190 protein-coding genes, 1 tRNA gene, 1 other RNA gene, 4 pseudogenes and 1 riboswitch (2 of these 197 cut by a window edge) are annotated in these 230,686 nt (G+C 41.1%); of the genes and pseudogenes, 65 read left to right on the top strand and 131 right to left on the bottom strand.

Annotated features, from left to right (window positions below; all coding sequences use genetic code 11):
• The 6 genes from F887_RS12270 to chrA all read left to right on the top strand — a co-directional run.
• Window positions 1-587: the 3' end of an ABC transporter substrate-binding protein gene (locus tag F887_RS12270; protein ID WP_005292683.1), read on the top strand. 823 nt of this gene lie to the left of the window's left edge; only the last 587 of its 1,410 coding nucleotides appear in the window; its start codon lies beyond the left edge, outside the window; its stop codon occupies window positions 585-587.
• Between the two features lie 154 nt (window positions 588-741).
• A complete protein-coding gene (locus F887_RS12275) occupies window positions 742-1,584 on the top strand; it encodes an ABC transporter permease (RefSeq protein WP_005292681.1) in 843 nt (280 codons plus the stop codon).
• 1 nt (window position 1,585) lies between these two features.
• The gene (locus tag F887_RS12280; RefSeq protein ID WP_005292677.1) at window positions 1,586-2,407 is read left to right on the top strand and encodes an ABC transporter ATP-binding protein; all 822 of its coding nucleotides are present in this window, start codon (window positions 1,586-1,588) and stop codon (window positions 2,405-2,407) included.
• A 12-nt stretch (window positions 2,408-2,419) separates the two neighbouring features.
• Window positions 2,420-3,412: a HEAT repeat domain-containing protein gene (locus F887_RS12285; RefSeq protein WP_005292674.1), complete on the top strand. Its 993-nt coding sequence runs from the start codon at window positions 2,420-2,422 to the stop codon at window positions 3,410-3,412.
• Entirely contained in the window at window positions 3,402-3,686 is a 285-nt protein-coding gene (locus F887_RS12290; protein ID WP_005292671.1) for a gamma-butyrobetaine hydroxylase-like domain-containing protein, read from the top strand. Before F887_RS12285 ends, F887_RS12290 begins: the two co-directional genes overlap by 11 nt.
• A 140-nt stretch (window positions 3,687-3,826) precedes the next feature.
• Window positions 3,827-5,170 carry a chromate efflux transporter gene (chrA, locus tag F887_RS12295; RefSeq protein WP_005292668.1) on the top strand — a complete coding sequence of 448 codons (1,344 nt, stop codon included), beginning with the start codon at window positions 3,827-3,829 and terminating at the stop codon, window positions 5,168-5,170.
• Window positions 5,171-5,185: 15 nt separating this feature from the next.
• On the opposite strand, the gene F887_RS12300 is transcribed toward chrA, so the two are convergent.
• From F887_RS12300 to F887_RS12380, 17 genes are all read right to left on the bottom strand, one after another.
• Complete coding sequence (locus F887_RS12300; RefSeq protein WP_005292667.1) at window positions 5,186-5,803, bottom strand: ATP-binding cassette domain-containing protein; 618 nt, start codon at window positions 5,801-5,803, stop codon at window positions 5,186-5,188.
• Window positions 5,800-6,492, bottom strand: coding sequence for a molybdate ABC transporter permease subunit (gene modB / locus F887_RS12305; RefSeq protein WP_005292665.1), 693 nt, complete (start codon window positions 6,490-6,492; stop codon window positions 5,800-5,802). Before modB ends, F887_RS12300 begins: the two co-directional genes overlap by 4 nt.
• 7 nt (window positions 6,493-6,499) lie before the next feature.
• Complete coding sequence (gene modA / locus F887_RS12310) at window positions 6,500-7,270, bottom strand: molybdate ABC transporter substrate-binding protein (RefSeq protein ID WP_005292663.1); 771 nt, start codon at window positions 7,268-7,270, stop codon at window positions 6,500-6,502.
• Between the two features lie 464 nt (window positions 7,271-7,734).
• Window positions 7,735-8,541 (bottom strand): hypothetical protein, encoded by an 807-nt coding sequence (locus F887_RS12315; protein WP_005292660.1) that lies wholly within the window; start codon window positions 8,539-8,541, stop codon window positions 7,735-7,737.
• A 68-nt stretch (window positions 8,542-8,609) separates the two neighbouring features.
• Entirely contained in the window at window positions 8,610-10,865 is a 2,256-nt protein-coding gene (locus tag F887_RS12320; protein ID WP_005292658.1) for a TonB-dependent hemoglobin/transferrin/lactoferrin family receptor, read from the bottom strand.
• A gap of 376 nt (window positions 10,866-11,241) precedes the next feature.
• Window positions 11,242-11,505, bottom strand: a complete 264-nt coding sequence (locus F887_RS12325) for a PAAR domain-containing protein (protein WP_005190378.1) — start codon at window positions 11,503-11,505, stop codon at window positions 11,242-11,244.
• A gap of 33 nt (window positions 11,506-11,538) precedes the next feature.
• Window positions 11,539-12,312, bottom strand: coding sequence for an OmpA family protein (locus F887_RS12330; RefSeq protein WP_005292656.1), 774 nt, complete (start codon window positions 12,310-12,312; stop codon window positions 11,539-11,541).
• Entirely contained in the window at window positions 12,309-13,268 is a 960-nt protein-coding gene (gene tagF, locus F887_RS12335) for a type VI secretion system-associated protein TagF (RefSeq protein WP_005292654.1), read from the bottom strand. Before tagF ends, F887_RS12330 begins: the two co-directional genes overlap by 4 nt.
• A 37-nt stretch (window positions 13,269-13,305) precedes the next feature.
• A complete protein-coding gene (tssM, locus tag F887_RS12340; protein ID WP_005292652.1) occupies window positions 13,306-17,115 on the bottom strand; it encodes a type VI secretion system membrane subunit TssM in 3,810 nt (1,269 codons plus the stop codon).
• A 28-nt stretch (window positions 17,116-17,143) separates the two neighbouring features.
• Window positions 17,144-18,568 (bottom strand): hypothetical protein, encoded by a 1,425-nt coding sequence (locus F887_RS12345; protein WP_005292650.1) that lies wholly within the window; start codon window positions 18,566-18,568, stop codon window positions 17,144-17,146.
• Entirely contained in the window at window positions 18,568-19,563 is a 996-nt protein-coding gene (tssG, locus tag F887_RS12350; RefSeq protein WP_005292646.1) for a type VI secretion system baseplate subunit TssG, read from the bottom strand. The genes F887_RS12345 and tssG overlap by 1 nt, the downstream gene beginning before the upstream one ends.
• On the bottom strand, window positions 19,527-21,335 hold the full coding sequence (gene tssF / locus F887_RS12355) for a type VI secretion system baseplate subunit TssF (RefSeq protein ID WP_005292644.1): 1,809 nt from the start codon (window positions 21,333-21,335) through the stop codon (window positions 19,527-19,529). The genes tssG and tssF overlap by 37 nt, the downstream gene beginning before the upstream one ends.
• A 12-nt stretch (window positions 21,336-21,347) precedes the next feature.
• Window positions 21,348-21,824: a type VI secretion system baseplate subunit TssE gene (gene tssE / locus F887_RS12360; RefSeq protein ID WP_032862794.1), complete on the bottom strand. Its 477-nt coding sequence runs from the start codon at window positions 21,822-21,824 to the stop codon at window positions 21,348-21,350.
• 78 nt (window positions 21,825-21,902) lie between these two features.
• Window positions 21,903-22,406, bottom strand: coding sequence for an Hcp family type VI secretion system effector (locus tag F887_RS12365; RefSeq protein ID WP_005151564.1), 504 nt, complete (start codon window positions 22,404-22,406; stop codon window positions 21,903-21,905).
• A gap of 51 nt (window positions 22,407-22,457) precedes the next feature.
• Entirely contained in the window at window positions 22,458-23,939 is a 1,482-nt protein-coding gene (gene tssC / locus F887_RS12370; protein ID WP_005292639.1) for a type VI secretion system contractile sheath large subunit, read from the bottom strand.
• The gene (gene tssB / locus F887_RS12375; protein ID WP_004805522.1) at window positions 23,932-24,435 is read right to left on the bottom strand and encodes a type VI secretion system contractile sheath small subunit; all 504 of its coding nucleotides are present in this window, start codon (window positions 24,433-24,435) and stop codon (window positions 23,932-23,934) included. Before tssB ends, tssC begins: the two co-directional genes overlap by 8 nt.
• Before the next feature lie 19 nt (window positions 24,436-24,454).
• Complete coding sequence (locus F887_RS12380) at window positions 24,455-25,162, bottom strand: hypothetical protein (RefSeq protein ID WP_005292637.1); 708 nt, start codon at window positions 25,160-25,162, stop codon at window positions 24,455-24,457.
• A gap of 373 nt (window positions 25,163-25,535) precedes the next feature.
• Between F887_RS12380 and tssH the strand changes: the two genes are divergently transcribed.
• Genes tssH through F887_RS12410 form a run of 6 tightly spaced genes read left to right on the top strand, consistent with a single transcriptional unit; the run spans window position 25,536 to window position 33,130 of the window.
• Window positions 25,536-28,202, top strand: coding sequence for a type VI secretion system ATPase TssH (gene tssH / locus F887_RS12385; protein WP_005292635.1), 2,667 nt, complete (start codon window positions 25,536-25,538; stop codon window positions 28,200-28,202).
• Window positions 28,203-28,228: 26 nt separating this feature from the next.
• On the top strand, window positions 28,229-29,326 hold the full coding sequence (gene tssA / locus F887_RS12390) for a type VI secretion system protein TssA (RefSeq protein ID WP_005292633.1): 1,098 nt from the start codon (window positions 28,229-28,231) through the stop codon (window positions 29,324-29,326).
• Window positions 29,327-29,342: 16 nt separating this feature from the next.
• Window positions 29,343-30,707 carry a type VI secretion system baseplate subunit TssK gene (gene tssK, locus F887_RS12395; RefSeq protein ID WP_005292630.1) on the top strand — a complete coding sequence of 455 codons (1,365 nt, stop codon included), beginning with the start codon at window positions 29,343-29,345 and terminating at the stop codon, window positions 30,705-30,707.
• Window positions 30,708-30,717: 10 nt separating this feature from the next.
• Complete coding sequence (icmH, locus tag F887_RS12400; RefSeq protein ID WP_005292629.1) at window positions 30,718-31,524, top strand: type IVB secretion system protein IcmH/DotU; 807 nt, start codon at window positions 30,718-30,720, stop codon at window positions 31,522-31,524.
• A 10-nt stretch (window positions 31,525-31,534) separates the two neighbouring features.
• Window positions 31,535-32,158 (top strand): hypothetical protein, encoded by a 624-nt coding sequence (locus tag F887_RS12405; RefSeq protein WP_005292627.1) that lies wholly within the window; start codon window positions 31,535-31,537, stop codon window positions 32,156-32,158.
• 3 nt (window positions 32,159-32,161) lie between these two features.
• On the top strand, window positions 32,162-33,130 hold the full coding sequence (locus F887_RS12410; protein WP_171067387.1) for a M15 family metallopeptidase: 969 nt from the start codon (window positions 32,162-32,164) through the stop codon (window positions 33,128-33,130).
• A gap of 119 nt (window positions 33,131-33,249) precedes the next feature.
• On the opposite strand, the gene F887_RS12415 is transcribed toward F887_RS12410, so the two are convergent.
• From F887_RS12415 to F887_RS12475, 13 genes are all read right to left on the bottom strand, one after another.
• A complete protein-coding gene (locus F887_RS12415; RefSeq protein ID WP_005292623.1) occupies window positions 33,250-33,822 on the bottom strand; it encodes an undecaprenyl-diphosphatase in 573 nt (190 codons plus the stop codon).
• A gap of 190 nt (window positions 33,823-34,012) precedes the next feature.
• Entirely contained in the window at window positions 34,013-38,011 is a 3,999-nt protein-coding gene (gene posA / locus F887_RS12420) for a delta-poly-L-ornithine synthetase PosA (RefSeq protein ID WP_005292621.1), read from the bottom strand.
• A 167-nt stretch (window positions 38,012-38,178) separates the two neighbouring features.
• On the bottom strand, window positions 38,179-38,880 hold the full coding sequence (locus tag F887_RS12425) for a PqiC family protein (protein ID WP_005292619.1): 702 nt from the start codon (window positions 38,878-38,880) through the stop codon (window positions 38,179-38,181).
• Window positions 38,877-40,529, bottom strand: coding sequence for a PqiB family protein (locus F887_RS12430; protein ID WP_005292617.1), 1,653 nt, complete (start codon window positions 40,527-40,529; stop codon window positions 38,877-38,879). The genes F887_RS12425 and F887_RS12430 overlap by 4 nt, the downstream gene beginning before the upstream one ends.
• 45 nt (window positions 40,530-40,574) lie before the next feature.
• Window positions 40,575-41,348, bottom strand: a complete 774-nt coding sequence (locus tag F887_RS12435; protein ID WP_005292615.1) for a paraquat-inducible protein A — start codon at window positions 41,346-41,348, stop codon at window positions 40,575-40,577.
• Complete coding sequence (locus tag F887_RS12440) at window positions 41,345-41,995, bottom strand: paraquat-inducible protein A (RefSeq protein WP_005292614.1); 651 nt, start codon at window positions 41,993-41,995, stop codon at window positions 41,345-41,347. The genes F887_RS12435 and F887_RS12440 overlap by 4 nt, the downstream gene beginning before the upstream one ends.
• 325 nt (window positions 41,996-42,320) lie before the next feature.
• On the bottom strand, window positions 42,321-43,811 hold the full coding sequence (locus F887_RS12445; RefSeq protein WP_005292612.1) for an amino acid permease: 1,491 nt from the start codon (window positions 43,809-43,811) through the stop codon (window positions 42,321-42,323).
• Window positions 43,812-43,983: 172 nt separating this feature from the next.
• Complete coding sequence (gene astE / locus F887_RS12450) at window positions 43,984-44,958, bottom strand: succinylglutamate desuccinylase (protein WP_005292607.1); 975 nt, start codon at window positions 44,956-44,958, stop codon at window positions 43,984-43,986.
• Window positions 44,959-44,991: 33 nt separating this feature from the next.
• Complete coding sequence (astB, locus tag F887_RS12455) at window positions 44,992-46,332, bottom strand: N-succinylarginine dihydrolase (protein WP_005292605.1); 1,341 nt, start codon at window positions 46,330-46,332, stop codon at window positions 44,992-44,994.
• 32 nt (window positions 46,333-46,364) lie between these two features.
• Window positions 46,365-47,834 (bottom strand): succinylglutamate-semialdehyde dehydrogenase, encoded by a 1,470-nt coding sequence (gene astD / locus F887_RS12460; protein ID WP_005292603.1) that lies wholly within the window; start codon window positions 47,832-47,834, stop codon window positions 46,365-46,367.
• Window positions 47,834-48,877 (bottom strand): arginine N-succinyltransferase, encoded by a 1,044-nt coding sequence (gene astA, locus F887_RS12465; RefSeq protein ID WP_005292601.1) that lies wholly within the window; start codon window positions 48,875-48,877, stop codon window positions 47,834-47,836. The genes astD and astA overlap by 1 nt, the downstream gene beginning before the upstream one ends.
• Before the next feature lie 21 nt (window positions 48,878-48,898).
• Entirely contained in the window at window positions 48,899-50,104 is a 1,206-nt protein-coding gene (locus F887_RS12470) for an aspartate aminotransferase family protein (protein WP_005292600.1), read from the bottom strand.
• An 81-nt stretch (window positions 50,105-50,185) separates the two neighbouring features.
• Entirely contained in the window at window positions 50,186-51,460 is a 1,275-nt protein-coding gene (locus tag F887_RS12475; protein WP_171067386.1) for a Glu/Leu/Phe/Val family dehydrogenase, read from the bottom strand.
• Window positions 51,461-51,683: 223 nt separating this feature from the next.
• Between F887_RS12475 and F887_RS12480 the strand changes: the two genes are divergently transcribed.
• Window positions 51,684-52,106 carry an Lrp/AsnC family transcriptional regulator gene (locus F887_RS12480; protein ID WP_005292597.1) on the top strand — a complete coding sequence of 141 codons (423 nt, stop codon included), beginning with the start codon at window positions 51,684-51,686 and terminating at the stop codon, window positions 52,104-52,106.
• 37 nt (window positions 52,107-52,143) lie between these two features.
• Here the strand turns inward: F887_RS12480 and F887_RS12485 are convergent, their stop codons facing one another.
• The 3 genes from F887_RS12485 to F887_RS12495 all read right to left on the bottom strand — a co-directional run bounded on the left by F887_RS12485 (window position 52,144) and on the right by F887_RS12495 (window position 56,106).
• Window positions 52,144-53,844, bottom strand: a complete 1,701-nt coding sequence (locus F887_RS12485) for an NAD-dependent malic enzyme (protein ID WP_005292596.1) — start codon at window positions 53,842-53,844, stop codon at window positions 52,144-52,146.
• A 341-nt stretch (window positions 53,845-54,185) separates the two neighbouring features.
• The gene (locus F887_RS12490; RefSeq protein ID WP_005292594.1) at window positions 54,186-55,028 is read right to left on the bottom strand and encodes an SDR family NAD(P)-dependent oxidoreductase; all 843 of its coding nucleotides are present in this window, start codon (window positions 55,026-55,028) and stop codon (window positions 54,186-54,188) included.
• 1 nt (window position 55,029) lies between these two features.
• Window positions 55,030-56,106, bottom strand: a complete 1,077-nt coding sequence (locus F887_RS12495; RefSeq protein WP_005292593.1) for an amidohydrolase family protein — start codon at window positions 56,104-56,106, stop codon at window positions 55,030-55,032.
• A gap of 448 nt (window positions 56,107-56,554) precedes the next feature.
• Between F887_RS12495 and F887_RS12500 the strand changes: the two genes are divergently transcribed.
• Entirely contained in the window at window positions 56,555-58,726 is a 2,172-nt protein-coding gene (locus tag F887_RS12500) for a TonB-dependent siderophore receptor (protein WP_005292591.1), read from the top strand.
• Between the two features lie 120 nt (window positions 58,727-58,846).
• On the opposite strand, the gene F887_RS12505 is transcribed toward F887_RS12500, so the two are convergent.
• Complete coding sequence (locus F887_RS12505) at window positions 58,847-59,734, bottom strand: helix-turn-helix transcriptional regulator (protein ID WP_005292590.1); 888 nt, start codon at window positions 59,732-59,734, stop codon at window positions 58,847-58,849.
• A 203-nt stretch (window positions 59,735-59,937) separates the two neighbouring features.
• On the opposite strand from F887_RS12505, the gene F887_RS12510 reads away from it, so the two are divergent.
• The gene (locus tag F887_RS12510) at window positions 59,938-60,633 is read left to right on the top strand and encodes an alpha/beta hydrolase (protein WP_005292589.1); all 696 of its coding nucleotides are present in this window, start codon (window positions 59,938-59,940) and stop codon (window positions 60,631-60,633) included.
• Between the two features lie 102 nt (window positions 60,634-60,735).
• Here the strand turns inward: F887_RS12510 and F887_RS18615 are convergent, their stop codons facing one another.
• The 6 genes from F887_RS18615 to F887_RS12535 form a co-directional block, all read right to left on the bottom strand.
• Window positions 60,736-60,846, bottom strand: coding sequence for a hypothetical protein (locus tag F887_RS18615; RefSeq protein WP_005151495.1), 111 nt, complete (start codon window positions 60,844-60,846; stop codon window positions 60,736-60,738).
• 218 nt (window positions 60,847-61,064) lie between these two features.
• Entirely contained in the window at window positions 61,065-63,530 is a 2,466-nt protein-coding gene (locus tag F887_RS12515) for an acyl-CoA dehydrogenase (RefSeq protein ID WP_005292587.1), read from the bottom strand.
• A gap of 395 nt (window positions 63,531-63,925) precedes the next feature.
• Window positions 63,926-65,329: an efflux transporter outer membrane subunit gene (locus F887_RS12520; RefSeq protein ID WP_005292585.1), complete on the bottom strand. Its 1,404-nt coding sequence runs from the start codon at window positions 65,327-65,329 to the stop codon at window positions 63,926-63,928.
• A gap of 9 nt (window positions 65,330-65,338) precedes the next feature.
• On the bottom strand, window positions 65,339-68,446 hold the full coding sequence (locus F887_RS12525) for an efflux RND transporter permease subunit (RefSeq protein WP_005292584.1): 3,108 nt from the start codon (window positions 68,444-68,446) through the stop codon (window positions 65,339-65,341).
• Window positions 68,443-71,532: a multidrug efflux RND transporter permease subunit gene (locus F887_RS12530; protein WP_005292582.1), complete on the bottom strand. Its 3,090-nt coding sequence runs from the start codon at window positions 71,530-71,532 to the stop codon at window positions 68,443-68,445. Before F887_RS12530 ends, F887_RS12525 begins: the two co-directional genes overlap by 4 nt.
• A gap of 4 nt (window positions 71,533-71,536) precedes the next feature.
• The gene (locus tag F887_RS12535) at window positions 71,537-72,748 is read right to left on the bottom strand and encodes an efflux RND transporter periplasmic adaptor subunit (RefSeq protein ID WP_005292580.1); all 1,212 of its coding nucleotides are present in this window, start codon (window positions 72,746-72,748) and stop codon (window positions 71,537-71,539) included.
• Window positions 72,749-72,982: 234 nt separating this feature from the next.
• On the opposite strand from F887_RS12535, the gene F887_RS12540 reads away from it, so the two are divergent.
• The 3 genes from F887_RS12540 to F887_RS12550 all read left to right on the top strand — a co-directional run bounded on the left by F887_RS12540 (window position 72,983) and on the right by F887_RS12550 (window position 77,093).
• Window positions 72,983-73,498 carry a sigma-70 family RNA polymerase sigma factor gene (locus F887_RS12540; protein WP_005292578.1) on the top strand — a complete coding sequence of 172 codons (516 nt, stop codon included), beginning with the start codon at window positions 72,983-72,985 and terminating at the stop codon, window positions 73,496-73,498.
• 23 nt (window positions 73,499-73,521) lie between these two features.
• Window positions 73,522-74,478, top strand: a complete 957-nt coding sequence (locus tag F887_RS12545) for a FecR family protein (protein ID WP_005292576.1) — start codon at window positions 73,522-73,524, stop codon at window positions 74,476-74,478.
• Between the two features lie 65 nt (window positions 74,479-74,543).
• On the top strand, window positions 74,544-77,093 hold the full coding sequence (locus F887_RS12550; RefSeq protein ID WP_005292574.1) for a TonB-dependent siderophore receptor: 2,550 nt from the start codon (window positions 74,544-74,546) through the stop codon (window positions 77,091-77,093).
• A gap of 85 nt (window positions 77,094-77,178) precedes the next feature.
• Here the strand turns inward: F887_RS12550 and F887_RS12555 are convergent, their stop codons facing one another.
• The 8 genes from F887_RS12555 to catM form a co-directional block, all read right to left on the bottom strand.
• Window positions 77,179-77,514, bottom strand: a complete 336-nt coding sequence (locus F887_RS12555) for a DUF3325 domain-containing protein (RefSeq protein ID WP_005292572.1) — start codon at window positions 77,512-77,514, stop codon at window positions 77,179-77,181.
• Complete coding sequence (locus F887_RS12560) at window positions 77,514-79,208, bottom strand: PepSY-associated TM helix domain-containing protein (protein WP_005292570.1); 1,695 nt, start codon at window positions 79,206-79,208, stop codon at window positions 77,514-77,516. The genes F887_RS12555 and F887_RS12560 overlap by 1 nt, the downstream gene beginning before the upstream one ends.
• A 4-nt stretch (window positions 79,209-79,212) precedes the next feature.
• Window positions 79,213-79,560, bottom strand: a complete 348-nt coding sequence (locus F887_RS0117925) for a DUF3649 domain-containing protein (protein WP_032862793.1) — start codon at window positions 79,558-79,560, stop codon at window positions 79,213-79,215.
• A 59-nt stretch (window positions 79,561-79,619) separates the two neighbouring features.
• Complete coding sequence (locus F887_RS12565) at window positions 79,620-82,454, bottom strand: TonB-dependent receptor domain-containing protein (RefSeq protein WP_005292566.1); 2,835 nt, start codon at window positions 82,452-82,454, stop codon at window positions 79,620-79,622.
• Window positions 82,455-82,687: 233 nt separating this feature from the next.
• Window positions 82,688-83,464, bottom strand: coding sequence for an SDR family oxidoreductase (locus F887_RS12570; RefSeq protein ID WP_005292563.1), 777 nt, complete (start codon window positions 83,462-83,464; stop codon window positions 82,688-82,690).
• 2 nt (window positions 83,465-83,466) lie between these two features.
• Window positions 83,467-83,853 (bottom strand): heme-binding protein, encoded by a 387-nt coding sequence (locus F887_RS12575; RefSeq protein ID WP_005292560.1) that lies wholly within the window; start codon window positions 83,851-83,853, stop codon window positions 83,467-83,469.
• A gap of 356 nt (window positions 83,854-84,209) precedes the next feature.
• Window positions 84,210-85,475 carry an OprD family outer membrane porin gene (locus F887_RS12580; RefSeq protein ID WP_005292559.1) on the bottom strand — a complete coding sequence of 422 codons (1,266 nt, stop codon included), beginning with the start codon at window positions 85,473-85,475 and terminating at the stop codon, window positions 84,210-84,212.
• A gap of 332 nt (window positions 85,476-85,807) precedes the next feature.
• A complete protein-coding gene (gene catM / locus F887_RS12585) occupies window positions 85,808-86,725 on the bottom strand; it encodes a cis,cis-muconate-binding transcription regulator CatM (RefSeq protein WP_005292557.1) in 918 nt (305 codons plus the stop codon).
• Window positions 86,726-86,829: 104 nt separating this feature from the next.
• Between catM and F887_RS12590 the strand changes: the two genes are divergently transcribed.
• The 9 genes from F887_RS12590 (at window position 86,830) to F887_RS12630 (ending at window position 97,504) form a co-directional block, all read left to right on the top strand.
• Complete coding sequence (locus F887_RS12590; protein ID WP_005292555.1) at window positions 86,830-87,939, top strand: muconate/chloromuconate family cycloisomerase; 1,110 nt, start codon at window positions 86,830-86,832, stop codon at window positions 87,937-87,939.
• A gap of 14 nt (window positions 87,940-87,953) precedes the next feature.
• Window positions 87,954-88,244 (top strand): muconolactone Delta-isomerase, encoded by a 291-nt coding sequence (gene catC, locus F887_RS12595; RefSeq protein WP_005292554.1) that lies wholly within the window; start codon window positions 87,954-87,956, stop codon window positions 88,242-88,244.
• Between the two features lie 131 nt (window positions 88,245-88,375).
• Window positions 88,376-89,296 carry a catechol 1,2-dioxygenase gene (gene catA / locus F887_RS12600; RefSeq protein ID WP_005292553.1) on the top strand — a complete coding sequence of 307 codons (921 nt, stop codon included), beginning with the start codon at window positions 88,376-88,378 and terminating at the stop codon, window positions 89,294-89,296.
• Window positions 89,297-89,409: 113 nt separating this feature from the next.
• Window positions 89,410-90,093, top strand: a complete 684-nt coding sequence (locus tag F887_RS12605) for a 3-oxoacid CoA-transferase subunit A (protein WP_005292551.1) — start codon at window positions 89,410-89,412, stop codon at window positions 90,091-90,093.
• Between the two features lie 2 nt (window positions 90,094-90,095).
• On the top strand, window positions 90,096-90,746 hold the full coding sequence (locus F887_RS12610) for a 3-oxoacid CoA-transferase subunit B (protein WP_005292550.1): 651 nt from the start codon (window positions 90,096-90,098) through the stop codon (window positions 90,744-90,746).
• 415 nt (window positions 90,747-91,161) lie between these two features.
• Window positions 91,162-92,376: a 3-oxoadipyl-CoA thiolase gene (pcaF, locus tag F887_RS12615; protein ID WP_005292548.1), complete on the top strand. Its 1,215-nt coding sequence runs from the start codon at window positions 91,162-91,164 to the stop codon at window positions 92,374-92,376.
• A gap of 10 nt (window positions 92,377-92,386) precedes the next feature.
• Window positions 92,387-93,169, top strand: coding sequence for a 3-oxoadipate enol-lactonase (gene pcaD / locus F887_RS12620; RefSeq protein ID WP_005292546.1), 783 nt, complete (start codon window positions 92,387-92,389; stop codon window positions 93,167-93,169).
• A gap of 182 nt (window positions 93,170-93,351) precedes the next feature.
• A complete protein-coding gene (locus tag F887_RS12625) occupies window positions 93,352-94,761 on the top strand; it encodes an MFS transporter (RefSeq protein ID WP_005292544.1) in 1,410 nt (469 codons plus the stop codon).
• A gap of 274 nt (window positions 94,762-95,035) precedes the next feature.
• Window positions 95,036-97,504: a penicillin acylase family protein gene (locus tag F887_RS12630; protein WP_005292541.1), complete on the top strand. Its 2,469-nt coding sequence runs from the start codon at window positions 95,036-95,038 to the stop codon at window positions 97,502-97,504.
• Between the two features lie 82 nt (window positions 97,505-97,586).
• Here the strand turns inward: F887_RS12630 and F887_RS12635 are convergent, their stop codons facing one another.
• The 13 genes from F887_RS12635 to F887_RS12695 form a co-directional block, all read right to left on the bottom strand.
• A complete protein-coding gene (locus F887_RS12635) occupies window positions 97,587-98,522 on the bottom strand; it encodes a SphA family protein (protein ID WP_005292536.1) in 936 nt (311 codons plus the stop codon).
• 87 nt (window positions 98,523-98,609) lie between these two features.
• On the bottom strand, window positions 98,610-100,097 hold the full coding sequence (locus F887_RS12640; protein WP_005292535.1) for an aldehyde dehydrogenase family protein: 1,488 nt from the start codon (window positions 100,095-100,097) through the stop codon (window positions 98,610-98,612).
• A gap of 39 nt (window positions 100,098-100,136) precedes the next feature.
• The gene (locus F887_RS12645) at window positions 100,137-101,741 is read right to left on the bottom strand and encodes a GMC family oxidoreductase (RefSeq protein WP_005292533.1); all 1,605 of its coding nucleotides are present in this window, start codon (window positions 101,739-101,741) and stop codon (window positions 100,137-100,139) included.
• A 127-nt stretch (window positions 101,742-101,868) separates the two neighbouring features.
• On the bottom strand, window positions 101,869-102,777 hold the full coding sequence (gene feaR, locus F887_RS12650) for a transcriptional regulator FeaR (RefSeq protein ID WP_005292530.1): 909 nt from the start codon (window positions 102,775-102,777) through the stop codon (window positions 101,869-101,871).
• A gap of 184 nt (window positions 102,778-102,961) precedes the next feature.
• On the bottom strand, window positions 102,962-103,921 hold the full coding sequence (locus tag F887_RS12655; RefSeq protein WP_171067440.1) for a p-hydroxyphenylacetate 3-hydroxylase reductase component: 960 nt from the start codon (window positions 103,919-103,921) through the stop codon (window positions 102,962-102,964).
• Window positions 103,922-103,987: 66 nt separating this feature from the next.
• Complete coding sequence (locus F887_RS12660; protein ID WP_005292526.1) at window positions 103,988-104,941, bottom strand: PDR/VanB family oxidoreductase; 954 nt, start codon at window positions 104,939-104,941, stop codon at window positions 103,988-103,990.
• Window positions 104,942-104,974: 33 nt separating this feature from the next.
• Window positions 104,975-105,712 carry an SDR family NAD(P)-dependent oxidoreductase gene (locus tag F887_RS12665; protein WP_005292523.1) on the bottom strand — a complete coding sequence of 246 codons (738 nt, stop codon included), beginning with the start codon at window positions 105,710-105,712 and terminating at the stop codon, window positions 104,975-104,977.
• A gap of 10 nt (window positions 105,713-105,722) precedes the next feature.
• Window positions 105,723-106,208, bottom strand: coding sequence for an aromatic-ring-hydroxylating dioxygenase subunit beta (locus F887_RS12670; protein ID WP_005292520.1), 486 nt, complete (start codon window positions 106,206-106,208; stop codon window positions 105,723-105,725).
• An 11-nt stretch (window positions 106,209-106,219) separates the two neighbouring features.
• Window positions 106,220-107,497, bottom strand: a complete 1,278-nt coding sequence (locus F887_RS12675; protein WP_005292519.1) for an aromatic ring-hydroxylating oxygenase subunit alpha — start codon at window positions 107,495-107,497, stop codon at window positions 106,220-106,222.
• Window positions 107,498-107,528: 31 nt separating this feature from the next.
• Window positions 107,529-108,056 (bottom strand): nuclear transport factor 2 family protein, encoded by a 528-nt coding sequence (locus tag F887_RS12680; RefSeq protein WP_005292517.1) that lies wholly within the window; start codon window positions 108,054-108,056, stop codon window positions 107,529-107,531.
• Between the two features lie 9 nt (window positions 108,057-108,065).
• On the bottom strand, window positions 108,066-108,425 hold the full coding sequence (locus tag F887_RS12685) for a hypothetical protein (RefSeq protein ID WP_005292513.1): 360 nt from the start codon (window positions 108,423-108,425) through the stop codon (window positions 108,066-108,068).
• 25 nt (window positions 108,426-108,450) lie between these two features.
• Complete coding sequence (locus F887_RS12690) at window positions 108,451-109,617, bottom strand: acyl-CoA dehydrogenase family protein (RefSeq protein ID WP_005292511.1); 1,167 nt, start codon at window positions 109,615-109,617, stop codon at window positions 108,451-108,453.
• Window positions 109,618-109,635: 18 nt separating this feature from the next.
• On the bottom strand, window positions 109,636-110,748 hold the full coding sequence (locus F887_RS12695) for an amidase (protein ID WP_005292508.1): 1,113 nt from the start codon (window positions 110,746-110,748) through the stop codon (window positions 109,636-109,638).
• Between the two features lie 147 nt (window positions 110,749-110,895).
• Here F887_RS12695 and F887_RS12700 point away from each other — a divergent pair, with 147 nt between their 5' ends.
• A complete protein-coding gene (locus F887_RS12700; RefSeq protein WP_005292507.1) occupies window positions 110,896-111,363 on the top strand; it encodes a MarR family winged helix-turn-helix transcriptional regulator in 468 nt (155 codons plus the stop codon).
• A 59-nt stretch (window positions 111,364-111,422) separates the two neighbouring features.
• Here the strand turns inward: F887_RS12700 and F887_RS12705 are convergent, their stop codons facing one another.
• The 4 genes from F887_RS12705 to F887_RS12720 form a co-directional block, all read right to left on the bottom strand.
• Window positions 111,423-112,412 carry a 3-hydroxybutyryl-CoA dehydrogenase gene (locus tag F887_RS12705; RefSeq protein WP_005292505.1) on the bottom strand — a complete coding sequence of 330 codons (990 nt, stop codon included), beginning with the start codon at window positions 112,410-112,412 and terminating at the stop codon, window positions 111,423-111,425.
• Between the two features lies 1 nt (window position 112,413).
• Entirely contained in the window at window positions 112,414-113,520 is a 1,107-nt protein-coding gene (locus F887_RS12710; RefSeq protein WP_005292503.1) for an NAD/NADP-dependent octopine/nopaline dehydrogenase family protein, read from the bottom strand.
• Between the two features lie 83 nt (window positions 113,521-113,603).
• Entirely contained in the window at window positions 113,604-114,614 is a 1,011-nt protein-coding gene (locus tag F887_RS12715) for an AraC family transcriptional regulator (protein ID WP_005292501.1), read from the bottom strand.
• Window positions 114,615-114,706: 92 nt separating this feature from the next.
• Window positions 114,707-116,050, bottom strand: a complete 1,344-nt coding sequence (locus F887_RS12720; protein WP_005292499.1) for a spinster family MFS transporter — start codon at window positions 116,048-116,050, stop codon at window positions 114,707-114,709.
• 389 nt (window positions 116,051-116,439) lie between these two features.
• On the opposite strand from F887_RS12720, the gene F887_RS12725 reads away from it, so the two are divergent.
• Window positions 116,440-116,832 (top strand): hypothetical protein, encoded by a 393-nt coding sequence (locus F887_RS12725; protein WP_005292495.1) that lies wholly within the window; start codon window positions 116,440-116,442, stop codon window positions 116,830-116,832.
• A 373-nt stretch (window positions 116,833-117,205) separates the two neighbouring features.
• Window positions 117,206-117,565, top strand: a complete 360-nt coding sequence (locus F887_RS12730) for a hypothetical protein (protein ID WP_005150841.1) — start codon at window positions 117,206-117,208, stop codon at window positions 117,563-117,565.
• A 402-nt stretch (window positions 117,566-117,967) separates the two neighbouring features.
• On the opposite strand, the gene F887_RS12735 is transcribed toward F887_RS12730, so the two are convergent.
• Window positions 117,968-119,314, bottom strand: a complete 1,347-nt coding sequence (locus F887_RS12735) for a PQQ-dependent sugar dehydrogenase (RefSeq protein WP_005292492.1) — start codon at window positions 119,312-119,314, stop codon at window positions 117,968-117,970.
• 111 nt (window positions 119,315-119,425) lie between these two features.
• On the opposite strand from F887_RS12735, the gene F887_RS12740 reads away from it, so the two are divergent.
• Window positions 119,426-120,007, top strand: coding sequence for a GNAT family N-acetyltransferase (locus F887_RS12740; protein ID WP_005292490.1), 582 nt, complete (start codon window positions 119,426-119,428; stop codon window positions 120,005-120,007).
• Window positions 120,008-120,059: 52 nt separating this feature from the next.
• Here F887_RS12740 and F887_RS12745 read toward each other — a convergent pair whose 3' ends face one another.
• Window positions 120,060-121,091 carry a LysR family transcriptional regulator gene (locus F887_RS12745; RefSeq protein WP_005150845.1) on the bottom strand — a complete coding sequence of 344 codons (1,032 nt, stop codon included), beginning with the start codon at window positions 121,089-121,091 and terminating at the stop codon, window positions 120,060-120,062.
• A 196-nt stretch (window positions 121,092-121,287) separates the two neighbouring features.
• On the opposite strand from F887_RS12745, the gene F887_RS12750 reads away from it, so the two are divergent.
• From F887_RS12750 to F887_RS12760, 3 genes are read left to right on the top strand one after another with little or no spacing between them, the layout of a single operon-like run.
• A complete protein-coding gene (locus F887_RS12750) occupies window positions 121,288-122,511 on the top strand; it encodes an efflux RND transporter periplasmic adaptor subunit (RefSeq protein WP_005292488.1) in 1,224 nt (407 codons plus the stop codon).
• Window positions 122,512-122,516: 5 nt separating this feature from the next.
• Complete coding sequence (adeG, locus tag F887_RS12755) at window positions 122,517-125,696, top strand: multidrug efflux RND transporter permease subunit AdeG (RefSeq protein ID WP_005292486.1); 3,180 nt, start codon at window positions 122,517-122,519, stop codon at window positions 125,694-125,696.
• A 10-nt stretch (window positions 125,697-125,706) separates the two neighbouring features.
• Window positions 125,707-127,179 carry an efflux transporter outer membrane subunit gene (locus F887_RS12760; RefSeq protein WP_005292483.1) on the top strand — a complete coding sequence of 491 codons (1,473 nt, stop codon included), beginning with the start codon at window positions 125,707-125,709 and terminating at the stop codon, window positions 127,177-127,179.
• 109 nt (window positions 127,180-127,288) lie between these two features.
• Here F887_RS12760 and F887_RS12765 read toward each other — a convergent pair whose 3' ends face one another.
• From F887_RS12765 to soxR, 7 genes are all read right to left on the bottom strand, one after another.
• Window positions 127,289-128,176 (bottom strand): PoNe immunity protein domain-containing protein, encoded by an 888-nt coding sequence (locus F887_RS12765; protein WP_005292481.1) that lies wholly within the window; start codon window positions 128,174-128,176, stop codon window positions 127,289-127,291.
• Window positions 128,177-128,256: 80 nt separating this feature from the next.
• A complete protein-coding gene (locus F887_RS12770; RefSeq protein ID WP_005292479.1) occupies window positions 128,257-129,243 on the bottom strand; it encodes a PoNe immunity protein domain-containing protein in 987 nt (328 codons plus the stop codon).
• Between the two features lie 39 nt (window positions 129,244-129,282).
• Window positions 129,283-130,257 (bottom strand): PoNe immunity protein domain-containing protein, encoded by a 975-nt coding sequence (locus F887_RS12775; RefSeq protein ID WP_005292477.1) that lies wholly within the window; start codon window positions 130,255-130,257, stop codon window positions 129,283-129,285.
• Window positions 130,258-130,268: 11 nt separating this feature from the next.
• Window positions 130,269-131,990, bottom strand: a complete 1,722-nt coding sequence (locus F887_RS18140) for a hypothetical protein (RefSeq protein WP_005292474.1) — start codon at window positions 131,988-131,990, stop codon at window positions 130,269-130,271.
• A complete protein-coding gene (locus tag F887_RS12780) occupies window positions 131,987-134,851 on the bottom strand; it encodes a DUF2345 domain-containing protein (RefSeq protein ID WP_005292472.1) in 2,865 nt (954 codons plus the stop codon). Before F887_RS12780 ends, F887_RS18140 begins: the two co-directional genes overlap by 4 nt.
• A 364-nt stretch (window positions 134,852-135,215) precedes the next feature.
• The gene (locus F887_RS12785) at window positions 135,216-137,471 is read right to left on the bottom strand and encodes a TonB-dependent siderophore receptor (protein ID WP_005292470.1); all 2,256 of its coding nucleotides are present in this window, start codon (window positions 137,469-137,471) and stop codon (window positions 135,216-135,218) included.
• Between the two features lie 274 nt (window positions 137,472-137,745).
• Window positions 137,746-138,237, bottom strand: a complete 492-nt coding sequence (soxR, locus tag F887_RS12790; protein WP_005292469.1) for a redox-sensitive transcriptional activator SoxR — start codon at window positions 138,235-138,237, stop codon at window positions 137,746-137,748.
• Between the two features lie 320 nt (window positions 138,238-138,557).
• Here soxR and F887_RS12795 point away from each other — a divergent pair, with 320 nt between their 5' ends.
• Genes F887_RS12795 through adeC form a run of 4 tightly spaced genes read left to right on the top strand, consistent with a single transcriptional unit; the run spans window position 138,558 to window position 144,625 of the window.
• Complete coding sequence (locus F887_RS12795; RefSeq protein ID WP_005292466.1) at window positions 138,558-138,986, top strand: DoxX family protein; 429 nt, start codon at window positions 138,558-138,560, stop codon at window positions 138,984-138,986.
• On the top strand, window positions 138,983-140,086 hold the full coding sequence (locus tag F887_RS12800; protein ID WP_005292464.1) for an efflux RND transporter periplasmic adaptor subunit: 1,104 nt from the start codon (window positions 138,983-138,985) through the stop codon (window positions 140,084-140,086). The genes F887_RS12795 and F887_RS12800 overlap by 4 nt, the downstream gene beginning before the upstream one ends.
• Window positions 140,087-140,099: 13 nt before the next feature.
• Window positions 140,100-143,183 carry a MexW/MexI family multidrug efflux RND transporter permease subunit gene (locus F887_RS12805; RefSeq protein WP_005292463.1) on the top strand — a complete coding sequence of 1,028 codons (3,084 nt, stop codon included), beginning with the start codon at window positions 140,100-140,102 and terminating at the stop codon, window positions 143,181-143,183.
• Window positions 143,180-144,625, top strand: coding sequence for an AdeC/AdeK/OprM family multidrug efflux complex outer membrane factor (gene adeC / locus F887_RS12810; protein ID WP_005292461.1), 1,446 nt, complete (start codon window positions 143,180-143,182; stop codon window positions 144,623-144,625). Before F887_RS12805 ends, adeC begins: the two co-directional genes overlap by 4 nt.
• A gap of 249 nt (window positions 144,626-144,874) precedes the next feature.
• On the opposite strand, the gene F887_RS12815 is transcribed toward adeC, so the two are convergent.
• Genes F887_RS12815 through F887_RS12825 form a run of 3 tightly spaced genes read right to left on the bottom strand, consistent with a single transcriptional unit; the run spans window position 144,875 to window position 148,176 of the window.
• Window positions 144,875-145,801, bottom strand: coding sequence for an alpha/beta hydrolase (locus F887_RS12815; RefSeq protein ID WP_005292459.1), 927 nt, complete (start codon window positions 145,799-145,801; stop codon window positions 144,875-144,877).
• A 35-nt stretch (window positions 145,802-145,836) separates the two neighbouring features.
• Window positions 145,837-147,324, bottom strand: coding sequence for a flavin-containing monooxygenase (locus tag F887_RS12820; protein ID WP_005292457.1), 1,488 nt, complete (start codon window positions 147,322-147,324; stop codon window positions 145,837-145,839).
• A 12-nt stretch (window positions 147,325-147,336) separates the two neighbouring features.
• Entirely contained in the window at window positions 147,337-148,176 is an 840-nt protein-coding gene (locus tag F887_RS12825) for an SDR family oxidoreductase (RefSeq protein ID WP_005292455.1), read from the bottom strand.
• 127 nt (window positions 148,177-148,303) lie between these two features.
• Here F887_RS12825 and F887_RS12830 point away from each other — a divergent pair, with 127 nt between their 5' ends.
• Window positions 148,304-148,930 (top strand): TetR/AcrR family transcriptional regulator, encoded by a 627-nt coding sequence (locus F887_RS12830; protein WP_005292452.1) that lies wholly within the window; start codon window positions 148,304-148,306, stop codon window positions 148,928-148,930.
• Window positions 148,931-148,950: 20 nt separating this feature from the next.
• Here the strand turns inward: F887_RS12830 and F887_RS12835 are convergent, their stop codons facing one another.
• From F887_RS12835 to F887_RS12855, 5 genes are all read right to left on the bottom strand, one after another.
• On the bottom strand, window positions 148,951-149,826 hold the full coding sequence (locus F887_RS12835; protein WP_005292449.1) for a metal-dependent hydrolase: 876 nt from the start codon (window positions 149,824-149,826) through the stop codon (window positions 148,951-148,953).
• A gap of 32 nt (window positions 149,827-149,858) precedes the next feature.
• A complete protein-coding gene (locus tag F887_RS12840; RefSeq protein ID WP_005292447.1) occupies window positions 149,859-151,088 on the bottom strand; it encodes an NADH:flavin oxidoreductase/NADH oxidase family protein in 1,230 nt (409 codons plus the stop codon).
• 70 nt (window positions 151,089-151,158) lie between these two features.
• Window positions 151,159-152,019: a metal-dependent hydrolase gene (locus F887_RS12845; RefSeq protein WP_005292445.1), complete on the bottom strand. Its 861-nt coding sequence runs from the start codon at window positions 152,017-152,019 to the stop codon at window positions 151,159-151,161.
• Window positions 152,020-152,033: 14 nt separating this feature from the next.
• On the bottom strand, window positions 152,034-152,780 hold the full coding sequence (locus F887_RS12850; protein WP_005292443.1) for an acetoacetate decarboxylase family protein: 747 nt from the start codon (window positions 152,778-152,780) through the stop codon (window positions 152,034-152,036).
• Complete coding sequence (locus F887_RS12855; RefSeq protein WP_005292441.1) at window positions 152,777-153,580, bottom strand: SDR family NAD(P)-dependent oxidoreductase; 804 nt, start codon at window positions 153,578-153,580, stop codon at window positions 152,777-152,779. The genes F887_RS12850 and F887_RS12855 overlap by 4 nt, the downstream gene beginning before the upstream one ends.
• 110 nt (window positions 153,581-153,690) lie before the next feature.
• Here F887_RS12855 and F887_RS12860 point away from each other — a divergent pair, with 110 nt between their 5' ends.
• Window positions 153,691-154,740 carry a helix-turn-helix domain-containing protein gene (locus tag F887_RS12860; RefSeq protein ID WP_005292439.1) on the top strand — a complete coding sequence of 350 codons (1,050 nt, stop codon included), beginning with the start codon at window positions 153,691-153,693 and terminating at the stop codon, window positions 154,738-154,740.
• Between the two features lie 61 nt (window positions 154,741-154,801).
• On the opposite strand, the gene F887_RS12865 is transcribed toward F887_RS12860, so the two are convergent.
• Both F887_RS12865 and F887_RS12870 read right to left on the bottom strand, forming a co-directional pair.
• Entirely contained in the window at window positions 154,802-155,683 is an 882-nt protein-coding gene (locus tag F887_RS12865; protein ID WP_005292437.1) for a dihydrodipicolinate synthase family protein, read from the bottom strand.
• A gap of 5 nt (window positions 155,684-155,688) precedes the next feature.
• Window positions 155,689-156,468 carry an aldolase gene (locus tag F887_RS12870; protein ID WP_005292436.1) on the bottom strand — a complete coding sequence of 260 codons (780 nt, stop codon included), beginning with the start codon at window positions 156,466-156,468 and terminating at the stop codon, window positions 155,689-155,691.
• A gap of 38 nt (window positions 156,469-156,506) precedes the next feature.
• Between F887_RS12870 and F887_RS12875 the strand changes: the two genes are divergently transcribed.
• Window positions 156,507-158,012, top strand: a complete 1,506-nt coding sequence (locus F887_RS12875; RefSeq protein WP_005292434.1) for a MocR-like pyridoxine biosynthesis transcription factor PdxR — start codon at window positions 156,507-156,509, stop codon at window positions 158,010-158,012.
• A gap of 20 nt (window positions 158,013-158,032) precedes the next feature.
• Here F887_RS12875 and F887_RS12880 read toward each other — a convergent pair whose 3' ends face one another.
• The 4 genes from F887_RS12880 to F887_RS12895 form a co-directional block, all read right to left on the bottom strand.
• A complete protein-coding gene (locus tag F887_RS12880) occupies window positions 158,033-158,722 on the bottom strand; it encodes a Rossmann-fold NAD(P)-binding domain-containing protein (protein WP_005292432.1) in 690 nt (229 codons plus the stop codon).
• 1 nt (window position 158,723) lies between these two features.
• Window positions 158,724-159,491 (bottom strand): SDR family NAD(P)-dependent oxidoreductase, encoded by a 768-nt coding sequence (locus F887_RS12885; RefSeq protein ID WP_005292430.1) that lies wholly within the window; start codon window positions 159,489-159,491, stop codon window positions 158,724-158,726.
• A complete protein-coding gene (locus F887_RS12890; RefSeq protein ID WP_005292427.1) occupies window positions 159,488-160,168 on the bottom strand; it encodes a glutathione S-transferase family protein in 681 nt (226 codons plus the stop codon). The genes F887_RS12885 and F887_RS12890 overlap by 4 nt, the downstream gene beginning before the upstream one ends.
• Before the next feature lie 128 nt (window positions 160,169-160,296).
• Window positions 160,297-161,163: a metal-dependent hydrolase gene (locus F887_RS12895; RefSeq protein WP_005292424.1), complete on the bottom strand. Its 867-nt coding sequence runs from the start codon at window positions 161,161-161,163 to the stop codon at window positions 160,297-160,299.
• Window positions 161,164-161,325: 162 nt separating this feature from the next.
• Between F887_RS12895 and F887_RS12900 the strand changes: the two genes are divergently transcribed.
• A complete protein-coding gene (locus F887_RS12900) occupies window positions 161,326-161,787 on the top strand; it encodes a winged helix-turn-helix transcriptional regulator (RefSeq protein WP_032862788.1) in 462 nt (153 codons plus the stop codon).
• Between the two features lie 117 nt (window positions 161,788-161,904).
• Here F887_RS12900 and F887_RS12905 read toward each other — a convergent pair whose 3' ends face one another.
• From F887_RS12905 to F887_RS12915, 3 genes are all read right to left on the bottom strand, one after another.
• Complete coding sequence (locus tag F887_RS12905; protein ID WP_005292419.1) at window positions 161,905-164,349, bottom strand: TonB-dependent siderophore receptor; 2,445 nt, start codon at window positions 164,347-164,349, stop codon at window positions 161,905-161,907.
• An 89-nt stretch (window positions 164,350-164,438) separates the two neighbouring features.
• Window positions 164,439-165,389 carry a FecR family protein gene (locus F887_RS12910; RefSeq protein ID WP_005292417.1) on the bottom strand — a complete coding sequence of 317 codons (951 nt, stop codon included), beginning with the start codon at window positions 165,387-165,389 and terminating at the stop codon, window positions 164,439-164,441.
• 4 nt (window positions 165,390-165,393) lie between these two features.
• Complete coding sequence (locus F887_RS12915; protein ID WP_005292414.1) at window positions 165,394-165,909, bottom strand: sigma-70 family RNA polymerase sigma factor; 516 nt, start codon at window positions 165,907-165,909, stop codon at window positions 165,394-165,396.
• A 605-nt stretch (window positions 165,910-166,514) separates the two neighbouring features.
• On the opposite strand from F887_RS12915, the gene F887_RS12920 reads away from it, so the two are divergent.
• Together F887_RS12920 and F887_RS12925 are read left to right on the top strand one after the other, a co-directional pair.
• Entirely contained in the window at window positions 166,515-167,060 is a 546-nt protein-coding gene (locus F887_RS12920; RefSeq protein ID WP_005292412.1) for an RrF2 family transcriptional regulator, read from the top strand.
• Between the two features lie 142 nt (window positions 167,061-167,202).
• Window positions 167,203-168,411, top strand: coding sequence for an NAD(P)/FAD-dependent oxidoreductase (locus F887_RS12925; RefSeq protein ID WP_005292410.1), 1,209 nt, complete (start codon window positions 167,203-167,205; stop codon window positions 168,409-168,411).
• Between the two features lie 500 nt (window positions 168,412-168,911).
• Here the strand turns inward: F887_RS12925 and F887_RS12930 are convergent, their stop codons facing one another.
• The 9 genes from F887_RS12930 to F887_RS12970 form a co-directional block, all read right to left on the bottom strand.
• Complete coding sequence (locus tag F887_RS12930; protein ID WP_005292408.1) at window positions 168,912-169,250, bottom strand: hypothetical protein; 339 nt, start codon at window positions 169,248-169,250, stop codon at window positions 168,912-168,914.
• Window positions 169,251-170,047: 797 nt separating this feature from the next.
• A complete protein-coding gene (locus tag F887_RS12935; RefSeq protein WP_005292406.1) occupies window positions 170,048-170,233 on the bottom strand; it encodes a hypothetical protein in 186 nt (61 codons plus the stop codon).
• Between the two features lie 95 nt (window positions 170,234-170,328).
• Window positions 170,329-171,033, bottom strand: coding sequence for an arsenical resistance protein ArsH (gene arsH / locus F887_RS12940; RefSeq protein WP_005292404.1), 705 nt, complete (start codon window positions 171,031-171,033; stop codon window positions 170,329-170,331).
• A 5-nt stretch (window positions 171,034-171,038) separates the two neighbouring features.
• Window positions 171,039-172,082 carry an ACR3 family arsenite efflux transporter gene (gene arsB, locus F887_RS12945; protein WP_005292402.1) on the bottom strand — a complete coding sequence of 348 codons (1,044 nt, stop codon included), beginning with the start codon at window positions 172,080-172,082 and terminating at the stop codon, window positions 171,039-171,041.
• A 7-nt stretch (window positions 172,083-172,089) separates the two neighbouring features.
• Entirely contained in the window at window positions 172,090-172,563 is a 474-nt protein-coding gene (locus tag F887_RS12950; protein WP_005292399.1) for an arsenate reductase ArsC, read from the bottom strand.
• A gap of 6 nt (window positions 172,564-172,569) precedes the next feature.
• Complete coding sequence (locus tag F887_RS12955) at window positions 172,570-172,890, bottom strand: metalloregulator ArsR/SmtB family transcription factor (protein ID WP_005292397.1); 321 nt, start codon at window positions 172,888-172,890, stop codon at window positions 172,570-172,572.
• A gap of 59 nt (window positions 172,891-172,949) precedes the next feature.
• Window positions 172,950-173,384: an arsenate reductase (glutaredoxin) gene (arsC, locus tag F887_RS12960; protein ID WP_005292395.1), complete on the bottom strand. Its 435-nt coding sequence runs from the start codon at window positions 173,382-173,384 to the stop codon at window positions 172,950-172,952.
• Window positions 173,385-173,471: 87 nt separating this feature from the next.
• The gene (locus F887_RS12965) at window positions 173,472-173,834 is read right to left on the bottom strand and encodes a DUF2513 domain-containing protein (protein WP_005292393.1); all 363 of its coding nucleotides are present in this window, start codon (window positions 173,832-173,834) and stop codon (window positions 173,472-173,474) included.
• Window positions 173,835-173,968: 134 nt separating this feature from the next.
• Window positions 173,969-174,160: a hypothetical protein gene (locus F887_RS12970; RefSeq protein ID WP_005292391.1), complete on the bottom strand. Its 192-nt coding sequence runs from the start codon at window positions 174,158-174,160 to the stop codon at window positions 173,969-173,971.
• Between the two features lie 341 nt (window positions 174,161-174,501).
• Here F887_RS12970 and F887_RS18765 point away from each other — a divergent pair.
• The 5 genes and pseudogenes from F887_RS18765 to F887_RS12990 form a co-directional block, all read left to right on the top strand.
• Window positions 174,502-174,674: pseudogene (locus F887_RS18765) on the top strand ((4Fe-4S)-binding protein); the annotation flags it as partial.
• Window positions 174,675-174,844: 170 nt separating this feature from the next.
• Window positions 174,845-175,780 (top strand): ABC transporter permease, encoded by a 936-nt coding sequence (locus F887_RS12975; protein WP_032862785.1) that lies wholly within the window; start codon window positions 174,845-174,847, stop codon window positions 175,778-175,780.
• Between the two features lie 2 nt (window positions 175,781-175,782).
• Window positions 175,783-176,661, top strand: a complete 879-nt coding sequence (locus F887_RS12980; protein WP_005292387.1) for an ABC transporter ATP-binding protein — start codon at window positions 175,783-175,785, stop codon at window positions 176,659-176,661.
• Between the two features lie 53 nt (window positions 176,662-176,714).
• Window positions 176,715-177,731, top strand: coding sequence for an isopenicillin N synthase family dioxygenase (locus F887_RS12985; protein ID WP_005292385.1), 1,017 nt, complete (start codon window positions 176,715-176,717; stop codon window positions 177,729-177,731).
• Entirely contained in the window at window positions 177,728-178,603 is an 876-nt protein-coding gene (locus tag F887_RS12990) for a hypothetical protein (protein WP_005292382.1), read from the top strand. The genes F887_RS12985 and F887_RS12990 overlap by 4 nt, the downstream gene beginning before the upstream one ends.
• Before the next feature lie 133 nt (window positions 178,604-178,736).
• On the opposite strand, the gene F887_RS12995 is transcribed toward F887_RS12990, so the two are convergent.
• The 5 genes from F887_RS12995 to F887_RS13015 form a co-directional block, all read right to left on the bottom strand.
• Complete coding sequence (locus F887_RS12995; RefSeq protein ID WP_005292380.1) at window positions 178,737-179,768, bottom strand: ABC transporter substrate-binding protein; 1,032 nt, start codon at window positions 179,766-179,768, stop codon at window positions 178,737-178,739.
• A gap of 83 nt (window positions 179,769-179,851) precedes the next feature.
• On the bottom strand, window positions 179,852-180,289 hold the full coding sequence (locus F887_RS13000) for a CopG family ribbon-helix-helix protein (RefSeq protein ID WP_004654007.1): 438 nt from the start codon (window positions 180,287-180,289) through the stop codon (window positions 179,852-179,854).
• Window positions 180,290-180,591: 302 nt separating this feature from the next.
• Window positions 180,592-184,197: an urea carboxylase gene (uca, locus tag F887_RS13005; RefSeq protein WP_005292375.1), complete on the bottom strand. Its 3,606-nt coding sequence runs from the start codon at window positions 184,195-184,197 to the stop codon at window positions 180,592-180,594.
• Between the two features lie 9 nt (window positions 184,198-184,206).
• The gene (locus F887_RS13010; RefSeq protein WP_005292373.1) at window positions 184,207-184,851 is read right to left on the bottom strand and encodes an urea amidolyase associated protein UAAP2; all 645 of its coding nucleotides are present in this window, start codon (window positions 184,849-184,851) and stop codon (window positions 184,207-184,209) included.
• Window positions 184,852-184,867: 16 nt separating this feature from the next.
• Window positions 184,868-185,605 (bottom strand): urea amidolyase associated protein UAAP1, encoded by a 738-nt coding sequence (locus F887_RS13015; protein ID WP_005292371.1) that lies wholly within the window; start codon window positions 185,603-185,605, stop codon window positions 184,868-184,870.
• A gap of 47 nt (window positions 185,606-185,652) precedes the next feature.
• A riboswitch (guanidine-I (ykkC/yxkD leader) is annotated at window positions 185,653-185,754 on the bottom strand.
• A gap of 524 nt (window positions 185,755-186,278) precedes the next feature.
• Here F887_RS13015 and F887_RS18930 point away from each other — a divergent pair.
• Both F887_RS18930 and F887_RS0117915 read left to right on the top strand, forming a co-directional pair.
• Window positions 186,279-186,422 (top strand): annotated as a pseudogene (locus F887_RS18930) (DNA polymerase V subunit UmuC); the annotation flags it as partial.
• Between the two features lie 137 nt (window positions 186,423-186,559).
• Window positions 186,560-187,489 (top strand): annotated as a pseudogene (locus tag F887_RS0117915) (lauroyl acyltransferase).
• An 89-nt stretch (window positions 187,490-187,578) separates the two neighbouring features.
• On the opposite strand, the gene F887_RS13020 reads toward F887_RS0117915, so the two are convergent.
• The 3 genes from F887_RS13020 to F887_RS13030 all read right to left on the bottom strand — a co-directional run bounded on the left by F887_RS13020 (window position 187,579) and on the right by F887_RS13030 (window position 188,386).
• Entirely contained in the window at window positions 187,579-187,788 is a 210-nt protein-coding gene (locus F887_RS13020) for a cold-shock protein (protein WP_005292365.1), read from the bottom strand.
• 106 nt (window positions 187,789-187,894) lie between these two features.
• Window positions 187,895-188,161, bottom strand: a complete 267-nt coding sequence (locus F887_RS13025; RefSeq protein WP_005292363.1) for a hypothetical protein — start codon at window positions 188,159-188,161, stop codon at window positions 187,895-187,897.
• A 148-nt stretch (window positions 188,162-188,309) separates the two neighbouring features.
• Window positions 188,310-188,386: transfer RNA gene (locus tag F887_RS13030), tRNA-Met, on the bottom strand.
• A 165-nt stretch (window positions 188,387-188,551) separates the two neighbouring features.
• Here F887_RS13030 and F887_RS18925 point away from each other — a divergent pair.
• A complete protein-coding gene (locus F887_RS18925; RefSeq protein ID WP_005292361.1) occupies window positions 188,552-188,731 on the top strand; it encodes a hypothetical protein in 180 nt (59 codons plus the stop codon).
• A 950-nt stretch (window positions 188,732-189,681) separates the two neighbouring features.
• On the opposite strand, the gene F887_RS13040 is transcribed toward F887_RS18925, so the two are convergent.
• Window positions 189,682-189,891 (bottom strand): hypothetical protein, encoded by a 210-nt coding sequence (locus F887_RS13040; RefSeq protein WP_005292359.1) that lies wholly within the window; start codon window positions 189,889-189,891, stop codon window positions 189,682-189,684.
• 351 nt (window positions 189,892-190,242) lie between these two features.
• Between F887_RS13040 and F887_RS18610 the strand changes: the two genes are divergently transcribed.
• Window positions 190,243-190,419, top strand: a complete 177-nt coding sequence (locus F887_RS18610) for a hypothetical protein (RefSeq protein ID WP_005292357.1) — start codon at window positions 190,243-190,245, stop codon at window positions 190,417-190,419.
• 956 nt (window positions 190,420-191,375) lie between these two features.
• Here the strand turns inward: F887_RS18610 and F887_RS0117910 are convergent.
• Window positions 191,376-191,723 carry a hypothetical protein gene (locus tag F887_RS0117910; protein ID WP_416201959.1) on the bottom strand — a complete coding sequence of 116 codons (348 nt, stop codon included), beginning with the start codon at window positions 191,721-191,723 and terminating at the stop codon, window positions 191,376-191,378.
• A gap of 885 nt (window positions 191,724-192,608) precedes the next feature.
• Here F887_RS0117910 and F887_RS13045 point away from each other — a divergent pair.
• From F887_RS13045 to yddG, 3 genes are all read left to right on the top strand, one after another.
• Window positions 192,609-192,800, top strand: a complete 192-nt coding sequence (locus F887_RS13045; RefSeq protein WP_005256459.1) for a type II toxin-antitoxin system Phd/YefM family antitoxin — start codon at window positions 192,609-192,611, stop codon at window positions 192,798-192,800.
• On the top strand, window positions 192,800-193,726 hold the full coding sequence (locus tag F887_RS13050) for a DMT family transporter (protein WP_005292352.1): 927 nt from the start codon (window positions 192,800-192,802) through the stop codon (window positions 193,724-193,726). The genes F887_RS13045 and F887_RS13050 overlap by 1 nt, the downstream gene beginning before the upstream one ends.
• Before the next feature lie 116 nt (window positions 193,727-193,842).
• Entirely contained in the window at window positions 193,843-194,745 is a 903-nt protein-coding gene (gene yddG, locus F887_RS13055) for an aromatic amino acid DMT transporter YddG (RefSeq protein WP_005292350.1), read from the top strand.
• A gap of 41 nt (window positions 194,746-194,786) precedes the next feature.
• Here the strand turns inward: yddG and F887_RS13060 are convergent, their stop codons facing one another.
• The 8 genes and pseudogenes from F887_RS13060 to F887_RS13090 all read right to left on the bottom strand — a co-directional run bounded on the left by F887_RS13060 (window position 194,787) and on the right by F887_RS13090 (window position 202,543).
• Entirely contained in the window at window positions 194,787-195,392 is a 606-nt protein-coding gene (locus F887_RS13060; RefSeq protein ID WP_005292348.1) for a MarC family protein, read from the bottom strand.
• A gap of 76 nt (window positions 195,393-195,468) precedes the next feature.
• Complete coding sequence (locus tag F887_RS13065) at window positions 195,469-196,641, bottom strand: TonB-dependent receptor (protein WP_005292345.1); 1,173 nt, start codon at window positions 196,639-196,641, stop codon at window positions 195,469-195,471.
• A gap of 197 nt (window positions 196,642-196,838) precedes the next feature.
• Window positions 196,839-197,192, bottom strand: coding sequence for a cupin domain-containing protein (locus F887_RS13070; RefSeq protein WP_005256454.1), 354 nt, complete (start codon window positions 197,190-197,192; stop codon window positions 196,839-196,841).
• 11 nt (window positions 197,193-197,203) lie between these two features.
• Complete coding sequence (locus F887_RS13075; RefSeq protein ID WP_005292341.1) at window positions 197,204-198,520, bottom strand: NAD(P)/FAD-dependent oxidoreductase; 1,317 nt, start codon at window positions 198,518-198,520, stop codon at window positions 197,204-197,206.
• 17 nt (window positions 198,521-198,537) lie between these two features.
• Complete coding sequence (locus F887_RS13080) at window positions 198,538-199,743, bottom strand: NAD(P)/FAD-dependent oxidoreductase (RefSeq protein ID WP_228129834.1); 1,206 nt, start codon at window positions 199,741-199,743, stop codon at window positions 198,538-198,540.
• Window positions 199,732-199,893 (bottom strand): annotated as a pseudogene (locus F887_RS18760) (rubredoxin); the annotation flags it as partial. The gene F887_RS13080 and the pseudogene F887_RS18760, both read right to left, overlap by 12 nt.
• 27 nt (window positions 199,894-199,920) lie before the next feature.
• Window positions 199,921-201,351 carry an aldehyde dehydrogenase family protein gene (locus F887_RS13085; RefSeq protein WP_005292337.1) on the bottom strand — a complete coding sequence of 477 codons (1,431 nt, stop codon included), beginning with the start codon at window positions 201,349-201,351 and terminating at the stop codon, window positions 199,921-199,923.
• A gap of 1 nt (window position 201,352) precedes the next feature.
• On the bottom strand, window positions 201,353-202,543 hold the full coding sequence (locus F887_RS13090) for an aromatic ring-hydroxylating oxygenase subunit alpha (RefSeq protein ID WP_005292335.1): 1,191 nt from the start codon (window positions 202,541-202,543) through the stop codon (window positions 201,353-201,355).
• Between the two features lie 316 nt (window positions 202,544-202,859).
• On the opposite strand from F887_RS13090, the gene F887_RS13095 reads away from it, so the two are divergent.
• The 3 genes from F887_RS13095 (at window position 202,860) to F887_RS13105 (ending at window position 207,896) form a co-directional block, all read left to right on the top strand.
• Window positions 202,860-204,557, top strand: a complete 1,698-nt coding sequence (locus tag F887_RS13095; RefSeq protein WP_005292333.1) for a BCCT family transporter — start codon at window positions 202,860-202,862, stop codon at window positions 204,555-204,557.
• A gap of 216 nt (window positions 204,558-204,773) precedes the next feature.
• Entirely contained in the window at window positions 204,774-206,450 is a 1,677-nt protein-coding gene (locus F887_RS13100; protein WP_005292331.1) for a BCCT family transporter, read from the top strand.
• Window positions 206,451-206,597: 147 nt separating this feature from the next.
• Window positions 206,598-207,896, top strand: a complete 1,299-nt coding sequence (locus tag F887_RS13105; protein WP_005292330.1) for a M24 family metallopeptidase — start codon at window positions 206,598-206,600, stop codon at window positions 207,894-207,896.
• 66 nt (window positions 207,897-207,962) lie between these two features.
• Here F887_RS13105 and F887_RS13110 read toward each other — a convergent pair whose 3' ends face one another.
• The 5 genes from F887_RS13110 to F887_RS13125 all read right to left on the bottom strand — a co-directional run bounded on the left by F887_RS13110 (window position 207,963) and on the right by F887_RS13125 (window position 214,911).
• On the bottom strand, window positions 207,963-208,886 hold the full coding sequence (locus F887_RS13110; protein ID WP_005292328.1) for a LysR substrate-binding domain-containing protein: 924 nt from the start codon (window positions 208,884-208,886) through the stop codon (window positions 207,963-207,965).
• A gap of 526 nt (window positions 208,887-209,412) precedes the next feature.
• Window positions 209,413-209,771: a transfer-messenger RNA gene (gene ssrA / locus F887_RS18255) on the bottom strand.
• Window positions 209,772-209,927: 156 nt separating this feature from the next.
• Window positions 209,928-211,922 (bottom strand): gamma-glutamyltransferase, encoded by a 1,995-nt coding sequence (gene ggt / locus F887_RS13115; protein WP_005292326.1) that lies wholly within the window; start codon window positions 211,920-211,922, stop codon window positions 209,928-209,930.
• A gap of 307 nt (window positions 211,923-212,229) precedes the next feature.
• Window positions 212,230-213,756, bottom strand: coding sequence for a DHA2 family efflux MFS transporter permease subunit (locus tag F887_RS13120; RefSeq protein ID WP_005292323.1), 1,527 nt, complete (start codon window positions 213,754-213,756; stop codon window positions 212,230-212,232).
• A 6-nt stretch (window positions 213,757-213,762) separates the two neighbouring features.
• Window positions 213,763-214,911 (bottom strand): HlyD family efflux transporter periplasmic adaptor subunit, encoded by a 1,149-nt coding sequence (locus F887_RS13125; RefSeq protein ID WP_005292320.1) that lies wholly within the window; start codon window positions 214,909-214,911, stop codon window positions 213,763-213,765.
• 483 nt (window positions 214,912-215,394) lie between these two features.
• Here F887_RS13125 and F887_RS13130 point away from each other — a divergent pair, with 483 nt between their 5' ends.
• Window positions 215,395-216,381: an AraC family transcriptional regulator gene (locus F887_RS13130; RefSeq protein ID WP_005292318.1), complete on the top strand. Its 987-nt coding sequence runs from the start codon at window positions 215,395-215,397 to the stop codon at window positions 216,379-216,381.
• 60 nt (window positions 216,382-216,441) lie between these two features.
• On the opposite strand, the gene F887_RS13135 is transcribed toward F887_RS13130, so the two are convergent.
• From F887_RS13135 to F887_RS13155, 5 genes are all read right to left on the bottom strand, one after another.
• Window positions 216,442-217,776, bottom strand: a complete 1,335-nt coding sequence (locus F887_RS13135; RefSeq protein WP_005292316.1) for an MFS transporter — start codon at window positions 217,774-217,776, stop codon at window positions 216,442-216,444.
• Window positions 217,777-217,974: 198 nt separating this feature from the next.
• On the bottom strand, window positions 217,975-219,024 hold the full coding sequence (antC, locus tag F887_RS13140; RefSeq protein ID WP_171067436.1) for an anthranilate 1,2-dioxygenase electron transfer component AntC: 1,050 nt from the start codon (window positions 219,022-219,024) through the stop codon (window positions 217,975-217,977).
• Between the two features lie 6 nt (window positions 219,025-219,030).
• On the bottom strand, window positions 219,031-219,522 hold the full coding sequence (gene antB, locus F887_RS13145; RefSeq protein WP_005292313.1) for an anthranilate 1,2-dioxygenase small subunit: 492 nt from the start codon (window positions 219,520-219,522) through the stop codon (window positions 219,031-219,033).
• Window positions 219,523-219,525: 3 nt separating this feature from the next.
• On the bottom strand, window positions 219,526-220,941 hold the full coding sequence (antA, locus tag F887_RS13150) for an anthranilate 1,2-dioxygenase large subunit (protein ID WP_005292310.1): 1,416 nt from the start codon (window positions 220,939-220,941) through the stop codon (window positions 219,526-219,528).
• Between the two features lie 253 nt (window positions 220,942-221,194).
• Complete coding sequence (locus F887_RS13155) at window positions 221,195-221,692, bottom strand: thioesterase family protein (protein WP_004770998.1); 498 nt, start codon at window positions 221,690-221,692, stop codon at window positions 221,195-221,197.
• 169 nt (window positions 221,693-221,861) lie between these two features.
• Here F887_RS13155 and hemB point away from each other — a divergent pair, with 169 nt between their 5' ends.
• Window positions 221,862-222,875 (top strand): porphobilinogen synthase, encoded by a 1,014-nt coding sequence (gene hemB, locus F887_RS13160; protein WP_004770996.1) that lies wholly within the window; start codon window positions 221,862-221,864, stop codon window positions 222,873-222,875.
• A 282-nt stretch (window positions 222,876-223,157) separates the two neighbouring features.
• Window positions 223,158-224,276, top strand: a complete 1,119-nt coding sequence (gene thiO, locus F887_RS13165) for a glycine oxidase ThiO (protein WP_005292309.1) — start codon at window positions 223,158-223,160, stop codon at window positions 224,274-224,276.
• Here thiO and F887_RS13170 read toward each other — a convergent pair.
• Both F887_RS13170 and F887_RS13175 read right to left on the bottom strand, forming a co-directional pair.
• Window positions 224,273-224,716: an ABZJ_00895 family protein gene (locus tag F887_RS13170; RefSeq protein ID WP_005292308.1), complete on the bottom strand. Its 444-nt coding sequence runs from the start codon at window positions 224,714-224,716 to the stop codon at window positions 224,273-224,275. The genes thiO and F887_RS13170 overlap by 4 nt on opposite strands.
• A gap of 285 nt (window positions 224,717-225,001) precedes the next feature.
• Window positions 225,002-225,454 (bottom strand): GNAT family N-acetyltransferase, encoded by a 453-nt coding sequence (locus F887_RS13175; RefSeq protein ID WP_005292306.1) that lies wholly within the window; start codon window positions 225,452-225,454, stop codon window positions 225,002-225,004.
• 160 nt (window positions 225,455-225,614) lie between these two features.
• Between F887_RS13175 and F887_RS13180 the strand changes: the two genes are divergently transcribed.
• A complete protein-coding gene (locus F887_RS13180) occupies window positions 225,615-225,992 on the top strand; it encodes a VOC family protein (RefSeq protein ID WP_005292304.1) in 378 nt (125 codons plus the stop codon).
• Window positions 225,993-226,025: 33 nt separating this feature from the next.
• Here F887_RS13180 and F887_RS13185 read toward each other — a convergent pair whose 3' ends face one another.
• The gene (locus F887_RS13185; RefSeq protein ID WP_005292301.1) at window positions 226,026-226,808 is read right to left on the bottom strand and encodes a crotonase/enoyl-CoA hydratase family protein; all 783 of its coding nucleotides are present in this window, start codon (window positions 226,806-226,808) and stop codon (window positions 226,026-226,028) included.
• A 164-nt stretch (window positions 226,809-226,972) separates the two neighbouring features.
• Here F887_RS13185 and F887_RS13190 point away from each other — a divergent pair, with 164 nt between their 5' ends.
• Together F887_RS13190 and F887_RS13195 are read left to right on the top strand one after the other, a co-directional pair.
• On the top strand, window positions 226,973-228,223 hold the full coding sequence (locus tag F887_RS13190) for an exonuclease SbcCD subunit D (RefSeq protein WP_032862780.1): 1,251 nt from the start codon (window positions 226,973-226,975) through the stop codon (window positions 228,221-228,223).
• A gap of 9 nt (window positions 228,224-228,232) precedes the next feature.
• On the top strand, window positions 228,233-230,686 hold the 5' portion of the coding sequence (locus tag F887_RS13195; protein ID WP_005292297.1) for an AAA family ATPase. 1,143 nt of this gene lie beyond the right edge of the window; only the first 2,454 of its 3,597 coding nucleotides appear in the window; the start codon lies at window positions 228,233-228,235; its stop codon lies beyond the right edge, outside the window.

Raw genomic sequence — 230,686 nt, 5'->3', positions numbered from 1 at the left:
AAACAGGGATTCCTGCCGAAGTCGTGTATTTGTTCCATGGACCACTTGGCGTACAAACCCGTGACCTGACGTGGAAACCTGAATATAAACAAGCTACTCAAACTGCGGTCGATACTTTGAAATATCTGGGACGAGATGATGTTGATATCAATGTAAATCAATTCATTGACGATCAATACATCAAAAAAGCGTTTCAAAGTGCAGGACTGAATTATACACAACAACTGAAAAACTATGCTCAGTCTCCTCTTATTGCCAAAGATGCCCTGACTCAAAAACCAATTCAGAGTTTTGATCGGGTTACACAGATTTGGGTGAAAGGTGAAGCCAAGGTGCGTAGTTATGCCACACCTGAAACTGCCTTCGCAGATTTAAATAAATTAAAGAAAAATGGTAAAAATATCCGCGTGGTGTACAACCAAGACCGTAATTTAAAAATCAAATTACTCGCGAATCTAGCTTGGTATGCCACCGATAAAAACAGTCAGATCAGTGCATTCTTACTGCGTGGAGATGCCAACAATTGGGCCAAAGCAAATGGTGGCAAAGTCTATGATTTTAATAATGCACAAAAGCTGGTGAAGTAATCTGAACATCCCCCCTAAATCCGCCTTTTCAAAGGGTGAGAAGCGGAGCTTCGCAAGGCCACGAATTTAAAGACTTCATTATTTCGCGGCGTTCCCTCTTCTTTAGGAGAGGGTTAGGGAGAGGTTAATTTTAAGAAATTCAGGAGAAAACAAAGTGAATAGTTTAGCGGACACCCAAGTCATCTCCCCCAAGGCAATCCGCCCTGTGTTTATATTTTCAAAAAGTCGTGTGATTTCGTATTTATTAAGTGTGATATCACTGCTACTCAGTCTTATGTTTTGGCAATTGGCCTCGCAGTACCATTTAAATTTAGGACTGATCAACTTCGCCAATGTACCTTCGCCACGAGATGTTATTCAATCGTTGCTCGCTTTTGCTGAACTTGATACCGCACTCGCCCATGTCAAAGCCAGTATTACTCGCGTTCTGATTGGTTTTTTACTCGCATCAGTGATCGGCGTGGTTTTAGGATTATTGATTGGTTATTCCAAAATGCTGGCGGCCCTGTTTATGCCCCCCCTAGAAATCTTGCGCCCGATTCCTGCGGTGGCATGGATTCCCTTAGCCATTTTGATGTTCCCCTCCTCAGAAGCATCGATGATTTTCATTACTTTTTTAGGCGCGCTATTTCCAATCTTGCTCAATACCATTCATGGTGTTGAGGCTGTTGACCAACGCCTGATTGCATCTGCAAAAAGTCTAGGTGCAGGCCAGTTTGCTATTTTACGCGAAGTGATTATTCCAGGTTCTTTACCGAGTATTACCACTGGTTTAGCCATTGGCATGGGGACTTGCTGGTTCTGTCTGGTAACGGCTGAAATGATCTCTGGTCAGTTAGGCATTGGCTATTTCACTTGGGAATCCTTCACCTTGCAAAACTATGCCGACATTATTGTAGGCATGTTATTGATCGGGGCACTAGGCATGTTCAGCAGTGCTTTTCTGCGCTATCTCGGTAAAAAACTTACCCCTTGGTATCAGTTAAGGAAGGCATAATATGAGTCAGTACGGTCATATCCATTTACACAATATCAATCTGCACCTTGGGCAAGACAAACAACGTTTTCAGGCCTTAGATCATGTCTCTTTTGATATTCAAGCAGGTGAATTTGTCTGTTTGCTCGGACCTTCTGGTTGTGGCAAATCAACACTGCTTGGCGCACTGGCAGGCCATTTGCCAATTAGCTCAGGCACCATGTTGCTGGATCAAAAAGCCATTCAGAAACCCTCATCTGACCGTGGTTTAGTGTTTCAGCAGCACACCCTATTTCCATGGAAAAGTGTGCTAGAGAATGTTTGCTTTGGCTTAAAAATGAAAGGCTTCTCTAAAGCACAACGCTTAGTTCAAGCCCAGCAAATGATTGAACTGGTCGGCTTAAAAGGTTTTGAACATAAATATCCCGCTGAATTGTCAGGTGGAATGCAACAACGGGTTGAAATTGCACGCGTGCTGATCAATCAACCTCGTGTATTGCTGATGGATGAGCCTTTTGGTGCACTGGATGCCCAAACCCGTTTAAAGATGCAGGAACTGCTGCTTGAAATCTGGCAAAGTATTCAAACTTCAGTGCTATTCATTACCCACGATATTGATGAAGCTTTATTTCTGGCAGATCGGGTCTTGATCATGAGCCATCGCCCAGGACGTATTATTGAAGAAATCAAACTGGATTTCCCTCGCCCAAGACATGTTGATCTGGTCACTTCGACTGAATTTACCCAAATTAAAAAACATTGCATTCAAGTATTAAAACACGCCACCCAAGCTGAACTGAGTCGATTGAATCCACTCGGTTTAAATCAGAAAGTCGCTGTTTAGGAATAATAAAATATGAGTCTAAATTACCCAATCCTTGCGGAGATTGATGAGGATTATGCTGATTATCTCCGTCAACTGAATCAGGACGACGAAAATATCCGCTTTGTCGCAATTATGAATATTGCCGATGAGGAACAAACAGAATTATTGCCTTGGTTGCAGCATGCTGTTTTACATGATCCCGCAAGCAAAGTACGCGAGCGAGCTGCCACCCGTTTAGAAGGTTGGGAGGATGCAACTTCTTTACATACATTGGCTCAAGCTTTAGATGATCAACATGAAAATGTGCGTATCGCTGCAGCACAAAGTCTTAGTGAGATTAAACATACTGAATCTGCTGATCATCTGGCAAGCTACTTGCAGCATCACGATGACTTTGTGATTGCCTCCATCTTAAGAGCACTTAAAGAGTTGCGCGCTGAACCATTATTTGGTGCCATCCATAAGCATGTTCAACATGCCAATCCCCTCGTACGTAAAGAAGCTGTGAGCACCCTAAGTTGGTTGCAGAAACAGGAAGGCTTGACAACACTGGCACAGATCGCACAGCATGATGTTGATACAGAAATTCGTCGTATCGCGACAGGTGCTTTAGCGGCTAGCCAAGCTTTAACACCCGAAATTTTATCTGCCTTACACAGTTCTCTCACAGCCGAGGCATGGCAACTTCGTGTCGAAGCCGCCTTGACCATCGGTAAATTAAAAGCCATTGAACTAGAACTACCTCTTTTGCAGCAACTGGATGATGCTTATTGGCAAGTTCGAATTGCGGTTACTCGCAGTTTAGGTTTAATCAAATCCAAAGCGGCAATTGTAAAACTACAAGAAAATTTCCAGCATGACATCAGCAACTTACGCAAAGAAGTTGCCATTGCCTTAGGTGAAATTGGTGGGGAATCAGCTCAAAATATTTTATTACAGCATGCGGAAGACCCTGATCCAGAAGTCCGTAAATCGATTCGTATTGGACTGGCGCTGATTCAGGAGAAACTTTATGCCGCTTGAACCCAATCAGCTCAAAGTTGATACCGAGCAACAACGCCTGTTTCTGATGTGGGATGACGGTACGCAAAAGGACTTTAGCCATGCTCAGCTCAGAGCTAGCTGTCCTTGCGGTTTTTGTCGAGCTAAACGTCTACGACAACAAGATGTTCATTATCCAGATCATGTTGCAATCTCAGCCATCTATTCCCAAGGTTACGGGATTCAAATTTGTTTTGATGATGGACATGATAAAGGGATTTTCCCTTGGGCTTTTTTAAAAGAATTAAATGGTTAAAAAACTTTCAAAATGATGAAATCGAACTATACATCGCATGTTTTCATCATTTTGAATTATTAAGCCACTAAATTAGCTAAGCTCAATTGTAATCATCCCCTATGATACAACGATAAAAATAAAACGCTTTGGAAACCACCATGCCACAATCTGATATAACGCCCCCAATTCAATCAGTTCCTTTCTGGCAAGCTTTTCTGTTCTGGCTGAAATTAGGCTTTATTAGCTTTGGTGGCCCTGCCGGTCAAATTGCAGTGATGCATCAGGAACTAGTGGAACAAAAACGCTGGATTTCTGAGAAAAGATTCTTACATGCACTGAATTACTGCATGCTACTTCCAGGTCCCGAAGCACAACAACTCGCGACTTATATTGGCTGGCTCATGCATCGAACCAAGGGTGGTTTAATTGCAGGGATTCTATTTGTGCTGCCCTCTTTATTTATTTTAATTGCGCTGTCATGGATTTACGTGAAATTTGGAGATGTCTCCATCATTGCAGGACTGTTTTATGGGATCAAACCAGCGGTCACAGCCATTGTATTCCATGCAACCTATCGTATAGGTAGCCGAACGCTCAAAAATTCATTTCTTTGGTTAATTGCAGCAGCAGCCTTTATTGCTATCTTTGTTTTTAATGTTCCTTTCCCTTTGATCGTATTTGCTGCCGCGCTTACGGGATATTTACTGAGCAAGAAAAAACCAGATTTATTTACCCATCAAGCTGCGCATCAAAATAACCAAAAAAATTATGGCACGGCATTGATTGATGATGATACGCCTACGCCTGCCCATGCAATTTTTCGTTGGACAAACCTGATTAAAATCGTGGTCATTGCAGCCTTGCTCTGGTTGATTCCAATCACGCTTTTAACCCTAAGCCTCGGTTGGCAACATAGCTATACGCAAATGGCATGGTTCTTTACCAAAGCTGCCTTACTGACCTTTGGTGGTGCTTATGCAGTTTTGCCTTATGTCTACCAAGGTGCAGTCAATCATTATGCTTGGCTCCGCCCTACCCAAATGATTGATGGCTTGGCACTCGGTGAAAGTACCCCAGGTCCATTAATTATGGTAGTTGCTTTCGTGGGCTTTTTGGGAGCTTATAACCATGCATTATTGGGCGCTGATCAGCTATTTTTAGCAGGGGCAATTGGTGCGGTGATTGTCACTTGGTTTACCTTTTTATTTTCCTTTGTATTTATTTTAGCGGGTGCACCAATGATTGAGTCCACACATAATGAACTGAAATTTACTGCACCACTCACTGCAATTACTGCGGCAGTGGTCGGTGTTATTTTAAATCTGGCTTTGTTCTTTAGTTATCATGTGTTGTGGCCAAAGGGTTTTGATCATGCTTTTAATTACGAAGCAGCCTTGATTACAATAGGTGCGCTGATTGCCTTATTTAAATTTCAGCTCAACGTATTGTATGTGATTTTTGCTTCAGCCTTTTGTGGCCTCATCTTATATATCGGTGCTTAAACTGCTGTTATTCATTTATAAATACCAGATTTCATCCGTGAGTTGTTCTATCTCTGAATGATCATGACTCACATACAGCATTGGAATCTTGATCTCCTGCTTAATACGTTGGAAAAAAGGAATAATCTCTGCTTTATGTGCCGTGTCCAACGCAGAAAGTGGTTCATCTAAAAGCAGCAATTGTGGTGAGTACAACAAGGCACGTCCCAAAGCCACCCGTTGTTTTTCTCCTCCAGACAACTTAATCGGCATACGTTCAGTCAAATGTCCCAATTTGAGCAGCTCAATGATATAGTCCGGTTCAAATTGACGTTGCTGTGGTGCAATATGCTTAAAACCAAACAGTAAATTCTGTTTAACATTTTTATGTGGGAACAGCTGTGCATCCTGAAAGACCAAGCCTACTCGACGCTGTTGTATACTGAGATGAATATTCTCTGCCTGATTAAACCAAGTCTGATTTTGGATTTTAATCCAGCCGGCTTGTGGTCGAATTAAACCTGCTATGCTATGTAAAATCGTGGTTTTGCCTGAGCCAGACGCACCAAATAAACCAATCACAGGCTGATCAGATTGAAAGCGTTGATCCAGACAAAATTGCCCTTGTTGCAACTGTATATGACAATCAATCATGCTGAATACCCACGCTTGTTTTTTTGATAACGATTGAACCACTGCGCAAACCATAGTGCAAAGAAAGCCACAGACAAGGATAGGATAATCAATCGCCATACCGCTGCTTCGGTATCAGGTTGCTGCATCAAGCTATACATTGCCAAAGGTAGGGTTCGTGTTTCACTGGCAATATTACCCACGAAAGTAATGGTTGCCCCGAACTCCCCTAAACTTCGGCAAAAACATAAAATCCCACCCACCAAAATCCCACTACTAGCGAGTGGTAGAGTCACTTGCATAAACGCCCCAAAGGAGGAAGCGCCCAAAGTCTTTGCAGCCATTTCCAAACGTTGATCGACCAACTCAATGGCCAGTCGAATCGATTGCACTAACAAAGGGAATCCCATCACAGCAGAGGCCAATACAGCTCCTTTCCAATTAAAGGCAAACTCTAAACCAAGCGGCGCAAGATACTGACCCAATAACCCACGATTACCAAACAGTTGGAGTAATAAATACCCTGGAACAACAGGCGGCAAGACCAACGGTAAAAATACCAAAGTCTCAAAGAGTGATTTTCCCCAAAACTCTTTTCGAGCCAAAACCCAAGCGACCAACGTCGCTGGGATTAAGCTAAATGCCAAACAGGTTGCTGCCACTTTGCATGACAGCTTGAGAACTTCGATTTCTTCAGGACTTAGGATCATCGTTCAGTTACTTCAACACAGTAAAACCATATTTTTTAAACACGGTTTTTGCCTGCCCACTTTGTAGAAATTTATAAAACTTGATTGAATCGGCATTTTTCTTGGTGAGGCCAACAGGGGAAATAATCGGTGGATGCGTATTTTCAGGGAAAATACCCGCTACGACCACATCTTTATTGATTGCAGCATCTGTCGCATAAACAATCCCAACCTGACATTCACCACGAGCGACAAAGTTTAATGCGGCGCGGACATCTTCAGTTTCAACCAGTTTTGATTCAACTTTGTCCCACCAACCCAGTGAGGTTAAAGCCTGTTTTGCATATTTTCCGACTGGCACACTCTTAGTATCCCCAGTACACAGCTTGCCTTGAATCGCCTTGGCTGGATCAAAGTTTTTATCCATTTTTAATTGAATTGGACGATCCTTAGGTGTAATTACCACTAAACGATTGCCTAATAAATTAATGCGATCGGTTGGCGTAACCAACTGTTTACTTTGTAGATAATCCATCCATTGCACATCTGCCGACATAAACACGTCAGCGGGTGCACCCGCTTCTATTTGTTTGGCTAAGGTAGAAGAACCTGCATACGAGGTTTTGACCTCAGTTTTATTTTTCTGTTCATAGAGTGTATCGAGTTCATTCACTGCATTGGTTAAGCTGGCAGCGGCATAAACCGTAATGGCATCCCCCGCAAATGCATACGTATGAATACATAAACTGGCTGCTAAAACTGTGCAGCATTGATAGGCTTTTTTCATCATTATTGACATTATTCTGTCCTCAAATTTCGATATGTTTTTAAAAATATATCGCTTAATAAAGATACACTAAAAATAACAATACGCCAGTCTATTCATCTTTAATAAATCATCTGTTTACATGGATTCAATGAGCATCTTTTGATCTTTGATGACTAACATTTAGTGCAAAAATCATTTTCACACCAATTCGGTGCACTACTTCATACGTTTTTAGAATGAGTGTTACTCCACATCATCTAGATCAAATATGCTCTTCATCAATCGTTATTTATCGAAAAATATAGCGTTTGACCTTATCAGGTTTCCCAAAATAAAAAAGCGCCTACTCAAACACCAACTGAATGATGCTGAATAGACGCCTTTGTCTATTACTCAGCGATAGCTAGTAAAGCGATCTTATTTTTGTTTTAGCAAAAGATGTGCCACCTCAAAAGACTGTTTTCTTTGCTGGCATTCAAAATTCAAATCAAGATTTATTGACTAATGGCTTGATCAATCTTCTTTACAAACTTTTGAATATCGCTGCTTTGGATCGTAGATTTACCTTCGCTGATTGCTTGGAATTGCTGTGCAGCCATTTCCTGCATCTTAATTTTGCCAGATGCAATATTACGATCAAAGCGCCCCATAAACTCATCAACATATTCTTTTTCAGTCACAATATGGTCGCCATTGGCATCGGTTTCAAAGAATTTTTTATCTCGCGCAGTCAAATAATCACCGAGTGTCACATATGCCTTTCCTTGACCATATTGTGTGATGAACTCATTGATATTACTTGGCATTGGCATCGAGATTGGAAGTTTGACACGGAAGCCATCATGAGTTGCCGTACTATTTTCAGATAGTTTTGCATCTTCCCCGTTAATTAAACCATCCTGATTTTTATCGAATTCATTAAATGTTTTTAAGCCTGTTTCCTGAAACTCTTTTAAAGTGAGCTTCTGATCTTTATTATTGTCCAAAATGCCATAGCGTACATGTGCCTGCTTCTCAGACATGTCACGGCGTTGTTTTAATAATGGCTCTAAGCGTGTTTGTTCATATTGTACAAACTGCTGTTGATTGACTTTTTTATTGTTTTTGAATAATGCCGCATAGTCTTGAGTATACTGCTTTAATAAAGCCGAACTGCTCTGCTCTTTATTATTTGGATGATAAAGCACATACAATGCATAAGCTTGTTGATACGCACTTGACTGATCAACCGTTTCCGCAGCAGAGGTCACAGAAGTCGCCATTGCAGTTAAACCTGCAATCATTAAAGCCAATTTTTTCATGTTCATTTCCTTAAATGTAAACATTTGCTAGATCGAAAACTTTTTTCTATCTTGCTACTAAAATAAAATTAATATTTAAATTCGATACTTGCGACAACATTACGACCTGGCTCAGCCGCACGATCAATTAGACTAGCCTGATTGGTACCGTTAATTGTTCCTACAGCTGCATAGTCCCAATAGGTTTTGTCAAAGATGTTATTAAAAGCAACATTGAGTTTGGCAAACTTAGTGACATTCCAATAAGCGGATAAATCAAATACGGCATAACCTGCCACGTGTTGGTATTGCGTATTTTCTTGAAAAGAACTTACATCTCGTGTTGCGACTCTGTCACCTACAGCAGTTGCGGTCATACCTAAACCAAATACTTTATTAGGATCATCATAGGCAAAGGTTAAGCTGCCTTTTTCTGGTTGAACTGAATTGACGCCACTCTTCGCACCATTGTTATTTTTTGCTGTTCCTTTGGTTTTTCCTGCAACCAATGCAAGGCTAAAACCATCTGATTTTGGAATGAACTGGCCTAAATCGATGCGAGTAGATAATTCTCCCCCCCAGATTTGTGCATCGGCTAAGTTTTCAGCTCGGTAATAACCATTTGGATATTGCGGTGTTATGCCGTAATTGTAGTAATCGATAAAATCTTTATATTGTGTATAAAACCCTGTGATATCAAACTTGATTCCATCAATCGAGGTATTTCTCAACCCAATCTCGAATGCATCACTGCTTTCTTTTTTCAGGTTGGAATTACCAATCACAATATAACTTGGATTGCCTGGCGTAGTTTGATAAATCCCGCCCATTTCCGTTGGTGAAGGAATACGATTCCCTTTTGAATATTTTAAATAGCTGTAGTTGGTCGGACTAAACTGATAGCTTGCTGAAAAACTTGGAGAGACATAATTAAAGTCTTTGGCCTGCACATCATTATAAGTGGTAATGTCTGGTCTAAATTCTTGACGTTCTAAACGTACCGATGGGGTTAAAGTTAGGTTTCGCCCAAAAACATCTAAACGAATATCATCAGACACAAATGCTGAATAGCGTTTCAATTCAGAGTCTAATAAATAAGCACCTTGGTAGATCGTCGTAAGTGGTGCCCCATTACGCAGATCGACTTTGGTACTGGAGAATTCTTTCTGGTCTGTAGTCAGACCATATTTGAGGGTATGATTTTTGATTGCTTTGCTTGCATCAATTTTGATGCCAACATTTTTCTCTTTATAGGTGGTTGAAAAATCACGTGCAACAGTCGCACTGTTCATAAATGAAGTATCGGTATCGCTATTGGATTCTTGATACCAGATTTTGCTATTCAACTTATCAAAAAGTAAGAAATCGTTTGGCTTATAGATGTGTTGGATACTGAATTGTGTACGGTCAATGTCCTGGTGCTGCTTCGCATCACTTTTATAATTGCTAAATAAATTGGCTGCAATATCCTTGGTATCAGACTTTTTCTTATAATAATCCGCAATGAAATTCAATTGATGCTGATCTGATAACGCCCACAAGATACGGGTTAAAACCGCATCAGAAGTCCAATCTGCGGGAAAAGCAGTAGTTTTAGAATTCGGTTTTATCTCTTGACCATCACGATGCGCATAAGCAACCAATGCTTTTAGATCATCATTTCCAATTGCGCCTGTAACAGATCCTAACCAAGCCTGATCAGCAGAGCTATAACCCGTTTTCAGTGTACCTGCAACTGTCTTCCCATCGACTAAGTAATCTTCTGGTGATTTGTTTTTAAAAGAAACTCGACCACCAATACCATCGGTTGAAACATCTGTTGTACCTGAGACAATATCAACTGTACTGAACATTTCAGGTTCAATATAATCTCGGCCTGCTCCACGCTTGCCCATACCTTTCGGTGGAATATAAGTACTGACTGTTGCATCAGCAAGATCTACCCCATCAACATCTAAACCAATTCGGTTTGCATCAATACCACGAATGTTATAGCTACTTGTGCCCGTTCCATCAAAAAACGTTCCGCTACCTGCAACCGAAAATGGCGCGTTGACCAGTGGTAAATATTTCACAATACTGGCCATATCGGTTACGCCAGTTTTATCCATATTTTCGCGATTAATGCTGGTACGAGAGACGGGTGACTCATTTTCATGTTCGGCATATACCGTAATTGTTGATAATGAGGTATATACTTTTCCCTGTTTACTCTCTTCTGCAAAGCTCCCCGAACTCACCCCTGCACCCATAAGTGCAACCAAACATACAGACAAATAACGTGGTTTTAAAACAGTCATATCGGACTTGATTGGGCTATATAGCTCAACAGGATTACGATTCATACGGGAGCCTTTTAAATGATATTGATAATCATTAAAACTGTATGTTTTTACTTATTCACTCACCCCAAATTGTGATTGAAAGTAAGAATTACAAATATACACAGATTTAATAAATGCGAATCATAATCAATTGCATTTTTATTTACAACAAATTTATCCCAAATGCGTACCCAAAAGATGTAAAAGTAGGCAGAGAATTATGCTAGAACAATGATGAGACCGAATTGAACTCATTGATTCATATTAAGCTTGAGTTATTTGATAAAAATTGCTCTAACTAACAAGATCTATCACTATATTGATAAAATTTATTATTTTTCAAAGATAAAAAAAGGTGATCAAACTCAATCACCTTTTGTCACTGCAAAATAAACCATTAGCCTCGCACAGCTAAATTCTGCTTCGGTAACAGCTTACAACCACAAGACAATGCATCATTGACTCTGGCAGCAGCTTTCCCCATCACCTGCATATTCGGATCACCGGCAATAATGGTGGCAACCGTTTTATGCTTAGGACACGTTGCCTTATCACCGACACAGGCAATCGGGATGCCTTCAATCAAAAAACTACTATTTCCAGTAATCACCTGCCCACCGCCAGTTGTAGGACAACCAATCACAATATAAGGTGTTGCCATAATCCTATCTCTCCGCAAAAAGTGCCTAAATCATTAAAGCACTTCAAACTCAATTCGACGATTTTTACGACGTCCATCTGCTGTTGTATTATCTGCAACAGGCTGGCTTGAACCTTTGCCTTCGGTACTTAAGCGATCAGCCGCAATACTTTTACTGACTAAGTAATTTTGTACCGCTGCAGCACGTTGCTGACTTAATACCGTATTCTTATTGGCATCACCAGAGCTATCGGTATGGCCAATAATTTTGACTTTCTTGCCACCAACCTTATTTAAAGCCACAGCCATTTCATCCAGTATCTGTTGTCCTGCCGCAGTCAGAATGGCACTACCTGATTCAAACTCAATGATTCGGTTCTTTAATGCATCATCAATGATCTTTTGCTCAGCCTGATTTACCGACAGCTGTGCGTTAAAGCGATAAGGCTGCTGCACCAAAGATTGAAAACTGGTTGTAGTCGGTTGAATTTGACTTGGATCAGTCATTTTTCCAGTTAAATCAACCTGAGTCCCTCTCACCTTTAACTGACCTTGTGAAATCTTTTTCAGATCTGGGGTAATGACACGAGTCACAGAATCACTCCAGCCATTCGGAGCTGAAACTGGACGAACCTGAATTTTATCGACCACTTGATCTGCACCATAGACAGACTGCATCTTAGCCAAGATTGCCTGCTTACTCGCATCATTTGGAACAACACCTTCCACCACGATTGGTGCTGCGCTAGCAAGATGACTTTGACCTAAAACACATAAGCCAAACAGTAAACTTGCCCAGATAGATTTCGGATTATTTCTCATATTCATTCATCTAAAAAAGTTTGTCTGAACAGCTTTAAACCCTGATTAAGGCTCAACTGACGCTGACAAAGTGATTGTTCTAATGTGGCAAGACCTGCATTTTGCTCAAGATAAGCATCAATCCATTGTGCTTGGATCAATGACACCCAATGCTCACTCTGCATGTTTTGAGTAAAAATATCGCTGAGTGCCATGATATCGGCACCTTGAAAACCGATGAATAAAATTGGCTCATCGCGATGTAAAATACCTATCAGAATCTCAGTATTGTTAATCCCTAAGAATCGCCCGATCATACCAACCCAGAAAGCCGCTATTTCATAACAATACATATGATTATTGATGGGTAGAATCAACACTTTATTTAAACGGCTGGTGCCATTTTTTAAGATGGGTTGTAATAACAATCCAAGCCCAATCATGCTCTGTGCCAATTCATAGACATTGATTTTCATCAATTGTGCAAAAGAATGCATGGTATGATTTTCATAGAAACCATTACATTCTGTTGCCGTGAATATCTGTACTAAATTAGGTAGGTTATTGAGTTTTTCCAGCATGATATTGGTATCACGAATACTACGAAGCACCCGATTTCTCTGGAACAGATCAACCAATACCGATTTATAATAAAACGGCGCCAACAATAGGTTTTGATACGGCTGTTCCACTTCGAGCAATTGACTTAAGACCATCGGAAATGCTCGGCCTGAGCTGTCTTGGCTGGCAATTAGATTTGCAGCCAAAAACATCGACTCAGCTGGATTGGCAATAAAGAAATCCAATGCAGGTAAAGACTCATAACGTTGCTTAAAGTCAGGCGCGCGCATGGCATGTTCCAGTGCCTCAGTAATCCACTGATCAAGCACCTGAATCAACGCATATTGTCCTTTGGATTTTAGAAAGTCTCCTCGCGCGGGTGACTTCCCATAGTATAAAGGTGTCGTTTTTACTTGTTGCATCCAAGCACCTCCTGCTGTTCCGTGATTATCCCTAACATTACGGTGCTACCCCTGCCTGTGCAGGCGCAGCTGGTTGTGCTTGTGGTGCAGCACCCGCTGGCGTTGCTTGTGCAGAAACCACGCGTACCGCCTTTTCTGTAACAACTTTATCCACCAACTGTAAGCCCGCATAACCACGGCTCGAGCCAATACTGCCTGAGCTATTGCCACTAATTAGTCGGAAATTCACTTTTAAGGTTAACGATGGCTCAGTTTTACTGGTCCAAGTCATTTCAAAGCTACCATTTTGCTCTTTACGCTGTGCCGCATCGATCAAACGGTTAATACCATATTCACCAGGTTCTTCGAAAATGGTATGGGTTTTACCTTCCAAATCAACTGCAGTAATACGTGCACCTGGAATAGCCCCTTGGTTCGGCCAAACGAAGTTCACCCATTGTTGAATACCATTTTCAAACACCATACGTTGACCATCAATATCAATGGTGTACGACAGGTATTGTGGATTCGGTAATGGATAGAACTGGAAGTTCGATTGATTCGATACGGGCGCTGCCGCAGGCTGATCTAAACTTCCTGTCGCCATACCATTGATTGGCGCAACATATTGCTGGAATGCCATCACAAACTGAGGGTTCAAGCTAATACCTAAGTCTTTCCATGTTTTCGAAGTCAGGACATAACCACGACGAATCACAAATGGATCCAAGGCTTCTTTCACAAAGCGTGCAATGCTACCTGTTTCACCAAAGATCTGACCAATTTCATTACTGGTCGCCTGCAAAGTCACGCTCGAATTAAATGGATATTTCTGACTTAAATTGGTTTTGAATGGTTGATAAGCTTGAATGCCCCACAATTTATTCAATTCATCTTGAGTCGGTAAAATTAAGCTTGAAAATGATTGTGTCAGTGGCGTCATCAACAATTTTTGTAGCAACTGCTGATCGGTATCTTTCAATCCGACCATCATCTTCTCATCGACATATTTCTGAGTAAGATTGAATACAGACGTTTGATCATTGATGGTTTGTTTGACCAAGGCCATTGCACTTGGACCAATCTCGCCCGCTGTTTTCAGATCATTAAACTTACTACGCACTTGCGCAAGGTTGTTCATGTACTCATCAAATAATGATTTATCTTGTAAATCATCACGCTTACGTACCAACTGATAGAACATTTGATATTCTTGTGAAATTGCACCTTGTGCTTTATTCACCGCCTGAGCAGCAGCTTTGTCATCTGAATTATTCAAGACTTTACGTTTGAACCATGCCACAAAGCCTTTTTCTGGCACAGCCAGTTCAGCTTGCACAATTGGGTTATCCCAGTTGGTCTCAATCGCAATGCGTTGTAATAACGTACGAATCGGTGAATTTTGTGGCTCACCTAAAATATCAATCGTCTTGACTTGCTGAGTGAATTGATCATTTTTGGCATAATAAATACCGTTCAGGAATTTTTTCCATTCCATCACGTATTCTTGTTTATACAATGCCACCAGTTGCTTACGAATTTGCTCTGGGCTACCCGAGAAAGTTAAATCATCAGATTGACGACTGTTTAATACCCAGTCTTTACTGTCTGTTGGTTTATTCGCAGCTTCATCAATTGCTTTTTCAACATACTCATCCCATGCTTTTTGGGTAAACACACCCGGTAAAGCATAACTCCCTAACACAATGGCACGGTTTTGTTCACCTACGATCTGTCCTACCGTTACCGCTGGGAAACGTACAGCAGCACGCATTTTGATTTCGTTATAAACACGATCACGCGCAGGCATACCACGAATCACGGACAATAAAACTTGGCGAGTCTGATCAACTACTTGAGCATCGGTTTCCAATACAGGGAAACCCTCTTGATTCGCCAAAGTCATAGCATAAGACAGGATCTTTTCCGCATCCTGAATCATTTCACCACGAGGCATTTGTCCACGATTGGCATCCAACCAAGAACGCCAGAAACGTGAAACCTGATCACTTAAATGACTGGTATCCATATATTCAGGATTACTCATCATTAAATAGGCTTTTAATGCGTTATAGGCATCTTGCGGATTGCTGTCTGAAGGTTCTAAATATTGTTGTGTCTTCGCGACTTGCTTGATTTCGACATTGACATGATTGGCTTTCAAGGTCGCTTCATTATTTTTCACACGTTGCAAATATTGCGCAATATTCTGTTGTGTCGGGGTCAAGACGATTTGCTTAATCCCTTTGAGATACTCAGCTTTTAAGCTTTCGCGTAATTGATTACCTTGATAAAGACCAAAGCTGAATTTAAGCGGACGATTGTCATCAAACTCATCCAGCTGTTGTAAACGTTCTTGTAAAATCAACAATGCTTCAAGTTGGGTCGATAATTGTTGGCCCGAAGTTTTCTCCAAGTGCACCACTTTATCTAAGTCAGCCTGAACATCTGCAATTAGTTGCTGATTGTTACGATATGACCAGACCCAGACACCCAATACCAAAGAAACACCCACCAACGCAGCAATAAAAGCAATATAACGCTGACGCTTTTTCGCAGGGTTGATGTGTTGTTTGACCAGATCCTTATCTCGCAAAATCACATTAGAGAATAGACCTTGCAAGAAATAACCATGATTCGGTGCAACCGATTGCGCAGTCCCATCTTGTCCATTGCCTTGAATTTGCTGAAGTTGGAATTCTTGGGCAATATTTTCCGTCATTGGGCTTTCAATTACGCCCTCCTGCAATGCGCTGGTAAAATAAAAACCACGGAAAACGGGTTGGAACTGATATGGATTGTCTTCAAACAATGTACCAATAAAGCTTTTTAAGGCTGGTTTTAATGTTTTAAATTCCAATGGGAATGTCATTACACTCGGAGAAATATTCTGCGAATGGCGACGACTCAAATGCGTGGTACTCACACTCTTTAAGCCGTCATAAAGCAAGCTGTAATGTTTATCGAATAACTCTACTGCATTTTGAGAAGAGTTTTGCTCATAAGGCAGTGTTGCACCCCATGCCTGATTATATTCTTGTGATTCATAACAATCGAAGAACTCGGTAAAACCTGCGATCAAATCCATTTTCGAAAAGACCAAATACACAGGTACAACCACTTCAAGCTTTTCAGTTAGATCTTGAATACGGGCACGCAGATTTTTCGCTAATTTCAATGAGTTTTCAGGACTTTGGCTAATTAACTCAGCAATACTGACAATCAGAATCAAACCATTGACTGGGGCTTTAGAGCGGTTTTTCTTCAAAATATTTAAAAAGCCTAACCACTCGGTATGATCTTCTGAATAAACTGAATAACGACCTGCGGTATCAAGTAAAATCCCTTCAGTAGAAAAAAACCAGTCACAGTTACGTGTACCGCTTAAACCTGCTGAAACCATCTTTTGATGAGTTTCTTCAAATGGAAATTTCAAACCAGAATTATAAATTGCAGAACTTTTGCCAGCTGCGGGATTACCAATCACCATATACCACGGCAATTCGTATAAGGCTGCATTGCCTTTTTTATCCCCCAATTTAGATTTACGAATCAGTTGAATCGATTCTTTCATCTGCTGCTGGATTAACTGTAACTCAGCCTTATCTTTGTGTTGACCATATTCAGCTTGGCTATCTTGCTCAATTGCATTGGCAAGTTCCTCACCTTGTTCCGCATGGCGTTTTCTTTGAATGAGCCAATAAATGCCGTAGACAATTAAGCCCAGTGCATATGTTGCTGCCAATGCCCAAAAAATATGGCGTGGAATGGACGAATATGAAGAAATCAGTGCCACGAATAAAGACAAAGCAATAATTGCTTTAGGATTCGTGATGTACTGCCAAAGATAACCTAAAATGATATACATTGAGTTCTCGAATTCTTAATAAAGTTAATCAATTAGCAATTGCTACGCTGTCCTGATCTGGTTCGACCTCAGGAAACGCTTGAATAAATGCTTGTAAATTTTGTCCATAAACAAAGGCAACTTGTTGCTCAGGAAGATGTGCCCCCAACATCAATCCAAAAAGTTTTGCCACGTTTTGGGTGTGTCCAAAAATAGGTTTGCAATATAAATAATGGTGCGGTTCTACTGGACTTTGGGTAAAGAACTGCTCTAATTTTTTCACCACCTTAATATCTGAACCATCTTCAACGACCAATACAAAAGGTTCTTCCGCTTGATATTGTGGTAGATCATTAATCTCTAACTGTTGGAATATCTGCTTTAAATTATTTTGATTGACGACAAGATTAAATGTCTTTTCTGGCTGCAACTGCGCCAATTGGACCGCAGGATGTGCCAAACAACTACTGCTAATAAATTCAGCAGGAATATACGCACTGGCTCCCCAAGATTTTTCATCAATAATGTCTTGGTCAATTTCTGAATCACTGGCAAGAATGAGTGAAATTTCATGCGGTTGATTCTGAATCCGCTCAAATAATTCAATCAAATGCTGTTCTGTCGATGCAGCACTGAGATAATGATATTCAATATGAAATTTTTGCGGGATGATGCCTAAATCATAAAAAATGTTTTGGATCGTTTCATTACTACTCGCATCATTCCAGGTATGCACCACATCCTCAGATAACAGAATATGTAGGTTCAGCTTGTCTAATCGATAGACTTGTTCAACCTGAATCGCTTCACCCTCATCCTCTCCCCAAAAACTTGGATCAATCCATGCGGGATGCATCCGATATTCATGCAGGTTTTGACTTTCATAAAACAAACTAGACTGCTTTAAGTGATCTGAGATCGACACTAAAAGTTCGGTATGCTGTTCCAGTTGATGTTGAATCAATGCCATGATGCGCTGCTGTCGAACGGGTAAAAACTGCAACTCCTCCTCATCCTCACTTTGAAGCTGTGGATCTAAGTCTTCAATTCGATAAGAAAGAATGGGAACACCATGAAAGTTCACCAGATTGCGATCTAACTGTGGACTGCTAAACTGTTTAATGCCGTCAATAATTGAATCATTTTCACCTAAAGCACTGTAAGCACTCGCCGCATATAAGTTTAACTTTAACCATTTACTGTCTTGAGCAATAGGTTGAGCTTCAGTCGATTCACCTTCCTGATTTTGTGCAGCCAGCTCGGCTTGTTGCTTTTTCTCTTGACGATGTTTGTACGCTTTATAAATCAACCAAGGTGAAAGCAAAATAAACGTAATCGCAACAGGTAAGATCAGGAAATAATTAATCAGATCAGCAGATTCAGGCTGATACTGAATATCTCGCCAATAATAGATAACAATCAACCCAACCAAAATAAAACAGCTGATCAGCGTTGCCAAAATTTTCTTTATCATTATGCCGCTCCTAAAAGTGCATAACGAGTCTCGCTGTTATGTTGTAATTGTGCCGATGGCATTAAAAATGCCCCCTGTCCCAAACCGATTTCATGTCCTGAATCCAAGCGAATTGGCGCAACTTCGGTCTTATCTAAAATTAAACGCACATCAATAAATAACGTTGGGCTGCACCACGTTTGGATTAAATGTTTTAACTTTTTATTTAAGGGCTGATCAGGTAAAAATGCTAAATACTGTTCACGACACAAAGGTCCAATTTGAATCTCGATTTTTCCATCAATTTGCTGAACCGTATCACCACAAAAGGTATTCACCCCAAGCAAACTCGGATTATTCCCACCCAAACTGGTCTTTTGTTCATCACCCAGCTTAAACTTTTCTTTTACAAATTCTTGTATTTGCACTTGCTCATTGAACACACAAGACAAAACCGTTTTTAGAGCATGTGCAGTGTTGTTCTGACCCTGCATCAAACCAGAAAATTCTGCAAAATATTCATCTAAATCATGTTGTTCATGCTGAGCACGAACATAACCATTTAACGCATGCAAAATATCTAGATAATGATTATCTTGTTCGATTTCATATCGAACTGCCAGATTATAAGTCAAGCTGGCATCGACATATTTGGCTGTAAGCTTATGGTTAAATAGGCCTAGAAACTCTTTAATCTCAAGTCGTTGCTGACGCGTACTTTGTTTTAATTTATTGGTATAGGTATAAGGAAGTGCACCTTGTGTACCGGTTAAGCCGACCACTAAATTGGTCAAATGAATCCGCTGATCTTGATAACTCAGCTCTTCAATCTCTGTCGCGGGGAAACTTAAACTAAAAGATGTGCCAAATTTAAAATCGTCAGACCAATCCTGTTGCTGTGCTGCTTCTGCATGATGGCGCAACAACCGCGTCGATTGAACAAACTCAAACGATCCTGATTTTTTAAAGACTTGATCGACTACAGAAGAGTCTTGCCACCAACGTTCTGCACGCATTGGTATATCTCCTGTTGGTTAAGACTATCTTTGACGACCACATCAACAAAACTGTTAATTTGAACTTTCAGATTAAAAATATGACTCAATAATTGACTAAAAATATATAAACTATGACCTCTAAATACACTCTTATTCACGGCCAATTCTGCTTTTACACCACGAATAAACATGGGAAAAGGCTTCGCATTCATCAGCTTGTTGGTGGTTGAGAAACTCAACTGCTTCAAAGCATCAATCAATAAAATATTTTCTTTAGAGTGCGGTAAATTATATAAAGCCAACAGTTCCTTTACATGGCTCAATGCATCCCCTTTCATCAGTGCCAAGGTATTGAGCGAAAGATGAGAAATAATGCGCCACTGCTCGTTGCTGTTTTTATCAAAATGATAAGGAGAAGTCGGACGCTTTAGAATCAAAGCACGTCTTGCCAGACTACTATCATTTAAATTAAGAATATTATTGCTTTGGCTTAATGCCTCATGTGGCAAATCACCATTTGAACAAAGTAATCTGGTACTTATAAAATCAGACTTAATTTCATACGGCTTCAAATGCTTAGAAACAATTGAATAACCCATTTGCATAGTTTTGGTTTGTGTCGGCAAATAATTTAAAGAATAGAAAAACTGAACCTTATCATTGTGATAATGACTCATCGCAAAAAAAGGCAAAACAGCAAGATGAGTTTGTTCCTGATTGGTTTTTTCACGTACCATGTTCATTTCAATAATTGAATAAACTTGATACAACTCAGGATGATGTGCATCCGTAACCAATGGATATTGCAGTTGCGTATGTGAATTTTTTTGTGGTTCGGCCTGCTTTTCAAACAGATTGATTGCAGGCGTGGTAAATAATTTAAAGTTGGCAATATTCAGCTCTGAATAATTACGCACAATGGCTTGGTCATTCAAATTTAGTTTGAGGTGAATCAAGACTTCAAAACTATTCTGCTGTTGCAGCAGACCTTTTAAAACACTTAAGTCAAAGTTCAAATAGTTGAATTTTTCAGGAAAACAAAAGTATTCCATCAACAAGCGATAAGCATGATGAGTATGCTGATCAATCGGTAAGAGACTTTCCTGCTCACTAAACCCCATCACGGCAAATGGATTGGCAATTTCAACCACACGTTGTCCGACCCGAATCGAAAAGCCCGTTTCTTTACGAAAAATACTGTCCAAAACCTGCAAAGGAAAATTTGAAATCGCATCCAAATAGATCGGCAGTTTTTCATCCAAAAGCCATTGTTGAGCATCATTAAAAATTTCAAATTTCAGACTCAAAGTCGCATTCTGATTCAAATGCATATGTGTACTTGGCGACGTCTGAAATTCAAGATTGGTTAATGTAATTGGTAATAAGCGTACTTCATTACTGGTATTAAACTCACACTGAACTCCTTTAAAGCTACGAGATTTCAAGGCAGTTTTCTGCGGAATGATATGTGCAGCGGTAAGTTGTTTGAGCTTATTGATATCTTCAAAACTGACGACAGTACAGGCTGGGAAATGACGTAGATATTGAGGAAACATGACCTCAAATAGAGAGTGAGTAAACAGGTCATAACTGTCTGCTAACTTTTTATCGATACGTGCAGCAATCAGTGAAAAGGCCTGAATCAACCGTTCAATATGCGGGTCATCAATTTGTTCTTGATTTAAAGAGAGGCGTTGCGCAATCTTTGGATATTTCTGCGCAAACTCTCGAGATTGTTGACCGAATTCTTGTAGTTGTTTTTCATAATACGGTAAAAGTTGCTCTATCACAGTTCGCTCACACTAAGTTCTGGCAGAAATAACATATTGTTGTGTTGTTGGTTTGAGTAAAGCGTCAAAAAAAACAGGTTCATAGAGTGGGTGAATATTTAAGTAAGCCTGAATACTTAAACACAGCGATCCCATATTATGGCCGTCCAAGAGCATCTCAACTTTGATCTGCCGCAATCTTGGTTCATGCGCTGCAATAGACTGTTCGATCGACTGACAAATCTTGTCCCGATCGAGTGGGTTGGCGGTAGACAAGCCAACAAAATCAATGATTCCAAACTGCAAAATCGATTTTTTTGCCAGTGGGAATTCATCCATATCTCGGTCAAACTGTGCAATTCGACTATTCAGCAAGTCTTCCAAATCATGAGCAACGGACTCTCGTAATTGCTGAATCGACATCCCTCTTAAATAATCTTCTTGCTCTGGTACTAAACGATCAAATAATGTTGATCTGAATCCGTATGGATATAAATGATCTAAATTCATTTTTATAAGAACAAAAACTTGGAAAAAATAGAGGCTAATAGGCAACTATTAACCTCTATTAGAAAATCACAATACCAATTACGCAGCGTATGAAGCTGTGTTATTAGAAAGTGACCATTTCTTAGTAACAGCACCTTTCGCAGTACCGTTAATGTCTTGTTGGTTATAAGTCCACTCAACAGCAGCGTATTTCAAACCAAATGTTTCTGTTGGTACACCTTCTTCATTTACAGTTGGTGTAACGCTAGATACAAGCACGTGTTTTAATTTGATTTGTAAGTACTTGATACGCTTGTCACCATTTGCACGGTAATAATCGATTTGTACTTCGTCAAATGTATAACCCGCAGAACAAGCTTCCCAAAGTTTTGGACTCGTTGCATCCAAATCTTTAACGAAAATCATGTCTGAGTGTTCAACACGTTCAGCAGTGTGGCCACCAACGCTACTTGAAGTCGCAGATTTTGGTTGACGAATGTTATGAGCCCAAGAGTTAACTTCAAGCCAACCTTTGTGTTCAGAATCGCGAGATTCTCCGTCTACCTTGTACTTACCACGAAACTCAACATATATATCTTTCATTTAAAATTTACCTCTATTTTATTTAAAGTTATTATCTAGCTGATCTCATTATTAATTTGAGGACTGAGGTAGTTCAGTCACGAGTCGTAAAGAAACAGACAACTCGTCCAGCTGGAAATGCGGTCTTAAGAAAACCACAGACTTGTAGTGACCCGGTTGAGCTGGATCTTCTACAACTTTTACAGATGCCTCACGAAGCGGATATTGTGCTTTTGCTTCTTGAGATGCACCATCATCTAGCAAGACATATTGAGAAAGCCATTCATTTAAAAATGCTTCAACATTGCCTGCAGATGCAAAACTACCCACTTTGTCACGCATCATTGCTTTCAAATAATGAGCAATGCGCGATACCGCCATGATGTATTGGATTTGACTTGAAAGTGCTGAGTTCGCATTCGCCGTATCACTGTCATATTTCTTCGGTTTTTGTGCAGATTGAGCACCAAAGAAAGCAGCGTAATCGGTATTTTTACAGTGAACTAATGGGATAAAACCAAGATCACTGAGTTCTTTTTCACGACGGTCTGTAATTGCAATTTCAGTTGGACACTTAAATACAACTTCACCATCCGAAGTTTTAAATGTATGTACTGGCAAGCCTTCAACTAAACCACCACCCTCAACACCACGAATCGCAGCACACCAACCATGCATATCAAATGCGTTGGTTAAACGGGTACCAAATGCATATGCCGCATTCATCCACAAATAATCATCGTGGTTTTCACCCGAGACATCTTCGATGAAGTTGAAACCTTCAGTCGCAGTCCCTTCTTTCGGGTGATACGGTAAACGACCTAAAACGTGTGGCATGGTCAATGCAACATAGCGAGAGTCTTCGCTGTCACGGAAAGAGCGCCATTGTACGTATTCTGCTGTTTCAAAGATTTTTGAAACATCACGTGGACGGTCAATATCCGTAAACGATTCAAGACCTAAAATGCTTGGGCTTGCTGCTGAAACAAATGGCGCATGTGCTGCTGCAGCAACATGAGAGATCTGCTCCAATAAATACATATCTGATGGTGTACGATCAAACTCGAAATCACCAATCAAAGCTGCATATGGTGCACCACCGAATGAACCGTATTCTTCTTCATAAATCTTTTTAAACAAGGTGCTTTGATCAAAATCAGTTGCGCCTTGGAAGTCTTTCACCAACTCTTTTTTAGTCGTATTTAACATACGAATTTTGATCATTGAGTTAGATGGTGTTTCTTGGCAGAAATAGTAAAGTCCACGCCAAGTTGATTCGATTTTTTGAAATTGTTCGTGATGTATAATTTCGCTCAATTGATTTGAAATGAGCGCATCAATTTCAGCAATACGCTTATCAATCGACAAAGTCATGTTTTCAGAAACTGTAATCGTTCCGGCCATAACTTCTTTTGCTAGCTCACCAATCAAACTTTTTGCACGAACATGCTCATCGTCATTACGTGCAATGCGACTTTGCTCAACAATTGAATCCAGCAAATTTGCTGATTCAGCTTCTACACTTGCTGCTGCGGCTGCTTGTAAATTACTCATTTTCAGCCTCCGCACTCAATTGACGAACTTGATCGGTATTTTTTAATACTTCATCCAGCAAATCTTCTAAACGTTCGCTGTTTGAAATTTTATTACGCAAATCAGTCAAACGTTCACGCGCTGCAACCAGTTTACGTAATGGATCAACTTGCTGAACCACTTGTTCAGGACGGAAATCTTCCATTGAGTTAAACGTTAAATCAACAGACATGCGTCCGCCTTCTTCCGTCAAGGTATTTTCAACTTGGAAAGCTGCACGCGGTGCCAAAGATTCCATCACTTCATCAATATTATCTAAATCGACATTGATGAACTTTTTGTCTTTTAATTTGGTTTTTTCCAACTCAGATGCAGCTGAGAAATCACCCATTACACCAACAACAAAAGGGAGTTCTTTTGACTCTTTACCATCACCAACTTCGACATCGTATGTCAGTTGTACACGAGGCGGACGTATGCGTTGCAGTTTTTTCTGTACGCTTTCTCTCTTTGCCATAACTTTTCACCCTTGATTATTATTTCAACGAATCGAATGGATTCGAACCTGTCTTTTGAACAGTATTTGGTTGTTTAGTAACTGTCGGTGCTACCGCCGTCTGACGTTTAGCGGGTGCAGTTGTCTGATTTACAGTACTACGTGTCGGTTGTGTTGTACGTACTTTTCTGTTTGTTGTACGTCGCGTTGTGTTATTGGTTGAAGTATTTCGAACTTCTTTCTTCACTGACTCGTCAGTGATTGCCTTACTGGTTGAGGTGTCTGGGGCAGGTACAGCAGCACGGATACTGTCACTCAGCTGTTTTGCTGGTGGATACGTGAGTTCATTACTCAAATAACGCATTTCACTTGAACGCATGTGCTGTAATGCTTCATTGGCCACTTCAACACTGGCTAAAAAAGTAACATCCGTTAAAGTTGCGCCACGTACGTTTTGCTCTTGTAATTGCGTTGCCAGTTTTAAAGCATTCATCGGTTGCTTTAATTCATACATACGCATTGCGGCTTGGGCCAATAAATCATTTAGACGTGAAGCATTATCTTTATCACAAGCTTGTTGATAAAGATCCAATAAAGCATGATCCGTTTGGTTTGCAGCCAACGGATATTGTTTTATGCATTTACTTTTTAATTTAATTGGTTTTATTTCTTTATCATCAGCATAAACTGAATTACCTATTAAACTCGCTGTTATACAAAGAATTGAAATTACAATACCTTTTTTCAAAATATGCCTCGTATTATTTAACTTATAATTGAAGAGCTGACAATTATTGTTAAAAAACCCTCTTACTCGTCAATTTTTGTACATTTACATCATTTCCGCGAATTTAACAAAAAAAACACATACAAAGTCAATACTAGTTACGTTTATTAACATTATTAAATTTTCATGACAGACATTCTTGTAAAAAAAAACTTTAATCCCGTGCAATTTTTGTTTAAAAGTGACATTTTTTGTTGTAGAATAATCTGTATACTCGTGTAGAGTTATATTAAGTTTTTGATTTTATTCAAAAAATATTTCTAGCAAAAACAACCATATCAAGTTAGAACTTCGCGAATAGGACTTGGTATTTAAAAATTATTGTGAGTAATAAATGAGTAACTTAAAGGTTTTAATCACAAAACTATCACCTCCTACTCGTACTGCATTAGAAAAATCTGCAAATTTCTGTATTAACCAATTGAATTATGAGATTGAAATTGAACATCTATTCGTTGAATTATTAAATCAAAATACAGTCAATGATTTACATATTTTATTAAAAAAAAATAATATCTCTCCAGATGCGTTAATTACTGATTTAAAAGAAACAATCGCTTCTTTACCTAAGGGAAATACCCGTACTCCGATCTTTGCAAAATCAATTGTTCGATTATTCGAACAGGCATGGTTGCTTGCCTCAGCGGAACAAACGCCTTTAATTCGCAGTAGTCATTTATTGATTGCTTTGTTAACTGCTCCCGATTTACAACAAATTGCATTTAGAGCATCAAGTTTATTTGAGCTTTTCCCAATCGATACCATGAAACATAAGTTTCTCGATATTTGTGGGAAAAGCAGTGAACAACCAGAGGCAGAAAATACAACTGCTTCAGCAGTAGAACCCACCGAGATTCAATCAACGATTACTGCCGCAAAAACACCTGCCCTCGACCAATACACCATTAACCTGACTGAGAAAGCCAAGAATGGTGGTATTGATCCAGTGATTGGTCGCGAGTTTGAAATTCGTCTGATGCTGGATATTTTGATGCGTCGTCGTCAGAACAATCCAATTTTGACGGGCGAGCCTGGCGTGGGTAAAACTGCAGTGGTTGAAGGCCTTGCATTAAAAATTGCTCAAGGCCTAGTCCCTGAAGCACTCAAAAATGTGCAGTTGCACGTATTGGATATGGGCCTGTTACAAGCAGGTGCAAGCGTTAAAGGTGAATTTGAAAACCGTTTAAAACAAGTCATTCAAGAAGTTCAAGCATCGGCTCATCCTATTATCCTGTTTATTGATGAAGCACACACCTTGATTGGCGCGGGTGGTCAAGCTGGACAAAATGATGCCGCTAACTTACTCAAACCCGCATTGGCACGTGGTGAATTAAGAACCATTGCCGCGACTACTTGGGCCGAATATAAACAATACTTTGAAAAAGATGCAGCACTCAGCCGTCGCTTTCAGGTGGTTAAGATTGAAGAACCGACAGAAGAAGTGGCAATTGATATGTTGCGTGCCATGATTCCTGTGATGCAAAGTCATTTCAATTTGCATATTGATGACCAAGCAATTATTACTGCCGTTCAAGCCTCGCATCGTTACATTAGCGGTCGTCAACTTCCAGATAAGGCCGTGAGTGTATTGGATACCGCTTCAGCCCGTGTTGCACTGACTCAAAATGCGCAACCTGTTATTTTAGATCAGCTGAAAGCACAACAGCATAATCTGAAATTAGAACATCAGATCCTCACGCATGAGCATCAACAGTTCCCTGTTCACCACCAACGCCTAGATGATCTTAATCAACAGCTCTCAAGCCTAGAAACAGAAATTCAGGAAACTGAAACTAAATGGCAACAAGAGCTTGGCTTAGTTAAACAGATTCAGCAGTTGAATACGCAAACTGAAACGGATAATAAAGCACAGATTGCCTCGCTAAGAGCAGAGTTGGCACAATTACAGGGTCAAATGCCTTTGGTGTTTGAACGTGTTAATGCGCAAATCGTCAATGAAATTATTTCAGACTGGACTGGTATTCCTGTTGGAAATATGGTCAATGATGAAATCAAACAAATTCTAACGCTTGAAGATAAACTGGGTGAACGCGTCATGGGGCAAGATTATGCACTTGCCCAATTGGTTCAAGGCATTAAAACCTCCAAAGCCAAGTTAGAAGATCCGAATAAGCCTCAAGGCGTATTCATTCTGATTGGTCCAAGTGGTGTGGGTAAAACAGAAACTGCCCTTGCCTTAGCCAATGAACTTTACGGCGGCGAACAACATCTCATTACCATCAATATGTCTGAATATCAGGAAGCACATACCGTTTCTTCATTAAAAGGTGCTCCTCCAGGCTATGTTGGGTATGGTCAAGGTGGTGTTCTGACAGAGGCCGTTCGTCGCAATCCTTATAGTGTCGTGCTGTTAGATGAAATCGAAAAAGCGCATAGCGATGTGCAAGAATTGTTCTATCAAGTGTTTGATAAAGGCATGCTCGAAGATGGTGAAGGTCGTGTGATTGACTTCAAAAACACCACCATCTTATTGACCTCAAATACAGGTTCAAGTGCAATTATGCAGGCGTGTTTAAATCAACCTGTAGAAGATTGGCCACATGCAGAAGATTTAATCGAACATCTAAAACCAAGTTTATATAAACAATTTAAACCTGCATTTATTGGTCGTATGCGTATCGTGCCTTATTTCCCACTGCATGATGAACTTCTGGTTCGTATCATCAAGCATAAGCTTGGGAAAATCGTGGCTCGTATTGAAAAGCAATACGCAACCAAGGTTCAATATTCAGATGATTTAATCGAATTGTTATTAAGCCGTTGTACTGAAGTGGATAGTGGTGCGCGGAATGTAGACAACATTCTCAACTCTACCGTCTTGCCTGCTTTGGCAACTGAAATTTTAGTTGCGTTAGCTGAGCATAAATTACCGAAGCTGATTGTGATTGATACCAAAGATGATGAAATCACCTATCAATTAGATCCGGTAGAAAAAGCAACTAAAAAACGTTCAACTAAAAAAGCCAAAGCTGAAGTTTAAATTTTTAAGATTGAGCCAAATTTGTGATGCATATGGATATTTTATCTTTATTAACGCCGATCAATGAGCAGTCACCTTGCGGTGAAGATTACTCATTCTCAAATGAGTTTCATGCTATTAAAAAAGCAAAAACCCAAGATGATGTACTGCTTGATCAAGGCGATTGGGTCACCGAACCTAAACAGGCTGACTGGGATTTTGTCGCAGCCACATCGATTGATCTACTTCAATCAAAAAGTAAAGATATCCGCTTGCTCACTTGGCTGTCAGAAGCTTGGGCAAATCTTTATGGATTTGAAGGTGTTGCCAAAAGTCTTGAGTTAAGTCATCGCATATTAGAACAATATTGGCTTACGCTACACCCCGAGGTCGAAGATGATGATCTGGACCAACGTATTGGTTTATTACAAGGTCTGATCAATCAACTGCCGCTGCTCATCAAAAAAGTCTCATTGATGAACCAAGCTCCTTTTTATCACTTACTTGACTATGACAACTTCCTCTATCATGAGAACGTTCGCCGTAAACAGAGTGATGATTATGAAGGATCAAACAGCCCAACAGAATTAGAGCAGTTTGAACAGGCTTTAGCGAATACCGATAAATCTTTTCAACGTCAAAATTATCAAAACTTTAATGAAATCTTGCAACAATGGGCGACACTCAAGCAGGTTTTAGATGGCCTACTCGGCTTGGATTCACCAAGTTTTGCCGCGATCGATTCAGGTTTAGACACCATTCATATCACGCTGAAAAAGATTTATAAGACCGATTTGTTTGAGCAAACAACTCAAGCAGTCATTACAGAAGTCGAAACATCGACAACGCCGATGGTACAACCCGTGACGACACAATCTTCTGCACCTCAAAACCAGCTGTCTTTTCAGCCACAAGTTCAATCACATGTTGAAAATCGCGAACAGGCAATGCGTGTACTGCAAGAAATTGCCACTTATTTTCAGAAAAATGAACCACATAGTCCTGTCAGCTATATGCTGCAAAAAACCATTAAATGGAGTCAAATGCCGCTACATGAATGGTTGACTCAGGTCATTAAGGAAGAACATCCTTTACAAATGCTACAGGACACTCTTGGTGTTCAGCCAAAGAATGAATATGAATAATTGTTGGTAAATAAATATGTTTAAAGCAGAAAAGATTCTTTGGGGTGAAGGCTTATTTTTACGTCCTCAGCATTTCCAGATTCAAGATACCTACCATGAACAACGCTTAAATCACACCATTCGAGCGATGATCCCTCATGCTTACGGCGTACAGAAATTAAAATTTGATGAAGTTCAGCTTTCTACCCATATTTTGGCTTTGCAAGAAGTTGAAATTATTTGGCAAGATGGTGAAATTTATCATGCGCCTGCGCAAGACCTGTTACCTGAGCCATTATTGTTAGATGATTTAAATCTACAAGGTGAAATGACAGTTTATTTGGCCCTGCCAATATTGCAGGCCAATAAGAAAAATATTGCCGATGAAACACGTTCAGTGTCTAGCCGTTATCATAATTATTTGACAGAAACGCATGATCTGTTTACCGATGCCAGTCCTGCTGAGCTGAATCTGTTACGTCGTCGTGCCGAATTCAAATTATTAGAACAGCATATTCAACCCAGTCAAAACCTAGATGGCTTTTTATATATCCCAGTCGGTAAAATTAAACGTCAAAGCTCAGGCCATTTTGAACTAGACAATAAATTTATTCCGCCCATCTTACATATTGCAGCTTCGGAATCTTTAATTAATAACTTAAAGCGTACGCTTAACGTGATTAAGGCAAAAATTAAAACCATTCAAAGCAATAATCGTGAAAATGAACAGAAATTAATTGAGTTCCGTTCGGGTGATATCGTTTCCTTCTGGCTGATTAATGCTTTAAATACGGCTTATGCGGGCTTGAACCACCTGCTGCAGTATCCATTGATTCACCCAGAACGTTTATTCTCAGAATTGTTACGTTTAACAGGATCATTACTGACCTTCTCTACGGCGTATGATGTTGATCATTTACCTCACTATAAACATCACCAATTACAAGACAGTTTTCAGCAGCTTGATCTGATTCTAAGAGATTTATTAGATACCATTATTTCAAGTCGCTATTTCAGTATTGCCTTGAAAGAAATTCGACCTTCTTATTGGGTGGGTAGTCTCGAGTCCGATAAGATTACTCGCGATACGCGTCTTTACGTGGCTGTTTCAAGCAGCATGATGCAAACTCACGAACTGATCCAGATCGTTCCATTACGTTTTAAAGTGGGTAGTACCATTGATGTGGAACAACGTGTAATTGCAGCACTTCCAGCTGTTCCGCTTCATCATTTAATGCAAGTGCCGACAGCTATTCCAGTGCGTTCAGGTGTGAGCTATTTTGAGATTGAACCACATCACGAACTTTATCAACGTATGCTTGAGTCAGAATCCATCTGTATCTATGTGCCTGCTGGCTTCCAAGATATTAGTATTGAACTGATTGCTGTAATGAATAGCTAAGAGAACAACAATGACTCAACCTACAGGCATCCCTTCTTTATTTGATGATGGAAAAATCGGTTCAGGTCTCCCTAGCGCTGATCAACCACAGAATAAAGCTCAAGTGACCAATTTGATTGACCTATTACATGATGGGTTTTATCTGGTTTTCTTAATTCGTAATCGTTACATTCCTGCCAATCCGAATGACTTTCGTGAAAAGATTCTGGATTTATTAAATCGTTTTGAGCAACAGGCCAAACGATTGCAATTTTCTGCTGAAGATATTCATGATTCAAAATATGCATTCTGTGCACTGATTGATGAAACCATTGCGACTCAGCAAGATCCTGCTTATTTTAATTTGCAAAATACTTGGTTGATCAGTCCGCTACAATTGAGTTTATTCGGATCTCAACTCGCGGGTTATCGCTTTTTTGAAATACTGGAACAACTACGCAGTCGTGGCAAAGAGCGTTTGGCTTCGCTTGAAGTGTTCCATTACTGTTTATTGCTTGGTTTTCAAGGCAAATATCGACTGGAATCGGTTGAGAGCTTAAACCATCTGGTCGCTCGTGTTGGGGATGAGATAGATTATCTCAAAGGCAAAAAAGCAGCATTTTCTCCATTTGCAGCCATCCCAGACCAGATTAAACATATCATTCACCATGAGTTGCCTTTTTTCTGGATTCTTATCTTCTTGCTCATGTTTGCAGCGCTCACTTTTGCCGGTTTAAAGTTCATGCTGTCAAAACAAAATCAGGCTGCTTTAAACCCTTATCAAAATGTGATTTCTGCACCAGCAGAAGAAGCACATATCACCATTCATTTGCCTTAGTTGATGACGTATGAATCAGGAAAGAACAACTTCTTTACGCATATTACAGACAAATAAGAAAAAAACGTTATCACCTGTAATTTATATAATTATTGGATTTATTTCAGGGGTAATTTTCGCCTCACTGATTTTCTTTGTTTTTGTTCATAGCTCATCAAGCACTGCCGATACAGCGACGCCACAGCAAGAGCAAACAGATGAAGAAACAGAAACCTATACTGTGCTGCCGAATGCAAAAGCAACAACTCAAAACACGGATGAAGTTGCAACTGTTCAACACGAAACAACAGAGCCGGTAGAAGAAAATAACATTGCTCAGCCTGGCAGTAATGATTTAAACAAATTCTTCCAACGAACACCACCAACAGTTGCACCTGCTCCAACTGGACAACATGCTTCCCCTTTTGCCAATGAGCCAAATGCCAAGCCACCACAAAAGGTCGTTCCTGCAAAATTACCAGCAGGGAAAAATGAAGCAGTGCCTGCGGGAACAAATAAAACCACCGTAAAACCTGCCCCTCAACCAAGCAAAGCGGCTCCAGCACAAACACCTGAAGCTGAAGTTGAAGCGCCAGAAGCAACGGTACAAATTAAAGTGACCCAAAAGCCTTTTGCTGTAAATGACCTCAAATAAAAAATGATTTGGTTTATCTTCTTCTGCTTCGTTGCAGTTGCAATTGGATTGACGTTGCTGATGTCTTATGAGCTTCGTCATAAGTCCAAGCAATTATTGCAATCACTGCTCCCTAGCGGCAAAAAGAAAATCGCCAACGCCATGCAGTTCGCTGAGAACATGCATCAGGCAGCTTCGCCAGAAAAATTACAGTCCCATTGGCACTTGCAGCAATGGTGGATTTTAATTGCTGGATTCTTTTTATTTGCCAGTATTATGGTTTTTGCGTTTACACGCCCGATCAATTCCACACGAATTGAAGCTGAATATTTAAAAGAGACCGATCCACAGATTTATAGCTTACTAAATGGTGAAATGCTCAGCCCACCACCAGAAGTTGACGCGACACTGATTCAAGATGCAATTGTAGAAGCAACACGTTTAGAGCAAGCTTATCAGGCTCAACACCCTACCGATCCAAGCATTGATGCTTCTCAAATTGAGATTCCAATAACCCATTCACATGGCAGCTTAGATTCATCTTTGGTCGATCGTAAATGGGACAAAATTAATCCGCGCTATAAACAACGTCTGCTCATGGTGTTCAAAATCATGAAAGAACAACATGGTTATGAACTGGTTCTACTTGAAGGCTATCGCAGCCCAAATCGCCAGAATATGTTGGCAGGTAATCCAAATACAACCCGTGCCAAAGGCTACCAAAGCTATCACCAGTTTGGTTTAGCCGCGGATGTTGCCTTTAAGCGTAATGGCAAAGTGGTCATTACTGAGCGCGATCCTTGGGCAATGCGAGGTTATGAATTGTATGGTCAAGTTGCCGAGTCTGTTGGATTAACTTGGGGTGGTCGCTGGAAATCAATCAAAGACTATGGTCATACCGAATATCGCATGCCTGGCCTAAGAAAAACCAAAGAAATGGCTGAACAATTAACTGCAGAAGGACAACTCACAGCAAGAGCAGATGAATCTTAGATTTCCTGTACATCACTAAAGATATCAAACCGATGCATTCAAATTATAGGCATCGGTTTGATCGCATTGTTAAAGAGCTAAATATAACGATCACTCAAATCTAAAATTAAAAATATGGATTAAATAATTTCCTCTTCAACCACTGAAATCAAAATCGGCTTTTTCGCGCTTAAAATAAATATTTTGAAAATCTCTTTCATGCCCAATACAAGAATAAAAGCAATCATAAATGAACCGATCACATCAAACGGGAAATGAACCCCAATATAAATCCTTGACCAGCCAACAATGAAGCCGAGTAGCAGTGCTGCACTCCCAATCTTTCGATAACCCGACAGGAGATATGAAAATGCAATCGTTGCAACGGTTAGCGTATGTTGACTTGGAAAAGAGGACGACGAGCCATGCCCCGTTAAGATATGTCCAATGCCAAGATCAAAAGGTCTTGGATGATAATAGACGGCATGAATCAATTGGGTGACTAATAAAGAAACCAGCACTGTCATTAAAGTTTTGACAAATTGCCCTCTATATTTTTTATTCTTAAAAAATAGAGAACAGATGAGGAAAACAAATAAAACTGCAATTAAATTATGCGATGCAAATAAAGCAATTTTATCCAAAATAGGATTCTGAGTTGCAGCCGAATTAATCCAATGAAATAGAAGGATTTCTATCGTTTCAATTGACATTGTCAATCGTTCCATGATGACTTTATATAAAAAAATATTATAAAAATATTCTTAAATTAAAATTAAATTTTATAATTATCGATAGATTATAAATCGGTGTTGTACTTTCTTCAAAGCGCTGAATCATAAGAGAGGGTAACAAGAAAACTATCCTGCTATCCCTCCGCTTTGATACGCTTCTCATCAAAGTTTATGAATGTTTCCAAGGCACTGCTGGTGAACCAATCCATGCTGATTTTGCGGGAATATTCTCCCCTTTCATCACCAATGTGAGTGGACCCAATACCGCATGATCACTGACATTGGCACTATATAAAATAATACTGCGCGAATTTACCACCACATCATTGCCAACATTTACCAGACCAATTTTCATGATACGGTCTTCAAATAAATGTGTTTGCGGCCCTGAAAAGCTATTAAACTCAGCACGATCTCCAATCTTCACACAGTCAAATTCTGTGATGTCTGCGGTATCCAGATAGACATCTTTACCAATCCCTACGCCTAAAAGACGCAAGAAGAAAGGTAACATTGGCGTGCCTCTTAAATAGTTTAAGAAGTTCGGAATCGCAACAGATTCATATAAGCTGGTAATCCCTTCGCTGAGCCAGACAAACATGGTCCACATCGGTGCTGAACGCGGTTGATAACGTCCAATCAAAGCCCATTTCAAAATAGTGACAATGATAAAGCAACCGATACCATATAACAGCCCTGCCAAAGTTAAGGCCAATAAGCCCATAGCCACACTATAGTGATTAATCACCTCGATCACTTCCAACACAATCATATAACCCACCCCAATCGCCAAAGCCGTGGGCAATACAATGCGTAGACCTTCAATCACAGCACGCATCAAACGGCGCTTTACACTTGGTTTAAAGGTTAAATGATCTGGATAATGTGCAGCGGCCTCACGTGCAGGAAGCAGTAAAGCAGGTGAACCGAACCATGTCTGTCCAGAATACATTTCTTCATTGCTTGGGGTTTTAGACTGAACACCAATCAACACATTGTCAGGTAGCACGGTACCATCTGCGATATAGGCACTATTTCCGACAAAACTACGGTTGCCAATTTGGGTCGACTTTAAGGTCATCCAACCGCCTTTAATCTCTTCATCACCTAACATCACCGCATCGGCAATAAAACTTTCCTCACCCAGAGTCAGCATTTCAGGTATTACGCCTGTTGCCGTAGAAATCTCCGTATTCTTCCCCACTTTCGCACCTAACATGCGGAACCAAGTGGGTGCATAAATAGTCGCAAACAAGCCATGTAAAGTTTGCAAACTGGTTTCTAAAATCTGAGCCGCAAACCATTTACGATAATACACGCCACCATGTACCGCATAACGTCCAGTCTCTAAACGAGGCTGTACCACCTTGCGTAAAGCTGAGGAAATTAAAGACGTCATTACCATCATCATTGCACTGGCTGGGATGGCCAGAAAGAAATAATACAGTGCCGTTTGAATATGATTATTCGGATCGATATTAAAGACATTGACATCTAACCAATCGACCAAAATAAAACTTGGGAAAATAGGAATAAAGAAGATACAGGCAATGATTAACGCACTGACGGTATAATATCCATACTCTGAAAATTTGCGCAGTAAAGACAATTTTGGACGTGTTGCTAATGCTGCTAACGCATCAACATGACCAATTTTTTTAGCAGGCGTACCATCCCAGATTTCACCTGTTGGTACCGTTGTCCCATATTCAATTGAGGTTAATGCATTAACATGTGCTTGTGGCTCTAACACCGTATTTTCTTCCAATACGGCATAAGAGCCCACATAACTGTCTTGTTTGAGTTGGATTGATCCCAAAACCAAATGCCCGTGTTCCACTTTGGCATTCTCTAGATTGACGTTAGAACCAATACTGACACCCTCTTCAATGCTGAGCAGTGATGGCATACGGATATGTACAGAACTAATCGTGACATCATGTCCAATTTTCGCCCCAAGTGCCTTGAGATATAAATTCAGCAAGGTCGAGCCAGAAAGTAGATAAACAGGTGAAATACTGGTAATCCGATCAGCTAACCACCAACGGAAATAAGTCATCCCCCAGAGCGGATAACGACCTGCCTCAACACCCAACATCAATAACCGTTTCACCGTAATTGAAACTGCGAAACTGGCAATAATAACGCTGATATAGACCAACAATGACAGCACGATTGCATAGGGAATACTGTCTCGTGCCCCACCCGTAAAATAATGATAGGTAAAGAATGGTGCCAACCATTGCAAAATATTTACTGAGATCAATACAGGAATCGTTATGGCCTGTGCGAGACCACATAGCCATTTATAGGTTTGATTACGTGGATTATCTTGCCCAAGCTGGCGATCAAATGCCGAAGGTTCAGGTTGCTCAAACATCAATGCAGCGATCGCCCCAACCTTTCTTGCTTGATATAAACTTTGAATAGTCAGATGACTATATGCAGCATGTTCACGTAAGTTTGAAATCAATACCGCAGCTAAAAGTGAATGGCCACCTAGATCATCAAAAAAATCTGAGTCCAATTTAATTGGGATATTCGGAAATAGACGATTTAAAATCTCGAATAAAACTTCTTCAGCTTGATTCTGTGGTTGATCTGATTCACTCCGATCAACCACGCTGACTAAAGGTCTCGCTTTCAATGCCTTACGGTCAATTTTTCCTGACAATAAACGAGGTACTTCTTCGATAATTTCAAAGCGATTGGGCACCATATACGGTGGCAGGCGCTGACCGAGATGATGGCGAAGTTGTTTGATTTCGATCGCTTGCTTGGCATCAATTTCAGGGGCAATAAAAGCGATCAGTTGATCAATGCCATCCTCTGCTCTCAAAATCACCGCTGCGGTTCCAATCCCTTCAAGATCGCATAAAGCAGCTTCGATTTCGCCTAACTCCACACGGAAGCCACGGATTTTGACTTGGTCGTCAGCACGTCCTAGACAATGTACCTGACCAAATTCATCAATCTTGGCCAAATCGCCTGTACGATACAGGCTGATTTCATCCTCATTATTCGCCCAAGGGTTTTGAATAAATTTATCTGCGGTTAAATCAGCTCGTCCTAAATAACCTTCTGCGACACTTGGCCCAAAAATACAGAGTTCGCCTGTTTCACCTTGTGCCAATAATTCTCTTTCAGCATTGATCACCAACATGCCATAGTTGGGTAATGGCTTACCAATCGTGACGGGCTTGCCACGTTGCAATAACTCTAAGCTTGCGGATACCGTGGTTTCTGTTGGTCCATAGGTATTAAACATCTGGTGATGTGCCAATGCCCAACGCTCAACTAAAGAATCCGGACACATCTCACCACCGAGATTGATGATCCGTAAATTCGGGACGTCCTCAGGAAATAAGGCGAGTAATGTCGGTACGGCATGTAATACCGTAATCTGTTGTTGCTGCAAGGTTTTGCATAAACGTTCTGGATCACTGACCAGTGTTTTTGGCGCAATCCATAAACTTGCTCCAACCAAATACGATAGCCAAATCTCTTCAAAAGACATATCAAATGCCACAGAGAACCCTTGATAGACCTTGTCTTGCGCTTGAATACCTAAAATACTATTTTCACTGCGCAGGAAATGACAAATATTCTTCTGGGTAATCACAATGCCTTTCGGTTTACCCGTAGAGCCAGAAGTATAAATAATATAGGCAGGTTGCTCAGGCGAAGTTTGTGCTAAAACTACAGGCTCATTTAGGAGGCGTTGTAACTCAGTATTGGTCCATTTGCTTTGTGGAACATCATACAAATGTTCATACCATTCATCACTGGTAATCATACCGACCGCTTCGGCATCTTCAAGGCAAACCTCAATACGATCAGCTGGGGTATCCATATCAAACGGCAACCAAGCTGCGCCACTCAGGCAAATCGCCAACTGAGATTTTAATAACTCAATGCCGCGTGGCAACCATAAGCCAACGATATCCCCTGCTTTTACACCCTTCAGGGTCAAGTGTTGCGCCATAACCAAAGCTTGTTGATACAACTCGCCATAGCTCAGCTCTTGCTCAGCTTCAATTAAGGCGATTTTTTCTGGAAATGTTTGTGCCGTTTGAATAAAAATATCGGCAAGGACTTCATGCTGTAAAAATTCTGGGTGGTGCTTACCACGAATAATATTTTTTGCGCTCATCACACATTGGTTCATTTTTATACTCTCTTTAATGTTCTGATCCAGCTAATACGAAATGAGGTATTTGTATTAGCTGGTAAAGTAAAGAGAGCAACTTAAAACAATATTAAAGCTTTATGCTCAGATAAAGAATAAAACTGGAATTGAACAAATGTGATCAATATGACCATATTTCAGCAAGATTAAGAACAAATCACCCCATTTAGGTTAATCGGAGTTTTTGAATCCGATGCCACTATCGACAGTGCAATGGCATCGACCACTCGATTTAACGAACCACTTGCCGCACTGACAATATTCTGTAATTGCTCCGTATTTCCTGAAATCGGCTGGCTAAAACTCATACGACATGCCAGCTGCTGGTTTTGCACAGGATTCTGATCCAAAGCAACGGTGGGATCATTGCGCTTAATGATCCAAGCAACCGATACTTCGACATTTTTCTTTGCGGCATCACTCGCATTGACAATATCAAAATGTGAAAAGTCAGTCGCAACACGATAAGACACTTTACCGCCGACCATGCCACTGCTATATCGATCAACAGCACCAAGCTTTTGCTGTAAACCAGCAGACAGGTTATCTCTTAATTCAGCCCCGAGCGTAGACGTCCAACGCTCATTTTCCATGATTTTGGATTTACCCGCTGCATCCTGTATGACGATCGGTGCTCGATTAATACGGTCAGGTAATCCAACAGGCAATACTTCGATGACCCTCACCTTTGAACTAGCTAAGGGAGAAACTTTAGTTGCCAAGGTATAATAATTCGGCGTGGGTGAACCAGAACAGGCTGTGAGCAACAAAGCAGCCGATAAGATGCTCACACTGCTTATAAGCTGTCGTGCATCGAGTGAAGATTTAGCGATCATTGTTGTTATCATTTATTTGCCTCTGCTTTTTTACCCCGAATCAACGATTCAGGATGTTGTTCAATATAATCCGCCATTAATTGTAATGATGCCGCAGCTCGAGTCATTTGCTGCAATGCTTTACGCACATCCTGCTGCATTGGTGCATCACTCGATAAAATGGATTCACTAGATTGCATAGTTTTACGGACATCATTGAGCGTTGCTTGTAGTCCTGGTGCAACTTTGCCATCCAGCTGTTTCACCAACTTATCTGTCGACTCAATCGTGGTATTCATATTATTCAATGTTTTACGAACATCTTGGCCAATTTCTTCGAGTGGGAACTTGCTGACTTTATCGGCAATTTGTGAAACTTGTGCCTGTAAGCCGCTCAACTCTGTTGCCGTGGTTGGTACTTCAACGCGTCCATCTGGTCTCGTGATTAAAGAAGCTGCTTTGGCTTTTGGAAACTTATCAAAGGCAATGTAATTCTGACCTGTTAATAAATTGCCAGTCCGCATCTGCGCACGCCAGCCCTTCTCGATAAAGTATTTAAAAATTTCGCCATCGGGATCAAGCTCTTTACCATGTGCCAAACGAGAAGGATAAATCACGGCATCCACGCGCATTCTTAAATGCGTATAAGACTGATCAAATTCAACGTTAATTGCTTTAACATTTCCAATTTCGATCCCCATAAAATCAATCGGTGCACCTGCCGTTAAACCACGTAAAGAATGATCAAAGTACATAATAATTGGTCGTGGTTTGCCATCTGGTTCTTTCATGGCCTCTTTTCGAGAGTCCGACAAAGTAAAATAACTGTGGTTCGGTGCAATACTACCAGCCGAATTTTCTGGGTAGCCAAATGCAATACCCCCCGCCACAATACTGGCAAGCGATTGTGTATCTAGATTAAATCCAGATGCATTTAGAGTTACATCTACGCCACTGGCCTGCCAAAAACGTGCATCTGTGGTCACGAATTTATCGTAAGGAGATTGAATAAAGGTTTGTAGTTCTACACTTTTTCCATCAGAGGCTAATTTATATGCGGTAATCTGCCCGACATTAATTCTGCGATAGTAAATGGGCACACCAATATCCAGTGATCCCAAATCCTGTGCTTTTAAGAAAAAGACCTTACCTGGTATATCAGAAGACACGACGGGCGGTATTTCAAGCCCAGTAAAATTCTCCTGCTTCTGCTCAGCCTTCCCCCCATCAACTTCAATATAAGCACCCGATAATAAAGTATCTATCCCAGAAATACCGCCCGTTCCGACTCTGGGTCTTACCACCCAAAAGCGTGAATCTTTTGCTGCAAAATTACTGGCATCTTTGCGTAATTCAATTTTGGCAATGACATGAGAGCGGTCATCCGAAAGATCAATCTGACGAACCAAACCAATATCGACCTGTTTATAACGTACTGTCGTTTTCCCGGCCACCAAGCCTTCCGCTGTTCGGAAAGACACTTCAATGGTTGGGCCTGTATCCAGCACGGCTTTTGCAGCAAGCGAAATTGCGATTAAAAGCGCAATAAATGGAACCAGCCAAATGAGCGCAGGTCGCCAACGACCCTTCTTTTTTTCAGGTTCATCGAAGACTGGTTCATTCTGAGTTAACACGGTGGTGCTTTCTTCAGAATCTTGGCTATTCGGGGTATTTTCTGACATAGTGATCTTTCTTTTATAGGTCAAAAATAAGGTTCATCTTCAATCTTAACTTTTTAATTGATGAATCGCCGTTCCTTTCAAATGATTTGATTGTTGCGCATTTGCTTGATGCGCCTTGAAATAATTGTCCCAAATAATTCTTGGATCAAAACTCAGTGAAGCAAACATGGTCAACACCACCACAGCGCCAAAAGCCACTGCACCTGGTCCAGCCAATATGGTTGCAAGCGACTGAATCTGTATCAGTGCTGTCAATAATGCCACGACGAAGACATCGATCATGGACCAACGGCCAATAAATTCAACAATCCGATACATCAGCGCACAGTGTTCAGGTGAAAAATGCCATCTGGAGGATGATTGCATATACACTGAAATTAATAAGAACATCAGGATCAATAGTTTTAAAATCGGGATAAAAATACTGGCCATGAAAATGACCACAGACACCAAGTAGTCACTATTTTGCCAAAAATAGATCACACCACTGATGATGGTATCTTGCTGACGCCCCAATAGAGAATCTGTTACGGTCATTGGTAGCACATTCGCTGGAATATATAAAATAGCAGCAGCAATCACCAAGGCAAAAGTACGGTTTAAGCTTTGTGGTTTTCGCGAATGCAAAGTACTTTTACATCGAGAACATTGCGCATGATTTTGTTGATCTACGTGACTCGTTACAGAATTAAGCAATCCACAACAATGACATTGGATCAGCCCAACCTGTTTTGCTCTGACATAATTTTTAATCTGTAAATCAACATCGGAAAGATGCTCTACAATTGAACTGATCTCGGTGTCATGCTTTTGCTTCATCCCAAACTCCGATCAACTTCATCCCAGATATCTTTAATCTTTACCGAAGCAATATAGACCAAAAGCACGCTTAATAATGTAAACGCCCACAGTGCAACCCCTGGAATGACGGTAACCATTCCCACAAGTTTGACCAAAGTCACCAGTACACCAATTAGAAAAACCTCAACCATTCCCCATGTCCGAAACAGAAAAAGTGCTCTTAATGCCAAGGTCAAAAATTGCGGTCTGATCTTCAATACACTAATAAAAAAAAGCACATAGCTCAGCAATAACAACTCAACCAAAGGAACAATAAATGTTGTAATCAGAATCAATACCCCAACCAATGCACGATCAATATGAAACATGGTCCAAGCAGCACCAATTAAAGTGGTCTGTGAAGTATTGCCCTGTAGCTCAACAATGACAATGGGGAAACTATTGGCAATCACAAAGACAATCAATGCGGTAACGACCAAGGCGAGCAAAGACGAAAAAGAACGACTTCTACGATACAGCTCTGCGCCACAACAGGTGCAATACGCCCGTTCGCCTGATGCAAGCTCAACCCTGCGATATATTGCATCGCATTCTTCGCAACCCGCCAATTCAGTTAATATGACTTGCTGACCAATCGCTAAGGATGGATTATTTTTATTCGCCATAAAGTCAAACTCATCACCTAGATTCTTTGTTGTTTAAAAAATCGACTCAACCCATTTATACCTTGTATTTCTACAATCACAACCAAGGACTGTATTTCTTACACAATATGTAAACAAATCATCATCTAAAAGCATTATCGATGATAAAAATTCATGGCTTATACATGCGCAATCAGGACTATTTTAGCTCCAGTATAAGTTGAAAAGATCAATCTATCACCCTCGATACGGCGGCCCTATCATCATGCATAAAAAAAACGGATAGGTTGTAGCGCATGTCTACAACCTATCCGTCTATGTTATTAGGTTTGAATAAGAAAGTTATTTAAACGGCTTTGTTTTTATAAAAAATATTGTAGCTCGCATAGCAGGCAATAATAAACAGAACGCAACAGACGAAACCTACTTGCATTGATGGATCAGTCACCATACTGATACAGGTGATCACACAGAATACACCACCTAAAATCGGTGTCAGTGGGAATAGTGGTGCAGCAAATTTCAGGTCTTTGACTGTTTTACCCGATTTGATCCATTGTCTGCGGAAGTTAAATTGGGATACACAAATTGAAATCCATACCACCACCATAGTAAATGCGGCAACACCGAGTAGGTTTTTGAAAATCGTTTCAGGTGCAAAATGTTCCGATAATAATCCTGGAATTGCACCAAACATCGTCACAATAATCGCAATAATCGGTGTGCCTGAACGGGTCAATTTTGAAAATACTTTTGGTAACTGCTTCTTCTCAGACAATGACCACATCATGCGAGAAGCTGCAAATAAACCTGAGTTTGCAGCAGACAAAAGCGCGGTAATAATCACAAAACGAATAATGTCTTCTGCGTATGGAATACCAATATAATTAAATACCGTAACGAATGGACTGTTACTGACACTATTGGCATTTAGACCTGCCATTTCATAAGGCAGTAATGCACAGATCACCACGATGGTACCAACAAAGAAAATCAATAAGCGCCAGATTGCCGCATTGATTGCTTTTGGCACTGTCTTGGCTGGCTCTTCTGCTTCACCTGCCGCGACACCAATCAACTCTGTGCCAGAGAATGCAAAGTTCACGATCAACATGGTCGCGAAAATTGGGAAAATACCGTTTGGAAACCAACCATGTTCAGTCAACTTGCTAAACAATGGCGCCGACTCATGCCCATGATAGGAAATAAGGCCAAAAATAGCCGCTAAACCTAATCCAATAAAGCAGATAATGGTCAAGACTTTGACCAAAGACAACCAGAATTCGGATTCAGCAAAGAGCCGTGTAGAACTGACATTTAAGCTAAAAACTAGACCTGCAAATACTAAAGTCCACGTCCACATGGAAATAGAAGGAAACCATTCCTGCATCAGTAAAGCCGCAGCAGTAAATTCGGTGCCTAACGTTGCCGTCCACGTAAGCCAATACAACCAGGTAATCATATAACCTGTTCCGGGACCAATATAGGTTCTGGCATATTCACCAAAAGAACCTGAAACGGGCATCTGTACCGCGAGTTCACCGAGACACAACATCACCATGTATGCAATCACACCACCCAGTAGGTAAGAGAGAATCGCACCGACTGGACCAGCCTGAGAAATGACATCGCCAGAGCCTAAAAATAGCCCTGTACCAATTGCACCACCCAAAGAAATCATCACCAAATGACGCTTGGTCATGGCTCGTTTCAATGGTTTACCCACTTCAATCTCTGCACTAGAAGTTCCCGATAAACTGGCAACATCCTGCTGTGGCACATATTGCCCACTCAGGGCTTCGCCTGATGGAAATGTCTTTTCGTTATTGTTACTCATACACGGTCACTCCAACTATATTCTTATGACAACCTGTCCTTGCTGTTTCACTTTCATAAAAACGAATATCTAGACGATATTCTTTGACACGTTTTGTTCTATTGAACATCCATATTCAAACTCCATGTATTTCCATCCAATAACGACATCTCACCACTTCATTGGCGGTATCTTAATTCATTTCTTTTAATATCAATCCAGCTCTAAGTCCTGTTTTCACATTCGGATTTGGGAATAAAATCCAGACTTGCTGATCATGCGCGACATAATTTCCAGCTTGCTGAGTCGCGATCACCTCGCCCTGCTGGAAAGTAGAAAAATTCGGTGCATTGGCGCTGAGATTCAGTTGAAAATCTTCACTTTGCTTTAAAATTGAATCCACCACCTTAAACTGGCGAATGTCTGCTTTCTGTCTGATGGGCAAAGCCTGATCTGAAAGTACGGCGCGCAACATCTGGTCAGTAGTGGCAAACTCAGCTAAGTCATTTTCACCAAAAGGCTTAGCCTTACCTAATTCCAAAGTACTGCTGGCTGCCCGAAAACGTTCAGTGGTGAAATGAGTAAAAGTTTTCCCAACCGCATTGTGATACACCAAGGCATCCAAATCGGCAGCATTTAAACTTTGGATCAGAAAGTCATCGTAAGGCGCTGTCTGATAAGGGAATAAAGCAAACACAGGCAGGAGCGATGCACGAATAGCGGTATGTAAATCATAGTGATAACGCTGTGCTTCTGCTGAACTATCTGCAAAAAACTGTGCTGTCACTTGCTCTAAATGTGCTGCCCGTTCAGTTTCTTGGTCTTGAATTAAATCTTGATAGGCACCACAGAACATACGGTTCATATCATTTTCAAGATAACGAACACCATGACGAATGGCTTCGGGATTACCGAACACAAAAAGTACCCGTACTGCCAGATTTAACCTTTCCGCAAATACATCAGTGATAATATTTGCCAACAATTCGATCGGTGCAGTTTCATTGCCATGAATACCTGCAGAAAGCACCATGGTTTTTCTATAACTTGTCTTAGGCATACATTGTAATAGCCCTTCACCAAGCCATTGCCATGTAAATCCAGCAGTTTTCCCTTGCATTTGCACAGGAACTCGTTGTTCTAAAGTCAACGTTAATAGATCAACCATGTACTTTCATCCTTAAAAGCCGTTGTTTACTGTTTATCTTTGGAAGTGATAAACCGAACCTAAAGCCAAAATTTTGGTGAGTTCATCCAACGCGGTACGGCTTTCGATCAATAAACTTGGATCGGCCAAATCGTCCTGCGTTAACTCGTCACGATAATGCTGGTCCACCCACTGATTCAGGGTTTTGAACAGTGCATCGTTCATAAACAAGTTTGGATTCACAGCAGCAAGTTCGGCGTCATTCACCGCGACACGTAAGCGCAGACATGCTGGACCACCGCCATTGCGCATACTTTCACGCAAATCAAATACCTTAATGTCATCAATTGGCGTGCCCATTTGAATCATGTCGCTTAAATAGCTCCATACCGCTTTGTTTTGGCGAGATTCTTCTGGTACTACAATACTCATGCCACCATCAGCACGCGTTAAAATTTGACTATTAAATAAGTAAGTCGATACCGCATCATCCACACTGACTCGACTTTCAGGCACTTCAATCGACACAAATTCCTGCCCAATCCCCGCCATTTTTTGACGGATTTCATGCAATGCATCAGCTTGATTTAAAAAAGCCTGCTGATGATGAAACAATACTTGCTGATTACTCACCGCGATGACATCGTTATGGAATACGCCCTGATCAATCACATCTGGGTTTTGCTGAATGAACACCGTGCGTTTCGCATCTAAACGGTGTAAACGCGCAATCGCTTCACTCGCCTCACGGGTTTGCCGTGCAGGGAATTTCTGTGGTGCGACGGCTCCACCGAGCTGTTGCTGACCATAAACAAAGACCTGTACACCAGCTTGATCATAAGCACCACCGAGTCGGTTATGATTAGCAGCCCCTTCATCACCAAATAAAGCTGCTTCGGGCAATGCTTCGTGGTGCGCGAAATATACATCATTCTTGAACATCGCTTGAAGGATACGTGTGGTCGTATGATGCTCAATTGATCGATGGAACTTATTATTCAGGTTTGCCGCAGTAAAATGCATGCGACCGTCTGTGCTATCTGCCGATGGCGACACCGTACACGAGTTTGCAGTCCACATAGATGACGCTGAACTGAGCGATGACAACAGTGCTGGTGCAGTACGCATGGCTTGGGTAATGACATCAATATCACTGCCGGTAAAACCCAAACGGCGCAACGTTGGCACATGCGGGCGTTCTTGTGGTGCAAAGACACATTGTTTGAGTCCCAAATCCGCAAGGGCCTTCATTTTCTTCAAGCCTTGTTTTGCCGCCAACTTAGGATTGGACGCATTATTGCGGTTCTTGGTTGATGCAACATTACCAAAGGATAAACCTGCATAATGATGGGTCGGTCCCACTAAACCATCAAAATTAATTTCATAACCTGACATTTTTTTCTCCCTGTGTCCCTATACGAGCCGACTTACAGCACAATACCCGGTGATAATTTTGAAGGTAAAGTAACGCTGTCACTTTCCAGTGAAGCCATTGGCCATGCACTATAATCCGCTGCATAGAACGCACTGGCACGGTGGTTACCTGATGCCCCAACACCACCAAATGGCGCTGCACTTGATGCACCTGTTAATGGCTTGTTCCAGTTCACAATGCCTGCACGCGCTTCAATCAATACACGATCAAATAAATCACGATCAGGTGAAACCAAGCCAACCGCCAAACCAAAGCGGGTGTTATTGGCAATGTTTAAAGCTTCATCGAAAGTGGTATAGCGATAAATTGTGGTCAATGGACCAAAGTATTCATCATCAGGAATATCGGTCACCTGAGTAACATCTAAAATACCTGCAGTGAGCAATGAACTGTCCGCTTGTGGACGCGTCATTTCCAACAATGGTTTTGCACCTAGAGCAATGAGCTTGCTTTGTGCTGCCAACATCTGTTCCGCGGCATGTGCAGAGATGACACCGCCCATAAACGGTTGCGGTTCAGCATTCCATGCACCAACCACCAAGTTCTTCGCTACATCAACAAAACGTTGAATGAAAGCATCACCATTGGCACCGTGTTTAACAATAATACGGCGTGCACAGGTACAACGTTGCCCCGCAGAAACGAAAGCAGATTGAATGGCTAAATTCACCACTGCATCAATATCGGTTGCTTCATCAATGATCAAGGCATTATTGCCGCCCATTTCCAAGGCAAGGATTTTTTCAGGTGCACCTGCCATTTGTTTATGCAAGTGATAACCCGTATTGGCACTGCCTGTGAACAATAAACCGTCAATCTGTTCAGCCGCAGCGAGTGCTTCACCTGTGCTGCGTCCACCTTGTACGATATTCAGTACCCCCTTCGGTAGACCTGCCTGTTGCCATAATTTTGCAGTTTCTTCGGCCGTCCAAGGGGTGAGTTCACTTGGCTTAAATACCACGGTATTACCTGCAATAAGTGCAGGAACAATATGACCATTTGGCAAATGACCAGGGAAGTTATACGGACCGAATACAGCGAGAACGCCATGTGGACGATGACGTAACGAAGCCACCCCATCTGGCATTTCAGTTTCGCTAAACCCTGTACGTTGATGATAGGCACGAATTGAAATCGCTACTTTACCAATCATCGATTGTACTTCGGTTAAAGTTTCCCAAAGCGGTTTACTGGTTTCCTGACTAATCACTTCAGCCAATTGGGTTTTATTCTGTTCCAGCAAACCCGCAAAACGCTCAATAATTGCGATACGTTCTTCTAGTGCTAAGCGTGCCCAAGCTGGAAATGCCTGACGTGCTGCATGGCATGCCTGTTCAACATCAGCTTGGCTTGCTTCATGCCCTGCCCAAATTTGTGCATTGCTCACTGGATTTGTTTTACTGAACGCAGTCCCTTGTCCTTTAATCCAAGCACCATCAATTAATAATGCACCTTGTGACATTAGTTCTTCTCCATTTTTTCTAATGCTAAAACGCGTACTTCATCGTGTTCAGCAATATTCAGTGCCTGTGCTTGTGCTGCTGTTAAATGCAAAGTCTCGCTTTCATCGGCTTTGTTATTGATCAGCAACACGGCGTAATCTTTGTATTGGTCATTAGCAACCAAAAAATGTGTCTCTGTACTTTCGACTTGCTCAGTGAGTTTGACTTTAAGCAAGCGGCTCTCTTTCACTGCCCGTAACTCAGCAGTATTAGCTTCCAGTGTTGGCCCCGCATCAAAGATATCGACATACCCCTGATATTTAAGGCCTTCTGACATCAATACCTTTGCCGCTGGTAGCGTATGCGGATGCACTTCTGCAATCACCTCACGTGCCTCAGAAGTCAGCAAGTCGACGTAGACTGGAAATCTCGGCATCAGTTCTGCGATAAAAGCTTTTTGCCCGACACCACTGAGATAATCCGCTGCGGCAAAATCCATATTGAAAAATAGATAACCGAGTGAATCCCAAAATGGTGACCGTCCATTCTGGTCGGAAAAACCACGCATTTCTGCAATCAGTCGTTCTTCAAAAAAAGAACGGAAGGCAGCAATAAACAGAAAACGGACTTTGGATAAAAATTTGCCGTTCTGGTTTTTACGATATTCAGGATCAAGGAATAAGGTGCAGAGTTCGCTACAACCAGTATGGTCATTACTTAAAAACAAAGTGTCTAAAGTCTTATACACATTTAAAGCTTTAGAGGCATGTACCTGTTTGGCCACACGGAAGTTGTAAAAGGGTTCATTCAACCCGACCGCAACTTCAATTGCACTTACACCCACAATTTTGTGAATGCTGGTGTCTTCCAATACAAATAGATAACTTGCCTCGCACTTTTCGGATAAGCCGTCTAAAGTACGAGTGGTACGTGTAATACGTTCAGCCAAGATGTCTTTATTTTGTGGTAAGGAAGTCAGGCCAATGCCAGACTCCCCCGCTCGTTGCGCTAAACGATAAATATCATCTAAGTCCCGATGCGCTGCATGTCGAACAATCATCATGGGCAGATGCTCACGGCAGACTTAGAGGCGTGCTAATGCACGAACAAAACGGCTTAGACCTTCATCAATATCGTGTTGAGGAATGATCAATGAAGGGGTAAAACGAACCACATCTGTACCCGCGACTAAAGCCAATAAGCCTTCTTCACCCGCTAAGGTCACAATATTTTTGGCTTTCCCTGCATGTTCATCTTTCAACACACAGCCAATTAACAAACCTTGACCACGAATTTCTTTGAACAGATCATATTCAGCGTTGATCTTGTTTAAGGCATCAATAAAATATTGATGACGTTGTTTTACACCGTCTAACACTTCTGGTGTATTGATGAATTCAAATACTGCGCCAGCAACCGCACAGGCCAATGGATTACCACCATACGTTGTGCCGTGATCGCCCACTGCATACATGTTGGCATAATGATCTGTAGTGATCATTGCACCAATCGGGAAGCCACCACCCAATGCTTTTGCTGTAGTCAAAATGTCAGGCGTTACCCCTGTATTCATATAGGCATACAATGATCCTGTACGACCCACACCGGTTTGTACTTCATCAAAAATCAGGACTGCACCTTTTTCATCACAGAGTGCGCGTAAGCCTTTCAAGAATTCGATATCTGCTGGCAGAACGCCACCTTCACCTTGAATTGGTTCTACAATTACCGCACAAGTATTTTCAGTGATCGCAGCTTTTGCTGCTTCAAGGTCATTAAATGCAGTATGTTCAATGCCACCTGGCAATGGTGCAAAGTCTTGAGAATATTTTGGCTGGCCACCTGCTGTTACGGTAAACAAAGTACGACCATGGAAGGCATTCTTAAATGCAACAATCTGGTTCTTGTTTGCATTGCCACTGAGCAAACCGACTTTACGTGCCAGTTTTAACGCTGCTTCATTAGCTTCTGCACCTGAGTTACAGAAAAAGACTTTGTCTGCAAAAGTGCTATCTACCAATTGCTTTGCAAGGCGTAATACAGGCTCGTTGGTATAACCATTGCCAATGTGCCACAGCTTTTGTGCTTGTTCAGTTAAGGCTTTTACTGCCACAGGATGTGCATGACCCAAAGCGTTTACCGCGATCCCACCTGCAAAATCAATATATTCTTTATCGTTTTGATCCCAAAGACGAGAACCTTCACCACGTACTAAAATGAAATTTGCTGGGGCAAAAACTGGAACCATCCAATCATTAAAATTGCTACGTGTAATTGCGACTTCGCTCATTTTATTTACTCACTTCCTGTTTTTGATCTTCAGGTCTGTTGAATGCTCAACAGACCCTTTACACTATTTTTGACTAGTTGATTAGCCTGGGAAAATACCGCGCTCTTTACGCGCTTTCAGAATACGTTCACACGCCAAAATATAAGCGGCTGTACGCAAGCTACATTCTTTTTGTGCCGCAGTATTCCAAACATCGGCAATCGCTTGGATCATCAATTTGTCTAGACGCTCGTTGATTTCGTCCTCGGTCCAGAAGTAACTCGCCATATCCTGAACCCATTCAAAATAACTGACAGTTACACCACCTGCGTTACAGATCACGTCAGGGACAACGGTAATATCACGGCTGACAAATACATCATCTGCTTCTGGATACGTTGGGCCATTCGCACCTTCAAGTACGATTTTGGCTTTTAATTTTTGCGCACGTTCAACAGTAATCTGACCTTCCAATGCCGCTGGGATCAGAATATCCATATCAACTGTCCAGAATTCTTCATCCGAGATCACAGTTGAATCAGAAAAGCCCATCACACCGCCAGTTTCCACCACATGCTTTTGCAGTGCTTTGACATCCAACCCTTCTGCATTGAAAATCGTGCCCGTGTGATCTTGTACCGCAACAATTTTTGCGCCTGCATGGCTAAATAAATAAGCCGCTTCATTACCCACGTTACCAAACCCTTGCACAGCAACTTTGCTGCCTTCGACTGGTAATTTGATGCGTTCTGCAACCTGCATACCGGTTACAAATACACCGCGACCTGTCGCACGAACACGGCCGAGTGAACCACCCAAATGAACAGGCTTACCCGTTACTACGCCAGTCACAGTATGACCTTTGATACTTGAATATGTGTCCATCATCCAGCCCATAATGTTGGCATTGGTACCAACATCTGGCGCAGGAATATCAATTTGTGGACCAATAATTGGGCTGATCTCACTGGTAAAACGGCGCGTTAAACGCTCTAATTCACGTGGTGACAACTCTTTTGGATTAACACGAATACCGCCTTTAGCACCACCGAATGGCAAATTCAATACCGCCGTTTTAATGGTCATCCATGCAGACAATGCCATGACTTCATTTAATTCAACATCTTGGTGATAACGAATACCACCTTTACCCGGACCACGTGATAAATTATGTTGTACGCGGTAACCTTCAAAATGACGAATTGAACCATCGTCCATCACGATTGGCACATCAACAATCAGGGTACGTTTTGGTGTTTTCAGTGTATTCACAAAGTTGCTGAGGTCGGCATCCAAATAAGGTGCTACGCGATCGACTTGAGTGAGAAAGGTTTGCCAAGCACTGCCATTTTGAGCCGCATATGATAAAGACATCATCTATTCCTTAATTAATCAATTGTCCCTGTTATTCACAGATTCCCTTTTTTAAGGGCGTCCTACCCCATCCTCCCTGAACTGCATTTCGCTTCTTTAGTGCTGAAGTAAAAATGCTTGGGGCTTTGTATATTCACTATTATTAAGAATCAAATTGATTCACAAAATTCGTTTTAATGATTAAAATGAATTAATTTTTATCAATTTGCGCATAGTAAATACCAAAATGAACAATATCGATCATATTATATTAGGCTTGCTCAAAGACAATGCACGAATGTCCATTACAGATCTGGCAGCAAAAACACGTGTTTCTCGTGCCACAGTGCAGAAACGAATCGAATATATGGAATCTACTGGCGTGATTACGGGATACACCGTGCGTTTTCGCCCCAATGCTGAAAAAAATATTATTCGCGCATGGATGAATATTATGGTGGAAGGTACCCGTGCTCAGGCAGTGATTCGGGAGCTGCGCTTAGAGTCTGCTGTTGAACGTCTGCATACCACCAATGGCAAATGGGATATTCTGGTGGAATTGCAATCTGACAGTTTGGAAAACTTCGATAAAGCCTTGGAACGAATTCGAAATATTTCAGGGATCTATAATAGTGAGACCAGTATTCTGCTCTCTACTTATAAAACCTAAAAAAAGGACTCCGTAGAGTCCTTTTTAATTAAATGGCTCAGTAGCCAACACGGCGATAATTACGATATTCTGGCGTCCAGAAATTATCTTCAATTGCCTGTTTAAGTACATCATTACTTAATGGCACTGCCAATCCATCTGCCATCGCTGCTTTTGCTACTTTAAATGCAATGAACTTAGACACTTGTTGAATGTCATTGATATTCGGTAATAAATCTGCCGCAGCATTTTTCAGACGTGGTGAACAATCTGCCAAAGCGGTACTCGCAGCCATCAACATCGAATCACTGATATGAGTTGCACCACAAGCAATTACACCCAGCCCAATTCCGGGGAAGATATAGGAGTTATTGCATTGCGCAATGCTATACACCTTGCCTTGGAAATAAACGGGTGCAAAAGGGCTACCTGTTGCCACAATTGCAGCACCTTGCGTCCACTCAATAATATCTTTCGGCTGCGCTTCCACTTGTGACGTCGGGTTCGACAAAGGTAATACAATCGGATGCTTATAATACTTAGCCAGCGTTTTAATCACATCTTCACTAAATAAACCTGCCTGCCCTGACACACCAATCAAGATGCTTGGTTTGGCATTTTTCACGACATCTAATAAAGCAACATTATCGCCTGTATATTCCCAAGTGCGAATCGCATCCACAGGAGTTGCAAGTTTTTGCTGGAAATCAAGCAAATTCGGCTGTTGATCAGTCATCAAACCAAAACGATCTACCATGAAGATACGTGAGCGTGCTTCATGGTCGCTCAAGCCTTCATCCATCATTTGTCTGACGATCTGTTCTGCGATACCACATCCCGCCGAGCCAGCACCAACAAAAGTAACTGTTTGATCTTTCAGTTGTTTACCTTGCGCTCTTGATGCAGCAATTAAGGTCGCAACAGTGACCGCTGCTGTCCCTTGAATGTCATCATTAAAACAACAAATCTTATCGCGATACTGCGTCAATAATGGCATGGCATTGGTTTGCGCAAAATCTTCAAATTGAATCAGCACATCTGGCCAACGCTGACGCACTGCCGTAATAATTTGCTCAACAAACTCATAATATTGCTCACCACGAATACGTGGCTGTTTCCAGCCCATATAAATTGGATCATCAAGCAATTCTTGGTTGTTGGTTCCAACATCAATGGTAATCGGCAAGGTATAGGCAGGGCTGATCCCACCACATGCGGTATAAAGCGACAATTTACCAATTGGAATGCCCATGCCGCCAATACCCTGATCACCCAGACCTAAAATACGCTCGCCATCTGTAATCACAATCACTTTAACGTTTTTCTTGTTTACGTTATGAATAATTTGGTCGATGTACTGACGTTCAGGATAAGAAATAAAGATACCGCGATGACGACGATAGATGTCTGAGAAACGCTGACATGCTTCTCCAACCGTCGGGGTATAAATAATCGGCAGCATTTCATCTAAATGCTGACTCAATAAATTATAGAACAGCGTTTCATTGGTATCTTGAATATTTCGCAAATAAATATGCTTATTCAAGTCGTTATCAAATGAAAGATACTGTTGATATGAACGTTGGGTCTGCTCTTCAATATTCTCAATATTGTACGGAACTAGGCCATGCAAGTTAAAATTCTCTCGTTCTTCTTCAGAAAAAGCAGAGCCTTTATTTAACAGAGGTAGTTCTAAAAGAGCGTTTCCAGCATAGTGAATATATAAAGGTTTTTTGATTTTACTAGGGTTCACAGACATACTTTACTCTTTAGACTCTCTCTCAAATGTACAAAAAATTTATTCGCTGAAATTCTTTCAAAAAAAGAACTTTGGCATGGACAATAATTTACACCAAACCAAGTGAGAAACCGAATAATCTAGTTACATGTAAAGTGAATCATTATTTAGGAAATAAATAGTAGTCCCTTTTTTAGATCATTTTTCATGCAGCACTGCAATATTTTGAATTATTTTTGCACCAGCGCTGATCTATTATTGTAGTGATATCGTTGCACATGCTTTTCATGCACCCATAAAATCTAAAAAAGATGCCTGTTTTAAAGCAACAAGCACTATTAACATCCTTTTGCTAAAGATAATTACGCTTTCTTTTTCTTACTTTTCTTCGTGAAAAAACTAAGTGCATGTCCATAATGCGTTGGTGTGATGCGTTGAATCAAATCTAGCATTTTGGCATCGTTCCCAATCAGGATACGTGCTTTATCCGCTTTGACTGCATTCAGAATAATTTTAGCAGCTTGCTCAGGTGGGGTTTTTAACACCTTGTTAAATGCCTGACTGGCTTTGGCTGGGTTCATCCCCAAGCTACGAATGCTCTCACTCATTCTTGCGCTGTTGGCAATATTGGTGCGGATTCCACCTGGATGCACACAGGTCGCACTCAAACCATTATTTTGTATTTTTAACTCTTGGCGTAAAGCCTCTGTAAAACCACGGACTGCAAATTTTGTAGCATTGTAAGCACTTTGTGTCGGCTGAGCGGTTAAACCAAAAAGACTGGAAATATTAATAATATGCCCTTCATCACTTTGCTTTAAATACGGCAAAAACTCTTTAGTACCATACACAACACCCCAAAAGTTAATATTTAAAATCCATTCCAATTCATCATAGTTCATCCCCTCTACAGTACTCGCCAAAGCCACACCTGCATTATTAAAAATCAAGTTAATCTTGCCGTGAGCTTTAAAACTTTCTGCAGCCCATTCACGTACTGCGGTCTGATCCGATACATCTAGTTTTGTCAGTGTAACCTTGACAGGATATTGCTGCAGCAAAGCCTGTGTTTCCGCCAAACCCTGTTCATTAATATCGCTCAAAGCTAAATGCGCACCTTGTTGGGCCAATAAAATCGCGAGCTGTTGACCAATGCCCGACCCTGCGCCTGTAATTGCAGCGACTTTTTGATTAAAACTTTTCATATTATGGCTCTAAAGGAAGTTGAAAAAAATTGGCGGCATTTTGTTTAAATACTGAATACAAAGCCTGCTCGCCATAGGGTGCAATCATTTGAATATAGGCATGGATTAAATCATTTAAGGTCGTATTTGGTTTATCCATAGGAAAATTAGAAGCAAACATCACTCGATCCAGACCAAACACCTGAATGGCATGTTGTATTAAAGGTGTTAATACATTCACCATCTCCGCAATGGTCGCCGTTCGATGCTGTTTGTAATATGTATGTCCGAGCACAGGCATCATTAAACCTGAAATTTTGGCATGGACATTTTTCTGCTCGGCTAACTGTGCAATATCCTGTTGCCATTGTTTAAAGATGGCATTTCTTTGCGCCAGTGTTTTGCCTGTTTTTTTGCCGACGGCCCCAAATAAACCAACAGGCGTCGCCAGATGATCAACCACAATACGTGTTTCAGGAAATTGTTTCGCCAAACTGGTTATTTCTAATAATTGCGTGGAATAGCCCCAAGCATCAAAAGATAAATCCAGTTTTGCCAGCTGCTCAAAACCTTTGAGAAAGCTCTTGTTCTGATATAAATGTGGCCGATCACACCAACGGTAAACACCCTTGTCTTGATGCCAAGCCGCCATTTTGCGAATACCACAAAATTTCGGACTCGCATCCTGATGTGCTTTGAGAATGTCTTTAAATTTTCGGTCCCGAGGATCTGCTGTTGCGACAATTGCACCTAACTTCAGACCTTGTGAGTTAAAATCTAATTGCTGAAGCCAAGTGGTTTCTTCAACCACCCCAAAACCTTTGTGGTGATGCCAATTCGCTTCCACATGCACAACGCTTTCTGCTGAAAAAGTTCCAAGATCAGCACGATAATGTTCAGGCAAATATGGATTTAACACATCGTCCGTACGACCAATGGTCTCAAGCAGTGGTTTTGGTTTTACCCAACGTACCACCTGATCCATCACGGCCGGATATTTGCCCAAAGCTTTGACCAACAGTGCTGCGGAATGCGGTGTATGGTAAGGATCCCACTGATGGATATGCGGATCAATAATTGCAAAATCTAATTTTGTCATTGTTATACTCAAAATAGGATAAAGACATCAAGTTTCAAATACTGCTCATCCATGGCGATCTCTAATTGTTGTAAATAGCTGTGTTGTTTTAGCCTACTCAACAAATCATTATGAATAAAATGATTTATTTAAATATTCAAATATGAATCTTATTCATTTTAATGAAAACGTTCAGGACTACACTTAAAAATTTATTGTAATGATATCTCCTCCTACTTAAACCAAGATCTGATCAAAAGCAGAGCACATGCAGACTAATTTTAAAGAATAATAAATGAATTATCAGCATCTTAATTTTATAAGTTTTTACATCCCAACTATTCACTTGAAAATGATTCCCATTTAAATATACTTGACTCGCTTATTACGACACTCGCCGATACTTCTTAGGTGAAGTGACTGCTTCTCTCCTGCACCACCTCGATTTTTCTATCGCTCAGGTATCCCTATGTCTGCTTTCTCGCCACGCAAAAATCTCATGACTATTGAAGTTTTAAAACATAGCAGTCCATTGCTTTTATCTTTTGTTCCTACCATCTCATGGGCAGAAACCACTTCTATACAACCGACTCAACTCGCTACAATTAACATTCAAGCAGAACAAACTTCAAGTTATATCTCCTCTCAAACTGCATCGACCCTGAGAGGAAATAAAAAGAATTTGGAAAGTCCACAAACAGTAAATGTGGTCTCTAAACAATATGTAAAAGATTATTTGCCTGCAAACTTAGATAATGCACTCACCCAAGTCAGCGGCATTACACAGGGTAATACTTTGGGTGGTACTCAAGATACCGTGATGAAACGGGGTTTTGGTGACAATCGTGATGGTTCAATTACAGTAAATGGTATGCCAATTGTGCAAGGTCGGACCATGAATGCGGCAGTCGAACAGGTTGAAGTTCTAAAAGGTCCATCATCGTTACTCTATGGCATTATGGATCCTGGTGGTGTAGTCAATGTCATTACAAAAAAACCTGAACGCACGCAAAAAACTGAGTTTTCAGTTTATGGATCAAGTTTCGCGGCAGGTAAAAATGGTTTAGGCGCAAGTCTAGATACCACGGGCGCAATCAATAATAGTAACTTTGCTTACCGCCTTATTGCTGATCATTCCGACGCAGACTATTGGCGTAATTTTGGCAATCTCAAACAAACCTTAATTGCACCATCATTGGCTTGGGATAATGGTCAAACCAAAGTCAATCTCAGCTATCAATATCGTGATTTTGATGTGCCTTTTGATCGCTCGACCATTTTTGATCCAAAAACCAAGCAAGCCTTACCCATCTCTAAATATCAGCGCTTGGATGAAGCCTTTAACCAAATGAAGGGAGAAGATCATCTAGCACAACTACTGGTTGATCATCAAATTAATGATGCTTGGTCAGCTCACTTCGGCTATACCTATAACTATGAAACCTATGATGCCAATCAGTTACGTGTAACCAAGTTAAATACCACCAACCATACGGTGACACGCCGCACCGATGCGACGCTGAATGCAGAAAGTGTAGATAGTAATGCACAAGCCTATTTGACTGGTTCAGTCAATTTACTGGGCTTAAAACATGATCTTCAAATCGGTTCAGATATCGAATACCGTAAATATTTCCGTCCTGACATGGTTCGTGGAGATACATCAACTTTAGATTATTTAAACCCTAACTATGGGGCTATTGAGACTTCCCGCAACATTGTCGCATCGGACAGTGACCAAACCGATAAATTACACACCTATGGGTTTTATGTCCAAGATGCCATTCATTTCAATGAAAACTGGATTGCAGTACTGGGTGGCCGTTATTTGAATTATCAACAGACTGCTGGGCGTGGCAGACCATTTAAGGAAAATACCAATACCAAAGATGATACTTGGCTCCCGCATGCAGGTTTGGTCTATCAATGGAATGATCAGCTTTCATTCTATGGTAGCTATACCGAATCACTTAAACCTTCATCGTCAATCGCCCCGCTCGGTGGCGATGCGGTCATTAATGCAGATGTCAGCCCAGAACAAGCAAAATCCTATGAGGTTGGTGCTAAATATGAGTTAAATGACCGTATCAAAGCCAATTTTGCACTCTATGACATTAAAAAACGTAATGTTTTAGCCAAAGTGACCAATCCATCAAGCAATGAGATCGAACTACATACAACTGGAGCGGTCCGTTCCAAAGGCGCTGAACTTGACCTCACTGGACGACTAACCGATCAACTCGATGCGACCCTCACCTATGCCTATACCGATGCCAAAGTCACCGAAGACGAGCTTGGTCTGCAAGGCAATCGCTTGAATAATGTAGCACGAGATACAGCTTCTCTGGCCTTGGCCTATAATTATGGGGAACTTTACAATGGCAAATTACGTTTAGGTCTCAGTGGTAATTATGTCGGTAAGCGCGCAGGTGATTCAGAAAATACCTTTGACTTACCTGAATATACACTGACCAACGCCTTTATCAGTTATGACACTAGCATTGCTAAACAAGCTGTGAACTTTCAATTTAATTTAAATAATATCTTTGACAAGACCTATTACACTGCTAGTGTAAATAATTTGGCAGTGTCTCAAGGGGATTCTCGTCAAGCGGTATTACGTGCAACTTTTAAATTCTAAAACATAGAATCAGCGCGGTGAATTGATCACGGCGCTGATCAAAAGCAACTCAAAAATTAAAGACACTCCATTCAAATATAAATCTTATTCATTGAACTCAAGCAACTTAATCCCCCTTGTTTAGTCCAATGAAGATGAGATCAATCGACTTCTAAATACTTTCGGCGCGCAGCCAAAAGTCTGTGTAAAAGTACGTGTGAATGCTGCTTGTGAGGAATAACCGACCAGTTCCGAAACTTGTGCAATATTTTTATCTGTTTCTGTGAGCAATTGACAGGCTAATTTCATACGCCAGTTTTTTAAATAAAGTATCGGTGATGTCCCAACCAATTCAACAAATTTTTTAGAAAAACTAGAGCGAGACTGCTTGGTAAGTTGAGCCAGTGATTCAACATCCCATTCATAGGCAGGTTGAGCATGCATTAACGATAATGCTTTACTCATCATGGGATCGCGTAATGCAGAAATCCAGCTTTTATGTTCTATCTTCTCTGTTGCCAGCCAAAAACGTATTGACCAAACCAATAGTAAATCAATAATTCGGGATAGCATGACCCTGCTCCCGAGCGTTGGATGTTCAAGTTCAAGTTTGATTGCAGCAACAGTCATCGGTACCCATTCTGCAATTTTTTCTGCATCATGATGGGATGGCACATGAATATAAGTGGGTAACCCTTCCGCAATCGCTTCGCCATAAATCCCTTTCAATTGAAAAACACAACTAATCACCGATGCTTCCGGTATTGACTCGTCCACGATTTCAATCGAATGCTCAAGCTTAGTTGGCAATACAACAATATCGCCAGCCTGTAAGATCAGATCAAGATGAAGTCGTTTAACTTTAAGTCTGCAGGGCGCATGTTGAATAATATGGATATAGGCATGTTGAGCATGAAAGTTCAACTTTTTCTGCTGTGAAAAATTTTCCAGACAGAAGATCTTACCCGATATTTCAGCAAATCGATAAATATCAAAAAAGATATCTGTTAAAACATGCTCATCACTCATTTTGCTCGTCTGTCCTTAAAAGTGTTTCTGCAAAAACATTGGCGTTTCAGTTATTGTACAAGCCGAACAAATCACCAATAATCTTTTTCAGAAGATTTCGATAGTATAAAAATCGCCCAACTTCTTTCTCATTCTTATACAGTCAACCTTCCCTTCTTAAGCTTATAAAATTCAATACAATAGCGTTCAGCTAGGAGACAAACATGAGTACTCAACCTACCATTATATTTGTACACGGTTTTTGGGGCGGCGCTGCCCATTGGAATAAAGTCATTACTGAACTCTCTCACCAAGGCTATAGTGCCCTACGTGCTGTCGAGCTTCCATTGACCTCTCTTGCTGATGATGTTGAACGCACGCGAAAAATGATTGCCCAAGTGAATGGCGATGTTTTGCTAGTCGGTCATTCTTACGGCGGTGCAGTCATAACAGAAGTTGGCAATCAACCTAATGTGGTCGGTCTGGTTTATATTGCTGCATTTGCACCAGATAGCAACGAGAGTCCCGGCGCAATTACACAACAACATTTACCTGTTGCTGCCCCCAATCTAGAACCTGACAGTGATGGTTATCTCTGGCTAAAAGTAGATAAATTCCATGAAAGCTTTTGTCAGGACCTGAGTAAAGATGACGGTTTTGCAATGGGCGTTACCCAAAAAGCGCCATTAGCCAGCACCTTTGGCGATACCATTTCTACGCCAGCATGGAAAACCAAACCGTCTTGGTATCAAATTTCGACTCAAGATCGAATGATCAGCCCAGAAAATCAAGCCGTTATGTCAGATCGTTTAAATGCAAAAAAAGTGATTTCTTTAAATGCAAGCCACGCCTCGCTGGCTTCTCATCCGAAAGAAATCTCAGCCTTGATTACAGATGCTGTGGCATTTCTTGCAAGATAAATCATGGGTTTCGGCATGTGGGGAATTACTCTATTCCCCATAAGCCATTTTTAATCTTGCAGTAGATTTGGCGAACACTTTGAATCTGATTGGAATTGCTGCTTAGAGCAAGTATTCCCAGATAATGTAGCCCAAACCAAACCCTAAAAATGCATACAGTGTAATAATGAAGAATACAAAACTGGCATTATTCTTTTTTTTCAAAAAACTCATATCGGCACCTTTGGCTTTGCTCAATTCATGCTGTTATAGTGCAGGAAGATACAGAAGAAAAAAAGACACAGAATTTTTCAAAAAAAATATAACAGATAGGTATAAAAAATTAGAACTGTTATGAAAACAGCCCTGAATATGATGAAAGTATGAGTCAGCATCGCCTCATCTCTGACATATTCAGGACTGCTCTATATAGCTCTTAAGATGTTCAACAATCAGGTTTTAAGATGAGGATTTTCAAGCGGTAAATCATGCGCTAAATGCTCATCAAAAATATCAGTCAACATACTGTCATAGCGTTTGGCATTGTATTGTAAAAGTGCCTCTGCCTCAGCAGTACTAATAAAACCTGTCTCAATCGCATTGGCAATGTGCTCCTCAAAGCTTAGCCCTGTGAACTGATCTTTTGACTCAGCTTTTTTAAATTTATTCCACAATGGTTGTAACTTTAATAGGCTCTGGAAGGTAGATTCCATCCGCCCCATAACATCATTAGCATCTGTCGTATAATAAACGTGCTGTTTCAACTGATCACGGAACGCATGCTCTTGCATGATGAGTTGTGCCACTTCTTGCTTCAATTGATCAGATGGTGCTGCGATTGGACGGCCAAATGGGAAGCAAAGTAATTTCACCATACAGGCGGCAAGTTTCATTGGGAAATTATCATAGAAGCTAAAGAAGGCTTCTTGCATCTGATATAAAGCTTTATTCAACGCTAATTCCGCATGCTTCTGTTCTGCCTCAGTTCTCTGACCCTGTTCATAGTATTTCAAGATCGCAGTAGCGATAAATAAATGCGCATGGATATCGGCCAAACGACCAGACAGCATTTCTTTGCGTTTTAAATCACCCGCCAGAATCCCAAGTGCCATATCCGCTGTTAAGGCAAAATCAGCACTGAAACGATTAATCTTGCTGTAATAGCCTTTGGAAAAATCATCGGCTTGTTTAGAACCATCATCTGAACCACCGGTAATCGAAAATGCTGCTGCTTTGGCTGCACGATTGAAGGTATAGGCTAAATGCTTAAACAATAATGGCGAAAATTCCTTAAAAGCAGTGGCTTTATCTTCCGATTGCAACAGCTGTAATTCTTCAAATAAATAAGGATGGCAACGCATTGAACCTTGACCAAAAATCATCAAAGAACGGGTCAAAATATTTGCTCCTTCGACCGTAATTGCGACTGGAATCGATTGATAAGTCAATGCAAGGAAGTTACGTGGGCCTAGCTGAATTGCACGTCCACCAACGACATCCATACCGTGATTGACCACTTTGCGCATGGTTTCAGTGGCATAATATTTTGCCATCGCGGTCATCACCGCAGGCGTTCCACCTTGGTTCAAACCACAAGTCACCAGATAACGGAATGACTCCAACATATAGGCATCACTGGCGATATCACTGGTCGCTTCTTGCACCCCTTCAAAATGTCCAACCGAGATTTTGAATTGTTGACGCACACTGGCAAATGCGCCCACCAATAGGTAACTCATTTCCCCAGCCGCAGTTGCCAAAGCAGGTAACGAAATACCACGACCCACACCGAGACATTCCATAAGCATACGCCAGCCTTTACCTGCGTTTTGCTGCCCACCAATAATCCAGTCCAAAGGAATAAATACATCACTCCCCTCGACTGTACCATTCATAAATGGTGCACCTGGATTATGTCGCGGACCGATCTGAATACCGTCATGCTCAGCCGGAATCAAGGCACAGGTAATGCCATATTCCACTTTACTTTTATCACCCAATAAACCCTCTGGATCATAAAGTTTAAAGGCCAAACCAATCACGGTTGCAATCGGTGCCAGCGTAATCCAACGCTTAGAGAAATTCATTTTTAAACCGAGTACTTCTTGACCTTGGTACTGTCCATAACACACTATACCTGTATCAGGAATCGCACCTGCATCCGAACCTGCTTCAGGACTGGTCAAACCAAAACAAGGGACTTCTGTACCATTTGCGAGACCGGGCAAATAACGTTGTTTCTGTTCTTCTGTACCATAGTGCAGCAACAACTCGCCTGGCCCAAGCGAATTCGGGACCATACAGCTCACCGCAGCAGTCAGTGAACGGGAAGCAATCTTGCTCATAATTCGACTTTGCGCAAAGGGAGTAAATTGCTTACCACCAAATGATTTTGGAATAATCAAACCGAGAAAGCCATTGTCCTTAATAAATTGCCAAACCTGAGGCGGTAGATCTTTTTCTTGATGATGAATCTGCCATTCATCTAACATTGAACAGAGTTGTTGTACTTCATTATCTAAAAATGCCTGTTCTTCTGTTGATAAAGTCGGATAAGGATATTGATCAAATTTTTCCCAATCTGGTGCGCCCATAAACAGTTCTTTTTCCCACCAACTGGTACCCGCCTCTAGCGCTTCTCTTTCCGTGATACTCATACTCGGCATTGCTTTTGAGAGAATATTAAACGCAGGCCGACTCACCAAAGCATCACGTAAAGGTGCAATCAAAACAATCACACTGGCGAGAATAATCGGTACACCGAGTAACAGACTCCACGGTGTGATCAACACACTACACAGAATGGCTGCGACAATCGCCACTACACAACCAATAGTTCGCGTAGCTTCAAAATAAAAAACAGCCCATACCACAACTAACTGAATCAATAGGCCAAGCAATATCAATAATACAATCATATTTGCTCCGTTCTCTCAGATTGGGATGAAGATGAAATGAGAAAGATCTAAATTAATTTTTGATTTAAAGTCATTCTTTAATAAACAAATGGCTATTTTTTATTCTACATATTGAAGCGCTATTTGCTTGATTAACTACTAAAATTTACACAAAGGCATTCAGATGACACTGAAAAATGAAAATCATGGGCTAAATAAAATACTGCTCTAAAAAATTGGAATCTTTGCCCTCAAAACTCCAAAAATAAAATCATCAATTCTTATTCTTGTTTAACGCCATCAGGCAAAAATAATCATCCAAACAATATGTTTATCATGCATGCAGAAAGTACAGCGATCCCAATTCTATTTAAATTGAAGATGGATCGCTGTAATGACGGATAACATCACTCAATTTAAGATGAAGAATTCATCCCACCACCTAAGGCAGCTACCAATTGTGCTGAATTCTTGAGATGTAATTGTTGTAATTCCAACAACCGTTCTTCCGCAGCCAAACGCAGATTTTGCGCTGTGGCAACCTCAAGATAGCTCACCAAACCCGCTTGATAACGCTGTGTGGCAACCCGTTCATTTTCAGTAGATAGCTTGAGAAGCTGTTGTTGCTCTATCATCTGTTTTTGGAACAGTGACGCTTGCAATAAACCATCCTCAACTTCTTTCCAACCCGTCAAAACTGAATGCTTATAGGCAGCAAGTTTTTCATCATAATTGGCTTGCGCCTGTTGAATATCAGCACGCCGCTTTCCACCATCAAACACTGTGCCTAGGACTTTTGCCCCAACTGACCATGCTGTATTCGGGGATTGCAATAGCGTATGGAACACTGGGCTATTCACACTGCTCTCCACGCTAATGGTAAGATCCGGCAGCCATGCGGTTTGCGCTAAACCCAGTTGTGCATGCGTGGTCGCAAGTTCTCGCTCACGACGAATCACATCAGGGCGTTGTGCTAAAAGGCGGCTTGGAATTTGGGTCGGAATCTGGGGGGTACTAAATTGATAAGGACTTTTGTTTAAATTAAAGTCAGCAACATTCTGCCCGACTAAGAGCGCTAAAATATTTTCCTGTAAATCTCGGCTGCGTTGCAGTTCTAACAATTGCACAGCGACTTGTTTCAGTTGGGTTTCAGCCTGAATCACATCTGCACGGGCAATCATCCCCGCTTGATACTGCTGTTGTAAAATACCCACTGAGCGTTGATAACTATGTTGCGTTTGCTGAAGAACGTCCAGTTTGGCATCAAATAAACGAATGCTCCAATATGCCTCTGCCGCCATCAATTGTTGACTGAGTTTAATTGCAGCAAGATCTGCCACAGAAGCTTGTACATTGGCCTGTTGGCCATCAACCGCTTTTGCTACTCTCCCCCATAAATCTGGAATCCAGCTGGCAGTTAAATTGGCACTAAATTGACGGCTTGTTGTTAGATTTTTTGTCTCGTTATGATGAGCACTTCCTCCCATATTCAAGCTTGGTGCGTAATTAGCACGTTGTTGATCCAATAAAGCAATCGCCTGACGATACTTGGCTTGTGCTTGTTGAATACTCAAATTGTCCTGATCCAGTTGTTGAATCAGTGTGGACAAAATCGGATCATGATAAATCTCCCACCATTGCTGTGGTTCGGTACTAATTTGAGAAGTTTCAATCCATGCTATACCTGCATACTTATACTGTGCAGGACTCTGAATCTCAGGTTGCTGATAGCTTGCAGGCTTGAACGTAGTAGATTGGCAAGCCATCAAAGACATTGCACCAGCAACACTGATAGAAAGTGTGAAGACTGTTTTTTTCATAAAGACTTCCTATTTATTCCAACGGAGCACATTCAACTGCAACCTAAATTTATTTAAGCCTTGAGCGATTTTTTCAAACATGAGATACATCACAGGCGTAGTATATAAGGTTAATAATTGACCTAAAGCCAAACCACCTACAATGGCAATCCCCAAAGGCTGACGCATTTCCGAGCCTTCCCCCCAACTCAGTGCCAGTGGAATCGCACCCAATAAAGCGGCAGTATTGGTCATTAAAATCGGTCTAAAACGCAATGTCGCTGCGGTAATAACCGACTCGAAAGCGGTGTGACCTTGACGCCGTTGCTGTAAGGTAAAATCAATCAGCAAAATGGCATTTTTCACCACAATGCCAATCAGCAAAAATATGCCTAATAGTGCAATCAGGCTAAATGGAATCTGAAACAGCCATAAACTGAGTAAAGCCCCCAAAGCTGCCGTGGGAATAGTGGATAAAATGGTAAATGGATGCACAATACTTTCATACGTGATTCCCAATACCATAAAAATCAGCACAATCACTGCCGCAATCAAAGCAGGTGTGCTCATTCCCGCCTGTAAACTTTCACTTTCAACATCGCGATCTGTCATGACAAAGATTTCTTTTGGCAGCATGATCTCTGGCAAAACCTGACGAATAGCAGCATCCGCTTGTTCATAGCTATAACCTTTCTTGACCACGTAGCCCACACCCATCGCTGCATATTGATTACGGCGATGCACCCGATCATTGCTGATTCCATAGGTCCATGTGGCGAAATTGCTTAAAGGCACATAGGCCCCTTGTTGATTCGGTATTTTGACATCTGCCAAAGCTTCAGGATGCTCGGTAAAGCGTTGATCAACCTCCATCACCACATAGAACTGGTCATTTCGATCATGAATTGTTGAAATCTGGCGTTGTGAAAATGAGTTATTTAAAACGCTGGAAATGTTTTCAATATCAACACCTAAACGTTTTGCTGCTTCGCGGTCAATATCTAAAGTGACGTGTTGAGCGCCTTCATCTCCTTGCGTTTCTACCTCTTCAAACTCAGGCAGTTTACGCATGGCCTCAGCAACTTTGGGTGCCCATTCACGTAACAGACTCACATTGTCAGATTGCAATAACAATAAATATTCTTGGGCATTACCACTGGAAAAAGGATCGTCCAATTCCAAATCTTGTTCGACATCTGCTGAGAACACGGCCCCCGCCTGCCAAGGTGCATTTTTCTTTAAACGCTCGACCACCTCTTTGGAAGTTAAACCGTCACGTTCAGCCTTTGGCTTTAAACTCACCATCAAAAATGAGTTGGTCATGCCTCCACCACCACCAGAAGTACCGACCACATCTTGTACCGCAGGATCCTTGAGTAAGGCTTGATTAAACGCGGCAATCTTTGGTTGCATGATTTGAAAAGAAAAACCATCATCGCCACGGATAAAAGCACCAACCCGTCCAGTGTCTTGTTCAGGTAAAACGCGTTTGGGCAATAAATTGTAGATATAAACAGAAGCCATTATTGCAACCAACCAAACTACCACAATCAAATAAGCATGTTTTAATACCCAATGGAGAGACCGAATATAAGACTGGGTCAGCCCCTGAATCAGACGATGACTATAACGATACAACCGCGGAGGTTGGGTCAAGGATAAAGGTTTTAAACAACGTGCCGATAAACTTGGGGTTAAGATTAATGAAACAAAAACCGATAACACCACCACAAAAACCAGCGTGAGCGAAAACTCTCGAAACAAGCGTTCAATTACTCCGCCCATAAACAGAACCGAGAGAAAAATCACGATTAAAGCCAGATTCATGGCTATCAAGGTAAAACCAACTTCCTGAATCCCTTTCACAGCCGCTTGTGCAGGTGAATCGCCTTGTTCAATATAACGCTCAATATTTTCCAGTACGACGATGGCATCATCAACCACTAAACCAATCGCAACAATGATCGCCATAATCGACAAGTTATTCAGTGAAAAACCAGCCAAATAAATCAGACTACATACACCAATTAAAGTGACCAACAGTGCCATTGCGGGAATCACAGCACTCTGCAAGCGCCCCAACATCAGCACCACCACAATCACCACCAACAACATGGATAGAAACAAGGTATCCCGTGCTTCCTCTAGGCTGTTACGGACAATATTTGAACCATCCATCACCACAGTTAACTGTGCATCACGTGGCATTAGCTCACGCAAAGCAGGCAATTTTGCTTTGATCAGATCAATGGTCGCTACGGTATTGGCATTGGGCTGTCTGCTAATCTTTAATATCACCGCAGGTTGCCCGTTATGGAAACCACTGACATAACGGTTTTCAACCGAATCACTGACCGTGGCAATATCTTTTAAGCGAATCACCCCTTGATCAGTGTGTCGAATAATCAGATCCGCAAAATCTTGGGCAGTTTTTAGTTCTGTTGATAAGGTCACTTGCCAACGTAATTGCTGTTGCTCAACCACACCCAATGCCTGTACCACATTACTTTTCGCGACCGCCTGCCGCACTTGCTCTAGTGACATCCCCGTTGAAACTAAAGCACTTGGATTGATGGTGATACGTACAGCTGGCATAGAAGCACCATCAATCGCAACCTCACCTACCCCGCTGATCTGGGCCAGATTGGGTTGTAATTGTTGAGATGCAATTTCGTATAGCTTTGCAGCAGAAAGCTGTTTAGAGCTGAGCGCCAAATAGAAAATCGGACTTTGGCTTGGGTTGATTTTGAAATATTCGGGTGGATTCGGCATACCTGCAGGTAACTGTGACATCGCAGCATTGATAGCAGCCTGCACCTCACGCGCAGCTTCATTGATATCAGTGTTCAAATCAAAGTGTAAAACTACTTGCGTCGAACTTTGATTACTCGACGAGTTAATCGCTTTAACACCCGATACACCCATCATGGCGCGTTCTAAAGGTGTTGCTACAGTTGCAGACATACTTTCTGGACTGGCCCCAGGCAAATTTGCCCTGACGACAATGGTAGGAATATCCGCTTGCGGTAATGCGGCAACAGGTAGGCGTAAATAGGCCAATATACCGAGCAGAACGATGGCTACGCCCAACAGCACGCTGGCAACAGGCCGTTGCACAAACACAGACAACAACGTCATTCAGTTGCCCCTGTTTGCTCAGAGAGTGTCAACCGCGTACTTGGCTTTGATTGAAGTCGATCAAAAAATAAATACACCACGGGTGTGGTGAATAAGGTGAGAACCTGACTCACCAATAAACCGCCTACCATCACCAAACCTAAAGGTTGTCGTAATTCGGCTCCAGAACCAGAGGCCAACATGAGGGGAATGGCGCCGACCACTGCAGCCAGTGTGGTCATCAGAATCGGGCGGAAGCGTAATAAAGCAGCCTGATAAATGGCCTGCTCAGCCGATAAGCCCTGATGACGTTGAGCGGCAAGCGCAAAATCAACCATCATGATGCCGTTTTTCTTGACCAAACCGATCAGTAAAATAATCCCAATCAGCGCAATCATGTCCAATGGCCTTCCCACCAAAAACAAGGCCAATAAAGCCCCAATTGCAGCAGATGGTAAGGTTGAAAGAATAGTAACTGGATGAATAAAACTCTCGTATAGCATGCCCAGCACAATATACATGGTCACAATCGCAGCAATAACCAACCAAAAGGTATGTTGCTGTGAATTTTCAAAAGCGGCCGCAGCCCCTTGTAATTGGACCTGTAGCTCTGGCGGTAAATCGAGGCTCTGCTTAACCTGCTCAATCGCAGCAATGGCTTCCCCTAAAGAGACACCCTTGGCTAAATTAAAGGAAATCCCAACCGCAGGAAATTGCGACTGTTGCTGTAAAAGAATCGGTGCATGTTTTTCGACAATGGTGGCGACGGAACTCAATAAAATCGGCTGTCCCTCATTATTATGTATATAGGTTTGGTTTAAAGCCTCAATACCCTGCGTCAGTTTGGGATCTAACTCTAAAACGATGCGGTACTGATTGGATTGAGTATATAAAGTTGCAATTTGCCGCTGCGCAAATAGATTCTGCAAAGCCAAACTAATGTCTTCAACACTCAGACCTAAACGTGCTGCCGCATCACGATTGACATCGATATAGGCCTGTAAGCCCTGTCCTGCATCTTCACTGGTTACTGCTGCAAATGCAGGCTGCTGACGCAATGCCTGAACCAGCTCAGGTGTCCACTGCTCTACCAATTGATTTTTCGGTGCAGTCACACTCAGTTGATATTGAGTCCGGCTAATTTTGTCCTCAATACTTAACTCTTGTACAGGTTGCATCCAGCCTTTAATCCCCTGTACTTGTGCAAAGTTTTCACTCAGCCGCGCCATCACATCCGTTGCGGGTTCACGTTCAGCATGGGGTTTTAAATTGACCAGAATACGTCCATTGCTTAACTTTGGATTATTAGCATCCACACCAATAAAAGAAGACAGGCTGGCAACCGCTGGATCTTTTGCAATCACTGCTGCCAGAGCTTGTTGGCGTTCGCTCATGGCCTGAAATGAAATCTGGTCAGGGGCTTCAGTGACCACCTGAATGACACCATTGTCCTGTACAGGGAAAAAGCCTTTAGGAATCGACCAATACAGCAGTCCCGCCAGTACCACTGTTGATAACATCACCATCAAGGTCAGTACTTGGTGTCGAAGTACCCATTGCAACAACTTCGCATAATGCTGAATGACTCGATCCAGACTCCATCGACTCGGTTGATCTGCGTGCTTCGGTGCATCTTTGAGCAAATAGGCACACATCATTGGGGTCAGGGTCAGAGACACCACCAAAGACAGTGCAATGGCTGCTGCCAGTGTCACGGCAAACTCATGGAACAGCCGCCCAACGACATCGCCCATAAACAGCAGAGGAATCAAAACTGCAATCAGGGAAATCGTCAAAGAAATGAGGGTGAAGCCAATTTCTTTTGATCCTTTCAGGGCTGCTTGCAACATGCTTTCACCTGACTCACGGTGTCGTGCAATATTTTCAAGCATCACGATGGCATCATCCACAACGAAGCCTGTGGCAATGGTTAATGCCATTAAAGTCAGGTTATTGACCGAGAAACCAAGGAAATACATCAGTACAAAAGTGCCGATAATCGACAGCGGTACGGCAATACTTGGAATCAGGGTTGCAGCAAAATTACGTAGAAACAGGAAGGTGACCAACACCACCAGACACACGGCGAAGACCAATTCTTTTTGCACATCTTTAATCGAGCTACGAATACTTTCGGTTCGATCAGTTAATACGCGAATCTGAACATTTTCAGGTAGATTCTGTTGTAACTCAGGTAGGATTTTTTTGATTTGATCTGCCACCTCAATCACATTGGCATTGGGTTGTCGCTGAATATTCACCAAAATAGCAGATTGACTATCCGCCCACGCTGCCATATAACGATCTTCACTCCCCTCAAGCACTTGTGCGACATCTTTTAGACGAATCGGTGCACCATTGTTCCAACGTAAAATTAAGTTTTCATAATCAGAAATCGAACGCATCTGATCGTTGGCATCCAACATGGTCGATCGAAAAGGCCCATCAAAGCTCCCTTTCGGTTGATTGGCATTGGCCGCAGCAATCGCCGCGCGCACATCTTCAGCACTGAGCTTAAATGCTGCCAAGGCAGTTGGGTTCATCTGCACACGAATGGCGGGACGTTGTCCGCCTGCCAGACTTACCATCCCCACCCCAGAAAGCTGCGACAGTTTTTGTGCTACACGCGTATCGACCATGTCGTAGACCGTGGTCAATGGCAAACTGTCAGAACTGATCGCAAGGGTTAGCACGGGCACATCGGCAGGATTCACTTTGCGATAAATCGGTGGCGTGGGTAAATCATTCGGCAATTTACTGCTGGCGGTACTTAATGCCGATTGTACTTCTTGCTCAACAATGCCCAATTCGGCCGATAACTCAAATTGCAGAGTGATCACAGAAGCACCGACCGAACTATTCGAAGACATTTGCTTTAAACCAGCAATCTTGCCCATCTCTCGTTCTAAAGGTGAACTGATGGTTCGCTGCACCGTATCTGGATTTGCACCTGGCTGAAAGGTGTAAATCTGAATAATCGGATAATCGACCTGCGGTAATGCCGATACAGGTAATAAACGCCACACCAACAGGCCACTAAAAAATAGCGCCAACATCAACAAAGTAGTGGCGACGGGTCGTACAATAAAGAATCTGGAAATATTCATACGCTTACCCAGCTACAGTTTTTGCTGGTATTGGCTTAGAAACATCATCTTGAATGACTTGTACTTCTTGCCCTTCTGAAAGTCGATCAATCCCCTCTAAAACAACACGTTCATTGCCCTGAAGACCTTCAACAATTTCGGTCTGTCCTTGTGAAACCACACCCAGTTTTAACAGACGCACTTCGGCTTTATGTTCTTTATTGACAATATAAACATAAGTTCCTTTTGCGCCATGTTGAATGGCGTCACTCGGTAGATGCACTGCATTTTGCAAGGTCTTGGCATTTAAACGCACATTGACAAATTGATTCGGAAATAAAGCATCATCCAGATTGGCAAAAACAGCTTTAACTTTAAGTGTGCCTGTATTCAGATCAATCTGGTTATCCAGTGCTTGAACTGAGCCTGTTGCCAATTGTTTTTGTTCTGCACGATCCCAAGCACTGACTTGAATGCTTTGTTTATTTTTAGTGGCTTGGCGTACGATGTCTAAATAGTTTTCCGCAACAGCAAACTGGATATACACGGGATGGATTTGGGTAATACTCAATAGACCCGTTGCTTCATTGGCCTGAATTAAATTGCCTGCATCTTTGAGGCGAAAACCAACACGTCCATCAATCGGTGCATATATTTTGGTATAAGACAGTTGTAACTTTGCCGCATCCACCTGTGCTTGATTGGCTTGCATTTGTCCCTTGAGTTGATTGACTAAGGCTTGCTGTTGATCGACCTGTTGCTTGGCAATCGAGTCTTGTTTATACAGCAACTGATAGCGCTTCAATTCAGTTTGTGCATTTTGCAACTGCGCTAAATTTTGTTGCTGTGTCCCTTGTGCCTGTGCCAATGCGACTTGAAATGGTATCGGATCAATTTGTGCTAACAATTGCCCTTTCTTGATGTATTGCCCCTCTTGGAAATACAGCTTTTGTAGCACACCAGACACCTGACCTTGAACATTCACGGTATTGGCTGGCACCACCGTACCAATCGCCTTAATTTGTAATTGCAAGTCTCCACGTTGTACCCCCACCACACGAACAGGCACGGGTTTGCTCCATTGGCTAAATGACTCTTGCGTATTGGCTTGTGACTTTTTCCAATAATTCCAGCCCCATATCATCAATAGCAAAAGCACAATAAAGCCAATCAACCATTTGATTTTATTTGATCGAGAATGCTGTTGTGGTTTTAAATCAATCTGTTGTTCACTCATGACATACTCTACTTATTCAAATAAAATTCATTAAAAATATGGGAGAAGAAGAAAACAAAAAATGTTCCCCTGCATTGGTTTAGTCGAACGAGATTCAAAATCAGCTCAATTTTTTCTGTAAAAGTATGTATACAATTTTATTGATATTAAGAACAATTATCATTACTATTTGAAAATATTTTTTCCATCCGCCTTTAACTGTGCATCTCCCTGCTCATTTATGGACTCCTTGCTATGCACCTGAACGTAGAAAAACAGTTATGGTTTAGCCACGTTTATCAATCACAACAAAGCTCGCTGTTGTCATGGTTTAAGCACAAGCTACAGCACCACCATCAATCGGAAGATTTGAGTCAGGAAGTGTTCTACCGTGCTTTGAAAAGTGACTATTGCTTTGAAAAGATTAAAGAACCTCAGGCATGGTTAATGGGCATCGCCAAGCATGTAATTATTGATTATTGGCGGCATCAGCATGTAGAACATCTGTATTTAGATGCACTTGCACAGCTTCCAGAAGAATACTATCCATCGGCCGAATACGAAGTCTGTATTCGAGAAACGCTCTATCAAGTCCATTTAATGTTAGAAAAACTACCCCAACGTACTGCACAGGTGTTTTTATTATCGCAATTGGATGGACTAACTTATCGTGCCATTAGTGAAAAACTGGATATTTCTGAAGCAACGGTCAAAAGAGATATGAAACAGGCTTTCTTGGCCTGTATTAGTCTTTATAATCAGACCGATTAATTTGCTGAATTTGCTTTTCTGCCATGTCTCAAGTCTCTAAAATCCCTGATCATGTATTAGATGAAGCCACCGATTGGCTCGTGCTATTGCATTCAGGTGAAATGACCGAGCTGCAACAGCAGCAATTTGAACGTTGGCTGGCAGAAAAAAAAGAACATGCCTTAGCTATTCAACACATCAATAGATTTACACACGGCTTAACAGGATTATCCAACCACTTCCCTTCAGAATCTATAGTGCAGTCCAATCAAAAATTTAATCTGACAGCAAAACGAAATATGCTGTTATGCGTTTCAGGATTGCTGGTTCTCGGCTGCGGAATGTATTTGTTGCCTTGGGCAAAATGGCAATCTGATTATCATACCCAGGTGGGTGAAATTAAAACCGTTTCACTGAAAGATGGTTCAAGCTTGATATTGGCCAGTGATAGTTATATCAACGTGGATTTTTCTGAACAGACCCGACAAATTCAACTGATCGAAGGTGAAATTTATATCCAGACCGCCAAAGATCCACAGCATCGTCCATTTATGGTGAATACCAAAGATGGTGCGATTGAAGCATTAGGTACGCAGTTTACGGTTCGCCAAGAACATCATAATCAGACTCGGGTCAAAGTCTATCAACATGCAGTCGCGCTACAGCCTCAGGATTCTGGGCAGCGTCAGATTTTAAAGCAAGGCCAACGTGCATTTTTCGATACCCAACATATTTCTAAACCACTCCCACTCAATAATGATCGCCCCTATTGGACACAACAATTGCTGGTGGTAGAACAATGGCCTTTACAGAAAGTACTGGATGAATTGTATCGTTATAAAAAAGGGACCTATCTTATCGATACTGAACTGAAAAACATCCCGATTTCTGGGGTATTTTCATTGCAAAATCCTCAACAGAGTCTCGATACACTAGCCTACACCCATCAACTAGAGCTCAACGATTACAGTCCGTACTTATTAAAAATAAAAAAAAGATAAAAATTTGATCCTTTTTTGATCTGATCCGACTTATAGAGAAATACACTCCCACTCGAGAAGACCACATGAAGGATTATCAGGCGAAAAGTACCTTGGCGTTGGCTGTACGCGCAATCTTATGGGGCATGCCACTCAGCGTTGTCAGCATCGCAACAACGTCTGCCTATGCTGCAAATGTTTATCAGATTTCGATTAGCTCAACCACACTTGATCAAGCACTCAAACAGTTAGCGATTCAAACAGGCAGCACCATCAGCTATGATTCGGCCACACTCTCTAAAATAAAAAGTACTGCACTGAAAGGAAATTATTCAGTAGAAACTGCTTTAGACGTTTTGCTCAAACCACATGCATTTGAAGCAGTCAAAGTCGCCAATGCGGGATATAGCATTCAAGCCAAAGCAGCTGTAGCAGCGATTGAACCTAAAGTCGTTAAGTTAGAAGCGATTCGTACCAAAGCAAATGCAACGGCTGAAGCAAATCAAAGTAGCGAAACTGGCGTAGCACAACTAGCGACGATTCATCTGAGTGCAGATAAAGGCAAAAACCTCACCACAGAAGGCTCTGGGTCATATACTGCCAAGGCAACAACCGCCTCAACTGGCTTGGCTTTAACCCTAAAAGAAACACCTCAATTGGTCAGCGTGATTACCAATCAGCAAATGAAAGACCAAAACCTAACGCAACTGACCGATGTCATTTCACAAGCCGCAGGTTTAACCATTAACCAAACGGGAAACATCGGCAGTGATAACTCGCCTGTTTATGCACGCGGTCAAACGGTTGATAACTATTTACTCGATGGCGTAAAGCTTATGAGTTCATATACTGCTATTTTTCAAAGTCAGGATACTGCTTTATTTGACCGTGTTGAAGTGGTACGTGGTGCCAATGGTTTAATGACAGGTGCTGGTTCTGCAAGTGCCAGTATCAATATGGTTCGCAAAAAACCGTTGCAAGATTTCAAAGCCTCTGTGAGTACAAGTGCAGGTTCATGGGATACTTATCGCACCGATATTGATGTTTCCAGCCCCTTAAATGCCTCGGGCAGCGTTCGGGGTCGTACAGTTTTAGCCTATCAAACAGGTGACTCCTATTTAGATCGCTATAGTGAAGAACGAAAAATTGCCTATGGTGTTGTTGAAGCAGACCTCACAGAAAGAACCAAAGCCAGTTTAGGAGTCAGCTATCAAAAAATGGATATTTCAGGTATTGCCCGAGGTGGTTTACCTTCATTTTACACAGATGGCAGTCTAATTGATTGGTCGCGTTCAGACTCGAATGCTGCTGACTGGACCTATTCAGATCGGACCACGACCGCATATTTTGCAGATGTAGAGCACCAATTTAACGACCGCTGGAAACTCAAAGGTACTGCCTCAAGAACAATTACAGCATCGGACGAAGTAGTCGGTTATATCTACTCGAATGGGATTGATAAACAAACCGGGGCAGGCGCTATGATTTATGCCACCCGTTGGGATTATAAACCAACTCAAGATCTATTTAGCTTAACATTGAATGGTTCTTTTGACTTATTTAGCCAAACACATGAAGTCGTTTTAGGTACAACCTACGCTAAAAGTAAAAATAAACGTCCAACCTATTCTGGCTGGAACAATGGTATGGATTGGGAAGGCAAACTAGATAATATCTTTGCATGGGATGGGCATAATCCGACTCGGCCAGCGACCATGATTGATGGTGCTTACAGTGGTGATGATCAGAGCCAATCCGTATTTGGTGCAATACGTCTGAAACTTACTGATCCACTGGCTGTGATTTTAGGCACTCGCGTAGAAAACTGGGAACGCGTTACGCGCAACTTTAATACCACTGATAAGGTCACATCATATAAAAAACAACAAGAAAACGGTGAGGTCATTCCATACTTCGGTATTACTTACGACATAACAGACCAATGGACAGGCTATGCCAGCTATACCACCATTTTCTCTCCACAAGATAAACTAGATATTCATGCAAACTATTTAGAGCCCTTAATCGGGAATAGTACAGAACTTGGGATTAAAGGTGCTTTCTTTGACAATCAGTTAAATATTGGTGCTGCCATTTATCAAACTCAGGAAGATAACAAAGCGGTAGAAGTCATTGATGCAGAAGGTAATAAAGTAAAAATTATCGGTCCAAGTGGCAGTGAAGTACAAGCCTATCGTACCGAATCTGGAACAAAAAGCCGTGGTTTTGAAATCGAAAGTACAGGAAAACTGACAGATCTATGGCAAGTTTCTGCAAGCTTTTCACGTAATCTCTCTCAAGACAACAAGGGCAAAAACTTAAATACCAGCATCCCGAATAATACAGCCAAACTATTTACCACTTATACCCTACCATATCTCGATGAAGCACTAACAATTGGCGGTGGCCTTCGTTGGCAAAGTGAAATTTATCAAGATGGTGGACCAAATGGCGCTCGCTTCACACAAGACAGCTATGCTTTAGTCGACTTAATGGCACGTTATAAAATCAATGAAAACCTGTTGGTGAATTTCAATTTAAATAATCTATTTAATGAAAAATACCACTTGGCGACCACCAATAGCTATTATGGTGCGCCAACCAATTTCCGCGTGGGTTTGAAATATGACTGGTAAAACCAACTAGTCTTATCTTCCATTCACAAATAAAAAGAGGAAACTTTGGTTTCCTCTTTTTATTTAACTACGATGCAGCCAAGTCTTAAATCAAACTCATGATCAACAGCAATACGAATAAAACAGTCACAATCGCATTGGCCTGCAATAGTTTTTTAGGTTGATAAGTTAATAATAACCCGACTGCCAAAGCGGCAAAAGTGATACAACCTAACCATTCTGACAGCCCAACCGAAGCACCTTTAAAGTAAATCGTAACCACCGCTGAAATGAGCAGAATCACCCAGCCTGCAATTTCAAAATATCGACTATTTTTAGCAGAGATTTGAACAGTAAAAATATCGCGCTGATGCTTACTCATTCCACAAGCCAAACTCGACAAGGCCACCACTGCAACACACCACAACATCAATGCTGCCATTATGCTTGCTCCTGTTCCACTTGGACCTTAGGCTGTTTTTTCTGCTTCACAGGCAAACCTTGGTAACGCTTTAATTTGTAGTAAGAATAGATGAAAATCAGACTTAAAATAATACAAACCAAATCAAAACTGGCGATCATCCATTGCCCATGATAGATACTCATCCATAGCGCCTGCCCACCTGTAAGGAAATTCAGAATTGGCATAAACAAAAATAGCACTGCTGCTAAAGCCAGTTGTTCCAACCATGCAGGACGATGAGCTCGAATAGCAGCATGAATTAAGCACACAAGCCACGCGATAAAGAACACATTGATTTCATGCGGAGAACGTTCAGCGAGTTGTGCTGGGATAAAACGATTGGCAATAAAATAGGCTGCACAGGCAATTGGTAATCCCGTAATGGCAGTAACATTCAGAACTTCAACTACACGATGACCAAAAGGCTTATAACCTAACTTTTGTACATCTGGAATGCGTTTTACCACCCATAATATCAAACCAGAAGCCACCATCATGGTGCCCAATATACCCGATAAAAATAGCAACCAACGTAACACCGAATCCACACCATGTGCCATATGCAGCCACGTCACTAAGGTATAAATAGCCTTTGGAGTCGAGTTAACTGGCTTGGCTTCGTCAATCAATTGTCCTGTGACCGCATTAAACTTAACTGAAGGAATACTCTCACGATCAAGTAATGTCGTCGTACGTGTTGCATTGAATTGAACATCAGCTTCAATAGTGTTCGGTTTATTCACTCGAATCGATGCAATTGGATTATCGCCCCAGCCTTGTTGAACTTGTTGACTCAATGCGATCAAGTTCACCATTGGTGCAGCTGCAATCACAGGCGTTTCTTGTTTGGATTCACCACGGCCACCACCTCGATTACCGCGTCCTTCTTCTGCTGCTTCTTTGCGTTTTTGTTCTGCCAACAAGCGTGCCTGTTCAGGTGTTTTAGCAACAGGTTCATTCAGTATTTGATAGAAATTTTGACCATTGCCGTAATGGCTGTTCATCGCCCACGGCATAAACATAAACATCAATAGTAACAAGCCACTAAAGGTAATCATGATATGGAATGGCAAGGCAAATACCGCTGTTGCATTATGCGCATCTAACCATGAACGTTGCCCTTTGGCAGGTCGGAAAGTAAAGAAATCCTTGAAAATCTTTTTATGGGTAATGATGCCGCTGATAATTGCCACAAACATGAATAACGTCGCAACTCCGACAATCCAACGTCCCCAAATACGTGGCATGCCATAGAGTTCAAAATGGAAACGATATAGGAACCCCCCTCCACGCGTTTCACGCGCTTTAATTTCCTGACCCGTTTGTGCATCTAAATAGATTTCACCACCACGGCGACGACCTTCACCAGGCTTACGGACATTCAGCATAATGGCTGGTTGGCGTTCATTGGCAAAACGAATATTCCAGCTTTCAGCGGGTTGGCCCTTTTGACTTAAATACTGTAATGCATAACCTAATTGCTGCTGTTGTGAAGTCGTATTCACAGAATGGTGCAATTCAGGTTTCATCCAAACCGTAATTTCATTTTGGAAAAAACTAAGCGTACCCGTGACAAAAACCGCATAAAGCAGCCATCCTAGGAGTAAGCTGGTCCATGTATGCAACCATGACATGGATTGGCGTGGGCCTTCATTCTTACCATCAACACGCATTACATTACCCTTTTAAAAACCAATACATCACAGTCATTAAGACACTCGGAACAATAACGCCCAACCAAACTTTCAGCGTTGAATTGACCAGAAATACCCAAATGAACACAGCACAATGAATCACGAAAGCCAACATGGTTGCACCAAAAACAGCATTCGCCTTTAAGGGTTCGGCAGAAAACAAAGTTCCCATCAACATTGCCGCTATCGAAGCAAAGTAATAGCCACCAAAAATTGCCAAGATAAAACGTGAAAAAATCATCAATCGATATTTAATCAATGATGATTGTTCCACCTTCTTTTTTGTGACCCTTTTGGCTGATCCCAAAGGCACAGACGCTTCAATATTCATAAAAACACCCAACAAGGTGACGATTATGCAAAATAATCGTCACCACTATTTAAGGAAGATTAGAAAGAAAACTTAAGGTTTAGATAATATTGGCGACCACGAACATCACTATATTTACTCAGATAGGACTGTGTCCCATACATATCAACCGTATAATCGTTGAATAAATTCTGGATACCAAAACTTAGCTCACTTGAACTCTGTTTGATTAACTTACTGGTCGGTAATTTCACTTTGGCAAAAATGTCATGATAGATTTGATCTTCAATCTTTAATTTTTGATCAGCACGACCTGTTTGATTCAAAATTGCAGTCGCATTGACCATGTCATAAGAACCATAATATTGACTTGCCCAACCAAAGCCCCAATTGTCATTGGCCTGTAGATAGATCGATGCATTAGCACGATGTTTTAATGGTGCATCTGATACGGCACCACCAACAAGGCTGACAAAATTCTTTTCTGGATCAATCAGATTATGTTTTTGTCGATATTCGTTGACATGGGTATAGCCCAGATTAAATGTGGTTTCTCCAATCATGCTATCAAAGCGGTAATTTAAATTGGTATCAATCCCACTGGTTTTAAGGTTTAAAGCGTTGAATGGTGTGGTATCAATTGAGACCACATCCCCAGCTTGGTTACGTTTAATGCGGCTGCCATATTTACTTTGATTGTCTAAAATATATTGGGCATCGATCGAACTGATATTATTGGTTTTTTTAATGTTGTAATAATCAACCGATAAACGTAAATTAGGAATAGCTTCAGGCGTTAGTACAATCCCGGCATTAATACTCTTTGAGCTTTCTGGGGTTAGATCAGGATTACCATCAGAAATACGTTCATAAGTGCTAATAATTTTACCCGTTGCTGGATCTGTTAATGTCGCTCCCGTCACTTGGGTCGACGTCGGTTGAGAAATCTGCGAAACCGATGGCGTCACAAAGCCTTCACTATAAGAAGCACGGAACATCAATTGGTCATTCGGTGCAAAGCGGAAACCCACTGTTGGCGTAATTGCATCAAATTTTGATTTACCAGAATCACTATAGTTTAAAAATTTAGAACGATAGCCCGTAGCAGAATCAATTTTACTGTCATATTGTGGAATTTTGGCTTGGACATTAAAATCCTCATAACGTGCAGCCAATTGCACATCCAGTAATTTGGCGAAAGGTAAATTCAGCTCAGGTGAAATCACTGGAATGTTAAATTCCGTGTAAACACTGGATGCATTGCTCTTACGTTCAGTCGGCTTCACCCAAGGATTGTCGACATGTTGATGATCCGCAAAGCCTTCACTTTCATAACGGCGATGCTCGATCCCCGTGGCCAATCGAATATCGCCTGCATACCATTTTGCAATTGGACCCGTGGCTCGAATCGAGAAATCATTTAAGGTCTGCTGTGTATTATTTTTTGGATAGTTCCAGTATTTTGAAATCAGATCGGTTGGTGTCGTGGTGAAATCTTGCAAAAAATCAATTGCATTATTGGCGGTATCTTCGTTCCATGCACTGGCTTTTGGATTCTTGCCACCCTGACGTGTATAACGTTGACGAATATCCGACTTACTCCACGCATAATCTGCCGAGAGTATCCATTCTGGTGTAAGGTCAAAGGTAAAGCCCGTCGCAACTTTCTTCTGAGTGGTTTCAAAGGTGTCCTTGGCAAAGGCACCTAGGCTATCCAAACGCATTGGATAATTCACCAGAATATCCTTGCCAAAAGGATTATGCGGACTATCTTTACTCACTGTTACCACGTTATAACCGTGCGGTGAGGTATTAAATGACCAACCCTCTTCTTTTTCATAGCCCGCCTCAAGAAACACATTCAGTCGGTCGGTAAAATCTCGATTTAAAGACAAACCAAATGCTTCCGTCTTGGTATCGTAAAGCAAGGCTTCTTTGCCTGACCAAGCACTCACCCCATCGGATAAACCTAATGCATAGCCTTGACCCAGTTGACTGGTATTCCCATTCCAACCTTTTGGAATGTGAGCCATAGATGATCCCCAACCTGGCATCAACTCTGAACCATCTTTGCTGCGAATATTGGTCAAATTACCCGCAGGCGGATTGACCTTATCCCCAATAAGACTATTCGGATTGTTCTTCAAAATATTTTGACGTGATTTACTTTTCCAGTCACGTTCACTCGCCAATAAGCTATCTTGATCCTTTTTCGATGCAGTCAACATGACATGAGTACGACCATCTTCTAAAGAAAAGCCCGACACCAAGTTAAAAGCTTTGGCAGGTTGCTGATTATCAACCGTATCGCTATAGCGCACGTTCACTTCCGTGCCGACATAGTCTTTACGTAAAATCACATTGATCACGCCACCAATCGCACCACTTCCATAAATTGCAGCGGCTGATGTTGGTAATACCTCAATCCGCTCAATGGCAGCCAATGGAATATTATTTAAATTCGGTTGATCGGTAGATTCTGATGTGCCACGATTCCCTGTTCCCGCACTACGGCGGCCATTAATCAACACCAATGTTTGGCTGGTTCCAAGTCCACGTAAATTAATTTGACTCGATGTACCAGAGAAATAACTCGAGTTATTGGTCGACGTTGCCATTGGCAATACTTTAGACAATAACTCCGTCACTGTGGTTGTACCTGAACGCTCAATCTCATCGCGCTCAATCATGGTATAGGCTTGTACATCATCTTCAGTACGGGGAATATCCATATTGCCCGATTTATATGCGACCTCTGCTTTGCTTGCTGTTACAGCAATAGTCGGCAGCGTCGAGGCTTTATCGGTATTGTCTTGTGCAAAGAGCTGTGGAGAAGCCAACACCAATAAAACAGAAGTACACAATGTTGTTCTAATAAATTTTGATGATTTGGGAGTTAAATTGTGTTCTGACATGTAAGAACCTTAATTCATTATTAAAAATTTCGTGAATAATACACAAAAGCAACAAAAATAACAATAATAATGAGAATTATTATCAATACATATTTTTATAGATCTAAATGAATATTCTGTGTTAACAATGAATGAACGGGTTCAATGTAAGTCGTGATTATTAAAATAAAAAAAGCTTGCAAGCATACTCAATCTTGCAAGCCTTAATTTTGCGCCTTTAATTATTATTTTTATTACTGGTCAGACTTCATATCCCATAAGTTTTTCTGATAATCCTTAGCAAAATCAACAAACTCTTTAGGGAAAATATTTCTGAAATTTGAATGTGGATCAACAATCACATCTACCATATCTTTCACATGTACATCGGCTGGTGACTGTTCGATCGGGAATGATAAATTACTATGATCGAAAATATTCTTTTCAGGTTCATACCATTCGCGTGAAGCTTCGATTAATCGGTCGTTAAACCCCGTTAAATATGGTCCTGGATTGATCGTCGCAATACTAATTCCAAAAGGAATCATTTCCATTCTTAAGGATTCAGCAGTTGCTTCTAAGGCATGTTTTGACGCACAGTACGCACCATTTTGCTCAGCAGTGATTAATCCTGCGATCGACGAAATGAAAACAACTCGTCCAGATTTACGTTTATGGAAAATATGTAAGAATGCTTGTGTTAAAGCGATTGTCGCAAAAAAGTTGACTTCAAATTGCTGTCTCAACACACGCAATGGGATATCAACAATCGCCCCACCCTGACCTATTCCTGCATTGTTGACTAAGATATCAATATCTAATTTGGTCGCGTATTCACGATCAAACTCGTTAGTGATATCAAGTTTGAAAATATTAATTTGTACATTTTGCTTTTTTGCTTCTTCTTGCAGTGAAGTAATTTGATTGGTTACTTCAACACCCGCATTAACAATATAACCGCGTTTTGCCAGCTCCAAACTGAATAATTTACCAAAACCACTTCCAGCGCCAGTCACTAATACTTTTTGCATTTTTACACCTTTCTCACTAAGAGTTGTCCAAGTTGTTCTGCTATTTCTTTGTCTTTAAGAGGAGCAGTAGATGAAACACCGAGGTATTGTTTTTTACCTGATGGATTGGCAACCACCTTTCCACCATCAATAAAACAATAATTTTGATCAAATAGAGCGACTTGCCCTAAGCCCTTAATTGAGGCATAAACCTCATGATTATCTGCTTGGAATAAATAGGAGGTTTTTGCCTTAAGCTGACTAAATTCAGTACTAAGCGGAATTGCAGGCCCAATTTTTATGAAAAAGATTTGCTCTCCCTTATCATCAAGTAATGAGACACAAAGTCCGACATCTTGTATTACTGCGATTTCTTCAATTTTTTCTATAAAATCTTTAATATTTTTCATTATTTTACCTACATTAAATATTAAGGATAACTTAATTTATAGTTTAATTTTACATGTAAATTTAAGAATAAATAGGTATAACTTTATACTATTTAAGTATGCTTTCTGTGAGTGAGAAAATTTTAAATAAGACTATTGCAATCAAAAAAAATCATAAGACATTGTTTTATATTAATTATAATATTTTACGTTTTAAAATTATTTTTCCAAATTTAGTTTTACTGTGATTATTCAGTTTTGTATTTGCACAACGATAGATGATGCTGTTGCTAAAGCTTATTTTTAAAGGTTGAATCATCAAAAAAGCATCACCAGCTTTGGCTGGGATGCTCATATAAAGATATCGAAAAAATGGATTAAAACTTAAAGGTGTACATGGTCATGATACGATTTTCAACGTAATCAGTTCCCGGATTATTGCCAGCACCATATTCAATATTGGCACGGATATGACGCCATTCAAATCCTAAACCTTTGAGCTTCCCTTCTGGAACCACATAATTAACAATGACATCCGTCTCGGTTTCCTTATTGTCTTTTAAACCTGGACGATAGATTTCACTACCATTCAAATAACGTAAGGTCAACTTCAACCCTGGCACACCAGCATTGGTAAAATCATAGCTATATAAAGCATGCCAAGTGAATTCTCTAGCTTTATAGAATGCTAATGCAGACCAGCTTTGCAAATAAAGCTGAGGAACATAGCCATTTAACAGCGGAATATTATGATCCCCTGTCTGTTTCTGTATTCCAGCTACAACGGTATGCGGTCCATTTTGCGCACTTACTTGTAAGCCTAAAGATTTGGCATTGATATCGCCAAAATAGGCATCGCCATCTTCTTTATAGTTAAAGTAACGTGCATCCACTTTAACTTTGGTTTTATCAATTTGCTCGGCATAACTGGCGCCAACATAGTGTTGTTGATAGATATCTTCTAATTGACCAAACCAATATGCTGTCGAAAATTTAGGCGTCATGGCGTAGTCAAGCCCAATAAAATTCAGACCATCACTGTTCTTACTTGGATCAGTCGATGCACCTAATGTTATTTTTTCATATTCATCATTATCGCGTGCATTGACGTGGGTAAAACGTCCAGCAGATACTTTTAAATTCTTAATATCTTTGTTTTCTAACATTGCACCTGCATATGTGGTGACCAATTGTCGAGAATCATCAATAAATAAGACTGGTGTTTTTGGAAAAAGCTCACCGACTTTAAGCTCTGTATTTTGATATTTCAGTTTGAGCGTTGCGCCCAGTTTTAAATAATCACGCTCTTGCCGACCTGCCTGCGTATCATATTTAAAAGCGGTATCAAGACGTTCGTCATAGCGGTCCGTCAACCGCAGCGCATATTGAAAACCTAAATCTAACCCAACCTGCACTGGTGTATCGGTATATCCTGATTCAAAGCGTCCGGTAAAGCCTTGCGACCAACTGCCTAGATCTTTATCGGTATTTTCATAGTCACGTTCAACATAAAAGTTACGTAAATACAAGCTTTTTTGGCTATCTTCCAAGAAATCAGCATAAGCAGCATTCACATTTAAGCAGCCAAAAATTGTATAAAAAGCAACCCGCTGCGCCTTATAAAGCGTATTTGGTTTTAACATGGGAAATCCTTTCCGAAGTTTTGAAATTATTGTTGGTGCAATTGATGAGTTGATACCGAACCCATTGGAAAGACCAATCTTTCATGCCTCTTTAAAAATATGATCAAGTTCATCTGGGTATATTTAAAGATAATGATTGGTCACAATTCATTATTTGAATTATTAATGTAATTTTCCATAGATAATGAAGTATATAGTTATACCTTTTAGGTCTGCTTTTATTTTTTAGTGATTATGAGGATTGGAAATAAAGCGGTACCTAGACCGCTTTTAAAGCTACGATGAATAGAACTTAAATGTTTGAGCGTTTTACCTTTAAGGCTTAAGAAAGCTTAATCGCCGTCTAGTTGGATTGGAATTCCTTCCTCTTCAAAGACCTGTTTAATACACTCTAAAATCTGCGGCAGATAAGGACTTTGATCCATATTGCGAACGGCCAAGGAAATCGGACTATAAGCCTCTAAATCCAGAATCGGAATATACACCAGATTTTTCATCCCGATATCACTGGCACTCTCTGGAATGATACAGATCCCTTCTCCAGATGAAACCAAGCCCAAAGCCATATGAATCTCTCGGACTTCTACCATATCTTTCGGAACGAGCCCCAACTCAGTAAAAATAGACTGAATCAAAGTCGAAAAATTCGGCTTTTGCGTCGCAGGATAAGAAAAAATTGGTTCATTGATAATTTGGGATAGATAAATCCCTTTGTCCATATAGCGCGTTAAATGATGGTTTTTATGAATCGCTAATTTCAATTTTTCTTTACGCAATAAAATCCGCTTTATTGAGGGGTCACTAATTCTTAAACGACCAAACCCCAAATCTATTTTTCCGAGCTTCAATGCTTCAATTTGATCTTTGGTTCCATATTCAAGTAATTCCACCTGAATATCGGGATGATTTTGGCGGAATAAATAAATCACTTGGGGTAATAATGCATACAGTAATGAGCTGACATAACCAATTCGAACGATGGTGTTGACTGAGCTAATCCGTTTCGCCATCGAAGCCGCTTGTGCAGTATGAGTCAAAATTTGCACAGCATGCTGATAAAAGAACTGTCCGGCCTCAGTGGTTTTCACGGGACGTGAGCCTCGCTCAAACAATAAAATGCCCAATTCTTCTTCCAGTTTCTGTATTTGACGACTCAAAGGTGGCTGAGCAATACATAACTTTTCTGCAGCTTTGGTAATACTCTGTTCTTCTACCACCGTCACAAAATAACGAAGATGTCTTAATTCCATTTAATATACCTTTTAAGTATCTAAAAATACCAAATTCTGCCTAGTTCTAAATATTACATTAATTTAGGGTATGTAAATAGGTGAAAACTGAAGAAAGATGAAAGATGTATAAATCCATAGAAACCCTGCTGGTCGAGATCCCGACCATCCGCCCACATAAGATGGCCGTCGCAACCATGCAAACCCAAACCTTGGTACTGATCAAAGTCACCACAGAGGATGGTTTTGTTGGTTGGGGCGAAGCAACGACGATTGGTGGTTTAGGTTATGGTGAAGAAAGTCCTGAAAGCGTCAAAACCAATATAGAGCATTACTTTTCGCCATTGTTAAAAACTTTGGACAGTTTTAATGTGGCACAAACGCTACAGCAGATTCACCGATGCATCAATGGCAACCGTTTCGCCAAATGTGCCATACAGACAGCTTTACTCGATATTCAAGCACAGCGTTTAGGTTTGCCATTGAGTGAGGTTTTAGGTGGGCGCTTACGCGATAGCGTGCCTGTACTTTGGGTTCTTGCTTCAGGCAACACCGAAAAAGATATTGCTGAAGCACAGAAAATGATTGCGTTGAAACGTCACAATGTCTTCAAGCTGAAAATCGGTTCGCGTCCAGTTGAACAAGATGTAGAACATGTTTTAGCCATCAAAAAAGCATTGGGTAGTGAAATTTCAATTCGTGTAGATGTGAACCGTGCTTGGTCTGAACTCACTGCCATTAAAGGGATTCAGATGCTGCAAGATGGTGGCGTTGATTTGATTGAGCAGCCTTGTGCAATTCAAAATACAGATGCCATGCAACGTCTTACCCGTAAGTTTGATATTGCAATCATGGCGGATGAATCATTAGCTGGTCCACAAAGTGCCTATGAATTGGCAAAGTCAAATGCCGCTTCAGTCTTTGCGGTAAAAATTGCACAATCAGGTGGCCTAATTGAAGCATGTGAAGTTGCAAAAATTGCCAACCTCGCGGGTATAGACCTCTACGGTGGCACCATGCTTGAAGGCCCTGTTGGAACAATTGCCTCTGCACATGCATTCTCGACATTTAGTAATTTAGCAGCGGGAACTGAACTGTTCGGTCCTCTACTGCTCACGGAAGAAATTTTAAAAACACCACTTCAATATGGCAATTTTGAACTCAAAATTCCAACTGGTCCAGGTCTCGGTATTGAGTTGGATGAAGACAAAATCGACAACCTGCGTCGTCAATAATTCAAGGAGTTGACATGCTTTTCCACGTACGAATGGATGTAAACATCCCTCTGGATATGCCAGTTGAAAAAGCCAATGAAATTAAAGCTGTTGAAAAGGCATATTCACAGGACTTACAGCGTCAAGGCAAATGGCGTCATATCTGGCGCATCACGGGTCAATACTCAAACATCAGTATTTTTGATGTAGAAAGTAATGAGGAACTGCACAATATTTTACAGGGGTTACCTTTATATCCTTACATGAATATTGAAGTGATGCCCCTGAACCGCCACCCCTCTGCCATCCGTGAAGACGATAGCTAAGCAGCCATCATCGACCAAGCTAGATCAGTTAAACACACAGAAATTAAACAAGGAATGTGGCAAGCCAAAGAACCAGCTAAAGCGCAAGTTCGCAAGCCACCAAAAAACGATCATACTTCAGGAGAATACGTATGAACCGCCAAGAAATTAACACTCTCGTAAAACAAATGAATGTTGACACAGCAACGGGTGAAGTAAACCCACGTGTACAACAAATCGTCGTACGTCTTGTTGAAGATCTTTTCCAGGCAATTGAAGATCTAGATATTTCTCAAAGCGAGCTATGGAAAGGTTTGGAATATCTTACCGATGCGGGTCAGGCCAATGAGCTTGGGTTATTGGCGGCTGGTCTCGGCTTGGAACACTATCTAGATTTGCGTGCAGATGAAGCAGATGCTAAAGCTGGGATCACTGGTGGTACGCCACGTACTATTGAGGGCCCACTTTACGTTGCAGGCGCACCAGAATCTGTCGGTTTTGCGCGTATGGATGATGGGACTGAGTCAGACAAAGTAGATACGCTGTTTATTGAAGGGATTGTTACTGACCAGAATGGCAATATTATCGAAGGTGCCAAAGTCGAAGTTTGGCATGCCAACAGCTTAGGCAATTATTCCTTCTTTGATAAATCACAATCAGACTTTAACTTACGTCGTACCATCTTGTCTGATGCAAATGGTCAATATATTGCACAAACCACGATGCCTGTCGGCTACGGCTGTCCTCCAGAAGGAACCACACAAGCCCTACTCAATCAGTTGGGTCGTCATGGTAACCGTCCTTCTCATGTACATTACTTCGTATCTGCACCAGGCTACCGCAAACTAACCACACAATTCAATATTGAAGGTGATCAATACCTCTGGGATGACTTTGCATTTGCAACACGTGAAGGTCTTGTCGCAACAGCAGTAGATGTCACTGATGCAACTGAAATTGCACGTCGCGGTGTCGATAAACCATTCAAGCACATTACTTTTAATGTTGAATTGGTCAAAGAAACAGCGGGTGCGCCAAGCTCAGAAGTTGAACGTCGTCGCGTTGGTGCTTAAAACCAAAGATTTACTGTGAGCTATTTGTTAGCTCACAGTTTTTAAATTTCTATGCATACCCAGCAAAAGAGGCATGTATAGAAATTTAAAAACATGGATAAAAGGTTGGCCTTATGATTGATAAAAGCACGCTCTCATTAACCGAGGCGCTATCACAAATCAAAGATGGAGCAACCATCATGATTGGTGGTTTCGGCACCGCAGGACAACCCGCAGAACTTATTGATGGATTGATTGAACTCGGTATCAAAGATTTGGTCATCGTTAATAATAATGCTGGCAATGGTGATTATGGCTTGGCCAAACTGCTTAAAACAGGTGCGGTACGTAAAATCATTTGTTCCTTCCCACGTCAATCAGACTCTTGGGTCTTCGATGAACTCTACCATGCTGGCAAGATTGAACTGGAACTAGTGCCACAAGGCAATCTTGCTTGCCGTATTCAAGCCGCAGGCATGGGCTTAGGTGCAGTCTTTACCCCAACAGGTTTCGGTACACTTTTGGCAGAAGGCAAGGAAACCCGCCAGATTGATGGGAAAGACTATGTGCTTGAATATCCGATCAAAGCTGACTTTGCTTTAATCAAAGCACACAAAGGCGATCGTTGGGGTAATCTGGTCTATAACAAATCTGCTCGTAACTTTGGCCCCATCATGGCGATGGCAGCGGATGTCACCATTGCCCAAGTCTCTGAACTGGCTGAACTCGGTCAGCTTGATCCTGAACACATCATTACCCCAGGGATTTTTGTCCAGCAAGTGGTCGCTGTTGATGCTGCCAATGGCACAGGAGAATAAGCATGAGCTATCAAAAATTAAGCCGTGACCAGATTGCTGAGCGTGTCGCACAAGATATTCCCGATGGCGCCTATGTCAATCTCGGCATTGGCTTGCCAACCAAGATTTCCAATTATCTTCCTGCTGATAAAGATGTATTCCTGCATTCGGAGAATGGCTTACTGGCATTTGGCCCACCACCTACCAAAGGTGAAGAGGATCCTGAACTGATTAATGCAGGCAAAGAATACGTCACCATGCTGACGGGTGGTAGTTTTTTTCATCATGGTGATTCCTTTGCCATGATGCGCGGTGGGCATTTGGATATTGCAGTACTCGGTGCTTTCCAAGTGGCAGCCAATGGTGATCTAGCCAACTGGCATACTGGTGCAGCAGATGCGATTCCTGCGGTAGGCGGTGCCATGGATCTGGCTGTGGGTGCCAAGAAAGTATTTATCACCACAGATCACACCACCAAGCAAGGTGAACCGAAGATTGTTGAAACGCTTTCATATCCAGCAACAGGCTTGAAATGTGTTGATCGGATTTATACCGACCTGTGTGTGATTGATGTGACTCAAGACGGTTTAAAAGTGATTGAGAAAGTGGATGGTCTGAGCTTTGAGGAGTTGCAGGCGTTGACGGGTGCTCAATTGATTGATGCGACGATTTAGCACAGTAAGATTTTTTATCATCAGGTACTACCGTGACAGGCGACATGGATGTCGCCCGTTGGAAAGGGAGGCAAGGAAGCCTCCTCTGTTCAACAAAGGTTTTTGGTTACTTTTTTAAAAAAGTGACGAAAACGAGCTGTTGGTATGGGATTAAGCACATTAAGACTCCGTCATGGCTAGCTCTTATTAATTAATGACCAGTGCTACTACCGTCACTGCCTGTAAATGAAAGTGATTTTCGGAAACCGTTTGTATAGGCGATACCTTACTTTTGAAAGGTCAAAAGTAACAAAAACCTTTGTTACTCAGACACAACCTCCTTGTTGTGCTGAGTAACACGGCGACATCCATGTCGCCATCGCGAAATACCGATGGAGAATGGCTGAAAGGCCCGAAGTAAAGGACAGAATTTAAAATGAAAAACGCTTATATCATCGATGCCATCCGTACCCCATTTGGCCGTTATGCCGGCGGTCTTGCGCCAGTACGTGCTGATGACCTCGGAGCCATTCCCATTCAGGCCCTAATGCAACGCAATCCAAGTGTGGATTGGCAGCAAGTGGATGATGTGATCTATGGCTGTGCCAATCAGGCAGGTGAAGACAACCGTAACATCGGACGTATGTCCGCGTTATTGGCCGGCTTACCTTATCAAGTGCCAGCAACCACAGTAAACCGTTTGTGTGGTTCATCACTGGATGCCATTGCTATGGCTGCGCGTGCCATTAAAGCCAATGAAGCTGACCTGATTATTGCAGGTGGTGTGGAGAGCATGAGCCGTGCCCCTTATGTGATGGGTAAATCGGACAGTGCCTTTGGACGTAGCCAAAAGATTGAAGACACCACCATGGGCTGGCGTTTTATCAATCCGAAACTCAAAGAACTGTATGGCGTGGACAGCATGCCACAAACCGCGGAAAACGTGGCAGAACAATTCAATATCAACCGTGCCGATCAAGATCAGTTTGCCTTAAACAGCCAGCAACGTACTGCCACTGCACAAGCCAAGGGCTTCTTCGCGAACGAAATCGTGCCTGTGACGATTCCACAGCGTAAGGGCGATGCCATTATGGTGGAGAGCGATGAGCATCCACGTGCATCGACCACATTAGAAGCATTAACCAAACTTAAAGGTGTGGTGAAAGCAGAAGGCACGGTGACAGCAGGTAATGCCTCTGGGATCAACGATGGTGCCGCTGCCTTGCTCATTGCTTCGGATGAAGCGGTGGAAAAATATCAACTCAAACCACGTGCCAAAATCATTGCAGCCACCACAGTGGGTGTTGAACCCCGCATTATGGGTTTTGCACCTGCGCCTGCAATCAAGAAATTACTTAAGCAAGCCAATCTCTCTTTAGCGCAGATGGATGTGATTGAGTTAAACGAAGCTTTTGCAGCACAAGCCCTAGCTGTGACCCGTGATTTAGGCTTGGTGGATGACGATGCACGCGTCAATCCGAATGGTGGTGCAATTGCCTTGGGTCATCCACTCGGTGCTTCAGGTGCACGTTTAGTGACCACAGCCTTAAACCAGCTTGAGCAGATCAAAGGTGAATATGCCTTGTGTTCGATGTGTATTGGTGTCGGTCAAGGGATTGCTCTGATTATTCAACGTGTTGATCAAAATTAAGGAATAGCGAATGTCAGTTTTTCAATCTGCCGATGCACAGATCAATTATCAAACTTTTGGTGATTCCTCTTCCCCTGCTCTGGTATTTTCCAACTCTTTAGGTACCAACTATGGAATGTGGCAGAAGCAGGCCAATTATTTTAAACAACATTTTTATGTGATTTGTTATGACACTCGTGGTCATGGTTCATCATCAACCCCAACAGGCCCCTATACGCTCAAACAACTGGGTGAAGATGTCGTCCGCTTACTTGATCATCTAGATATTGATAAGGCAATTTTTTGCGGCATTTCCATGGGAGGTTTGACTGGACAATGGCTGGCAATTCATTACCCGCAACGATTTAGCCACGTCATAGTCGCCAATACTGCGGCAAAAATTGGTCAAGAACAGGCATGGCTGGATCGTGCAACATTAGTCCGTGAACAAGGTTTACAGTCCATCGCAGCCACTGCCGCATCGCGATGGTTTACAGATCCCTTTATCCAAAGCCAAACGGCGATTGTAAATAATCTATGTAACGACTTAAGTGCTGGCAGCGCTATAGGCTATGCCAATTGTTGTGAAGCTTTGGCTAAGGCGGATGTTCGTGATCAGCTTTTCGAAATCCCCATCCCGGTTTTAATTATTGCAGGCACACAAGACCCTGTGACCACAGTGGCAGATGGGCAATTTATGCAACAGCAGATTCCAAATGCTCAGCTGGTCGAAATCAATGCATCACATATTTCAAATATTGAACAGGTAGATGCCTTTAACCAAGCATTATTCAGCTTTATTAACAAAACCTAAGTCAAAACAAAGCGCTGCTGCATGAGCAGCGCAATAATCCGATAGAAATAGAAAACAGATCAACCCTGTCCAATACAGTTTGGGCTTAACACTTGGATATCTATATTTGATTTTTTAAATGGATTTAGCGCCTATTGAATCTTTGATCGAAGTTCAGTGGCTCGCTGCATAAGGATGATGCAATGCATATCAACCCAGCTCAGAATAATACAGTTTCAAACCCGTTATTTACGCCTAAAAATATGAAACGGGCATGGTTAATTACAGCACTTTTAGTATTGTTTCAAATGATTAATTTTGCTGATAAAGCAGTCTTAGGCCTTGTTGCCGAACCAGTCATGGCGGAATTAGGACTCACGGCGACCCAATTTGGTTTTATTGGCAGTGCCTTTTTCTTCTTGTTTGCAATCTCTGGGATTGCCGTTGGCTTTATTGCAGAAAAAGTTCAAACACGCTGGTTACTTTTAATCATGGGTTTGAGTTGGGCACTGTTACAGTTTCCTATGCTTTTAGGCAGCGGTCTCACCACATTATTGGTGACACGTATTGTACTCGGTGCAGCAGAAGGCCCTGCTTCATCAATATCATTAACCCATGTCCAAGGTTGGTTTGAACCCAGCGCTCGGGGTTTTCCAAGTAGCCTTGTTGCTTCAGGAACAATGCTTGGACCGATTATTGCAGCACCCATTTTGGCTTACATCATTGCCCATCCGAATTGGGGCTGGCGTTGGGCCTTTGGTTTTCTCGGTGTTGTAGGGATCATCTGGAGTCTGTTATGGCTCTGTATCTGCAAAGAAGGTCCTTATAGTCATTTTCATAAAGTTCAAGACTCAGCGACTCCTCCTGTTCCCGCAACCAAAGAGGTTGAGCGCAACAGTCAAAGTATTATCTCTTTTGTTGATCATTTAAAACCTGTCCCTATTTTCAAGATTTTTTTCTCGCAAATGTTTATCTCCGCTTTTCTGGCTGGCTTAGGTTGTTTTTGGTCTTTAGGCTTTCTAACCACATGGGCCGTTAAATATATTGCATCGAGTCACCAATTCTCTCCTGAAATGATTGCTTTTATTTCCAGTTTTCCTTGGATTCTAGGCGCGATTACCTTGGCAATCGCAGGCTATATTTCTAAAGTGCTGTTGCAACAAGGGCGAAGTGTTCATGTCGCTTTTGGCGTGGTCTTTGGCTTACTTTTATTATTTTCAGGTTTTGCCTTTTATCTGCTGCCCCTTTCAACTGGAAACCTCAATCTACTCCTCATCACAGTTGCAGCTGGATTTTCCATGTGTTTTCCGTTGGCGACAATGACGGTCAGTTATAGCGTTTGCCCTCAACAACGTGCCGCCGTTATGGCAACCTTAGTCGCAACAGCATCTATTGGTGGAATGATTTCTCCAACAATGGTGGGATATTTGATGGATCACGCAGGTTATATCAGCCCAGCCAAAGGTGTCCCACTCACAGCACAAATGCTAGAAAACCTGACTACAGGAATGAACCAAGGTTTTCATTATATTGGTCTCTATTTGGTGGTCGTTGGTCTAATCAATATTTTCTTTCTCAATCCAGACCGTTTGGCTAAAAAGTTGATGCGCTAACCTTTCTCTAAGCAAAAATCATCTGAGTGACTCGAACACACTCAGATGATTTTTGCCTTGAGTCTTTCCTTCAAGATATTTCGATAAATCGATAAAAGCTTTGTTTCATAAAGTATAAAGATATACCTGTAAAGCAATGGAAAATTACATAGATAAATCATCATAATTTCATTTAATGAACAAGGCATGTTCATACGTGAATCATTTCAGCATCAGAAATAAGATTTTCAAATTATTCACACTTAAACCATAGCGAAAATAAGGATATCTACAATTGAAAAATCATGAACCATTCTATCAACATGCTCTGTTTAAAAATGGAATTTTAGGTCTAACAAGTTGTGCCTTACTCGTCGGATGTAATTCATCTTCCAGTATAGAAAATCCATCTGTCTCAAAACAGATCACCATCAAACGAGATAGCTTTGGTACACCACATGTCTATGCGAATGACACCTACGGTCTTTTTTTTGGCTATGGTTATGCAGTGGCAACCGATCGCTTATTTCAAATGGAGATGTCAAAACGTACTGGGCAAGGCACCGTTGCGGAAGTACTGGGACAGGACTATCTGCAATATGATATTGCGACACATAGTCGTTTTGACCCTGAGAATATCAAACAGCAACTTGCTCAACTTTCCCCAGAAGATCGTGCTATTTTTGATGGTTATGCAGCAGGCTTTAATAAACGGGTCAAAGAGGTCCTAGCCAATCCGGAACTCATGCCAAAAGAATTCATCGATTATGATTTCAAACCTTCTACATGGCAGTCTGAAGATATTGCACTGGTGTGGGTCGGCTTAATTTTAAATCGTTTCTTCTCGGCAAGTTCAGAAGTCGCAAATTTAGATCTGCTCACCCAATTACAAAAGGAAAAAGGCCAAGAGCAAGGCTTAAAGCTCTATCAACAGTTACGTTGGTTAGATGACCCAACTGCCCCGACCATCATTCAATCTGACCAGAAACCACAATTTTCAGCCCGCCAGCAAGCAAAGACCAAGCAGATTTTACCGATCTCAAACTCAGCCGCTGCACGTTATTTAGCTCAAGCACGTATTGCCATGGGTAAAAGCGTGGTTGATGGCGTACCTACTGCAAGTAATGCTTGGGTTTTAACAGGTGACAAGACGGTAGAAGGACAAACGGTTTTATATAATGGCCCACAACAAGGATGGTATACCCCCGCCATTACCTATGGGATTGGTTTACACGGCGCTGGCTATAATTTAACAGGCATTACCCCTGTGGGCTTACCTGCTATTTTATTTGGAACCAACGGCAAAATTGCATGGGGTTCAACAGTTGGATCACTGGACACCAATGATGTCTATCAACTCAGTGTTAACCCAAGTAATGCCAAGCAATACCTATATAAAGGCGACTATATTCCCTTTGAGCATAGACAAGTCAAGATCAAGGTCCGCAGCCAAGCCAGTTATGTACTAGATGTCTATAAAAGCAAACAAGGTTTTGTCAGTGCATGGGATGAAAAAAATCATACTGCGTATGCACAAAAACGTAGCTGGGAAGGTGTCGAAGTTGAAACATTATTGGGTTGGGCCAATGCTGCGAAAGCGACCAATTGGGAGGAGTTTCTCAATCAAGCCAAACGTGTTGCAGCATCAATCACCTGGTTCTATGCCGATACCAAAAACAATATTGGTGTCGCTGCATTAGGACGTTTACCGATTCGCCCCGAAAATCAACACATTCAGCTACCTGCACAAGGTGATGGCTCAATGGAATGGCAAGGTTTCTACGATTTCTCGCATAATCCTAAACAATATAATCCTGAAAAAGGCTATATCAGTAGTTGGAATAATAAAGCGTATGCAGGTTTGCGCTCTGATTCGTCCAATTTTTCTCATGTTGATCGCGTCAATGAACTGATTGAACCATTGCAAAGCAAACAGAAATTGAGCCAACAGGACATTTGGGACATCAATAAAATAGGTGCGTGGTCGGATCTCAATGCGCGCTATTTTATTCCATACATGATCAAGGCAGCGCAAAGCGAAAAAGCATCCCCTTTGGCTAAAAAAGTTGCTCCGCTATTGGCGGGCTGGGATCTCAAATTACATCCAGACAGTGAAGCCAAATATTATCAGGGTGCAGCACCTGCCATCATGCGCGCATGGCTGAATCAAATGATTGTATTGGTATTAAAGCCCAACCTATCTGAAAGTATTTACCAGCGTTATACCGACACCCTTTATCCAGTCAATAATGATCCTCGCAGTGCCCAGCCAGCCAGTGCATCAAAATTAATCTGGAATGCTCTACAAGGCAAACAGGCAAGTGTTGCACAGCATGTTGATTTCTTAAAAGGCCAAAGCGCAGATGAGGTTGTGTTGATTGCACTAGAGAATGCTTTAAATGAGCTCTCCAAACAATATCAGTCGACTGAACCGAGTGACTGGAAAATTCCTGTTGCGACCATGGGTTTTTCTGCCAAAAATTCAGTGGGGATTCCATGGGCTGATCTTGCACATCAACAAAAGCTGAGTACGTATGGCAATACAGGCAGTGCAACCTTTAGAGTGGTGCTCAACCCAAATCAGGTCAGCATGTGTTCAATTTTAGCCCCAGGCCAAAGTGGTTTCATTGATCGACACGGCAAACCTGATGCCCATTTTGCAGATCAATTGTCATTATTTGAAAACTATACATGTAAGGATGATGCAGTAAATCAGAAGCAAATTGAGCAATCCAGTCAACAAAGTATAACCTTAGACTATTAAAATACTCAGCTGACATTTAAGCTTCTGTTAAAGCAGCAAAATATCCTCAAGATATTTTGCTGCTTAGATTGCATTTAAATCATTATTTATGGAAATGATGTACAAATCTTAAAATTACACTGGTTCCTTGTGGCCGATTTTCGGCATCTTGCTCGAAATAGGCATTTGCAACCAAATGATCATGTTGTGAAAAGCTATACATTGCTCCGGGACCAATGGCCCACACTTGCTCACGGCGACCTTTCACTTTTTCACCATCGACTTCTGTATCGGTGATTTGTTTTAACCAATACCCATTTAGCCCCAAACGGAGTTGTGGATTCACTGCATAGCTGGTTTCAAAGTTTGCATGAAAAGCTTGCCCTGCCTGCATGTCATCAGCATTGCCAAAACTATAATTTGGATCATCATTTTTAAAGTTATACAGATAATGTAATCGCGTTGATACCGTCCATTGAGGATTGAACCAATAAGTCGCAGCCCAATACGGATCTAAAGACACGGTATTTGCACTTGGGTTAATATCTTTGTTGCGATCATAGCGTCCTGTTGGCAAATTCATTTGGAATTCAAAACGATGAGCAAATTTCGGTCCATTTTCTCCCATAATTGGATCAAACTGAATAAATGGCCCAATCAGCAAATCACCTAATCCTCGTTGAGCCTTGATTGCCTGATTATTTAAGCCATCATCCACATCAATATGCCCAAGGATAGGCACTAGCATATTTAAACCGATATTTCCGCCAGCCACTTTAATATCAGACATATAGCTGATTTGCTGGACGATCGCCTGATAATCAATTTCTGATCGAGGCAGTGGAATTTTGTTGCCTTGTGCATCTCGAATACTATCGGCACTATAATTTTGGAAATAGGTTTGTGCATACCAACCTGTTCCTGCTGGAACAGCACCATCGACAAAGCTCGACATACCTAAATTAATGGTGGGTAGATCACTGGCATAAAGCGCACCAGAACTGCACAACAAAGTTAAAGCGATCGATTGTTTTTTCATTTTAATATCCTTATTTTACGCAAAAAGATCCTCAAGGAGATGTCAAATGCCGACATCTCCTCGTTTTGCTGTTTAGAATGAATTGGCTTAGTAGCGAATCATGACCGATTTCAATTCGGTATAGTCCTCAATAAATGCATCCGAGAATTCACGTCCTATCCCTGATGCTTTTACCCCGCCAAAAGGCACTGCTGGATCAAGGAAAGTATGCATATTCACCCAGATAGAACCTGCTTCCACCCGAGGAATTAAGCGCAATGCTTTCGACAAATCATTGGTCCATAAGCTTGCGGTTAAGCCAAAGCGTGAATGATTCATCATTTCAATTAACTCATCATCACTGTCAAATGGCGTTACAGAAATCACAGGACCAAAAGTTTCCTCCAAAAATAAAGGATCATTGATATCCTTCACCGCAAGCAAAGTTGGTTCGACAAAATAACCCGTTTGCTCCAGCACCTTTCCGCCTGAAATGACTTGCTGATTTTGCTGAGCCAGATCAAGATAATGTTTTACTTTTTCAAGATGTGGTTTATTCGATAAAGGCCCAAGCATGCTTGATTCATCTAGCGGTGAACCAATTTTCAGTTGCTGAATTGCGGCGGCTGCCTTTTGTACCAGCTCATCATATTTAGAACGGTGTACCAAGAAACGCTCAGGTGCTGCGCAGACTTGCCCTTGATGCACATAAGTTGCTTGCAACAAGGTAGGTAAAATTTCATCGATATTGGCATCCGCTAAAATTGCCGCTGCATTTTTGCCACCCAGTTCTAAACTGATATGTTTTAAATCGTTGCCAGTTGCCTGCTTCCCAATCGCAATTCCTGTTGGTACAGACCCCGTGAAGGAAACTTTTTTAACCAACTTCGAGTCGATTAAGTGCTGCCCTGTTTGACCTGCACCTGTTACGACGTTAATCACACCCGCTGGAATTCCCGCTTCAATCGCAAGCTCTGCCAAACGTAATAAAGAAAGTGTGGTGAACTCACTCGGCTTCACAACAATAGTACAACCTGTAGAGAGCGCTGAACCAATCTTCCAGATTCCAATCATCAATGAAAAATTCCATGGCACAATACCTGCGACCACACCAACAGGTTGACGTATGGTATACGCAGTATATTTTTCACCATTTGCGGATGGAATCGAAGGCTGCATGGTTTGACCATGAATTTTGGTCGCCCAACCCGCAAAATAACGTAGAAAAATAACAGTATTGGCCACCTCCAGATGTCTAGCCAAATTAATTAACTTACCTGTAGTCAAGGTTTCCAACTGTGCTAATTCTTCAGCATGCGCTTCAACCAAATCTGCCAATTTATTCAGTTTAATGCCACGCTCGTAGGGCGAGGTATTGGCCCAAGCATTGTTAAATGCAGCATGGGCACTATTCACCGCTTTTTCAACATCGCTTTGACTGCCTACAGCAATAGTTGAAACAACCTGTTCAGTTGCAGGATTAATTAATTCTATGCGTTGCTGATTGTCAGCATTAACCCATTTACCATCAATAAAATGACCATGTTGACGCTGAATAAATTGCTGAACACTCGCTAAAACGTGTACTTCACTCATCTTTCTATCCTCATTTTAATACAATCAGAGATAAAACCATCAAGCGTTATTGACGATAAAATCAGCACCGCGCTCACCAATCATGATTGCGATGGCATTGGTGTTTCCACTTGGAACTTGTGGGCATATTGAGCAGTCGATGACTCTTAAATTTTGGAAACCATGCACTTTTAAGTTTTGGCCCGTAACGGAATCCTGTGCAGAATTCCCCATTTTGCAGCTACCTGCTGGGTGATAAACAGTTTTGATATTTTGACGCATCCATTTATCAATTCCTGCTATATCATCTGGATCAATATTTGCAGGCTCGATGACCTGTTTCACAATCGCTTTGAGTGCAGGTTGCTGTAATAGACGCAGACCCGCTTGTACTGCTCGAATATTGGCATCAATATCGTCTTGATGGCCCAAGTAATTTGGATCAATAATCGGAAATGCATTAGGGTCCTTACTGCTTAAACGTAAAGCTCCTCTTGCTTTAGGTTGTACATGTCCAACCTTAATCGTGAGCCCGTGTTCTAAGGCTGCTGCTTTTTCTCCTGGGGTATTATCAAAATTATCTAGCACAGGTAAGAAATGGAATTGGACATCTGGTCGGCCATTGTTATTGGTGTCGATAAATCCGCCACCTTCCAAAATATTTGAAGTTAATAACCCTGAACGTGTAAAACGCCATTGTAGAAAATGTCGTACTGCTTTTAGACCTTGGTCTTCACCCAATAAGCTATTATTCGTCGTTACTGTTGCATTGACTGACATATGTAAATGGTCATGAAAATTTTCGCCTACAGGTAAATCCTGAATACACTCAATTCCTAATTCGTCTAAATGCGCTTTTGGACCAATACCTGAGAGTAAAAGAACTTTAGGACTCCCAATTGCCCCAGCACTTACCACAACCTCTTTACGAGCCTGTGCTGTCACAGGCGTCTTTCCTGCAATGCTGTATGTAACACCCGTTGCTTTATTACCTTGTGTTTCTATTTTGTGAACCAATGCATCGGTAATTACGGTAAGTGCAGGATTATTTTCAACTGATTTCAAATAGGTTTTTGACGTACTGGCCCGCTCACCATTTTTGGTTGTGGTTTGGTAGAACCCAACACCTGCCTGATCCCATCCATTTATATCGTTGACATATTTCATGCCCATTTCTTGTCCAGCTCGAATACAGGCCAAAGTCAATGGATGACGGTAACGGTTTTCACTCACAGGTAAGATGCCATCTTGTCCATGATATTGGTCACCCAGACTTTCATTCTGTTCAGCTTTTTTGAAAAAGGGTAAAACATCCTGATATGACCAGTTGCTACACCCCCATTCTGAAGCCCATAAATCATAATCCTGACGTTGCCCACGGCAATAAACCATGCCATTCACTGAACTGCCACCACCGAGCACTTTACCTTGTGCAAGAATCATTTCACGATGATTACAATGCTGTTGTGGTACCGTCATATACGGCCACGATTTTTGCTGAAACACTTTAATCACGGTTGCGGGGATGGTATGGAACATACTGCTGTCTTTACTTCCCGCTTCTAATACCAACACCCGTCCAGCTTTTGCCTCTAGTAATCTTGCTGCAACGACACAACCTGCTGAACCTGCGCCTATGATGATGTAGTCATATTCTGTCTTCATTCTGCTTCCCTATGAATTAAATTCCCTTAGTAAGATTTGAGCATTTATGCGTGTCATTGTTCTTGTCAAAATGCGACGGAGATAGGGTAAAAAAGTGACATCTAGACTATAAATAACAATAATAAGCTTATGTTTTTGCTCTAAACGCTTTAGGAGAGATCCCTACAGTTTTTCTAAACAATTTTGAAAAATGTGCACTGTCTCCAAAGCCACATTTCATCGCCATTTCAGTAATAGATAAGTTCTTATTTTTATTGTCTTTAAGATCGTATTGAACTTTTTCCAGCCTGCGCATTTGAATATATTTATGGATTGAGGTTTCTTCGTTCTTGAATAAACGATATAGCTGTCTGAGAGAAATATTCAAATGATCTGCAATCATTTGGGCATTCAAATTGGGATGGACTAAATTTTCTAAAATAAATCGTTCTGCTTTCAACCTATGATGGTCAATCATTTCAATATTTTTATAATTAATAGTCGGTTTAATTAGAGCAATTAAGGCATCTTCGAAAGCATTGCCGTCTTCTTTTGCATACCACAGTTCAATATTTGCAGCGGATAAGCTCTGTAATAGACATTTGAGCAAGTGCCCACTCATATTCGAAGTCGTTAATTTGCCAAAATAGTCCGTTGTTATACCTTGCTTGAATAATTTTTCACGGGATAAATGTACTGAGATATGGGTAAATAAGCCTTGCGGATACATTTCTATAGTTTCGTCAGGATCGAGTAAAACGATATCTCCTTCATTTAAATAAATATCCTGATTTTTATAACCAATACGCATTTTGCCAGTATGTTGCAACACGAGAAAACAGAAACGATCGTTGACTCGATCTGCCATTCCTTTTTTTCTTAAAAAGTAAATCGCATTACTTTTAATAAAGACAATTTCGGTTTCGCCCAATAAAAAAGACTGCACTTCGCCGATAAACAAATCAGGTTGCTTATCAAAACTGGTTTTAAAATCACCGCAAACATTTTGAATATTTTCAGACCATTGTGTCATTTCACTTTTCTTATGCTTATCCATCCTTGTTTCCCTCGAATAGATCGATGAAATCAGTTTTAAGGCATCCTACCCCTAATGAAAACATTTGGCCTTTACAGTTAAAGAAAGAAGAAAAAACTGAGATTAGGCCTGACTATCTTCATCTAAAATCTATGCTCAATTTAAAAACCGACAAGAACACTCATTCCTGTCGGTTTTCAGCGCCTTATGCAATTCCTGCAATATCTTTCAGAATCTTGATGAAAATCTCTTTCTCATCATCAGGATATTTTGCAAACACCTCATTTTGATGGCTATCTGCAATATCAAACAGGTAGTGGGCTGTTTTCTTGCCTTTTTCTGTCAATTTGAAAAAGCCATCACTTTCAAGTAACAAACCATCTTTTTTCAAGATTGTCGCAGCTTGCTCCACTTCACGCATTGGCATGGCGATATCACGTGGCAAATCCGCTTTGTTTGAAGCAGTTCCACTGCCTAAAACCAATAAAAGGCGTGCCTCACTGGTACGGAATCCCGTCACTAATTGCTTTGGAATATAGTCTGTTTGATAAAACTTAAATGCTCGACTCATCAAATAGCAGACATTGCCATATAAATGACCCTGATACATTTCACCGACATCCTCATCTTCACCTGTCTCTTTCAACTGTAATAACGGATGTGGAATGACACCAGAATATGCGCCTTGGTGATAAACCAAAGGACTACGTCCTTGATCATGGAAATTCACTACTTTACCAACGATAATCCAGTGATCACCACCTTCAATAATCTGATGACGTTCACATTCAAAAACCGCTGAACAATTCTCCAGCATTGGTGCAGAACCAGCACCTTCCCGATAGTTCGTACCTTCGTACTTATCAATATTACGGCGTGAAAACTTATTGGACAGGTCAATTTGAGAACCTGACAAAATGTTTACAGCAAAATGTGAAGCCTGTTCAAACACGGGGAAACTGGATGAGTTTTTATCAATACTCCATAAAATCAGCGGTGGGTCCAAAGACACTGAGTTAAAACTATTGGCAGTCACGCCCACTTTTTCACCTTGTTCATTTTGCGCGGTCATGATGGTGACACCTGTTGCAAAATTACCTAGGGCACGTCTGAACTTCATTGGATCTATTGTGATTTCATCCATTGTTTTTAATGAGTTCATTATTCTCTCCTGAATCTTTTATCCTATTTTCGGCTTGTATCTGATAGGGATTTATTCTATTTAAATCCCTTAAATATCGAGTACCAACCGTGCTGACTTAGAGCGGGAACAACACACCAATATTTGCTCGTTGCTGGCTTTTTCTTCATCGGTAAAATATACATCGCGATGGTCTGGTTCACCTTCAATCACATCGCACATGCAAGTACCGCAAACGCCTTGCTCGCATGACATCTCAATCTCAATACCTTCACGAGCCAAGGCTTGTAAAATGGTTTCTTCAGAATTGACCAAAATAATTTTGCCACTGCGTTCGGCCACCACTTCAAAAGCCTCACCACCAGTTTCCACTTCAACCTGAAAATATTCTTTATGAATCTGTTGTTCAGGAAAGCTTTGTGTAACGGCCAAATTAATCACCCAGTCCATAAAGCCATTGGGCCCACAAGTATAAATATGACTTGCAGCATCAATGCCCTTGATTGCGGACTGGAAAAATTCGCGATGGCTGGCACCCTCTGATTTAAAATGAAAGGTGGTAAACGGTGCTAATGTGCCTGTTTTAATTTCATCAACAAAGGCACAGCGTTCAGGGCTAGCACCACAATAATGCAACTCAAAAGATGCACCTTCTTGCGCCAATTGATAGGCCATGGTGATTAATGGCGTGATGCCAATGCCACCACCAATCAGCACTGAATGCTTTGCTTTCACCAGAGGGAAAAGATTTTTAGGTTCACTGACCTGAATCTGCATGCCATCTTTCAATTCATCAAATGCAGAAATTGAGCCACCACGAGATTCTGGATCACGTAAAATCCCGAGACGGAATTTTCCGAGGTCATTCGGATTTTGGCAAAGTGAATATTGACGTACCATACCGTTGGGTAAATGCACATCAATATGGGCACCAGCTTCAACTTTTGGCAAGGCTGTCGATGTTGCAGATTCAAACTCCATGACTGCAACATTTTCACCTTCAACATGTCGGTTTTTGACAACAACATTATAAAGTGTAGTCATGATTAATCTCCTTTTACACGTTAAACCAATGGCTTAACGCATAAATAATCCACCGTTAATATCCCATGTCGCACCTGTTACAAAGGCTGCACTTGGGCTTGCCAATAAAGCACAGGTTTCAGCAATAAACTCCATGCTACCCAATGCTTTGACCGGTATGTTTTGAATAAACTGCGACATTTTTTCGTCAGATACCACGCTGTGTACGATTGGTGATTCCATAGGTCCAGGAGCAATGGCATTCACCGTAACGCCCTTGGCTGCAAACTCTTTGGCAAAAATTTTTGTCAATGTCACAATGGCACCTTTAGTCGCTGCATAGTGCGCACCTGTTGCCGTCCCGCCATTTTGACCAGCTAAAGAAGCCATATTGACGATACGGCCATAGCCTTGATCTGCCATATATTTGCCAATGATCTGACAGGCTTGAAAAGTGCCACGTTGATTGACTTGCGTAATCCAATCAAAATCAGCGGCAGTGATGTCCAAAACAGGCGTTGCTTTGGTGACCGTGGCATTGTTAATCAGCACATCCAGCTTGGAGAACTTTTGCGTAATCCACTGCACAGCTGCATGAAAATCAGCTTCAACTGAAATATCTAATTTCAATGGGAACAAATTCTCGGTATGTGGACTACGTGCTTTGGCAGCCTCAGCCTTTTCCAAGGTACTTGCAGACAGAATGACTTGATGACCCTGACTGGCAAAATATTCTGCAATGACATTACCCAAACCAGAAGCGGCGCCAGTCACTAAAACAACCTGTTTCATTTTTGTTCTCCTAGAGAATGTAACTGATACCCGCTAAAGTATCGGTAGAGTTAACTAAATTAATAATTTTACGATTGATTTTAAAGCCCTGATCGGTATCACGAGCTAAATGAAAGGTCACATCAGCAGTGTAATGTTTCAAACTTTCTTTGCGGAACTCGCGTAAATTTTGTGCACAACGCAAGATAATTTCACCATCTTGATCTTTGATGATACGAACACGTGACACACTACGCACTGTATTGGCCTTTGGAGATGCTGAAATTGCCTCACCATTTTCTAAACGGGCAACGCGTAATTTGCGCATATGATGATCATCATAGGCATAGTTCAAATTATTTTCGTAATCGGTCAAGCTTGAGTCGATTGGAATGATATAAACACCTTTTTCATTCCACAACTTCAGCCACGCATCATGTTCAGAATGATCCAACATATCGGCTTCAGCCCAGATAAACGCGGTCACTTCATTCAATAAATTTAAATCAATTTTCATCGCGCTTCTCCTTAAGCCGTCATTAACTTTTTCCACTGCTGATAGGCAGCACGCATGCCAGTTTCAGCACTCACATCGCTCTTTAAACCATCTTCAGTTTTGACTTCGCCTGGCAGACCACGATTCAGCATGATCCATAAATCATTACCGGCATTGGCACCGTGCTGTACGCGCTCCCAAGCCTCTGAATCATCTGGCGTACCGAAACCAAATGGGCCTTGGAAATGTTCATGCAGACGTAAACGATATTGGTTGGCAATTTGTGGACCACCATCCATGGTAATCACAGAATGGTGAATTTCAGTTTCATGTGCAGAAATCGGCTGCATCACTCGGAAGAACGCCATTGAACAAGCAATATTCGGGAATAAGTTCAAGTTGAATCCAGAACCACCAACTGCACGAACCATACGGCGAACTTCAAGTTCAGCATGACCTTCATCACGTAGTGCTTGTGCTAAATCTTCAAAACGCTCCTGAATCGGACGTTCCATTAACTCTTCATCTAAATCAACCAACTCAGGAATCATCACCATGACACTATGACCATTGCCTAAGTCTTCGACATAACCGGGTTGATTTTCAAAGTTAAATAATTCTTCAGTCTTTTCATCCACAGAACTTAAAAATGACTTATGTACCAATGGGAAATGGTAAGCATCCGTAGTATTTTCCAACTGAATTTTCCAGTTACCAGGGAAACGGAAACGATGTTCGCCCAAGACTTTAATTGGATAACCCGCGCCTTGTTTCATAAACAGATCAATCCATTTTTTCGCAGCACCCAGAAAATCTTCTAAGGGCTCAATATCCTGTTTAAAGGTCGCGAAAATCATGCCGTTGTATTCTTCAACACGAAGGCTGATCAATGGAAATTCTGATTTATCTAGGCATTCACCATAACTTTCTGGAGAAGGTACACCACGTAATGAACCATCAAGTGCATAACTCCAACCATGGTACGGGCAGACAAAACTATTGGTTTTACCTTTTTTATGTTCACAGACCGTTGCAGCACGGTGACGACAGCGATTGAGTAAGACATGCACTTTTTTCTTACGATCACGTACGACAACAACAGGTTGCTTACCAATATTGATGGTTTTGTAGCTACCACCTTCTGGAATCTCGCTGGCATGTGCCACCCAAACCCAGGTACTGTAATAAATTTTTTGCATCTCATCTTCAAAGATCTTTTCATCTTTATAAAGGGAGGTATGCGCGCGATCACTTTGCACTAAGCTACTGTAATCGATATCAATATTTTGCATTGGGATAATCTGATTCATGTCAATGATCCTTTTCAATTTGTCCTTTGCCTTAACGCTGGTCTGGTACTGGCAATTCCGCTGTACTGTTCCAATGCGCAACTGGGCGACTAAAAATATTTTCCGTCTGGAAATGTTTGATTTTCCAACGACCATCATTTTGCTGTTTAAATTTCACGCTGAGCTTGGCAGCATTTAAATGGCTACGACCATCTCTAAAGGTTGAGGTTTGCAGCATCAGCCAAGTTGCATTGGCTTGATCCTGCTCAATGTAAATTTGTTCAGAACTGACAAAGTGAGCATTCATAACGAAATGAGACTGCTTTTGGGTATAACTTTTAAACATGCTGTAAATCGCGTGCCATGAGTCATATCGTCCAAAAGATTTGGCATATTTCTCGCCAATGCCTTCCCAGATGCTGTCGGCATCAAACAAGTCCATCAGCTCATCTAGGTCCGTATTGGCATCTAGCGCATCGCAAATTTCCATATAGCGATTGATACAGTTACGAATCGCATTTTGTGCTTCAAGTTGCGCTAAACGCTGCATCAATTTAGCGATATTTAAATTCTCATCCATGGCGATGCCTTACTGTTGTATGATCAATTCACGTCCAACCCGCGCTTCAACTTTGCAATACTTCCAAAGTTTGTATGGACCATCGCCCACGACGGTTGTGCGAAATAAATCACATGCTGCATGTACAGTTTCTATATTTGGAACATCGACCAACAAATATGTCGTCCAAGGCCATCCATCACTCGGACCGACCATACTTTGATCATCATCTAAACTGCCATATACAGTTATATTGGGTAGTGCATGAATACCATTCCACATCTCACCAAATGCCGCCCATACTGCTTTTGCTTCAACAGGTTCGGCATCATGAAAGTTTTGGTTGATTCCCATACAGAACAAAACACGCAATGTTTTCTTTGCTTCCATTTCATTCACCTCTCCGCTATTAAGCTTATAAGTAACCCGGTGCTGGTTTTAAGCCAAAGCTGACGAGACCTGCATTTTGTAAGGTGGCATCGCCCATAAATGCATGTTGAGTCACCACATTGGTGTCATTCACAAAACGGCTAAACACATTGTTGCTATAGATAGCTGTCATGCCTGCCAACATTTGCATCTTGCGTGCAACCCGAGCACAAACACGCGCTGCATGCGTACAGGCCAAACGCATATCACTAACTTGCTCAACACTTGGTGTACGACCTGCAACCACTTCTTTCCAGACAATATCCATCGTGTCGTAGAACCAGTTACGTGCTGCTTTGAACTCGGCATCTGACTGAGCAAACTCATATTGAGTGACAGGACGACTGGCAATTTCAGCACCACCTGTAATCGAAGCCTTTCCTGGAGCCAGTTGCTTGAATTCATCCAGCGCTGCCGCTGCCACACCAATACCAACAACAGTCAACACTTGGGTAGCAAGCGATAAAGACGGATATTTAAAAAAGGGTTCAGGTAACTTTGACGGTTCACCGCGGATAAAGGTCCACTCTTTACCCACCAAAACATTCTCTACCACTAAATCGTGGCTTCCTGTTCCCTTTAAACCAACCGTATCCCAAGTCATATCAACTTTGGCTTGATTGGCTGGCATTACCGCCATGCGTGGTAAACCTTGTGCTTCATTGTCTTTTTGTGGCGAAATTCCAACGCCAACAATGTCTGCACCCATACAGCCGCTCGAAAATTTCCAACGACCACGGACGACAACGCCCTCATCGGTAATTTCGGCAGGTTGCGGTGGGAAAATTCCGCCAGCGAATACGATGTCTGGACTGTCTTTATATAAAGTCTTCAAGGTGTCTTCTGGTAAGCTGCCCAAATAAGCGGGACTCATGCCAAAACTTGCCACCCATCCCACTGATCCATCTGCTTTAGACAATTGCTCAATCAACTCACAAAACTGTTTCGGCGACCATTCATTGCCACCAAAACGTTTCGGTACGAGTGCGCGATAGACACCGATTTTTTTTAATTTATCGATAATGTCCTGACTCACATAAGCTTGATCATCAAACTCACCAGTACAGGCACGTTCACGGATTTCCTGACACAAAGCTGCCAATTCGGTGGCATTGGTATCAGCAACAAATTCCTGCATAGATAAATTATTCATCACCTAACTCCTTGTTATTTACAACACCGCCGCCTTGATATATTTCGCAATTGCACACAACTGCGCATCGGCATTGGTTTTCCCTACAACCTGTAAACCCACAGGTAATCCTTCCTTTGTTTGCAGTGGTATTGAAATCGCAGGGTGTCCCGAAAGATTAAAGGGACGAACCAAACCTGTTAAATTCAACAGCGCAACTGTGTTTTCCGCATCCACCACTTGGGGTGGAATCTGCGGTAATGTTGGTAAAATCAGCGCATCGTATTGCTCAAGCAAACGATCAATTTCGGCAGTGAATGTCGCCTTAACCTGTTCAGCTTGTTTGACTTGTGCCAATGTTGTCTCGGCAGCCTTGAGTAAACGTCCATTCACATCGGCACCCACCAAACCTGTTTGGGTTAAGTCGCCGTAGGCCTGCCAGTTTTCATAATTAATAATTTGCATACCTGCATGAAACGCAGCTTCAAAAAATGACGCTTCAACGGGAGTAGCTTGTAAATGAAGCTGCGCCAAATATTGCTCAATTGCAGCGATGACTTGTGGATCCGCATCTACCTGTAACCAAGCAAGTTTGGGTGCTTGCTGTAATGCATCAGCTACTTTGAAAGTTGGGTCGATGATCTGCATTGCTGTTTCAATCATCTCGACTGAGTTTGCAAAAGGGCCTACACAATCCAGTGAGCTACTTGCAGGATGTACACCTTTACGGCTAACACGCCCAAAAGTCGGTTTTAATCCAAAAACACCACAACATGCCGCAGGCATACGGATCGAACCACCTGTATCCGTTCCTAACGTAAAATCTGCCAGACCTGCTGCAACCGCTGCCGCAGAACCGCTAGATGAACCACCTGGAATAAGCGCTGGATATTTAGGATTGATGGCTGTACCAAAGGTATGGTTAATGCCCGTGATACCAAATGCCAATTCGTGCAAATTGGTTTTTGCCGTAATTTGGCAGTCTGCTGCCAAAATGCGATTAACGACGTCTGCATTTTCGATTGCAGGTTGGCTTTGCATCAGGGCTTTGCTACCTGCCATCGTTTTCATACCTTGAATATCAATGGAATCTTTCACCATGACCTTTAAGGTACCCATTCCTTTTTGTACATCTTGTACAATAATATTCATTCACTTTTCCATGTAATTTTATCCTTAATACAAATATCGGAAAAAGTAATGTAATTGTCAAGTATTTTTCATGATTAAGAACAAAGAAAATGTTTCGAAATTTTGTATAATGGTTCACATCCATTTTTATAAAGTTATCACTTTGCTATGCTTACTCATTTAGAACAATTTCTACCCAATAATGAACCTAGCAGTTTACAAAGCTATCCATTTTTCTGGATCTCTCAAGTGAATGGAAAATACACACAACTTATTGAAAAATCTATAAAAAAACTAGGTATTGACAATACTCGTCGTAAAATTATTTTAAGCACCAATGCCCTGCAACAAGCGAGCATTACCGAGATTGCGAACTTATCTACCCTTAAATTAACCACTGCAACCAAAGCTGTTTATCGCTTGGTAGAGGATGATATTGTTCAGGTTTTTTCTTCAGAGTCAGATGAACGTATTTCGATGGTGAAATTGACTGAAAAAGGCAAAGAGTTGGTAGAGCAAATTAATCAAATCAGCCAAGTCACTTTATCTGGCATTCTAAATGCCTTTGATGATGAGGAACTTCATCAGCTCAATGCACAATTGAAGAAGGTGTTTGATCTGATGCCGGCTAGCTGAAACCTAAAGAATAAAGCCCATCACAATATGTATGGGCTTCTATCAAGGCTGAGTAATCATTAAGATTGTGTTACGTTGAATTTTGGTTTCAGGTCATTCTTTTCAATTCGGTCTGAGAATGTACGCAGTACCTGTAATTTATATTGCATCACGTCAATGTCGTGATAATTATAAAAGCCCTGCTTTTCTCTTAAGCCATTACGTTGCCTACGCATATTTTCAGCAATAATCTCAGGTGTACGATAACGGTCACCCAACTCCTTTTCTAGATATTGGGAAGCGTAATACAGAATATCCCCACCACCCCAGTCGATGAACTCCAATAGCCCTAGAACTGAAAAACGTAGACCAAAGCCCGTACGAATGGCGATATCGATATCTTCTGCGGAAGCAACACCTTCTTCAACCATCCGAGCAGCTTCATTCATGGCTAAAGCCTGAATCCGTGGAACGATATAACCAGCTTTGGCATTACAGACCACTGGAACTTTGCCAATTGCGTGCAAGAAACTTTTCAGGGTATTTACGGCTTCATTTGAGGTTTGCTCAGAGCGACTTAACTCGACCAGCGGAATCAGATAGGCTGGGTTTAACCAGTGGGCATTGACCACCCGTTCTGGATGAGAAATCATTTGCGCAATATCGGTGACCAAAAAAGTCGATGTGGTCGATGCGACAATACAGGCTGGCGCAATATATTGATCCAGCCAAGCAAAAATCTCTTCTTTGGCTTGCCTAACCTCAGGCACACCCTCCAAAACCAAATCACAGTTCGCCAAGGCAGGTATAGAGCCAACTTTACTTAAAATCTCAATCTGCCCCAGAATAAAAGCTGTTTGTTCAGATTGAACAAACTGGATACTTTCCAGTAACTGTAACTCTTGCTTTAAGTCCGCTTGGATCTGCGCCTGATATTGATCAAACTCAGCCTCTGTTCGTTGTCGTGCATCAATCAAAGCTACTTTCAACCCCGCATAGGCAAAGGCAATTGCAATTGCCTTTCCCATACGACCCGCGCCCAATACGGCAACCTGTCGAATCGATGTCATATCAGACTCCTTGCTGTAAGGTTGCTTGTAATTCAGCTTTGGTTTTTTGCGCCAGACCTAAACTTTCTAGCGTCCGACCTTCTTGATATAAATCTTTGCCCGTGACGGCAGATGCAAGGTTCAACAGACCTTCAGCAACTGGGGTTGCAACACCAGCCCAGCGCCCTACAGAAACCAAGAACGACAATCCCAAACGCGTATCTTCAAGCATATAACGATGCGACTGAAGATCGATATCCTCACGCCAGTCACCACTATCCGTTAATTTGCCATGTGCCCCGCGCCCATACATCCATTCATCACCTTCCCCATCTTTATTGTAATGATCTGCTAAGGGGAAATGTGGTGCAGAATAACCCAATGCTTCTCTTACACGCATCCGTTCTGCGTCAAGCTGATTGGTGACGCGACGAATTGAAGGTTGTGTGCCTTCATTATGAATATCCCATGCCTCAAAATGCTCTAGTGGTCCAGCATTCATCAAAATCAAAGGCGGATGGATAATCGGTCCCGCATTCATTAAAGCACCGCTTAAACTGTCTTCAATCGGTTCAACACTTGGGTAGGCTTGCTTTAACAGCTCAAATGCATGTGCTGAAAGCGCACTCGGGAATACACCAGTAGGTAAACGGGTAGCATAACCACTCACTACAATTTGATTCACGCCATGTTTACGGACCAGATAAGGCAATGTGCCAGTTTCAGCAAACGCGACTGGTGCCATGTTACCTGCTTCTTGCATGGCTTTTGCAAAGATAAAAGTTCCGAAAGTTGCAGGCGGTAAATACACCACTTGGCCTGCTTTAAAAAAAGGTGCTGCTTGGCGAGCCAAATCAACATGTGTGGTGGCAGGTAAAGGAATAATAATCAACTGGGCATGCTGAATAGCTTTTTCTAAATTATCTGATAGGTTGATCTGCGAATCCGAAAAACCGACGGTGACACTACGATCACCCTGATAATCTTTAATATTCAAAACCCCAGTTGCAGCCAGTTGCTCCAGTGCTTGCGTATCTCGACGCCATAACACCACATCATGGCCTTTTTCTGCCATTTCTGCCGCAGCTGCATAACATCCGTGACCACCGCCCAATACTGTAATTTTCATGCTACATCCTCCTGATTGATTTCAATTCATCATAGAAGACCAGCACGCATCAGGCTTATCCAAATACGCAAGCTTGCTTCAATTTACGAAACCATCTCGGCCATTTGCACAGGATTCATTTTTAGAGTGTGCGAAGGCAGGCAACCATAACGCTTCTTGTAGAACGTGGAAAAATGCCCAAAGCTTTGAATGCCATGACGTAATAAGATTTCGGTCACGGTTTCATTGCCATGACAGTTTTGCAATGCGGCATGCACCCGCTCAATTCGTTGGTCACGAATATATTCCACAGGTGTTTGTTGCAAATACTGACTAAAGCCTTTTTGCAAGGTTCGTACAGATACCTCACAACACTGGCTTAATAGCGATAGAGAAATCGGGTCTTGCAGATGATCCTGAATATACTGTTGTGCTTTTTTGATGTAACCGGGCAGAACCTGCTGTCTTTTTACATTGAGCAAGGCACTAAAGTTATTGGGAATTTTAAGTAGAATTAATTCAATCAAATATTCAGTGAAGCTCGCGGAAATAAAGCTCCAGTTCTGAATATTATAATAGGCATGACACAGATAATTGAGTGTTTCAACAATCGAACGTATCCCTTCTGCCGTGCAAGACAATCCTGTATCAAACAAGATCGCATCATGGCTGGTATGACCCAACATCTTGAACAATTGTGTTTCCACATCTTGTCTAGCCAGTTTTAAAATAATATTTCGACAGTGCTGATTGGTCACAATTTGCTGTCGGGTATTCGGATGCGTGACCGACATAATGCCAGGCGACTGTAGCAGCTGTTCATTTTCCAGCCCGACCTTGCATTGCCCTTCCAGTGTGATGCGAAATAAATAAAAGTTGGATGCTTCATCAATCGTGATCATCACAGGTGCACTATATTTCAGGTCATACAATGCCGAATTGCCAAAGCTAAAACCATTTAACCGCGTATTTAACGGCTCAACAGTTTCCACATCAAATTGGTGCGGGCAAAGATAATGGCTAATTTGATCTTTAATGATTTTATAATCATCTGATTTGAATAATAAAAACTCATCCAGATAATGCAGATGATCCAAATTGAGAGACTGTCCCATCACTTCACTCCATTGCGATTGATTGCGCAGAGAAAAAGCCACAGCCCACTACAATCGAATGGGCTTGGGTATTACATCAGATACCGATCCAATCAAGATCCATGTTCCAATTGCATACTGGCACTAAATGCTTTGCAACCCTTTTTCAGTAAGAAGAATGCCAAGACACATGAAATTGAACCGACAATCGAGAGTGACATACCGACCATGAGTGGATTCTCAAAAATCTTATCGGTAATTAATGCCACCAATGTGGTACCAATACCAACGGCAACCAAATTGCTGATCAATAAGAAAATTGCTGAAATTTGTGCACGTAATTGATTCGGTGCCAACATTTGCATTGCAGTGGTTGAAATTGGCATCGGGAAAGAAGCAAAAAACATGGCAGGAACCAGAAACACCACTGAAAGCCATAATTCATTTACTTGGGTAAAGATCATAATCGGTAAAATAAGACCCACAATACCAATGACACCCGTAATCATCGGCGCATCCTTACGTCCTTTTTGAATAAACCAGTCATTGAGCCAACCTGCGCAAAGTACACCGAGAATATTTGCAACCAGCAACACAGTCCCAAGCATATAGCCTGCTTCAGTTGGGGTTAAGCCATACTTACGCATATAAAATGCGGGTGTCCAACTGATCAGACAATACAATGCCATTGCATAGAAGGTAAAACCCAAATAATGACAACGGAAAGTCTGACTATGCTTTTTGATAAATTTGAAAGCATCTTTTATGCTGGTTTTTTCAACTTGTCCCTGTGCATTTAGACGCTGACCTTTACGTTGCGGCTCTCTTACGGTAAGTAAAACCAGTAATCCAATAAATACGCCGGGTAAACCTACAATAATAAATGCTGCTTGCCATGCCTTTAATGCACCAAAAACAGGAAATACAATCGCATCCATATTTTTAAGCAAACCAATGACATAACCACCGACTAAAAAGGCAATGCCGCCACCGACAAATGAACCAATCGAATAAACGGCAACAGCACGTCCTAGTTTATCCTTACTGAACATATCGCTAAACATTGAATATGCAGCTGGTGAAAGTGCCGCTTCTCCGACACCGACGCCCATACGGCTCAAGAACAATTGGATAAAGTTCTTACTCAAACCACAGAATGCAGTTGCGATACTCCAAAACACCACACCGACTGCAATAATTTTTGGACGAGAAAAGCGATCCGCTAAGTATGCCAAGGGCAGTCCCATAAAGGCATAGAATAGAGAAAAGGCTAAACCATGTAATAAACTAAATTGTGTATCTGAAATGCCGAGATCTGCCTTAATTGGCTCGATCATGAGTGCGAGTATTTGCCGATCAATAAATGAAAAAATATAGGCCAACATACATAGCAGGACTACATACCAAGCATATATATTTGATTGAGCACGTGCTGGCTCAGTTGAATGAGTATCCATGTTTCTTCCTTGTGTCCATGCCATTTTTCTAATGCGTCTTCTTATTGCAAGATGAATGATCAGAACACAGCTCCTTTTCTGATCCATCCTGAATAAGGTAAATCATCCCTCTCTATATTTATTATTTTTACATGGAATTTTCCATAATATTTCAGGTATAAAGTTATACCTTTTTTGCGATCTTTACGACTTAAAAATTTGGATAAATGACTAAAAACTCAATTTTATAGTCTAAATATTTGATATGATAAATTTTTTAAAATATTAGATCAAAGTTTTCTGAGTCAAATAAAATAAGACTGATAAATTTATTTTAAAATTATATTGAATTTTACATTTATTTTTGTTTTAAAATAAAGCGAGATAATTAGTTTTCAATGGAAAAGGATATGGCGCTTATCAAAGAGCAGGCAATCGAAAGCATTCATAGTATGCATGTTTTGATTGAGAAAATTTTTAATGGAAAACACGCTGAACAAGACCTTCCCCTCCTGATTGATTATTTTGCTGATCATTTTGAGATGGTCGGTGCTGCGGGCAAACGTTTTTCACTTGAAGACGTCAAAGGCTTGTTTACTAATAATCAAGGAAAAATGCCTGATATCCAAATCGAAATCTATGACGAACAAGTCTTAATGCAAAAAGAAGATGCCATTGTTTTGACCTATACGGAAAAACATACCAAAGAATCAGGTATCTTAATTCGACGTTCATGCGCTTTGATTGAAGAAATTAATGGCAAAATGGTCTGGAGCTATTTGCAAGAAACATTCCTAGCTTAAATAAAAATATGTAAAAACTCTTTTGTAAGCAAGAGTTTTTACATATCAAACATCGTTCAAATCAACGATAACAATACGCCCATCCTCTGGTTTTCTATCCATTTCAAGCCAACTGGAAAATCTCAAATTAGGCGGGTAGCAAAAGCCTCTCTACTCTGAATCTCCTCATTTCGATATCTGGATAATTATTAAAGTACAAGTATTTACATGAACGATAAATATTTATGGCATTGTTCAGCTAAAATCAGAGCCAATAAGTGGGGTCTCTCACGTTGCTGAGTAGATGACATCTCTTCGTGCTCAACGTGGTTAAACATGCTTCTGATTCAGCAAAATAAATTTGCTCCTCAACAAACAAAGACAGGATAGTTTTATGGACAAACCTATACTATGCCCTAAATGCGGTTCTACAGAAATTGAAACACGCAATCATGACAAGTTACTCAGAACCACAGGTGGCGTTTTACTGATGGCGGCTGGAACAACTGCAGGAACAGTTGGTGGTGCAGCAAGTGGTGCTTCTGTTGGCGCAGCAATTGGAACTGTGGCTGGGCCTCTTGGTGTAATTGTAGGTGGAACGGTAGGCACTTTTGTTGGTGCAATCAGTGCAGGCGTTACAGGTGGAGTCATTGGTAATATTTTTGGAAAAAAAGCAGGCGTAATGGTCGATAAAAATATTTTTCAGGATTACCGCTGCTTAAAGTGCAAATATCGGTTTAAACAAAAGAAATAAGACGTCATTGAATTCAAATCAATGTGGGGAACAGATTCTAAGTCAGTTCTCCAAATACCTCTAGATTAGCTCCCGATCTGAATAAATAATACCCCTCCCTCCCCGTTCGAAAAGCCCGATCAGTCGTTTTTACAACGTCTACTTTTTACCCAAATCGTTGATTGGTATTTTTTAAATAAAAAAAATCTCAAACTCTTGGGGAAGAGAATGAGATTACGATAATAGACATTCCACAGAGAAGCTCATCGCGAATAAGATATTTATATCACACAAATATCTTATAATTGGATATTTGTCACATAATAAATACATAACTGTCTATCTAAACATTCCAACAGAGAGACAAAAAATTTTAACGTCAATTCAATAAGTTTAAATATTGGTGGTGATTAAGCCTCCTGCTTACTCTCGCATTGGCGTTTCATAAGTGGTTTGAGCGACAGGTGATACGCGCCAAATCACATCACCGACATCGTCAGCTACTAAAAGCGCACCTGAGAAATCAATCGCAACACCGACAGGTCTTCCAAATGCCTCACCTTTGTCACTTAAAAAGCCAGTCAATACATCTTGTGGTGGTCCAGAGGGTTGACCACTTCTAAACGGGACAAAAATCACTTTATAACCACTATGCGGTTTACGATTCCATGAGCCATGCTGGCCAATGAACGCCCCACCCCGATACTGCGGCATCAATTCAGTCGCATAAAATGCTAAACCTAAAGATGCGGTATGATTGCCCAATGCATAGTCGGGTTTAATCGCACGCTTGACCATCTCAGGTTGTTGTGGTTTTACTCGAGTGTCCACGTGCTGACCGTAATAGCTATAGGGCCAGCCATAAAATGCACCCTCTTTGACTGAGGTCATATAATCAGGAACTAAGTCATTACCCAGTTCATCACGTTCATTCACTACGGTCCACAATTGACCACCCTGCGGCTGCCATCCCATTCCATTCGGGTTACGTAGTCCAGTTGCAAATGGTTTAGCCTTACCTGAGGCAATATCAAACTCTAAAATCTGTGCTCGACCCTGCTCTTGCTCAATGCCATTTTCAGCCACGTTGCTGTTCGAACCAACTGAAATATACAACTTCGTGCCTGTTGGGTTGGCAATCACATTCTTGGTCCAATGATGATTGAGTTTTCCTGCGGGCAAATCCAAGACCTTGGTGCCAGGTGCAGTAATTTTTGTTGCACCCTCATGATAAGGAAAACGCATCAATGTATCGGTATTGGCGACATACAGTGTATCTCCCACCAAGGTCATACCGAACGGAGAATTTAGGTTTTCGAGAAAAATTGTATTTTTATCGGCAATACCATCACCATTGGTATCACGAAGCAAACGAATACGATTCGCGCTGGGAAATGAAGACCCCGCACGCTGCATCACCATTTTTGCGATTTTTCCGCGAATCCCTTTACTATCATCAGGTTTAACTGGCGCATCCGTTTCAGCCACCAAGACATCTCCATTGGGTAAGACATAAAGCCATCTTGGATGATCTAGTCCTTGAGCATATGCCTGAACTTTTAAACCTTCTGCTGGCCTAGGCATCATCCCTTTCGGCCAGCCTTTGGCAGGAGCAATATTGACTGTAGGCACTAAACTGGTTTGAGGTTTTGGTAATACGGGTTGTGAACCATAACTTGCTGTACTTGGCTGCTGAGATGATGCGGTACACCCCGAGAAAGTCAGCACAAGACTTGAAGCTAAAACAGAATGGGCAAGCCGAGTCAACATGATGGATCTCCTTTTATTTTTCTCACTACCACAAGAATAATTCGATGTATGATTGAGAAATAGTTGATTTGCTTAACAGATTGTCTCTCATGTAAATCAATCATTTTTTAAATGCGCTTGCTCACGACCCTGTTGCCTCATCCGTCCATAAAGGAAAACAGTATCAATATTATTTTAAGGCCACTGCAATATTCAGAAATTGATCTCATCTGGCAACAGATTAGTCGGCGTGAGCTGATTACCCAAAACTATGTCAAGCAATCCTTGCAACTAGAGGACTGCTTCTATGACGTACAGCAATGGGATGATGACCATCTACAGCATGATCCGCCAAAATTAAAACAGCTTTATCTACAACAGGCTGAGATGATTGGCGCGTTCAATCCAAAGGGAACATTGCTTGGCGTATCCGTCGTGTCCAATCAATTGATTCAGGATTATCCTGAGGCTAAACTTTTACAGTACTTTTATGTCGATGCCGATCATCAAGGGCAAGGAATCGGTGCATTGTTAATGCAAAGCGCAATACATTCTGCACATAAGCTCGGCGCTAAACATCTTTATATTTCAGCCACACCGAGCAAAAGAACTGTCGATTTTTACATGAAGCATGGTGCTAAACTACTCGATCATCCAGACCCACACTTGTGGCAGTTAGAACCTGAAGATATTCATCTGCTGTGTGAAGTGTAATCGCCAAAGCGTCGATCATAGAGATATGGATTGATCGACGCTGGTCATTTACTCAGGTCTTTAACGCTCGTGCCTCAGCAATATTATGCTGCTCAACCAAAGTACGAATGGTATATTCATGATTGGTTTTCTGGTCACAAGCAAATTCACATTTTTGATCCAACGGCAACGCACTACCGCCAAGCAATGGACAACCAGCAAACAGCTCCGCTACCCAATCAACAAAGACTCTGACTTTGTGTGATAAATGCCGACTCTGTAAATAAACCACCGAAATTGGCATCGGTGCAGGTGTCCATTGAGGCAGGACTTCTTTTAGAGTCCCCGCCTCAAAATGGTTGGTCAGCATATAGCGTGGGCCTTGAATCAGACCAAAGCCTTGCAAGGCCAAATCAATATAAGCGTCGCCATCATTAACAGACACATGTCCATTGACACTGACACTTTGGATTAAGTCATCGACCACAAAATCCCAGTCAAAATTACGTCCTGTGCGGCTGGAAAAGAAATGAATGGCTTGGTGATTTTTTTGCAGATCATGAAGTGTTTTAGGTTCGCCATATTTTTCTAAGTAGCATGCGGATGCCGCTGTTGCACACTGAAAAGTTCCAATACGGCGTGCAATCAGACTCGAATCCTGTAATTCCCCCACCCGAATTGCACAATCTACGGCTTCGCCCACCAAGTCCACAGGGCGATCATTCATCCCGATCACCAAATCAATATCGGGATAGCGGTTATGAAATTCTCTTAGTCGTGGAATGAGAATCAAACGACCAATCGACACAGGCACATCAATACGCAATCGTCCTCGTGGCCCTCGTTCTTCATCATGGAAAGACGCTTCAATATCTTCGACATCCGCCAAGATTCTGAGCGTACGGTCATAATACACTGCACCATCGGGTGTGAGGCTGAGTTTACGCGTGGTTCGATTCAGTAAGCGAACTTGTAAATGTTTTTCTAAAGCCTGAATCGTGGTCGTGACCGATGCGCGTGGTAGTCCAAGGCTATCTGCAGCCAGACTAAAGCTGTTGGTTTCAACCACTTTATTAAAGACTTTCATTGCATGAAATAGATCCACTGGCCCACTCCTATTGATGCATTTTTTGGCTATGACACATCAATTATTATAAAAATACGAATAGTGTTATCAAATTTAGTATATTTATTCGTAATTGACAAACTTTTATGCTCCTTTCATTCCATAAACCTGTTTCTCCCATACAGACCAAAACAAAAAGTCTGAAAACAGGGATTCAAATAACCAGGAGCATCCCATGTCACTTTCCCGCAAACAGCTGACGCTGTCTGCTGTCATTATTGCCATTTTAGCAACAGGTGGCAGTTTTATTCTCTTCCAAGAAAATGCAGATGCGAAAGCTACCCCAGCAGCAAGTTCACCGCCAGCCGCAACCGTGGATGTGGCCAGTGTACTCAGTAAAACCATTACGGACTGGCAAGAATATTCTGGACGTCTCGAAGCGATTGATCAGGTTGATGTTCGCCCCCAAGTTTCAGGCAAGCTGATTGCAGTCCATTTTAAAGATGGCAGTTTGGTGAACAAGGGTGACTTACTGTTCACCATTGACCCACGTCCTTTTGAAGCAGAATTGAATCGGGCCAAAGCACAACTGGCTTCTGCTGAAGCACAAGTGACTTATAGCTCAGCAAACTTGGGACGAAACCAGCGTTTAATCCAGAGTAATGCGATTGCCCATCAAGAACTCGATCAAGCAGAAAATGAAGCGCGTTCGGCTAACGCTAACCTGCAAGCGGCCAAAGCTGCAGTCGAAACCGCACGTTTAAATTTGGAATACACCCGTATTACCGCACCTGTCAGTGGCCGCATTTCCCGTGCCGAAGTCACGGTGGGTAACGTGGTTTCAGCAGGTAATGGCGCACAGGTGCTGACCAGTTTGGTATCCGTTTCTCGTCTTTATGCATCTTTCGATGTGGATGAACAAACCTATCTGAAATACATCAGCAATCAACGGAATTCAGCCCAAGTGCCTGTTTATCTTGGTCTTGCCAATGAATCTGGTTTTAGCCGTGAAGGTTATATCAGTTCTATCGATAACAATTTAAATACCACCTCAGGCACGATCCGTGTACGTGCAACATTTGATAATCCCAAAGGCGTAATGCTACCAGGACTCTATGCACGCATTCGCTTGGGTGGTGGGCAACCTCGCGCAGCCATTCTGATTAGCCCAACGGCGATTGGTGTTGATCAAGACAAACGCTTTGTAGTCGTTGTCGATGCGAAAAATCAAACCGCTTATCGCGAAGTTAAATTGGGTGCTCAGCAAGATGGCTTGCAAATCATTAATAGCGGTCTGCAAGTGGGTGATCGCATTGTCGTGAATGGATTACAACGTATTCGACCAGGTGATTCTGTCAAACCTCACCTCATTACTATGCCAAACCCTCAAATTACTGTCGATAACAGCGCACAACAACCTCAGCCTACAGATAAAACCCCAACTTCGGCAAAAGGTTAATCCTTATGAATATTTCTAAGTTTTTTATTGATCGTCCGATCTTTGCCGGGGTGCTGTCCGTCCTGATTTTACTGGCAGGCTTACTCTCTGTTTTCAAATTACCGATTTCTGAATACCCTGAAGTGGTGCCACCCTCTGTGGTGGTCCGTGCACAATATCCAGGCGCCAACCCCAAAGTGATTGCTGAAACAGTTGCTTCTCCACTAGAGGAATCCATCAATGGTGTTGAGAACATGCTGTATATGCAGTCTCAGGCCAACAGCGATGGTAACTTAACCATTACTGTCAATTTCAAGCTTGGAATTGATCCAGATAAAGCACAACAACTGGTCCAGAATCGGGTTTCTCAAGCCCTGCCTCGTTTGCCTGAAGATGTACAACGTCTCGGTGTGACTACGCTAAAAAGCTCACCCACCTTGACCATGGTGGTGCATCTCACCTCACCAGACAATCGCTATGACATGACCTACTTGCGTAACTATGCCGTACTCAATGTCAAAGACCGTCTGGCACGCTTACAAGGTGTGGGTGAAGTCGGCCTGTTTGGTTCGGGTGATTACGCCATGCGCGTATGGTTGGACCCACAAAAAGTGGCGCAACGTAACCTCACCGCCACTGAAATTGTCAACGCGATTCGTGAACAGAATATTCAGGTTGCCGCAGGTACTATCGGTGCTGCACCAAACAATTCACCTTTACAGCTCTCGGTGAATGCACAAGGTCGTTTAAGTACCGAACAGGAATTTGCCGATATTGTTTTAAAAACAGCTGCAGATGGTGCAGTGACTCGACTCGGTGATGTCGCACGTGTTGAACTTGCCGCTTCGCAATATGGTTTACGTTCATTGCTTGACAATAAACAGGCGGTGGCGATTCCAATTTTCCAAGCACCGGGTGCCAATGCCTTACAGGTCTCTGACCAAGTACGTAGCACCATGGCGGAACTGTCCAAAGATTTTCCATCTTCAATTAAATACGACATCGTTTACGACCCCACCCAATTCGTACGCTCAAGTATCAAAGCAGTGATTCACACTTTGCTTGAAGCGATTGCGCTGGTGGTTGTCGTGGTGATCCTGTTTTTACAAACATGGCGCGCTTCAATTATTCCGTTACTGGCAGTGCCTGTTTCAATCATTGGTACCTTCGCCTTGATGCTGGCCTTTGGTTATTCCATCAATGCCCTGTCACTGTTCGGAATGGTACTCGCCATCGGGATCGTGGTCGATGATGCCATCGTGGTAGTCGAGAACGTCGAAAGGAATATTGAAGCAGGACTCAGTCCAAGAGATGCCACCTACCGCGCCATGCGTGAAGTCAGTGGACCGATTATCGCGATTGCGTTGACACTGGTTGCCGTGTTTGTCCCTCTGGCCTTTATGACGGGATTAACCGGGCAATTCTATAAGCAATTCGCCATGACCATTGCCATCTCTACCGTGATTTCGGCATTCAACTCACTCACCCTATCTCCTGCTTTGGCTGCCATGTTACTCAAAGGACATGATGCTAAACCTGACTTTTTGACCCGCGTAATGAACCGTATCTTCGGACGCTTCTTCGCACTGTTTAACCGTGTGTTCTCACGTGCCTCGGATCAATATGGTCGAGGGGTGAATCGAGTCATTTCCCATAAAGCTTCAGCGATGGGTGTTTATGCAGCCCTGCTTGGCCTGACCATTGGTATTTCTTATATTGTTCCGGGTGGTTTTGTGCCTGCGCAAGATAAGCAGTACCTGATCAGCTTTGCCCAACTACCCAATGGTGCTTCACTGGATCGAACCGAAAATGTCATCCGTAAAATGAGTGATGCCGCGCTAAAACAGCCTGGTGTAGAAAGTGCTGTGGCTTTCCCAGGTTTATCGATTAATGGTTTTACCAACAGTTCCAGTGCAGGGATTGTGTTTGTCACCTTAAAACCTTTCGCTGAACGCAAAGCAGCTGATCTTTCTGCCAATGCCATTGCAGGTGCTTTAAATCAGAAATATTCAGCGATTCAGGATGCTTATATTGCGGTCTTCCCACCACCACCGGTGATGGGTCTCGGCACCATGGGCGGCTTTAAACTCCAGCTGGAAGATCGTGGTGCTTTAGGCTATGCCGAGTTAAATAATGCAGCACAATCCTTTATGAAAGCGGCACAATCTGCACCTGAGTTGGGGCCAATGTTCTCTAGCTATCAAATCAATGTGCCACAACTGAATGTTGATCTGGATCGGGTCAAAGCCAAACAACAAGGCGTTGCAGTCACCGATGTATTTAGCACCATGCAGATTTATCTCGGTTCACAATATGTGAATGACTTTAACCGCTTTGGTCGCGTCTATCAGGTACGTGCTCAAGCCGATGCACCATTCCGTGCCAATCCAGAAGATATTTTACAGCTTAAAACCCGTAACAATGCTGGGCAAATGGTGCCACTGTCTTCTCTGGTCAATGTCACTCAAACCTATGGCCCAGAAATGGTGGTGCGTTATAACGGCTATACCGCAGCAGATATTAACGGTGGTCCTGCACCGGGTTATTCATCGAGCCAAGCCGAAGCAGCAGTTGAACGAATTGCCGCTGAAACCTTGCCACGTGGTGTGAAATTTGAATGGACTGACCTGACCTATCAAAAAATCTTGGCAGGTAATGCTGGATTGTGGGTCTTCCCGATCAGCGTGTTGTTGGTATTCTTGGTCTTGGCGGCACAATATGAAAGCCTCACTTTACCATTGGCTGTGATCCTGATTGTACCGATGGGTATCTTGGCAGCACTGACAGGCGTTTGGCTCACAGGTGGAGATAACAATATCTTTACCCAAATCGGCTTGATGGTACTGGTCGGGCTGGCCTGTAAGAATGCCATTTTGATTGTCGAATTTGCCAGAGAACTGGAAATGCAAGGCGCGACAGCATTCAATGCTGCGGTTGAAGCCAGCCGTTTGCGTTTGCGTCCGATCCTGATGACTTCAATCGCCTTCATTATGGGTGTAGTTCCACTGGTCACATCAACAGGCGCAGGTGCTGAAATGCGCCATGCCATGGGCGTTGCAGTATTCTTTGGCATGATTGGAGTCACCTTCTTTGGTTTATTCCTGACCCCTGCCTTCTATGTGTTGATTCGTACCCTGAACAGCAAACATAAACTGCATTCGGCAGCTGTGCATGAAGCACCACTGCACAGTTCACATGATCACTAAGGAGCAGGATATGACAGGATTCAAACCACATTGGATACTCTCCTCACTCATGGGAAGCCTGCTGCTTGCAGGCTGCTCATTGGCACCTGAATATCAACCGGCCAAGGTGATTATTCCACTGCAATTTAAAGAAGCGGATGCCAAACTGGATAATCCTAACTGGAGCATTGCCCAACCCGCTGATGCACAGTCTCGCGGTGAATGGTGGCATATTTTTAATGATCCACAACTGAATGATCTGGAACAACAGGCAATTGCGGGGAACCAGAACCTAAAAGCGGCAGCAGCCAATATTCAGGCATCACGCGCCTTGAGGTCTGCTGCACAAGCTGAACGTTTACCTAGCATCGGCGCAGGTTTTGGGCCAACCCGTCAAAAGCCTTCACCCGCTTCTTTAGGGCTCGATTCGGATGAATCCACATCAGCGCGTACCTTATGGCGGACACAAGCCAATGTCTCCTATGAACTGGACCTATTTGGACGGATTGCCAGCAGTGTCAATGCCGCAACGGCTGATGTACAGCAACAAGAAGCCTTGTATCATTCAGCATTGTTAGCACTGCAAGCCGATGTTGCCCAAGCTTATTTTTTGATTCGTCAATTCGATGCTGAACAAGCCATCTATGAACAAAATATCAAACTGCTGACGGAAACACACAATTTGATTCAAGCACGCTATCGCAATGGCTTGGTTAGTGATCTGGACGTTTCTCGCGCACAGACTGAACTTTCTACCGCACAGACCAATGCACTCAGCATTGCACGGAGTCGAGCCAATACCGAACATGCATTGGCGGTATTACTAGGTAAACCCCCTGCTGATTTCAGCTTAGCGATTCAACCCTTGTCGGCCGCTGCAATTCGCCTGCCTGCGGGTTTACCGTCGACGCTTCTTGAACGTCGTCCTGACATTGCTGCCGCAGAACGCGCTATGGCAGCCGATAACGCCCGAATCGGTATTGCACGTGCTGCCTTTTTCCCCAAACTTGATCTTACAGGTGCACTGGGTTATGAATCTGCAAGTTTAGGTGATTTAGGCAAATGGTCGAGTCGAACTTTTTTACTCGGTCCCGTTGCGGGCACAATTTTGTCTTTACCATTGTTTGATGGCGGGCAACGTAAGGCGGGCGTCGCTCAGGTGCGAGCAGGCTATGAGCAAAGCGTGGCCAATTATCGGCAGACGGTACTGAATGCTTTTCGTGAGGTTGAAAATGGCTTGTCTGATCAGCGTATTCTGGATGAGCAAATACAGGCACAGGGTCAGGCACTTGCTTCATCCCGACATGCTAATCAGCTTTCACATTTGCGTTATCGTGAAGGCAGTATCAGCTATTTGGACGTGATTGATTCTGATCGGAGTATCTTGCAGCAGGAGCAATTGGCTACGCAGCTTCATGGTAGTCGAATGATTGCCAGTGTAGATCTCATCCGTGCTTTAGGTGGTGGTTGGCATACACGGTCATCAGAACTTGTACGACAATAAAGTAGATTTTAAATAGACTTAGTTAGTGCAATAAGTTAAAGCCTCATCATGTATGGGGCTTTAATTCAATTGTTATTTTTCAATATGTCTAATCCATTGCACGATATTTTTAGAATGAAAATTGACTCCGAGCAAAATCAACCAAATCTTTTGGATAGAACTGATGTTCACGATATGACGTATCCTCTATATCCAGCAACCACGTTACTGCTGCTGCTTCCCATGACCAATAGCCATAATAGCTAACTCCAGATCTAATGTCTGGTTGAGGATGTTGATCATGGTAAGGTTCTCGACGGCTCGCCTCATACCAGTCTTCTAGGTATTGCAGCATTAAAGCTGGACGCTGTTCAGGTGAAGCATTAAACACTTTAATCAGCTTACGATAAGGCAAATGTCGTCTTGCTTCATCTGGTGGAGTTCCACGATCTGCAACAAAAGGGGCAACTAAACGTTCAATCAGCCCATCCTTTTCCTGTCCCTCTGGAGAAACATCATCAACATAATCAATAATCGGCATAATCCGATCCATCTGATCCGCATAACCAGTCAACAGTCCAAAACAAATCAGACGTAACGCAATATACCAATAGTCTTCTGTTCCTAAACTGATATGCCAAACAAATCGTCCATCTGCCTCTGGGCTTTGATGATATTGACTGTGAATTTCGGCATATTCTTCTGTCCAGTTTAAAAGATATGGGTAAAGTTCCTGAATAAATGCAATATTTCCACCAGCAGAGTACTGTAATGACATTAAATTTAAGACATCTTTTACTCTTTGATGTCCAGCAGCCATCATTTTACTGGATTTAGCATTTGCCTTATATTTTTGAAAACCGTCAGTTACTGAATAAACACCATTAAGAAAAGCATCAAACCGCCTTTGATACATATCTTCTTGTAAGAAACTATCTCTATATTTTCCATAATTTAGTATTTGTTGATTAAACCACTGTTCCCAATCAATATTTAAATCATTTATTTGGTTATTCAACTTTCTTACTCCGGCAACATATCATTTGGTAAAAGTAAAAAACCATCCAAATAAGGATGGCTTTTTCTCAAATGATTAAATTATTTTTCACCATCCCAATACCAATATACTTCCCCCCAGTCCTGATCTTTAATTTTTGGTAAGATCTCTCCCTGATTAAAATATTGGCGTGATTTTTCTTTTACTATGTTATACCAATAGCCAGACTTTGGACTTACATCACCAGCTAACACTTTAATTTTTTCAAAATTTAATTCAATATCATTTTCTTTTTTATTATTTCTAATCCATTGCACTATATCTTTTGGATAATATAAATATTTATGCAAAGAAGTATCATCCAAGTCAAGCATATATACTAAAAAAGCAGCCTCAAATGCCCAATACCCGACATATGAAAAACCATTATCTAAGTCTAAGTGACTATTATACCAAAGAGTATTTTTATGAATCCCATACCAATCTGACAAATAACTATCTAGCACTTCAAGAGCATGAGCTTTATCATCTTTATCTAAAACATTATCTATCACATCACATAGAGGAGAGTAATCATAACTATAAACTCCATCATTATTTGTATTTGGATGCTTAGGATCTAAAATTTTGAAAAATTTATTTATAACCTCATCCTCTCCCGTTTGACCTTCATTTTCCCCATTGATTAACTCTTTTATAGTTGGCAGCATTTTTTTCTGATTAAGTAAAACAGCCAAACTGATCATTGATAATGCAATAAAACCACCTTCACCATTAATTACTGATGGCTTTACTGTTCCTTTAAAAACTGCTAATGCTTCTGCCTGTTTTGTGTAACCAACTATTATATTTTCAAATAAAGGAAAAAGCTCTTCTATAGGTTCTCCAGATGTATATCCTAGAAGAAGCAGATCCCAATATGTCAGTGTAATCGATTGCCATCTAGATGCCTCACCACAATTATATTCATCATCTTCATATGCATCACTTTCTAGATATAAAGGAATTCCTTCTTCATGATATTCCTTCGATTTTATACAATATCTCTCTGTTATAAAAAGCTGTCTTTTCTTATTTTCAAAATCCATATTTATTCCAAACAAATAATGCCCTATAGGGCACTATTCTTATTCCACTAAATACCAAATCGTCAATCCCCATGGATTGTTTTTAATCTCAGGCATCTTTTCGCCTTGCTTAAAATGACGCTTTTCCATATTATTAGCGGGACTATACCAGTCACCTGTTTTTGGGCAATTTTCACCAGCTTCACATCTAAGCTGATTTCCTTGCTTATTGCTAACATCATTTGCTAGTGGTACAAAAGTCTTCGCAAATTGAACTAAATCTTTCGGATAATATAAATATTGATGAAGACTGCTATCGTCTTCAATTTCTAATAAGTAGACTGCTGCACCTGCTTCGAAAGCCCAATACCCAAAATATCCGTCATCACTTAAATGACTATCATGCCAAGGAGCTGCTGATAAATCCTTATACCATTTTTTTAGAAAACCATTTAATAAGTTTAATGCTTGTATTTTATTAGGTTCACTTAATGCATCAGCAAAAAGACCGTAACATCCAGAAACACAATCATCAGTTTCATACCGCTCTAACTCTTTAGAGTAATTAAGAAGCTCTTCTATATTGAAATCAATACCTGCATTTTCCTCATCCTCACCATCAACTAGACGAGCAACTCTTGGTAATAAATCCTGTCGATGCAATAAATAACATAAGCTTATTAGCCATAAATAAGGACAATACCCATCAAAAGATCTTATTGGAAATGCCATTTCATTTGGATCACCGCTATTTTGTACTAATGCCTTTAAATAATTTTCATAAGCAACAACTACATTTTCTAATGCATAACGTAAACTTTCAATAGACTCACCAGCGGTATATGACAATATAAAATTATTAAATGTCCCTTCAGCTATACCAAACCACATTGATAAATGCCATCCAACATCAGCACCTTCTGATTTACTCAAATTATCTTTTTGCCTTTGCATTACACGTAAAGTTAAATCCCTAGTGCCATGAAAATTTGCTTCCGTCAAAAACTGTTGTCTTCTTTCAGTCAAAAAACTCATAAAAAGTACCTTTATCTAATTCTTTTATCGCGTGATTTGTCAAAAACTTTTGCCTTATTGTCTGCCTCTTTTGCTATGGCAGCATCCCCCCATTCCCTTGTAACTTCATGTGCAATGTGTATCTCATGATTGATCTTTTCTCCTGAAGCTTTTTGTGCAAGGGCTGTTAAATGGCTGCCTATTTGTGGAATTGAAAAAAATAATACACAACGACTATAAACTTTATTTGTATCAGATAATAAATCTTCTTTAGCAAAGAGATCATTTAGCACTAATCGAGTAGATCTTAATCTTGTTTGAATCCAGTTATGACTCATTTGCATAACTTTACCATTATCTTTTCTACTTCGTTCTCCACCAACATCTAAGCTTCCACCTTTCGAATTCGTTGTCGAGTTCTTATTTTTTTGTTTCTTCTGCTTTTGACTTTGACCTTGACGCCTTTTTTGTTCAGTTTGTAAATCTGCTCCATTTTTATCTTTCGCATCATTTAATAGTTCACCAAGACTTTTAATAGGGTTCTCACTAAGTTTTGCTTCAATAATTGCATATGGTTTACCAGTATTAGTTTTCCACACACCATCAATTCCACGACCACGAGATTTTATCTCCAGTAGTTGAACCATTTTCCCGCCATCATTTAACTTATGTGAGTTAATTGCATTAACACCATCATGCTTCGCTGTATCCTTTCCCCATCCTTTGATTTGCTGACAATGATAATCAGCCATATGCTCACCAAGGATTCCTTTCAGCTTATTTGTGAAATCCCCAATTTTATCAATGGTATGTTGAGTTGCATTAACCCTATTTCCCGTTCCCTTTTCAACAGTCTGACGTTCATTACTATTTACTTTATCGTGATCAGCACGTTTCTCACCTCCTATTTTCTTTTTATCGACATCTTGCTTTTTCGCATCAACTTTCTTATCCGCTACTTTACTACTCGTAACTTTATTATCTACTTTCTTACTGGCTGTAGAGCCACTATTTACTTTTTTCTGAGTATTATTTCCAACAAGCTTAACCTTAGATTTCTCATGTGAATTCTTAGCTTTATTACCTGTAGAAAGTGCTATCGTTGCAGCTGCATTAACAACTTTATATCCTTCTTCCCCAATCATATCGATTACAAAGTCTTGCATCGCTTTAAAGCCCATATCAAATCCTTTTTTAATCGGATCACGGACCTTCTTCACTTGCGGACGCATTCTTCTTGCCAATAACTCAAGGTTATCTGGTACCCACCAACGTGGAACAGACAAATATGCCAATAATTGATCTAAAGAATTAAACGCAATATTCAACTGCTGTAAAGCCTGAGCTTTACGTTGAGCCCATGGAAAAGTTTTTAAATACTTGATTGAGCTACCTTTACTCATACCAAGCATACGATCAATAGAACTCCAAGTCTTTGCATCAATTTTTTTAACGACTTTGCGTGATTTCCATAATGGCTTAAATACACCTTTAAATAGGCTTCCAACTTCTGGTATACACCCAATAGCGGCGAATGATAGATCTACCCAGTCATCAATTGTACAATTTGCTGGCCCTTTGTTCGTAATCCGGCAAACCATGCCAGCGACATCTCGTACATCTAAAACCTGATCTGCAATTGGAATTAATCCAATGACTGCATTAGCAATAATAGACATATTTGAAGGATTCTCTTTAAAATCCCCCATAATTAAATCTTCTAAAAATTCAATTGCATCATCTACAACGCTCATTCGAAACCACCATTCTTATAATATTCTTGTTCTAATTTTTTCAATTCGGCTTGCATTTTCTCTTTTTCAACATTATTCGGTTTAATATTTTCTAATGGTGGTGGAACCCACTCGACAGGGTCTTCACCAAACTCAACCATATATTTTTTATCCATTGGCACGCCTTCAACTTTGGCATAACCTTTATCATCTAAAATACCACTTAAAATAGAGCCATCTTCTAAAATGACTTTATATGCAGCCCCTTTAATCGGGGTCAAATCATCATAGTGATAATTAAGTTCTATAAACCGATTGTTATCCATGATGGGTAGAGCTGGAAATTCGACCATTGCACTCGCCCCACCCATAAACAAATGCTGTCCCGCCTTCACCTCAAACTTGCCACCCGTGATCGGGAAAATCCCTGAGCCATTCAGCTTGATTTGGGAACCACCTGCGGTAATCACAATTTCTTTAGGACTGGTGATCTCAATACGGTCTTCGGTCGAAATGATCTGAATCCCTTGCTTGGCAAGTAAATCCATCCCATCCGATTGAGCATGTACTTCAAACTTACCTTTGGCAGCCACCTGCTTGATACCATTCTGCGCTGCAAAAAGACTAATTCTATTTTGAGCATGGCCAATCAGATTCTTCTGCGTACTTAAATTAATACTATCGCCTGCAATCTGATTGATCTGCCCATCTGCAGAAATATGAATATCTTCGTTGCTACTTAAACCAATGCCTGCAGGCGAATGAAGTAACAACATCGCTTTATTAAATTTGGCAATCTTTGCCTCAATCTGTTCTGCAAATTGTTTTAATTGCTCAACTGATTCAATTTCATCCGTTTGCTGGTTCTTGGCAACCTCGCTTAACGCTTTGGCATTGCTTTGATTACTTTCAATCTGCTGTTTGGCTGGTTCAGCATCAAGATGTTCACCTTGTGCCTGATCTTGCTTTTGTGTACTGAGCAATAAGCCTTGCCCTGCACGCACGGCACCCCATTGGTCAGTCCTAAGTTCAAAACCTTCACCACGATCTTCGCTTTCAGCTTTATCTTTCGGATGGCTGAGTTTACCGAGATTGAGTTGGCTAGCAGCATGGCTACTTTGTAGTTGTGCGCTGATCTGACCCGTCGTGTCATCAAAACGAAGTTGGTTAAAACCTTCACCTTGATATTCTTTGGATTTAATTCCTGCCAGTTTCTTGGTATCAGGAAGCTTACCTGCATTGTCAAACTTGGTTGGGCTGCGTTGTGCTTCATGGATCCGCCCAACCACATAGGGACGGTCAATATTTCCATCAAAGAAGTTGATCACCACGATCTCACCAATCCGCGGTAAGAACCGTGCACCATAGCCCTCACCTGCCCATGGGGTTAATACATCGACCCATGCAGAGTCATTGTCATTGTCATTGGCACCCGCACCACCATCATGGCTATGGTCTTCTGTTCGGGTAAACAAGAAACGGACTTTAATTCTGCCCCATTCATCCACATGGATTTCTTCACCGCTTGGCCCAACAACTTTAGCGCGTTGTGGATGAGTCGCAGGTCGATGTTGTAGCGGGTTGTATTCAGGTACCAGACCAATATTTCGTCGTTGCAGTGTTAATTGATTGGCTTGGCGCTCATCAGATGCAGCATGATGGATAGGGCTACTTTGCCAATGACTTTGTTGAAGCAAAGTCGCGACTTGATCATTTAAATCTTTGGGTAAATTATTCTGGTTATAAAAGGTTTTCGAGCTGATCAGAAATTCTTTATCTGCTCCTGAATGCTGATCAATCTCAGGATGTTCATTCAGTTCAAACCAGTAGCCGACATGAGTATCGCGCACTGTAGATGTCGCAACGAATTGCTTGGCCTGCGAATCATAATATTGGCTTAAGTTCTGATTCAGTTTCTCAATTTGAGCATTGCCCGCTTTGGTCGTGCCATCCTCACCGTTTAAATCTTGAATCCATGCAGGTGAAAAATGCCATGCCTGCTCTAAAGCAAGTTGCTGGTTATCGTGCTGATCACTATGGCTGTGTTTACTTTGAACACTCCCTGCACCTTCATCTTGTTCCAAAGCATCGGCTTGCCAACGTTGCACATGCACCGCACTCGGTTGTATTGAACGCTGTGCCACAAATGTGGTGATGCTATCTTGTGTTTCAGTGGCACTACTACGATGAAAACGGATATTACGGCGGTCTAAGGCTTTATATTGATTATTGTCATCGATTAATCGAAGCTTCTGCGCCTGAATTTGTTCGCTTGAATTCGATACTTTAAGTTGAGCCTCATCAATTAACCAGTTAATCCCTTCGCTTCGCATCAAACGCGTGAGAAAGTCATAATCAGTTTCATTACTCTGCATAATAAATGGTCGAATGTCGTATTGCTGACTTAAACCACTTAAATCCAAACTTAAACTCGCTGCAAATAATGAATTCTTGGATTGCCATTCTTTAAAAATGGTTTGAATCACATCGACCACTGATTTCGCCATAAAAACACGGCTGTTACGGCGGTGTTTCCATAAGGCGGTCGGATCTTGCACACCAAGTCGATAAATCGTCAGTGAACCGTCACTTGCACCAATATCAGCGTGGGTTACGATACCTGTAATACGCGTAAGTTCAGCTTTATCCGTTACAATATCAATCGCAACCTGACTACCGATAAAACTTTTTAAAGGGATAACCGCATTGGTCGAAAGGCAAAGTAACTGCAGATCAATGCCATGATTCAGTTGATGTAGACCATCGATACGTTGTAAGAAAACTTGGCTATTCAAAGATGAATTTGAAAACTGGGCATGAATCGCACGTTTCTGTGCTGTAAGCCCCAAACTATCTAAAGCCTGAAATATATTATTCGACATCTTTTTTATAGATTATCTGCTTAAATTTAGCGAATTTTAATCAAAATATAGATTTCATTCCATACAGAACCGTCTATTTATGACAATTTACGTCACTTTTTTGTTGGATTTATTTTACCGAATTGGGCCAAATTCACCTATAATTTTGAATTAAAAAGTTTTTTTATAAAATACTCAAATGGAACAGCCTTAAGTTTATTTCAATTTTTCTGGTCAATACTCTTTTTTATAAGGGAATTAATGAGGAATTGAATGAACAAAAAAAATCGTTCAGCTAAATCCATCTTTTATTGAAATAAAGGCATACCGTTATAGATACACCTTTATTTTTAATTAATAGCCAAAAATTTATATTTTCTGGTTTTTAGAATTTTGCACGTAGCGATAAAGTCACGTTACGTGGCTCACCCCAATAAACACCATTATAGAAACCGACCTGCTGATAATATTTTTCATCAAACAAGTTATTCACTTGTAGGTTTGCACTGAATGATTCATTAAAGGTATAACCCATATTGGCACTTGCCAAGAAGTATGAATCTTGTCGCACATAGCCATCAGAGTTTTTAGGCGCACTGGTCGACTTACTCACAACTTCACTTTGCCAATTTACCCCAAACCCAATATTGAATTTATTTGCCCCATCCCAAAGCTGTTCAGGTAGTTTGAAGTTTGTGTAGATTTTGACTAAGTTCTGAGGAAGGGTCGTTGAAGCCTTCACAGTTTCTGAACTAATACTGTTCACATAGGTATAACCCGCAGTAATGTTCCATGTTGGTGTAATACGCCCAATCGCTTCCAGTTCAAAACCTTCAATTTTTAGGCCCTCACCCGAAGCCTTCATTGGATCACCACCATCATTGGTTTTTATACCTGCAGCAATTGCTTCTTCATCACGAATTGCGACATTTTCCTTTTTCGACCAAAAGGCAGCGGCTGTCGCCAAAAGTTGATCATCCAACAAACTGGCTTTTAAACCTGCCTCATAGCTTTTGCCTGTTTCAGGCTCTAAGAAACTGTTATTACGGTCTTTTTGACTGCTTGGATTAAACATATCAGTATAACTGGCATAGGCAGTTACAATATCGTTAATCGCGTAAGTGGTACCAAAGTAAGGTGTGAAAGCATCGGTTTTCACATCACTTTTGGTACCATTGGTGGCGGAATATTCACTATAACGTCCCCCAACAATCAATTTTAGATCATCTGTCAGGTTTAGTTTTAGTGTGCTATACACCCCATAGTTTTGTTGTTTATCATCTTTATTTATCGCTGTGATTTTATAGCCAGGTTTAACTGTTGCATTACCATTCCACGTACGCCAATCATTAATCACACAATTGTCACCAATATTATTTGAGGGAACGTTTACCTCATTCACTTTCTTGGTACACGTCAATTGATTACTGGCGATACCATCGAGTGCACCACTAATGCTCTCTGATGAACGATCAAAACCATTACCACCAATGACCAGTTCATGTTCACGATTGAATAATTTAAATGGACCACTTGCAAACAACTCTAAGCTGGTCTTTTTGGATTCTACAGTCGGATAACTAGCCGACCATACCCCAACACCAGTTCCATCATTTTGGTTAGGAAAACCAGAACCACCATAAGACATTAACCAAAAACTTTTGGACAAGGAATGTGAAGCAGCTGCCTTAATCATCCAGTTGTTGTCAAATTTATACGTCAAATCAGCAAATACAGTTTTGTCACTTTGGCTAATGGTATTCCAACGATTTGCCAAGCTGAAATTACGCGGTAAATTGGCGAGTGAACCATCCTGATTCCAGTACGGTACGGTTCCCCATGTTGAACCCCTTGGTTGGTTATCTTGATATTGAAAACCAATACTGCCTGTTAATTTGTCTGTGATGTCTGCTTCAACCATCGCCATAGCAGCCAAGGTTTCCAGAGAGTAATAATCCATATAGGATTCTCCCTCTCGACGTGCGGCCATAACACGGCTCCGCACACTTCCATCAGCCGTCAAAGGGATAGAAACATCAGCTTCATTGCGAATGGTATTCCAGCGGCTAAATGACGTGGCAACCGACCCAGTCAATTCTTTTGCAGGACGTTTACGAATCATATTAATCGTTGCAGAAGGGTTCCCTGTAGCTCCTGTTAACCCTGTTGCCCCCTTCACCACTTCAATACGGTCAAAGAAGAAACTATCAACCCGTGGACTATTCTCTCCAATTGGCATGCCATCAATTTGACGATTGCTGATCCCATAACCTCGTGCAGAATAGTTAGACCGTTCACTATCATTTTTGGTCACGGTTACACCTGGCGTTGCCGCAAGCACATCATCAATAATATTGAGATTTCGTTGCTCAATTTGTTCACGTGTAATCACACTGACTGATTGTGGGGTTTCTTTTAAAGAGAGTTTTAATTTGGAGGATGTTCGAGATGATTTTGCCTGAAAACTTTGACTACCTTCAGTTTTTTCATCTTCGGCTGAAACTTTAATGGTTGGGAGTACTGCAGATGATGCAGCATTGAGATTCTCTTCTTGCGCAAAAGCGCTCTGTGATAATGCCCCACAAATCAAAATCGATTTTATCGCAATATTTAAAGCAGATTGTTTAAGCTGATTGTTCATAACGTCACAATTGAATAAATAAGAATCATTATTATTATCAATTGCGATACAAAAATAAATCAATAATTCACAATATTTTAATATTTATTTAATAATACAGGCCAAAACGGACGGCTAAGCAACAACATATCAAGATGCTTATCAAACCAGTCAAATCCCCCATGTAAGCAAATTCAGGACTTGAGCTCAGTTAAAGTTAACGCTTTCTACTCACCCACTCAGAATGCTGCATAAAATTTAATTTTAAAGTTCTTATTTTCTTAATTATTATTTTTCAATCATTTAATAAATTTAGCATTGAATCATCCTCTCGCTCTAAAATACGTGGGCCTGCGCCATCCTCACCCAATATATCTTCGGGGTTGCGCAAACGGCATTGTTCCAAAGATAAACATCCACAGCCAATACACCAGTCCATTTCATCTCTTAAACGTGTCAGTTTTTGAATCCGTGCATCTAAATCCTCACGCCAACGTGAAGAAAGTTCAGCCCACTGTTCTGCAGTGAGCTTGCTTCCTACAGGATAAATACTCAGCGCATTTTTAATTTCATCCAGTGAAATTCCAACTTTTTGTGCGACTTTGATAATCCCGATATAGCGCAACACAGACAAAGGAAAACGGCGTTGATTGCCATTGGTTCGAATACTTTTAATCAATCCTTTTGACTCATAAAAATGCAGCGTTGAAACCGCTACACCGCTACGTTTAGCAACTTCTCCTACGGTCAGCATTCGATTGATATTCATTTTTCGTTCTGGTGTCATTTACTGCATATCTCAAGATTACTTTAGGTTTTATAGTTCAGAGCAAAGAACTTTGTCAATTCAAGCGACAGTTTATCCTTCCGAAATGTGACTTTTCCTCAGTATTCAAACAACCAAAATCATTTCGATACAAAGTGTCCTACTCTTCTTACTCTACTGTTAAACCGACCTTTTAATGACTCATTTTTCTCATCCAAACCCATTGACCTAAATATAACTTGAGGTTTTAGACTGCTTGGCACTGCATTCGTAAATGCAAATAAGCAATTAATTTTTAATGTTTTTCATCATTCAGTCTGATTCTTCGGGAAAAAATGATTATGCCTTACTTCATAAAATTGAGTTTGGAAAGCCAATGGTTATGGACGCTGTCCAGATGCTGTCTGGCACTTTTATTTTTCAGCTCTGGCCTCAGCAAAGTGCTCGATGTGGAAACGGGATTTCAAGAAATGCAAGCCGCGGGTTTAGAACCCACTTGGCTGTTTAATTATGGCTCTGCGCTGATTCTGCTGGCGGGTGCATATTGCATTCTGTTTGATCGCCATATCTGGCTTGGTGCTGCCCTGCTTTCAGTCTTTTTAACAGTGACGATTTTTATCGTACATACCTTCTGGAACATGTCTGGCCTGCAAGCGCAAATTTCTCTCTATTTCGCGCTTGAACATATCTCGGTGATTGGTGGTCTTATCGGGACTGCAATTGCCAGCCATTTTCGTCAACAGCTTAAGCTCTGTGGAGTACTCGCATGAAAACCCACCTGCGTATTTTGCTCATCATCATGATTTTAGTTGTCATTGCTGTTGCAGCTTATTTTTATTTTAAATCACGTTCAGCAAACAGTCCTTCATCTTATAGCTACCCACCTGTCAAAGTTGCACTCAGCACTGTCAAACAACAGATTACGCCCCGAACATTATCCAGTATTGGCGAGTTAGAGGCGATACGACAAGTCCAAGTTTCATCTGAAAGCACAGGTGTCATTGAACAAATTTATTTCCAATCTGGACAGTACGTTAAAAAAGGACAATTGCTTGTTCAGCTCAAAACCAATGTTGAACAAGGCAATCTAGGTCAACTGCAAGCTAAGCTTAAACAGGCCGAAATGGCCTATAACCGGACCAAACAGTTAATCGATAGTCATGCGATTTCACGAGCAGAAATGGATACCGCCTTGGCCGATCGAGATATGACGCGCGCAGAAATTCAGCAACTGCAAGCGACCATTCAACAGAAATCAATCCGTGCACCGTTCTCAGGCATTATTGGAATACGTCAAGTCCACCAAGGCCAATATCTACAGGCAGGAACAGGCATTGCCAATTTGGTCGATACCCAACAACTGCTTGCCAATTTCACACTGGATGAACAACTGGCGGCCCGTTTAAAAACGGGGCAATCGGTGCAACTTAAAATTGACGCATTTCCCGAGCAAAGTTTCTCTGCGGTTGTGAATGCGATTGAACCCATGATCTCCAAATCAAGAACGATCACAGGGCAAGCTACGCTCAATAATCAGCATCAGCAGTTAAAGCCAGGAATGTATGCAAAATTGGACATACAAGAAGCCAATCTTCCGAGTCTCGTGCTGCCTGAAACTGCGATTACCTATACCGCTTATGGCAATACAGTCTTTCTAGTTAAACAAGACAACAAGAAACTTACCGTACAACGTGTGGCAGTAGAGCTTGGTGAGCGTCATCAAGGTTGGGTCGAAGTTCAATCTGGCGTTAAAGCAGGCGATCAAGTTGTCGTATCTGGTCAGCTGAGATTAAGCGATGGTATGCAGGTTGAAGCAACAGAAGATACCTTGCAACAGTCGCAATCCACCTTAGCAAAAGCCAAAATCTAAGGAGCGACCTAGCATGAAATTTACCGATCTTTTTGTGAAACGCCCTGTACTGGCCTTGGTTGTGAGTACGCTGATTTTGTTGGCTGGCCTATTTTCCCTGAATAAATTGCCGATTCGCCAATATCCTCTCCTTGAAAGCTCCACCATCAACATCAGTACCGAATATCCTGGCGCATCTGCTGAACTGATGCAGGGCTTCGTTACACAACCGATTGCACAAGCGGTTTCCTCTGTTGAAGGGATTGATTATCTCAGTTCTTCCTCAGTGCAAGGTCGTAGTAGTATCACTTTACGCATGCAGCTAAATCGTGACTCAACCCAAGCCTTAACTGAAGTCATGGCCAAAGTGAATCAGGTTCGCTACAAGTTACCCGAACAGGCATTTGATCCCGTAATTGAACGGTCATCGGGTGAATCGACGGATGTCGCCTATATTGGCTTTTCAAGCGAACAACTGTCTATGCCTGAATTGACGGATTATCTGTCACGAGTGGTTGAGCCGATGCTGTCAAATATTGATGGTGTAGCCAAAGTACAGACCTATGGCAGCCAACGTCTAGCCATGCGTATTTGGCTGGATGCAGATCGCTTGGCTAGTCGCGGTGTCACTGCGGCCGATGTTGCCAATGCCATTCGACAAAATAACTATCAAGCAGCGCCTGGTCAGGTCAAAGGCGAATTGGTGGTTTCCAATGTCAATGTTTCCACCAATCTCACCAGTATTCAGGATTTTAAAAATCTGGTGATTCGCAATGATGGTCAAAACCTCATTCATTTACAGGATGTAGCAACCGTTGAACTCGGTGCAGCTTCAACTGAAACCAGTGCCTCAATGGATGGTAAACCTGCCATTTTCGTCGGTTTGCAAGCCACGCCTACAGGTAATCCGCTGATTATTGTACAAGGCATTAAAGATAAGTTACCTGAGATCGAAAAAACCTTACCGCCCAGCGTAAAGGTCAATCTGGCCTATGAAACGGCACGATTTATCGATGCTTCAATTGATGAAGTCTTACACACATTTATCGAAGCACTGCTTATCGTGATTGCAGTGATCTATCTCTGTCTGGGTTCGCTGCGTAGTGTATTGATTCCTGTGGCGACTATTCCGCTTTCCATGCTCGGTGCTTTGGGGCTCATGCTGCTGTTTGGTTTTAGTATTAACTTACTTACCCTACTGGCCATGGTACTGGCAATTGGATTGGTGGTGGATGATGCCATTGTGGTAGTAGAAAACGTGCATCGTCATATTGAGGAAGGTCTGTCTCCTATCGCAGCCGCTTTAATGGGTGCGCGAGAAGTCGCAGGTCCCGTGATCGCTATGACGATTACCCTCGCTGCGGTCTATGCACCGATTGGTTTAATGGGGGGACTAACAGGCTCATTATTTAAAGAGTTTGCCTTAACGCTTGCAGGTGCAGTTCTGGTTTCTGGGCTGATTGCCCTGACCCTTTCGCCTGTAATGAGTTCTTATTTACTGCAATCCAAACAGGATGAAGGCCGAATGGCCAAAGCTGCTGAATGGTTTTTCGAACGCTTAACTCAGGTATATCACCGCTTACTGCAATTTTCACTACAACATCGCTGGATTACCGTCGTCTTTGCCATGGCTGTTTTTGCCAGCCTGCCTTTGCTCTATCAACTGCCACAAAAAGAGTTAGCGCCCCTGGAAGATCAAGCCAGTGTGCTCACTGCAATTAAAGCGCCTCAACATGCCAATTTAAATTATGCCGAACACTTCAACTATGAATTGGATAAAGTGTTCTGGGAACTGCCTGAAACCAGTACCACATGGATTATCAACGGAACCGATGGACCTGCGGCAAGCTTTGGTGGCACGACCTTATCCACATGGGCGGCACGTTCGCGCTCTGCCGATGACATCCAGCAGGAACTGCAAGCCAAAGTCGGTTCGGTAGAAGGCACCAGTATTTTTGTGTTCCAAAATCCAGCTTTGCCAGGTTCAACTGGTGGACTCCCAATCCAGATGGTACTGCGCAGTGCTCAAGACTATTCAACGATTTACCAAGCCATGGAGCGTATTAAACAAAAAGCCCGTGAAAGTGGCCTATTTGTGGTGGTCGACAGTGATCTGGATTTCAATAATCCAATGATGAAAATTGAGGTAGATCGGGCCAAAGCCAATAGTTTGGGTATCCGTATGCAAGATATTGGAGAGGCATTGGCAACCTTGGTGGGTGAAAACTATGTCAATCGTTTCAATATGCTGGGACGTGCCTATGATGTCATTCCTCAAAGTATCAATAGCCAACGCTTAACCCCACAAGCCTTAACAAGTCAGTTTATTCGTACGGATCAAGGCACACTGATCCCCTTGTCTACTGTTGTGCATTTAAATGAAACAGTCGAACCGAATAAGCTGACACAGTTTAATCAACAAAATGCTGCAACCTTCCAAGCCATTCCAGCTCCTGGTGTTTCTCTAGGTCAAGCCTTGGCCTTTCTTGAACAAGTCACTACCGAACTACCCACAGGGTTTAGCCATGACTGGCAAGCTGATGCTCGTCAATATATGCAAGAAGGAAATACCCTCTTATTTGCATTCTTGGCTGCATTGGTGGTGATTTATCTGGTTTTGGCTGCGCAATATGAGAGCCTGGTTGATCCATTCATTATTTTAATTACTGTGCCACTGTCAATTTGTGGGGCATTAATTCCTTTGGCACTCGGCTTTGCCACTGTCAATATCTACACCCAAATTGGTCTGGTCACATTAATTGGACTGATTAGTAAGCATGGTATTTTGATGGTTGAATTCGCCAATGAGTTGCAAATCCATGAAGGGCTAAACAAACAAGCTGCCATTCTTAAGGCAGCGCAAATTCGTTTACGCCCTATTCTCATGACCACGGCAGCAATGGTGTTTGGTCTTATTCCATTACTGTTTGCCACGGGTGCAGGCGCGCATAGTCGTTTTGGTCTTGGTTTGGTGATTGTATGTGGAATGTTGATTGGCACCTTCTTTACCCTGTTTGTGTTACCGACCATTTATAGTCTGTTGGCACGACAACATAACCACAGCTCTGCTCGCGTACAGGAACTAGAGAAAATTGAGGCGATGGAGTACAAAGCATGAACAAAAAATTATCCTTCGCCATGCCCTCTAGTCTGTTGAATCAGCACGATTCATGGTCGAAAATGTCAAGTATTGCAATGATGATCGGAACTTTGGGCATTTCGCTGAGTGGATGCCAAAATATCAGCCCCCAAAAACCGATGATTCAAGCAAATATTGCTGAAACTTTTGATCATCAAGTGAATGCTCGCTCGATTGCAACACAGGGTTATCGGGAGTTTCTTTCCGATCCTCGTTTAGTGCAAGTGATTGAGCTTGCTCTTAGCAATAATCGTGATTTGCGGACGGTAACGCTGAATATTCAGCGAGCACAGCAACAGTACCAAATTACGCAAAACAATCAGCTGCCTGTCATTGGTGCAAACGCCAATATGACACGCCAAGTCTTTGTCAGTAATCCAAACAATCCAAGCTCAACTTTTCAAGTGGGTCTCGGAATCACAGCTTATGAACTGGATTTTTGGGGACGAATACGTCATCTGAAAGGTGCTGCACTGGATCGCTATCTGGCAACACAAAGTGCTCGTGATGCAATGCAGATCAGTCTGATCAGCCAAATCAGTCAAGCTTGGTTGGATTACGCCTTTGCCAGTGCACATTTAAAACTTGCCCAGCAAACCCTTAAAACCCAACTTGATGCTTATCAGCTCAATCAAAAGCGTTTCAGTGCTGGCATTGAAAGTGAGCTTCCATTACGCCAGTCTGAGATCTCAGTCGAAACAGCGCGTCACGACGCCGCACGTTATCAGACTCAAATTGCTCAGGCACAAAATTTACTCAACCTGTTGGTCGGTCAACAGCTTCCAATCCATCTATTGGCACAACAGCCTGTTAAAACCATGACGGCACGAGACATTTTTGGCACAGGCTTACCCAGTGATTTACTCAATAATCGTCCTGATCTCAAGCTCGCCGAATATCAATTACAGGAAGCTGGCGCCAATATTGCAGTTGCCAAAGCCGCATTATTTCCAAACATCTCTTTAACGGGCTCAACGGGATATGCTTCGACCAAACTCAGCGATCTGTTTAAATCTGGTCATGCTGTCTGGTCGATTGGCCCCAGTCTGGATCTACCGATTTTTGATTGGGGAACACGCCAAACCAATCTCAAAATTTCAAAAATCGAGCAGCAAATCGCGCTGTCGAATTATGAAAAATCGATTCAATCCGCATTTCGCGAGGTCAATGATACTCTCGCCACACGTGCCAATATGGACCAACGGATGATAGCGCAGCGACGTTTAGTCGATGCCAGTCGTGCAACATATCAACTCTCAATGGCTCGTTTTCGTACAGGAATTGATAGTTATTTGAGTGTCTTGGATGCCCAACGTTCTGCTTACGCAGCTGAACAAGCGTTATTGTTACTCGAACAAGCTCAACTCAATAACCAAATTGAACTGTATAAAGTCTTAGGTGGAGGCTTAGCGCGATCATAAGTCTGAGAGGTTTCAAGGGTAGCTTAGGCTATTCTTGAAGCACACGACATGTCCACAAATAAACAATATGTTTAAGATGGATCAGAATAAAAAAAAGAATGTTCAGTGAAGTTATGCGTTTTAAATTTGTTCGAATTGCATGCGTGTTTTTTATTTTTAAAATTTTGATGGCTTTCATCTCCATCAAAAATATAGGCTTTAAAATTAAAATGAACCGTTGTTAAAAATTTAAGTTAAAACGCTAAACAATTATTTCTCCTTGATTAAGACCTTCTGCATAAAGTGGCCAATTTCATCTAAGGCCTGTTCAGACTTGTGAATAAAGCGATTAAACATCTGGAAGTTATGCCACATATTTTCATAAATCTGCAGACTCACCAGCACACCAGATTGCTGGGCACGTTCAGCTAAATGGGTCGCATCATCGACCAAGATTTCCTCGCTTCCGGCCTGAATCAACATCGGTGGAAGATTGCTTAAATCAGCAAAAATTGGAGAAATCAGCGGATTACGCGCTGCTAACTGACCTCGATACCCATCGCCACCACGTTTCAAGGCATAGCTTTTAATCATCGGATCACGTTTGGCATTTTTATAAACAGAAGCTGAACTTAAGCTGATATCCACATAAGGAGAGATCATTACTATTCCAGCAGGTAAAGTATGCCCTGCTGATCTCAGTTCAAGGGTTAAGGCTAAGGCCAAAGCACAACCACCAGAATCTCCCCCCAAAATAATCTGTTCAGGCTTCCAACCATCATTCAATAAATGTTGATAGACCGATTTAACATCATTTAATGCGGCAGGATATGGATGTTCTGGTGCTCGACGATAATCCAGCATATACACTTTTACCTTGCCCCGTGCAGCGAACTCGGTCGATAAAGCGCGATGTGTTCTCGATGAACCTGCAAAAAATGCCCCACCATGACAGTGTAATAACACTCCATGAGTTTCATCTTCAGGCGTTGCAACTTCAGCATGCACAATACGTTGGTCGAATGAGTCTCTCAATTTAATCTGTTTGACCCAAACATCGGCTCTTGGTTTAAAAATAGTTGAGCCCACTTCCATTGCAGTACGCAAAACAGGAAAAGGCAAAGCCAAACCACTGGCCAGCTTAAAACTCAGCCGCAAACCTATTTTCAGGCCCGTTTCAATTAGTTTCTGCTGCATTCATCCCTCCTAACATTAGCTCAAACAGTTTTGAATTAACTGGCTTTTTTCTTGGTTTCGGCATCCGTAAAACCAAGTACATAGTCTTTGAGATCACATTGTGATAATCGGGATCGCATTTCAAAAGTCGTCCACGGCCATAAAGTACTGTTACGTCCATTACGATCGATAAAATAGCTGCTGCACCCGCCCGTATTCCAGACTGTATTTTTTAATGCTGCTTGGATTTCATCATTATATTGCTGCAATACTTCAGTACGAATTTCAACGCTTTCAATCTGTTGTGTCTGCACCTTCTTCAACATATCCAAGATATACGCCAATTGCGCCTCAATGATGATCAGTGCTGATGAACTCACCGCAATATTAGGACCAAACATCACAAAAGCATTTGGACAGCCTTCAACTACAGTACCGAGATAGCCTTTGGCACTGCCCTGCCACACCTCATCCATGGTTTTGCCATACTTATTGCGAATCTGCTTGGCAATGGGTGGATTACTCACTTCAAAGCCTGTACCAAAGATAATGGCATCGACTTCATGTTCCGATCCATCACTGGCAATCACGGTATTACCACGAACTTCTTTTACCCCACTACGTAGCACATCCACATTCGATTGTGCCAATGCGGGATACCATTGATTCGATTGCAACACCCGTTTACAGCCAATGGTAAAATCAGGCAAAAGTTTTGCTCTTAATGCGGGGTCTTTTACCCCTAGACGGATATTCCACTTGGCTAAGCGCTCAATCTGACTAACCAATTTCGGATGATGCATGCTTGAATTTAATGATTCAAACACCCCATATACGCCATAGCGAGTTAGACGCTGTGTAACCGGCAATACTTTAAACAGTGCCTGCGCAAGCTTGGGTAGACTCTGATCCATTTTTGGCAGTACCCATTGCGGTGTCCGTTGAAATAAAGTCAGTTTTGCAACTTTGGTTTGAATTTCAGGAACAAATTGAATTGCCGAAGCACCTGCCCCGACAACGGCAACTTTCTTACCCGTTAAATCAAAATCATGATTCCATTCTGCTGAATGAAATTGAACCCCTTTAAAGCTTTCTAAGCCAGTAATTTTTGGCAACACAGGCTCATGCATTGGTCCACCCGCCATAATTGCAAAGCGAGCATGAATTAAACCTTGATTGGTTTTAACGACCCAATGTTTGGCCTGATCATCCCAAGCACTTTCCTGCATTTCATAACCAAATCGTACATATTTTTCGACATCAAATTGTCTGGCTACAGTCTGAATATAGGTCTTAATCTCTTGCTGCGGTGCAAAGACCCGACTCCATTGTGGATTCGGTGCAAAAGAATAGGAATATAGCGCTGATGGAACATCGCAAGCACAGCCTGGGTAGGTATTGGCACGCCAAACACCGCCAATTTCATCGGCTTTTTCCAAGATCACGATATCGGTGAAACCTGCTTGCTGTAACTTAATCGCTGCGCCAATCCCTGCAAAACCAGCACCGATAATCACAACATGAAATTTTTCTATTTGAGCCATAAGTGCTTATCCTTATTTTGATTGCGCCAATTGGTTTAAACGCTGGGTATAGGATTTTCGATCATTCTGATCGAGACCTTTTAATATGCGATCATCCCCAATGAATTTACGGAACCCTGTATTCAGCCAGTGCGGTACCAATCCATAAGCTTTCGGGGTATGGGTTAAATAATTCGGCACCGCAATTTCAGCCAGATTATGCGCTACTGCTTTGATAATCGCATTCGCTACATCTTGCGGTTCTACGGTCGGAATCGGCAAACTGTCTCCTGTTCCAGAGGACAATTCGGTTAAGACCTTGGATGGTAAAACAGCGGATACACCTATCGGCGTGTCTCTTAATTCCTGTTGCATTGAAGCAGTGAGCCCTACCACTGCAAACTTCGTCGCGCAATAAATACTGGCACCTGGAATCGGATATTTACCAGCGAGAGAAGCCACATTGACGATATGACCCGTTTGGCGTTGCAACATTTTAGGCAGTACCGCTTTCATGCCATGAATCACACCACGTAAATTAATATCAATTTGCGCATCAGTGATCGCAGGGCTTTCATCAATCATTGCGCCCATCGGCATAATGCCTGCGTTGTTCACCAAGATATCTACTGGCCCAAGTGCTTTTTCAATTTGTTCAATGAATTCATGAAATGAGTGTTGTACCCGCACATCCAAATAGCCACCAAAACCTTGCACTTTAATGGCCGCTTGTTGCGCCAGTTCCAAATCAATATCACCGATTGCCACTTTAGCGCCAAGTTTTCGGAATGCGATTGCTGTGGCTAAACCAATCCCTCGCCCACCACCCGTGATGAGTACAACTTTGTTTAAAAAACTGAGTTTATTCCCCATTTTAAACATCCTTTGTTGAGTTAAAAATCACCAATTCGGAACATAATGTCATTTACGGAATGATGTGTCAATTTTCTTAAATTTTGTTTTATCGTATTTCCGATAAAGTTCTGATAAAATTTTTGGCATGAATGATCAAACAACTCTCTCGCGTGCTGAGCGCCAACGTATTCAATTACAAGCAGAAATTATTGAAGCTGCTTTTTTGGAATTTTCTGAACGCGGTTATCATCAAACTGCGATCTCTGACATTGCCAAAAGACTGGGTATCGGTCATGGTACTTTCTATCGTCATTTTGAGAATAAGCGAGATATTCTGGATAAAGTCATTGTCGATACCATGTTTAAAATTACAGCTTTGTTGGCCGATGAAAATGCGCCAGATGCAGTATCGACCTTAGACGCTTATCGAACGCAATGTGAAAGGATTTCCAGTAAATTTCAGGAATTTGCCAAAGATAACCCACGCGCTGTGCGCTTAATTCTGCTCGAAGCCACTTCAATTGATAAAGAAATGACAGCACAGGTGCATAATCTGCTGCACCTCGGTGGCTTACTTACCGCAGACTATTTAAAAAATGGCGTAAAGTGCGGTTATTTAAAAGCGGATCTGGATACCGAAATGACTGGGCATGCCATCGTCGGTATGATTATCGCAGGTGCATTTAAGTTCTTATCCACACCTGCTGATTCTGATGTACTCAAAAAATATAGCGATGCTGCTATTCAAATGATGATGGCAGGCATCGCCTAAGGTGAAAGAAGCGTTCCTATCTAAGTTGGCTTAAACTCAGGCATATTGTTTAGATATGCCAAGGCTTGTGCTGTTGAGCCTTCATTCAATGGATTATGCTTGGGATGGAAGTAGCGCAAACAGGCACGTGCAATATAGCTTGCTCGCGGCACACGATCCTGTCTCGCTGCACGAAAATAATCTTTATAGCGAAAACGATGTGGCAATTGAGGGTCCTTAGCCACCAAAGTTTCTACAGCGATATAGGCCAATACAAGAAATAGAGGGAAAGTAAAAACAGCTGCGCCTGTTCGTAATACAAGATTATTGCTCAAATGCCGAAACATCGCATCCGCCACTTCACGATGCTCTACTTCTTCTGCACCATGCCATAGCAATAAACGCAGCATTTGTTCATCGACAGGTGCTTGCTGTAGTCCTTCAGCATTGAGCACCCAATGTCCCAACACGCCGGTTAAATGCTCCGCTGCTGCGACCATGGCAAGGCGCGTGTTTAACCACGTGGATTTTAACCGAGCGTGCTTTAATTCATAGCCCAATGGCTTAGGGCCAATCATGTCATTAAAAATCCAGTTCATCATTTTACTATAGCGACTTAAATCAATCCCTAAGGCTTCGATATGCCGCGTCCCTAAAGTATGTCCATAGCTATGCGCACCTTCCTGTTTAATGAAAGCAATCACAGCTATTTTTAATTGCTCATCTTGAATGAAAGGTAGCGCATCTCTAAAAGTCTGGCAGAACCAACGCTCTGGTGCAGGGGTAATCGGATTAATTAAATTCAGCATCTGCGTTGCCATTGGATCATCATAAATCCAGTGGCTCGGTGTTTCTGCAAAATCAAATACTGGACGTCGAGGAATAATAGGATGAGTTTCCTTGATTAAACCTTTCATAAGTTAGCTCCCAATCTAAAAGCTCGTGACCACTAGTCCTGCGTCAAAATATTGAATCCCATACGCGGACCAAAGGCCACCAAGGTTTTGATCAAGCCCTTAATCGCTTTCGGTTTTTGCCCACGACTGATACGACGGAATTGGGCGGCATGCCAAGCCAGTTGCAGATAGGCATCGACGGGCTTATAGCCAATAGCTGGAATTTTTGCATCAGCAACAACGGATTTACCCGCCAAGAGCTGTTTGGCTAGATCAGGTTGCATTGCAAATGGTCGAGCAAGTCCCACCAAATCTACAGTGCCATCAGCCACAATACGATTCATCAGCTCTACATTGCGTAACCCACCCGTGAGCATCAATGGTAATTTGCTGTGTTGACGCAATGCCATGGCATAATCAAGAAAGTAGGCATCGCGCTGAGCCTGACGCTCAGGTGCATATCCCAATTGAGCTGGGGACTCATAATTCCCACCTGACACTTCCAGTAAATCGATAGCTTCAGCTTCTAAGGCTAAGGCAATCTGCACAGATTCTTCCTGACTCAAGCCCCCTTTTTGGAAATCGGCAGAATTCAGTTTGACACTGAGAATTTTATTTTTACCAACGGCTTGACGCACAGCTCGAACCGTTTCGATCAAAATACGGCGGCGATTTTCTGGGCTTCCACCCCATTGATCGGTACGGGTATTCGCCAAAGGTGATAAGAATTGCGACAACAAATAGCCATGAGCGGCATGGACTTGTACGCCATCAAAACCTGCTTTCACAGCAAGTGCCGCAGTCGTTGTAAAACGCTGAATTTGTTCCAATATTTCTGTTTCAGACATCGCACGTGGCACGCGAATCAGATTCATTGCAGGCAAATCTAGCCCCACTGCTGATGGTGCAATGGGCTTTTTCAATAAGGGTAAGACCGCAACACGACCTGGGTGGTTGATTTGCATAATAATCTTGCTGCCATTGGCCTGTGCTGCTTGTGCCCAGAGTTTATGGGCTTGCAAGAATTGCTCATCCTCTAAAACCACATTCCTTGGCTCAACAAAGGCACGATGATCAATCATCACATTGCCGGTGATCAACAGACCTGTTCCACCTCTGGCCCATGCGGCATAAAGCTGCTGTATATCTGTGGTCGGCGAGCCATGTCGATCTGCCAATTGTTCACTCATGGCGGACTTTGCAATTCGGTTGGGAATGCTGGTTCCACATGCCAAACTCAGCGGTTGCTGTAAAGCAGGATTTGAGAATGTAGATTGTGTCATTTTCATTCTTCCTAAATTATTCATGTATAGATAAACCACGCGATTGCTGGTCCTATGCGATGCCAAAAGGTCACGCTAAATATTGCTGTTTGAGTCGATTGACCTGATCACGATTGTCATGCTGCCAAGGATGAAAATCTACTGAGAAAAAATCGCGATACGGCCTGCCAATCTTTCTGATTAAACCTTTTCGCCCAAACAAATAACTGAGCCCTTGATACAACCCGTTCAAATCACCTTGTTTGCCTGAGTGCTGTAAAAGCTCGATGGTTCCACGCATAGTGATCATCACAAAAGAAAGAGTTGTTTCCAGCATCACCAACCTTAGGAAATAAGGTCGATTAACCAAACTTTGATACACATCAAATGCCACCGCTTTGTGTTCGGTTTCTTCTATGGCATGCCACGCCCAGATTTTTCTCACCTGCGCATTAAATAAAGCCAAATCTTCAGGTGCAGTCGCAATAAAATAATCCGCAAGAATTGCCGTTAGATGCTCCATGCATACCGTACACGCCAACTGATGCGCAGGAGAAAATTGTGTCTGCATCAAACGATTCATCTTTTTAAATCGCTTATAAATTCGATCGACTGGATAACCCTTTTTCAGCATCATGGCATTCAATACATCGTGTTCTTTACCGTGGTGTGCTTCTTGACCAATAAAGGCACGCACCTGTTTCAGTAAAACTGGATCTTTGATCTGTGATTGATAAAGGCGTACGCTATGAATAAACTGCCGCTCTCCATCAGGAAATGCACTGGATAAGGCGGTCAGTAACATGCTCAGTAAAGGATTCTGGTGAAACCAAAATTCTGGGATTTCATCTGGAAAAGAAAAATCCATATTACGTACTTGGATCTCAATCGAAGCAGAAACTTGACGATAGTCAGCAATCGTAGGCTTTGAAGAAACAGCAACAATATTCATCACCTGACCCTCCGTTATAAAACACGTGGATTAAATTGGCGCAGTAAAAACAAAGGGGTACGTAATCGTGGAATCTGAATCGGTGGAATAAGGCCACCAGACAAATCCACCCGATGCAAACGTGCATCCACCACCTTGCCTAAGCCCATTTCATGCAAAGGATCATTCACCGTACCAGTAAAGCGTAATTTCATTTCGACACGGCGAACTTCAACAGGATGTTCTTTTGGAGTAAATCGCACTTCTCGTGGTAAACCTAAGCCTAAACCACCTGTAATATTGCGATGCGGCAAACCTAAAATGGGTGGTGCATCCTTTATTAGCTCACCCAGTTTGGCTTCCATTTCAATCAAGACCGTTCCACGGCGCGATGCCTGACTGAGAATGCGAGAACCATTATTGTCCCAACTGATTTCCCCCATTTTTTTCGGATAGCCCAGCAATTCACGCCCAATAATCATTGCGCGATCATCATCCAAGATCATCCACGGGCAAAAGATGCCTGTTTTATTGCCGACCTGAATATGCACAAATAAACCTGCTTCGTGATACGCCCCCGTATAGACATTTTCTGGGAAATAAGCACAAAACAAATCAGCTCTGGCTGGTTTTGCCAGCTTCATGCCAGCAGGTAACCAACGAGCCATCGCCTTCTCATTCACCTCGACTACAGCAGTTAAATATTGCGCATTGTGATAAAGCTTATTGCCTAAATTAGCAAGACCGATGGGCGTGCGTAGGTCATTAATCAACTGTCTCATGCTTTTAACCTCGAAAAGACTTGCTTTAATATCGGTAACAAGATGATGCGCGGGGTATAGCGTCCACCAAGGGTCTGAGCTTGAGCAAGCCATCCAGGAATCACAATCCGACGATTGCACTGCATGCCTTGAATCGCTTCTTTGGCAACACGTTCTGCCGACACCCAGACCAGATTGCCTCCCATTCCGTCAATTTTGCTGATGCCCGCCACTTCATTGAACCCTGTTTTGGTTGGGCCAGGTGCCAACAAGGTACAACTCACGCCTGTGCCGTTCAGCTCACTATGTAATGATTCGGCAAAAGAGTTGGCAAAAGCTTTGCTTGCGGCATATGTTGCGTTGGCTGGTGTCGGTTGATGACCCGAGGTCGAACCCACAATCAGAATTGCACCTGTTCGACGCTGAATCATTTTCGGCAATACCGCTAAAGTCAGATCCTGCACTGCCACCGTATTCACTTCGGTCTGTTCACGTTCCCGATCTGCATCCAATTCGTGCAAACGTCCGAAAGTGGCAAAACCTGCGTTATTGCATAGCACAGCGACATTGATCTGCTCTAACTCTTTACGGAACGTGGTTCTATCTTGACGATCCGCAAGATCACAAGGACGTAAAGTAACTTCGACTTGGTATTTTTCACGTAGATGACTGGCAAGTGCTTCTAATTTGTCGACACGTCGGGCAACAAAAATAAGTGAATAACCTCGTGCTGCAAATTGTTGTGCCAATGCTTCTCCAATACCAGAGGACGCGCCGGTAATTACAACGGGGGAATCTTTAATAGGAAGAGGTAAACTCATTACCAATACTCAGATCAATAGAATAATCCTAGTATCTAAGAGCTAAAACTTGAGCGTGAGCGGTAATTCAGCCATACTGCTAATCATTTTCGGCCAAATTAAAACAAGAAATGAAAGATCCCTATGGCTTATCCAAAGCCAGTATTCCGATTTCTTATGTGCATTTACTCTTGGAAATTATGGTTGAAAAGCAATTTTCAGCATCAGAAATTTTGCAAAAGAGTAGAATCCCATCTTCCCTGCTACATCAATTAGATGCACGCATTAGCCCAAAGCAATGGTCAAAATTAGCCTGGATCTGTTTAAGCTTAGCCAAAGATGCAGGATTAGGCTATGAATATGGATTGAAACTGCGTCTCACCGCCCATGGCCCAATGGGCTATGCTCTGATGAGTAGCCCTTCTTTACGGCAGTCGATTGAACTCGCAACACAATTTTTCAATATGCGGCTCAAAGATTACCGAATTGATTTTTTTGAACAAGAACAACATTCCATTATTGAAATCAAGCAGACCCACCCCGTCGTCAGTCAGCATGCTGAACAGGCGGAAATTTTAAGACGCTTTTTTTATGAATGTCTGATGATTGGTATTGTACAAACGGGACGCTCATTAACCGAGCGTGATTTTTCAGATGTTCAACTTCAGGTGGATTGGTCTGAACCACCTTACCATCAACAATTTCAAACTCAGCTTCCACTGATCCATTTTGATCAAGCCAAAAATCAGATTTGCTACCCAGCATCCATCCTCAACCATGCCACCAAAATGGCAGATCCCACCGCTTTTCAACAGGCTTTAGCGCAATGTGAAGCTGAACAAATCCTCTTTTCTGAAACCATTCAAGATATTGGCTTACGTGTTAAAACAGAATTAGTTCTCACGCCGCAAAAAGGTTATCCAAGTCTAGATCATGTTGCGGAACGTTTACATATGTCGAATCGTACCTTGCGACGACATTTGGATGAAGCAGGTTACTCTTATCTGGGGCTATTAGATGAGATGAGATATCAGGAAGCACAAAAACTTCTGCACAACAATCATATGGAAATACAAGATATTGCGCTGTACTTAGGTTATCTACAACCTGCCAACTTTGCCCGTGCCTTTAAAAAATGGAGTGGTGTGACACCGAGCCAATTTCGTCAAACCCAAATTTAAAACACGAACAAGTGAAGTCAGGCCGATTGCGATGACACATCGACCTAACTTCAAAACAGTTTTAGTTTACCGCAGCCTGTATCAAACCTTTTAATTGCTCGATTTCGGCAGCTGTTGCACTTTGCAAAGGCTGTCTTGGTGACCCAACTGAAAAGCCCAAGAGATTGAGCCCCGATTTCACTGTTTTCGGTAAGCCCCCTTTGACAATGAAACTCAGCACAGGGAGTTGCTTATAAAATAGAGCCTGTGCGTTTGACAAATCACCCTGTTGAATCGCTTGATACAATTGCTTTGGCAGGTCACCGAGTAAATTCGGTGCGGCTGTACACCAACCTGTCGCTCCAGCGCAAAAGGCTTCCAAAGCTAGCGGATTAGAACCGTTATAAAATGGCAACTGACCCTGCGTTAAAGCATGAAATTTATGCATGCGCTGAATATCACCCGTACTGTCTTTGACCATGCAAATATTATCGATCTCGTTAAACATCTTCACGATCAATTCAGGTGACATATCAATCCCACTGGTAGCTGGATTGTTATAGACCATAATCGGCAACTTTACCGATGCAGCAATCTGCTGATAATAATCATAAATTTCTTGATCAGTGAGTTTCCAATAAGACACTGGAATCACCATAATCACATCTGCCCCCAATTCCTCTGCTTTCTTGGCTTTTTGAATCGCCATTGCAGTGGTCAGTTCAGAAATTCCAAGAATTACGGGAACACGCTGATTCACCACTTCAATTGTGGTTTGTGCCACCTGTTGCCACTCTTGCCACGACAAATAAGCACTTTCACCTGCACTGCCCAAAGGTGCAATCGCATCACATTGCGATTGCAATAGTGCATTCAAACTCATGCTCAAGACTTCAAGATCAAGTTCTTGGCTGTCTGTTTTAAATGGTGTCACTGGATAAGCAATAATGCCTTCAATTTTCATATGGTTCACTCCTCGATACAATCTTGATGGTTTTTCAAAGCCTTACGCGCGTAATAGGCGAAATTGACTTTGTTTCGCTTATCAGTAGACAACCAGTCATGTGCTTCTTTTGCCAATTCATGTGGAATCGGCTGGATTTGCCCTGCTGACATCGCCAACAATTGCAAACGTGCTGCACGCTCAATCAACAACGCTAAATTACAGGCTTCCTCAATGGTCTTGCCTGCCACCAGCTGACCGTGATGAGATAACAATACCGCCCGATTTTTTCCCAGCGCTTCAGAAATAAAAATGCCTTCTTCATTACCGACTGGCACCCCTGGCCATTCACCGACAAAAGAGCAATCCTCATACAGGGCACAAGTATCCATTTGCGAAATAGCCAGTGGCACACGTAACATCGACAAGGCTGCAATATGGGTGGGATGGGTATGGATAATGCAGTTCACTTCTGGATGCTGCTGGTAAATCCAAGTATGAAAACGATTGGCTGGGTTGGCCATGCCTTGCTGATCTAAAGGTTTAAGGTCTTGATCTACCAGCAATAAATTGGCTGCGGTAATTTCGTCAAAGCCCAGACCAAAACGTTGTGTGATAAAAGTATTTTCTTGCTCGGCACGGCAGGTAATTTGCCCGGCCAAGCCTGCATCGTGGCCATGATCAAATAAAATACGACAGGTCAGCGCCAATTTCTGTCGATCCGTGTAATTGACCTCTTGGATCAAATTCATGTTCTGCTGTGCGCTTTGCATCAATTGCTGTTTGCTGAGTAATGCGGTTTGCATAAGACCACCTCGCTACTGTTGATTTGTGGATGGGACAGATGCAGAATACGAAGTCTGTGGATGAGTTAAAATATCCAGTTTATAAAACTTATATGGTCCAGACCCGCATGCAGCAGCCATGGAAGATCCGTCTTCATCTTGAAGATCGAGAAGAAAAAACCATCTTTCTTAAGTTGGCCAATCAGATTATCGAAGACATTTTGTCTGGACGGTTAGGCTCAGGTTCGCGCCTGTCAGGCTCACGCTCGCTTGCGGATGAATTAAAGATTAATCGTAAAACCGTACAGTCGGTTTATGAAGATTTAGAAGCGCAAGGTTGGCTCATCTCCAAGCCACGGCAAGGGACGTTTGTGGCAGAAAATTTGCCTGAGTTAAAACATAAAAAAATGAATGCTGCGCTAGAACTCACGCCTTCACTCAGCACAGTAAGCCCAATACCCATCAAAAATGATGGCATTCCAGACACTCGACTGATTCCTTATGAATTATTTTCCCGTGCTTATCGGCATGCTTTGATTCAAGTGACCCGTTCTCAAATCATGGGTTATGGCGATCCACAAGGCAGTATTGAATTACGTCAGGCATTGCTACAAATGCTGTCAATGGAACGCTTTATCAAAACCAACGTGGACAATATCTGTGTGGTTCGCGGCAGCCAAATGGGGATTTTTTTAGCAGCTCGCGTTCTTGCTAAACAATCCCCTCAACGCAAGGTGATTGTGGTAGAGCAATGGTCTTATCCCCCCGCGATTGAAACCTTTCTGTCTCATCATTATCACATCGTTCGGGTTCGGCTGGATCAACATGGTCTTGATATTGCGCATCTTGAAGAACTACTAGAAAAATATGATGTGGCTGCAACCTATACCACCCCGCATCATCAATATCCAACCACCGTGACCATGGCCATGGATCGGCGCTTAAAATTATTGGAACTCTCAAAAGCTTTTGATTTTTATATTATTGAAGATGACTATGATCATGAGTTTCATTATGACAGCCGCCCAATTCCGCCACTCATTAGCTTGCCGCATGCAGAAAAAGTCATTCATATTGGATCACTCTCTAAAGTGTTTGCTCCCAGTTTAAGAATTGGTTATGTAGTTGCCAATCGAGACATCATCCAAGCCATGAATCAGGACATATTATTGATTGATAAACAAGGCAATATCATCACTGAATTGGCGATGGCGGAGCTGATGCAACAAGGTGAAATCAAGCGCCATATTCGAAAAATGCGTAAGATTTATCAACAACGACGTGACTTTGCAGTGAATAACTTCAAGGCTGTATTTAAAGATCGAGTAGACATTAATCCTCCGTTGGGAGGGATGGCGCTGTGGGTCAAATTCAAATTTCCTTATCGCGCTGAATATGACGAACTTCTGAATCAGCTGCATATTGATGCAGAAGCGCATTTTGCTGCTGAAAACCAAGCATTAAATCAGCATTTTCATATCCGTTTTGGTTATGCCGCCATCAATGAAACTGAAATTTCACACATCGTCAGCCTGCTTTATGAGGCATTTGACTCTAATCAATGAGTGATTCAAAAAGCGAAGTTTTATACGCCAAGGCGCAACTCCTGACTCCAAGTCGAATTAGGCTGCTGATACAGATGCCAACAGGTCTGTTGCAGCGATTGCATCAACTCACGATTGGCACTTTGCCAATGTGGTAACGCACAATAGACCACGTGAATTCCTTTGGGATGAAACTCTCGGGCTAACGACTGTGCCAAGGCTCGAATACTGGCAGATAGGCTTTGACCGAATAAATCTTGCTCGGATTGAACAGGCTGCTGCTGCCCTAAAAAAATCAAGGTGCCTTGCTGTTTGGATAGCATCTGCCGAATCACAACTTGAGCAATACTGACCGCACTTAGACCAGTGTTTTGCCAATGGAACTCAAGCTGTGCAGCGGACAATGCATGGCTATTTTCAGGGAATACAAAGTCAGGTTGGAAAATACATAAGTCGACAAAATGCCCTGCTGTTTGAATATGTTGCATGCAACTTTTTAGCGCAGCAGCATCCAGTAGATTCAGTCGTACACCGATCAGTCCCTCTGCTTGAGCTTCAATTTGTAGCTGTGTTTGGGTCGCATCATGCTGAAGTTGATAAACAGGCATATTATCATATTGAGCTTGCTCAGCAAAAAGTTGACTCAATGCTTGCACATCATTGCCCACAATCACCACGCAGGCCTGAACTTTTTGTTTGGATTTAAACCATTGTGGCAGTAACTTACTCATCTTAGAATTTCTCCTGATAAGGACGTACATCCAGTTCATGCGTCCATAAGTCGACATTTTGCTGATACAGCATCCAGTAATTTTCAGCAATCGCCTCAATATTTAAACCACCCGTGCCACGGGTTAACCGTGCCAGCCGTCCCAAGCCCCATAAGGCTTTATTGACACGATCACCATCGACCATACCATCCACCACCACATGCGCCACATGGATATTTTGCGGGCGATAGAGTTCAGCCAAATTCAAGGCATAACTTCTCAACGCAGACTTGCCCATGGTAAATGCAGCAAAAAAAGGTTTACCTCGCAAAGAGGCACTGGCACCGGTAAAAATCAGCGTGCCCTGCTGCTGTTTTTGAAAAATACTTAAACTACGCTGCGCCACCAACACGGCTGACAAAAAGGTGGAACGCCACATTTGGCTAAAAAACTTCAGACTGCTTTGTAAAAAGATAGAGGGAATATTACCGCCAACATTATGAATCACCGCTGCCAATGATTCTGGCTGATCGTTTAAATGATCAAATAAGGTCTGCACCTGCTGCTCATTTTCAGCATCCAGCGCATAGGCAACAGCCTGTCCACCTTGGCGATTAATCGCTGCAGCGACCTTTTCAACCTTATTTAACGTTCGCCCCACCACATAGACCTTGAATTTTTCTTGGGCAAAACGGCGACAGACAGCTGCACCAATCCCTTGCTCCGCACCCACGCCCACCACTGCAACAATAGCAGTTGACTGCGCTATATCTTGATTCGACCGATTCATAATTGTTGTATCCAATGCTGAATATGTGGATAGCTGTTAATTTTTGGTCCCCAAATTTTACTGGTTCGAACCACCTCTAACAGTTGTGAACCCACTGCAATATCAGCAATGGTTTTAGTCTCACCGACCAACCAACCCGTTTGGCCTAATACCAGCTCAATCCGTTCTAAGTGACGTGTAAATTCTGCTTCGATATCCGCCTTTGCCATTCGCCCCGTACCCTGCATCTTCACTTGCATATTCAAAGCTGCTTTGAGCAAAGGTTTCATCAATACAATCTCATGCTTCGGACGACCTTCAGCACTAATGGCTACCGCATGATTCAAGGCATCAGCATCGCTCACCCGAAAGTACACTTCATAAAAATATAACAACTCGTCAGACCAATCTTCCCACAATTCAACATAGGCTTTTTGTAGCGGATCAGTAGGATATAAAAGTGGCAAATCTGGATAAGCATCATCCAGATAACGGGCAATTCGGGTACTGTCCTGAATGCGCTGTCCATTGATATCCAGTACAGGGACTTTACCGACTTTACTCAGTCTTGGCACTTTAGCCCCCAATACACCGTTGTAATTCACTGTTTGAAATGGAATTCCTTTAAACTGCAACATCCGTGCGACTTTTTTGCAGAACGGTGAAATTTCCCATTGATGTAAGACCACTGTACTCATTTTTATATTTCCATCTTTTATTGAATTAATCTGAATGACAAGCGAGCAGCACAATGCTGGCTTAACTTATCTTACAGATATTTATCCCTTTGGCGATGTGTAAGCGAGGATGATTTTTTTCTCGCCCATTAATGAATAAAAGTCGATTGTTCAGGCGATAAACCAATTTTTATTTTGGTTTTTGCTACGATTTCAGATTCATCAGTATCATTGGGATGGAAGTCACGACGATAATAAGAGAAAAATTGTGGCACCAGTTTGCGATAGGCCTGTACGGTAAAGCCTGCAAATTTAGCCCACGATTTCAGATTGAGTAATTGCTTATCTCTCGACATCAACACCACTTGGTAGACATTCGAGAAAGTGGTAATGAGTACCAAGCTCAAACTAAAAATTGCGACGCGTGGAATATAGGCATCCAAACCTTTGCCATAGAGATATTCATACATATCATAGGCAACCGCTTTGTGTTCGGTTTCCTCAACACTATGCCACAGCCATAAATTACGGATCGTGGTATCAGTCATTAATTCATTCACGTTCTTCATCATTTCCACCACCAATACTGCGGTGTAATGTTCCAACCCAACGGTAACCAATAGATTCCATTTTTTCGGAAAGGTACGTTCAATGGCCTTGAGGATGATCCCTGTCACTTTCTCCAGTGATTCTGGGTCTAGACCATATTGTTGCGCACTCACATGAAAAGCGTGATGTTCTTTGGAATGCATCGCCTCCTGACCAATAAACGCTCCAATATCACGATCGAGTTGAGGGTTACTTTTGACTTGATCACGTAAAGCTCTTACTGAACGGACAAAATAAGACTCTCCTTCTGGGAACAGCGTGGAAAGGCCTGTGAAATAATGGGTAAACGTCGGTTCATCATTACACCAATATTTTGGCATGTCCTGAAATTCATAATCCATACGGCGTACTGGAAATGATGCAGGTATCTTTTGCTTTGATTTTTCTTTCAACTCTGACATAGACATAACTCACCTCAAGATAGATCTCAAAATAATAAGTTCCAAAAAAGAACTTAAAAGAAAAATATAGGTGGCTTGATAAGTTGTCAATAAAGAGAATATCTTAATCACTCAAGTTGTCCTAAAATGACAGCCTGCTTCCTGTAAAGACATATAGATGGTATTGCGATGAAATGGCATGAGCTCGGAGAAATGAATTGTCCAATTGCGCGGACTTTGTCGATTTTTGGCGACCGTTGGACACTGCTGATTATTCGTAATGCCTTTATGAAAACCCGACGTTTTGATGATTTTCAAAAGCAACTCGGGATCACCCGTCATTTGCTGACCGAACGTATTAACCGCTTGGTGGAGCACAAAATTTTTGAAAAGGTGCTGTATCACGAAGCACCAAAACGCTATGAATATAAATTGACGGAAAAAGGCTTAGCCCTGTACCCGATTATTGTCACCATGAGTACCTGGGGCAATATCTGGCAGAATGAAAATAAGCAATTTCCCGAACTGCGCTATCTGCATAAACGCTGTGGTCAGCTAACTAGCCCAAGTCTGACTTGTGATTGTTGTAAGCAACCGATTGATGCCAGAGAAATGTCGCCTGTTTATATGCCAATTGGAGATGAAGAATAAGGATATTTAAATATGCTTATTTATATTCAGTAATGAAGGTTTAACAATTTTTAAATCAAACTCAGTTATTACAATAAAAAATCCAGTATCTAAACTGGATTTTTTTATACGTTTCACTTACCAGTTAATTTTCAACCCCAGTGAACCATTTAACGCTTCACCAAAATTGCCTGCACCATATCCACCCCCTGCCCAATATTTTTTATTGAATAGGTTATTAATATTGGCATTCAATACCGCATCGTATTTATTCAGTTTAAAATTATACGATGTTCCCAAATTCACAACCGTATAAGCGGGCACTTTCATTTCGTTGCTATTGGTAATATACGAAGATCCGTTGTAACGGACATTGCCATGTACACTTAAGCCCTCAAGCATAGACAATGTATATTCAGCGCTGGTAACCGCTTGCCATTTTGCAGCAAATGCAGGGCTATTCCCTTCAATTGCTTTGTTCTCATCCGAGACACGATTAATTTCTCCATCTAAACGAAGAAATCCTAAACCGAGCTTTAATTGGTCTGACGGTTTATAACTCCCGTTCATTTCTACACCCTGATAGGTGGTCAAACCATCTTGAGTCAAATATTTTAAGCCATCTCGAATAATATCCATCGCTTCGACACGCTCAACTCTGAATAATGCAGAGCTCAAGCTGAATTGATCAAGATCATATTTAAATCCAGCTTCGTATTGTTTACTAACCGTTGCATCAAGCTGACCACCCGCATTCGCATAAGGTGCTTCGATCCGCTGCCCCCGTTCAATTCCCTCAACATAACTGGTATAGAATGTGGCTTCTGGAATCGGTTTATAAATGAGTGCGACGGTAGGTGTTGCCTTTTTAGTACTATAGCCATTTGCAGCACCACTGGCAGCTTCGTTATCAAAATAGGTATAACGGAAACCTAAAATTGCCTGCCACTTTGGACCAAAATGAAGGGTGTCACTGAAGTAGCCATAGGTCTGGCTTTCTGGTGTACTTTCTGGAGATAAGGTAAAATCAGCTTTATGGGTGATTCTATAATCTGGTTTGCGGTAGATGTTTCCCTTGAAATAATCTCCCCAGAAAAATTCTGAATATTTATCAAAATTTCGAATAAAGCCCGTGCCTGCAACCAACTCATGATTGATGAATCCAGTTTGCACATTGCCCGTGATTTGCAACTGATTCAGAAAGTATTGGGACAAGCCTGCAAAGCTATATAAATTTCCTTCGTAATCGCCCTGTTCGTTTGCAATGTTGGCAAATATTTTATTGGATAAATGCTTTTTACGGGTATATCCAAAGTCATATTTAGCAGTCCAGTCATCATTAATCTGCCACTTTAAATTTGTAGACGCGACTAAAGTGGCTGTCTTGTAGTAAGAACCATCAATATTTAAATTAGAATAATCATAGGTAACTTTGGGTAGCTTGCCTTTACTACCTAGCACATCATAACTATCGAGGTAGAATTGAATCGGTTCATGCTTTCTATCGTTATATTCATAAATCGCGTTTGCTTGCCAGGTTATACGATCTGTCAGTTGTTTATCCACTGCAAGCGATGTCAAGAAACGGCTATTGTCTGTATCATTATAAGCCTTCCCTGTATCCCCACCGATGGTAAAACGATAATCTAAATCAAGGCTATCCAGATGATTACTGTTGTCTACGTAAGCTGAAAATAAGCTACTGTCACGATAGTCGAGCTGAACACTGCTTTGTGGCGTCGCTGTTGGTCGCTTGGTTTGATAGCTAATCGCCCCTCCAGGGGTACCAAAGCCATACATAAAACCCGTCAATCCCTTCAAAGCGGTGACACTGTCCGTAACTTCTACAGGGAAATCCCCACCCCAAGATAAATACATGGGAACATCATCAACATAATAGTTACGGACACCCAGCCCACGAATTTGAGTTCCCCACCAATCGGTCGTCATCGAGTTGGTTGGCGTATAAACAGAGGCATCATTGGCAAAAATTTGCCCAATAGATTTCGCACCACGTTTTTCAATATCACTGCGTTCAACCACCGTGATAGAAAATGGTGTATCTAAGATAGTTTTATTGCCTAATACACCTGATTTTGTTTGTTTCTTTAAGCCTGTCTGTAGATCATCCGCAGCTACTTTAATCACTGGAAGTTGGGAGGTGTTATCTATCGCCGCCTGTGCTGAACCATTCACCGCAATATTTTTGAGTTGTCCAACTTCACGAATCTGTTTTGGTGGAGGATTTTTAATTTTTTCAATGCTCCAGCCGCCATGATCACGCTGAACCAGTTGTAGATTGGTCCCTTTCAAAAGTTGCTCAAACCCTTGAGCAATACTATAAGAGCCACTTAAACCTTGTGTATTGATTCCTTTCGTTAATGCAGGGTCAAATGACAATGCTATACCTGATTGCATTGCAAAACTGGATAATGCTTGCCCCAATTGTCCTGAACCAATTTCATAATGATGCTGTGCTTGTTCATCTGCTGCATGGACTGCAACCGAAATGCCACATACGGCAGTGAGTAACGCGATCCTAATTGCTCGTGTGAGCACAGTTTTTCCCTGTTGAGCGTACATATTCCCCCCTTATCAATAAGAATGGTACCTTCCTTATCTATGCCAGTTAAAAAAAGAAATCAGCTCACGGAAAACAGATTTTTTTGTTTTTATTTTGCACTTTGAATCATGGTCCAATAACCACCTGCATATTGCTCAACCTTTAAAGCATAGGTTTGTTCAAGCATTGCATAAACTTTAGGCAAATCATCAATCGGATAAGTCCCCGATATTTTTATATTTTCAATTTCAGCATCTACACGAATTAAACCTTTTTGATAAGGCTGTAAACGACTAATAAATTCTTTTACTGTCAGATCATTGACCATTAAAAAGCCTTTTGTCCAAGCTATATGGCTCTCATCAAGCGGTTTTATTTTGTCGATTTTTTGCTTATCAAAACTGAGCTGTTGTTTGATTTCAACAATTTGCTTTTGTTGTGATTGATAGGGAGAAACCAGCACCTTTCCTTTGGTAACCGTGACATAAGAAGACTCAGGCATCATTTTGACCAAATATTTTGTCCCTAATGCTTGTACTGTCCCTTGTTGAGTCGTCACGATAAATGGACGATTGAATGAGTCATGTTGCGTTTCGATCCAGATCTCACCTTTGCGCAAAATGACCCTTCTTTGATGATCTGTATATTCAACATCAATTGCAGAAGCTGCATTTAGTAAGAGCTTTCCGCCGTCTGGTAGAACAATGCTTTTCCGTTCCCCAATTCCACTACGATAATCGGCAAACCATTGTTGTTGTTGACTAGTCAAATATAGGCCTGAAAAAATAGGGAACAAAGCCAATAACCAGAGATATTTCTTATCATATTGCTTTGATGAGTAGCTGACTTTTTGTACAACCGGTATCGCTACTTCAATTGGCACATCTGAAAATTTGGTTTGTAGCAGTAACGCTTTTTGCCAAACTTTTTGGTGCAGAGAACTTTGTTGCTGCCACTTCTGTAACTGTTCGAGTTCCTCTAACGAAAGTTTCTTTTCCTGCATACGCATAAGCCATGCAATCGCTTGCTCTAAAATTTGCTGCTTATCCACGTTGGACATAAGTCTAAATATCCTCAGCAGCCAACATAGCATCTAGACAATGCAGATACGCTCGCTGGATATTACGTTTTACCGTACTGACTGAAATACCGAGCCTATCCGCAATTTCTTGATATTTTAATTTTTCCAACTGAGCATAAAGAAAAGTTAAAAGTACCGTATAAGGTAACTCCGCCAGTAACTGCACAATTTCTGTCAATGTTTCAATAATTAAGACTTGACGCTCTGGTGATGGATGTTCATGTGCAGGTTGTTCAACAAGAATCTCAAGATAAGTTCGCTCAATCTCCTTCCGCTGTAACCAATTCACCATGAGTCCTTTTGCAACATGGACTAAATACGCACGGGGTTGCTGTAATTCGAGTTGTTGTTGCCGAGCCAGAATCCGAACAAAAGTGTCTTGCGCGAGATCAGCAGCATCGGCTGAGCTTCCCAATTTTTTATACAACCAATGATAAATCCACGTATGATGTTGCTCATATAATGTTGTAAGCTGTTGGTTGATTGCGGAAGAGGACATGGAATAGCCATTCCATCATATAAATAATAATTATTATCATTTAAAGTTTATTTAAATTCAATTGTAATTTATCGCAAAATAGAGCCTCAGCTTAAGCTTTATTCTGGTGCTACCCTCCACTAAAATCCCTCGATTTAATTATTATAAATCAATATTTAAAAAAACAATTATCCTTCAAGGTTTTAAAAACTGACAACCCGACATTATGCACCAATCAATCTAGTAGAAGTCATTCCGTAATCTCTACGCTTAAATCACTTTAAGAAAGATGTTTTAGTTAGAACGGACCGTATTGGATAATGAAAAGCTGTGCAAAATAAAGAGGCAATCAAAAAATAAATATCACATTAGAGGCTTATTTTGATGGCGAATTCGGCTGATATGGTTCAAGTTAAATAAATCACATAACACAATGTTCTATATCAACTTTTACTTATATTTAATTTCATTTTTTATCCAACCTCTTTCCATTTCCATTTCCCTCTCCCCCTAAAGAGATTAGCTTCATATAAAAACAAAACTAAGACTAATTTAATCCCAGTTTTGTTGACAAATAACTAAGACAAAGTTAATCTCTGTTTAAGCAATAACTGTTTTGAGTCTTCATGGCATATATAACCTCGAGTGTGGAATACGGAATTCATTGCCTTCTGTTCCTTGTAAACAATGAAGAAAGACCGCTTAGCAGCCGTGACTTAGCTGAATTACAAGGTGTTTCACCGAGCTTTCTAGCAAAGATATTTCCCAAGTTAGAAAAAGCTGGAATTGTGGTCGCACAGGAAGGTATCCGTGGTGGATATTTACTTGCACGCCCTGCCGATGAAATCAGTTTTCTCGATATTATTGATGCGATTGAGGGTGTTAAACCTCTTTTTGACTGTCAAGAAGTTCGCGGAAGATGTGCTGTTTTTAACAATGAAACTCCTGCTTGGGCGACTGATGGTGTTTGTGCAGTTCACGCAGTCATGCAACAAGCAGAAAATGCCATGAGAACTGCATTATCAACCCATTCTCTGGCCGATGTTTCCGAACGCTTTGGTAGAAAAGCCCCAGACGTATTCTTTAGTGATGTGAATGGCTGGATTAATAACCGTATGAATGGAAGAACCTCAAAAATGAGAAAAGACTCCTCTTCTAGAGACAAACCCTAGTTCATTCTAGATAAATCTATTTTTTAACACCTTATTTTTTCTCTTATTTCTCGATTTGTACGGGAAAGAATTTGCTCACCCTGAATTTAATGTTTGAACACAATTTAAACAAACTTATTTGCGGAACAAAAAGGATAAACTCATGACTAAACGTATCATCATTGCAGGTTCTGGCTTCGCTGGCTTGTGGGCTGCAATCTCTGCTCAAAGAGCAATTACCCTCGCAGATCAAGAAAGTGATATTGAGGTGCTCATGGTATCACCATCCCCTCACCTAGCGATTCGGCCACGACTTTATGAACAATCACTTGAAAACATGAATCCTGATCTTTCTCCACTGCTTAATGCAATCGGCGTAAAGCATATTGCGGGCATTGTGGAATACATTGATGAAAATAAACAGGAAGTTCAAATTAAAGAGTCCGATGGTAAAAATACGATTATTGCTTATGATCGTTTTATTTTAGCGACAGGCAGCACTGCATTTTTACCGAATATCCCAGGACTTTTTCAATATGCTTTCAACGTCAGCGATCTAGCAGGAGCAAAAGAACTTGAACAACATCTCAAAGGCTTAGCTCAAAAACCATTCAGTACAGCTCGGAATACCGTAGTTGTGGTTGGTGGTGGTCTAACTGGAATCGAAACCGTAACTGAAATGCCAGAACGATTACGCAATATTTTAGGTTCAAATGACAATCTTCGTATTGTGCTGATTGACTCATCTAAAGAAATTGGGAATGCGATGGGCAATACAGCAGCGACGGTAGTCCAAGAAGCATTCACTGAAATGGGCATTGAAGGCAAAGCAAATGTTGTCGTTACCGCATTAGATTCATCTGGTGTAACACTTTCAAATGGCGAAAAAATTGAAAGTGATACCATTATTTGGACAGCAGGTATGCGTGCACATCCACTCACCGCCCAAATCTCTGGTGAAAAAGATCATCTAGGTCGTGTACTTGGTGATTCTTTCTTGCATGCGCCTGCTGCAAAAAATATTTTTGTCACAGGTGATACGGTCAAAGCTGCTACGGATGAGCATGGCAACTTTACCGTTATGTCCTGCCAACATGCCTTAAGTTTAGGCCGCGTTGCAGGTCATAATGCTGCTGCTGAACTGGTCGGGTTACCTTCTCATGCCTACAGCCAACCTAAATATGTAACATGTTTGGATTTAGGAGCTTGGGGTGCTTTATTTACTGAAGGTTGGGATCGTCAAGTTCGTATAGTAAGAGACGAAGCAAAGAAAGTTAAACAAGAAATTAATACTGTCTGGATCTACCCACCAGCACCTGATCGTGAAGCGGCTTTTGCTATCGCAAATCCTGACTATATTATTGTTCAATAAATACTAGATACCTCTCAATACTGCTATTGAGAGGTGTCTTCTACAATATCAACATGCTCATTTTTTGGCTTGCTTTAAGCTTTCTGTTTAATCAGTCATTAGAAAGGAAGGTTTACTTTTCTTATTCATATCAAGATGCTTGGCTAAGCAAAAATAGAATATGACATTAGAAAGACTTAATTCAGTCTTTGTATCAAACCCAATAACCATATGATGAAACACTTTGCAAAGTGGATGCCTCTCGATAAAAATAAAATAGAGATGGTAAAACTCAACCGGTCAAAAGTCTGTCCAATAAAAAAGCCATTTAAAAAATAGCTGATTTATATGAGGAGTTTTGGTAGAAATAACATCTGTTGAATTAAATCAATAACTCCATGCCTTATATTAATTTTATTTAAGAATTCAAATTTACCCAATCTTGCTCCACACCCTTTTGTACATTTTTTGATAGGTTAAAAACGCTCACTGCATAAGCTTAAAAGGAGCATATTTACTTTTTAATGTACTTTCATGTTTGCTTCAGTTAAATAAGCTTTCTTAGAAGTCTTGTTCCATAAACAGAGTTCTTGACCCGTTTTGTTTTTCATATGTGCTTGCGGATATTTTCCTTGAATCAGAACTGCAGAATATCCTACCCGATCCTCAAACAGCATGATATTACTCACTGGCTTGGCATTTTTGAGTTGGCTAGCTTTTATGCAAGCCGTTTTTATATCCTGATCATGTTTGTTCCACGCCTGCTCGGAACTTGCAAAAGTCACGCTTGTGATGGCAGTACTTGCCACAAGCCCCAAAATAGAAAAACATTTAAAAAAGATACTATGCCGTACTGCCATGATACTCGTCCTGTAAATTCCACGATCTCAATCCATACTGAAATAATCCTGTGAAAGAATCTAGCTATTTATACATGTTGTAACAGCACTCATTCAGGATTACACATGATCAATGAAAGTTGTTCATTATTTATTTTTCACAATACAAATTAAATACTTAAAAAATAAACCTCACTTCTGAAAGCAATCTGCAATCGTTGTTATAAAGCTCTCAAATATATTAAATACGAGGCAGGCCATACAGTTGCTGACGTACTTCTGTTTTTTGATCCACTATCCAAGCTCTCTTCACCACCCACCTCAAAACTGGCATTACCATAACCTTATCGTGCTACAAATCCAGAGTCTATTAAGAAAATCCTGCTTCCTTGCTCTTTGATTGATTAGTTTGGTAGATGATGAAACGTTATGCTAAATGGATGTATGAGGATAAAAATAAGGCTGAAATTGCAAAGCTGAAAATTGATTAAAACTGATTTCTATTCATGAGACCTTTTTAGGTCTCTTTTTTACGCCACATTTTAATGTGGGGAAAATGTGGCAATAAAAAAGCCACTTAAAAAAGTGGCTGATTTATATAACGAATTTTGGTGGAGATGGCGTCAGTTGAACTTAATTAATAACCTACTGTTTTATTTTAAGACTACTTTGATTTACCCAATTTTTTCCTATTGCCTTTCTATAGATTTAAAAAGGGGAGAAAAATTTAGCTCAAATTTAATCTCACAGCACATTAATAAATGGGTAACTGTCAGGTCAGATTTGAGCAATTACATGCTAACAAGTTCGATAAACTACTAACAATTTCCTTTCTTCGCCTGCCCTGGTGGACAGAAACGCCCATTCCCATGACCATCATTATAACGACCATCATTCAGTCGACCTTCTGGATCAACGACGATGCTCCCTTCACGTGTATGTACAGCACAAGCAGTAAGACTTAAGCTGCCAAACAATGCCATAACTAATAAAAAATATTTCATAACTAACTCCTATCTAATAGAAATATAGATTCATTTTTCATTTATTTCTACCTACATTTTATTACTCATTACCATTTAAAATCCTTCGTATCTCTTTACAGATTACGCTGATTAACACGGTTTGTTAACTCCTCAGCTGACTCTTTTCGCTCTGAATAACGATCTGTAAGGTACCGACTTTGTCCACGAGTGAGCAAGGTGAACTTATATAGTTCTTCCATTACATCGACAATTCGATCATAGAAAGCTGAAGGTTTCATTCTTCCATCTTCTTCAAACTCTAAAAAAGCTTTTGGAATAGATGATTGGTTAGGAATAGTGATCATGCGCATCCAACGGCCTAAAATACGCATCTGGTTTAAGCTGTTAAAGGACTGCGAACCACCACTGACTTGCATCAATGCCAACGTTTTTCCTTGCGTTGCTCGAATTGCACCGCCAGCCAATGGTATCCAGTCAATTTGTGATTTAAAAATCGAACTCATTGAGCCATGACGTTCAGGTGAGCACCACACCATCCCTTCTGCCCAAGCGAGTAAATCATGTAATTCTTTCACCTTTGGATGCTCCGTGTCTGCATCTTCAGGTAAGGGCAAACCTTTAGGATGAAAGATTTTTACTTCTGCACCAAACTGTTCCAAAATACGCCCTGCTTCCATTACCGCCAATCGGCTGTATGAACGCTCACGATTAGAACCATACAGCAACAAAATACGAGGTGGATGATCCAACTCCTTTGCTTGTACTTTCTCTAAAGTAGGTTGATCGAGAAGATTCATATCTACATTTGGGAGAGTCATAAAAATTAAACCTCTTCTTTAAAAAACTTTTTTCTAAGCCACAAAGACACACTAACTAAAGCAATCAACACAGGCACTTCAACCAATGGACCAATCACTGTGGTAAATGCCACAGGTGAAGCTAAACCAAAGGTTGCAATTGCGACAGCCAAAGCCAGTTCAAAATTATTCCCAGCAGCAGTAAAGGAAATTGCTGTTGTTTTAGGATAGTCATTCCCCATCCATTTGCTCATAAAGAAGCTAATGAAGAACATCACGATAAAGTAAATCGTCAATGGAATGGCAATACGCAAGACATCCATCGGTAAGCTCACCACATCGTTACCTTTTAGGCTAAACATCGCCACAATCGTGAACAATAAAGCTAACAAACTCAGTGGACTGATCTTAGGTAAGAAGACATTTTGATACCACTCAAGACCTTTAGCTTTCACTAGAGTGAATCGCGTAATAAAGCCAAGGAAAAATGGAATTCCCAAGTAAACCAATACCGCATGGGTAATCGTCCAAAAATCGACATTAATCACCTGCCCTGCAACGCCAAAATATGGCGGTAAGAAAGTCAGAAATAACCAAGCATAGGTACTAAAAAACAGAATCTGGAAAATACTATTGAATGCCACCAATGCTGCAACATATTGGTTATCACCACAAGCTAAACCATTCCAGACCAAGACCATTGCAATACAACGAGCTAAACCAATCAGGATTAAGCCTGTCATGTACTCTGGATAGCTATGCAAAAAAATAATGGCTAATGCAAACATTAGTACTGGTGCTATCACCCAGTTTTGCACTAAGGAAAGCGTCAATGTCTTCTTGTCTTTAAACACTTGTGGCAAAGCGGCATAGTCCACTTTAGCTAATGGTGGATACATCATGAGAATCAAACCAATCGCAATTGGAATATTGACAGAATCCACACTCATTTTATCTAAAGTAACTGAAGCTTGTGGAAAGAACACACCTACCGCAATCCCCAACCCCATCGCAATGAAAATCCATAGCGTGAGGTTACGATCTAAAAATGACAGTCTTTGTTGGGCCATGATGTTCTCATTCAATATCTGAGATGTGATTGATTGCAGCAATCAACTCAGGGCGTGTCATATTTGCTGTATCCAGTGCAAATAGAGCATCCAAGCGATGATTGATATGGTCTACAGTGACTTGGAATGCCTGTAATTTTTCTTCTTTAGGCAAGTCTAGGTGTGATGGATCAGCCAAGCCCCAGTGTGCTTTAATCGCTCCACCTAAATAAAGTGGACACGCTTCTTGCGCTGCTGAATCACAAACAGTAATCACCACGTCAGGTTGATATTGTTCGCAGTCATCAATGGTTTTGCTCCACAAGCCAACTGTTGAAAGACCAAGATTTTCTAAAGTTTCTATGGTCAATGGATGTACTTGCCCTGATGGCTTACTCCCTGCACTGTATGCTTTCCACCCTTCAGGCGCACGACTGTTAAAAAGAACTTCTGACAGGATGCTACGGCAACTATTTCCAGTACACAAAAAAAGAAATTTCATATTTTGTTACTCGCAATAACTATTTATTTGGATATTTTGGGAATCTTTATTCGCTATGGTTTGACTGCTTACCAAAAGATTCAGAACGTCATGGCACCACGTTGGTAACTGCGGATTAATGCTGTAATACACCCATTGGCTTTGTCTTCTGTCCTGTAAGAGACCAGAAGAACGCAATAACGCTAAATGCCTAGAAATCTTTGGCTGACTCAGTTGCAACTTTTCAGTCAAATCACACACACATAATTCTTTATTCTCAGCGACTAAAGTCACTATATTGAGCCGAGTTTCATCTGATAAGCATTTAAAAAAATTAACTTGATCCATTCTTAATTCCTATTCACTTATTTGGATATGCGGATAATCATATACAAAAAGTAAAATTTTTAATTCACTCGTTGACCATTTTCATCAATCACTTTTTCACCATCCTCTTTCGTAAAGGCTCCCTTCTGAGGTAGTGGTAGAATATCTAAGACAACTTCTGAGGGACGGCTCAAGCGAGTGCCTAATTCAGTAACAACAAATGGTCGATTAATCAATATTGGATGATCAAGCATAAAACCAAGTAACTGCTCATCACTCAAATCACTACGGTCAAGGTCTAAATCCCGATAAGGATCTACATTCTGGCGAATGGCCTCTCTTACTGTTAATTTTGCATCCTGAATCAATTTAACTAATTCGTCATGACTTGGTGGTGTAATGAGATATTCAATCACAGTTGGCTCAATCCCTGTATTACGGATCAAAGCCAAAGTATTCCGAGATGTTCCACAAGCTGGGTTGTGATAAATCTTCACAGTTGATGAAGTTGTCATCGAATTAAGCTCTTTTGAGATTTTATAAGACCTTTATATATGAATTATCATATATATGCAAATCCATATAAATCATCCCAAAACGCTCTAAGTTAACAAACTGGTCAAAGCCAAACCAAGCATGACCTTAATAGACTCAAAAGTTATATCTATACCCTTTTCCTTAGAAATCTCTTGAATACGATTCCAAACATTCTGATCCCTAAGCGTATCTAATAATTCATGTCCATCCCAAGTAAGCTTTAAGCTATATAGACCCAATCCACCATCAAGATATGATACCCGTTCTCCAGTAAAGAAACCTTTAGCGAGTAACAAATCCGCCATTTCTAATTTTATTTTTTCTTGCGGATTATCAATTGCATGAGTATCGATATCAAAGCTATCTGAATAAGTTAATTCCTCAATATCTATTAACAAATTACGAATTACATCCCAATCTCTTTTCATTTTATTTGGCTCACTGCGATTTATCACTCAACACTATCACCAAATTTACTAATGGTGTCTTTGTAATTAAGAATTAGCGACATTAGATGTCGCTTTAATCCTAGTTACAACTTCACACAAATATTCAGCCTCTTTCAATTCAAAGTCTGCACCGACTGCTGCAACCCTTTCTGAATATCCTGTACATGAGTTAAATCATGCCTTTGCTGATGTTGCTCAGATTCTGCTTCCTCTGTATAGAACTCCTCAACGATATCTAGACCTTCTTCACCTGTTAGTTTAAAGCTAGCATTGCCATTACCTTTCTGATCAGTAAGACCTAACATCTACTGAAAACCCCACAGCCTTGCTCTTTTTCATCGAATTTGTTTTGTATATGATGATGAAAGACTATACAAGATGAATACTTAGCAATATAAAAAATAGAGTTGGGTAAACTTCAAACACAGGAATCTTCTATAAGCCGTTCCAATATATAGTTTTTTAAAAAGTGGCTGATTTATATAAAGAGTTTTGTTGGAGGTGGCGTCAGTTGAACTAGAAAGAAAACATTCTGTTTATTTAAATTTTCATCCTAAAAAAATTGCAATTTACTCTATAAGAGGTATTCAGATCACCACTAATTTTACTGCTGATGAATGTAGATCTATATTAGGTTCAAAAATGTGCGAGAGTCTATGAAATTGATCTACAACGTTGCACTGAATAATCGGTTTCTACACAGCGCCTACCTGCCTCGCGGTCTGCCCGATTGATTGTATTCAGCCTGACCCAGCATGGGTAGAATCTCCTAATCAATTGCTGATAAAATTCAACAATCTCAATCTATTCAATAATTAAGGACTCATTTAAAGATAGGCACATGTATCGTTATCAAATTACAAAGTGCTTATCTCACTTTTCATTGAATGCACTTCATCCTGATTTTGCTATTCAGTATCTGCACTGGCATCAAAATTGCTAATTAGTATTACGTTTTATTCAATTAGTATTACTACGGGTGTGCACCTATGCATCATTCAGTATTATCAAAAAGGAAAAAGCTTTACTTGAGTTTGGGATCTTTTCTAATCCCCATTCTGATCTGGAGCTGTGTCAGTTACTTACCCTTTATCTGGCATCCACAAGTTCAAATTACCAATGCAGGCTCAGCCACTTATCTACAGGCAGGAACCCGAATAGATAAGCAGGCTTATTATGCAGAAGCACAAGATGCCGTCAATCAAGGCAAAACACCGCCTACAGGTATCCTGGTCAATCCCATTTATTTGCCTGCACCGCATCAAGTGGCGAAAGCCTTATTTACATCTTTTACCACTCCACCTCAACAGGCCGATGCACCATGGTTACACCAAAGCCTGTGGCACAGTATCAAGATTGTCTTTAAGGCATTTTTTATCTCTTCATTGATTGGCGTCCCGTTCGGTATTCTGTGTGGTTTTTCCAATACCATCTCTAAGCTGACCGAACCCTTTGTCGAGTTCTTTCGCTACTTGCCTGCACCTGCTTTTGGGGCATTAGCAGTGGCGATTTTAGGTATTAATGATGCCCCGAAAATTGCCATTATCGTGATTGGTACCTTATTTCAACAAATTTTGATCATTGCCAATACCACCCGAATGGTTGATCGCGGCTTGGTTGAAGCAGGCTATACACTAGGCACCAATAAGCTTAAAAGCCTGTTTCATGTAGTAATCCCAGCGGCACTGCCTGACATTTATCGTGATCAAAGAGTTTTACTCGGTTGGGCGTGGACCTATTTAATTGTGTCAGAACTGATTGGTGCAACCTCAGGAATTACCTGGTTCATTACTCAACAAGCGCGTTATCAGAACTTTGACAATGTTTATGCCGCCATCCTGATTATCGGGGTGATTGGACTGTTGTGTGATTTGATTTTAATGAAACTCGGCACATACCTATTTAAATGGAAAAAGGGAGTATAAATATGGCGGATAATTTTGATGCCAAAGCCTATTTTGAGCATATTTATACGCGTCCCGTGATGTTGGAAACCAAGCAACTGACGCAAATTTTTCAGCATGGCACATCTGAACGAACCATACTCAACCAAATTGATTTACGTATTCATAAACGTGAGTTTGTCTGTGTGATTGGTCCTTCTGGATGTGGAAAATCAACTTTAAGCCGTGTGGTTGCAGGTCTAGATGACTACCACAGTGGTGAGGTTCTGGTTGAAGGGCAAAAGATTAAAGGCCCGAGTTCAGAACGTGGCATGGTGTTTCAAGGCTATACCTTATTTCCATGGAAAACCGTCAAAGAAAATGTGATGTTTGGTCCTTTGATGAAAGGTATCAGTCAAACCCGTGCCGAAGAAATGGCACGTGAATGGATCAATATTATTGGCTTAGAAAAATATGAAAATCAGTTCCCACATGAACTTTCAGGTGGGATGAAACAGCGTGTCGCCATTGCCCGCGCCTTAGTCAATGAACCCAAGATTTTACTCATGGATGAGCCTTTTGGCGCACTCGACCCCTACACCCGTCAAAAAATGCAAAAGCATCTCATGGACTTGTGGCAAAACATTGATATCACCATTTTATTTGTCACGCATGATATGGATGAAGCCATTTTATTGGCAGATCGTATTGTGGCTTTAAAAGCCAATCCTGGTGAGGTCAAAGAGATTATTGAGGTCAATTTACCACGCCCACGGACCATCGAGCTGATGCATTCCCCTGAATTTAAGCAACTACGGCAGCGGGTTGATCTGTTGGTGCATCACCAAGAGGAACAACTCGACCCTGCACTACAAGATTTACCTAAAATTCCACGTATGACCCAAATGAGTACACAGAAATAAAATAGCGTTTGGGACGACCCAATCTGCTTCATTTATTGCTGGACGACCAGCCAATGGTGAATCTCATGAACCATGATTATGTGTTGCCCTTAATTGATATTTCACTCCTCAACAACGAAAGTTTAGAAGATCGTAAACAAGTGGTGAAGCAACTTGATCAAGCCTGTAAGGAGGTTGGCTTCTTATACATTCAAGGAGAACAATTTCAGCCCGAACTGTTCGATCAGTTAATACAAACTGCACAGCAATATTTTAGCCAAGACCAAGCCACTAAAATGCAGCATTATATTGGTCTTTCAGAAAATCATAGTGGTTATGTGCCAATCGGTGAAGAACAATTCAAAGCCAATGTCTATGATCTGAAAGAATCTTATGACATTAATTATGACTATCTCGGTGAGCTGCATCGTCGCCCTTTAATCGGCCCAACGCTATGGCCTGAAGATGCCCACTTTAAATACACCGTCTTAAATTATTATCAACATATCAAAGCCATCGGCAATCAACTATTTAAAGCTTTTGCTTTGGCACTTGATTTGACTGAGGACTTTTTTGAACCGCATTCAAAGCATGCACCAAGCCAATTGAGGCTGATTCACTACCCTTACAATCCCGAGGCAGAAGATCAATCAGGTATCGGCGCACATACTGACTATGAATGTTTTACCCTGTTATTTCCAACGGCTGAAGGTTTACAAGTACTCAATAAACAAGGTGAATGGGTGGATATTCCTTTAATCGAAAACACCATGGTAATGAATATTGGTGACATGATGGAGATCTTATCCAATGGTCGTTATCTGGCAACCAAGCATCGTGTGAGACGGGTGCAACAAGAACGTTACTCTTTTCCACTGTTCTTCTCCTGTGATTATGACTATCTGATTCAACCACTAATTCCAAATGAAGCATCGTTATATCCTCCAATGAAAGGTGGTGAGCATCTATTTAATCAAACCGCTCAAACCTTTATGTACCTCAAGCAACGCATTCAGTCAGGTGAGTTGGTACTTGAAAATGCCCGTCCGCTGTACTCCTTTGGTTTAAATGAACAAGGAGCAAGCGAATGAATCTATTTGACGTACTAATACAACTTAAGCCAACCCCAATGGATACTCACTTCCCCTTACCGCGCTATTTACTGGGATGCTTTAGACGTAAAAGTATCAGCTTCTTCAATGGCATGACCGATGAAAAAACCATTGTGTACTGGTTTCAGTCCAAATCTTTCAGCATTGATCTCCGACTGATCGATGCCAATCAAACTCCAGTATATGAACGACAAGGATGGATTGGCGATACTTTATGGGATTCAGATCGTGAATTACTCTCGTGGCAGGTTCATCAAAACTATCAGAATCATATTCAATGGCCTGAACCTGCTAAGCTTTATCCAATCGGTAACAGTATTTTAGAGTTTTCACCTTCAAATGCGTATGTAGAGGATTGGCGGCAACAGGCTCAGCAGGGCTTATTGCTCGGTTTACGTCTATTTCAAATGCAACATGTGGCAACACAACAGATGATACCTATGGATGGCGGCTTGATGATCAGCGATCAGCACATGGCTTTTGCACAATCCCGCCTTCCCCAACGCCAAAATCAACTGAAGAATGGCCCGATTGATCATCCTGAAAATGATCCTAAAGTGATCGAAAACTATGAAGTCTCAGTTGCTTTAAATGGTTCTTCTATTAGTTTTAGTACAATCAGTAGTCGTTTGCAGCAATCGATTTCACTCGATGATTTTGAAATAGAAGATGCCAACACCCTGACCCAACTGAAACTGATTGAAGGTGAACGCTATCGACTTTATTTTCACTTGGATATGTATCAAACTGATTTTGTATTTAATACCACAACAGCAACCTCCACGGATACACAACAATGGTTGGCTGCTGAACAAAAGCATTTATTAAAAAACACCACACGGACTTACTAATCCTGTTTGTATGTGATTGATCTAGACAAGGACGATTGTGATTAAGGGTTCTATCACAATCGTCCTGCTGATTGAGAATCTAAGAATATAAAAAAATCGCTCATTAAGAACGATTTTTTATACCAGAAAATATCTATTTCAACTCATCCACCAAAGCTGGATAAATCAAGCCATCTACATCGACTGCAGTTTTATAAATGCCATTACTGACATTGAATTGATTGACGTGATAGGTCGAACCATAAATCGAATCAAAGCCTGTTCCCTTCTGGAACACTTTCTTATTCGCTGCGATATCCAGTAAATGCGTTCCCCCAATAAATTGCTCATATTGTTGAGGATCGACACCGACACGGTTGGCCATGATTTTTACCGCATCTGCATGGGTTGCAGGATCTTGGATATACTTCACCGTTTTATCCCACACTTGGATCAGCTTTTTCCAATCCTCCTGATGCGCCGATAAATGAGTTGGATTCACCGCAAGCGTATCATAGATCAAACCTGGCTTATCTTTGGAACTATAAATAATCTTGGAACCCGCCACTGCTTTTAACGCTTGATTGGCAACGGGTTGCCATACTGCAATCGCAGCAATATCCTGACTGCCAAACACTTGAGGAAGTTCATTGGTTACTGAATTGACCAGTTTAATATCTGAGAATGGAATCTTAGCATCGGTCAAAGCCGTCGATAATAACAGGTGATCGACCAAGCCCTTTTCTGTTGCTATGGATTTGCCTTTTAAATCCTGAATGCTGTTGATGCCATTCTTGGCAATAATCACATCATTGCCCGCAGAATAATCCGTCACCATAATGATCATGCCCTTGCTCCCGCCCGAGGCATTCACCAAATTATCGCCATTGGTAATAAACACCGCATCGAGTTGATTGGCAGCAAAAGCAGAAATTGAGGCTGAATAATCAAACCATTTAAATTCAACATTTAAACCTGCATCTTTGAGCCAACCTTTTTCAATCGCCACTTGCCAAGCCACCCAACCCGGCCAATCACTATACCCAATTGTAATAGGCGTGGTTGTCGTTAGCTCTTTGGCCTCGGTTGCTTTTTCCGCCGTTGGCACTTTGGCCGAATTATCACACGCGCTAAGCACCAGCCCGAACAGCACTGAAACAGATAACATTGCTATTGCTTGCTTCATAATCACCCCATATCTTTTTTGAAAATCTTAGCCTGAGAACATCTAAATCAGGTGTTCAGCGACAATCCTGATGCCGTTGTGCCCTACTCGTTTTGCTGTAAGGGTGGCATCACGGCATCCATGAGTTCCAGATGCCCTTTAATCACCCCTTTTAAGGCGGTAAATTGCTGACTAATCTGTTTAAGGTCATTACTGCCACCTTGTAACAGCATGACTTCCAATATTTTTTGTTGATCCAGTTGAATATGTAATGAACTGATCACCTGTTCTAAAAATTTTTGCTGTAAATCCAACAGCTGCATACGCAACGGCATACAACTGGCGTCATACAACAATGTTAGTGTGCCGACCATGACTGCATTTTGCTGTGCCTGTTCAGCAATTAGATGCTTGTTGATCATGTCGACAATTGCCTGAGAGCGACTTTCATAATGCTCTTCGACAATGGTTTGATCTAAGGCTTCAACCGTCTTTTCAGGGACAGTAATACTGATTCGAGTCAGTTTAGGACGAGCATTCATAATGATCAGACTACTGTTTAGAAACTTGGTTTTGCTTTACATACAGACCTGCTCGGACGCTCAGTAAATTGGCAAAACAGCGCGCTGCAACTTTGAAATACTGAATTAGGATTGATTGCGTTTTCATAACCACCTCAGTTTTAGTAATACAAAATTTATAATTCGTAATATTTTAATGCAGTATCTATGCCAGTTTTTTAGCCAAATAAAGTAGAAAAACCCGTGTCAATTGCTGAATAAATGCACAAAAAAAAGCCCTATGTTTCATCATAGGGCTTTTTCTGCATCACGGATTTTGATTACTAGATGGCAGGTGCAAGCGTGAATAATGCCTGTCCTGTTTTTACCGTTTGTGCTTTATCAATCAAGATACTGTCGACTTTCATTTTTGCAGGTGCAAGGATTGGGATTTCAATTTTCATTGCTTCAATTACCGCCAAGGTTTCACCTTCTTCGATAATATCTCCCACAGTACATTCAATTTTCCAGACCGATCCTGGCATATGTGACTCCACGATCATGCCACCACTCGGAACAATTATTTCTGAATCATCCAGTACTGCATCCATACTTTCAGAAACATATTCAGCCAAGCCTGCTTCATGCCAGCGACGGCGTTCTTCTTCAAAATTACTTTGTTGAACCTGTTTAAAAGCCTGAATACTGCTTTCATTGTCTTTTAGAAAAGCATTGTAGTCTTTGAGATTCAGCACCCCTTCTTCGATCCGCAGTTGCAAACGCCCTGCTTTAAAGTCTTCCCGCATTTCCAACAGCTCAGACTCAGACACTTCATAAAAACGGATCTGGTCAAAGAATCTAAGCAACCACGGCTTGTGCGGTTCAAAATTCGGATTTTGACGATAACGACTCCACACCTGTGTGGTACGTCCTACAAACTGATAACCACCCGGCCCTTCCATCCCATAAACACACATATAAGCCCCGCCAATTCCAACCGCATTCTCCGGTGTCCAGGTTCGTGCAGGGTTATATTTGGTGGTGACTAAACGATGTCTTGGGTCTAACGGTGTGGCAACAGGTGCGCCCAGATAAACATCACCCAAACCCATCACTAAATAAGCCGTGTCATAGACCACGTCTTTTACTGCTTGCTTCGATGCAAGCCCATTAATACGGCGAATGAACTCGATATTATCAGGGCACCACGGCGCATCTGGACGAACCAATTGGGTATATTTTTCGGTTGCAAGCTGCGTTTGTGAATCTTCCCAAGCTAGAGGCAAATACACAGTTCTAGACGGTACCTGCATATTTTCAATATCAGGTAATTCACTTTCAGCAACCTGTAACAAGCGCAGTAAATCCAGTTGCTCTAGAGCCGTTGAATCATAATGAATCTGTAATGAACGAATGCCTGGGGTCAGATCAATGATGCCCTGAATATTTTGTTGCTGCACCCATTGCATCAAGGCATGAATACGAAAACGTAAATTGAGATCTAAGACCAGTTCACCATATTCGACTAACAGATATTGGTTTCCTGCGGGACGATAGCTCACCTTCGGTTTATCCGCGCCTTGATCCAAAGTCGCCAACACAGCATTTTTTAAAGTAATAGGCTCAGCTTTGAATATCGGTTCAAAATTAACCTGTGATGTGGTTTCATCCTGCAAGGCCGATTGATAGCGTTGTTCTAACTGTTGCGCCTGTGCATAACTAACAGGAATAAATCTGACTTTATCGCCTGCTTTGAGCTGTCCTAATTTCCATAACTCTGAGTTAATCACCACCGCAGGACAAACGAAGCCGCCTAAACTCGGGCCATCAGGCCCTAAAATAATCGGCATATCCCCAGTGAAATCAATTGCACCAATCGCATAGGCATTGTCATGGATATTCGATGGATGTAAGCCTGCTTCGCCACCATCAATCCGTGCCCATTCAGGCTTCGGTCCAATCAAGCGGATACCGGTACGACTCGAGTTAAAATGAATCTCCCAGTCTTGATCAAAAAACATGGCAACATCATTCGGCGTAAAGAAATCAGGTGCACCATGCGGGCCATACATGACCGCGATTTCCCATTCAGTTTTAAAGCTTGGGATTTGTTCAGATTTTAACGCAACTGTTTGCTCTATTTTCGCCTCAGTGATGGGCAACATATCGCCAATCAGTAAATTACGCCCTGCATGACCACCAAATTGTCCCAAGGTAAACGTGGCTAAGCTGCCCAAATAAGCAGGCAGATTTAATCCATGTTTAATCCCAATATAACTACGGCAACCCGTACTGATACGACCGCATTTTAACACCTGACCTTTACGAACATTAATGCTTGACCACATCGCAACCGGTAGACCATCCAGACTGACCTCCATCTCACCACCAGTGATGGCAATCTGACTATCACAATGAAATTTTAAAGTCGGCCCAAGTAAAGTACATTCTAGTCCAGAACTGTTAAACGCATTGCCCAACAATTGGTTGGCTACATTCAAGCTCAATGCATCCATCGCGCCTGAGGGCGGAACACCGACATCCCAATAACCCAAACGCCCTGTTACATCTTGCACTGCAGTTTGAATCCCTGCTTGCAACACCTCTATTTTCTGGGTTTTCCATTCAAAATGATTCAAGAAACGCGTGGTCTGTGTGCCTTGCTGAAACACCTCTCCACTGATAATTTCCTGTAAGTACTCGAGATTGGTTTCAATCCCTGCAATTTCCGTATTACTTAGGCTATTTTGCATGGCAGCAATCGCCTGCTCACGATCTGTCGCCGTGACAATAATTTTTGCAATCATCGGGTCATAGAATGAAGAAACATTCGAGCCTGTTTCTACCCACGTTTCCACCCGTGATTGAGGGTCAAATTTGACACTGGTCAATAAGCCCGCACTAGGTTGAAAGTTTTTTATCGGATCTTCGGCATATAAACGTACTTGAATCGAATGACCTTTGGGTGGCGCAATCTGTTGCGGTGCTTGCCAATCCCCGCTGGCCAAGGTCACCATCCACTCAACCAGATCAACACCATAAACCTGTTCCGTCACTCCATGTTCCACTTGCAAGCGTGTATTCACTTCCAGAAAGTAAAACTGTTGTGTGTCGGTATCCATCACAAATTCAACTGTACCCGCGGAACGATACTGCACTGACTGCATCAGTTGAATGGCGACCTGTTGAATATACCTACGTTGCTCTTCATTCAAATGTGGTGCAGGTGTTTCCTCGATCACCTTTTGGTTACGGCGTTGTACGGAACAATCACGCTCACCGAGTGCAATGACATGGCCCTGACCGTCTCCAAAAATCTGTACCTCAATATGACGGGCATTTTCGACAAACTTTTCCAGATACAATCCGGCATCTTTAAAATTGGCTTGCGCCAGATAGGAAACAGTTTGATAGGCTTCTTTTAATTCCTGTTCGCTCCACACCAGACGCATACCAATACCACCACCGCCTGCGGTGCTTTTCAGCATCACGGGATAGCCAATTTGATCAGCCTGAATCAGGGCATCATCCAAGTCGATGAGCAACTGACTGCCTGGTAGTAAAGGCACATGGTTCTGAATCGCCAATGCTCGTGCGGTATGTTTTAGACCAAAATCACGCATTTGCTGTGAGGTCGGACCAATAAAGGCAATCCCCTGTTGCTCGCACAAATCACAAAATGCGGCATTTTCCGATAAAAAACCATAACCAGGATGAATCGCTTCGGCCCCAGTATGCTGTGCTGCAGCCAGAATTTTTTCAATATTAAGATAGCTTTGCTGTGCAGCTGAATCACCAATAAAAATCGCTTCATCAGCTAAACTGACGTGTAAGGAATCCCGATCCGCTTCGGAATAAACCGCAACAGATTGAATCCCAAGTTTCTTTAAACTACGAATGACACGACAGGCAATCGCACCACGATTGGCAATGAGTACTTTTTTAAACATTATGTCACCTCACGCGTCACGTATAACAAGCTGGATTTTGGTCGGATTATAGGCATTGCACGGATTATTCAATTGCGGACAATTTGAAATCAGCACGATCAAATCCATTTCGGCCTTGATCTCAACATATTTACCTGGTGCAGAGACCCCATCTTCAAACTTTAAATGGCCGTCTGCAGTCACAGGCACATTCATAAAAAAGTTAATATTGGGGCCAATATGACGAACATTAAGCTGATGCTTTTTGGCAATCGGATGTTGTGCCAAGGCGTACATAAAATTGTTGCGGCAACTGTGCATTGAATATTTATCATGTGCATAACGTACCGTATTACTTTCGCATGAACATGCACCGCCCAAAGTGTCATGTCTGCCGCAATTGTCATCGACAATCGTGGCAATGGGACGGGCAAAATTACTGAATAATGTCGTGCCTTTTTCCAGATAAAGCTGCTGATTTTGTGCCAAGGTATCGGTTGCGCTATAACGTTCTTCGGCATTGTTAGCGCTGAGAAACAAGGTATCAACTGCTTGGTTCCCTTCCAGATCAATAATCCGGAAATACTGACCTTGCTTCACTTCGCCCATCCATGCTTCGCCTGCAAGACAAATTTCGTCTAAAACAATCTGTTCAATTTTTACTGATGCTGTCATTTTCTTGCTCCCCACCTTAATTCGACAATGCGTAATAGCGTGTGTTATTGGCAAAACCACGTTGATTTTGAGCACATGAATCCCGACAAACATCTTGTTCAGTTAACGCATTGGCTTTGAATAGGCGAAGTTGGATATCGGTGGGTTGATACTGTGTGGATGAGTCGAGTGGATGCGGTGCCGCAGAAAGAAACACCAAACAATCCATTTCAAAGCGCAGTTCAATCTTTTGATTTTGATTATCGTCTGTGATGTAGCTTAATCGTCCATGATCATCAGGCTGGACTTTTGAAAATAAATTTACCGTCGCACTCAAATCGGCTTGGCCTAGACCAAACTTGGTCAATTCCACCAATAAGCTATCCAAACCATTTTGATGCATGTCATTACGCGCATCCTGAAAGTTTTTTTTGCCAAAATGTTGTGCAATGTGCTGTGCGGTACTCGGACCACAAAACACATCATTCCAGCCATGTTCATCTTGAACAATGGAGGCCATCACACGGCCAAGGTCAGAATACAAAACATGCCCTGTCGAAAGAAAAGCGGTATGTTGTGCTTTTAGACTATCGGGCATATTAAAACGCTCAAGTTTGTCATCAGCATTGACACAGAACAAAGACACATTGGCCTGTTGTCCCAACGCCTCAAGCTGTAAAACTGCCCCACGTTGAATACGACCAGACCAATGATGCCCACCAGGCAATGTTTCTTGCCACAGTATTTTATTGTCGTGATAGAACGATTGATTCATAACAACCCCCCTTGCGGATACTTAACCTCGTTATGGCAATATGCCTGACCTCCCGGGCTTTTATCCCTCCGTGTAGTTCTGTCGAACCGTTATCTCTCGGACCAGTCATGTCTCCATGCGGATACATCGGAACCCTAGATAACTTTATCTATCTTGTTATGAAGCAAAAGACATGCCAAAAAGTAATACGATTTTTCATATTCGTAATACTAAAATAATGATTTTTAGATTATTGTGAGTGCACTTTTAAAAATGAAATGCACCAAATTAGTACTTTTCATAAATTTATTCTTCTTATAAGCTCTTTGCAGAAAATATTAATAGTTGCTATTTACTAATAAAATCTAAGCAATTTAATGAATACCAAGTAAAGATACTTTCATGTAGCTACATTTCACGAAAGCCAATATGATCGTCCCCAGCCTAATATCTACAGTCAAACTTAATGATTAATTAGCCATCATTAGCAAAGGCTACCGCTTAATAAAAGTAGGTAATTTATCCAGAAGTCCCATTTTTTTGATATTTGGGTAAACAAGGTGCATACAGTAATACTAATGTAAGAGGCCGTTCAAAATTCTATAAATTGACCCGTGCCTCTTGATAAAAATCTGTCACCTTTCTCTATTCATCCATATGTCTGACTAAAGTAATCGCTTTATCGTTTCACTGTCCTAAGAGTCGTCACTCATCTGACCTACTAACGGATTTTTATGAAGTAGAAAAGAAAAAGGCTGATGAAGGCTATGGAATTTGTTCATCAGAAATGTGCAAAGAAAAAATTGGAATTGGTCCCTGCTTTGTACCCAATCAAAATTAGTCGATGAGTCGGGATACATTAAGCAAAAAACTGTTCGCAGGGATAATCTTCATACAGTAAATTAATATTGCATAAATCAATAAAATTAATTCATTTATGTTAGGCTGATCAGTTTTTCTTAAGAAACAGCCGCTATGTCGTATAAACGGAAATTTAAGGCAGGAAGGTTTCACTGGTCATTTTTATTACCAAAATATTGGGATATATGGATAGCTATAATTCTTTTAATGATATTTGCAATTCTTCCTTGGGCCATCCAATGGCGGCTTGCAAAAAGCCTATCAAAACTAGCTTGGAAAGCTCTCAAATCTAGACGTAAAACGACTATTAGAAATCTAGAGCTATGCTTTCCTGAAAAAAGTGAACAGCAAATCCAGACAGTTGGGAAACAGGTATTTTTTAATATGATGTTGGGATTATTTGAAGCATTGAATGCTTGGTATAGTCCCCGCTGGTTTGATAATCGGATGCATATCCACGGATTAGATCATCTTAAAAATGCTGAAGGAAAAGGGATTTTACTCTTAGGCACACACACCACTTTATTAGATGCAGGCGGTTATGTTTGCAGCTCTTTTTTCGATCTTGATGTAGTTTATCGCCCTCAAAATACCCCCCTCTTAGATATGCTCATTAATCGATGTAGAGCTACAATTTATCAAAATCAGATTTCTAAAGATGATATGAAAGGATTGATATCAAATCTAAAGCATGGACATGCCATCTAGTATAGCCCAGATCAAGACTTTGGACTTAAACAAGGTGTAATGGCCCCATTCTTTGGTGTGCAGGCAGCGACTGTAACGGCGCATAGAAGGTTAATTAAAATAACCAAAGCAGTAGCAATTCCTTTGTATTTTTATCGTGATGGAGATATTCGGAATCCTCAATACCATATTTTACTAGAGCCAGCTTTAGAAAATTTTCCAAGTTCCAATGAAATAGAAGATGCAACACGTGTCAATTTAGTGATTGAGAATCAGATAAAAATGTATCCTACACAATATATGTGGTTCCATCGTAGATTTAAAACTCGCCCCATTGGTGAGAAAAGCCTATATTAATTTTTTTAATTGCCATACTAGCCAATAGTTTAATTTTATTAGAAAATAAAAAAGCCCACATAAAGTGGGCTTTCACTGTTCTAAACTAATTAAATAGCAGTGATAAGTGTTGCTTGTGGTCCTTTTTTACCTTGTCCAGGCACATAGGAAACACGTTGACCTTCGTTCAAAACTTTGAAGCCACTGCTTTGAATTTCGCTGAAATGAGCGAATAAATCTTCACCAGAGTCGGCTTGAATAAAACCAAAACCTTTAGTTTCGTTAAACCACTTAACAGTACCAGTAGCTTTATTAGACATATTTTAAACCTTTTAAACCTTGTTTATTTATGGATCAATCCAAACTTTCATCTTAATTCAATCCAATTAATCTTTATTAAAAAGACACTACGATTGTGTGAATTATCTATATCAATCGATAAAGCTGATTAATATCAGTATAGAAACTATTACCATCTAAATTAAAATCAATCTCTTGGCCAGAATCTAAAAGTATCTTTTTTCCTACTTCTACCCATTTAGAACCATTCAACGTATTTTGTTGACGCTTAAGTGGGATAATTTTCACACAAATTTCATTACCATTACTGGCTTTGGCTACGCGCCAATCATTAATAATTTTTAACACCAAATCACTCTTTTGAGAGCTCAAATGATTGATTTTATTTACCATAACGCTAGACAGATAAAAAATAACTGAATTTCTAGAATTGAATAATATTTAGCTTTATTTAGGATTATATAAGCTAATTTTAATTGCTATTTGTTCTTTCCAGAATAGCAACTTTAAATACATCATAGAGCAAATTAATTTAGTCGGTTGGTAGCGGGAGCTGGATTTGAACCAACGACCTTCGGGTTATGAGCCCGACGAGCTACCAGACTGCTCCATCCCGCACCGACGAGTTAGCTTTATAGGCTCTTTAACCTTAATAAGCAAGCTTAATATTAAATATATGGGAAATAAAATCAATTTATAGAGTATTTATCTATATTTAAGAGTTTAAACACCTATTTACTCAAGTTTACGCTAGTATGGTTCCGAACAAAATAAGGAACTGATATGTTGACAAGTTTTAAGATAATAAAAAAACAACTTGAAATTCAAAAGGACTTCACACAGCAAGAATTTTCTAACCCAATTATCGAATTCTGGGAATTCTTTGAAAAAAATACTCAATATACATTATTAAGATATGAACATATTATTGATGGCATCAAAGCCATTTATTGTAAGAAATAGCCCTCCTTAATGGATTATTATACATATTCAAAACTTCATAGGAGGAGTGAATGAGCAAAAACTTAACTTGAAATTCAATTGTTAATTTTTCTATTTAACTGTTCCGTATTGGCTAATATTTGAGTCATATTGAATTCTTGTCATTCCATTTTTTAATAACAAAAGTCATTAGGCCTTGTCCTAATGTAAACTAACCTTTGTAACTATCGCATAGTCTTGAAAGTATTTTTTCCGCTTGCCCTACCAACATTTCCTTTACTATACAATGATATATGTAGAATTACTGCATCTTTAGGTTTATCCTCCTTCAGAACTTGACCTAGTTTTTCGGTATTTTCTAAATATGAATAGAAATGTTGAACGTATTCAGGGTGAGCTTTTTCTAACTATCAACTACCAATCGATAAGCAATATACCAATAAATCCACACCTTTTGCTCGCTTAACTAAATTTGATGAATAGATTGTATAGCCAGAAAGCACAACAGAATGTCCTGCATAATCAACGTGGAATCCATAAGCTGGCTCAACATATCCATGATCAACAAGAAATGACGTTAACTTTACGCCATCTTTGTAATATATAATCCCACCTTTATCAGGCAAAAATGGTCGTTAATTTTAGTTGCAGATTCGTTTGTTTCACCATCTTTTAAGCAGATCTCATTATTGAAGATCTACCCTCAATTTCGATAAGCAATCGTAATTTCACAATACGAAAATCGAACCACTTATGTTTGTATGGATAAGCTGGAATTTATTTTTAAAACCTACTCCGTGATCCGATAATTCTTTCTTTTAAAGCTGCCAAACCTCAAAATAATTTTATTTAGCCTTCGGCAAAGGCATATTACATGGCTTTGTTTTATGCTGACCTTTTCTTATAAATTGGAAGTATCTGGCTATATTCATAAATATCACCCATTAAAAACCCACCGAAGTGGGTCATGTTTATTCTATATAATAGCTATTGCCATCGGAGCTATTGAAAACTAAATCTAGAGTAGGAAAAATAAATTCACCTTTTAACAGGATATATTCAACGTTAGGTTTCTGAACTCTCGCTGAATGATTGATTTTAGTAGTATTTACTTCTGTGTAGTGCGCCTGTGCTCTTTTTTCTTTACCATGGAAATCAATAATTGTAATGTCTTTTAGCATTAATATGCTCCAATTTAATCATACATACTATGCTTAACCAAATTTTTATACTATCAATATTTTGAAGACAATTAGAATTAATTAATTTTTACAATATTTCAATTAAATACAACGGGAATTTTATTTATGTATGCTTTATGTACCCCTACTTGAAATTTGGATAGTGCAGTTTCAAGATTTAAAAGATAAGAGTCAATAGGTTATATATAATTGATTTTATTTATGAAATAAGTCGTCGACATAAACATCTTTTCTAAGACATATCAATACACATAAGTCTTAAAACTACCGCAATGTAAGGGGTTTTAAACTGTACTATGAGTTCTCCCTAGTGAAGATAAGAAGATAAAAATGTCAGGTTTTAAAAGTTTTTCTCAAAATACAACTGACCATGCCAATGTCATCAAAGCTCAATCAAATGAGCATACAGAAGTAAATTCCCCTACTGACTCTCAACCTTCACAAGTCCCAGGCACTATAAAAGATGTGCCTGAGAATAATGAACAACCTGATCCTAATAACAAATAATTTCTTATTAACAGCGCCGAAGAAGCAATTTTGAGGCTCTGTGACTATAAAGAATAAATTAGTGCACTGATTTACTCTCCTATTAACTACTTTTATCAATTTGATTTGTTTAGTTATTTAAGAAATTACAACCATTCATTCACTAAAATTGATATGACTAGTCTCTCAGATATGAGGGGCTTTTTTAATTGTTTTTTTAATCAATTCCATCAAAAAAAGTCGAATTTTTAATTCTAATTTGTCTATAAAAAACTCAACTAAATTGTGGGCTTTGCTTACCAAGTCCTTAGTTTAAGAAAGCTACTCATATTTTTGAGCTAAGTAATTATTTACTAATGGTGTTGTTTCTGCATAAGACAAATCAGCGCAGAGCCAAAAGCAATAAGTCTTTTCACCAATAATGTAACTCTGCCAGTTGTAAGTGGACTTTTACTAGGATCTATTTCACTTGCTTTAAAATACATTCCTTCACGGTCAATAATAATTTACCCATCTAAATCACTGCGTATGCATATGTACAGCTAAACAATCCACTAAGTTAGGAATTACGGTTTATCATCCAAATTTAAAAGCCTCGCAAATAACTTCTACGATAGAGGAACGTGATCTACCGAAATACACTCAGAAAATTGGCTTATAAAGAGTTAATTGGCCAAAATAGAGTTTTACAAAATATCCTAATACTTTGGCTTTTTATCATTTTTCGAATGATCATCTGTACAAGATATTGTGCTTGCAGCGTCTTTTAGGAAATGCCATTCCTTTTTATGATCAAAAAATGCTACAACTCTATGATTCGTCTCAGCTAATAGCACTATCACCTCACCTGTAACTGGGTTTTCGCTTTAATCTTATAGCTAAAGTTATAATTCATAATTCATTCTTTGTAATAAATTTCTCTGTTCAATTTAATAAGAAACCGCCACATCTGGCGGTTTGCTAAAATACATGCTTACTTAGTCTGGATTCTGGTCTCTAAAATCTTGGCTATTAAAGTAAGCGGTGATGTCATCTGATGATTTTGCCTTTGTAAAACTTATCATAGCTTTCAATATATCCGAACCAAAATTAATATCAGGTGGTATATCTGCAAATTTTGGTGGAATTTTCTTAATACCACCTTCCGTATTTTTTTCAATAAAGCCTGCCAACCAAAGGATAAATTCTTCTTTATTTGTATAACTAGGGATTAAGCCAACATCAATATTGATATGATTTTTGGTTGGTATTTCTTGGAATCCATCCACAAAATCAATGTAGTGATACATCACTTTCAAATTAGTATCTCTAATATCTTCACGCAATTGTTTAACAATTAAATTCAAGTATTCTTGAAGTGGGGATTTAAATTTCCCCCTCAGCTTCAAAACGCCTATAAATGTTATCAGCAATACGTAAATATTGAGGCATTACTCTACCTTCCATTTTGTTATAGTGAAAAAATTATCTTCAATAAAATTATTAACTTAAATTGCAAATTATTTCTTTTTTGTAATTATTGTTAATCTTTTATTAATCATAATTTGATTCAAGGAAATTAGTAAAATTCTGCAAAAAAAACCTCCTTTCGATGAGCGCTTATGATGATTGAATGATTGTGAACTCTATACAATCAAGTTTGATTATAATTATTCCCCACAACTCATCTGCTTCATCTAAATTGACGTAAAGCAGTGAATAAGGCTTGCACAGGCTCGCTTGTGCTAATCCGATAAATCAAATTAATGAGCGATAAAAATTTTTACTTTAAATATTTCATTTAAGTTAGTTGTAAACCTATGATTTGTATTTTTATATCAGATCTAATGATCTCGGGTAATATTTTGGCGGAGGTGGCGGCAGTCCAAATAAACCAATAACTCAATGTTTTATTTAACTTTTATTTTTTCAATACAAATCAAATTTACCCAATTTTGTCCCCTTACTTTTTATACATTTCAGAATAGGTAAAATTTTACTTAAACGCATTAACAATACAGATAAAAGAACTCACTTAAAACTCTAGAATTTTAATTTTAGCCGTTTGCCGTTCAGGTGTGATTTTTTGGTGCATACAAAAAAGTTGATAAAAAAAGGGGATTGGTTATCTATGATAAAAAATCATTAAACATTGAGAATAAATCCGTTGTACTCATCCTATAGTCTCTCTTATCTTTGAACCGATAATAAACAGCTAAAAGGACTTTTAAATGATTAGTTGGAATTACTCTAATGCTAGAGCACAACTATCCATGATTATGGATCAAGCAGTGTCAGGACAACCAGTTGAGATTACACGTCGGGGGCGCGAGTCTGCCGTTGTAATTAGTAAAGCATCTTATGAAGCTTATAAAAAAGCTGAATATGAGCAAATATGTCAAAAATCAAATGAAAAAAATTGATGAACTTAAAACTTTCATCCTTTCAGATAGGTTCGGTTAGTGCCTTTTTATCAGCTTTTTTATTCAGTACTAAAGCTATTTTTATTAAACAAGCTTATGCCATTACCTCTACTTTAGATGCAACTACACTCATGGTGATTAGAATGGCAAGTGCTTTACCATTCTTTTTACTTATATGCTGGATTGGTCGACATCATCTTAAAAATGTAAAGCTTAAAGATTGGTTGCTACTCACTCTCACTGGTGCTCTTGGTTACTACATCGCTAGTTGGCTCGACTTTTATGGCTTAATGTTTATTAGTGCTTCTTTGGAAAGGATTATTCTCTTCTTATATCCAACATTAACTGTTATCGCCTCCAGTATCATCTTCAAACAAAAACTTAATATTAAAGTCATCATTGCATTAATTTTAAGTTATGGGGGTACTGTTCTAGTTATGCTGCAAGAACAAAAGAACTTAACAGATCAGCATGACTTTTGGCTTGGCGCTAGCCTTGTCTTTGCAAGCGCTGTTGCATTTGCATGTTATCTGTTACTAACGCCATCACTGATAAAAAAATTTGGCTCCTTAAATTTAACTGGGCTATCACTGTCCGCAGCTTGTCTCTGTATTTTCATCCATTTTATCTCTATAAATCCTCATCCCCTTCAGCACTTAACTTCCTTACCACTTAGTATAATCTGGTATGGCGTTGGGCTAGGCATCTTTGCAACGGTCCTCCCGACCCTTTTGCTTGTGTTTAGTATTGAGCATTTAGGTGCAGCTCAATCATCAATTATTTCATCAGTTGGCCCTGTTTTAACTATTTTTTTAGCTATTTTGTTTTTAGATGAACACTTAAATTCTATTCAATGGATTGGATGTATTCTTAATATTATTGGAGTAATGATCATTACTTTATCTAAAAACAGACTCAAGAACTAACACTCACCCAACCATAATAAAAACTCATTATTGCATGATAAATTATCACGCGAATATAACTTTAAAAACAATTATTAAAAAACTAATATTAAAATTATTTTAATCAGGCAAAACAAATGAACCGCCAGATTGCAACTAGTATGGGCATTTTAGCTTTATTACTCTGGTCAACTTTAGTTGGCCTACTCAGGCTATCTACAGAGATTTTTGGCCCAATTTATACAGTAACTTATGTCTACACTTTAAGTGCCATTCTTTTATATTTTTCTTATGGTTTACCTGACTTTAAAAAAACGTCTGCTAAATTTCTGATTATCTCTAGCTCACTTTTTGTAATCTTTGAATTATGTTTTGCTTTTTCGATCACATTAGCAAAATCAGTTGAAAAGTCGATTGAAATGAATATCATTTTTAGCTTATGGCCGACCTTAATTATTTTAATGCTAGCGGTACTAAAAGAAGAAAAAATCAACTTTTTAACTATTTTCGGGATATTAATTAGTTTTTCAGGAATTGTTATGATTAACTATCATCCAAATCTTAACTTTATTGATAACTTTTATAAAAATCCACTTAGCTATATTCTAATTTTCTTGGCTTCAATACTTTGGGCTTTTTATTGTATATATACCAAAAAACATAGTAATGGTACTAATGCTGTTTCTTTATACTTTATTCTGACAGCAATCGCTTTATGGATTCTGACCTTTTTTACACAAGGGTTTCATTTTCCTCATGTCACTCATTTCACAAGCTATACTTTTATCCTGATCAATGCATTCTTTTTTGCGATGGGCTATCTGGCTTGGAATGTTGGAATCATCAAAGGGAATATGCCACTTTTAGTCATCCTATCTTATTTTTCTCCTATGCTCTCTTCTGCATTTTCAGTCATAGTCTTACATTCCACGTTATCTAATAATTTTTGGTATGGCGCAATTACCGTAACATTTGGCTCATTAATTTGTTGGCTTTCTACTCGTAAGAAACAAATTCACCACCCGAAATTAGCAATCTAAAATAAATAAGCCAAAGATGAACTTTGGCTTTATCTCTCTTTTTAAATTAGTCTTAAAACACCAGTTACTATCATGTCGACTGCTATTGTTCCAATTACTAAAGCAGCAAGACGACCTACGATATCAAAATAACGATCTATATACTTTGCATGTTTATAACGTAGGTGATCATGTGAAAACTTCATAAGAATTAATACACTACACGTTAAAAGTAGTACTAAAGCTATAATTGCAGCTGCCTCTAAAATTGACATATGCATTCCAGTGACTACAGCAGCACTAATCGTGCCAGGTCCAATCATAAATGGCATTGCAATAGTTCCAGCCAAATGTTCAGGAGCCCCTCTCATTTCTCCAATCGTATCGGCCCCCTGAAATACATACCGATACCCTATTACTAGAAAAATTAGCCCTCCAAAAATAAGAAATGATTCAAATCTTACATTTAAATATTTATTAAAAATTGCTTCTCCACCCCAAGCAAAGAGTAGAAAAACAACATACGCAATAAGACTGCCTTGAATTAAAGCTTTATTAAAAACTTTCGTTTCTGTATGTCGTATTAAACCGATCATATAGATACTCATGAGGAAAGGATTGAGTAACGAAAAAAATAGAATAAAAGTACTGAGGTATGGTGAAGACATTTTTTGTTATCCTTAACAAGTTCAGGAAGTTAAAAAACTTCCTGAACTGTAAATTATTAAGTTTTTTTGATATCGTTTAAAAGTTATAAACCAGCATTAGATTTAATAACTTATTCCACTTTCCATCATCACCTACTGCTAGGGAGCTACCCGTTCCTCCAACAAACGGATCATTTTTACTCATTAAATATTCGGTATATAAAGAAACACTTTTATAGTCCCAAGCGACCCCAACAATATTACGTTGTGAGTTATCAAAGCCATCTTCTTTCTTATTAAAACCACTAAAAACGATGTACGGCGTAACATTCAGTGAATCACGTACATTTTTAAATACGTAACTTGTATCGACTGTGTAGAAATAACCTTTGTTAGCAAGATCATATTCTCCGTCAAAAGATCCAAAAGTAGAGCTATCTGGACTTAAAGCATCCTTATTGTTAATTGATTGTCTTCCACCAGTGACGACAACATTTAAATTTTTATAATTAATACGATTAAATAGTGCCCATGTATTTCTTGAGCCATCAGCTGAGGTTTTCTTATTTTCAATCTCTGAGTACCAGTAACTTCCTCCTACTGATACTTTCAGATCATCTGTACTTAGAAATTTAAGATCTTGATCTACCCTTGCCATCCACATATTTTTTTCATTAAGATTCGTTTTTAATGGATCAGAAGATTTGACTACATTGGCAGTATATCTAGCAGAATCTTTGCTTTCTCCATGATAATTACCGCCATCAGTTGCAAAATATGCTAAATCAATTTTAGTGGCAGACGGTAATTCAAAGTGATAATTTGCCCCTAAATTTGAAGCGTCCTGTAAACCCATGGTGTTGTTAATACCAGCATAAAAGCTAGTATCCCAAAAACGACCTGGTCCAAATGGAATCGGTTGTACACCCACAGTGATATTATCCGTTGAGTTTAAATGATATCCCGCATATCCATATACCAAAGTTGAAAAGTCGCAAAATGTATCGTATTGATAGCAGCGATATTCGACTTTTCCGAACCAGTCTGGTGATTCATAACCTAATCTTAAAATTGCTGCATCAAATTGAATTTTATGATCAGATGCATCCTCACCATAATTCTTATCTTGATAATTAGCGCGTAAAGCACCTGAAATAGTTAAAGCCCCTGTTTCACTCTTGGCATCTCCTAAAGTTAAACCTGCCAATGCAGGGCATGCCAAACTTATAGACGCTAAGCTCAATCCAAGCTTCAAAAAAACTTTTCTCATATACAACTCCTTGTTAAATCAATATTTGCAAAGAGCTAATCCTACTCTCTACTTGTTTTTTTCAGACGCAATTTCCTATTCAGGAAAGGTTCCTGAAATTAATAATTTTTAAACTTTTATGTAGATTGCCGTTGAACCTAAGTACTCATGAAAAAGTCCATCCACTTTGTGCTCTGTTTAAAAGTGGATGGATAGTTTTATTCAATCCCGTGTATTTCTTTCCAATTACCAGGATGTACTACATAACCAAACAATGCATGACCACCATAAATTAAGTCAGTTCCCTCAGGAATCCATAACATTTGTCCAGGGCGAACCTCATATTTTTGACCATTTGCGGTTAGTTCAAAACAGCCTTCAATAACGAAAATAACTTCGTCATAAAGTAATTTCCAGCTAACTTCAGCACCTTCCCAACGCGCAAATCCGATTCCCATATTCGGTGAAACATCTGCACCTAACGCTCTAGCAACATATGCCATCCCATCAGGAGTTTCACCACGTAGGTTAAAAATCAATTGTTTACTATCAACTAAACGAACTTCACTCATCATCTTTTACCTTACAATTCACTACGACTACGCCACTTTTCAAATCGAATACGAGTCTTCACTCCAAGACCTAAAAATGGTTCAGGTGGATTTAGACTTGGCATACCCGTCACAAATTGAATATCACTTAGTGCTTGAGAGTCTGCGCCTACAACCAAATCAGCTAAAAGTGTTCCTGAAATTGTTCCCCAAGCTGCTCCAACACCATTGTCACAAGCACTTGCATAAACACCATCTTCTAATTCACCGAAGAAATTCGTAAAGTTACGAGAAATCGCGTAAACACCGCCCCAAGTATGAGTAAATGGCACATCAGCTAACTCTGGATAACGTGCTAAAAAGGCTTTACGATGATCTGCCTGTATCCAGTGACGATTATCATCACTGACATTGGCACCGTATTTCGGTACATGTTTATAAGTATTACGGATCAGGATACGACGATCTGCTGTCATACGTAATGTAGTTCCAGCATGATCTGCTGGTGTTAGTCCCCAATCCAACTCACCAAGATAAATATTCATTTCTTGGTCTGTCAGAGGGCGTGTCCAACTCGCAAAGGTCATGACGGGTAATAGGCGATTTTTCAAATATCCAAATTCACGCGTAAAAATACTTGTTGCTAGAAGTACCTTAGGCGTGGTGATCAGGCCATGATCACCTTCTAATACCCATTGATTATTATTTCTTTTTAAATCACGGATTGGTGATTGCTCTAATAATTCAACATTAGCTGGTAAATTATCCCCCATACCTCTTACTAAGGCTGCTGGTTGCATTAAGTAAGAACCTGGGGTAAAAATTGCACGACTATAAAAATCTGTCCCTAATACTTTTTTCAGCTCGGCCTTTTCAACCCAACGATATGGTTCACCTAAATCTTTCATCAAGTGTTCAAAATGATTGAGATGAGCTTCACCTCTTTCACCTACTGCACCTTGATATTTACCTGCTGCCGACCACTGACAATCAATATTATGGCGCTCTACTAAACCTTGTAATTGTGCAATTGCAGATCGGTTTAGACTTAACAACTTTTGCTTATGCGAAGGATCTGGATGTGATAATGCAAATTTATGGGGTAAATCAATTACAAACCCTGAATTACGACCTGAGGCACCTTCAGCCACACGCTGAGCATCCACTAGAATAATACAGGCATTTGGCTTGAGTTCTGCCAATCTACGGGCTGCGGCTAATCCTGCGAAACCCGCTCCAATAATGGCATAGTCTGCTTTTTGTGGACCGATTAACTTTTTAGCAGGACCCGCTGGCGGCAATGCCGCATACCAGCCACAAGTACTATCATCATTTGGTAAAGCAATCATTTTGTTATTCCCTTAACTTAAACTGAGGATGAACATGAATCTAGTTTTTCAAGCCACTCAGTACGATGATGTTGTAATTGACGTCCGAGTAACGCAAAGCCTGTTAACTTGCCTTGTTCATTGTAGAAACCCGCAGCTAACTCTCCGTCATGCTTTTCCATTCTCCACTCACCTGTCCCCATTGCAGGTAAGACTGATAACGGCAAAATTGGAGTTTTTACTAAAACTGGTGTTGATTTCAAATCCGCAGCAGTTGACTGACCTAAAAGGTTATTCACCAAAGCTGGTAATGCTTGAGTGATTGGATTGATATAAGGTGACCACTGACCGTTCACTTCTGCACAATCACCTAAAGCAAAAATTGCTGGATCGCTACTGCGGTGATCTAATCCCGTACAGATTCCGCGTGCTGTTTCTAGACCAGCGGCTTGAGCAAGTGCAATATTTGGTCGTAAACCGACTGCACTTAATACCAAGTCAGTTTCAACGGATTGACCATCTTGGAGAGTTAATTGGTAACGACCATTAGCTGATTGAATAGAACGGATACTATTTTGTAATTTCCACTCTACGCCTAACTCACTTAGAGCATTTTGTAAAGCATGGCCTAAAGGTTCTGGAATAAGACGTTCCATCGCCCATTTACCTAGTCCAACAACTGTAACTTTGACGCCATGTGCAGCTAAATCATTAGCGAACTCACAACCAATGAGACCATCCCCAAGAATTGTGACATGTTGTTTATCTGATAATTGCTGACGGAAACGGCGATAATCCGCTAGATCATTTACGCTTAATGTTGCCGTAGAATCACCATCAATAGGAATGATAACTGGCGTTGCGCCTGTAGCAAGTACAAGTCTACCGTAAGGATAATCACCAATTGTGGTTTGAAGCTTTTTATTAGCCCGATCAATATAAGTCACTTTTGTATGTGGATAAACACGAATATTTAAGCGCTGTTCCCAACTAAGAGCGGTCTCACGGACTAAACTTTCACCGTCTTTACCTAATGCTAAAGCATTAGATAAAGCTGGTTTGCTATATAAGGCACCATCATCAGCTGTAAATACAGTAATAGACAAGTCTGGAGATTGTGTACGTAAAGTTGAAGCCACTTGATAGCCGGCATGACCGCTACCAATAATCACAACGGGTTCAATCACTGCAGCTGCTGCCACTTGAGGAATTTCGTGCTCTTCAACATCTGTGATATCGAGCATTTCAAAATCAGCTTTACCCACTTGACACTCTGGACACATCCAGTCATCAGGGATATCTTCCCATTTCGTTCCTGGTGCTATCCCATCATCAGGCCAGCCTTTAGCTTCATCATAGATCCAGCCACAGACAATACATAACCACTTTCTCATCTTGTCTATTTCCTTATTTCTTACAAATTACACGCTATGCTTCAAACGAATACCGATATTGCGAGTTTGAACATAACTGTAGATGGCTTCCTGCCCTTTTTCGCGACCAAAACCAGATAAGCCCACACCACCAAATGGTGTTTCGATTCCGCCAGCAAACCATTCATTAACAAATACTTGGCCTGCAATAAGACGATTTGCTACTCGAAGTGTTTGATTCAGATTTTCACCAAATACACCAGCTACAAGGCCAAAGTCCGTACCATTTGCGATTGCAACTGCTTGGTCTTCATCATCAAAAGGCATGATCACCATGACAGGACCAAAAACTTCTTCTTGAGCAATCGACATGTCATCTTTTGCTTCAATAATCGTTGGCAGGACGAAGTAACCTTCTAGATCTGCTACTTTACCGCCCGTTAGAACTTTTGCACCTTCTTCACGCGCCTTATCAATCATGGCAAGAATTTGTTGCTGCTGATCTTTAGAGACAACAGGTGTAAGTTCCGCATTATTTTCGCCAATACCCACCGTCAGGCTTTCTGCCAGATTAACGACAGCAGCCTTAACTTCTTCATAACGACTACGATGTACTAATAACCGAGACATTGCTGAGCAGACTTGCCCTGAGTTATAAAAAATTCCAACTTTAACGCTACGTAGTAACTGCTCTAGATCAACATCTGCAAAAGCGATTGCAGCAGACTTACCGCCTAACTCCATTACAGAAGGTGTTGCACGTTCAGCCGCATCTTTCAAAATGCGTTGGCCTGTTGGTACAGAGCCAGTAAATACAATCTGGTTCGTATCTTGGTGTTTAACCAGATGGGTTCCAACTTCTGACCCTTTACCACACAGTAAGTTCACTGCACCTTGTGGAAAACCAGCTTTCTCAATCGCTTTAATGAGTAAAACCATTCCTAAAGGAGAAACTTCAGGTGACTTAATTACGACCGCATTGCCAGCTGCTAAAGCAGGTGCAAGCGAGCGAGCACAAATGGATACCGGGAAGTTCCACGGTACAATTTGAACCGATACACCCATTGGAATGTAAGATGTGAAATCTACATAATCTTTACCTAGAGGTACTGAGATTCCTTCAATTTTATCTGCCATACCCGCGTAGTATTCGAAATAGCGCGCTGCTTCATCGAATTCTTCACGTGCCGTATCAACATTCTTACCGTTTTCACGGCAAAGAATTAATGCGCCTTCGTCAGCAATTTCACGAATAGCTTCTGCTGCTTTTAACATCCAAGTTGTACGTTGTGCAGGGCGTACATCAGTTAATGCACCACTATTCACACAACGTCTAGCTGCAGCCATTGCAGCATCAGCATCTTCAATACTTGCACGAGCTACTGTTGCAAAAACAGTATCTGTTGCTGGGTTGATAATTTCCAATTGGCGAGAAGCATCTCGCCATTGTCCATCAACATAGTTGAGGTAATGTTGCATATTAAGCCTCCAATGCTTTTTTAGCTTGGCTTGCTAACCATTTTTGGAAGAAGTGTGTTGGCAAATCCATTTCAGGAGAGAAAACGCCTCCGCCAAAACCAGGTGAATGACGGCCTTTTTGCATGGTTTCAACCGCAAATACATCTTCAGCAAATACAACTTTCCATGATTCTAGAGTTGCTTCACGACATGCATCATATTTAGGATCTAATGATTCATCACTCACGTAATACAAACGTAATTTTTCAATAGTTTGCTCTGGAGCAATTGGGTCAATCATCATTGCAAATGCATGATCAGCTTGAATTCCTAATAATACGTTCGGGAAAACAGCGACATATTCCGCATGACGCAATTGGTCTTCCGGCCAGCTTGGGAATTTTGGCAAATGTGTACCCGCTGTAGCTGACAAGTTATATTTATAACTACCCTGACCAGCGAAGCGATCTTCGAACATAATGTTGTAATGATCTTCAAGTTTTGAATAGGTATTTAGCGCTGGGTGTACCCAAGGTAAGTGATAAGCTTCGCAGTAATTTTCAACTGTAAGTTTCCAGTTACTTTTTACAGGTAACTCAAAAGTTGAACCTATTTTGCTACTGCGAATAAGCTCTAAACCGTTTTCACCAAGGAAAGGCTTCCAACGCTCTACTAATGGTGCAATATGATCTTCGAAAGCTGGTGCATCACCAGAGATATTTACAAAGACCATATCCATCCAGATCGCAGAACGGAGTGCTTTTAAGCCATGTTTTTCACATTTAAAGCGTTCATCTTTATGCTGGTTAATGCCACCAACATGTGGAGTACCTTTTAAGTTACCGTTTAAATCATAACTCCAAGAATGGTATTGGCAACGAATTACACCTTCAATCGAGCCTTCTTGTTGCACCAAAATCATACCGCGATGGCTACAAACGTTATGGAAAACTTGGACTTCCCCTTCACGATTACGCATCATTACAAGAGGCATACCCATGAAATTAACAGGTTTCACATAGCTCTTTTTAGGTAAATCAGAAGCAAAACCTACACATACCCAAGTTTTACTTAAGATATTGTCACGTTCAAAATTAAAATATTCGTTACTGGTATATGCTAAATTAGGCATACCATTTGATTCTGTAATTGGATTTAAAACATTGTCTACTTGCTGAACTGTAATTAGTTGCTGGCTTACTCGACTATTCATCTGGCAATCTCCATTTATTTTGAATAACGCAGTGCTCCCTGCGTTGGCATTAACTATTCGTTAGCACCCAGTGCTGCTTAATTGAGATTGTGTAAAACGAGAACAAAAGTGACAAACGACTTTTTAGCTAGGCAAGTATGAGTTTTTGTAATGAATCATGGATTCAGCTCATCCACAAAAATACATCCATGAGAAAAACTCATTAACCCTTGAGAATAAGTAGGTTGAGTAAACTCTATCCTCCTAACTACCCTGTATGATTTGCACATAACAGCTAATAGTTTTTAGCTAAATGCAACGCAACAAAGGAGTAGTTATGCGTACAACAACAGGAGTCCTCAAAGGACTTAATCCCACAGTTACGATTGCCTCTAAGCTATTACTATTTGTTTTCATTGCATTCTGTATTTTTAAGGAAAAACAGGCTGGCGAGTACTTTCAACTCATCTCCAATGTTTTATTGCAGAATGCAAAATGGTATCTCTTATTGCTAGCTACAAGCCTATTAGTATTTCTTCTTTACTTATGTATGAGCCGCTTTGGGCAAATCAAATTAGGAAAAGATAACGAAAAGCCTGAATATAGTAATTTGGCTTGGATATGTATGCTTTTTTCTTGTGGCATGGGTATTGGGCTGATGTTTTGGTCTGTAGCTGAACCAATTAGTCATTATGCTAGTAACCCTTTTACACCTGGGTTATCTGATGAATCTGCCCGTATGGCAATGCAATTGACATTTTTCCATTGGGGCTTACATCCTTGGGGATTATTTTGTTTAGTCGCAGTTGCGCTTGGCTATTTTTCCTATCGTAAAGATTTACCCTTCGCAATGCGCTCAATTTTATACCCTTTGATTGGTAAAAAAATATATGGCCCAATTGGAGATATCGTCGATACATTAACAATTGTCATTACTGCTTTTGGTATTTCACAATCATTAAGTATGGGAATTCTAGAGCTAAATACGGGTCTTAATCATACTTTCGGAATTAATATGGATGTGAAAATCCAATTAATCCTAGTGTTAGTACTTTGTGCACTAGCAACTATTTCTCTATTATCTGCCATCAGTAAAGGATTTAAATTTATTGCTGAAGGTAATATGGTTCTTTCTTACCTTTTAGTATTTATCATTATCTTTATTGGTTCGACGCATTATATTTTAAATACATTTTTTGAAGGTATTGGTGACTATCTACAAAACATTGTTGGTATGAGCTTATGGAGTGATGCGCAAAAAGATTCTGGTTGGCAGAACTCATGGACAGCTTATTATTGGCCTTGGTGGATGACTTGGGCACCATTTGTAGGATTATTTATTGCTCGAATATCAAAAGGACGTACCATTCGGCAAGTTATCCTAGGCTCACTTGCCGCCCCCACTCTCCTTACATTTCTTTGGATAGCTGCATTTGGCGGAGCAGCACTGAAAATAGAGAAAACTACTCACCAGCCAACAACCTCTACAATTGTTACGAATACCCCTTCCACTGTATCAGTTGATAAAGTTCCAGCTCATGAACTTACTATCACCGAGGCAACCAAACAAGATCCCGCACGAGCGGTATTCGTGTTCTTTGATCATCTCGCACCAAGCTCCGATACTAAAATTATTCTCAGTGCATTACTTTGCTTACTCTTAGCAATTCATGTCATTACCTTAGTAAACTCTGGAATATTAGTTCTTTGTTTCTTGGATTCTTATGGAGCAACAGATCCTTCAATCGGAATTCGGCTGATCTGGAGTATTATCATTCCCTTAATTGGTGGAGGATTACTACTTGCTGGCGGACTAACAGCTATAAAAACAGCTTGTATCATTGCGGGTTTCCCTATCTCAATTCTGTTAGGAATTATGTGTTTTTCATTGATGAGAAGCCTACGAGAAGATCCTAAAGTACAGGAGCGTGAAATAATTTATATTCACGCCAATTCTCCTAAATTAGATAAGAAGTTAGTCGAAACACCTAGAAAAGAAACGAACGACTTAAACGATCAACTGATTGTTGAGTAATTAATTATGCGCTTCAATTGGCTAGAAGTTTTCACTTCTAGTCAATTTTAAAATGTGAATCTTTTCACATTATTTTTATATAAAGACCTATGATAAAAACTCACTCAAGAGTGAAAATAAATCGGTTGAGCAAAATTAGCACTCCTCATTACTCTGTATTATCCGTATAAAACAGCTAATGATTCTAGCTGTTTGCAACGCATCCAAGGAGGAGTTATGCGTACAACAAGGGTTGCTGAATCCAATTCTGCGGTTTCACTTATTTCAAAAATATTAGTAGTCGCATTTGTACTTTTTTGCGCAATTTATGCAAACGAAGCAGCGAAAATATTTGCTGATTTATCAAGCGCCTTACTGCGCAATATGAAATGGTTCATTTTACTATCTGTTACAGCGATCTGCTTTTTCTTAATTTATGTCATGTGCAGCCGTTATGGTTTAATAAAACTGGGAAAAGATACAGATAAACCTGAATACAGTTATTTTGCATGGATTTCGATGCTGTTTTCATGTGCCATGGGAGTCGGTTTAGTATTTTGGGGCGTTGCTGAACCAATGAACCATTATGCGAGTAATCCATTTACAAAAGGCTTAACAGATGAAGCAGCTAGTATGGCAATGCAAATTACCTACTTTCACTGGGGATTACATGCTTGGTCTGTTTACTGTATTGCAGCGTTAGCAATCGGTTATTTTTCTTATCGTAAAGGCCTACCTTTCTCTTTACGTTCAATTTTACATCCGCTTATTGGCGATCGTATTTATGGTCCTATCGGACATTTTATTGATATTGTCGTAATTGTTGTCACAACTTTTGGTATCTCTCAAACTCTCGCTTTAGGTGTTTTACAAATAAATGCGGGATTACATAAAGTTTTTGGCCTAGAAACCAACACAACTGTTCAATTTATTCTCATGATTACCTTATCCAGTATTGCCACTTTCTCTGTAGTGCGCGGTATTGGTACAGGAATGCGCCGTATTTCTGAACTTAATATTATCCTATCAATCATTTTGATTGTAATCCTTATGCTCATTGGACCTGCGAGATACATTACCAATTCCTACTTAGAAGGTATTGGTAACTATACTTCTAATTTTGTAGGAATGAGTTTGTGGAGCGATACTCAAAAAGACTCTGAGTGGCAAAACTGGTGGACAGCTTTCTACTGGTTATGGTGGTCAACTTGGGCTCCGTTTGTAGGTATGTTCATTGCTAAAATTTCAAAAGGTCGTACTATCCGTCAACTCATCGCAGGTGTGCTTGTTGTTCCAACTTTGGTTACATTTTTCTGGTTTGCAGTGTTCGGCGGTTCAGCTCTAAAAATTGAACAAGACTCTAGACATACATTTGAAAAACAGCAATCAGCTTTGGTAGAAAATACCCAATCAACTACGGCTACAACCCATCCTACAATTACTTCTCAAACTGAGAATAAAGCAGAACCACACGAAGAGTTTACTGGTGGCCCTATAGTAAAAGCGACACAAAAAGACAGTACCCTCGCCGTTTTTGCTTTGTTTGATGCTGTTGGAGGAGGAGGTATTTTTGGACAAATTCTTAGTATTGCAACCTGTCTTCTACTCATTACTTATCTTGTAACATCACAAGATGGCGGAACACATGTTCTATGTTTCCTTGATACCTTATCTGAAAAAGACACTCCCATCCGTACTCGTCTTTTGTGGTGTGTGTTTGTTACTGCAATTAGTCTAGGTTTGCTTTATGTAGGGGGGCTAAAAGCAATTCAAGCTGCTGTCACACTGTTTGGCTTCCCTATTATTGTCTTGCTCACAATTATGGCTGTAGCACTTATGAAAGCTTTTCGGCAAGAAGATATAGCAAATATTAACGTTGTACCTAAACATCCGAAGATTGAGCCTGAAGCATAATCTGGACTTCCATCTCGCAGTTTAGAAGAGAGTTATAATATAAAAACCCTCTTCTAAACTTATATTTTCAATTTAAAACAAACAGTTAGATCATAAAAAATTTCTAACAAAGAGTCATAGGAAGATAAATCTCATCAAGGAAGCAATATGAAAAATATGAGACCTCATCAAAACCGTATAGGTAATCGTCATCCTGAACATTTAAATATGCATCAGATTGGCCCAGGTGATTTAGCAACTTCTGAATGGCAACAAGCAGGTCTGACCCTCCCAAACCTTGATCGTATGCACCAATATCGTCTAGATAGAATTTGTGCCTTACTCAAACAACAAGGGTTAGCAGGTATTTTGCTCTATGACCCTATTAATATCCGTTACACAACAGGCACGACAAATATGCAAGTTTGGTTGCTGCATAATGCTGGAAGATATACCTATGTTTCTGCTGAGGGTAAGGTCGTGCTGTGGGAATTCGATCACTGTGACTTTTTAGCTGACCATTCTAAAGTTGTAACACAAATACGCCCATGTATTTCATGGTTCTATTTCTGTGCTGGTACTCGAATTGATGAACAAGCAAAAAAGTGGGCTAATGAAATCTACGATGTTGTGTTAGAACTTGGAAAAGGTAATAAAAAAATTGCTATAGATAAATGTAATGATGAAGGGATAAAAGAACTAGAACACCTAGGCTTGAGCATTGAAAATGGTGAAGTGATTATGGAGCTTGCTCGAGCCATTAAAGGTGAAGATGAAATCAATGCAATGCGATGTGCAGTCCATGCGACAGATGCTGCAATAAAAATCATGCATAGCCATTTAGAACCAGGCATTTCAGAGCAACGTTTATGGTCATATTTACACGCTGAAAATATTGCCCGCGGGGGTGAATGGATTGAAACTCGTTTACTCTCCTCTGGACCGCGTTGCAATCCATGGTATCAAGAATGTAGTGGTCGCATTATCGAAAATGGCGATCTGGTTGGCTTTGATACAGACATGATTGGTGCTTATGGCGTTTGTGTTGATACCTCACGCACATGGTTATGTGGTACTAAAGCTCCGACATCTGAGCAAAAAAATATATATCAAATGGCATACGATCAAATTCAGTTTAATACCGAATTATTGCGCTCAGGTACAACCTTTAAAGAACTTACACACAACGCTTTACAATACGACCCAAATGAATATAACCATTATTCCTTTCTTTACCACGGAGTTGGTTTATGCGACGAGGCTCCGGGCATCTATTTTAAGGAAGCTTGGGAAAGTTATGGCTACGATGGTGTATTAGAACCAGGAATGGTGATGTGTGTTGAAAGTTATGTAGGCCATAAAGCAGGTGGTTCTGGTGTCAAGTTGGAAAATCAAGTTTTAATTACAGAGAATGGCCCTGAAGTTCTTACATTATATCCTTTTGAAACACAGCTTTTGTCAAAATAGTCTATGATTTTTAAAACTAGGAATACTAATATTCCTAGTTTTTCTACAGAAAAAATTAGTGTTAAATTAATTTAATCCTTTCTGCCCTACTTGGCCAGGTAACTGTTCCAAGAGCCAATTACGAAACTGTTTTACACTTGAAGGAATCACACCTCTGTCTGTCGGCTCTAACATACAAAAATTTGCCTGAGTGCGAAGAACAGTTTCTACAGGGCGAACTAAAGCTCCGCTCTTCAAGTAATCGTCCACTAAAGATCCCCACGCTAGAGCTATACCTTGACCATTTATAGCGGCTTGAATTAATAAAGGATAATTATTTATATTCACTCTATTTTTGGGTTTAAACATTGGATACCCCACTAAAGCAAACCATTCTGCCCAGTTAATCCAATCTTTTTGTGATTCATCCAAAGAAAGTAGGCTTTTGCCAAAAATCTTGTCAGGCGTAATCTCTCCTTGAAATTGTGCCAAGTAATGCGGACTACACACAGGAAATACTTCTTCAGGAAATAATGGAGTTACCTTCATATTTGCGGGAGGTGCCTTGCTATAAAATAATGCTAAATCACAATCCATTTTATGCAAATCAAGAATATTTTCAGTGGTTAAAATTCTTAAATCAACTCCCTCATTCTGCTGAAAAGTAGCTACTTTAGGTAAAAGCCAGAGTGCAGCCATGGCATTGGTTGTGACAACCGTAACCTGATGCTCACCTTGCCATTTCTTTATCTCAGCTGTAGCTTGAGAAACTTCCTGTAACGCACTATAAATCGTCTGATAATACTGTAGCCCCGTAGGTGTGAGTGAAATATTACGATTTGCACGAATAAATAACTCTTTACCTAAATATTCTTCAAGGTGTCTGATTTGGCGACTAATTGCTCCTTGAGTAACATTTAATTCATCTGCAGCTTTTGTAAAACTGAGGTGGCGTGCAGCTGCCTCGAATACAATTAAGCTGTTCATTGGTGGTAATGGCCTAATCTTCATGGACACTCCTAATTTGTCCGTTACATCTTCAACGTAGTAAAAACTACATATGTCCTAGAATTATTTAATTTTTTGAAATGCTTTCTCAGCGCAAGTACATCTAGCCTAATTTACGATTAAGCTATTTATTATTAATAAAGTGTCATAAATATAAATTAATAAAAAGTGAGAAAAAGTATTCAACCTATGATTTTTTCTCATATCAGATAGAAAATTATATTTGTTTTTTATTAATCCACTAAGATTTAAGTACAGATTGTCATAATCTTACCGCGCAACATGATCCACCATCTACGGTTAAAAATCTTTTGATTTGCTCTGTTCAATCATGGGATGAAACATATGTTGTACTTTGATTGTCCTTTATATCTGATTGAATGATTATTTATTTTTGTCAAAAATAATTCAATTGAAAAATAGGATGCAAAAACTCCCCTATTCACAACTAGCTAACTTAATGAACCTGTCAAAAGCTAGTCCAATAAAAAAGCCACTTAAAAAAGTGGCTGATTTATATAACGAATTTTGGTGGAGATGGCGGGAGTCGAACCCGCGTCCGCCAGCACTACGCCCGAGAATACTACATGCTTAGATATCGTCTACTGTTTTAACTCTTTGTGACCCGACGAACAGGGTACAAATCGCGATCCTCTAAGTTTAGTACAAAGCCCCGAGGCTTGGCTTTATACGGACTTGTGTGCGTGCGCTTCAGTCGGACTCTCTAACCACAAGTATTCAGAGAGGCGGACAAGCTGCCCTTAGGCAGCTAGAGCGTATGATTCGTCGTTTGCGACTAAAAAATGCAAATTTGATTTACGAGAGGAAATGCGCTCTCGGCATGCATCTATGAGTTTCATCACCAGCGTCGAAGCCAGGAACATCCCCAAAGTACAGCGCAATCATAGCATAGATAGTTAAAATTTAAATCTCAATTTCTAACCAATCAGCAAAATATACGCTTATTCCTCAATATTGTGTCTCAACTTGTTTTTTCAAGCCCCAAACTAAAAAGCTGCCGCAATGACAGCTTTTAAATGTGAACTATAGTGCCCCATTGCCTAAAACAATGCCTTCACGTCGAGGATCGACTCCACCCGCGTATTTACTTTGATCATCAATTTTGACTTTCATAATCGTCGCAATACCGCTGGTTTGTGCAGTGTTGGAAATCCCATGCCCTTTTGCTTTCAAAGCCTCAATCAGTTCAACTAAAGATAACTGATCATTTGAGCTATCAATATTGGTATTTGGGCTATTGGTTGCACCAAAATTCACCAGTGAAGTCGCTTGCTGTGCATTCAAGTTCCAGTCCAATGCCCCAATCAAGGTTTTAACCACATATTGAATGATGGTACCGCCACCCGGTGAACCTGTTGCCATGTAAAACTCATCAGCTGTCGTACCTTTAAACACCAAAGTTGGCGCCATGGTACTACGTGGACGTTTGCCACCTTCGACCCGATTCGCCAACAATGTACCAGTCTGGTCTACAGGATTCGCACTAAAATCAGTTAACTGATTGGATAACAAGAAACCATCGACCATATGGAATGAACCCATGCTGGATTCAACAGTCGATGTCATCGAAACTACATTGCCATACGCATCGACGATCGTGAACTGAGTGGTTCCATGCTCAACTGTCGTATCTATACCTGAATTTGAGTCAAATTGACCGGCTTGCGCTACGCCCATGCTTTGATTCGGATTAATCAATGCAGCACGTTGTTTTAAATAATTTTTATCAATCAGACTGGCAATTCCTTTGGCAGGTAAAGGCACAAAATCAGTATCTGCAACATATTTATCACGGTCTGCATAAGCCAAGCGTTCTGTTTCAGAAACCAAATGTACGCCCATGACATCAGGCACCCCACCTTCATTTTCTGGATTTTTGGGTGGATATTTATTCATTTCAAAGTTTTCTAAAATACCCAACGTTTGTGCAACAGCAATTCCACCAGAAGATGGCGGTGGCATGGTACAGACATAATAACGGTCTCGGTAAGTGGTACAGATTGGTGTCCGTTTTTTAACTTGATAATTTGATAAGTCCTGTAAAGTCATTAAGCTAGGCGTAATGGGCGTACGGGCGGCATCATCCCCTATGGTCTGACCTGCTTTTGCCACAATATTTTTAGCCATCGGTCCGCTGTACATCGCTTTTGCGCCTTGGGTTGCAAGTGCTTCCAGTGTTTTGGCGTACGCTTTATTGGTCATGGTCTCACCAACTTTACGAGGTGTACCATCTGGATAGAAATAGGTTGCTACCGCATTTGCATCGAGTGCCAAATGGCCTGCATTACTGGCAATTGCATCGGCCAAACGTCCAGGAATACGAAAACCATGATCTGCCAAATCAATCGCTTGATTAAAAAGCTGATCCCATTTCAGTTTGCCATGTTCCTGCTGCGCCTGTTCCAGTAAACGCATTACCCCAGGCACACCAATAGAACGTCCACTACGACGGGCACTCGGTACGGGTGCTGGAGATTCCGGATCATGTATATCTTGTCGAATCAGATAGTACTCATTGGCCGCGGCTGGAGCAGTTTCTCGTCCATCATACGCAGTGACGGTTTTACTTTTCGCATCGTAATACATCATAAAACCACTGCCTGCGATGGTACTGGATTGTGGCTCAACCAAGCCCAATACAGCTTGTACAGCAACTGCCGCATCGACTGCACTTCCGCCCGCTTTTAAAATTTCACAGCCCGCCCTTACTGCCAACGGTGTATTGGCAACCACCATATATTTATCGGCATATTTCACCGTATTATTTAAGCGATAACCCGATGCACCTTCAGGTGCCGCAGGATCACCATTCTGGTCCGAACCGACCACAACACTCGAGCCATCCTCTGCCAGTTTGCTACAACTACTTGGGTCCTGATCAATAATCAGGTTGGGTTTTGAAGGTTGGCCTGTATTTGAATCTTTGCCTGATTGATCTGATGAGGAATCATTCCCACATCCCTGTAATAAACCAACAGCCAACAAGCTGCTGAAAAAAAATGAATATCTATGATTCACGTGATAACTCCATTATATATACCTGCCTATCCATGCAATTGCCATGCTAGTTTATTTATTTTCAGGTATAGAGGTTTTAATCTTTGATAAAAATAAACTTTTAATAATATTCAATGATTCCAGGCTTTATCTCCTACGCCCAGTAATTTCCTCCGTGTGATTACAATGCAATCCTTATCGCCTTCAAGTGGATTCTGGCATGATTTCTCTGCAAGAAAGTAGGCAAAATCTATCAATTCCAAGTTAAAACACCATTTTTATACATAAAAAAAGCACCTCCTAAGAGATGCTTTCCAATTCAGAATTTCTAGTGGGTCGGCATGCCACCCGTATTCCCTTTCGGTTTTGGACTCAGCCAGATCAAGGCACTGGCAAATACAAATACAATCGCCAGAAGCATAAATACATGGTTGGCCGACATGGTAATCGCTTCTTTATCCACTAAATTGGCAATCACACCCAGCGTTGCATCGGGTGAGAATCCATTCTGAAGCAGACTATTTTGGACTTCTTGTGGATGCAGATTATTGACCATTTCACTACGTGCGACTTTGGCATGATCATCCCAAATGGTGACTGCAATCGACGCACCAATCGCACCAGCCATAGTTCGAAGGAAGTTCATTAAGCCTGCGGCAGATGCCATTTCTTGTGGCAATACTGAGCCCATTGCAATATTCGACAACGGAATAAAGAAGAATGGCACTGCAAAACCTTGCAAGATTTGTGGCCAAGCCAAGGCCATAAAGTCAGCATCAGTCACCCAGAAGGCACGCATTAAAGTCACGACACCCAGCAATGCCAAGCCAAAACTGGCCAATGCCCGAGGGTCATATTTGGTCGATAATTTGGCCACAATCGGTGACATGGTGAGACTACCAAAACCCATGGTGGCAGTCAGATAACCTGCCCAAGTAGCGGTATAGCCCAAATTGATCTGTAACCACTGCGGAATCAATACGATACTGCCAAAGAAGGAGCCGAATCCAAAGGCCAGTGCCAACACTGAAACAGCGAAGCCCCGATGCCTAAATACATACAAATTGACCACGGGATGCTTTTCGGTCAGTTCCCATATCATGAATACAATAAAGCCGACCACCGCGATCAAAGCCAGCATAATAATACTGCTGCTATTAAACCAATCGCGTTCATGTCCTAGATCGAGCATCAATTGCAATGCACCAATCCACAACACCAATAAACCCAGACCAATCGCATCGATGCGCATTTTTTCAGTTTCGGTTTCAGCCACAGATAATAATCGAATAGAGGCTAAAACACAGAAAATACCAACTGGAATATTAATAAAGAAGATCCAGTGCCAAGACAGATTGTCACTAATCAGTCCACCAAGGATCGGCCCTAGAATCGGTCCAATCACCGTGGTCATGGCCCAAAGTCCCATCGCCTGTGCATGTTTTTCAGGTGGGAAAATTCGCATCAATAAAGTTTGGCTGAGCGGCATTAATGGACCACCACATAAGCCTTGCCCAATTCGGAAAAACACCAACATTTCCAATGAGGTCGCTAAACCACACAAAAATGAAAAGATAGTAAAACCAATCAATCCGAACACAAAGACTCGAACCGTACCAAAGCGTCCTGCAAGCCACCCTGTTAAAGGGACACAAATCGCTTCGGCAACAGCATAAGAGGTAATCACCCACGTCCCTTGAGAACTGGACACAGCGAGGTTGCCTGTAATATGAGGCACAGAAACGTTGGCAATTGTGGTATCCAGCACCACCATAAAATTTGAGAGTGCGATCACGAAAGCTGCAAGCAGTAATCGCCCGCCACTGAGTTCTGCAAAAGGGTTTTGCGTTTTCATGGCTGATTACTTCGATACGAGATCAATATCCGCTTGCATCGACAGCCCCACACGCAATGGATGTTCTGCAAGTTCTTTCGGATCAAGGCTAATACGTACAGGTAGGCGCTGTACCACTTTAATCCAGTTCCCTGTGGCATTTTGTGCAGGGATCAAGGCAAATGCTGCTCCAGTACCACCCGAGAAACCTTGCACAGTACCGTGATAAACCACATCATCACCATACAAATCAGAACGAAGCGTTACCTTCTGCCCTGCTTTCACCTTGGCGAGCTGGCTTTCTTTATAGTTTGCATCGACATACAGTGCTGAAACAGGTACGACTGACATCATTGCCGTACCTGGTGCAACACGTTGCCCAATCTGAATATTACGACGCGCTACGACACCATCCACTGGTGCACGAATCACAGTCCGCTCTAAATCCAATACTGCCTGTTCTACATGTGCTTTCGCCACCAATACATCTGGTGTTGATGCTTCATTTACACCTTGAATCAATGCTTCATTTGCAGCAAAGGTACTTTCCGCTGCTTTGCGGCTCGAAGTTGCTTGCGCCAAACCTGCTTGAGTCAGCTCTAAACTGGCTTTGGCTGTAGACACTGCACTTTGCGCCTTACTCAACTCTTCTTTAGAAATAGCACCTGTCGCAGCAAGTTCATTACGGCGTTTCAGCTCCAATACCGCACGATCATAATCCGCTTGGGCTTTGGTCACTTGCGCTTGTGCACTGGTAATCTCATCGTTGCGAACCACAACTTGAGAATTTAATGAACTACTATTTGCTTGGCTTTGTTTGTATTGACGTTGTGCTTTGGCTAACTCAGCTTGTGCCTGTGCCAGTTGAATCTTGGCATCACGTTCATCAATACGGACCAGTACATCGCCCTGTTTGACCTGTTGTGTATCTTTCACTAACACTTCAGCCACTTGTCCACTGACCATAGACGTGATTTGTGCAGTTTCTGCACCCACATAGGCATTGTCTGTACTGACCGAATGATTAAAGAATAACGCCCAAATGCCATACAGAATTGCAGCGAGAATGAGAATGAGCACAAAAAATCCGAGGAATTTTTTACGTTTTGCTTTCATTGCATCATCTGATGTCGAATCTGAAGCAACATCCTGTGGGTTGGCTTGAGCGTCAGTCATAAGTTATTCCTGAAAATTAAAGAGATTTTTAACTTTTGGTTTAATCAGCCGATCAGTTTAATTTTGAAAACTTAACTGAATGTTAAAAAAACCAAAACGCAAAATAAGAGCAAAAAATTATTCTGCATTTTAACGGCAAAAAATCACATGGCGAGATTAAAAAAAATAACTGATGCGTTCAATTCTTATAAATTGATATTTCAACAATGATCAAAAACTTAAAGTTTGGTTTTTAATTTCAGCATGTTGAAACTGGTGAATAGCCATCTAAATGGCAACATAGCTCGACATACCTATAAAGCATAAAGATATATCCTTTCAAGACTTGTGTATTTGTCAAAATTTGCTCTAATAAGCTAGAGTGGATAAGTCTTTCTCGCAAAGCCCTTATCCACTAAGGCCAGAAAACCGCTGTCATTTATGGATCAAAATGGCATTTTTCTTGCTGCTACAACAATAAGCTCTTAGCTAGGTGAAAGGACTATGACATCACTCAGCCAAAAAATGGATCTTATCCATCATTCGCATCAGGCCGACTTTGCCCAAAATGTGATGTCGATGATCTGTGGCGAACATCGTTTAGATACACTATCTCGAGATACACTCGACTTTCACTATGATGGTATGCGCTTACCGCATAAACAAATGGCAATTGGCACCATCAGTTATGGCGCCAATGTTGCGATCAATATTTCTAATTTGAAAGCCTATAGCATCAGCCTGCCTTTTCATGGCAAGCAAACACTCAGCATCCGCGGTGCCAAATATCAATCTGATGCCGATACAGGCCTCATCGTTTCTAATCAAGATTTGCAGGACTTGGTCATTAATCAGGATTGTCAAAAATTTCAGGTGGTGATTCCTGAAAAAAGTCTGCATATGGTCCTGTCACAACTCCTGAATAAACCACTTGAACAAGCATTGGTATTTAACCCTGAAATCTCACTCAGCATGACGGGTTTAATGAAAGCTTGGTGGAATAACATCGAAAACTTTTTACAACTCAAATCACATTATGCTGACTTTTCTGGCTTACCGATGTTTTCTGAGGATTATGAAAATTTTGTGATTAAAGCGCTACTGCTGTCACAGGAAAATAATTATTCTGCGGCATTGCATGAACGCTGCAATCAAATGGAACCTGCGTATATCCGCAAAGTGAAGAATTTTATTGTGCAACATGCGCATGAATCCTTCGATGCAGAGAGTTTACAACGTTTAGCTGGTGTATCTAAATCCAAACTCTATGAGGAGTTCCAACAATATTATGGTCTCAGTCCGATGGCCTATTTACGCAAGTATCGACTGCAACAAATTTATAAAATATTGAGTCATACCGCCAAACATCAAAAAATTTCGATCTCCAAACTGGCCTATGATTGGGGCTTTAACCACCTCAGCCGTTTTGCTCAAGAATATAAAGATGAGTTTGGCGAAAAACCGAGTGAAACCCGTAATAAAATCGAATGAAATACCCAAAAAGATAAAAGCCCAGTGTCTGAAAGCACTGGGCTTTTTCTTAGGCGTAGGTTAATTGATCGTTAAAATAGCATTGGCTTTATTGTTTTGACGCATCGCTTTCAAGCTGAGTGCAATAAAGGCAATAAAGGTCGGCAAAGCTAATAGATAGAAAATACCACCGAGACTAATTTCATAGGTAAAGATATAAGAACCGAAGAATGCCCCAAAAATTGCGCCGACACGTCCAATGCCATGCATCCATGACACGCCAACTGCACGACATTGTGATGGGTAGAATAATGCAGCCAATGGTAACAATGATGATTGTGCACCAGTGAGCAAAGCACCTATCAGGAAAATACCGATCCCAAGCAACAAAATGCTTGAGCTGACAAAACCTGCAACGATAAAGAGGATGAATGCCATTAAATACGCATATTTAATCACGATGGTTGGATTGAGTTTATCCATATACCAACCCATGATGACAGCACCAATCACCCCACCAAATGGGAAGATTGCAGCAATGAGACTAAACTGCTGGGTACTAAAACCTGCTGTTTTTAAAATCGTTGGCATCCAGCTGGTCAGTAAATAGAACACCAATAGACTCATGAAACAGCACAGCCATAACATGACTGAACCCCATAGATATTTACTTAAAACCATTTTGACCGGGCTTTCAGCATGATTGACACCCACTTGAGGAAGTTCAATCTTGACCTTGTCGATGAACGAGTGGCCTTGAATTTTTTCAAGAATGCTTTGGGCTCTATGTTGCTGTTCTGTTTTAATCAAATACGGGACTGATTCTGGCAATTTCAGCAGCAAAGCCACCACAAGGAACAAAGGAATAATACCACCTAAAATCACCACCTTGGCCCAGCCTAAGTTTTCCAGTAAATACGCAGACAATAAACCACCACAGGAAATCCCCAGCATAAAACCACAACCAGCTAAACCCGTCAGAAAGGCTTTACGTTTTGCGGGCATATACTCTGAAACAATGGTACTGATATTTGGCATCGCAGCACCCAGTCCAACACCAGTAATAAAACGGTAAATCATCAAATCTTGTGTGGAAGAAGCCAAGCCACACAGAATGGTAAATATAGAAAATAATAAAGTCGTGAATACAATCACCCCTTTACGGCCAAACCGATCTGCCAGTGGCCCTGAAATAATTGCACCAATTGACATCCCCACCAATGCCGCGCTGAGCACAGGTGCCAATTGTGGTTTGGTAATCCCCCAATCATCCAGCAAAGCAGGTGCAATAAAACCAATAATCCCTGTATCTAAACCATCACAAAAAAATACCAAGAAACCCAATGCAAAAACCAACCATTGCAGTGGCGATAACTGATCACGATTGATCACTGTATTAACATCAACTGTCTTCATCTTTATTCCCTTAAAAAAGCAAATTCTGTTAAAACTTTCCTATGTTTAAACCCTTCAACAGGTGAACTACACGACCTACTTATTCAATACATTCAATTCCTTATTCCATTGAAAGGCTTTTTTTAATTTTTACAAATATTTGTTCTCAGTCATTTAGAAAAAGGCTGGTTGCTTGTGTCCACCATCCTTTTCATTTGACTAAGTCTCTGCTGAGTTACGAGCAGTATTGCTCTGTAAAAATTTTTCGCTATACAAGCGATAGTTATTTAAGGCATGTTGATCGAGCCAACTTTTGACGGCTTCTATCATCGGTGGCGGGCCACATAAATACATGTCAAATGCCTGTTCCGCAAGTTGTTCCCGATTCAGGTGCTCATGGATATAACCTGTTTTACCAGTCCACACATCAGATGCTTGAGTCACGACAGGTTGATATTTGAAATTTGACAAACGTTCAGCATAAGTCTGCAATCGAGATTGTTCACATAAATCAGCTTCTTGATTGACCCCGTAATACAACTGAATTGCAGGTGCATTCGCCTGTTCTGCAATATTGTCGAGCATGCCTAAAAAAGCCGACAGCCCCGTTCCTCCAGCAATAAATACCAAAGGACGCTCAACTTCACGGAGATAAAAACTGCCGAGAGGTGCTTCCATCATGATGGTTTGCCCCACTTGGCAACGATCACGTAAATAATTACTCATCACGCCATCGGGTAATAAGCGAATTAAAAACTGCAATTGATTGGTCTGATTCGGACGATTGGCAAAAGAATAAGAACGCCAGTCATCAGTCTCAGGGATCTGCAAACGTGCATATTGACCGGGTAGAAACTCTAACTGCTTGGCTGATGAACTGGCATCGACATGCAAAATCGCGGTTGTCTCGGATACCAGTTCGACCCGAGTCACTTGCGTTGCAATTTTCAATGTCTCGCCAGCGTTGCAGATTTCAGAACTATGATCGAAATAGAATGCAGCATTGGATTTGACTCGAGTTTGACAAGCCAACATTTTACGCTCTGCCAAATCACGCTCACTTAAGGCATCTTCATCCACATATTCCTGTTCATAAATGCCTGTTTCACACTGTCCCTGACAGGTTCCGCACACGCCTTCACGGCAATCCAAAGGTAAGTTAATGCCTTGACGAATGGCAGCATTGAGTAACAGTTCATCTTCCTGTACCGAAATAAAGAAGGTTTTCCCATCGGCAAAATTAAGTGCAACTGAATGTCCCATCATGATGCTCCCTTAAACATGATAAAAATCCAACACCGAATCAATTTTGTCATTCAGCAAAATCGTGTGCTGACGACGAATACGGAATCCTTCAGCAGTTTGTCTTAACAAGTAAGTGGCATGTCCATAAAAGCAACCTTCCAAGCCTTGACGATTATATAAGGTGCTCCATCCGACTCTGGCTTCAATCAAACCATCTTGCAGGCTTTTGACCTGTACATTTTGAATACTGTGCTGAGTGCGTGGTAATGGTGTCGCCGATGCCGCTTTTCCGGTACGGATACGGAATACACGATCTTCCAGCCCCGAACGGTCTGCATAATAGATATAAGACAAACCCTGATTCGGATCTTCAACATACTGATGATCATCAATCCATTGCGGAATGTGATATTCACTATCTTCATCATACAGTTCCAGATAGGCATCCCAGTCATAACGGTCGCATAACTCTGATTTCTGATAAAGGAATTGTGAAACGGCAAAATGTAATTCAGCAGTCATGACTTATACCTCTTCCGTTGCTGTATCAAGTTGATAAGTAATATCCTGCATTTTTAAGGCTTTGCGATTTAAACCATCCAGCATTAAACGTTGCCAATGACCATGCTGATTGACATATAACCCCTCATGCGTCAGCTCACGCCCCGTAATCACGGGTTTGATCCCCAAGTCTTGTGCATTTTGAGTCATGTCATAACACCAGTTATGGTGACCGCGAGAAATATCACTCCAGCGTTCCAGACGCGCTTGGAAACCTTTTTGCTGTTCACGGAACTCCACCAAATCATCTGGCGTACCTAATCCAGAGACATTGAAAAAGTCTTCAAACTGGCGAATACGGTTACGACGCGCTTCGGTTGACTCCCCTTTTACAGCGAGACACTGGCTAATCACTTCGGTTTTATTCCATGCCACTGGACGCACAATACGCAGCTGGGAACTGATCTGATCCATGAAGAATAAGCTTGGATAGAGGTTTAAGTTTCTTAGGCGATGCATGGCCCATTCCGCACGCTTGGCACCATATTTTTCCAGCAGATAAGGCATGACGGTGTCATAACCAGGACGGACCGCAGGATTTGGCATATCGCTGAATAAAACGCTGTGACCATTTTTAAAACTAAACCAGCCATCATCGGTCTGGTTATCACCTGCGCCTAATTTGCTGTAATCCAGAGTATCCATATCATCACCTTTGGCTGCATTGACTTGCTGGCGATGTTGCACAGTGGAGACATAGTTATAGTGCACGGTACTGACGTGATAGCCATCCAGTCCATTTTCATTTTGCAGCTTCCAGTTTCCTGCAAAGGTATAGGCCGACTTGCCTTGCAGGACTTCTAACTCGCCAGTCGGTGACTGCTCCACCATTAAATCCAGAAAGACTTTGGCATCCCCCAAGAAGTCTTCAAGGCTATCTGTTGCCTGTGTATCCAGACTGACAAAAACAAAACCACGATAACTGGCAATACGTCCTTGTTTGAGGCCACGACTGGACTTATCAAAATCTTCACAATATTCAGCAGGCGCTTTGACTTTGACCAGACGACCATCTGATTTATAGCACCACGCATGGAACGGACAGGTAAAAGTGGATTGATTGCCTTTGGCAACGCGCGTCAAGGTCGCACCACGATGCTCACAGGCATTGATCATGGCATGCAGTTGGCCTTGACCATCACGGCTAATGATTAACGGTTGGCGTCCAATCTGAACCGTCAGGAAATCATGATTGTTAGGAATTTCACTTTCGTGGCAGGCATAAATCCAGACTTTTTCAAAAATGAATTCCATTTCCAAATCGAAAAGTTCAGCTTCAGTGAACATATCACGTGCGATACGAAATACCCCATCCTTAGGGCGAAAGTCGAGACAGCCTGTAATAAAATCCTGCCATTCGGCAATATTACGTGTCGTCATTTTTATGTCCTCCAATCAATAAAAACCTTTTCTTGATTGAAGCGTGATTTAGTTCTTGGCTCTATCCGCTTTTTCCAGATCTCTATCCAGTTTGTGAATAATTTTGGATCAGCTCCCCATGACATGTTTCACCGTAGGACAGCAGGATTGACTCTTATAAAAATAGAATTGAAAGGAGCAAAAGATGGACTTGGAAATGAAAGCCACCTCTCACACTTTGCATGAGAGGTGCTTAATATTTTTATTTTAAGAATTAATAGGCATACGATGCAATTGCAGTCGCAATGGGTTTATCTTCGTCATTCACCATGGTCATGCGCATAGTGCATCCTTTACGCCCCAAACGTAAGGTTTCGGCACGCGCAATAAAATATTTACCACGTCCTGGCGCCAGATAATCGACACGCATATCCACCGTGGCTAAGCGTGATACTTTTTTGATGGTATCTGGCAAATCTTCTGGTGAGGCACGGCGATAAAGCTGCTCCATGGCCGCCACACCACCAATACTGTCCAGAATCGTGGCTGCCACACCACCATGTAAAATCTGAAATGCCAGATTCCCGACCAGTTCTGGCTGCATCTCCACATAGGCTTCAATTTGATCATCGACTACTCGCATGACCATGCCACTGTATTTAAAAAATGGACAGGCATTAAATGCTTTACATAACTGTTTCAAGACCACTTGGTGATCTGCCTTTGCACCTAACTGAATATTGCCAGTCCAGTTTTTCTTTACATCATTCATACGCGGCCTACACTCAATGGAAAGAATAACTTTCCATTATTTTGCACAAATCTAAAAATATGGGGCTACAATAGCGGGGTTCGTAATTGAGCGAAGTCGCCAAGCTCTCCCTCGCGTGACTTAATACCTCAATTATTCCCCTAGTGTAATACTGAACATCGAGATTGTTATGACTTATACGTTCAATCGTCCAGCTTTTCCTGCGACTCGCATGCGCCGTATCCGTAAAAATGACCAACTTCGTGCCATGGTCAGCGAAACACATTTAACGGCAGATCACTTGATTTATCCAGTGTTTGTATTACCAGGACAACAACAAACTCAAGACATTCCAAGCATGCCAAATGTGCAGCGTTTGTCAGCTGATTTACTACTTAAAAAAGCAGAAACCCTGCTTGAACTCGGTGTATCCAAACTTGCTTTATTCCCTGTAACACCACAAGAAGATAAAAGTTTAACAGCGGAAGCCGCTTGGGACGAAAATGGTTTAGTTCAAACGACTTGCCGTCTACTCAAAAAAGAATTACCAGAAATGGTGCTGATTACCGATGGCGCTCTTGACCCTTATACCACACATGGTCAAGACGGCATTATTGATGACACAGGTTATGTGTTAAATGATGAAACTGTCGAATGCCTAGTGAAACAGGCACTCAGTCATGCTGCGGCAGGTGCCGATGTAATTGCACCCAGTGACATGATGGATGGCCGTATCGGTGCGATCCGCCAAGCGCTTGAGCAAAATGATTTTATCTACACCAATATCATGGCGTACTCAGCAAAATATGCTTCTAGCTTCTACGGCCCTTTCCGTGATGCGGTCGGCTCTGCTAGCAACCTGAAAGGCGGCAATAAATATAATTACCAAATGGATATTGGCAACCGTGCCGAAGCCTTACATGAAATCGCACTTGATCTACAAGAAGGTGCGGATATGGTGATTGTTAAACCGGGTATGCCTTATCTGGATGTGGTGCGTGAAGTAAAAGATACTTTTGGCGTACCAACTTTCCTCTATCAGGTGAGTGGTGAATATGCCATGCTTGCAGGTGCGATTCAGAATGGCTGGTTATCTGACAGCGTAATTCTGGAATCTTTGATGTGCTGCCGTCGTGCAGGTGCTGATGGGATCTGGACATATTTTGCTGAAGATGCAGCGCGTAAATTAAAAGAGATGAGATAGAAGTTATATTTCATCTGTCTGAAAATGATAGTATCTACTCCAGAGTCTTGTTGAGCTCTCATCCTTTTTCAGGATTAGCCTTCGGCTCGACCTACTTTTCTTTCGGGAAAAGTAGGCAAAACCATTGTCATTCGCAAAACCTGTTCACTGCTTACATTTTTCTGATATTGAGGATGTATAAGAGGACTTCTTTTAGCGTATATCACGCAGGTTGCGAATGACGTCTTCCGTGTAGCAAATTTCAAGATACGTTTTATCTTAGAAACCACTTAAATTAAAGTTATGCATATTGCCATCATTGGTGCGGGTATTAGCGGCTTAATGTCAGCATTGGAACTAGCTGAACAAGGCTGCTCTGTCGATATTTTTGACCAACAACTTGCAGGTCAAGCTGCCTCATGGGCAGGTGGAGGCATTCTCTCCCCAATGTATCCATGGCGTTATGCACCCGAAGTCAATCAACTGGCTCAATACGGTAAATCACTCTATCAAGAGTGGAATGAGAAGCTCCTCCCCATTACTGGCATTGATTTTCAGATCCACGATACAGGCATGCTGATCTTCGATCAGGAAGATTTTGAAGTTGGCTTGAATTATGCCACTCGATATCAGGAACCAATGCAGCAATGTGAGTTGCTCAATCGCTCCAAACTTGAACAGATTAATCCTTATATTTCCCAACAATTCCAACAAGCAATCTATTTCCCCCAACTCTCGAATGTCCGCAATCCACGTTTATTACAATCCCTGATCAGCTACTTAAAACAACATCCATTGGTCCGTTTTTTTGAACATTGTCCTGTTGAAAAGTTAATTATTCAGAATAAGAAAGTGCTCGGAATTGAAATCGAAGATGGGCAAAAATTTACCGCGGATCATGTAGTCATCACTTCTGGTGCATGGAGTCAGCAATGGGCCGAGCAACTACAACGCCATATTCCTGTGCAGCCCGTACAAGGGCAAATGCTATTATTTAAAACCCCTGAAAACTGGTTACCGACCATGTGTATGAATCGGGTGATGTACCTGATTCCACGCCAAGATGGTCACATTGTTTGTGGTTCTAGTATGGCCGAAACTGGCTTTAGTACAGCAGTTGATGAGCAAACCCAGCAGGATATTTTAACGGCATGTCTGGAAATGGTGCCTGAGCTACAACACTTCCCGATTGTGAAACGTTGGGCAGGCTTACGCCCAAGTTCGCCACAAGGCATTCCTTATATTGGTGCCATGCCTGAACTGGAAAATCTTTGGGCCAATTTTGGACATTTCCGTAATGGATTATGTATGGGTTCTGGTTCTGCCCGACTATTACGCCAACTCATGTTCGGGCAAGAGACGATTGTCAATCCAACCGCTTACTCGCCCCTACGCCTGAAAAAAGAAAGTCTGGCTGTTTAAAACATTTTATTAGCCATTCTTTGTGCTTGGGGTCCATAAAACCAATAGGTAATTAAGAATAGCGGCACGGCAATGACAAACCACATGGCCAATACGGTGAGTAAAAATTGCGGTTGTTTCAAATAGAGTAAAAAGTTCTGCCAGATTTCAGGATCTTTTCGTGCAAATATAAACAACCCCAGTAGTAGACCACATGCGTTGTAGCCCCAGAAAATCAGACTAAAGCCGATGGTTAAACGCTTTTTTTCTTGTGCAGTTGGTGCACGGCGTTGTTTTTTCAAAAATTTGAATAACACCACAATGATTGCGATTAAATAAGGAATCGCGGTGAGCACCCCACCGATACTATTCGGTAAAATAGCCGCCAATACACCTGCCAATAAAGTCGAAGCTAAACAAATAATAAAAAACCAGATATAGTACAAACGCAATGAAATCATAAAGATAAACCTAATTAAACTGGCTTTAAGAAATAATTATAAATTTTTTTCACTTTTTTTTCATTTTTATGTCAACCAATCCTCAACCAGCAGCGTTATATATGGTACAAGGTCGCAGCAACCGATTGGACATTGCACGGCATCCGCAATGTTTTCGGTGACCTTTCATTATGACTCTCCATCTTTAACAATGGTTGTGTTAGCAGCCAGAACCATTGAAAAAGATTTTGACCGACGATTTATCATCACTCGAATCGTCGGTTTTTATTTGCCTGAGATTTATGTTTAAACCCTATCAGCAACATACATTTTGATCGGCGCACCTTCATCATCTTTAACCATTGTTAAAAATGACCAGCCACACTTTTCATAAAAACTATTTAAATCAGTCACTAAATACAACTTTTCAATACCTAAAGATTGCATATCCATTCGGGCGAAGTCTAATAGTTGCCTTGCAATATTCTGCTGACGGTAAGATGCTTCAACGAATAATGCACATAGGTTTGGTGCAAGGTCTTGACGATCATGGAAATCATTTTCGATCACCCCCGCACCTGCAATAATCTGCTGATCATTATCCAACATCACATACCATTGTGGAATTCCACCCTGCTGTTCTATCGAGCTCTGCATACTCTCTCGATAGGCTTCAACTGGAATCTCCCATTTATTTGAAAACCAACTTGCTGCTTGCTGCAAAAGTTCTGGTCGATTGACTAATTTAATAATATTCATCAACTTTAACTTCGTCTCTTTAATTGTAATTAAATGAATAAACCTCATTTCTTCAATCAGGTGCGCGACCTTAGAAATATACTTACATAAATCATTATCTGTAATGCCTTTGATCTATTTAGAATAATTTCTGGACAATAAATACAACAGGATATTCACCATGAACAGCATTATTTATTTTGAAATTCAATCATCAAATCCACAACGTGATATTCATTTCTATCAATCCATATTTGAATGGCAATTTGAAAAATTGGAAGGCTTACCAATTGAATATTATCGGATTACTACGATAGGTATTCACGGTGGTTTACTGCAACGCCCTGTTACAACACCACCAACTGGATGTGGCACCAATGCTTTTACCTGTAGCATCGAAGTAGAAAATTTTGATGTCACTGCAGCTCAAATTTTAACTTTGGGCGGTATCGTGGCAATGGATAAATTTGCAATTCCTAACCGTTGTTGGCAAGGCTATTTCCTAGATCTTGATCAGAATACCTTTGGGATTTGTCAAATTGATGAAAATGCTCAATAAACTAATCCACTTGGCTTAAATAAAAACAGCCATTTAGCGGCCCTTAAACTGTGGTGAACGTTTTTCTAACATGGCACGAATTCCTTCTTGCGCATCTTGTGATACAAACAACGGCATTAAATAGTTGTTCATTTTTTCAAATGCGACAGTCTGACCTTGCGTTACTGCATCGGTTGCAGAAGCCAATAACGCCTGTACAGCAAGCGGTGCAGAAATGCAGATTTCTTTGGCAATTTCGAGCGCACGCTCAAGCTGTTGACCATTTGCAACCACCTCAGAAACAAGATTCAGTTGATCAGCAGTTTTGCTGTCAAAGGTTTTGCCCGTTAATAAATACGGCATGGCTTTTTGCCAACCGGCAGCCTGTACAAAACGCACCGTCGCACCACCAAATGGCATGATGCCACGCTGTACTTCAAGCTGACCAAATATGGTATTTTCACTGGCGATGACCACATCTGCATTGAGCATTAACTCCACCCCAGCGGTATAACAAATACCCTGTACCGCCACCACAACAGGTTTGGTTCTATGCCGACCCGCTGTTCCCCAAGGATTAATCTGCTCTACTGCAAAATTAAAAATACCGTCAGATATTTTAGACTGTAATTCAACTAAATCTAAGCCCGCGGTAAAATGATCACCATGCGCAAAAATCACGGCACAACGTAATTCAGCATTGTTTTCATATTCTGTTAAAGCAAGCGATAAATCCTGAATCATATGACTATCAAAGGCATTCCGCTTTGCAACTCGATCTAAACCAATCAACATAATGTGATCAATAATTTCGCGGCTTACTTTACCTAAGCTCATTTATATTTCCTCATTTTTAAAATAATAACCTCGATAACAAACTAGTGGATCGGTTAAAAATGATCAAGCTGCATCTTGTACTGCTTTTTCTACGGGGCAAGACCCTCCTTTCCACTGAAATACGTGCTACCTTATTCTGGTTCATTTCTTTTTTAGATTCATTTATGACTGTGCGTTTTTTTCATACTTCTGACTGGCATCTGGGGCAGTTTTTTTATAATCACTCCCGCCATTATGAACATGAACAATTTTTAGCATGGTTACTGGAGCAGATTAAGGCAAAACAGCCACATGCCTTGTTAATTGCGGGTGATATTTTTGATGTCATCAATCCAAGCTCACAGGCACAAAAGCAGCTCTATCAATTCCTTGCCGATGCTCATGAACTGGCACCGCAAATGCAAACCTTGATGATTGCAGGCAATCATGATTCAGGCTATCGGATTGAACAGGTAGAACCTCTTTTAGAAAAATATAATGCCAAAACCGTCGGTGTGATTCGCTGGAATGCAGATAAAACTTTAGATTTAGAGCGCCTCATTCTGCCAATTTATAACGAGCAAAAACAGATTGTCGCGTGGTGCATTGCCCTGCCATTCTTACGTTCAGCTGAAATTACTGGTTTTAATGAACACACTACCAACAGCCAAAATGCGATTGCATATCTGCATCAGCAGTTAATTGAGGAAGCTAAACGTCGCAAAACTGATGATCAAGCTCTCATCCTGATGTCACATGCACATATGCAAGGTGGAGAAACTTCAGACTCAGAACGACCAATTATTATTGGCAATGAAGAAGCACTTTCGACCTCACTTTTTGATGACAGTATCGATTATGTTGCGCTTGGACATTTGCATAAACCGCAAAAGGTACAGCATCCACATATTCGTTATAGTGGCTCTCCAATTCCACTGTCATTTAGTGAGATCAACTATAAGCACCAAGTGGTTGAAGTCACCGTTGATTCAACCCAACCAGAAAATAAGCTGGATTTTGAAGCATTGGCAATTCCGCGAAGTATTCAACTGCATAAAATTAAAGATGAACTCACAGCGGTCATGCAGCAGCTTAAAAACCTACCGAGTGGCCCCATCGAAAATATTGACCATCGAGAATATGTCGATATCGAATATCATACAACGATTCCCCCACAGCCGAATTTACGCCAACAATTCGAAGATGCCTTACCGAAGGATCGCTACCGTCTGGTGCGCATTTCCAGACAATATTTATCGAATGAAAATAATGCCGAAAATAAGCAGAGCATTAGCCTAGAGCCGCCAACACCAGAAAAATTATTCCAGCAGATCTGGGAGAAAAAGGGCTATCACGCCGATGATGAAGTCACCAAAGATTTCTTAAGTCTAGTGAATGAAGCACAGAAAAAACTTGAAGATGATCAAAGTTCTTAAGGATTTGCCATGAAAATTTTATCGATTCGACTGAAAAATTTGGCATCTCTTGCAGGTGAGCATTTTATTGATTTTGAAAGTGAACCTTTAGCCAATGCGGGCTTGATTGCCATTGTCGGAAAAACTGGCGCCGGGAAATCTACCATTTTAGATGCCATGTGCCTTGCCCTATTTAATAAAATTCCACGCCTCAAAGAAAGTGATGGCAAGCTCTTGGATGTGGATGGCTCTGAACTGCTGACCAATTCACCGCTTACCGTTTTACGTCGTGGCACAGGACATGGTTTTGCTGAGCTGTGTTTTGTGGCACAAGATCAAAAACATTATTTGGCTCGTTGGGAAATTAAACGTGCCCGTGAAAATGCCAGTGGTAAATTACAGAGTGTGCAACGCTCTCTCAAATGTCTCACTGATGGTGTGGTGATTGCTGATAAGACCAAAGCCGTTGAAACCCATATTCAGCAAATTACCCAACTCAGCTTTGAGCAATTTACCCGTGCCGTCTTACTCGCTCAGTCTGAGGTCACCGCATTTTTAAAAGCACGTGATAATGAACGTGGTGAACTATTGGAATATCTGACCAATTCCAGTATTTTTGCCAAAATTGGACAATTGGCTTATCAAAAGACCAAAGAAATAGCTGATCAACGCAAGCAATTAGAAAATGTTTTAGGTCATATTGAAATCCGCTCAGATGAAGAAGTTGCAGCATTACAAGTACATTTTCAACACGCACAGCAACAGGTTCAACAACTCGAAACTGAGAAAACCCAACTCAATCAGCAACAGCAATGGTTTGAGCAGCAGCATAAACTCAATCATGAAATTGGTCTAAAGCAACAACAATATGATCTCCAGCTCAAAACCTATGAGGCATTGGCAGCTGAACGTATCCAGTTGACTCAACTCGAAAGCTTCTCAGCTATTCGTCCTATTGTCTTTCAGCAGCAGCAACTTCAAAAAAACATTCTGCAACTCGAGCCACAAATTCAGCAAAAGCAAAATAGCTTTACGGTTTTAATCACTCAATTTGAACAAGAAAAAAATCGTTATACTCAAGCTGAAACAGCATTGCATCAATTTCAAAGCTTTGAGCAGACCCATCAAAATGAACTCACACAAGTCCGTAAATATGTGCAAGAACGTGAATACATCGCAGATGAATACAAAAAAACCAAGAACCGTTTAAACCAGATTGAAAGTCAGCAACGGCCTTTACAGGAACAACAACAACAGTTTGAACAAAGCCATCACAGTCTCTCAATACAATATCAAACCAATCTTGAGCAACTGCAACAAAGTATCCAATTTACTACGTTGGACAATGGTCTGAATGCCCATATTCAACAACTCAATCAATTTATTCAGCAATACCAAAAAGTAGAACAGAGTTTAGGTTCAATCCAGCAAGCTCAATCCAAACTTGAACAAGATAAAGTCATTTTGAATGATCTCATCCAACAGTTTGGTAGCACTCAGCAGATCGAATCTCAACTTGAACAAAAACAAAACTTGAGAGAACAACAGCAAACACGACTCAATCAATTAGATCTGATTCAGCAGAAGTTACAGCATTACTTTGAAGTCATGAATCATAGGACTGAGCTCAATCAAAAACTGGACACAGCGCATCAGCAGCAGTTGCAACTTGAGCAACAACTGCAAAAAGTCGAAACAGAATTCCAGTCCGCCAAGACCGAACGTGAGAAATTACAGCAGATTTTGCAGCAGCAACGTTTGCTTCACGCAGAGAATATTGAACATTTACGCGCAGAATTAAAACCAGGCGAAGCATGCTTAGTCTGTGGCAGCATAGAACACCCCTATCGTGATAACTCCAGTCAGCTCTCCAAAGCCTTATATGAGCTACAGCAGCAACAAGAACAACAAGCCATCCAGCATGAACAACAATGTTTTCAACGTTGGCAAAACACTCAGCAACAATTTACTCAAAGTCGAGCTGAGCATACGCAATTACAATCTGCTATGCAGCAAAGCCAAGACAAATTCAACATTCAACAGCATGAATTACTTAGCCAAACGGTACAGTTTGCGATCGCGCTCGATTTAACCCAATCACAAGCGCAAATCACATCAGCTCAACAACAGTGGCTAGCTGATACGCTACAAAGTAAGCAACAAGCAGAATTGGATTTACAACGACTGGGACAAGCCCATAAAGACCAATATCATCTCAACCAAACCATTCAAAATATCAGCTATCAACTTGAGAACGTACAACAATTACAACAGCAGGTTCAGCATATTGTAGATTGTCTGGATGTAAATGAAAAAAGCGTATGGCAACAACACCCTGTTTCCTGCTCACAACAGGTCTTGCACCGCCTACAGCAACGTGGACAGCAGCTCAAGCAAACTGAAAACTTAAACAAGCAGCAACAACATCTGCAACAGCAGCTTAATTTATTAAAATCAAATTTGGCTGGATTAACAACCCAGCAC

It is taken from the genome of Acinetobacter sp. NIPH 2100 (genome assembly GCF_000369805.1).
In the GTDB taxonomy this organism is placed as follows: Bacteria; Pseudomonadota; Gammaproteobacteria; order Pseudomonadales; family Moraxellaceae; genus Acinetobacter.
This window is presented reverse-complemented; position numbering and strand designations above follow the sequence as displayed.

Bases quoted from the DNA above. Each gene is read 5' to 3' on its own strand.
- F887_RS12280 (WP_005292677.1), top strand. From the start codon at position 1,586: ATGAGTCAGTACGGTCATATCCATTTACACAATATCAATCTGCACCTT.
- F887_RS12285 (WP_005292674.1), top strand. From the start codon at position 2,420: ATGAGTCTAAATTACCCAATCCTTGCGGAGATTGATGAGGATTATGCT.
- F887_RS12290 (WP_005292671.1), top strand. From the start codon at position 3,402: ATGCCGCTTGAACCCAATCAGCTCAAAGTTGATACCGAGCAACAACGC.
- chrA (WP_005292668.1), top strand. From the start codon at position 3,827: ATGCCACAATCTGATATAACGCCCCCAATTCAATCAGTTCCTTTCTGG.
- F887_RS12300 (WP_005292667.1), bottom strand. From the start codon at position 5,803: ATGATTGATTGTCATATACAGTTGCAACAAGGGCAATTTTGTCTGGAT.
- modB (WP_005292665.1), bottom strand. From the start codon at position 6,492: ATGATCCTAAGTCCTGAAGAAATCGAAGTTCTCAAGCTGTCATGCAAA.
- modA (WP_005292663.1), bottom strand. From the start codon at position 7,270: ATGTCAATAATGATGAAAAAAGCCTATCAATGCTGCACAGTTTTAGCA.
- F887_RS12315 (WP_005292660.1), bottom strand. From the start codon at position 8,541: ATGAAAAAATTGGCTTTAATGATTGCAGGTTTAACTGCAATGGCGACT.
- F887_RS12320 (WP_005292658.1), bottom strand. From the start codon at position 10,865: ATGAATCGTAATCCTGTTGAGCTATATAGCCCAATCAAGTCCGATATG.
- F887_RS12325 (WP_005190378.1), bottom strand. From the start codon at position 11,505: ATGGCAACACCTTATATTGTGATTGGTTGTCCTACAACTGGCGGTGGG.
- F887_RS12330 (WP_005292656.1), bottom strand. From the start codon at position 12,312: ATGAATATGAGAAATAATCCGAAATCTATCTGGGCAAGTTTACTGTTT.
- tagF (WP_005292654.1), bottom strand. From the start codon at position 13,268: ATGCAACAAGTAAAAACGACACCTTTATACTATGGGAAGTCACCCGCG.
- tssM (WP_005292652.1), bottom strand. From the start codon at position 17,115: ATGTATATCATTTTAGGTTATCTTTGGCAGTACATCACGAATCCTAAA.
- F887_RS12345 (WP_005292650.1), bottom strand. From the start codon at position 18,568: ATGATAAAGAAAATTTTGGCAACGCTGATCAGCTGTTTTATTTTGGTT.
- tssG (WP_005292646.1), bottom strand. From the start codon at position 19,563: ATGCGTGCAGAACGTTGGTGGCAAGACTCTTCTGTAGTCGATCAAGTC.
- tssE (WP_032862794.1), bottom strand. From the start codon at position 21,824: ATGAATTTAGATCATTTATATCCATACGGATTCAGATCAACATTATTT.
- F887_RS12365 (WP_005151564.1), bottom strand. From the start codon at position 22,406: ATGAAAGATATATATGTTGAGTTTCGTGGTAAGTACAAGGTAGACGGA.
- tssC (WP_005292639.1), bottom strand. From the start codon at position 23,939: ATGAGTAATTTACAAGCAGCCGCAGCAGCAAGTGTAGAAGCTGAATCA.
- tssB (WP_004805522.1), bottom strand. From the start codon at position 24,435: ATGGCAAAGAGAGAAAGCGTACAGAAAAAACTGCAACGCATACGTCCG.
- tssH (WP_005292635.1), top strand. From the start codon at position 25,536: ATGAGTAACTTAAAGGTTTTAATCACAAAACTATCACCTCCTACTCGT.
- tssA (WP_005292633.1), top strand. From the start codon at position 28,229: ATGCATATGGATATTTTATCTTTATTAACGCCGATCAATGAGCAGTCA.
- tssK (WP_005292630.1), top strand. From the start codon at position 29,343: ATGTTTAAAGCAGAAAAGATTCTTTGGGGTGAAGGCTTATTTTTACGT.
- icmH (WP_005292629.1), top strand. From the start codon at position 30,718: ATGACTCAACCTACAGGCATCCCTTCTTTATTTGATGATGGAAAAATC.
- F887_RS12405 (WP_005292627.1), top strand. From the start codon at position 31,535: ATGAATCAGGAAAGAACAACTTCTTTACGCATATTACAGACAAATAAG.
- F887_RS12410 (WP_171067387.1), top strand. From the start codon at position 32,162: ATGATTTGGTTTATCTTCTTCTGCTTCGTTGCAGTTGCAATTGGATTG.
- F887_RS12415 (WP_005292623.1), bottom strand. From the start codon at position 33,822: ATGTCAATTGAAACGATAGAAATCCTTCTATTTCATTGGATTAATTCG.
- posA (WP_005292621.1), bottom strand. From the start codon at position 38,011: ATGAACCAATGTGTGATGAGCGCAAAAAATATTATTCGTGGTAAGCAC.
- F887_RS12425 (WP_005292619.1), bottom strand. From the start codon at position 38,880: ATGATAACAACAATGATCGCTAAATCTTCACTCGATGCACGACAGCTT.
- F887_RS12430 (WP_005292617.1), bottom strand. From the start codon at position 40,529: ATGTCAGAAAATACCCCGAATAGCCAAGATTCTGAAGAAAGCACCACC.
- F887_RS12435 (WP_005292615.1), bottom strand. From the start codon at position 41,348: ATGAAGCAAAAGCATGACACCGAGATCAGTTCAATTGTAGAGCATCTT.
- F887_RS12440 (WP_005292614.1), bottom strand. From the start codon at position 41,995: ATGGCGAATAAAAATAATCCATCCTTAGCGATTGGTCAGCAAGTCATA.
- F887_RS12445 (WP_005292612.1), bottom strand. From the start codon at position 43,811: ATGAGTAACAATAACGAAAAGACATTTCCATCAGGCGAAGCCCTGAGT.
- astE (WP_005292607.1), bottom strand. From the start codon at position 44,958: ATGGTTGATCTATTAACGTTGACTTTAGAACAACGAGTTCCTGTGCAA.
- astB (WP_005292605.1), bottom strand. From the start codon at position 46,332: ATGTCAGGTTATGAAATTAATTTTGATGGTTTAGTGGGACCGACCCAT.
- astD (WP_005292603.1), bottom strand. From the start codon at position 47,834: ATGTCACAAGGTGCATTATTAATTGATGGTGCTTGGATTAAAGGACAA.
- astA (WP_005292601.1), bottom strand. From the start codon at position 48,877: ATGATGATTGTTCGACATGCAGCGCATCGGGACTTAGATGATATTTAT.
- F887_RS12470 (WP_005292600.1), bottom strand. From the start codon at position 50,104: ATGAGCGAAGTCGCAATTACACGTAGCAATTTTAATGATTGGATGGTT.
- F887_RS12475 (WP_171067386.1), bottom strand. From the start codon at position 51,460: ATGATGTCTTTATCATATGCGGCTCAAAATGGCAGTGCTTGGCAAACC.
- F887_RS12480 (WP_005292597.1), top strand. From the start codon at position 51,684: ATGAACAATATCGATCATATTATATTAGGCTTGCTCAAAGACAATGCA.
- F887_RS12485 (WP_005292596.1), bottom strand. From the start codon at position 53,844: ATGTCTGTGAACCCTAGTAAAATCAAAAAACCTTTATATATTCACTAT.
- F887_RS12490 (WP_005292594.1), bottom strand. From the start codon at position 55,028: ATGAAAAGTTTTAATCAAAAAGTCGCTGCAATTACAGGCGCAGGGTCG.
- F887_RS12495 (WP_005292593.1), bottom strand. From the start codon at position 56,106: ATGACAAAATTAGATTTTGCAATTATTGATCCGCATATCCATCAGTGG.
- F887_RS12500 (WP_005292591.1), top strand. From the start codon at position 56,555: ATGTCTGCTTTCTCGCCACGCAAAAATCTCATGACTATTGAAGTTTTA.
- F887_RS12505 (WP_005292590.1), bottom strand. From the start codon at position 59,734: ATGAGTGATGAGCATGTTTTAACAGATATCTTTTTTGATATTTATCGA.
- F887_RS12510 (WP_005292589.1), top strand. From the start codon at position 59,938: ATGAGTACTCAACCTACCATTATATTTGTACACGGTTTTTGGGGCGGC.
- F887_RS18615 (WP_005151495.1), bottom strand. From the start codon at position 60,846: ATGAGTTTTTTGAAAAAAAAGAATAATGCCAGTTTTGTATTCTTCATT.
- F887_RS12515 (WP_005292587.1), bottom strand. From the start codon at position 63,530: ATGATTGTATTATTGATATTGCTTGGCCTATTGATTCAGTTAGTTGTG.
- F887_RS12520 (WP_005292585.1), bottom strand. From the start codon at position 65,329: ATGAAAAAAACAGTCTTCACACTTTCTATCAGTGTTGCTGGTGCAATG.
- F887_RS12525 (WP_005292584.1), bottom strand. From the start codon at position 68,446: ATGACGTTGTTGTCTGTGTTTGTGCAACGGCCTGTTGCCAGCGTGCTG.
- F887_RS12530 (WP_005292582.1), bottom strand. From the start codon at position 71,532: ATGAATATTTCCAGATTCTTTATTGTACGACCCGTCGCCACTACTTTG.
- F887_RS12535 (WP_005292580.1), bottom strand. From the start codon at position 72,748: ATGAGTGAACAACAGATTGATTTAAAACCACAACAGCATTCTCGATCA.
- F887_RS12540 (WP_005292578.1), top strand. From the start codon at position 72,983: ATGCACCTGAACGTAGAAAAACAGTTATGGTTTAGCCACGTTTATCAA.
- F887_RS12545 (WP_005292576.1), top strand. From the start codon at position 73,522: ATGTCTCAAGTCTCTAAAATCCCTGATCATGTATTAGATGAAGCCACC.
- F887_RS12550 (WP_005292574.1), top strand. From the start codon at position 74,544: ATGAAGGATTATCAGGCGAAAAGTACCTTGGCGTTGGCTGTACGCGCA.
- F887_RS12555 (WP_005292572.1), bottom strand. From the start codon at position 77,514: ATGGCAGCATTGATGTTGTGGTGTGTTGCAGTGGTGGCCTTGTCGAGT.
- F887_RS12560 (WP_005292570.1), bottom strand. From the start codon at position 79,208: ATGCGTGTTGATGGTAAGAATGAAGGCCCACGCCAATCCATGTCATGG.
- F887_RS0117925 (WP_032862793.1), bottom strand. From the start codon at position 79,560: ATGAATATTGAAGCGTCTGTGCCTTTGGGATCAGCCAAAAGGGTCACA.
- F887_RS12565 (WP_005292566.1), bottom strand. From the start codon at position 82,454: ATGTCAGAACACAATTTAACTCCCAAATCATCAAAATTTATTAGAACA.
- F887_RS12570 (WP_005292563.1), bottom strand. From the start codon at position 83,464: ATGCAAAAAGTATTAGTGACTGGCGCTGGAAGTGGTTTTGGTAAATTA.
- F887_RS12575 (WP_005292560.1), bottom strand. From the start codon at position 83,853: ATGAAAAATATTAAAGATTTTATAGAAAAAATTGAAGAAATCGCAGTA.
- F887_RS12580 (WP_005292559.1), bottom strand. From the start codon at position 85,475: ATGTTAAAACCAAATACGCTTTATAAGGCGCAGCGGGTTGCTTTTTAT.
- catM (WP_005292557.1), bottom strand. From the start codon at position 86,725: ATGGAATTAAGACATCTTCGTTATTTTGTGACGGTGGTAGAAGAACAG.
- F887_RS12590 (WP_005292555.1), top strand. From the start codon at position 86,830: ATGTATAAATCCATAGAAACCCTGCTGGTCGAGATCCCGACCATCCGC.
- catC (WP_005292554.1), top strand. From the start codon at position 87,954: ATGCTTTTCCACGTACGAATGGATGTAAACATCCCTCTGGATATGCCA.
- catA (WP_005292553.1), top strand. From the start codon at position 88,376: ATGAACCGCCAAGAAATTAACACTCTCGTAAAACAAATGAATGTTGAC.
- F887_RS12605 (WP_005292551.1), top strand. From the start codon at position 89,410: ATGATTGATAAAAGCACGCTCTCATTAACCGAGGCGCTATCACAAATC.
- F887_RS12610 (WP_005292550.1), top strand. From the start codon at position 90,096: ATGAGCTATCAAAAATTAAGCCGTGACCAGATTGCTGAGCGTGTCGCA.
- pcaF (WP_005292548.1), top strand. From the start codon at position 91,162: ATGAAAAACGCTTATATCATCGATGCCATCCGTACCCCATTTGGCCGT.
- pcaD (WP_005292546.1), top strand. From the start codon at position 92,387: ATGTCAGTTTTTCAATCTGCCGATGCACAGATCAATTATCAAACTTTT.
- F887_RS12625 (WP_005292544.1), top strand. From the start codon at position 93,352: ATGCATATCAACCCAGCTCAGAATAATACAGTTTCAAACCCGTTATTT.
- F887_RS12635 (WP_005292536.1), bottom strand. From the start codon at position 98,522: ATGAAAAAACAATCGATCGCTTTAACTTTGTTGTGCAGTTCTGGTGCG.
- F887_RS12640 (WP_005292535.1), bottom strand. From the start codon at position 100,097: ATGAGTGAAGTACACGTTTTAGCGAGTGTTCAGCAATTTATTCAGCGT.
- F887_RS12645 (WP_005292533.1), bottom strand. From the start codon at position 101,741: ATGAAGACAGAATATGACTACATCATCATAGGCGCAGGTTCAGCAGGT.
- feaR (WP_005292530.1), bottom strand. From the start codon at position 102,777: ATGGATAAGCATAAGAAAAGTGAAATGACACAATGGTCTGAAAATATT.
- F887_RS12660 (WP_005292526.1), bottom strand. From the start codon at position 104,941: ATGACTACACTTTATAATGTTGTTGTCAAAAACCGACATGTTGAAGGT.
- F887_RS12665 (WP_005292523.1), bottom strand. From the start codon at position 105,712: ATGAAACAGGTTGTTTTAGTGACTGGCGCCGCTTCTGGTTTGGGTAAT.
- F887_RS12670 (WP_005292520.1), bottom strand. From the start codon at position 106,208: ATGAAAATTGATTTAAATTTATTGAATGAAGTGACCGCGTTTATCTGG.
- F887_RS12675 (WP_005292519.1), bottom strand. From the start codon at position 107,497: ATGAATCAGATTATCCCAATGCAAAATATTGATATCGATTACAGTAGC.
- F887_RS12680 (WP_005292517.1), bottom strand. From the start codon at position 108,056: ATGGATGAGAATTTAAATATCGCTAAATTGATGCAGCGTTTAGCGCAA.
- F887_RS12685 (WP_005292513.1), bottom strand. From the start codon at position 108,425: ATGGAAGCAAAGAAAACATTGCGTGTTTTGTTCTGTATGGGAATCAAC.
- F887_RS12690 (WP_005292511.1), bottom strand. From the start codon at position 109,617: ATGAATAATTTATCTATGCAGGAATTTGTTGCTGATACCAATGCCACC.
- F887_RS12695 (WP_005292508.1), bottom strand. From the start codon at position 110,748: ATGAATATTATTGTACAAGATGTACAAAAAGGAATGGGTACCTTAAAG.
- F887_RS12700 (WP_005292507.1), top strand. From the start codon at position 110,896: ATGCTTACTCATTTAGAACAATTTCTACCCAATAATGAACCTAGCAGT.
- F887_RS12705 (WP_005292505.1), bottom strand. From the start codon at position 112,412: ATGACATCGATTCGACAGGTTGCCGTATTGGGCGCGGGTCGTATGGGA.
- F887_RS12710 (WP_005292503.1), bottom strand. From the start codon at position 113,520: ATGAAAATTACAGTATTGGGCGGTGGTCACGGATGTTATGCAGCTGCG.
- F887_RS12715 (WP_005292501.1), bottom strand. From the start codon at position 114,614: ATGGGACAGTCTCTCAATTTGGATCATCTGCATTATCTGGATGAGTTT.
- F887_RS12720 (WP_005292499.1), bottom strand. From the start codon at position 116,050: ATGGATACTCATTCAACTGAGCCAGCACGTGCTCAATCAAATATATAT.
- F887_RS12725 (WP_005292495.1), top strand. From the start codon at position 116,440: ATGGCGCTTATCAAAGAGCAGGCAATCGAAAGCATTCATAGTATGCAT.
- F887_RS12730 (WP_005150841.1), top strand. From the start codon at position 117,206: ATGGACAAACCTATACTATGCCCTAAATGCGGTTCTACAGAAATTGAA.
- F887_RS12735 (WP_005292492.1), bottom strand. From the start codon at position 119,314: ATGTTGACTCGGCTTGCCCATTCTGTTTTAGCTTCAAGTCTTGTGCTG.
- F887_RS12740 (WP_005292490.1), top strand. From the start codon at position 119,426: ATGCGCTTGCTCACGACCCTGTTGCCTCATCCGTCCATAAAGGAAAAC.
- F887_RS12750 (WP_005292488.1), top strand. From the start codon at position 121,288: ATGTCACTTTCCCGCAAACAGCTGACGCTGTCTGCTGTCATTATTGCC.
- adeG (WP_005292486.1), top strand. From the start codon at position 122,517: ATGAATATTTCTAAGTTTTTTATTGATCGTCCGATCTTTGCCGGGGTG.
- F887_RS12760 (WP_005292483.1), top strand. From the start codon at position 125,707: ATGACAGGATTCAAACCACATTGGATACTCTCCTCACTCATGGGAAGC.
- F887_RS12770 (WP_005292479.1), bottom strand. From the start codon at position 129,243: ATGGATTTTGAAAATAAGAAAAGACAGCTTTTTATAACAGAGAGATAT.
- F887_RS12775 (WP_005292477.1), bottom strand. From the start codon at position 130,257: ATGAGTTTTTTGACTGAAAGAAGACAACAGTTTTTGACGGAAGCAAAT.
- F887_RS18140 (WP_005292474.1), bottom strand. From the start codon at position 131,990: ATGAGCGTTGTAGATGATGCAATTGAATTTTTAGAAGATTTAATTATG.
- F887_RS12780 (WP_005292472.1), bottom strand. From the start codon at position 134,851: ATGTCGAATAATATATTTCAGGCTTTAGATAGTTTGGGGCTTACAGCA.
- F887_RS12785 (WP_005292470.1), bottom strand. From the start codon at position 137,471: ATGAACAATCAGCTTAAACAATCTGCTTTAAATATTGCGATAAAATCG.
- soxR (WP_005292469.1), bottom strand. From the start codon at position 138,237: ATGACACCAGAACGAAAAATGAATATCAATCGAATGCTGACCGTAGGA.
- F887_RS12795 (WP_005292466.1), top strand. From the start codon at position 138,558: ATGCCTTACTTCATAAAATTGAGTTTGGAAAGCCAATGGTTATGGACG.
- F887_RS12800 (WP_005292464.1), top strand. From the start codon at position 138,983: ATGAAAACCCACCTGCGTATTTTGCTCATCATCATGATTTTAGTTGTC.
- F887_RS12805 (WP_005292463.1), top strand. From the start codon at position 140,100: ATGAAATTTACCGATCTTTTTGTGAAACGCCCTGTACTGGCCTTGGTT.
- adeC (WP_005292461.1), top strand. From the start codon at position 143,180: ATGAACAAAAAATTATCCTTCGCCATGCCCTCTAGTCTGTTGAATCAG.
- F887_RS12815 (WP_005292459.1), bottom strand. From the start codon at position 145,801: ATGCAGCAGAAACTAATTGAAACGGGCCTGAAAATAGGTTTGCGGCTG.
- F887_RS12820 (WP_005292457.1), bottom strand. From the start codon at position 147,324: ATGGCTCAAATAGAAAAATTTCATGTTGTGATTATCGGTGCTGGTTTT.
- F887_RS12825 (WP_005292455.1), bottom strand. From the start codon at position 148,176: ATGGGGAATAAACTCAGTTTTTTAAACAAAGTTGTACTCATCACGGGT.
- F887_RS12830 (WP_005292452.1), top strand. From the start codon at position 148,304: ATGAATGATCAAACAACTCTCTCGCGTGCTGAGCGCCAACGTATTCAA.
- F887_RS12835 (WP_005292449.1), bottom strand. From the start codon at position 149,826: ATGAAAGGTTTAATCAAGGAAACTCATCCTATTATTCCTCGACGTCCA.
- F887_RS12840 (WP_005292447.1), bottom strand. From the start codon at position 151,088: ATGACACAATCTACATTCTCAAATCCTGCTTTACAGCAACCGCTGAGT.
- F887_RS12845 (WP_005292445.1), bottom strand. From the start codon at position 152,019: ATGAATATTGTTGCTGTTTCTTCAAAGCCTACGATTGCTGACTATCGT.
- F887_RS12850 (WP_005292443.1), bottom strand. From the start codon at position 152,780: ATGAGACAGTTGATTAATGACCTACGCACGCCCATCGGTCTTGCTAAT.
- F887_RS12855 (WP_005292441.1), bottom strand. From the start codon at position 153,580: ATGAGTTTACCTCTTCCTATTAAAGATTCCCCCGTTGTAATTACCGGC.
- F887_RS12860 (WP_005292439.1), top strand. From the start codon at position 153,691: ATGAAAGATCCCTATGGCTTATCCAAAGCCAGTATTCCGATTTCTTAT.
- F887_RS12865 (WP_005292437.1), bottom strand. From the start codon at position 155,683: ATGAAAATTGAAGGCATTATTGCTTATCCAGTGACACCATTTAAAACA.
- F887_RS12870 (WP_005292436.1), bottom strand. From the start codon at position 156,468: ATGCAAACCGCATTACTCAGCAAACAGCAATTGATGCAAAGCGCACAG.
- F887_RS12875 (WP_005292434.1), top strand. From the start codon at position 156,507: ATGCAGAATACGAAGTCTGTGGATGAGTTAAAATATCCAGTTTATAAA.
- F887_RS12880 (WP_005292432.1), bottom strand. From the start codon at position 158,722: ATGAGTAAGTTACTGCCACAATGGTTTAAATCCAAACAAAAAGTTCAG.
- F887_RS12885 (WP_005292430.1), bottom strand. From the start codon at position 159,491: ATGAATCGGTCGAATCAAGATATAGCGCAGTCAACTGCTATTGTTGCA.
- F887_RS12890 (WP_005292427.1), bottom strand. From the start codon at position 160,168: ATGAGTACAGTGGTCTTACATCAATGGGAAATTTCACCGTTCTGCAAA.
- F887_RS12895 (WP_005292424.1), bottom strand. From the start codon at position 161,163: ATGTCTATGTCAGAGTTGAAAGAAAAATCAAAGCAAAAGATACCTGCA.
- F887_RS12900 (WP_032862788.1), top strand. From the start codon at position 161,326: ATGAAATGGCATGAGCTCGGAGAAATGAATTGTCCAATTGCGCGGACT.
- F887_RS12905 (WP_005292419.1), bottom strand. From the start codon at position 164,349: ATGTACGCTCAACAGGGAAAAACTGTGCTCACACGAGCAATTAGGATC.
- F887_RS12910 (WP_005292417.1), bottom strand. From the start codon at position 165,389: ATGTCCAACGTGGATAAGCAGCAAATTTTAGAGCAAGCGATTGCATGG.
- F887_RS12915 (WP_005292414.1), bottom strand. From the start codon at position 165,909: ATGTCCTCTTCCGCAATCAACCAACAGCTTACAACATTATATGAGCAA.
- F887_RS12920 (WP_005292412.1), top strand. From the start codon at position 166,515: ATGGCATATATAACCTCGAGTGTGGAATACGGAATTCATTGCCTTCTG.
- F887_RS12925 (WP_005292410.1), top strand. From the start codon at position 167,203: ATGACTAAACGTATCATCATTGCAGGTTCTGGCTTCGCTGGCTTGTGG.
- F887_RS12930 (WP_005292408.1), bottom strand. From the start codon at position 169,250: ATGGCAGTACGGCATAGTATCTTTTTTAAATGTTTTTCTATTTTGGGG.
- F887_RS12935 (WP_005292406.1), bottom strand. From the start codon at position 170,233: ATGAAATATTTTTTATTAGTTATGGCATTGTTTGGCAGCTTAAGTCTT.
- arsH (WP_005292404.1), bottom strand. From the start codon at position 171,033: ATGACTCTCCCAAATGTAGATATGAATCTTCTCGATCAACCTACTTTA.
- arsB (WP_005292402.1), bottom strand. From the start codon at position 172,082: ATGGCCCAACAAAGACTGTCATTTTTAGATCGTAACCTCACGCTATGG.
- F887_RS12950 (WP_005292399.1), bottom strand. From the start codon at position 172,563: ATGAAATTTCTTTTTTTGTGTACTGGAAATAGTTGCCGTAGCATCCTG.
- F887_RS12955 (WP_005292397.1), bottom strand. From the start codon at position 172,890: ATGGATCAAGTTAATTTTTTTAAATGCTTATCAGATGAAACTCGGCTC.
- arsC (WP_005292395.1), bottom strand. From the start codon at position 173,384: ATGACAACTTCATCAACTGTGAAGATTTATCACAACCCAGCTTGTGGA.
- F887_RS12965 (WP_005292393.1), bottom strand. From the start codon at position 173,834: ATGAAAAGAGATTGGGATGTAATTCGTAATTTGTTAATAGATATTGAG.
- F887_RS12970 (WP_005292391.1), bottom strand. From the start codon at position 174,160: ATGTTAGGTCTTACTGATCAGAAAGGTAATGGCAATGCTAGCTTTAAA.
- F887_RS12975 (WP_032862785.1), top strand. From the start codon at position 174,845: ATGCATCATTCAGTATTATCAAAAAGGAAAAAGCTTTACTTGAGTTTG.
- F887_RS12980 (WP_005292387.1), top strand. From the start codon at position 175,783: ATGGCGGATAATTTTGATGCCAAAGCCTATTTTGAGCATATTTATACG.
- F887_RS12985 (WP_005292385.1), top strand. From the start codon at position 176,715: ATGGTGAATCTCATGAACCATGATTATGTGTTGCCCTTAATTGATATT.
- F887_RS12990 (WP_005292382.1), top strand. From the start codon at position 177,728: ATGAATCTATTTGACGTACTAATACAACTTAAGCCAACCCCAATGGAT.
- F887_RS12995 (WP_005292380.1), bottom strand. From the start codon at position 179,768: ATGAAGCAAGCAATAGCAATGTTATCTGTTTCAGTGCTGTTCGGGCTG.
- F887_RS13000 (WP_004654007.1), bottom strand. From the start codon at position 180,289: ATGAATGCTCGTCCTAAACTGACTCGAATCAGTATTACTGTCCCTGAA.
- uca (WP_005292375.1), bottom strand. From the start codon at position 184,197: ATGTTTAAAAAAGTACTCATTGCCAATCGTGGTGCGATTGCCTGTCGT.
- F887_RS13010 (WP_005292373.1), bottom strand. From the start codon at position 184,851: ATGACAGCATCAGTAAAAATTGAACAGATTGTTTTAGACGAAATTTGT.
- F887_RS13015 (WP_005292371.1), bottom strand. From the start codon at position 185,605: ATGAATCAATCGTTCTATCACGACAATAAAATACTGTGGCAAGAAACA.
- F887_RS13020 (WP_005292365.1), bottom strand. From the start codon at position 187,788: ATGTCTAATAAAGCTACTGGTACTGTTAAGTGGTTTAACGAAACTAAA.
- F887_RS13025 (WP_005292363.1), bottom strand. From the start codon at position 188,161: ATGGTAAATAAAATCAATCATTTGAGCTCTCAAAAGAGTGATTTGGTG.
- F887_RS18925 (WP_005292361.1), top strand. From the start codon at position 188,552: ATGTTGACAAGTTTTAAGATAATAAAAAAACAACTTGAAATTCAAAAG.
- F887_RS13040 (WP_005292359.1), bottom strand. From the start codon at position 189,891: ATGCTAAAAGACATTACAATTATTGATTTCCATGGTAAAGAAAAAAGA.
- F887_RS18610 (WP_005292357.1), top strand. From the start codon at position 190,243: ATGTCAGGTTTTAAAAGTTTTTCTCAAAATACAACTGACCATGCCAAT.
- F887_RS13045 (WP_005256459.1), top strand. From the start codon at position 192,609: ATGATTAGTTGGAATTACTCTAATGCTAGAGCACAACTATCCATGATT.
- F887_RS13050 (WP_005292352.1), top strand. From the start codon at position 192,800: ATGAACTTAAAACTTTCATCCTTTCAGATAGGTTCGGTTAGTGCCTTT.
- yddG (WP_005292350.1), top strand. From the start codon at position 193,843: ATGAACCGCCAGATTGCAACTAGTATGGGCATTTTAGCTTTATTACTC.
- F887_RS13060 (WP_005292348.1), bottom strand. From the start codon at position 195,392: ATGTCTTCACCATACCTCAGTACTTTTATTCTATTTTTTTCGTTACTC.
- F887_RS13065 (WP_005292345.1), bottom strand. From the start codon at position 196,641: ATGAGAAAAGTTTTTTTGAAGCTTGGATTGAGCTTAGCGTCTATAAGT.
- F887_RS13070 (WP_005256454.1), bottom strand. From the start codon at position 197,192: ATGAGTGAAGTTCGTTTAGTTGATAGTAAACAATTGATTTTTAACCTA.
- F887_RS13075 (WP_005292341.1), bottom strand. From the start codon at position 198,520: ATGATTGCTTTACCAAATGATGATAGTACTTGTGGCTGGTATGCGGCA.
- F887_RS13080 (WP_228129834.1), bottom strand. From the start codon at position 199,743: ATGCTCGATATCACAGATGTTGAAGAGCACGAAATTCCTCAAGTGGCA.
- F887_RS13085 (WP_005292337.1), bottom strand. From the start codon at position 201,351: ATGCAACATTACCTCAACTATGTTGATGGACAATGGCGAGATGCTTCT.
- F887_RS13090 (WP_005292335.1), bottom strand. From the start codon at position 202,543: ATGAATAGTCGAGTAAGCCAGCAACTAATTACAGTTCAGCAAGTAGAC.
- F887_RS13095 (WP_005292333.1), top strand. From the start codon at position 202,860: ATGCGTACAACAACAGGAGTCCTCAAAGGACTTAATCCCACAGTTACG.
- F887_RS13100 (WP_005292331.1), top strand. From the start codon at position 204,774: ATGCGTACAACAAGGGTTGCTGAATCCAATTCTGCGGTTTCACTTATT.
- F887_RS13105 (WP_005292330.1), top strand. From the start codon at position 206,598: ATGAAAAATATGAGACCTCATCAAAACCGTATAGGTAATCGTCATCCT.
- F887_RS13110 (WP_005292328.1), bottom strand. From the start codon at position 208,886: ATGAAGATTAGGCCATTACCACCAATGAACAGCTTAATTGTATTCGAG.
- F887_RS13120 (WP_005292323.1), bottom strand. From the start codon at position 213,756: ATGAAAACGCAAAACCCTTTTGCAGAACTCAGTGGCGGGCGATTACTG.
- F887_RS13125 (WP_005292320.1), bottom strand. From the start codon at position 214,911: ATGACTGACGCTCAAGCCAACCCACAGGATGTTGCTTCAGATTCGACA.
- F887_RS13130 (WP_005292318.1), top strand. From the start codon at position 215,395: ATGACATCACTCAGCCAAAAAATGGATCTTATCCATCATTCGCATCAG.
- F887_RS13135 (WP_005292316.1), bottom strand. From the start codon at position 217,776: ATGAAGACAGTTGATGTTAATACAGTGATCAATCGTGATCAGTTATCG.
- antB (WP_005292313.1), bottom strand. From the start codon at position 219,522: ATGACTGCTGAATTACATTTTGCCGTTTCACAATTCCTTTATCAGAAA.
- antA (WP_005292310.1), bottom strand. From the start codon at position 220,941: ATGACGACACGTAATATTGCCGAATGGCAGGATTTTATTACAGGCTGT.
- F887_RS13155 (WP_004770998.1), bottom strand. From the start codon at position 221,692: ATGAATGATGTAAAGAAAAACTGGACTGGCAATATTCAGTTAGGTGCA.
- hemB (WP_004770996.1), top strand. From the start codon at position 221,862: ATGACTTATACGTTCAATCGTCCAGCTTTTCCTGCGACTCGCATGCGC.
- thiO (WP_005292309.1), top strand. From the start codon at position 223,158: ATGCATATTGCCATCATTGGTGCGGGTATTAGCGGCTTAATGTCAGCA.
- F887_RS13170 (WP_005292308.1), bottom strand. From the start codon at position 224,716: ATGATTTCATTGCGTTTGTACTATATCTGGTTTTTTATTATTTGTTTA.
- F887_RS13175 (WP_005292306.1), bottom strand. From the start codon at position 225,454: ATGAATATTATTAAATTAGTCAATCGACCAGAACTTTTGCAGCAAGCA.
- F887_RS13180 (WP_005292304.1), top strand. From the start codon at position 225,615: ATGAACAGCATTATTTATTTTGAAATTCAATCATCAAATCCACAACGT.
- F887_RS13185 (WP_005292301.1), bottom strand. From the start codon at position 226,808: ATGAGCTTAGGTAAAGTAAGCCGCGAAATTATTGATCACATTATGTTG.
- F887_RS13190 (WP_032862780.1), top strand. From the start codon at position 226,973: ATGACTGTGCGTTTTTTTCATACTTCTGACTGGCATCTGGGGCAGTTT.